General features: G+C 46.0%; 190 protein-coding genes and 2 pseudogenes (2 of these 192 only partly in view). 78 read left to right on the top strand and 114 right to left on the bottom strand.

Annotation, left to right across the window (positions count from 1 at the left end; translation table 11 throughout):
• The 14 genes from ACFO4O_RS12910 to ACFO4O_RS12975 form a co-directional block, all read right to left on the bottom strand.
• On the bottom strand, positions 1-402 hold the 5' portion of the coding sequence (locus tag ACFO4O_RS12910) for a type IV pilus modification PilV family protein (protein ID WP_382409170.1). 234 nt of this gene lie to the left of the window's left edge; only the first 402 of its 636 coding nucleotides appear in the window; it begins with the start codon at positions 400-402; its stop codon lies beyond the left edge, outside the window.
• Positions 392-949 carry a prepilin-type N-terminal cleavage/methylation domain-containing protein gene (locus ACFO4O_RS12915; protein WP_382409172.1) on the bottom strand — a complete coding sequence of 186 codons (558 nt, stop codon included), beginning with the start codon at positions 947-949 and terminating at the stop codon, positions 392-394. Before ACFO4O_RS12915 ends, ACFO4O_RS12910 begins: the two co-directional genes overlap by 11 nt.
• 33 nt (positions 950-982) lie before the next feature.
• Positions 983-1,507, bottom strand: a complete 525-nt coding sequence (locus ACFO4O_RS12920) for a prepilin-type N-terminal cleavage/methylation domain-containing protein (protein WP_382409174.1) — start codon at positions 1,505-1,507, stop codon at positions 983-985.
• 63 nt (positions 1,508-1,570) lie between these two features.
• Positions 1,571-2,176, bottom strand: coding sequence for a type IV pilin protein (locus tag ACFO4O_RS12925; protein WP_382409176.1), 606 nt, complete (start codon positions 2,174-2,176; stop codon positions 1,571-1,573).
• Between the two features lie 57 nt (positions 2,177-2,233).
• Complete coding sequence (locus tag ACFO4O_RS12930; RefSeq protein ID WP_382409178.1) at positions 2,234-2,746, bottom strand: hypothetical protein; 513 nt, start codon at positions 2,744-2,746, stop codon at positions 2,234-2,236.
• Positions 2,747-3,976: a type II secretion system F family protein gene (locus tag ACFO4O_RS12935; RefSeq protein WP_382409180.1), complete on the bottom strand. Its 1,230-nt coding sequence runs from the start codon at positions 3,974-3,976 to the stop codon at positions 2,747-2,749. It lies immediately after the preceding gene.
• Positions 3,976-5,802, bottom strand: coding sequence for a GspE/PulE family protein (locus ACFO4O_RS12940; protein WP_382409182.1), 1,827 nt, complete (start codon positions 5,800-5,802; stop codon positions 3,976-3,978). The genes ACFO4O_RS12935 and ACFO4O_RS12940 overlap by 1 nt, the downstream gene beginning before the upstream one ends.
• Entirely contained in the window at positions 5,802-6,956 is a 1,155-nt protein-coding gene (locus ACFO4O_RS12945) for a tetratricopeptide repeat protein (RefSeq protein ID WP_382409184.1), read from the bottom strand. The genes ACFO4O_RS12940 and ACFO4O_RS12945 overlap by 1 nt, the downstream gene beginning before the upstream one ends.
• Entirely contained in the window at positions 6,953-7,903 is a 951-nt protein-coding gene (locus ACFO4O_RS12950) for an ExeA family protein (protein ID WP_382409186.1), read from the bottom strand. The genes ACFO4O_RS12945 and ACFO4O_RS12950 overlap by 4 nt, the downstream gene beginning before the upstream one ends.
• Positions 7,904-7,907: 4 nt before the next feature.
• A complete protein-coding gene (gene mshL, locus ACFO4O_RS12955) occupies positions 7,908-9,584 on the bottom strand; it encodes a pilus (MSHA type) biogenesis protein MshL (RefSeq protein WP_382409188.1) in 1,677 nt (558 codons plus the stop codon).
• A complete protein-coding gene (locus ACFO4O_RS12960) occupies positions 9,581-9,922 on the bottom strand; it encodes a hypothetical protein (protein ID WP_382409189.1) in 342 nt (113 codons plus the stop codon). The genes mshL and ACFO4O_RS12960 overlap by 4 nt, the downstream gene beginning before the upstream one ends.
• The gene (gene gspM / locus ACFO4O_RS12965) at positions 9,912-10,589 is read right to left on the bottom strand and encodes a type II secretion system protein GspM (protein WP_382409191.1); all 678 of its coding nucleotides are present in this window, start codon (positions 10,587-10,589) and stop codon (positions 9,912-9,914) included. Before gspM ends, ACFO4O_RS12960 begins: the two co-directional genes overlap by 11 nt.
• Positions 10,576-11,202, bottom strand: coding sequence for a hypothetical protein (locus ACFO4O_RS12970; protein ID WP_382409193.1), 627 nt, complete (start codon positions 11,200-11,202; stop codon positions 10,576-10,578). Before ACFO4O_RS12970 ends, gspM begins: the two co-directional genes overlap by 14 nt.
• Entirely contained in the window at positions 11,192-12,145 is a 954-nt protein-coding gene (locus ACFO4O_RS12975) for a biogenesis protein MshI (protein WP_382409195.1), read from the bottom strand. Before ACFO4O_RS12975 ends, ACFO4O_RS12970 begins: the two co-directional genes overlap by 11 nt.
• A gap of 372 nt (positions 12,146-12,517) precedes the next feature.
• Between ACFO4O_RS12975 and ACFO4O_RS12980 the strand changes: the two genes are divergently transcribed.
• Complete coding sequence (locus ACFO4O_RS12980) at positions 12,518-12,868, top strand: hypothetical protein (protein ID WP_382409197.1); 351 nt, start codon at positions 12,518-12,520, stop codon at positions 12,866-12,868.
• Positions 12,858-13,412 (top strand): roadblock/LC7 domain-containing protein, encoded by a 555-nt coding sequence (locus ACFO4O_RS12985; RefSeq protein WP_382409198.1) that lies wholly within the window; start codon positions 12,858-12,860, stop codon positions 13,410-13,412. Before ACFO4O_RS12980 ends, ACFO4O_RS12985 begins: the two co-directional genes overlap by 11 nt.
• A gap of 72 nt (positions 13,413-13,484) precedes the next feature.
• On the opposite strand, the gene ACFO4O_RS12990 is transcribed toward ACFO4O_RS12985, so the two are convergent.
• The 3 genes from ACFO4O_RS12990 to ACFO4O_RS13000 are packed head-to-tail and all read right to left on the bottom strand — an operon-like array spanning position 13,485 to position 16,592.
• Complete coding sequence (locus ACFO4O_RS12990) at positions 13,485-14,603, bottom strand: PLP-dependent cysteine synthase family protein (RefSeq protein ID WP_382409200.1); 1,119 nt, start codon at positions 14,601-14,603, stop codon at positions 13,485-13,487.
• A gap of 17 nt (positions 14,604-14,620) precedes the next feature.
• Positions 14,621-15,166, bottom strand: a complete 546-nt coding sequence (locus ACFO4O_RS12995; protein WP_382409202.1) for a single-stranded DNA-binding protein — start codon at positions 15,164-15,166, stop codon at positions 14,621-14,623.
• 13 nt (positions 15,167-15,179) lie between these two features.
• On the bottom strand, positions 15,180-16,592 hold the full coding sequence (locus tag ACFO4O_RS13000; RefSeq protein WP_382409204.1) for an MFS transporter: 1,413 nt from the start codon (positions 16,590-16,592) through the stop codon (positions 15,180-15,182).
• 250 nt (positions 16,593-16,842) lie between these two features.
• Here ACFO4O_RS13000 and uvrA point away from each other — a divergent pair, with 250 nt between their 5' ends.
• The 3 genes from uvrA to ACFO4O_RS13015 all read left to right on the top strand — a co-directional run bounded on the left by uvrA (position 16,843) and on the right by ACFO4O_RS13015 (position 22,991).
• A complete protein-coding gene (gene uvrA, locus ACFO4O_RS13005) occupies positions 16,843-19,692 on the top strand; it encodes an excinuclease ABC subunit UvrA (RefSeq protein WP_382409206.1) in 2,850 nt (949 codons plus the stop codon).
• 9 nt (positions 19,693-19,701) lie between these two features.
• The gene (locus ACFO4O_RS13010) at positions 19,702-20,097 is read left to right on the top strand and encodes an acyl-CoA thioesterase (protein WP_382409600.1); all 396 of its coding nucleotides are present in this window, start codon (positions 19,702-19,704) and stop codon (positions 20,095-20,097) included.
• Positions 20,098-20,234: 137 nt separating this feature from the next.
• Positions 20,235-22,991, top strand: a complete 2,757-nt coding sequence (locus tag ACFO4O_RS13015) for a Kelch repeat-containing protein (RefSeq protein ID WP_382409208.1) — start codon at positions 20,235-20,237, stop codon at positions 22,989-22,991.
• A gap of 54 nt (positions 22,992-23,045) precedes the next feature.
• Here the strand turns inward: ACFO4O_RS13015 and ACFO4O_RS13020 are convergent, their stop codons facing one another.
• The 4 genes from ACFO4O_RS13020 to ACFO4O_RS13035 form a co-directional block, all read right to left on the bottom strand.
• The gene (locus tag ACFO4O_RS13020; protein ID WP_382409210.1) at positions 23,046-24,719 is read right to left on the bottom strand and encodes a methyl-accepting chemotaxis protein; all 1,674 of its coding nucleotides are present in this window, start codon (positions 24,717-24,719) and stop codon (positions 23,046-23,048) included.
• Positions 24,720-24,735: 16 nt separating this feature from the next.
• The gene (locus ACFO4O_RS13025; RefSeq protein ID WP_382409212.1) at positions 24,736-25,224 is read right to left on the bottom strand and encodes a DUF3299 domain-containing protein; all 489 of its coding nucleotides are present in this window, start codon (positions 25,222-25,224) and stop codon (positions 24,736-24,738) included.
• Between the two features lie 148 nt (positions 25,225-25,372).
• Entirely contained in the window at positions 25,373-25,909 is a 537-nt protein-coding gene (ppa, locus tag ACFO4O_RS13030; protein ID WP_382409214.1) for an inorganic diphosphatase, read from the bottom strand.
• Between the two features lie 141 nt (positions 25,910-26,050).
• Entirely contained in the window at positions 26,051-27,022 is a 972-nt protein-coding gene (locus ACFO4O_RS13035; protein ID WP_382409216.1) for a class 1 fructose-bisphosphatase, read from the bottom strand.
• Positions 27,023-27,432: 410 nt separating this feature from the next.
• Between ACFO4O_RS13035 and mpl the strand changes: the two genes are divergently transcribed.
• The 3 genes from mpl (at position 27,433) to ACFO4O_RS13050 (ending at position 30,483) form a co-directional block, all read left to right on the top strand.
• Entirely contained in the window at positions 27,433-28,800 is a 1,368-nt protein-coding gene (gene mpl / locus ACFO4O_RS13040; protein ID WP_382409218.1) for a UDP-N-acetylmuramate:L-alanyl-gamma-D-glutamyl-meso-diaminopimelate ligase, read from the top strand.
• Complete coding sequence (locus tag ACFO4O_RS13045) at positions 28,793-29,422, top strand: flavin prenyltransferase UbiX (protein ID WP_382409220.1); 630 nt, start codon at positions 28,793-28,795, stop codon at positions 29,420-29,422. The genes mpl and ACFO4O_RS13045 overlap by 8 nt, the downstream gene beginning before the upstream one ends.
• Positions 29,423-29,700: 278 nt before the next feature.
• Positions 29,701-30,483: a S1/P1 nuclease gene (locus ACFO4O_RS13050; protein WP_382409222.1), complete on the top strand. Its 783-nt coding sequence runs from the start codon at positions 29,701-29,703 to the stop codon at positions 30,481-30,483.
• An 11-nt stretch (positions 30,484-30,494) separates the two neighbouring features.
• On the opposite strand, the gene rraA is transcribed toward ACFO4O_RS13050, so the two are convergent.
• Entirely contained in the window at positions 30,495-30,983 is a 489-nt protein-coding gene (gene rraA, locus ACFO4O_RS13055; protein ID WP_382409224.1) for a ribonuclease E activity regulator RraA, read from the bottom strand.
• A 153-nt stretch (positions 30,984-31,136) separates the two neighbouring features.
• Here rraA and lptM point away from each other — a divergent pair, with 153 nt between their 5' ends.
• The 7 genes from lptM (at position 31,137) to yghU (ending at position 36,684) form a co-directional block, all read left to right on the top strand.
• Positions 31,137-31,295 carry an LPS translocon maturation chaperone LptM gene (lptM, locus tag ACFO4O_RS13060; RefSeq protein ID WP_382409226.1) on the top strand — a complete coding sequence of 53 codons (159 nt, stop codon included), beginning with the start codon at positions 31,137-31,139 and terminating at the stop codon, positions 31,293-31,295.
• 2 nt (positions 31,296-31,297) lie between these two features.
• Positions 31,298-32,542 carry a diaminopimelate decarboxylase gene (gene lysA, locus ACFO4O_RS13065; RefSeq protein WP_382409228.1) on the top strand — a complete coding sequence of 415 codons (1,245 nt, stop codon included), beginning with the start codon at positions 31,298-31,300 and terminating at the stop codon, positions 32,540-32,542.
• Positions 32,543-32,613: 71 nt separating this feature from the next.
• On the top strand, positions 32,614-33,441 hold the full coding sequence (gene dapF, locus ACFO4O_RS13070; protein WP_382409602.1) for a diaminopimelate epimerase: 828 nt from the start codon (positions 32,614-32,616) through the stop codon (positions 33,439-33,441).
• On the top strand, positions 33,438-34,154 hold the full coding sequence (locus tag ACFO4O_RS13075) for a DUF484 family protein (RefSeq protein WP_382409230.1): 717 nt from the start codon (positions 33,438-33,440) through the stop codon (positions 34,152-34,154). The genes dapF and ACFO4O_RS13075 overlap by 4 nt, the downstream gene beginning before the upstream one ends.
• A gap of 9 nt (positions 34,155-34,163) precedes the next feature.
• On the top strand, positions 34,164-35,105 hold the full coding sequence (locus tag ACFO4O_RS13080; protein WP_382409604.1) for a tyrosine recombinase XerC: 942 nt from the start codon (positions 34,164-34,166) through the stop codon (positions 35,103-35,105).
• A complete protein-coding gene (locus tag ACFO4O_RS13085) occupies positions 35,102-35,839 on the top strand; it encodes an HAD-IA family hydrolase (RefSeq protein ID WP_382409232.1) in 738 nt (245 codons plus the stop codon). The genes ACFO4O_RS13080 and ACFO4O_RS13085 overlap by 4 nt, the downstream gene beginning before the upstream one ends.
• 2 nt (positions 35,840-35,841) lie before the next feature.
• Positions 35,842-36,684, top strand: coding sequence for a glutathione-dependent disulfide-bond oxidoreductase (gene yghU, locus ACFO4O_RS13090; RefSeq protein ID WP_382409234.1), 843 nt, complete (start codon positions 35,842-35,844; stop codon positions 36,682-36,684).
• Positions 36,685-36,733: 49 nt separating this feature from the next.
• Here the strand turns inward: yghU and ACFO4O_RS13095 are convergent, their stop codons facing one another.
• The 5 genes from ACFO4O_RS13095 to ACFO4O_RS13115 form a co-directional block, all read right to left on the bottom strand.
• Positions 36,734-37,093 (bottom strand): DUF2750 domain-containing protein, encoded by a 360-nt coding sequence (locus ACFO4O_RS13095; RefSeq protein ID WP_382409236.1) that lies wholly within the window; start codon positions 37,091-37,093, stop codon positions 36,734-36,736.
• A 2-nt stretch (positions 37,094-37,095) separates the two neighbouring features.
• Entirely contained in the window at positions 37,096-37,905 is an 810-nt protein-coding gene (gene cysE, locus ACFO4O_RS13100) for a serine O-acetyltransferase (RefSeq protein WP_382409238.1), read from the bottom strand.
• Between the two features lie 94 nt (positions 37,906-37,999).
• Positions 38,000-39,025 (bottom strand): GGDEF domain-containing protein, encoded by a 1,026-nt coding sequence (locus tag ACFO4O_RS13105; RefSeq protein ID WP_382409240.1) that lies wholly within the window; start codon positions 39,023-39,025, stop codon positions 38,000-38,002.
• Positions 39,026-39,038: 13 nt separating this feature from the next.
• Positions 39,039-40,067: a GGDEF domain-containing protein gene (locus ACFO4O_RS13110; RefSeq protein ID WP_382409242.1), complete on the bottom strand. Its 1,029-nt coding sequence runs from the start codon at positions 40,065-40,067 to the stop codon at positions 39,039-39,041.
• Positions 40,068-40,231: 164 nt separating this feature from the next.
• A complete protein-coding gene (locus tag ACFO4O_RS13115; protein WP_382409244.1) occupies positions 40,232-40,543 on the bottom strand; it encodes a hypothetical protein in 312 nt (103 codons plus the stop codon).
• 167 nt (positions 40,544-40,710) lie between these two features.
• On the opposite strand from ACFO4O_RS13115, the gene uvrD reads away from it, so the two are divergent.
• The 3 genes from uvrD (at position 40,711) to ACFO4O_RS13130 (ending at position 47,290) form a co-directional block, all read left to right on the top strand.
• Positions 40,711-42,882 (top strand): DNA helicase II, encoded by a 2,172-nt coding sequence (gene uvrD / locus ACFO4O_RS13120; protein WP_382409246.1) that lies wholly within the window; start codon positions 40,711-40,713, stop codon positions 42,880-42,882.
• 111 nt (positions 42,883-42,993) lie between these two features.
• Entirely contained in the window at positions 42,994-44,115 is a 1,122-nt protein-coding gene (locus tag ACFO4O_RS13125) for an efflux RND transporter periplasmic adaptor subunit (RefSeq protein WP_382409248.1), read from the top strand.
• Between the two features lie 100 nt (positions 44,116-44,215).
• The gene (locus tag ACFO4O_RS13130; protein ID WP_382409606.1) at positions 44,216-47,290 is read left to right on the top strand and encodes an efflux RND transporter permease subunit; all 3,075 of its coding nucleotides are present in this window, start codon (positions 44,216-44,218) and stop codon (positions 47,288-47,290) included.
• Between the two features lie 138 nt (positions 47,291-47,428).
• On the opposite strand, the gene rarD is transcribed toward ACFO4O_RS13130, so the two are convergent.
• The gene (gene rarD, locus ACFO4O_RS13135) at positions 47,429-48,304 is read right to left on the bottom strand and encodes an EamA family transporter RarD (RefSeq protein WP_382409608.1); all 876 of its coding nucleotides are present in this window, start codon (positions 48,302-48,304) and stop codon (positions 47,429-47,431) included.
• A gap of 325 nt (positions 48,305-48,629) precedes the next feature.
• Here rarD and recQ point away from each other — a divergent pair, with 325 nt between their 5' ends.
• On the top strand, positions 48,630-50,438 hold the full coding sequence (recQ, locus tag ACFO4O_RS13140) for a DNA helicase RecQ (protein ID WP_382409610.1): 1,809 nt from the start codon (positions 48,630-48,632) through the stop codon (positions 50,436-50,438).
• A gap of 18 nt (positions 50,439-50,456) precedes the next feature.
• Here the strand turns inward: recQ and ACFO4O_RS13145 are convergent, their stop codons facing one another.
• Both ACFO4O_RS13145 and ACFO4O_RS13150 read right to left on the bottom strand, forming a co-directional pair.
• The gene (locus ACFO4O_RS13145; protein ID WP_382409612.1) at positions 50,457-51,131 is read right to left on the bottom strand and encodes a glutathione S-transferase family protein; all 675 of its coding nucleotides are present in this window, start codon (positions 51,129-51,131) and stop codon (positions 50,457-50,459) included.
• A gap of 57 nt (positions 51,132-51,188) precedes the next feature.
• Positions 51,189-51,476: a c-type cytochrome gene (locus ACFO4O_RS13150; RefSeq protein WP_382409613.1), complete on the bottom strand. Its 288-nt coding sequence runs from the start codon at positions 51,474-51,476 to the stop codon at positions 51,189-51,191.
• A gap of 340 nt (positions 51,477-51,816) precedes the next feature.
• Between ACFO4O_RS13150 and ACFO4O_RS13155 the strand changes: the two genes are divergently transcribed.
• Positions 51,817-54,765, top strand: coding sequence for an EAL domain-containing protein (locus ACFO4O_RS13155; RefSeq protein ID WP_382409250.1), 2,949 nt, complete (start codon positions 51,817-51,819; stop codon positions 54,763-54,765).
• Between the two features lie 79 nt (positions 54,766-54,844).
• Positions 54,845-55,462 (top strand): GTP cyclohydrolase II, encoded by a 618-nt coding sequence (ribA, locus tag ACFO4O_RS13160; protein WP_382409252.1) that lies wholly within the window; start codon positions 54,845-54,847, stop codon positions 55,460-55,462.
• A gap of 15 nt (positions 55,463-55,477) precedes the next feature.
• Here ribA and ACFO4O_RS13165 read toward each other — a convergent pair whose 3' ends face one another.
• Positions 55,478-56,341, bottom strand: coding sequence for an ATP-grasp domain-containing protein (locus tag ACFO4O_RS13165; protein ID WP_382409254.1), 864 nt, complete (start codon positions 56,339-56,341; stop codon positions 55,478-55,480).
• Between the two features lie 303 nt (positions 56,342-56,644).
• Here ACFO4O_RS13165 and ACFO4O_RS13170 point away from each other — a divergent pair, with 303 nt between their 5' ends.
• Both ACFO4O_RS13170 and ACFO4O_RS13175 read left to right on the top strand, forming a co-directional pair.
• Complete coding sequence (locus tag ACFO4O_RS13170) at positions 56,645-57,892, top strand: carbohydrate porin (protein WP_382409256.1); 1,248 nt, start codon at positions 56,645-56,647, stop codon at positions 57,890-57,892.
• Positions 57,893-58,091: 199 nt separating this feature from the next.
• Complete coding sequence (locus tag ACFO4O_RS13175) at positions 58,092-59,891, top strand: glycoside hydrolase family 9 protein (protein ID WP_382409258.1); 1,800 nt, start codon at positions 58,092-58,094, stop codon at positions 59,889-59,891.
• Between the two features lie 27 nt (positions 59,892-59,918).
• On the opposite strand, the gene ACFO4O_RS13180 is transcribed toward ACFO4O_RS13175, so the two are convergent.
• The 12 genes from ACFO4O_RS13180 to ACFO4O_RS13235 form a co-directional block, all read right to left on the bottom strand.
• Positions 59,919-62,330, bottom strand: coding sequence for a S9 family peptidase (locus ACFO4O_RS13180; RefSeq protein WP_382409260.1), 2,412 nt, complete (start codon positions 62,328-62,330; stop codon positions 59,919-59,921).
• A gap of 165 nt (positions 62,331-62,495) precedes the next feature.
• Positions 62,496-65,399, bottom strand: a complete 2,904-nt coding sequence (locus tag ACFO4O_RS13185) for an FG-GAP repeat domain-containing protein (protein ID WP_382409262.1) — start codon at positions 65,397-65,399, stop codon at positions 62,496-62,498.
• Between the two features lie 335 nt (positions 65,400-65,734).
• Positions 65,735-66,688 carry a hypothetical protein gene (locus tag ACFO4O_RS13190; protein ID WP_382409264.1) on the bottom strand — a complete coding sequence of 318 codons (954 nt, stop codon included), beginning with the start codon at positions 66,686-66,688 and terminating at the stop codon, positions 65,735-65,737.
• Positions 66,685-67,758 (bottom strand): VWA domain-containing protein, encoded by a 1,074-nt coding sequence (locus tag ACFO4O_RS13195; protein ID WP_382409266.1) that lies wholly within the window; start codon positions 67,756-67,758, stop codon positions 66,685-66,687. The genes ACFO4O_RS13190 and ACFO4O_RS13195 overlap by 4 nt, the downstream gene beginning before the upstream one ends.
• A 19-nt stretch (positions 67,759-67,777) precedes the next feature.
• Positions 67,778-68,770 carry a MotA/TolQ/ExbB proton channel family protein gene (locus ACFO4O_RS13200; protein WP_382409268.1) on the bottom strand — a complete coding sequence of 331 codons (993 nt, stop codon included), beginning with the start codon at positions 68,768-68,770 and terminating at the stop codon, positions 67,778-67,780.
• 1 nt (position 68,771) lies between these two features.
• Positions 68,772-68,951, bottom strand: coding sequence for a hypothetical protein (locus tag ACFO4O_RS13205; protein WP_382409270.1), 180 nt, complete (start codon positions 68,949-68,951; stop codon positions 68,772-68,774).
• A gap of 32 nt (positions 68,952-68,983) precedes the next feature.
• On the bottom strand, positions 68,984-70,987 hold the full coding sequence (locus ACFO4O_RS13210; protein ID WP_382409272.1) for an SUMF1/EgtB/PvdO family nonheme iron enzyme: 2,004 nt from the start codon (positions 70,985-70,987) through the stop codon (positions 68,984-68,986).
• 68 nt (positions 70,988-71,055) lie between these two features.
• Entirely contained in the window at positions 71,056-72,507 is a 1,452-nt protein-coding gene (locus tag ACFO4O_RS13215; RefSeq protein ID WP_382409274.1) for a hypothetical protein, read from the bottom strand.
• A 28-nt stretch (positions 72,508-72,535) separates the two neighbouring features.
• Positions 72,536-73,825 (bottom strand): hypothetical protein, encoded by a 1,290-nt coding sequence (locus ACFO4O_RS13220; protein ID WP_382409276.1) that lies wholly within the window; start codon positions 73,823-73,825, stop codon positions 72,536-72,538.
• A gap of 38 nt (positions 73,826-73,863) precedes the next feature.
• Positions 73,864-74,520 carry a hypothetical protein gene (locus ACFO4O_RS13225; RefSeq protein WP_382409278.1) on the bottom strand — a complete coding sequence of 219 codons (657 nt, stop codon included), beginning with the start codon at positions 74,518-74,520 and terminating at the stop codon, positions 73,864-73,866.
• 377 nt (positions 74,521-74,897) lie between these two features.
• Positions 74,898-75,356, bottom strand: a complete 459-nt coding sequence (locus ACFO4O_RS13230) for a pyridoxamine 5'-phosphate oxidase family protein (protein WP_382409280.1) — start codon at positions 75,354-75,356, stop codon at positions 74,898-74,900.
• Positions 75,357-75,610: 254 nt separating this feature from the next.
• Positions 75,611-76,372, bottom strand: coding sequence for a PRC-barrel domain-containing protein (locus ACFO4O_RS13235; RefSeq protein WP_382409282.1), 762 nt, complete (start codon positions 76,370-76,372; stop codon positions 75,611-75,613).
• Between the two features lie 246 nt (positions 76,373-76,618).
• Here ACFO4O_RS13235 and ACFO4O_RS13240 point away from each other — a divergent pair, with 246 nt between their 5' ends.
• The gene (locus ACFO4O_RS13240; RefSeq protein WP_382409284.1) at positions 76,619-77,014 is read left to right on the top strand and encodes a hypothetical protein; all 396 of its coding nucleotides are present in this window, start codon (positions 76,619-76,621) and stop codon (positions 77,012-77,014) included.
• An 8-nt stretch (positions 77,015-77,022) separates the two neighbouring features.
• Here ACFO4O_RS13240 and ACFO4O_RS13245 read toward each other — a convergent pair whose 3' ends face one another.
• The 3 genes from ACFO4O_RS13245 to ACFO4O_RS13255 form a co-directional block, all read right to left on the bottom strand.
• Positions 77,023-77,517 carry a DUF4920 domain-containing protein gene (locus ACFO4O_RS13245; protein ID WP_382409286.1) on the bottom strand — a complete coding sequence of 165 codons (495 nt, stop codon included), beginning with the start codon at positions 77,515-77,517 and terminating at the stop codon, positions 77,023-77,025.
• A gap of 168 nt (positions 77,518-77,685) precedes the next feature.
• Positions 77,686-78,231, bottom strand: coding sequence for a PH domain-containing protein (locus ACFO4O_RS13250; RefSeq protein WP_382409288.1), 546 nt, complete (start codon positions 78,229-78,231; stop codon positions 77,686-77,688).
• Positions 78,232-78,305: 74 nt separating this feature from the next.
• The gene (locus ACFO4O_RS13255; protein ID WP_382409290.1) at positions 78,306-78,755 is read right to left on the bottom strand and encodes a tellurite resistance TerB family protein; all 450 of its coding nucleotides are present in this window, start codon (positions 78,753-78,755) and stop codon (positions 78,306-78,308) included.
• A gap of 125 nt (positions 78,756-78,880) precedes the next feature.
• Here ACFO4O_RS13255 and ACFO4O_RS13260 point away from each other — a divergent pair, with 125 nt between their 5' ends.
• The 3 genes from ACFO4O_RS13260 to ACFO4O_RS13270 all read left to right on the top strand — a co-directional run bounded on the left by ACFO4O_RS13260 (position 78,881) and on the right by ACFO4O_RS13270 (position 81,306).
• Positions 78,881-79,315: a hypothetical protein gene (locus ACFO4O_RS13260; protein WP_382409292.1), complete on the top strand. Its 435-nt coding sequence runs from the start codon at positions 78,881-78,883 to the stop codon at positions 79,313-79,315.
• A 125-nt stretch (positions 79,316-79,440) separates the two neighbouring features.
• Complete coding sequence (locus ACFO4O_RS13265; protein ID WP_382409294.1) at positions 79,441-79,893, top strand: YkgJ family cysteine cluster protein; 453 nt, start codon at positions 79,441-79,443, stop codon at positions 79,891-79,893.
• Between the two features lie 165 nt (positions 79,894-80,058).
• On the top strand, positions 80,059-81,306 hold the full coding sequence (locus ACFO4O_RS13270; RefSeq protein WP_382409296.1) for a DEAD/DEAH box helicase: 1,248 nt from the start codon (positions 80,059-80,061) through the stop codon (positions 81,304-81,306).
• Positions 81,307-81,332: 26 nt separating this feature from the next.
• Here the strand turns inward: ACFO4O_RS13270 and ACFO4O_RS13275 are convergent, their stop codons facing one another.
• Positions 81,333-82,058, bottom strand: a complete 726-nt coding sequence (locus tag ACFO4O_RS13275) for an outer membrane beta-barrel protein (RefSeq protein ID WP_382409615.1) — start codon at positions 82,056-82,058, stop codon at positions 81,333-81,335.
• A 45-nt stretch (positions 82,059-82,103) separates the two neighbouring features.
• Positions 82,104-95,483, bottom strand: a complete 13,380-nt coding sequence (locus ACFO4O_RS13280) for an Ig-like domain-containing protein (protein ID WP_382409298.1) — start codon at positions 95,481-95,483, stop codon at positions 82,104-82,106.
• 571 nt (positions 95,484-96,054) lie between these two features.
• Between ACFO4O_RS13280 and ACFO4O_RS13285 the strand changes: the two genes are divergently transcribed.
• The 4 genes from ACFO4O_RS13285 (at position 96,055) to ACFO4O_RS13300 (ending at position 100,176) form a co-directional block, all read left to right on the top strand.
• Positions 96,055-96,576: a prepilin-type N-terminal cleavage/methylation domain-containing protein gene (locus ACFO4O_RS13285; protein ID WP_382409300.1), complete on the top strand. Its 522-nt coding sequence runs from the start codon at positions 96,055-96,057 to the stop codon at positions 96,574-96,576.
• An 85-nt stretch (positions 96,577-96,661) separates the two neighbouring features.
• Positions 96,662-98,116 carry a circularly permuted type 2 ATP-grasp protein gene (locus ACFO4O_RS13290; RefSeq protein ID WP_382409302.1) on the top strand — a complete coding sequence of 485 codons (1,455 nt, stop codon included), beginning with the start codon at positions 96,662-96,664 and terminating at the stop codon, positions 98,114-98,116.
• On the top strand, positions 98,116-99,042 hold the full coding sequence (locus ACFO4O_RS13295) for an alpha-E domain-containing protein (RefSeq protein ID WP_382409304.1): 927 nt from the start codon (positions 98,116-98,118) through the stop codon (positions 99,040-99,042). The genes ACFO4O_RS13290 and ACFO4O_RS13295 overlap by 1 nt, the downstream gene beginning before the upstream one ends.
• 39 nt (positions 99,043-99,081) lie before the next feature.
• Positions 99,082-100,176, top strand: coding sequence for a zinc-binding metallopeptidase family protein (locus ACFO4O_RS13300; RefSeq protein ID WP_382409306.1), 1,095 nt, complete (start codon positions 99,082-99,084; stop codon positions 100,174-100,176).
• 25 nt (positions 100,177-100,201) lie between these two features.
• Here the strand turns inward: ACFO4O_RS13300 and ACFO4O_RS13305 are convergent, their stop codons facing one another.
• From ACFO4O_RS13305 to ACFO4O_RS13335, 7 genes are all read right to left on the bottom strand, one after another.
• Positions 100,202-100,945, bottom strand: coding sequence for a proteasome-type protease (locus ACFO4O_RS13305; RefSeq protein WP_382409308.1), 744 nt, complete (start codon positions 100,943-100,945; stop codon positions 100,202-100,204).
• Positions 100,946-101,025: 80 nt separating this feature from the next.
• Positions 101,026-102,237: a polysaccharide pyruvyl transferase family protein gene (locus ACFO4O_RS13310; protein ID WP_382409310.1), complete on the bottom strand. Its 1,212-nt coding sequence runs from the start codon at positions 102,235-102,237 to the stop codon at positions 101,026-101,028.
• Positions 102,238-102,332: 95 nt separating this feature from the next.
• Positions 102,333-104,546: an NAD-dependent epimerase/dehydratase family protein gene (locus tag ACFO4O_RS13315; protein WP_382409312.1), complete on the bottom strand. Its 2,214-nt coding sequence runs from the start codon at positions 104,544-104,546 to the stop codon at positions 102,333-102,335.
• A gap of 212 nt (positions 104,547-104,758) precedes the next feature.
• The gene (locus tag ACFO4O_RS13320) at positions 104,759-105,331 is read right to left on the bottom strand and encodes a gamma-glutamylcyclotransferase (protein ID WP_382409314.1); all 573 of its coding nucleotides are present in this window, start codon (positions 105,329-105,331) and stop codon (positions 104,759-104,761) included.
• A gap of 139 nt (positions 105,332-105,470) precedes the next feature.
• A complete protein-coding gene (locus tag ACFO4O_RS13325) occupies positions 105,471-106,511 on the bottom strand; it encodes a hypothetical protein (protein WP_382409316.1) in 1,041 nt (346 codons plus the stop codon).
• A gap of 45 nt (positions 106,512-106,556) precedes the next feature.
• Entirely contained in the window at positions 106,557-107,699 is a 1,143-nt protein-coding gene (locus tag ACFO4O_RS13330) for a DUF4785 family immunoglobulin-like domain-containing protein (protein WP_382409318.1), read from the bottom strand.
• 290 nt (positions 107,700-107,989) lie between these two features.
• Positions 107,990-111,637, bottom strand: a complete 3,648-nt coding sequence (locus tag ACFO4O_RS13335) for a glycosyl hydrolase family 28-related protein (protein WP_382409320.1) — start codon at positions 111,635-111,637, stop codon at positions 107,990-107,992.
• A 284-nt stretch (positions 111,638-111,921) separates the two neighbouring features.
• Between ACFO4O_RS13335 and ACFO4O_RS13340 the strand changes: the two genes are divergently transcribed.
• On the top strand, positions 111,922-113,484 hold the full coding sequence (locus ACFO4O_RS13340; RefSeq protein WP_382409322.1) for a PAS domain-containing hybrid sensor histidine kinase/response regulator: 1,563 nt from the start codon (positions 111,922-111,924) through the stop codon (positions 113,482-113,484).
• A gap of 77 nt (positions 113,485-113,561) precedes the next feature.
• On the opposite strand, the gene ACFO4O_RS13345 is transcribed toward ACFO4O_RS13340, so the two are convergent.
• On the bottom strand, positions 113,562-116,210 hold the full coding sequence (locus ACFO4O_RS13345; protein ID WP_382409324.1) for a carbohydrate-binding domain-containing protein: 2,649 nt from the start codon (positions 116,208-116,210) through the stop codon (positions 113,562-113,564).
• A 295-nt stretch (positions 116,211-116,505) separates the two neighbouring features.
• Here ACFO4O_RS13345 and ACFO4O_RS13350 point away from each other — a divergent pair, with 295 nt between their 5' ends.
• On the top strand, positions 116,506-117,030 hold the full coding sequence (locus tag ACFO4O_RS13350; protein WP_382409326.1) for a type II secretion system protein: 525 nt from the start codon (positions 116,506-116,508) through the stop codon (positions 117,028-117,030).
• Between the two features lie 26 nt (positions 117,031-117,056).
• On the opposite strand, the gene ACFO4O_RS13355 is transcribed toward ACFO4O_RS13350, so the two are convergent.
• The 3 genes from ACFO4O_RS13355 to ACFO4O_RS13365 form a co-directional block, all read right to left on the bottom strand.
• Positions 117,057-119,066, bottom strand: coding sequence for an alpha/beta hydrolase family protein (locus tag ACFO4O_RS13355; protein ID WP_382409328.1), 2,010 nt, complete (start codon positions 119,064-119,066; stop codon positions 117,057-117,059).
• Complete coding sequence (locus ACFO4O_RS13360) at positions 119,063-119,668, bottom strand: hypothetical protein (RefSeq protein WP_382409330.1); 606 nt, start codon at positions 119,666-119,668, stop codon at positions 119,063-119,065. The genes ACFO4O_RS13355 and ACFO4O_RS13360 overlap by 4 nt, the downstream gene beginning before the upstream one ends.
• Before the next feature lie 249 nt (positions 119,669-119,917).
• The gene (locus ACFO4O_RS13365) at positions 119,918-121,174 is read right to left on the bottom strand and encodes a sialate O-acetylesterase (protein ID WP_382409332.1); all 1,257 of its coding nucleotides are present in this window, start codon (positions 121,172-121,174) and stop codon (positions 119,918-119,920) included.
• Positions 121,175-121,643: 469 nt separating this feature from the next.
• Here ACFO4O_RS13365 and ACFO4O_RS13370 point away from each other — a divergent pair, with 469 nt between their 5' ends.
• Positions 121,644-122,888, top strand: coding sequence for an ATP-binding protein (locus tag ACFO4O_RS13370; protein WP_382409334.1), 1,245 nt, complete (start codon positions 121,644-121,646; stop codon positions 122,886-122,888).
• 29 nt (positions 122,889-122,917) lie between these two features.
• On the opposite strand, the gene ACFO4O_RS13375 is transcribed toward ACFO4O_RS13370, so the two are convergent.
• Together ACFO4O_RS13375 and ACFO4O_RS13380 are read right to left on the bottom strand one after the other, a co-directional pair.
• The gene (locus ACFO4O_RS13375) at positions 122,918-123,106 is read right to left on the bottom strand and encodes a hypothetical protein (protein ID WP_382409336.1); all 189 of its coding nucleotides are present in this window, start codon (positions 123,104-123,106) and stop codon (positions 122,918-122,920) included.
• A 33-nt stretch (positions 123,107-123,139) separates the two neighbouring features.
• Complete coding sequence (locus ACFO4O_RS13380; protein WP_382409338.1) at positions 123,140-123,313, bottom strand: type 2 periplasmic-binding domain-containing protein; 174 nt, start codon at positions 123,311-123,313, stop codon at positions 123,140-123,142.
• A gap of 50 nt (positions 123,314-123,363) precedes the next feature.
• Here ACFO4O_RS13380 and ACFO4O_RS13385 point away from each other — a divergent pair, with 50 nt between their 5' ends.
• The gene (locus ACFO4O_RS13385; RefSeq protein ID WP_382409340.1) at positions 123,364-124,011 is read left to right on the top strand and encodes a hypothetical protein; all 648 of its coding nucleotides are present in this window, start codon (positions 123,364-123,366) and stop codon (positions 124,009-124,011) included.
• Between the two features lie 582 nt (positions 124,012-124,593).
• Here the strand turns inward: ACFO4O_RS13385 and ACFO4O_RS13390 are convergent.
• The 3 genes and pseudogenes from ACFO4O_RS13390 to ACFO4O_RS13400 form a co-directional block, all read right to left on the bottom strand.
• Positions 124,594-124,865: pseudogene (locus tag ACFO4O_RS13390) on the bottom strand (IS91 family transposase); the annotation flags it as partial.
• 241 nt (positions 124,866-125,106) lie between these two features.
• The gene (locus ACFO4O_RS13395) at positions 125,107-126,018 is read right to left on the bottom strand and encodes an SDR family NAD(P)-dependent oxidoreductase (RefSeq protein WP_382409342.1); all 912 of its coding nucleotides are present in this window, start codon (positions 126,016-126,018) and stop codon (positions 125,107-125,109) included.
• Positions 126,019-126,130: 112 nt separating this feature from the next.
• Positions 126,131-127,285, bottom strand: a complete 1,155-nt coding sequence (locus ACFO4O_RS13400; RefSeq protein ID WP_382409344.1) for an aldo/keto reductase — start codon at positions 127,283-127,285, stop codon at positions 126,131-126,133.
• 237 nt (positions 127,286-127,522) lie between these two features.
• On the opposite strand from ACFO4O_RS13400, the gene ACFO4O_RS13405 reads away from it, so the two are divergent.
• The gene (locus ACFO4O_RS13405) at positions 127,523-127,846 is read left to right on the top strand and encodes a TonB-dependent receptor plug domain-containing protein (RefSeq protein WP_382409346.1); all 324 of its coding nucleotides are present in this window, start codon (positions 127,523-127,525) and stop codon (positions 127,844-127,846) included.
• A 311-nt stretch (positions 127,847-128,157) separates the two neighbouring features.
• Here ACFO4O_RS13405 and ACFO4O_RS13410 read toward each other — a convergent pair.
• From ACFO4O_RS13410 to ACFO4O_RS13420, 3 genes and pseudogenes are all read right to left on the bottom strand, one after another.
• A pseudogene (locus ACFO4O_RS13410) lies at positions 128,158-128,899 on the bottom strand (transposase); the annotation flags it as partial.
• Positions 128,900-129,302: 403 nt separating this feature from the next.
• The gene (locus ACFO4O_RS13415; RefSeq protein ID WP_382409348.1) at positions 129,303-130,469 is read right to left on the bottom strand and encodes an alpha/beta hydrolase-fold protein; all 1,167 of its coding nucleotides are present in this window, start codon (positions 130,467-130,469) and stop codon (positions 129,303-129,305) included.
• Between the two features lie 286 nt (positions 130,470-130,755).
• Positions 130,756-131,736, bottom strand: coding sequence for a LysR family transcriptional regulator (locus ACFO4O_RS13420; RefSeq protein ID WP_382409350.1), 981 nt, complete (start codon positions 131,734-131,736; stop codon positions 130,756-130,758).
• 131 nt (positions 131,737-131,867) lie between these two features.
• Between ACFO4O_RS13420 and ACFO4O_RS13425 the strand changes: the two genes are divergently transcribed.
• The 3 genes from ACFO4O_RS13425 to ACFO4O_RS13435 all read left to right on the top strand — a co-directional run bounded on the left by ACFO4O_RS13425 (position 131,868) and on the right by ACFO4O_RS13435 (position 137,224).
• Entirely contained in the window at positions 131,868-133,067 is a 1,200-nt protein-coding gene (locus ACFO4O_RS13425) for an efflux RND transporter periplasmic adaptor subunit (protein ID WP_382409352.1), read from the top strand.
• 11 nt (positions 133,068-133,078) lie between these two features.
• The gene (locus ACFO4O_RS13430) at positions 133,079-136,231 is read left to right on the top strand and encodes an efflux RND transporter permease subunit (protein WP_382409354.1); all 3,153 of its coding nucleotides are present in this window, start codon (positions 133,079-133,081) and stop codon (positions 136,229-136,231) included.
• A 414-nt stretch (positions 136,232-136,645) separates the two neighbouring features.
• Positions 136,646-137,224, top strand: a complete 579-nt coding sequence (locus ACFO4O_RS13435) for a hypothetical protein (protein ID WP_382409356.1) — start codon at positions 136,646-136,648, stop codon at positions 137,222-137,224.
• A 12-nt stretch (positions 137,225-137,236) separates the two neighbouring features.
• Here ACFO4O_RS13435 and ACFO4O_RS13440 read toward each other — a convergent pair whose 3' ends face one another.
• From ACFO4O_RS13440 to ACFO4O_RS13450, 3 genes are read right to left on the bottom strand one after another with little or no spacing between them, the layout of a single operon-like run.
• Positions 137,237-137,680 (bottom strand): VOC family protein, encoded by a 444-nt coding sequence (locus tag ACFO4O_RS13440; RefSeq protein ID WP_382409358.1) that lies wholly within the window; start codon positions 137,678-137,680, stop codon positions 137,237-137,239.
• Positions 137,681-137,727: 47 nt separating this feature from the next.
• Positions 137,728-138,480 (bottom strand): acetolactate decarboxylase, encoded by a 753-nt coding sequence (locus ACFO4O_RS13445; protein WP_382409360.1) that lies wholly within the window; start codon positions 138,478-138,480, stop codon positions 137,728-137,730.
• Complete coding sequence (locus ACFO4O_RS13450) at positions 138,480-139,208, bottom strand: type 1 glutamine amidotransferase domain-containing protein (RefSeq protein WP_382409362.1); 729 nt, start codon at positions 139,206-139,208, stop codon at positions 138,480-138,482. Before ACFO4O_RS13450 ends, ACFO4O_RS13445 begins: the two co-directional genes overlap by 1 nt.
• Positions 139,209-139,308: 100 nt before the next feature.
• Here ACFO4O_RS13450 and ACFO4O_RS13455 point away from each other — a divergent pair, with 100 nt between their 5' ends.
• Positions 139,309-140,205 (top strand): LysR family transcriptional regulator, encoded by an 897-nt coding sequence (locus tag ACFO4O_RS13455; RefSeq protein ID WP_382409364.1) that lies wholly within the window; start codon positions 139,309-139,311, stop codon positions 140,203-140,205.
• Positions 140,206-140,239: 34 nt separating this feature from the next.
• On the opposite strand, the gene ACFO4O_RS13460 is transcribed toward ACFO4O_RS13455, so the two are convergent.
• Positions 140,240-141,649 carry an alpha-amylase family protein gene (locus ACFO4O_RS13460; RefSeq protein ID WP_382409366.1) on the bottom strand — a complete coding sequence of 470 codons (1,410 nt, stop codon included), beginning with the start codon at positions 141,647-141,649 and terminating at the stop codon, positions 140,240-140,242.
• Positions 141,650-142,307: 658 nt separating this feature from the next.
• Between ACFO4O_RS13460 and ACFO4O_RS13465 the strand changes: the two genes are divergently transcribed.
• The 4 genes from ACFO4O_RS13465 (at position 142,308) to ACFO4O_RS13480 (ending at position 145,565) form a co-directional block, all read left to right on the top strand.
• Positions 142,308-143,090 (top strand): class I SAM-dependent methyltransferase, encoded by a 783-nt coding sequence (locus ACFO4O_RS13465; protein ID WP_382409368.1) that lies wholly within the window; start codon positions 142,308-142,310, stop codon positions 143,088-143,090.
• A 150-nt stretch (positions 143,091-143,240) separates the two neighbouring features.
• Positions 143,241-144,077: an SDR family NAD(P)-dependent oxidoreductase gene (locus ACFO4O_RS13470; RefSeq protein ID WP_382409370.1), complete on the top strand. Its 837-nt coding sequence runs from the start codon at positions 143,241-143,243 to the stop codon at positions 144,075-144,077.
• A gap of 112 nt (positions 144,078-144,189) precedes the next feature.
• Positions 144,190-144,555 (top strand): nuclear transport factor 2 family protein, encoded by a 366-nt coding sequence (locus ACFO4O_RS13475; RefSeq protein ID WP_382409372.1) that lies wholly within the window; start codon positions 144,190-144,192, stop codon positions 144,553-144,555.
• A 59-nt stretch (positions 144,556-144,614) separates the two neighbouring features.
• Positions 144,615-145,565: an AraC family transcriptional regulator gene (locus tag ACFO4O_RS13480; RefSeq protein WP_382409374.1), complete on the top strand. Its 951-nt coding sequence runs from the start codon at positions 144,615-144,617 to the stop codon at positions 145,563-145,565.
• 261 nt (positions 145,566-145,826) lie between these two features.
• Here ACFO4O_RS13480 and ACFO4O_RS13485 read toward each other — a convergent pair whose 3' ends face one another.
• Both ACFO4O_RS13485 and ACFO4O_RS13490 read right to left on the bottom strand, forming a co-directional pair.
• Positions 145,827-147,011, bottom strand: a complete 1,185-nt coding sequence (locus ACFO4O_RS13485) for a BaiN/RdsA family NAD(P)/FAD-dependent oxidoreductase (RefSeq protein ID WP_382409376.1) — start codon at positions 147,009-147,011, stop codon at positions 145,827-145,829.
• Entirely contained in the window at positions 147,008-149,878 is a 2,871-nt protein-coding gene (locus ACFO4O_RS13490) for a DUF2339 domain-containing protein (protein WP_382409378.1), read from the bottom strand. The genes ACFO4O_RS13485 and ACFO4O_RS13490 overlap by 4 nt, the downstream gene beginning before the upstream one ends.
• 91 nt (positions 149,879-149,969) lie before the next feature.
• Here ACFO4O_RS13490 and ACFO4O_RS13495 point away from each other — a divergent pair, with 91 nt between their 5' ends.
• A complete protein-coding gene (locus tag ACFO4O_RS13495; RefSeq protein WP_382409380.1) occupies positions 149,970-151,100 on the top strand; it encodes a M14 family metallopeptidase in 1,131 nt (376 codons plus the stop codon).
• 37 nt (positions 151,101-151,137) lie between these two features.
• Here ACFO4O_RS13495 and nei read toward each other — a convergent pair whose 3' ends face one another.
• The 5 genes from nei to recG form a co-directional block, all read right to left on the bottom strand.
• Complete coding sequence (gene nei / locus ACFO4O_RS13500; RefSeq protein WP_382409382.1) at positions 151,138-151,959, bottom strand: endonuclease VIII; 822 nt, start codon at positions 151,957-151,959, stop codon at positions 151,138-151,140.
• A 139-nt stretch (positions 151,960-152,098) separates the two neighbouring features.
• Complete coding sequence (locus ACFO4O_RS13505; RefSeq protein ID WP_382409383.1) at positions 152,099-152,572, bottom strand: peroxiredoxin; 474 nt, start codon at positions 152,570-152,572, stop codon at positions 152,099-152,101.
• 115 nt (positions 152,573-152,687) lie between these two features.
• Positions 152,688-153,494 (bottom strand): class I SAM-dependent methyltransferase, encoded by an 807-nt coding sequence (locus ACFO4O_RS13510; RefSeq protein WP_382409384.1) that lies wholly within the window; start codon positions 153,492-153,494, stop codon positions 152,688-152,690.
• Between the two features lie 66 nt (positions 153,495-153,560).
• Positions 153,561-154,547, bottom strand: coding sequence for a 2-hydroxyacid dehydrogenase (locus tag ACFO4O_RS13515; protein ID WP_382409385.1), 987 nt, complete (start codon positions 154,545-154,547; stop codon positions 153,561-153,563).
• A gap of 63 nt (positions 154,548-154,610) precedes the next feature.
• Positions 154,611-156,686 carry an ATP-dependent DNA helicase RecG gene (recG, locus tag ACFO4O_RS13520; RefSeq protein ID WP_382409386.1) on the bottom strand — a complete coding sequence of 692 codons (2,076 nt, stop codon included), beginning with the start codon at positions 156,684-156,686 and terminating at the stop codon, positions 154,611-154,613.
• Positions 156,687-156,883: 197 nt separating this feature from the next.
• Between recG and ACFO4O_RS13525 the strand changes: the two genes are divergently transcribed.
• Both ACFO4O_RS13525 and ACFO4O_RS13530 read left to right on the top strand, forming a co-directional pair.
• Entirely contained in the window at positions 156,884-157,804 is a 921-nt protein-coding gene (locus tag ACFO4O_RS13525; RefSeq protein ID WP_382409387.1) for a cation diffusion facilitator family transporter, read from the top strand.
• A 90-nt stretch (positions 157,805-157,894) separates the two neighbouring features.
• On the top strand, positions 157,895-158,194 hold the full coding sequence (locus ACFO4O_RS13530; protein ID WP_382409388.1) for a hypothetical protein: 300 nt from the start codon (positions 157,895-157,897) through the stop codon (positions 158,192-158,194).
• A gap of 29 nt (positions 158,195-158,223) precedes the next feature.
• Here the strand turns inward: ACFO4O_RS13530 and ACFO4O_RS13535 are convergent, their stop codons facing one another.
• Positions 158,224-159,153: a LysR family transcriptional regulator gene (locus ACFO4O_RS13535; RefSeq protein ID WP_382409390.1), complete on the bottom strand. Its 930-nt coding sequence runs from the start codon at positions 159,151-159,153 to the stop codon at positions 158,224-158,226.
• A gap of 119 nt (positions 159,154-159,272) precedes the next feature.
• On the opposite strand from ACFO4O_RS13535, the gene ACFO4O_RS13540 reads away from it, so the two are divergent.
• The 5 genes from ACFO4O_RS13540 (at position 159,273) to ACFO4O_RS13560 (ending at position 163,458) form a co-directional block, all read left to right on the top strand.
• Positions 159,273-160,715 carry an NADP-dependent isocitrate dehydrogenase gene (locus ACFO4O_RS13540; RefSeq protein WP_382409392.1) on the top strand — a complete coding sequence of 481 codons (1,443 nt, stop codon included), beginning with the start codon at positions 159,273-159,275 and terminating at the stop codon, positions 160,713-160,715.
• Positions 160,716-160,798: 83 nt separating this feature from the next.
• Entirely contained in the window at positions 160,799-161,119 is a 321-nt protein-coding gene (locus tag ACFO4O_RS13545) for a hypothetical protein (RefSeq protein ID WP_382409394.1), read from the top strand.
• Between the two features lie 15 nt (positions 161,120-161,134).
• Positions 161,135-161,995, top strand: coding sequence for a tetratricopeptide repeat protein (locus tag ACFO4O_RS13550; protein ID WP_382409396.1), 861 nt, complete (start codon positions 161,135-161,137; stop codon positions 161,993-161,995).
• 50 nt (positions 161,996-162,045) lie between these two features.
• Positions 162,046-162,855: a hypothetical protein gene (locus tag ACFO4O_RS13555; protein WP_382409398.1), complete on the top strand. Its 810-nt coding sequence runs from the start codon at positions 162,046-162,048 to the stop codon at positions 162,853-162,855.
• A 24-nt stretch (positions 162,856-162,879) separates the two neighbouring features.
• Positions 162,880-163,458, top strand: coding sequence for a paraquat-inducible protein A (locus ACFO4O_RS13560; RefSeq protein ID WP_382409400.1), 579 nt, complete (start codon positions 162,880-162,882; stop codon positions 163,456-163,458).
• 55 nt (positions 163,459-163,513) lie between these two features.
• On the opposite strand, the gene ACFO4O_RS13565 is transcribed toward ACFO4O_RS13560, so the two are convergent.
• The 8 genes from ACFO4O_RS13565 to gmk all read right to left on the bottom strand — a co-directional run bounded on the left by ACFO4O_RS13565 (position 163,514) and on the right by gmk (position 172,090).
• Positions 163,514-164,173, bottom strand: coding sequence for a peroxiredoxin-like family protein (locus ACFO4O_RS13565; RefSeq protein ID WP_382409402.1), 660 nt, complete (start codon positions 164,171-164,173; stop codon positions 163,514-163,516).
• A 121-nt stretch (positions 164,174-164,294) separates the two neighbouring features.
• Positions 164,295-164,972 (bottom strand): tRNA (guanosine(18)-2'-O)-methyltransferase TrmH, encoded by a 678-nt coding sequence (gene trmH, locus ACFO4O_RS13570; RefSeq protein WP_382409617.1) that lies wholly within the window; start codon positions 164,970-164,972, stop codon positions 164,295-164,297.
• Between the two features lie 27 nt (positions 164,973-164,999).
• Positions 165,000-165,386 (bottom strand): RidA family protein, encoded by a 387-nt coding sequence (locus ACFO4O_RS13575; protein WP_382409404.1) that lies wholly within the window; start codon positions 165,384-165,386, stop codon positions 165,000-165,002.
• Positions 165,387-165,453: 67 nt separating this feature from the next.
• Complete coding sequence (spoT, locus tag ACFO4O_RS13580) at positions 165,454-167,565, bottom strand: bifunctional GTP diphosphokinase/guanosine-3',5'-bis pyrophosphate 3'-pyrophosphohydrolase (protein WP_382409406.1); 2,112 nt, start codon at positions 167,563-167,565, stop codon at positions 165,454-165,456.
• 197 nt (positions 167,566-167,762) lie between these two features.
• Positions 167,763-168,035: a DNA-directed RNA polymerase subunit omega gene (rpoZ, locus tag ACFO4O_RS13585; RefSeq protein WP_382409408.1), complete on the bottom strand. Its 273-nt coding sequence runs from the start codon at positions 168,033-168,035 to the stop codon at positions 167,763-167,765.
• 137 nt (positions 168,036-168,172) lie between these two features.
• Positions 168,173-169,549, bottom strand: coding sequence for a DUF1501 domain-containing protein (locus ACFO4O_RS13590; protein WP_382409410.1), 1,377 nt, complete (start codon positions 169,547-169,549; stop codon positions 168,173-168,175).
• Between the two features lie 11 nt (positions 169,550-169,560).
• Positions 169,561-171,327, bottom strand: coding sequence for a DUF1800 domain-containing protein (locus ACFO4O_RS13595; protein ID WP_382409412.1), 1,767 nt, complete (start codon positions 171,325-171,327; stop codon positions 169,561-169,563).
• Positions 171,328-171,448: 121 nt separating this feature from the next.
• A complete protein-coding gene (gene gmk / locus ACFO4O_RS13600; protein WP_417398459.1) occupies positions 171,449-172,090 on the bottom strand; it encodes a guanylate kinase in 642 nt (213 codons plus the stop codon).
• Positions 172,091-172,174: 84 nt separating this feature from the next.
• Between gmk and ACFO4O_RS13605 the strand changes: the two genes are divergently transcribed.
• From ACFO4O_RS13605 to ACFO4O_RS13625, 5 genes are all read left to right on the top strand, one after another.
• Positions 172,175-172,846 (top strand): alpha/beta hydrolase, encoded by a 672-nt coding sequence (locus ACFO4O_RS13605; protein WP_382409416.1) that lies wholly within the window; start codon positions 172,175-172,177, stop codon positions 172,844-172,846.
• Positions 172,847-172,938: 92 nt separating this feature from the next.
• Positions 172,939-173,874 carry a hydroxymethylbilane synthase gene (gene hemC / locus ACFO4O_RS13610; protein WP_382409418.1) on the top strand — a complete coding sequence of 312 codons (936 nt, stop codon included), beginning with the start codon at positions 172,939-172,941 and terminating at the stop codon, positions 173,872-173,874.
• 13 nt (positions 173,875-173,887) lie between these two features.
• Entirely contained in the window at positions 173,888-174,757 is an 870-nt protein-coding gene (locus ACFO4O_RS13615; protein WP_382409420.1) for a uroporphyrinogen-III synthase, read from the top strand.
• Positions 174,741-175,964 (top strand): uroporphyrinogen-III C-methyltransferase, encoded by a 1,224-nt coding sequence (locus ACFO4O_RS13620; protein WP_382409422.1) that lies wholly within the window; start codon positions 174,741-174,743, stop codon positions 175,962-175,964. The genes ACFO4O_RS13615 and ACFO4O_RS13620 overlap by 17 nt, the downstream gene beginning before the upstream one ends.
• The gene (locus ACFO4O_RS13625) at positions 175,961-177,121 is read left to right on the top strand and encodes a heme biosynthesis HemY N-terminal domain-containing protein (RefSeq protein WP_382409424.1); all 1,161 of its coding nucleotides are present in this window, start codon (positions 175,961-175,963) and stop codon (positions 177,119-177,121) included. The genes ACFO4O_RS13620 and ACFO4O_RS13625 overlap by 4 nt, the downstream gene beginning before the upstream one ends.
• 49 nt (positions 177,122-177,170) lie before the next feature.
• On the opposite strand, the gene nosR is transcribed toward ACFO4O_RS13625, so the two are convergent.
• From nosR to ACFO4O_RS13685, 12 genes are all read right to left on the bottom strand, one after another.
• Positions 177,171-178,433, bottom strand: a complete 1,263-nt coding sequence (gene nosR / locus ACFO4O_RS13630; RefSeq protein ID WP_382409426.1) for a response regulator c-di-GMP phosphodiesterase, NosR family — start codon at positions 178,431-178,433, stop codon at positions 177,171-177,173.
• Positions 178,433-180,088: a sensor histidine kinase gene (locus ACFO4O_RS13635; protein ID WP_382409428.1), complete on the bottom strand. Its 1,656-nt coding sequence runs from the start codon at positions 180,086-180,088 to the stop codon at positions 178,433-178,435. The genes nosR and ACFO4O_RS13635 overlap by 1 nt, the downstream gene beginning before the upstream one ends.
• Positions 180,063-180,965 (bottom strand): phosphate/phosphite/phosphonate ABC transporter substrate-binding protein, encoded by a 903-nt coding sequence (locus ACFO4O_RS13640; RefSeq protein WP_382409430.1) that lies wholly within the window; start codon positions 180,963-180,965, stop codon positions 180,063-180,065. The genes ACFO4O_RS13635 and ACFO4O_RS13640 overlap by 26 nt, the downstream gene beginning before the upstream one ends.
• A 71-nt stretch (positions 180,966-181,036) precedes the next feature.
• Complete coding sequence (locus tag ACFO4O_RS13645; protein WP_382409432.1) at positions 181,037-181,633, bottom strand: helix-turn-helix domain-containing protein; 597 nt, start codon at positions 181,631-181,633, stop codon at positions 181,037-181,039.
• A gap of 147 nt (positions 181,634-181,780) precedes the next feature.
• Positions 181,781-182,956, bottom strand: coding sequence for a 2-methylaconitate cis-trans isomerase PrpF (gene prpF, locus ACFO4O_RS13650; protein ID WP_382409434.1), 1,176 nt, complete (start codon positions 182,954-182,956; stop codon positions 181,781-181,783).
• A gap of 69 nt (positions 182,957-183,025) precedes the next feature.
• Complete coding sequence (acnD, locus tag ACFO4O_RS13655; protein ID WP_382409436.1) at positions 183,026-185,611, bottom strand: Fe/S-dependent 2-methylisocitrate dehydratase AcnD; 2,586 nt, start codon at positions 185,609-185,611, stop codon at positions 183,026-183,028.
• A gap of 78 nt (positions 185,612-185,689) precedes the next feature.
• Complete coding sequence (gene prpC / locus ACFO4O_RS13660) at positions 185,690-186,814, bottom strand: bifunctional 2-methylcitrate synthase/citrate synthase (RefSeq protein ID WP_382409438.1); 1,125 nt, start codon at positions 186,812-186,814, stop codon at positions 185,690-185,692.
• A gap of 39 nt (positions 186,815-186,853) precedes the next feature.
• Entirely contained in the window at positions 186,854-187,741 is an 888-nt protein-coding gene (gene prpB, locus ACFO4O_RS13665; protein ID WP_382409440.1) for a methylisocitrate lyase, read from the bottom strand.
• On the bottom strand, positions 187,734-188,402 hold the full coding sequence (locus tag ACFO4O_RS13670) for a GntR family transcriptional regulator (protein ID WP_382409442.1): 669 nt from the start codon (positions 188,400-188,402) through the stop codon (positions 187,734-187,736). Before ACFO4O_RS13670 ends, prpB begins: the two co-directional genes overlap by 8 nt.
• Positions 188,403-188,623: 221 nt before the next feature.
• Entirely contained in the window at positions 188,624-188,959 is a 336-nt protein-coding gene (locus ACFO4O_RS13675) for a Fis family transcriptional regulator (protein ID WP_382409444.1), read from the bottom strand.
• 20 nt (positions 188,960-188,979) lie between these two features.
• Positions 188,980-189,396, bottom strand: a complete 417-nt coding sequence (gene arfB / locus ACFO4O_RS13680) for an alternative ribosome rescue aminoacyl-tRNA hydrolase ArfB (protein ID WP_382409446.1) — start codon at positions 189,394-189,396, stop codon at positions 188,980-188,982.
• Between the two features lie 5 nt (positions 189,397-189,401).
• On the bottom strand, positions 189,402-189,839 hold the full coding sequence (locus ACFO4O_RS13685; RefSeq protein WP_382409448.1) for a DUF2721 domain-containing protein: 438 nt from the start codon (positions 189,837-189,839) through the stop codon (positions 189,402-189,404).
• 412 nt (positions 189,840-190,251) lie between these two features.
• Here ACFO4O_RS13685 and ACFO4O_RS13690 point away from each other — a divergent pair, with 412 nt between their 5' ends.
• The 4 genes from ACFO4O_RS13690 to fghA all read left to right on the top strand — a co-directional run bounded on the left by ACFO4O_RS13690 (position 190,252) and on the right by fghA (position 194,042).
• A complete protein-coding gene (locus ACFO4O_RS13690) occupies positions 190,252-190,938 on the top strand; it encodes a DUF4097 family beta strand repeat-containing protein (protein WP_382409450.1) in 687 nt (228 codons plus the stop codon).
• Between the two features lie 189 nt (positions 190,939-191,127).
• Positions 191,128-191,967, top strand: coding sequence for a hypothetical protein (locus tag ACFO4O_RS13695; protein ID WP_382409452.1), 840 nt, complete (start codon positions 191,128-191,130; stop codon positions 191,965-191,967).
• A gap of 80 nt (positions 191,968-192,047) precedes the next feature.
• Positions 192,048-193,184 carry an S-(hydroxymethyl)glutathione dehydrogenase/class III alcohol dehydrogenase gene (locus tag ACFO4O_RS13700; protein ID WP_382409454.1) on the top strand — a complete coding sequence of 379 codons (1,137 nt, stop codon included), beginning with the start codon at positions 192,048-192,050 and terminating at the stop codon, positions 193,182-193,184.
• Positions 193,185-193,187: 3 nt separating this feature from the next.
• Entirely contained in the window at positions 193,188-194,042 is an 855-nt protein-coding gene (fghA, locus tag ACFO4O_RS13705; protein ID WP_382409456.1) for an S-formylglutathione hydrolase, read from the top strand.
• Here fghA and ACFO4O_RS13710 read toward each other — a convergent pair.
• From ACFO4O_RS13710 to ACFO4O_RS13735, 6 genes are all read right to left on the bottom strand, one after another.
• Positions 194,029-195,165, bottom strand: coding sequence for an ATP-binding cassette domain-containing protein (locus ACFO4O_RS13710; protein ID WP_382409458.1), 1,137 nt, complete (start codon positions 195,163-195,165; stop codon positions 194,029-194,031). The two genes, fghA and ACFO4O_RS13710, sit on opposite strands and share 14 nt — an antisense overlap.
• Before the next feature lie 2 nt (positions 195,166-195,167).
• Positions 195,168-195,863, bottom strand: a complete 696-nt coding sequence (gene modB / locus ACFO4O_RS13715; RefSeq protein ID WP_382409460.1) for a molybdate ABC transporter permease subunit — start codon at positions 195,861-195,863, stop codon at positions 195,168-195,170.
• The gene (gene modA / locus ACFO4O_RS13720; protein ID WP_382409462.1) at positions 195,856-196,662 is read right to left on the bottom strand and encodes a molybdate ABC transporter substrate-binding protein; all 807 of its coding nucleotides are present in this window, start codon (positions 196,660-196,662) and stop codon (positions 195,856-195,858) included. Before modA ends, modB begins: the two co-directional genes overlap by 8 nt.
• Before the next feature lie 152 nt (positions 196,663-196,814).
• Entirely contained in the window at positions 196,815-197,240 is a 426-nt protein-coding gene (gene sufU, locus ACFO4O_RS13725; RefSeq protein ID WP_382409464.1) for a Fe-S cluster assembly sulfur transfer protein SufU, read from the bottom strand.
• Complete coding sequence (locus tag ACFO4O_RS13730) at positions 197,240-198,517, bottom strand: aminotransferase class V-fold PLP-dependent enzyme (RefSeq protein ID WP_382409619.1); 1,278 nt, start codon at positions 198,515-198,517, stop codon at positions 197,240-197,242. The genes sufU and ACFO4O_RS13730 overlap by 1 nt, the downstream gene beginning before the upstream one ends.
• 2 nt (positions 198,518-198,519) lie before the next feature.
• Positions 198,520-199,371 (bottom strand): XdhC family protein, encoded by an 852-nt coding sequence (locus ACFO4O_RS13735; protein WP_382409466.1) that lies wholly within the window; start codon positions 199,369-199,371, stop codon positions 198,520-198,522.
• 309 nt (positions 199,372-199,680) lie between these two features.
• On the opposite strand from ACFO4O_RS13735, the gene moaA reads away from it, so the two are divergent.
• Positions 199,681-200,652 carry a GTP 3',8-cyclase MoaA gene (moaA, locus tag ACFO4O_RS13740; RefSeq protein ID WP_382409468.1) on the top strand — a complete coding sequence of 324 codons (972 nt, stop codon included), beginning with the start codon at positions 199,681-199,683 and terminating at the stop codon, positions 200,650-200,652.
• A gap of 64 nt (positions 200,653-200,716) precedes the next feature.
• A complete protein-coding gene (moaB, locus tag ACFO4O_RS13745) occupies positions 200,717-201,235 on the top strand; it encodes a molybdenum cofactor biosynthesis protein B (protein WP_382409470.1) in 519 nt (172 codons plus the stop codon).
• 87 nt (positions 201,236-201,322) lie between these two features.
• On the opposite strand, the gene moeA is transcribed toward moaB, so the two are convergent.
• From moeA to ACFO4O_RS13760, 3 genes are all read right to left on the bottom strand, one after another.
• Complete coding sequence (moeA, locus tag ACFO4O_RS13750; RefSeq protein WP_382409472.1) at positions 201,323-202,558, bottom strand: molybdopterin molybdotransferase MoeA; 1,236 nt, start codon at positions 202,556-202,558, stop codon at positions 201,323-201,325.
• Between the two features lie 110 nt (positions 202,559-202,668).
• The gene (locus ACFO4O_RS13755) at positions 202,669-202,878 is read right to left on the bottom strand and encodes a cold-shock protein (protein WP_382409474.1); all 210 of its coding nucleotides are present in this window, start codon (positions 202,876-202,878) and stop codon (positions 202,669-202,671) included.
• 237 nt (positions 202,879-203,115) lie between these two features.
• Complete coding sequence (locus ACFO4O_RS13760) at positions 203,116-205,542, bottom strand: fatty acid cis/trans isomerase (protein WP_382409476.1); 2,427 nt, start codon at positions 205,540-205,542, stop codon at positions 203,116-203,118.
• Positions 205,543-205,761: 219 nt separating this feature from the next.
• On the opposite strand from ACFO4O_RS13760, the gene ACFO4O_RS13765 reads away from it, so the two are divergent.
• From ACFO4O_RS13765 to htpX, 4 genes are all read left to right on the top strand, one after another.
• Positions 205,762-206,946 (top strand): iron-containing alcohol dehydrogenase, encoded by a 1,185-nt coding sequence (locus ACFO4O_RS13765; protein ID WP_382409478.1) that lies wholly within the window; start codon positions 205,762-205,764, stop codon positions 206,944-206,946.
• Positions 206,947-207,063: 117 nt separating this feature from the next.
• Positions 207,064-207,507, top strand: coding sequence for an acyl-CoA thioesterase (locus tag ACFO4O_RS13770; protein WP_382409480.1), 444 nt, complete (start codon positions 207,064-207,066; stop codon positions 207,505-207,507).
• Between the two features lie 44 nt (positions 207,508-207,551).
• Complete coding sequence (locus ACFO4O_RS13775) at positions 207,552-208,034, top strand: META domain-containing protein (protein ID WP_382409482.1); 483 nt, start codon at positions 207,552-207,554, stop codon at positions 208,032-208,034.
• 62 nt (positions 208,035-208,096) lie between these two features.
• A complete protein-coding gene (gene htpX / locus ACFO4O_RS13780; protein ID WP_382409484.1) occupies positions 208,097-208,966 on the top strand; it encodes a protease HtpX in 870 nt (289 codons plus the stop codon).
• Here htpX and ACFO4O_RS13785 read toward each other — a convergent pair.
• Positions 208,963-209,793, bottom strand: coding sequence for an AraC family transcriptional regulator (locus ACFO4O_RS13785; RefSeq protein ID WP_382409486.1), 831 nt, complete (start codon positions 209,791-209,793; stop codon positions 208,963-208,965). The genes htpX and ACFO4O_RS13785 overlap by 4 nt on opposite strands.
• Before the next feature lie 198 nt (positions 209,794-209,991).
• Between ACFO4O_RS13785 and ACFO4O_RS13790 the strand changes: the two genes are divergently transcribed.
• Together ACFO4O_RS13790 and ACFO4O_RS13795 are read left to right on the top strand one after the other, a co-directional pair.
• A complete protein-coding gene (locus ACFO4O_RS13790; protein WP_382409488.1) occupies positions 209,992-210,471 on the top strand; it encodes a YHS domain-containing (seleno)protein in 480 nt (159 codons plus the stop codon).
• A 271-nt stretch (positions 210,472-210,742) separates the two neighbouring features.
• Positions 210,743-213,223, top strand: a complete 2,481-nt coding sequence (locus tag ACFO4O_RS13795; RefSeq protein ID WP_382409490.1) for a DUF305 domain-containing protein — start codon at positions 210,743-210,745, stop codon at positions 213,221-213,223.
• A 73-nt stretch (positions 213,224-213,296) separates the two neighbouring features.
• On the opposite strand, the gene ACFO4O_RS13800 is transcribed toward ACFO4O_RS13795, so the two are convergent.
• The 3 genes from ACFO4O_RS13800 to ACFO4O_RS13810 all read right to left on the bottom strand — a co-directional run bounded on the left by ACFO4O_RS13800 (position 213,297) and on the right by ACFO4O_RS13810 (position 215,584).
• Positions 213,297-214,388, bottom strand: a complete 1,092-nt coding sequence (locus ACFO4O_RS13800) for a Gfo/Idh/MocA family protein (protein WP_382409492.1) — start codon at positions 214,386-214,388, stop codon at positions 213,297-213,299.
• A gap of 67 nt (positions 214,389-214,455) precedes the next feature.
• A complete protein-coding gene (locus ACFO4O_RS13805; protein WP_382409621.1) occupies positions 214,456-214,932 on the bottom strand; it encodes a CreA family protein in 477 nt (158 codons plus the stop codon).
• A gap of 190 nt (positions 214,933-215,122) precedes the next feature.
• Complete coding sequence (locus ACFO4O_RS13810; RefSeq protein WP_382409494.1) at positions 215,123-215,584, bottom strand: DUF3592 domain-containing protein; 462 nt, start codon at positions 215,582-215,584, stop codon at positions 215,123-215,125.
• A gap of 141 nt (positions 215,585-215,725) precedes the next feature.
• Between ACFO4O_RS13810 and ACFO4O_RS13815 the strand changes: the two genes are divergently transcribed.
• Genes ACFO4O_RS13815 through ACFO4O_RS13825 form a run of 3 tightly spaced genes read left to right on the top strand, consistent with a single transcriptional unit; the run spans position 215,726 to position 218,897 of the window.
• Positions 215,726-215,986 carry a DUF5062 family protein gene (locus tag ACFO4O_RS13815; protein ID WP_382409496.1) on the top strand — a complete coding sequence of 87 codons (261 nt, stop codon included), beginning with the start codon at positions 215,726-215,728 and terminating at the stop codon, positions 215,984-215,986.
• Positions 215,987-216,018: 32 nt separating this feature from the next.
• On the top strand, positions 216,019-216,960 hold the full coding sequence (locus ACFO4O_RS13820) for a TIM barrel protein (protein ID WP_382409498.1): 942 nt from the start codon (positions 216,019-216,021) through the stop codon (positions 216,958-216,960).
• Positions 216,961-216,998: 38 nt separating this feature from the next.
• The gene (locus ACFO4O_RS13825; RefSeq protein WP_382409500.1) at positions 216,999-218,897 is read left to right on the top strand and encodes a M1 family metallopeptidase; all 1,899 of its coding nucleotides are present in this window, start codon (positions 216,999-217,001) and stop codon (positions 218,895-218,897) included.
• Between the two features lie 26 nt (positions 218,898-218,923).
• Here ACFO4O_RS13825 and ACFO4O_RS13830 read toward each other — a convergent pair whose 3' ends face one another.
• Positions 218,924-221,182, bottom strand: coding sequence for an ammonia-forming cytochrome c nitrite reductase subunit c552 (locus tag ACFO4O_RS13830; protein ID WP_382409502.1), 2,259 nt, complete (start codon positions 221,180-221,182; stop codon positions 218,924-218,926).
• A gap of 345 nt (positions 221,183-221,527) precedes the next feature.
• On the opposite strand from ACFO4O_RS13830, the gene ACFO4O_RS13835 reads away from it, so the two are divergent.
• From ACFO4O_RS13835 to ACFO4O_RS13860, 6 genes are all read left to right on the top strand, one after another.
• Positions 221,528-224,272 (top strand): family 20 glycosylhydrolase, encoded by a 2,745-nt coding sequence (locus ACFO4O_RS13835; RefSeq protein WP_382409504.1) that lies wholly within the window; start codon positions 221,528-221,530, stop codon positions 224,270-224,272.
• Entirely contained in the window at positions 224,259-225,158 is a 900-nt protein-coding gene (locus ACFO4O_RS13840; protein ID WP_382409506.1) for a glucosamine kinase nucleotide-binding domain-containing protein, read from the top strand. Before ACFO4O_RS13835 ends, ACFO4O_RS13840 begins: the two co-directional genes overlap by 14 nt.
• A complete protein-coding gene (nagB-II, locus tag ACFO4O_RS13845) occupies positions 225,145-226,176 on the top strand; it encodes a glucosamine-6-phosphate deaminase NagB-II (protein WP_382409508.1) in 1,032 nt (343 codons plus the stop codon). The genes ACFO4O_RS13840 and nagB-II overlap by 14 nt, the downstream gene beginning before the upstream one ends.
• Positions 226,173-227,312 carry an N-acetylglucosamine-6-phosphate deacetylase gene (nagA, locus tag ACFO4O_RS13850; RefSeq protein ID WP_382409510.1) on the top strand — a complete coding sequence of 380 codons (1,140 nt, stop codon included), beginning with the start codon at positions 226,173-226,175 and terminating at the stop codon, positions 227,310-227,312. Before nagB-II ends, nagA begins: the two co-directional genes overlap by 4 nt.
• A gap of 20 nt (positions 227,313-227,332) precedes the next feature.
• Positions 227,333-228,661, top strand: a complete 1,329-nt coding sequence (locus ACFO4O_RS13855; RefSeq protein ID WP_382409512.1) for a sugar MFS transporter — start codon at positions 227,333-227,335, stop codon at positions 228,659-228,661.
• A 122-nt stretch (positions 228,662-228,783) separates the two neighbouring features.
• Positions 228,784-230,004, top strand: coding sequence for a hypothetical protein (locus ACFO4O_RS13860; protein ID WP_382409513.1), 1,221 nt, complete (start codon positions 228,784-228,786; stop codon positions 230,002-230,004).
• Between the two features lie 61 nt (positions 230,005-230,065).
• On the opposite strand, the gene ACFO4O_RS13865 is transcribed toward ACFO4O_RS13860, so the two are convergent.
• Positions 230,066-230,686, bottom strand: the 3' portion of a protein-coding gene (locus tag ACFO4O_RS13865) for a cupin domain-containing protein (RefSeq protein ID WP_382409515.1). Its footprint extends 564 nt past the window's final position; the window shows 621 of its 1,185 coding nt (coding positions 565-1,185); its start codon lies beyond the right edge, outside the window; the stop codon is at positions 230,066-230,068.

Below are 230,686 nucleotides of genomic sequence, written 5' to 3' on the forward strand. Positions count from 1 at the left end.
TGCAATGTCAGACCCTTGCAGCAGCATGCCGTGGTAATCGTCAACATCGTCGTAAGCATCGCGGCTCTCAGGTACGCCTAAAACCGTGTCTGGACCAAGCGCAGCACTTTGCGTGCAGCTAAGCGTATCGCCGCAAGGACCATTAACACCGCCAAATCCGCTATTTTCATCAAAGGCTTTTGCACGAATTTCTGTGCTTAAAGACTGCGCAAGCGTAACGGCTCTCACTTGCCAAATGGGATCAATGCCCTTGCGCACCTGAGGCATAAAGATATTGGTGAGCGCCGCCATGGCCACAGCAAAAACTAGCATGCCTACAATTAGCTCAATAAGCGTGAAGCCGGAGTGTTTGTGCCGATGCGGCGCCAGAAGCATATGCTTTGTGTTTACCCTAACATGCATACACATACCCTTGCGAGGCAACACACACCTTTGCCTGCATGGTGCCGACAAAACGTATTTCACAGCCGCCTGCACAGTTGCCAACATTGGTAATGGGCTGACCTAAGGAATTAAAGCTCAATCCACTCATCGATACACCCGAATCAAGAGCACTGAGAGTAATATTGTTTGCACTGAGTTCGTCAGCGTCGCTTCTTAAATATTTAGGAGCGGTAAAGTCAATGGAGTTGGCGCACGAGGACACCTGCTGCCCGTTTTGATATTGATGAACAGATGGCCCAAATGCACTAGACGAGCCTGTAGCAAAGTTCATTTTGTAGCAAAAATTGGGTCGTGTATCGTGCATCGACTGTATTTGCAATGTGCGCATGGCGGTTTGCAAGCGCTGCACCATGGCATATTCTGAAAACGAGTCGGTAGAAATAAAACGAGGGGCAGCGGCCACCGCAATAATCCCAATCACAATGACCACTGTGATCAGTTCAACGAGGGTAAACCCTCGTTGATTGGCAGATGATAATCGAGTCTGAACACAGGCAAACGGCATATCTCACTCGTTATCTACGTTAGTTTTTATTGACTAACAGCCCGTTACAACAGCCGCAATGGCAGGGACCTGACCTACGTCACCGGCGTTGGTGTAGCTCACGTAGCAATCCACCGACGCTGGGTCGTCACCGTCAAACGAAATTCTAAATTCGTTTGCCGAGGTTTGGGTGTAATCAAGCTGAGTATCGTCAAGGTCAACAAAGGTGTTGATGCCAGGCGTTGTGGAGCTAGTGCCGCCAGACGTCGTCGTTGTAGCACCAATACCACCAAATGAGCCCGCATCAGGGTAGCCATAGTTAGTTTGTACTTCTTGTGAAGCAATGGTCACTACCGCACTGCTGTCGCTTGTGGCTAGCTTTTGCACGCCGGCAATGGCCGCTTTTGCAAACACCAACTGTGCCCCGCCCTGTAGCGCTCCTTTCACGCCTTGCAGCGTTTCTTGGCGCGCTTCGGTTTGTATATCGATAAAGCGTGGCGCAGCAGTAACGGCCAAAATGCCAAGAATAACGATAACGATGATCAATTCAATCAAAGTAAAACCACGTTGTTGTTTCATATTGTTTGCCTCTTTAAATGTATAGCTAAGTTGTGGTAATTAGGATGCAGCACCCTGCATGAGTCAGTTGTTGCTAAATACTTGCACCTGACCGATACGAGGGTCGTAAACAAAACCGTTACCAATATTTGTTGTTAACGGCTGTGCCGAGCGATTCTTTACTGTTTGTAAGAGATAATAGTGACATACGTCGTTGTTAGCCGCGCCCGCGCCTTTGTTCACGTTGGTAAAATAGGTAAATTCCTCGGCGATAGCCGGGTCCCATAAAGACGTAATCGTTGGCGCGCTTTGCATGATTAAAGTAAAAATGCTTTCACAGTCTAAACGGCTCACATCGGTATCTTCGGTGCTGCTATCGTTGCTCATTTGCCCGGTGGGGTAGCCGGTGTCCGAATCAATGCCAATGTTGAGCCCTTCAACGGTCACAAAGGTTTGGTTAGCGCTTTGATTAAACGCAGGGCGGCCTTCAATTTCCCACTGCGCTCTTACCAAACCCACACCCGTAGCAAAGCCTCCAGACACGCCCTCAACGGTGGCATCTTCTGCGTCTTCGGTTACGTCTAAAAAACGTGGTATAGCAGTGGCGGCGAGTAAGCCAAGAATAACAACCACAATCACCAACTCGATTAAAGTAAATCCGCGCTGAGGCGCGTTATAAGGGTTTAACATGGTAGTGCTACCTTTATTTATAGTTTTAACAAAACACCCAAGGCTTGCAGATGAGGCTTAATGTCTCGACGCATCGCTTAGGTTGTAGCTCAGCATTTCGGCCGACGCTAAATCGTATACAAAGCTATGATTAGCTAAAATGTAGTTACATACAGACGCATTTGAATCTGAAGCAACATCACTTGTAAGTGAGCCTTGTGTTTCGCTTACCGGTGCATGAGACCTCACTTCTACAAAATGCTCCAGTGACACATCGTGCACAAACCAGCTTAAAAAATCGGTACAGCTAGTTTGGTTCGCTTCAAAGTCAGGTTTACCTTCGTCGCTCATCGTAATGTTCACAATGCGTTTGCCATGAGCGGGCGCGTAAGTAATTTGCGAAGGTCGGCCTTCGTTTTGCCACTGCCAGTGAATTTGCTCTAAACCCAAACTCACCTTATTTTGCACTACGCGCACGCTTAGCTTTTGCCACTGCGTGTCGGCTTTAAATAAATGATTGACTGTCAGCGTCATCACACTGGCAATCACGCCAGCGGTTAATAAAAAGTGCCATAATTTCAAAGAACGCATCTAACTTACTACTCCCATCATGTCCCACATCGGGGTAAATATGCCTAGCGCTAGCACGAGCACCATCACCGCGACGATGGAGATTAATATTGGCTCAATTTTTGAGGTTAAGCTTTTAATGTCGTATTCAACTTCGCGCTCGTAAAACTCGGCAACTTCAGCCAACAAATCATCTACTCGGCCGGTTTCTTCACCCACATGAATCATTTGCAGCACTAAGGGTGTAAACAAGCCGCTCGCTGAGCTTACCCGACCTAAACTCTCGCCTTTTTCAATTCGCCGACGCATGTTAACAATGGCGTCGTTCATATGAGCGTTACTTACCGCGTCGGCAACTAGCGACAATGCTGATGTAAGCGGCACGCCTGCCTTAAGCATCATTGAAAAACTGCGAGAAAACCTAGCCAATAAGGACCGCTCAACGATATCGCCTACAATTGGCATTTTTAGCTTCCAATAATCCCATCTCAAACGGCCCCGTTGGGTATTTTTATAATGCTTAGTTATGAAAAAACATACGAGTATAAAACCAATCAATACATACCATTGATTTATAAAGAAATCTGACATCCCCAGCAGTATCCGCGTCATCAACGGAAGCTCGGTATCAAATTTTTCGAACATGCCTGCAAACACGGGGATCACAAAAATATTCATCACAATCAGTGCCGCTACTAAAGCAAACACAACAAACGATGGGTAACGGGTAGCGGCTTTAACTTGCTTGCGAGTTTCTTGTTCTCGCTCTAAATAATGCGCCAGCTGCAAAAACGCGCTGTCGAGCTGTCCGGTGTTTTCACCTACATGCACGATACTGACAAACAGTTGAGAAAATATTTTGGGGTGCTGCGACATGGCAGAGGACAAATTACGCCCCTTTTCTAGCTGCTCAATAACATCGTACAAAGCCAGCTTTAAACGCAGTGAGCGTGTGCCGGCCAGGCCAGTAACAGCTCGAATAATCGGAATTCCCGCTTTTGTGAGGGAATACATTTGACGGCAAAAAATCACTAAGTCGTCTATGGCCACTTGTGGCGTGAGTATGCCAACACGCTCAGGTTTTGCCGCGACCTTCTGCTCTGGAGCGCTTGCTTGTTTAGGCTTAATTTCTATTGGCGTGATGCTGCGGGCGCGCAATGTTTGCGCCGCGCTTTGTTCATCTGCCGAGTCAACGCTACCGGTGGTAACCTCCCCCTGTAGAGTGCGCCCGGTATAGATAAAGCTTGCCACTAATCAATATCCTCTAGGCTTAATGACCCTGATGCGGGGGCAAAAGTGTTGGCCCCGAGTGAGCTTTGCACAAGTGACTCTGCGCCTATTTGATGCGTTTCTGTTGATTTTTGTGCAGCAACAAGGCCATTATCGCTGACTAGCTCTACCAGCTTGAGCACCTCATCGAGACTGGTAATACCCTCAACAGCGTAGTCAAGGGCCGCAAGCGCAAGAGGTTTGTAGCCTTCAGACAAATGTGCCTGTTTACTAAATTCGGTGGTGTCTGCAACTTTAAGTGCATTCATCATGGGCTCGTTCATTTCAAGCAATTCGAACACACCTATGCGGCCTTTGTAGCCGGTGTAATTGCATGATTGACAGCCCCCTGCGTGCTTAAAGTCAGCGTGCGCTAGCTCCTCGTTTATTTGTGAGAGCCAAACGCGATGTTCCGATATTGCCGGCGCAGTTTGCGCGCATCTATCGCATAATTTGCGCACCAAACGCTGCGCGACAATGCCTTTTAAAGAGCTTGCGACTAGGTAACCCGGAGCGCCCATGTCAATAAGCCGGATGGCGCTACTAATGGCGTCGTTTGTATGCAAGGTAGACAGCACTAAATGGCCGGTTAATGCCCCGCGCAGGCCAATCTCTACGGTTTCTTGGTCGCGCATTTCACCCACCATCAAAATATCTGGGTCTTGACGTAAAGTCGTGCGCAATACACTGGCAAAAGTTAAGTTAATTTTGCTGTTAACCTGCACTTGGTTAATCCGTGGAAGTCTGTATTCTACTGGGTCTTCAACGGTGATGATTTTAGTCTCAGGTTGATTGAGCTCATTAAGAGAGCCGTATAAGGTGGTGGTTTTACCTGAACCTGTGGGCCCTGTTACAAGCAACATGCCGTGTGGACGACTGAGTAAATGCCGAAATCTTTTCATTAAACCAGCCGGCATCCCGGTTTGTTCTAACGACAAGATACCCTCTGACTGGTCTAACAAACGCAATACCACCGACTCCCCATACTGGATAGGCATGGTTGATACCCGCACGTCGATATCACGCTGTTTTACTTTTATATGTGTGCGCCCGTCTTGCGGTAAGCGTTTTTCAGAAATATCTAAGCCCGACATGAGCTTAAGGCGCAAAACGAGTGCCGCAGCAATATTGTTTTGCGGGATGATGTTTTCTTGTAGTACGCCGTCTACGCGCTGCCTAATGCGAAGCTGATTTTCGCCAGGTTCAATGTGAATATCAGAGGCCTTGGCCATAACGGCATCTTCAAAAATAGACTGCAACAGCTTAGCTACCAAGTTGTCTTCGTCATCGTCCATCGTGCCGCCGAGTTGAAACTCAACGTCGTCGGTATACTCGTCAGCTAGCTCGGTAGCAAAAGAGGCGATTTCTTCTGTTTTGCGGTAAAACGTTTCGTAAGCTGCAAACAGCTGTGTTTCGCTTACCACCGCTAAATCAATTGGCTTGGGCAATTTAGCACTTAACTCATCCACCGCATTGATGTCGGCAGGGTCGGTCATTGCCACAAGTAGGCGTTCGCCTAAATCATCTATAACCAAAGCACGGTAACGACGTGCCTGAATTTCTGGCAGCAAACGCACTGCGTTTTGATTCACCCGATAATCGTTAATATCTATCGCAGGTACGTTTAAGTGTTTCGACAGCAGTTGCAAGAGCTGCTGCTCGGTAACGAGGTTCATTGCTATGAGCGTCGCACCGAGTTTACGCCCACTTTTGCGCTGTTCAGCGAGGGCGCTTTGTAGCTGCGAATCATCAATTAGCTCGTTTTGAACTAAGAGGTCACCTAAGCGAACTTTGATTCTTTGTACCATTAACTTTGCCTCGCTAAAATTGCAATTCGCTGCTCAACAAACTCTCCAACCTGCGCGGGAAGTTGATTCAAGCCCTTTACTCGTTGATAAGACGCAAGCGCTTGCTCACCGCGATTAAGTTTGTCTTGGCTAACGCCTAAACCGAGCCACCATTTGGCGTTATTTGGCTCTCGAGACACCAATAGTTTGTAGTCTTGATAGGCAAACTCATACTGACTTAGCCTTTCTGCCAAAGCCGCTCTAAAGCTGATTAACTCAATATTGGCGAGCGCTGGATAGGGATGACCGGCAAGAGCGGCATGTGCATCCTCAAAATCGCCGGTTTTAAAGGCCACGCGGGCCAGCATAATGCGCATCGCGTTGTCGGCAGGTGTTACGCGTAAACCGGCTTGTAAAAGCTGGCGAGCCTGCTCGTAACGAGCGCTTGAAAATAACAATGATGCAAGCTGCTTGCGCGCGCGCACATCCTCTGGATACGACTCAATCAAATTGGTAAGAGATTGAATTGCGCTCGGTGCATCGTTGTTGTTAAGCGCAATGCGGGCCTGTTCTCGTAAAGACGATATGCGTCCTTGCGACCCATTACTTGGCGCAACACTAAAGCTTGATTTTGCAGATGCTTCATCTTGTTTAGCCAATGAATTGGCTTTGCTGTTTTCTGAGGCGGCGTTTTGCGGCGATTTATTACTTGGTGCAATAGTATTCGATGCAATGATATTCGGTGTACTGGTACTGGATTGACTGGTATTGGCTAGACTGGTCTTGCTTTGTTCTGTGCGGGTTGTTTCAGCTTTAACTGCATCAACTGCATCGGCAGGTGGCAGCTCTTGTGCATGGCTAGCCATTGATGCGCCAGCTACAGAAGATGCAGGCGCAGAAGATGCTGGTGCAGATGCTGGTGTAGATGCAAGCGGCAAAGATGAATCCGGCGCAGAAGGGCTTGATGCAGATACGCGCGCTTCGGTAGCATCGCCATTGCTTGGTGTCTTCCAATCGTATTGGCTAAGTAAAATCGCCGTTGAAATCACGCATACTGAGGCCAAGAGCATCCAAGGTTTGAGGCCTTGTTTTTCTTGGGGGATATAGTCTGCGCCTTGCCCTGCACGGGTTTTACGGGTCTCTAGGTCCTGCAGCATCTTATTTACCACACTCATTGACGAGTCTCCTGTACCTGACTCGCCAGCGGCGCTTCGGCTTTCGGCGCGAGATCAAATTGGCTTAAACCCAAAGATAGCACCAGCACAGCGGCTGCGGGTAACAGCCACGACAACCATCGAGCTCGCGGCACAGCAAAGGCCGCTTCGGTATCTTTGGCGGCGTATTGAATGTGTTTTTCGGTGATCATATTTGTGCCCTCACCAAAAGCAAGCATGAGCGCCTTATGACACAAAATATTGACGACCCTCGGGGTACCCTGGCTCGCCACTTGAAGAGACCGAAATACGCCTTTTTCAAATACTTCACCAGTACTATGACCAGCAACACGCATTCGGTGGCGTACATACTGCTCCATCTGATGGGTGTCCATTTGCTGCAAATTATACGAAAACGTAATGCGCTGACGCAGTTGCCGTAATTCGGGGCGCGCAATCTTTTCATTTAGCTCTGGCTGACCAAATAACACAACCTGCATCAGCTTTTGCGATTCGGTCTCTAGGTTGGTCATGAGCCTGAGCGCTTCAATGCTCTCGTCTGGCAAGGCTTGCGCTTCGTCAATAATGAGCACCGCGCTGCGATTACTTTTACGAATTTCAATCAGCCGTTTTTGAATACGCTGGGTAAATTCTTGTTGGTCGCCGCCTTCACTTAGCTCAACGTTAAGCTCAGAGGCTACCGCCTTTCTAAGCTCAATGGGCGACAAATATGGATTTGGAATATAAGCACTTACAAAGCTTTTATCGAGCTCGTTTAGAAGCTTTCGGCAAATCAGTGTTTTACCTGTACCCACCTCACCGGTGACTTTAATAAACCCTTCTCCGGCTTTTAAAGCAGTGGTTAACACTTCAATGGCCTCTTTATGACTAGGCAAGCCAAAAAAGTATTGCGTGTTAGGCGTTAAAGTAAACGGTAATTCGCGAATGCCAAAATGGTACAAATACATTGCATTACTCCACGTATAACCAATCGGCCATCGTCGCTCTGCTCTGCTCGAGCTGCTGTTTCCAAGTGTTTTTATCTACCACTGTTGGCTTTAATAAAATAATCAGCTCTTTTTTCACCTCACGTTCACGCTTGTTTTTAAAGAGATTACCTAAACCTGGTATGTCGCCTAAAATCGGGGTTTTACTTTCAACCGTGCTTTTTACCGTTTGCATCAAACCGCCAATCACCACGACTTCTCCTGAATGAGCACGAATGATGGTATCCGACTCACGGATAGTGCTTTGTGCCAGCGGCAGAATGATTTGCTCTTCGTTGAGCGTAACGATTTTTTCTTGCTCTTCGGTCTCAATCACTGACGGGTGGATGTGCAGTAAAATCGTGCCTTTTTCATCAATTTGAGGTGTTACATCAAGGGCAATCCCCGAGAAGAAGGGTGTTAATTCAATGTCGGGCACAACCGACGTCGCCGCTGCAGTAATGGTATTTTGGCTCGATATGTCGGTCACAAAATACTCATCATCACCGACTTTGATCACCGCTTTTTGATTATTAATCGCCGTTACCCGCGGGCTCGACAAGACCTGCACATTCCCCTGCGTTGACAGCAAATCTACAACGCCACCGAAGTCTTCATTCAAAAAGGCAAGGCTTGTAATTCCGCCAATGCCTGCGGTAATTGAATTGCCAAGGGCCGCTGCCGTGTTTGAGAAGGTAATATCGGTGCTGCCAATATTCGATACGATTTGATTCCAGTTAATACCCTGTTGATACTCGTCAGAAAGCTCCACTTCTAAAATGCGCGCTTCAATCACGACTTGGCGAGTGAGACTGTCTTCGGTATCTGACAAAAACGAACGGATTGTTTTCAGCTCATCGGGATAAGCACGCACGCTGACCAAACCAGCCTGCGGCGATACAATAATAGTGCGCCCTTCAGCGGCATCACCGCCTAACATTGCGCGCAATCCTTCTTCCAAGCTTTCCCAAAAATTCGTTTCGCTGCTCGTGCTTATGCTAGTGCCGTTGCCAGAGCCTGCCAGGCCTGTACCTGAGCCATTGTTTCCGTTTAAACCAAGTGCTCCGTTAAAGCCATTTTGCTGTTGACCGCCCTGCTGATTGTTACCGCCACCTTGAGACACCCCTCCTGAGATAATACTGGTTTGTGTATTGCCATCTCGTTGCATTAAGAGGTAGTTAACAGCAAAGGTTTCGGTGCGCATACCGTTTGGCATAACGCGATAAATCGTGCCCTTTTTCTCGATATGATACCCGTACAGATCAGACACTAAACTAAAGATGTTATCTAAGGAAACCTGCTTTAAGTCCAAAGAAATACTGCCGGTAATATCCGGATGAACAGCAACCGAATATGGCGTATCTTTCACGAGGCCTGAAAAAAAGCTTGCCGCGTCAACCGCGCGAGCATTGATGTCGTACTTTTCTTCGGCAATGAGGTCGGTACCCGCAGTGCTTTGTAGTGGGTCCATTAATGTTTGCGACACCGATTCGGGCAAGGTAGTTAAGGCTTTAAGAGCATCCGGCTCTGCGGCAAAGTCTTTTAATGCCACTTCGTTGGCTAAATATTGCTCAACATGACTGGGCTCGCTGCTTGCACAGCCAAATAATAAAGAGCTGCTAATCGCGCCCGCGACTGCTAGTTGTATGGTTCGCTTTTTCATTTTACCACCTGCTTGCTCATACCCGCGTTGTTTTGCACCTGCAGTACAATGTCGTTTGCGCTGCTCGTTAGGTCGCTTAAGGTCACGTTTGAAGCTTCAATGCCCGAGACCTTCATGCCTAAAATTTCGTCACCTTGTTTTAGCACTTGGCCGTTGACTACTGCATAGCGCCTGTCGTTACGCGTAAAAATCGCGCTCACGTTAAACGGTGCGTTTACTTTTTGCAGCGGCGTAAGCTGCTGCGCGATAACACTAGGCGGTCTTGTAGGGTCTTGTTGTGCAAATGCGAGCATCGTCAAACTACTCAAAGCGCCCAAAATAAAAAGTTTAATTAACACCAATAAATGCCTCGCTAGTACTAAGAGTAAACACCTCAAGCTGGGTCGTCGCCAGCGGATGAGAGTGCACGTCGTAATGTAAATATTTCCAATAAAGCTGCCATTTCAAGGTTTCTGCATCGGCAAAAAAGTCGCGCGTCGCAAAGTAATCACCTTGAAACGTAATGTGTATGCCCTGACGATATAGCTGAACCGCACCTTGCTCACTTTGATCAGTGAACACTCTCGTTGGGGGAATCGACTCCATTTTTATTAACTTGAGACCTTCAGCCCGCTCAAACAAGTGCTCAAGTAAAAGCGGCATGGCTTTGGGCGACACCAAATGCACCAACTCTGAATCAAACGAGGCTTGGATATTTTCAAGCTGCGATTCGAGCGCGCTAATTTGACGCTTTACTGCCGCATCGGGGTCTTTTTGCACCTCCGACATGAGCTCAGCACTGGTTTGTTGGAGTGTGCTTAACTGCGAACTTTGAGTAATAAAACGCGCCTTTGCGTTTTTAATGTCTTTGTACATGGGCTCAAGCACAAGAAGAGTAAGCACAAAAATCACCAAAGCAGGAATAGCAATAAAAATTAACCGCTTTTCGCGCGGCGCGAGGGCTTCAAATTTTTCGCCTACCACAGCCATGCTCGATACATTCTTTGTGGTATTAGTTTGAGGCATTGCTACCTCCGTCTGCGACTAAGACATCGTCGGTTTTTTGTGTGCTGGTGAGATGAAAGCTCAATTCGCCGTCTTCTCTGATCAGCAGGGCGTCATCAAACTCTTGGCCGTTAAAAAACTGCGTCTTACTTAAGTCGCCAATCCACTGCGTAAGCGCCGAAGGCCTAGCTAAGCTGCCGCGGATCACTAGATCGTTTTCATTCACTGTAAACTGGTTTAACCAAACATGGTCAGAATCGGCAGTGGCCAAGGCATTAAATAGCTGAGCGAATGATTTTTGTTTAAGCTCGCCCATGTCTTGTACGCGCATCAGTAAGGTTTCTTGTGCCGATATTTGCTGCTGAAGCTTGTTTAACTTTGCACCTAAAATAGGGTTATTCACACGGGTTTGCAGCGCCGAGGTAAATTCATCAATATTGCGCTGCTCTTGCGAAACACGCTGTGCGATATTTTCTACATCGGTTTCTACAGCAGTACGCCAAGAATACAAACCAGCAAATACACCGCCGCAAACAAGCACGCTCATAAACACCAGTGCCACTAAATGCTGAGCGGTAACCCATTCAAATCTGGGCCTAAAATCTTGGTGGTATAAATTAATTTTATGCTTCATGGCTTAGCTCCTTGCCAACAGCGTTTTCAGATGCTTTGGTAAACGCGGCGCCTAAGCAACTAAAGCTGGCCATTTTAAAGTTAAGCTGTTGGCTACACGTGAGCTCTGGCTGCATAAGATCGCAAGGAATGCCCATGGTTTCGGCAATCACATTGCACACAAAGGGCATGTGCGCTGTGTCTAGTTTTACGAGAATTTGTTTTACCGGCGCTTGTCGTAGCTGACTTTCAAAGAAGTCCATAGAGCGCTGAAGCTGCACGGTGAGTGAGTCGATAATGCCCATGTCGAGCTCGGCTTCCGTAAAGCTGCCAATATTTTCAAGACCCTTTAGGCGGCGACTAAAGTAAAGCTGTTTGTTTTTAACGATGTTCAGCACAACGTCTTCACCGTGCTCTTGCACTAAAGTAATAACGGCATCGTTCGAATCTTGCATCAGCTCAATGGTCGCCAATTCTTCGACGGTAATGCTTTGCAGCACCAAATCAGCGTCAAAAATCTTTTGCGTAAGCTTTTCAATCTCTTTGCGCGCAATAGCAACGACCATCACTTTGTTTTGACCGGCCACTTGCACCGGCATGTCGGCAAAGTCGTAAACCATCTCGGTGCTACTGCCAATTGCCTCCTGTAGCGGCCATTTAAGGGCTGCGTGGAGTTCATCTTCTGCCACATCGGGCTTTTCGATTTGATGCACTTTGTACCAATGAGAGGTAAGTGTGAAGTAGCACGAGGTGCCTTGTAGCTTGTGCGCTTTGACATAATCAGCGAGCCCTTGGGCCCACGTTTGATGCGTAAAGCTCGCGTCAAGAACCCACTCAATACGGCTGTCTGTTTTTTTCAAAGCACACAGCAATACCTGTTCACCGGTAAAGGCAATACCCACCGAATAAAATTCAGAGGGCTTTCTAAGCTTTTGTTTTAAATACTGTTTCCAACTAATGCGCATAGTTCTCAGTTCTGTTGTATTCGCTTTGCAGGCGATTGAGGTGATCAAGTCTCACGTCAACAAAGCGTCAATTTAGCGGTTGCTGTAGGCGTTCATGCAAAAAAAACGCCAATATAGAATCCGCAGCACGAGTTACGTCTCAGTCAGGTTATCGGCAAAAAACGCGATAATTAAAGAAAATCATTGAAGAGATAGGGTATTCGCGACGAAAAATCAGGACGCATTAATTTGAATAGCCTGTTGTTTTAAATGAAAAAAGCGAAAAATGAAAAAAATTTAAGACTTATCTTTTAGTATTTACTCCACATCGCACCTTGCATGCTCTATACTTTGCGGTCAAAATTTCAGCATGTATGTTTAAGGATGGACCTAATGGAACCGAATAACAGTGGCGACGGGAAGTTACGCCTAGCAGCTTCGGAGCAAGCCGAAATTGCAAAAATTAAAGCTGACCCAACTACGGTTGGATATGCGGTTGTTACCAAGCGTGGCGACGAACTCGAATCTCAAGATTTGTGGGAAGACACCGCCCCAATTATGTCAAACTTAAGCGACATAGCTGACCAAATAGGTGAAAACCTTGGCGAAGAAAGCCCGTGCCGCCTTATTGTGTCGGAAAGCGTAGATTTTGAACTAACGTCGGTGTTTATGGAAAGCGCGCATGTTATCGCTTTAAAGCGCAAAACACGCTCTGCCATTGGAGGGACGCGCAATGCAGGTTAAACAGATTCTTGATAAAATTTGTGAACAAAACGAGTCTATCTACGGAGCACTTGTTCGCTCTCATGACCGCACTTTCCACAACTTCTCAGGCATATACGAGATGGTGGATGTTGACAGTATTACCGATATGGCAGAGCAGGCCTTGATGCTTACAAAAAGCCTTGAAGCTGGCGATAGTGAGTTTAATTCGGTATTTTTTGAATATGAACAGCACAGTCTTTTTGTGCGACAAATAGACGCTGGCCTGTTTATTTTGCTCACCGCACCCATGGAGCGAGCGGTATATCGCAAAACCAAAATTGGCGTGAATCTGTTCATTAAAAAACTTTGCAAAGCGCTGAACGAGTCTCCTCTCAATGAAGATACAGCTAGCAAGGCAGTAAACGGCAGCGAGCCTATAAATGGCAGTGTTGCGACAAACGGCAGTGCCGCTGAGCCCATCATTGCTGTGCGTGACCAAGCAGGCGCTAAACCTTCGGCAGAACCCACTAGTGAAGAAGAGCCAGCTAAGAAGAAACGATTTTATCGCGGGCAGTTTTACTAAATACATGCATAAGTGCATGCATAAGTACATGCAATACACACGCGCTCTGGCTGCGATGCAGCTACATTTTCGCTAGCGCAGCGTGTTTAACATCTCAATAATAGGCTCAACATTTAGCCCTAAGTCGCTACGCCAAGCACTGTTGTGAACGGTATCACGATAGCGTGCTCCGTCGTCGCAAATAAGCGTAACAATACTGCCCTGCTCACCTTTGCTGTGCATATCCTGGGCAAGCTGAATTGCCGCGTACACATTTAATCCGGTTGACCCACCAAATTTACGATTGAGTAGGCTTTCAAGCCACAAAGCAGTGGCAATGCTTGCCTCGTCTTTAACCTTAAACATCAAATCTACAACGTGGGGATTAAACGAGGGTTCGTGCCGCGGCCTGCCTACCCCTTCAATATTTGATTTAGTTGCGCTGGCAGGTTCTGCGCCGGTTTGTTTAGCATTAAATACGTCATAGAACACACTGCCTTCTGGGTCGGCGACACACAGGCGAGAACTGCCATAATGCTGCGCCTTATATCGAATAAACCGCCCGATGGTGGCCGACGTGCCGCCAGTACCCGCACCCACCACAACCCATGCAGGAATTGGGTGTGTTTCTAGCGCCATTTGCTCAAACAAACTCTCTGCAATGTTGTTATTGCCTCGCCAGTCGGTTACCCGCTCAGCAAAGGTAAATTGGTCCATGTAGTGTCCATTGTGCACGTTTGCAAGGCGTTCGGCCTCTTCGTAGAGTAACGAGGATTCTGCAAACGCAATCGTACCGCCATAATGGCGGATGCTATTGAGCTTTTCAGATGATGTGCCCTCTGGCACGACGGCAATAAAGGGCAGGCCTAGTAAGCGCGCAAAATACGCCTCTGATATCGCGGTAGACCCTGAAGACGCCTCAACAATGGTGGTGCCCTCATGAATATTGCCGTTGCAAATACCATAAAGAAACAAAGAACGCGCGAGGCGATGTTTTAAACTGCCAGTAACGTGGGTAGATTCGTCTTTTAGATAAAAATCGATGCCAGGGAAGGCTGATAAGTTTAATTTAATGAGATGGGTATCGGCGCTGCGGTGGCTGTCTGCCTGAATGAGCGACACCGCTTGGTTGACCCACGTTCGATCCGCTGTAAGCGCATCGAACGAGGTGCTTTGAGAAATTAAGCCTATATCAATAGCGGGCTTATTCATTGGGTTTTTAGAACGGGCTAGAACGGAATATCATCATCAAAATCAAAGTCTGGCTCAGACATCTTTGGTGGCTGCGACTGCGGCTGCTGACCGCCAGGCTTGCCTTGCTGAGGTGCTTGCCCGCCGTTGTTTTGCGGCATTTGCTGATAGCCTTGGTTGTTTTGCCCACCTTGATTGCCTTGCTGGCCACGCTGGTAACCGCCGCCACCGCCTTGACCACCTTCTGAACGTCCGCCTAACATTTGCAGTTGGTCAGCGATTACTTCGGTGGTGTACTTGTCATTACCTTGCTGGTCTTGCCACTTGCGGGTTTGTAGCTTGCCTTCAATATAAATTTGCGAGCCCTTTTTTAAATATTCGCCGGCAATTTCTGCTAAACGACGGTACATCGTAATCCGATGCCATTCAGTGCGCTCTTGCTGCTGACCCTGCTGATCTTTCCAGCTTTCGCTCGTTGCAAGGCTCAAATTAGCCACGGCGTTACCGTTTGGCATATAACGTACCTCAGGATCGTTACCTAAGTTACCTACTAAAATGACTTTATTTACACCTCTTGAGGCCATGTTTATTCCTTTTTTAAATTGACTGCAACAAGGCTTGCGCTTGCGACAAATTAAACTGCTTGGCATCTACCTTTAGATAAAACGCGCCCTCTGTAGGGTCAGCGCTAACGTCTTTAACGCCGTCTAATTTTTGTAGCTGTTTGGTCAGTTCTGTCATGCGCGATAGCAACCTATTTGAGTCGCTATTGTGCTCATTGCTTGTATCTTCGTTATGTAAATTTGTGAGGCTAAGTGTAACGCGTTTTACCCTTTCGGTGCTAGCCAAACCTCGTGTTATTAAGCTACACACAAATATCAGTATCAAGCACATGATAAAGCTGGTTTGCGCGTCAAAATAGCTGTTCATTAGGCCAGAAAATAGCCCGCCTAAAAAGGCGCCAAAAAACTGATGGCTTGCATAAATGCCCATCGCGCTGCCTTTTTGCCCGGCTGGCGCAAGCGATGACACCATGGCCGGCATTTTTGCTTCCATGAAGTTAAAGCCACCAAAAAACAAAATGCCTGCTGCACAAATCATCCAATACGAGGGTACTTGCGTGATTAACAAAAAGAACCCAGTGCCCATGAACAAGAGCGCGATTTTAAAGGTGGTGCTCACCGGTAGCTTTTTGCTTAACTTCATAATAGCCACCAGTACCGCCACCGAGGCCAAGAGCACCACCGAATATACTTTGTAGTGTTCACCCAAAGGCATATTAAGGTTAATTAAAAATACAGGCACCTGCACAAAAAAACAGGTAATGAGTAAATGCACTAGAAGCACCGAAATATTTAGCTTCCATAGGGCAGAATGAGTCAGTAGTCCGCGTAGTTGATGGAGTTTTGGCAAGGCATCGCCGCTTGGACTGACTTGTGCGTGAGATGTATCCACTCCCCATTTAACCAGCGGAAAACACCCAATACACAGCATGGCAGTGACTAAAAATATACCCTGCAGGCCAATATTTGATGCTAGTATAGGGCCAAGCAACAAGGCTAGGTAGAATGAAAACCCAATTGAGACACCAATAATCGCCATGACTTTAGTGCGCTGTGACTCACGCGTAACATCGCTCGCAAGCGCCATCACCGCGCCGGCAATAGCGCCTGCCCCCTGCAAAATACGGCCAAGGGTGAGCATCAACATAGAATCTGCCGTGCCAGCAATTAAGCTGCCTATACAAAACAGCGCCAAGCCCAAATAAATAATGGGCTTGCGGCCAAAGAGGTCTGAAGCCATGCCAAACGGAATTTGTAAAACAGCCTGCGTTAGCCCATAACCGCCCACCGCCAATCCCACTAGGAGCGCAGAATAGTCATCAAAGCTTTTTGCCGCGACCGCTATCACCGGAATAACCATGAACAGGCCAAGCATTCTTAGCACGTAAACCGATGCAAGACTAAATGCTGACCTTAGCTCATTTTTACTGAGTGAATCTTGTGACATCACACCTAAAATTCTGATTATTAAATTGGGGCGAAGTGTACTTGTTTTGCGCTGACTTGACTATGACCTAAGACCCTTAGCACAAAATTACATAAAGCCATGGCGTAACAAATTATTGCTGATCTGCCTAAGGTTTGATGCGTAACTAATTGCTCATTTAATCGCAATGTGTGGCATAATTTACGTTTCGACGTTTCTGCAAGGGCGCGTCATTTTCTTGAAAATCATAAGCTGCATAACATAAGGTCCTATGGATAAAATAGAAGTTCGTGGTGCGCGCACGCACAACCTCAAGAACATCGACATTGATTTGCCACGCGACAAACTCGTGGTCATAACGGGCCTGTCTGGCTCAGGCAAATCATCATTGGCTTTTGACACGCTCTACGCAGAAGGACAGCGCCGCTACGTTGAGAGCCTATCGGCCTACGCTCGACAGTTTCTGTCGATGATGGAAAAGCCCGACGTTGACCATATTGAAGGTCTTTCGCCTGCCATTTCAATTGAGCAAAAATCTACCTCACACAATCCGCGCTCTACCGTAGGCACCATTACAGAAATATACGATTATTTGCGTTTGTTGTTTGCCCGTGTTGGTACGCCAAAGTGCCCTGACCACGATGTTCCGCTTGATGCGCAAACCATTACGCAAATGGTTGATAAAGTGCTCGAAATGCCTGAGGGCACCAAATTGATGCTGCTTGCTCCTGTAGTACAAGAGCGTAAGGGTGAGCATATAAAAACCTTGGAAGGTTTGGCTGCCCAAGGCTTTATTCGCGCTCGCATAGACGGCGAGGTATGCGACTTATCTGACCCACCAGAGCTCGATTTACGCAAAAAACACAGCATTGAAGTGGTAGTAGACCGATTTAAAGTGCGCGACGACCTCCAGCTTAGACTATCTGAATCTTTTGAAACCGCGCTTAACCTCTCAGGAGGCAACGCGAAAGTTGCCTTTATGGACGAGCCATCAAAAGAAGAGATTGTGTTTTCAGCCAATTTTGCCTGTCCGCACTGCGGATACAGCATAAGCGAACTTGAACCACGTATTTTCTCGTTTAATAACCCGGCAGGAGCGTGCCAAACCTGCGACGGCCTTGGGACACGACAATTCTTTGACCCACATCGGGTGGTAAGCAACGAAGAGCTTAGCCTAACCGGCGGCGCAATACGGGGTTGGGATAAACGCAGCTACTATTATTACCAAATGCTGATGTCGGTGGCAGAACACTACAGCTTTGATTTAAAAACGCCGTTTAACGAGTTAGACGATAGCGCGAAAGACATTGTGCTAAATGGCTCAAAAGGCACCTCAATCAAATTTAGATATATCAACGAGCGCGGCGATATTATGGAGCGTAAGCATCCATTTGAAGGCATTATTCCGAATATGGAGCGCCGCTACCGCGAAACCGAATCAAACACGGTGCGCGAAGAGCTGGGCAAATACATGTCGCACCAACACTGCAGCGCCTGCTCCGGAACAAGATTGCGTTTAGAGGCGCGCAATGTATTTATAAACGGCACCAATTTACCTAGCATTACGCGTCGCTCAATATCAGAGGCGCTAGACTTTTTTGCCAATCTCGATTTAAGCGGACAAAAAGCCGCCATTGCCGACAAGATCCTAAAAGAAATAAACGACCGCCTGCAGTTTTTAGTTAACGTAGGCCTTAATTATTTGTCGATGGAACGCAGCGCCGACACCCTGTCGGGCGGTGAAGCTCAGCGCATTCGCTTAGCGAGTCAGATTGGTGCCGGCTTGGTGGGTGTCATGTATGTGTTGGATGAACCCAGCATTGGCCTGCATCAGCGTGATAATGAGCGCTTACTTAAAACGCTGCGTCACCTGAGAGATTTGGGTAATACTGTGATTGTGGTTGAGCACGACGAAGACGCTATCCGCGAGGCCGATTATATTGTTGATATCGGGCCGGGTGCGGGCGTACACGGCGGTGAAATTATTGCCCAAGGTTCATTAGACGACATTAAAAACTGCGAAGCGTCTTTAACGGGCCGCTACTTAGCCGGCACAGAAGGCATTGACGTACCCGAAAAACGCACTCCCACTAAAGGGCGCAAATGGGTCAAAATGCTCGGCGCGACCGGAAATAACTTACAGTCGGTCGATTTAGCCATTCCTACCGGATTGATGACCTGCGTAACAGGGGTATCGGGTTCGGGTAAATCAACCTTAATCAACGACACGTTTTATCGCATTGCCCAGCGCGAGCTTAATCGTGCGACGGTAAATGAGCCATCGCCGTACAAGAGCTGCACGGGTTTGGAAAACCTCGATAAGGTGGTTGATATTGACCAAAGCCCCATTGGCCGAACGCCGCGTTCAAATCCTGCCACTTATGCCGGTATATTTACGCCAATACGCGAGATATTTTCAGGCACTCAAGAGGCTCGCTCTCGCGGCTACAAGCCCGGACGCTTTAGTTTTAACGTAAAAGGCGGGCGCTGTGAGGCTTGTCAGGGCGATGGCGTGATAAAAGTAGAAATGCACTTTTTACCCGACGTATACGTGCCATGCGACCTGTGCGCCGGCAAGCGCTACAACCGCGAAACACTGGAAATAAGGTTTAAAAACAAAAACATACACGAAGTGCTAGAAATGACGGTAGAAGACGCTCGCGACTTCTTTGATGCGATCCCAGCGATTAGTCGAAAACTGCAAACCTTGATGGATGTAGGCTTGTCGTATATTCGCTTAGGCCAGTCTGCGACCACGCTATCGGGCGGTGAGGCACAGCGGGTAAAGCTGGCCAAGGAGTTGTCTAAACGCGATACGGGCCAAACTTTGTATATTCTTGATGAGCCCACAACAGGTCTTCATTTTCACGATATTAAACAGCTCTTAGCCGTATTGCATCGCTTGAGAGACCATGGCAACACCGTGGTGGTAATTGAGCATAACCTCGACGTTATCAAAACAGCCGATTGGGTCATTGACTTAGGTCCGGAGGGCGGCTCTGGTGGCGGACAAATTATTGCACAAGGCACGCCCGAAGATGTGGCTCAAGTTACGGCATCGCATACTGGGCATTTTTTAAAGCCTATGTTGCCAAAAACAAAAAATCTAAAGAGTAAATAGGACATGAGCATGCTAACCGAAACCTTTGCCGTGCGCTTTTACGAAACCGATGCCTTAAAACACGTGAGTAATACGGTATTGGTAGGCTGGTTTGAAGCCGCTCGTTTTCCTATTTTTAAAATATTTACGCCCACCTTAGATTTAGACAATTGGCCGCTCATACTGGCCAATTACAACGTTGATTTTTTGCAGCAAATTTTTATGGACGCCGAGGTTACGGTTAAAACCGGAATATCGCGCATTGGCAATAGCTCCTTTGTGGTTTATCAAGAACTCTGGCAAAGCGAAGAGCTCAAAGCAAAGGGCACCACCACTTTGGTGCATTTTGACTATCAAACCCAGCGCTCGGCCGCCATTGGCGATGACGCTCGCGCTAAACTTAATGAGTTATTTGTTGAGGCCTAACGAGCACTAAATTACGCGCCGCTTTTTACCTCCGAGGCGCGTAAATCTTCCTATCCGAAACGCATAAGATGCAGTAATCTGTTAACCAAATGTTAACACCCCTAGGGTGTGTTTTTAGGCTATTTGGGAGATAGATAATGCCTCGGCTAAAGCAAGCACGTTTTATATTGATGTTGGTCAGCGCAGTGTGTTTAAGCGCTTGTTCTGATAAATCTGCAAATGAATGGCAGCTCAGCGAAAGTAACCACAGCGTGCGTCATGAAGCAGGTTTAGTTGCACACAACAACACCATGGTCTTACTTGGCGGTCGCGGCGAGCGTCCTATTGAGGTATACGACAGCGAAGCGCACAGCTGGAAACAACAACTTACCCCAGCGCAAGAGCTGCATCACTTTCAAGCGGTCAGCCATGATGGACTGATTTATATCATTGGCGCACTTACCGGTCCTTGGCCAGAAGAAACTGCCGTTAGCGAGGTACTCACGTACAACCCAGACACGCAAACGCTCATTGCGTCTCATAAAATACCAGAATCACGTCAACGCGGTGCGGCCGGTCTGGTCGTGTATCAAGACGAATTATATTTGCTCGGCGGCCTAACCAACGGGCACATGGGCGGCAGCGTGCCTTGGTTTGATAAATACAACCCACAAACCGGACATTGGCAAACTCTGCCTGATGCACCGACTGCTCGCGATCATTTTCAAGCAGTTGTGGTTGGCCATAAGCTCTATGCAATTGCTGGTAGACAGACTTCTCATGCCACTGGCGAGGGCATGTCGCTGACGCAAGCACAGCTTGATGTTTACGATTTTAACACGCACACGTGGAGCACTCTGCCCGCCTCAAGTAACTTAGCCGTGCCCAGAGCGGGAAACATGGCCAGTGCAATTGGCAAACATATTATGGTGCTGGGCGGAGAATCTAGCGCACAGACCCTTGCGCACAACGAGGTCAGCATTTTTGATACTAGCACCTTAAGCTGGCAAAACGCAGAGCCTATGCAAGAGGGTCGTCATGGCTCGGGTGTTGCCATTATAGATAATAAAATTTATACCGTGTCGGGAAGCGGCAAAGCCGGCGGAGAGCCTGAACTTACTACTATGGAGTATTTAAACCTAAACGATTTTGACTTAGCGAACACGGCAAATTCGGCAATTAGTTTTGGCCAAGCGTTTACCCTCGATATAGTCGGGCCAGAGGTGTCTGAAACCGACAGCGTTAATCCTTTCACGCAGTATTTAATGCGCGTTACATTTTCACATCCCAGTGGCCAAACCAAGGTTATTGAAGGCTATTTTGCAGGTGACGGTAACGCCGCGAACACTAGCGCAAAAGCAGGCAACATATGGCGCAGTAAATTTACGCCCCAGCGCACCGGCGAGTGGGAATATAGTGCAGCGCTGTATGAGGGTGAGGATGTTGTATTTGCAAGCGAGGAAAGCCTTACGGCGATGAGTCCTATAGCGCAGGCAAACGGTACATTTACCGTAGGCAAAGTACGTCCCAACGATGGCTTTTTTGCACAAAATGGCCAGCTCAGTGTGAAAAACGGTTATTTCTTCTTTCCTCACACCCAACGTTACTGGATAAAAGCAGGCGCCAACAGTCCAGAAAACTTTTTGGCTTATAATGAGGTTGATGGCACATACCGTGCGGCTCAACAAGCGCGCGATGGCGAAGCAAAAGCTCCAGACTTTATTCACGAATTTACAGCCCACGTACAAGACTGGAAAGCGGGCGACCCAACATGGCAGCAAAACAAAGGTAAAGGCATTATTGGTGCTATTAATTACATGGCCGACATGGGTATGCAATCTCAGTATTTTTTAACCATGAACATTAACGGCGATGGCGCAGATGTGTGGCCCTACACTTCACATGAAGAGTTTGAACGCTTTGACGTAAGCAAATTAGCGCAGTGGGACGTGATATTCAGTCATTTGCAGGCTCGCGGCATCATGCTGCATGTGGTAACCCAAGAGACTGAAAACGAACTCTTGCTTGATGGGGGCAATACTGAGCGCCTGCGCCAGCTTTATTATCGCGAACTGATCGCGCGCTTTGGCTACCATAACGGCTTGGTTTGGAACTTGGGAGAAGAGAACGGGCCTGCTGAATGGTCACCTAAAGGCCAAAACGACGAGCAGCGTATTGCAATGGCAGCATACTTTGCCCAAAACGACCCTCATAATAATCCTATCTTTTTACACACCCTGCCTAGCGCGAGCGATAAAGACACCATTTTACCGCCGCTTTATGCAAGTGCCTTCGACGGGATGTCGTTTCAAGTCGACAATCGAGAAACGGTATTCAGTGAGATTATGAAATGGCGACGCGCGTCAGTTAACAATGGTGTAAGCAATAATGACGGCTGGGCAATCACCATGGATGAAATTGGCATGTGGCACACTGGGGCTAAAGTAGATGCAGACGACCCCACTCACGACAGTTTGCGCCGGCACGCGTTATGGGGTGCATTAATGGCCGGAGCAACGGGCGTAGAATGGTATTTTGGTGCTCACCAGCCGCACAACGACTTATCATCAGAAGACTTTCGTCAGCGCGAAAATTTATGGAAACAAACAAAAATTGCTGCCGACTTTTTTAACGAGCAAGCCCTTAGCAGCCTCAAACCACTTACCGACGGTCAGGGGCTGTATCACATGCAAAGTGACACAGTGGATATCATTTACTTTTTACCCATGAGCAGCGCTGAACTGCCGCTAGCGGCAGGCCTTTACGATGTAACCTGGCTAGACCCTATCAGCGGAGCACGTATGCATAGTGCTGAGGTAGAACACAGCGGTGAAGGAATGTTGAAAATAAATGTGCCCAGTGATTTTGCACAAAAAGATACGGTACTGGTACTAGAACGAAAAACGCCTGCATAGCAGGCGTTTATTCAACATAGTAGGCGCTAAATACGCTCTTGTTTTAACCGCTCGCTAGTATTTAAACTGGCGCATGATGCGGCTAAAGTCTTCCGACAGCTGCTCTAACTCGTGGCTAACGTGAGTCAGTTTTTCGGAGCTTGAGGCAGTATCCTCGGTTCGGTTATTAATTTCATCTACGTTATGACTAATCGACTGAGCCACGGTTTGTTGTTCACCGGTAGACTTCGCAATTTGGTCGTTCATCAAGGTAATGCGGCTAATTGTCTGGGTAATTGCACCTAAACTGCTACCGGCTTTGTTTGCTTCATCTACACTCAATGAAGCTTGCTCTGTACCTTTGGCCATTACCGTTACCGCAGAGCGCGCAGCGGTTTGCAACTGCTCTATGGTGGTCTGAATTTCTTCGGTTGATTTTTGCGTACGAGAGGCAAGGGTTCTTACTTCATCTGCCACCACCGCAAAACCGCGGCCTTGCTCGCCTGCACGCGCAGCTTCAATTGCCGCATTAAGTGCAAGTAGATTGGTTTGTTCCGCGATGCCTTTGATCACATCTAACACCACGCCAACCTGATTCGAGTCTTCTTCAAGCTTTTTAATCACTACGGCGGTTTCGTCAACACGTGATGCAAGCACCTGAATGCTAGATACGGTCTGATTTACTACTCGCTGACCATCATCTGCCGCACCCGAGGCCTCTGTTGCAGCTTGAGCTGCTTCATTTGCACTTGCCGCCACCGCATTTACACTGGTGGTCATGTCATCTACCGCAGCTTTTGCATCAGCCGCCGACATTTGCTGTGCCGAAATAGTCGTGCGAGCGTTAGTGGATACCTGATTTAGGTTGTCGGCTAGGGCAGCAAGCGGCTGGCTAGCGTTGCCTATATCGCGCACTACGTTTTGTAGCTTTTCAACAAACTGGTTAAACCAATGCACCAAATCACCAATTTCGTCTTTGTTAGCGGTGCGAATGCGTACCGTTAAGTCGCCGTCTTCTTGGGCGATGTCTTTTAACGAGTTAACAACATTGAGTATGCTAGAGCGAAGGTTACGCACAATTGGAATGGCTACGGCAAGCAGCACAATTGCAGTAATCAGGCCCATAAATATGCCTACTTGGCTCAGGCGCTTTGCCGCGACGTTAGAGGTTTCAATGGCGGCTTCAAATTCTTCTAATTGGCTCTGGCTAAATTTGGTTAACGCGCCGGTTGCCGCGTCAAAATAGTCGTTCATTTCTTGGGTTAGGTCAGCGAGCTTAGAGAAGTCGGCGGTGTTGTTTACCATCGACTCACTTACCCCGTAGGCTACGTCAAAATAACGAGCAAAATCACTGAGGATGGGCGCTACGTCGTTAGCTAAATTTTGATCGAGCGTTCTAATCGCCTCAAGGTTCTCAATCGTGGTATTAGCTTCGGCCTTTGCTTTTGTGAGCGATTCTTCATCGCCGGTGGTAACTGCCGCGCTCAAGCTCGATTTTACATTTTCCATGTTCACCAAAGCATTGCGAGATGCTAGTAAAGCTGGGAATTGAAGCTCGCGTGCGTCTTCTAGTAGCTTTACATTAGTGCTGGCCGTACTTGCCGTAAAACCAACAAATACAACAAAGCTAAGTATAGCCATGCCCGGAATAGCAAAAAGCTTTTGCGCTATGGACAAACGGGCTAAAAAGCTTGTGAAAACATTCATAACATACCCACTTAAAGAATCTAAGGTGTTTAATTTAAGCATGTCATGAACGCTATCCTTACTCGAAGGCCTCCACTGACATACCTGATAGTCGATATCCTACTGACGCGATATCTCCCTGCCACCCCTCGGTTGACAAGGTTCCTGTCACCCAGATGGCATCGTATAGATTATCTATCGGCACGCCTTCAGAAAATATTACATAAACTATTTGATTTGATGGTGGAGGCGGTACATGCACGCAAGCACCAAAGTACGGCACAAGCAGAAATTCAGTAATCGCATCGGCGTCACCTTCGAGGGGTACAACGAAGCCCGGAATTTTCACCAGCTTTTGGTTCAATTCTTCAACTAAAGGCGCATTAGGCTGGGCTTGCGTCATGTTGCCATTGTGATCCATCGGCACTGGCGGCACCACAAAACCTTTGGGCACTAGGTCTTCCCAATACACTTCTTTAGGCTCGTTAGCCAAAGCGAAATTGGCACCTAATGAGGGTATAAAAAACACGAAAAATAAAACTGTCCCAATAACTTTTGGGTTTAACATGTTCATCTCCTGCTTTGCTTTGCATAAATCGGGTATGTTTGTATAAAAGAAAAGCCCGCAATGCGAGCTTTCATCTAATCTTGAGTAGTGTTTAGCTTTGGTGACATTACATACGTGACAGTCGTGCCGCAAAAAACGCTAATTAAGATTAATCGGCGTCTTTTTGGTAGCGCTGAGCACTCGACACAATTTCTGCTTTAGCACCTTCAATACCATCCCAGCCGTCGATTTTTACCCATTTTCCTTTCTCAAGGTCTTTGTAATGAGAAAAGAAATGCTCAACTTGGTCTTTAATGAGCTGCGGTACGTCACCGATATCTTGAATATCGTTATACGATTGAGAAAGCTTAGCTACGGGTACAGCGATTACTTTTGCGTCTTGACCAGATTCGTCGGTCATATTAAGCACACCAACAGGGCGACATTTAATGACTGAGCCTGCCAATAAAGGATGTGGCGTCATAACCAATACGTCTACTGGGTCACCATCGTCAGACAAGGTGTTATTTACATAGCCGTAGTTGAGTGGGTACTGCATGCAGGTGCCCATAAAGCGGTCTACAAACAAGGCGCCGGTGTCTTTATCAACTTCGTACTTAATAGGTGATGAAAAGGCCGGTATTTCGATGATCACGTAAACTTCATCAGGCAAGTTGCTGCCCGCAGGCACGTCATTTAAACTCATGTTGGTTCCTTCACTAAGTGGTATTAATAAGATAAAGCAATGTTGCAAGTATAGTGAATATTGCCAGCGCTATAAAGGCTTATTAAGCATGGAGGGCCGAATTTTACTCACTATTATCGCAACTGGCGGCTTAACTAAGTATCACTTAACGTAATACTCCAAGCAGCTTTCTACCTCTTCTTTTGAACCGAGCAAGGTCGGCACGCGTTGATGAATTTCACTGGGCATCACTTCCATAATACGGCCTTCGCCAGTAGAGGCTAGGCCGCCTGCTTGCTCAATCAAAAACGCCATTGGATTTGCCTCATATAACAAGCGCAGCTTTCCCGGAATTTTAGGATTACGCTTGTCAAAGGGATACATGAAAATACCGCCTCGACACAGCACTCGATGAATATCACCCACCATCGCCGCCACCCAGCGCATGTTGTAATCTTTCTTTCGTGGTCCGTCTGCACCAGCAATAAGGTCTGCAACGTATTGCTGAATGGGCGCTTCCCAATGACGCTGATTAGACGTGTTAATGGCAAATTCACTGGTTTGCTCTGGAATTTTTACGTTAGCTTGAGTCAGCAGAAAGCCGCCGTGCGTTTTGTCTAAAGTATATAAGTGCGTGCCGCGACCGGTAGTCATGGCCAGCATGGTTGAAGGACCATAAAGCACATAACCCGCAGCCACCATTTGCGTACCGGGTTGTAAAAATGCAGACGGGTCGTCAGGCTTCATCCATTGAGGAGCGTGCGCAATCGAAAAGATAGTACCAATCAAACTGTTGATTTCGGTATTTGACGAGCCGTCCAAAGGGTCAAAACTTACTAGATAGTTGCCGTCTGCGCTACATGGCACAACGTCTTCTTCTTCTTCAGAAGAAATCGCTTTTACGTAACCTGAGTCTCTTAGGGTGTCTTTTAAAATTTGATTCGAAATCACGTCCAATTTTTTTTGCGTTTCGCCCTGTACGTTTTCACTCAAGGTTGAACCTAACACGCCTGCCAATGCGCCTTGACTTACGCGGAACGAAATTTCTTTACAGCCCGCTAAAAGGGTACGAATAAGTAGAATTAATTCTAACGGCGCACCGTCTTGTTGCAGTTGGGAGTTGAGGCGTTTCATTAAAAACAAGCTTCCTTTGTTGAGTTGTTTGCGCAGACCTGAGTCGCAAAATAAGAATGAGATGGTACATAAACGAGCAGTAATTACATACGTATGCAAGCCTCTTTATTGTAACCATCTTAATAAATAGCTCAACTGCTGAATCTTAATTTTCATAATTCAAATTGAAAATATCCTAAATAAGCTCAGCTCTGAATAAGAAACACTGCAAACAATTGATTTTTATTACTATTTCCAATTTTAACATCCGGTGGTGTTAAAAAGGTGATTCACTGCGTTATAAGCGCTGGGCGATGTTTCTTAGCCAGAGCTGAGCTTGACTAAAAATCATAGATACGGCTTGTCTATGAGTTCTGATACACTTGCACTATTGCTTATTTGCTAAAGCTGACAACAAGAAGAATACGCCTATGCACGTACATATTTTAGGAATTTGTGGCACCTTTATGGGCGGCATTGCTGCCATTGCAAAAAGTTTGGGCTACACCGTCACAGGCTCCGACCGTAACGTTTACCCTCCCATGAGCACGCAGCTAGAAGAGTTGGGAATTGCCCTGTCTGAGGGTTACGACGTTAGCCAGTTTGACCCAGAGCCCGACATTGTAATTATTGGTAACGCCATGGCCCGCGGTAATCCGGCCGTTGAATATGTGCTCGACCGCAACCTCGCCTATACCAGTGGCCCGCAATGGCTGCTTGACCATTTGCTAAAAGACCGTTGGGTACTCGCAGTGGCGGGGACTCACGGCAAAACCAGCACTACCAGTATGCTAGCTTGGATATTGGAAGCTACAGGGCTTGAACCAGGCTTTTTGATTGGTGGCGTGCCTGAAAATTTTGGCATCTCTGCCCGCATTGGTAAAACACCATACTTTGTGATTGAAGCAGATGAATACGATAGTGCATTTTTTGACAAGCGTTCTAAATTTGTGCACTACCGCCCACGCACCCTTGTACTGAATAATTTAGAGTTTGACCATGCCGATATATTTGATGATTTAGACGCCATCAAAAAACAGTTTCATCATTTAGTGCGCACCGTGCCCTCAAACGGATTAGTGCTCGCCACAGCAGCCGAGGCTAATATGGAATCGGTACTTGAAATGGGCTGTTGGAGTCAAAAGCAATTTATCGGTAATGCACAAAAAGCAACATGGCAAGCCAAGCCCCTCAAATCTGACTGTTCTAACTTCACCGTTATTCATGAGGGCAAAACGGCTGGCGAGGTGCAGTGGGATCTCATTGGCGAGCATAATATGCACAACGCCCTCATGGCAATTGGCGCGGCGCATCACGCTGGCGTAAGCTTACCCGATGCCATAAGCGCACTAGGCACATTTAAAAATGTAAAACGGCGCATGGAAATTAAAGGCGTAGTTAACGGCGTAACGGTTTACGACGATTTTGCCCATCACCCCACCGCGATTAAAACCACCATTGACGGCTTGCGTAACAAGGTAGGGAATCAAAAAATTATCGCAGTATTAGAACCAAGGTCAAACACCATGCGTATGGGTGTTCACAAGAATCAACTTTCTCAGTCTTGGCAAGTGGCCGATGAGGTGCATCTTTTAGAGCCAAGCCAACTGACTTGGTCATTACAAGAACTGGTACAAAACAGTAAAGTGCCGGTGTATCTATATAAAAACGCGGAGCAAATTGTGGCGCAACTTATGACCAAACTAAAACCCGGAGACCACGTGCTTATTATGAGCAACGGCGGCTTTGACTCTATCCATAAGAAGCTGCTTAATGCCTTGGCAGAAAAACATGCGTAAGTCTATCACACTAGCCATTACGGGTGCTTCAGGCGCGCCATACGCTTTAAAGCTTTTAAGCATGCTTATAAAAGCCGACTACCATGTATTTTTGCTAATGTCGTCAGCAGCCAAAGTAGTATTTGCCACTGAAGAAAATATGCAAATACCCGGGCAAAGCGAGCAAATGGCAAAGTTTTTTGCCGAATATGCAGGCGGAAGCGAAGAACAAATCACCGTGTGCTCAAAGCAAGAATGGTTTTCACCAGTAGCATCTGGCTCTGCGGCGCCCAAACAAATGATTATTTGCCCTTGCTCAACCGGTACATTGTCTTCTTTAGCGGTAGGTGCGTGCGACAATTTAATAGAGCGAGCTGCTGACGTTGTCATTAAAGAGAAGGGCCAGCTCATATTAGTGCCCAGAGAAATGCCGCTATCGAGCTTACATCTACAGAACATGCTGACCTTATCTAACCTTGGGGTCACCATCATGCCAGCGGCACCGGGTTTTTATCATAATCCAAAGACAATTGACGACTTGGTCGACTTTGTCGTTGCGCGCATCCTCGACCATATCGGCCTTGAACAAGGCCTAGTGGCCCGTTGGGGTTATGATCAAAACAGGGGCGCGAAAAATAAATAACTAAGCCAATGTTTATTTTATTGGTGGAGTTTGTGTAAAGGATGCTTTGGCTGCTGTTGTGCATCTGCATTTAATTGACTTACAGAGGGGCCGCGTTTGAAAAACGCTGTGAACCCATCCATGGGCGCTCGGCGAAATCATCCATGATTTCGACGTTTTCAAACGCGGCCCCTCTGCAAATCAATCCATTTCGAGATTGCACGGCACAACAACAGCCAAAGCATCCTTTCCACAAATATACAGTCACTCTACTTTTTAGCTTTGATTAGGATAAAACCATGAAAAAACGCATTTTATTCGCAGCACTCTGCGCTATCGGCACCGCAAATTACGCCTACGCATGGGGCCAAACAGGTCATCGCGTTACCGGTGCAATTGCCGAGCAGTATCTAACTGATGACGCGAAAGCCGCAATTGCACGTATATTACCCAATGAAAGCGTCGCAGAGGCCTCTACTTATGCCGATGAAATGCGCTCAAATCCTGATCATTTCTGGCAAAAAGTAGCAGGTCCCTTCCATTATGTAACCGTACCTGAGGGTAAAAACTATGTAGAAGTTGGCGCGCCTGAGCAAGGCGACTCGTATAGCGCACTGACCGACTTTACCAAAACCTTAAAAGACCCCAAAGCAAGCATGGCCGATAAGCAGCTGGCTTTGCGCTTTGCCATACACATTATTGGTGACTTGCATCAACCTCTGCACGCAGGAAACGGCACGGACCGCGGCGGAAATGATGTGAAGGTACAGTTTTTTGGCGATGACTCTAACCTGCATCGCGTGTGGGATTCAGGGCTAATTGATCGCCGAGGCTTATCGTTTACCGAGTGGAGTCAGTGGCTAGGAAGCAAAATAAGCGAGCAGCAAGCAGAAGAATGGATGACCACCGACCCATTAATTTACATAGAAGAGAGCACCCGCATTCGAGATGAAATTTACCCAGAGGGTGAGCGCTTGTCGTGGGACTACCTTTACAACCACATACCAATGGTTAAGCTGAGACTTCAGCAGGGCGGCGTCCGCATCGCGGCATATCTCAATGAGGTCTTCGCAAGCGAATAAGCGTTTAGGAATTATGCCTCTACGTCGAGCGGTTCAGGCGATAAAATGATGCCTGTGCCGTCGGCGTAAACAAAATCTTCGGGCAACAGCGTAACGCCAGCAAAATTAACCGCAATATCTAAGTCGCCTATTTCTCGGCTTTCTGCACTTACAGGAATGGCATTGAGTGCATGAATGCCAATGTCGAATTCGTCGAGTAAGTCGACATCACGAACCGCCCCATAGCAAACTATACCTTCCCAGCCATTATCCACGGCGAGCTGCATATTGTCAGTGTCAATTAAGGCACGTCGAAGGGAGCCACCACCGTCGATAACAAGCACTTTTCCAATGCCGTTGGTGGCCAACACTTTATCTACTAAGCCACGGTCTTCAAAGCATTTAATAGTTGTGACCTCGCCAGCGTATGAAAAAGCGCCACCGTAGTTGGTAAAAATAGGGTCGACTACGTCTATGCTGTCGGCGTATACATCGCACAATTCTGAGGTGTTAATATCCATGCTGACTTAACTCTAGTTAGGACTGTCTTGGTTACCCTAGTGTAAAATACCACTTTAGTAAACCTTGAGCCCTGAATTAACGGCAATTTCAGTTGCATTTTAGCGCGTTGCAGTGCAAGGTTAGCTCATTACGATTTAGCTTTGATTTACACCATGACAACGCGACAAAAATTAGCCTTAACAGCAATGGCAACCTTGCTGCTTTGTGCTTGTGGTCAACGAGGACCACTCTACTTACCCGAACAAGCTGCGCCACAAAACCAAGCAACACCCACAACCGAGAGCGATGTTTCTAACGAGCAAGGGGTGTAAACATGGACTTTTTTGAATATAAAAACGGCGCCATGCACGCTGAAGATGTATCGCTTAGCGACGTTGCCCACTCTCATGGCACGCCCTGCTATGTCTATTCACGTGCAACACTAGAGCGCCATTGGCATGCATTTAACGACGCGGTAAGTGCTCACAAACATTTAATTTGTTATGCCGTAAAAGCAAATTCTAATTTAGGCGTGCTATCGGTACTCGCAAAACTTGGCTCTGGCTTCGATATTGTGTCTGGCGGTGAGCTTATGCGAGTAATTGCTGCGGGCGGCGACCCTGCCAAAGTGGTGTTTTCCGGCGTAGGCAAAACACATACAGAGATTCGCTTGGCCCTAGAAAAGGGCATTAAGTGTTTTAATGTTGAGTCAATTCCAGAACTCGAGCGCATCAACGAAGTTGCGCAATCGATGAATGTAAAGGCGCCTATTTCGCTGCGCATAAACCCAGATGTAGATGCAAAAACCCATCCTTATATTTCAACCGGCCTGAAAGCGAATAAATTTGGTATTGCCCACGAAGATGCGATTAAAACCTATACTGCGGCCAATGCCCTCTCTCACCTTGAAATTAAAGGTATGGACTGCCACATAGGCTCGCAATTAACCGACATCGCGCCATTTGTAGATGCCTTGCAGCGCTTATTAGGCTTAATCGACGAGCTAGCGGCATTGGGTATTCATATAGAGCATCTAGATGTTGGCGGTGGTTTGGGCGTGAAGTACAACGATGAAACGCCTCCGCATCCGAAAGAATACGCGGCGGCGATGGCAGAAAAAATGAAGGGCAGAGAGCACCTCACCCTTATTTTAGAGCCCGGACGAGCGATTGCTGCAAATGCCGGGGTACTGATCACTAAAGTAGAATTTTTAAAGCAAGGCGAAGAAAAAAACTTTGCCATTGTGGATGCTGCCATGAACGACCTCATTCGCCCTGCACTTTACAGCGCTTGGCAGAAAATTGAGCCGGTGACGCCGCGCGAGGGCAACAGCGCAATATATGACGTCGTTGGCCCGGTGTGCGAAACCGGAGACTTCATTGGCAAAGACCGAGCGCTTTGTATTATGCCCGACGATTTGCTAGTGGTAAGAAGCGCCGGCGCTTACGGATTTGTGATGGCGAGTAACTACAACAGTCGCTGCCGTCCAGCTGAAATCATGGTTGACGGTAGCAATGTGCATGTGGTGCGCGAACGTGAAGTGCTTAGCGACCTGTGGAAGCACGAGCACACATTATAATTGCATACATATAAAGGCAGTGAAGTTGTAATATGAGCCAGCCACCTAACAGTACGCCAACCAAACGTCCTATGCTTAGCTTTGCTAAAATGCATGGCTTAGGCAACGACTTTATGGTGGTAGATAATGTCACCCAAAATGCGTTTTTTTCAAAAGAGCGTATTATGCAGCTTGCCAATCGCAATTTTGGCGTAGGCTTTGACCAACTTCTGTTAGTCGAACCTCCATACGACCCCGACCAAGATTTTCACTATCGGATTTTTAATGCCGACGGTAGCGAAGTATCGCAGTGCGGAAACGGCGCTCGCTGTTTTGCGCGTTTTGTAAAACAGCGCGGATTAATTAACCGCAATAAAATTGTGGTTAGCACCAAAGCGGGCCGCATCGTGCTTTACCTAGAAAAAGAAAATCAGGTCACGGTGAACATGGGACGTCCAATATTCGAACCAGCAAAAGTGCCGTTTACCGCCAATAAACAAGAGAACATTTACATTATTCGCGATGCCGGAAAAACGCATTTTTGCGGCGTTGTTTCTATGGGCAACCCGCATTGCGTGTTACAAGTAGACGACATAGATACCGCAGATGTGCAGGGCATTGGCAGCTTTTTAGGTCAACACGAACGCTTCCCTGAAGGGGTCAATGTTGGCTTTATGCAAATTATTGACGACAGTAAAATTCGTCTACGCGTATTTGAACGCGGCGCAGGCGAGACCCTTGCATGCGGCAGTGGTGCTTGTGCGGCAGTTGCAGTTGGCCAAATCCAAGGTAAACTAAAGCAAGAAGTAGAAGTGGAGTTGCCAGGAGGTAAGCTCACAATTAAATGGCAGGGCGGCGACTCAGTACTCAAAATGACCGGCCCCGCAGAACATATTTACGATGGACAAATTCCTTTATGAGCAACAATCAGGTGAGCACCCAAGAGCAATTAACCAGCGACGCCGACACCCAAGATAAGAGCACGCACACAGAGCTTAGTACACAGGCAGTAGCAGAGTATTTGCGCGCCCATCCTGACTTTTTCTTAGACTGTCCCGATGTATTGGCCGACCTACATGTGCACCATCAAAGCAAAGGAGTTGTGTCTCTTACGCAGCTTCAGTCTGAACAATATCGCGACAAAATTAAGAGCCTTAAAAAGCAACTTGAAAAACTCATCAGCAATGCCAAACGCAACGAAACTATTTACACCACTTACGCAAAGCTTAACTATGAGATTGTGCAGTGTGAGAGTTTTGAGAGCCTTGAGGCTTTAATGAGCAAAGAGTTATGTGAATCCTTGGGCTTAAGTCATGCCCACATTTATCCGTTTATGGTAGATAAGTTGCCCGCTAGTAAGCTCATGCCTGAGATTCAGCAGAGAGGCTTAGTCGAGAAAAAACTTAATCGCAGCGACTACTATTTTGGACGTTTAGGGCTGAATGAAAAGCAGCTCTTGTTCCCCGGTGAAGTGGCAGAATCTGTGGCACTGACCACGATAGGAAAAAACAAGCCCATTGCTTTACTGGCAATTGCCAGCGCCAACCCGCTGCATTTTACCCCCGACATGGACACGACTCTGCTGAACTACCTGCGGGACTTCCTTTCTTTCCATCTTCCTAAGCTTCTTTAGGGCTTTATGATGCCGGTGCCTCCCTCCATAAGCGGCACTTCTGTAGATGACGCTCAGCATGATGACCCATGGGTTGCAGATTATATTCATGAATGCGCTGTTGTTCGTCAACTATCCAAACATACGGTGAACAATTATCGGCGCCAATTGCTCGGCATTCGCAGCATGCTTGAACTGAGTGACTGGCGCGAATTAGGCATCGAACAGTGTAAACGGGTATTGCATTTAGGGCATCAGCGTGGATTGTCTGCACGCAGTATTAACCTGCAGCTCACCGTATTAAGAAATTTTTGTCAGTTCTTAGTTAAGCAAAAGCATTTAGCCAGCAACCCAGCAAAGAATGTTCATTCAGTTAAGCAAAACAAGCCCTTGCCCAAACAGCTCAACGTAGACGAAATGGGCATGCTGCTTGAGTTTAAGCGCGATGACTTTATTGGCCTACGCGATAAAGCAATGCTCGAGCTGATGTACGGATGCGGGCTGCGTTTATCGGAACTTACAAGCCTCAACCTACACGATATAGAAGAGCATTCACAACAGGGGCAAACGCTGCGCGTAAGCGGAAAAGGCAATAAGCAGCGCATGATCCCCGTCGGCCGCAAGGCGGCGCAGGCTTTAGGTGCGTATTTGAAACTACGCACACAATACAGCGGTCTAGATGATGACAATGCACTGTTTTTATCTAAGCAAAAGCGGCGTTTGTCTAATCGCCAAGTTGCCAACAGACTCGAGCACTGGGCAAAACAGCAAACCCTCTATCAGCAAATAAGCCCACATACACTGCGCCATTCTTTTGCCACGCACGTATTAGAGTCAAGCAATGATTTAAGGGGCGTTCAAGAATTGTTAGGACATGCGAACTTATCGACTACTCAGGTTTACACACATTTAAACTTTCAACACCTCTCTGATGTGTATGACAAGGCACATCCAAGGGCCAAGAAGAAGTGATTGTTTACAAACCCCTTGGCATTATTAAAGCCATTACCTTTGATTTAGACGACACGTTTTATGCAAACTGGCCCTATATTGTTGAAGCTGAGCAACATCTGCGCGAATTTATTGCCGAGCATTATCCGCAAGCCGCTCACTATGATTCGGCAGATTGGCTTGCTTTTAAAAAACAGGCCCTAGAAGAAGACCCGGCGCTTCGCCACGACATGGGGGAACTGCGGACCCTTACGCTGACAAAAGCCTTTGTAAACTGCGGTGTATCTAGCGATAAAATTCCCGAAGCGGTTAGCCAGTGTTTTGATACCTTTTACCACAAACGTTCCGACTTTAGCGTCGACAAGTCTATTCATAAAGCCCTTCGCAAGCTGGCCAAGCGAGTACCGCTTGTGGCGATCACCAATGGCAACGTGAACGTGAAACAAATTGGTATTGCCAAATACTTTACGCATGTCCTACATTCAAGCAAATCTCGGCGCATGAAACCGCATTCTGATATGTTTATTGAAGCGGCCAGACTATTAGATTTGCGTCCCAATCAAATATTGCATGTGGGCGACAACCTAGAAAAAGACGTTTGGGGCGCTACACAAGCAGGATATTACTCAGCATGGTTTGCCTATGACCGCGACATGGTTTTGAGTCGTGAGACTGTGCGCACCCTGCCGCATCTGCAGCTGCAATCAATTGCGCAACTTAAGAAAGTACTTAAGGGACAAAAACAGGAGGACTAAGAATGTCAGACAATGCCTATACACCCCCGAGTGTTTGGACATGGGATAGAGAGAGCGGTGGCAAGTTTGCCAATATCAATCGGCCTATTTCTGGCAGCACCCACGAAAAAGAGCTGCCGGTAGGTGAGCACCCGTTTCAGCTGTACTCGCTTGCGACCCCAAACGGCGTAAAGGTGACCATTATGCTTGAAGAGCTCCTAGAAGCGGGTTTTGCCGAAGCCGAATACGACGCATGGCTAATTAACATTCAAGAAGGCGAGCAGTTTTCCTCAGGCTTTGTTGGGGTAAACCCAAACTCGAAAATTCCTGCACTCATGGACTACTCAAACGAGACTCCGCAGCGCGTATTCGAATCAGGGTCTATTCTTGTTCATTTAGCGGAGCGCTTCGACGCGTTTTTACCAAAGACAGGTCATGATCGCACCGAAACCTTTAATTGGCTGATGTGGCAAATGGGCAGCACCCCATTTTTAGGCGGCGGTTTTGGTCATTTTTATGCCTACGCTCCCGAAAAATACGAATACCCTATCAATCGCTATGCAATGGAAGTAAAACGCCAGTTAGACGTCTTAGACAAACAGCTCGCCAAGCATGAGTTTATTGCCGGAGAGCAATATACTATCGCCGATATGGCAATTTGGCCGTGGTATGGACTGCTGGCTCACGGCAGCTTGTATGAAGCGGGAGAATTTTTGCAGGTACAAGACTATAAGCATCTTCAGCGCTGGACCAAGCAATTACTAGAGCGCCCCGCCGTGCAGCGTGGCCGAATTGTTAACAAAGTATGGGGTGAAGATACCCAACAGTTGAAAGAACGCCACAGCGCCAGCGACTTTGACAAATAGCATGCTTAGCAACAAGCAAGACTGACACTTAAGCTAGCACATCAATGTGCTAGCGCCTTAGGTCTTCGTCAAACATATCTGGTTCTAGCACTAAACCTGGCTCGTCAGGATTTGGACAAGCTACAACCAAAAGCTCATCACCCTCGAGGCCCGTTGTCCATCGCTCAAGCCACTCATTAACGCCAATGCTTTGTGCTTTGCAGTCGGCCCAATCTCCGGTTGCCCAGTATTGTGCGTAATCCTGTGATGGCCATACCGGCACACAATCCTCGTCTTCTGTATTGAGCATCACACAACCGTGTTCGTCGGTGAGTATCCAGAGCAGTTGTGTCGTTTTGGCTTGGGCCAGCAAATGAGTATAGCGTTTGTCGGCTGGCATTTGCATGATTGAAAGCAGAGTAGATGTCATATTTAATCCGAACCTGCTTCGTCAGCCAGCACGTTTTGTTGCATCGAGTCGCACGGCATGTCACAGTTGGGTTTGCCAACCACTTTCGCTGGCACACCCACCACAGTCATACAAGCAGGCACAGAATTAAGCACTACGCTTCCTGCACCCACTTTTGAGCCTCGACCTATCTCGATGTTGCCTAGAATTTTTGCGCCTGAGCCTATCATTACCCCTTCACGCACTTTAGGGTGACGGTCGCCCTGCTCGCTTCCTGTGCCGCCAAGCGTCACTTCTTGCAGAATCGATACATTGTCTTCTACAACAGCGGTTTCTCCAATCACAATACCTGTGGCGTGGTCAAACATGACCCCTTTACCAATTTTCGCTGCAGGATGAATATCAACTGAAAACACCTCTGAATTGCGGCTTTGCATAAACAGAGCGAGTTCTTTTCGCCCTTTTTGCCACATATAATGCGCTAAACGATGCACTTGCAAGGCCTGAAAACCTTTAAAATGAATGAGCACCGGCAAGAAGCTAGATACCGCAGGATCACGCTGAACAATAGCCTGAGCATCGGCCACCGCAGCATCTACCATGGCAGGATTAAGTAAGTATGCCTCATCAAACATTTCACTTACCGATATAGCCGGCATAACGTCGTCGCTTACCTTGTTGGAGAGAATAAAGCTTAAAGACGTTTCGAAGTTATGATGATTTTGTACGCAGGCATGTAAGTAGCTTGCTAGCATGGGTTCTCGGCTTGCTACTTCTCGTGCTTCTTGCTTTATTGATAGCCAAAAAGCTTCGCTGCTAATAGTGTTTGGCATGGCTGGCCTATTTTTGTAAATCGAAATGACTGTGAGTTTATAGACGCAATTGTAGAACACATGGAGCCATCGTCCAAATAAAAGCAGATAATGGCTATTTTACGACTTGGTTTCGGCCATTTTGTTTTGCAGCGTAGAGCTTCTGATCGCTCGCTTTCATCCATTCGCGCCATGTATATTCATCAGACACCTCACACACACCTGCACTCACCGTTAAATCGATGTCTTTATGCAACTGCGTACTTTCGACCACCGCCCGCATGGCTTCGGCAACCGCAAACCCTTCGGCTTCCGACGCATTTGTCATCAGCAGTAAAAACTCTTCTCCTCCCACCCGAAACAGCTTGTCATTCGCGCTCATATATTGGGTAATCAACTGCGCAAAAGAGATAAGCACTTGGTCGCCAACGTCGTGACCATGGGTATCGTTTATTGGTTTGAAATGGTCGAGGTCGAAAGCACAAATGGTGGCGGTTTGCTTGTTTTTGGCGCACTTAGCAATAGTGTCGCTCAGGGTTGTGATGAGCGTTGCTCGATTTAAGCATTGCGTGAGTGGGTCGGTTTCAGAGCGAGCTTTTAACAAGCGTCTTTGTTTGTCTATTTCGCCAAAACAAAAATACATAAACAGGCTGCAGCCAAATAGGGTCACACTAAAACGCAAGTAAACCGCTTGTTCCAATGAAAGATAGGCGGCGGCTGTAACAGATAAAAACAAAAGGATATTAGCGTAGCGAGCATGTCTTAGGGGCAAAACTAAATAATAAGCACACACCGCCATGTAGGCCCAATACACACCCATCACGCCAATACTTTTAATCGCAAAAATCACTGACAGGCCTAGCGCAGGAGCAAGACCCAACAAGTTAAACGCCAGCACATATTTACCTTGAGTACACTTGTAAATATTGGCCAAACACACCACTAAAACACTTAAGGAGGCAAAACCCACAAACATTCTAGCGTTAACTAAGTTCAAAATAGCAAAAGGCGTGATAAGTAACAGGCCAATGGCAGAAATGGCAAATACTGAGCGCACTAAGAACTTTTCATGATGCGGCGTATCGGGCAGCCACGCACCAAAGCGTTTAGCCGAAGATGAATTAGGTCCGATGCGACTCATAGACGGTTCACCATTACATGCTCACCTGATTGCGGCCATTTTGTTTTGAAAAATAAAGCTTATCATCGCTGTTTTTCATCCATTCGCGCCAGCTTAAGTGCTTGTCAGATTCAGCTACACCAACGCTTACGGTAACCGGATGACCACTGATAATCTCAGAGCTACTTAGCGTTTCTCGAATGCATTCGGCAATGCTAGCGGCGTGTGTTTTAGTAGTATTGGGCATTAATAGTAAAAACTCTTCACCCCCTACCCTGAATAATTTGTCGTCTGAGCGCATATGCTGGGTAATGATGGCACTGAATGCTTTTAATACCTTATCGCCCACATCATGCCCAAAATCGTCGTTGATATGTTTAAAGTGGTCTATATCGAACATGCAAAGCGTTGATGTTGTGTCGTTGACGTGCTGTTGATGCGCAAACTGCGCAAGGGTATCTTGTAAAGACTGACGATTGAAGGCTCCGGTCAAAGGGTCGGTCAGCGACTGTGTGCTAAGCAAATTACGTTGGTTTTCAATTTCTCGAAAACAAAAATACATAAACGAGCCGCAGCCTAAACTGGTCACCATAAAACGCACGAGCACTTTTACGTCAACATAAAAAAAGGCAGTAACAGACGCCACAACAAATAGCACAATCGCGGCTTTTACTGCATATTTTAGCGGCAAAATTAAGTAGTAAGTACACAAAGCCATGTAGGTCCAAAAGGTGCCTATCACGCCAAGTTTTTCAATGGCAAACACGATGGAGAATGCGAGCGCTGGCGCTGCGCCCCATAAATTTAGCCATAGCACGTATTTACCTCTAAACGACGCGACTGTATTAAGTACGCATACAACAAGCACCGCAACCGAGGCAATGCCAATTAGGCTGCGACCTTGATAAAAATTGAGCCAAGAAAACGGCGCGATAATGAGCGCGCCTAAAATACACATTACCAAGACTGAACGCACTAAAAAGCCGTTCTCAACAGGCCCTTCTGGCAGCACGCTTTTTGCAAGCGCGCTTTTAATCCTGATAAGCGTCGGGCTATTACTCATGAAGCTGTATCTATCGCGGTGAATTTTTGCATATCTTTGTATCGACCGCCTAAGCATAAACTAAAACGGTTCATGCTCGGGGTAGCTTGGCCGTGTTATTCCTATATATCGCTTGTTTGAAATCCCTTTGTAGGACTCGCTTTTGGGTAATCACTTTTGGGGAATCACTTTTTAGCGATAACAAAGGTAAGAGGCTTACTGGCGCTTAGTTTGCCGCCGCTTATGGTGACCTTGTCGTCGCGCATCGCCTGTCGCACTTCGCTATTTACCTTATGCATAAATACAATGCGAACAATCACCACTAGCGCAGCAATGGGCATTAATACATTAGCAATGTAAGCATAAGCCTCTAGGCTCGGTACAAAGGTAACAGCCATGAGCAACAACAAAACAAACAACAGTACGTACATAGAATAGGGCCTAAATACGACAACAATTTCATTGTCGGTTTCTGTGCGTTGGTATAGTAGGTTCATGAATAATCCATCGCGCTGTACGCGCTGTTTTAAAAAGCTAATGCTCTAACAATAAAAAACTGTATAAATAAACAGCTATGTGATAAAAACATCACATTGTTTGCTACACTATTGGCAGCTTATTTTACTTAACGTTATTACGCAAAAACGACTTAAAGGTTTACTGAATGGATGTATCACGACTGCTCGACCAACTCAATGATAAACAGCGAGAGGCGGTGGCAGCGCCCAATGCCAATATGTTGGTGCTCGCGGGGGCGGGTAGCGGCAAAACGCGTGTGTTGGTGCATCGTATTGCGTGGATGATGGAAGTTGAAGCCATCGCACCCTTTAGCATTTTGGCGGTTACCTTTACCAATAAAGCCGCAAGAGAAATGCGCGGGCGTGTTGAGCATCTCATGAAAGCGCCTATGAACAGCATGTGGATTGGCACTTTTCACGGGCTCGCGCATCGACTTCTGCGCCTGCACTACGAAGATGCCGGCCTGCCGCAAAATTTTAGTATTCTTGATTCGGACGATCAGTATCGTTTAATAAAACGCTTACTTAAAGCAATGAACTTGGACGAGAAACACTGGCCGGCGAAACAAATCCAGTGGTTTATAAACGGCAATAAAGACGAAGGTCTGCGTGCGGCTCATGTTGAAACCCACAACGACCCAACGCAGCAAAAAATGAAAGAAATTTACGCGGCTTATGAGCAGACTTGCAAACGCTCTGGGCTGGTCGATTTTGCTGAACTCTTGCTGTTAGCCTTTGAGATTTTGCGCGACAATGAGTCGCTTCGTCATCATTATCAAAAACGCTTTAGAGCGGTCTTAGTAGACGAATTTCAAGATACAAACAACATTCAATATGCATGGCTGAAATTGCTCAAAAGCCCTGAAAACAGCATGATGATAGTGGGCGATGACGACCAATCTATTTATGGATGGCGAGGCGCTAACGTTGAAAATATTTCTCACTTTCTAAAAGATTTCCCCTCAAGCATTACCATTCGCCTTGAACAAAACTATCGCTCCACCAGCAATATTTTGCAGGCAGCTAACGCAGTGATTGCCAACAATCAGGGCCGCTTAGGAAAAGACCTGTGGACAGAGGGAGCAGAAGGAAAAAAAATAGCCCTATATGCCGGTTTTAACGAGATGGACGAAGCGCGGTTTATTGTGTCGCGCATCAAGCAGTTTTTTGATGATGGCGCCGCGCTGAAAGACTGCGCTATTTTATATCGTAACAATGCGCAGTCTCGTGTATTAGAAGAGGCTTTACTGCATGAAGGATTGGCTTATCGCATCTATGGCGGCCTGCGCTTTTTTGAGCGTCAAGAAATCAAAGACGCCTTAGCATACATGCGCCTTATAAATAACGTAATAGATGACGCAGCCTTTGAGCGGGTAGTAAACACACCTACTCGCGGGATGGGCGAAAAAACCTTGGCTAACATTCGTAGCCATGCCCGCGAGCACGAGCTGTCGATGTGGGATGCCAGTCAAACTATGCTCAGCGCCAAGCTATTGTCTGGCAGGGCGGCGAATGCGCTTCAAAGCTTTATTGACCTTATCAAAAAGCTGACTGAAAAAGTCGCTCCCCTACCGCTTGAGAAAAAAGCAGACGATATCATTAAGGGGTCGGGCTTATATGCGATGTATCAGGCTGAAAAGGGCGAAAAGGCGCAGGCACGAGTTGAAAACTTACAAGAATTAGTGACCGCCTGTAAGCAATTTGAGGCCCCAGAAGATGCCGAAGAAATGACCCCAATGGCAGCATTTTTAGCCCATGCATCCTTAGAGGCAGGAGATGCACAAGCCGACGCCGACCAAGATGCGGTGCAAATGATGACAATACACACCGCAAAGGGCTTGGAATTTCCCTTAGTCGTGCTTGCCGGTGTTGAAGAGGGTATGTTTCCAAGCAATATGAGTAATGACGAGCCCGGTCGACTTGAAGAAGAACGCAGACTGGCCTATGTGGGCATGACGCGTGCAATGCAACAGTTAGTGATTACCTATGCTGAAACTCGTCGACTTTACGGACAAGACAAATACCACACCGCATCGCGCTTCATTCGCGAAATCCCTACCGAATATATTGAAGAAATTAGACTACGCTCACAGGTGAGCCAACCCGTACACAACCGTTTTAGTGCCGCCAGTTCGCACGAGGCATTTGTAGATAGCGGTTTTACGCTAGGGCAGCGCGTGGCTCACAAGAAATTTGGAGAGGGGACCGTGCTCAATTATGAAGGCGCAGGCGACCACGGACGCGTGCAGGTCAACTTTGATGATTTTGGCAGTAAGTGGTTAGTGCTGGCTTACGCAAAACTGCAAAAAGTAGGCTAGCATTAAAATCAAGTAATAATAAATAAATGGCTAATCGCTTTTTAAACAATCGCTGTAGTATTGGTATACAAACGCGTCTTCTCATGGACGACACTGAAAAAAGGAATGATCATGGCCCAATCAAAAATGGTCCAATTAAAACGTTGGTTACTTACGCTTTTAATGCTTGTGTGCATTATTGCAGCCCTTGGCTTTGTTAAATTTACACAAATAAAAGCAGCCATCGCCTTTGGTGAATCGTTTCCCGAGCCCAGTGAAACGGTGCAAACCATGCAGGTAAGTGCTGCTCAATGGCAGCCGAAACTTGAGGTAATTGGCGAAATCAAAGCGATTCGATCAGTTGAGCTACGCAACGAATTTGAGGGCATTATCACCAAGGTTGCCTTTCCTTCAGGCGGCAGGGTAAATAAAGGCGACTTACTTGTACAACTCGACATTGCGCCCGAGCTTGCACAACTTGAAGCAATAAATGCGGAAATAGAGCTCGCCAAGCTCGACGTAAAACGTTTTTCAGACTTGCTCGAAGTACGCGCATCATCCAAAGACCAGTTTGACCGCGCAAACTCTCAGCTTATGGTTAATCGCGCCAGAGCGCGGGCTTTACAAGCCACTATAGACCGCAAGACCATTCTTGCACCCTTTAGCGGCACTACTAGCATTCACGATTGGGAAGTGGGTACTTACATCGCTGCGAATAGTGTAATAACCAGATTGGTAGGTGATTTAGACAGCGTGTGGGTCGATTTTTCTGTTCCGCAGTGGCAGTCGAACATTGAAATTGGAAGCAAGGTAAATGTTGCCGCGCCCAGTCTTATCAACGCCCCGCTTGAGGCGACTATCAGCGCGGTCAACCAACAAATAGCCAGCGGATCTCGAAGCGTTTTAGTGAGAGCTAAACTAAACAATACCATTGCCAAGTTTAAACCCGGCACGATTGTCAAAGTGCTTTTTCCAATTGATGAATATCAGCAGGTATTTCCCATTCCAAACGAGGCGCTGCGTTTTGATACCTTTGGCAGCTACGTTTATGTGTTAAACAAAGACGATAAGGGCGATTATCGGGCAAAACGCCGCCCTGTGTCGGTGGTAACCCGAGAACTCGATAAAGCGATGGTGACGCAAGGAATAGAAACCGGAGAGACGATAGCGACCGTAGGCTCTGCAAAATTGAGCGAGGGCTTATTGGTGTTCTCAGCAGACCAGCAAGCAAGTCGCTCTGCAGAGGCTAAGTAGTATGGCTAATTCTGATAAGGCTGCGCTTGAAGGCGCACAGAGCAAATCGGCACTTTCTGATAAAGAATCTAATTCCAAACTTATCAACACGCCGTCGGTCATGGATATATTTTCTAAGCGTCCGATTATTGCGGTAGTGCTCTCACTTGCCATTGTTTTGATTGGTATTCGTGCCTTTATCAACATCCCTGTTTTACAGTTTCCGCAAATTAGCAGTGCGTCTATTCAAATTACCACTCCCTATGTGGGCGCTTCAGCAGAAACAATACAGGGCTTTATTACCGAACCTATTGAGCGCGCGGCGTCGTCAGTGCCCGGTGTGGATTACGTCGACTCTAATACCACCCCGGGACTTAGTACGGTTACAGTGTGGTTGCGCTTGAATGAAGACAGTTCGTCTGCTTTAGCTGAACTGTCTTCACGTATTGACCAAATTCGCTTTGAACTGCCCGAGGGCGCAGAAGACCCGGCAATTCAAGTAGTGCGTGCCGACAGACCATTTGCCATATTCTATTTAACGGTTAACTACGACGAAGACCTTGCAGATATGTCGCGTTTGGAGGTTACCGATTACCTCAGCCGCAACGTATCGCCCACGCTAGCGTCTATTCCGGGTGTACAGCGGATTGGCTTAGAGGGCAGTCGTAATCCTGCCATGCGGATTTGGCTAGACCCTCAAAAAATGGCGGCTTTTGACGTGGCCGCGAACGACGTGTCGAATGCTTTGAGGGCAAACAACCTCATTGCGACTTTTGGCAACAGTGAAAACGATAAGCAGCGTATTGCTCTTTTAGCCGATACTAATTTAACGAGCATAGACGAATTTAAAAACCTCGTAGTACGTGAAGTAGACGGCGTACAAATTCGAATTCAAGATATTGCCGATGTTATGCTTGGCGAAGAAGAAGGCGTTGTGACCGCACGACTCGACAAAGACATTGTGCTGTATATTTCAGTGTGGCCCCTACCCGGCGCTAACGAAATAGAAATTGGCGACCGTCTCTATGTAATGATAGACGAAATAAACCGAACCCTGCCCCAAGGTCTTAGCATTACTGATGGCTATGACGGCACTTTGTACATGCGAGACGCACTCAAAGAAATCTTTATTACCCTAATTGAAACGGTCATTTTAGTTGGCATTGTTGTGCTTGCCATGATGGGCTCGTTTAGAACAGCGCTTGTGCCGCTTGTTACCATTCCCATATCGATTTTAGGCGCCATAGCCGCGATTTCTTTGGCCGGATTCTCGTTAAACCTGCTGACAATTTTGGCCATTGTACTGTCGGTAGGTTTGGTGGTCGACGATGCTATTGTGGTAGTTGAAAATGTGGCGCGCTACATGCGCTCCGGAATGGGCAGAATACAGGCAGCTCTCGCAAGCTCGAGACAGCTTTTAGCACCAATCATCAGTATGACAGTGACTTTAGCCGCGGTATATGCGCCTATTGGTCTATTATCAGGACTAACCGGCGCATTGTTTAAAGAGTTTGCTTTTACACTGGCAATTGCAGTGCTTATTTCTGGCGTAGTTGCTCTGACCTTGTCGCCAATCATGAGCGCTTATGCCTGCCCTGAGGGCGGTAAAGAAGGAAAAGTCACGCGTAAGGTCAACGGCGTATTTGAAATGCTGCAAGAAAAGTATGGGCGCTTGCTGGTACGCACTATCGAATATCGCTGGCAAATATTGGTATCGGCACTGGTACTATCGCTGCTAAGCGTGCCGTTTTATTTGCTGTCTCTCAAAGAACTTGCGCCCACCGAAGACCAGTCGAGCATCTCGGTGATCATCGAATCTGCGCCAGACGCCTCCATTGACTACACCATCAAGCATATGGATGACGTAGTAGATACCATGAAATCGCTCGAGGGCGCGAAATTCATGTGGCAAATCATGACGCCGTCCGGCGGTTTTTCGGGTGTAGACTTTACTCCGCTAAGTGAGCGCGAGCAAAACGTGCAAGATATGTACTGGCAAGCCTTCGGGCAGTTGAGCAGCGTGCCGGGCGTAAAGGCTTTTCCGGTGCTAGATTCCGCTCTGCCAACCGCAGGTAACTTTTCGGTTGAGCTTGTAGTACAAAGTACCGATGACTATATGCAAATGAAAGAATATGCAGATAAGTTCATTTCAGCGGCCTTGGCAAGCGGCAAGTTTTTATTTGCGAATACCGACTTAAAAATCGACCTTCCTCAGGCACGCTTTGTACTCAATCGTGAACATATTGCCGATTTAGGCATGGACTTATCGTCGGTAAGTCAGCAGCTTTCTACCCTTCTGTCGGGTAATTTTGTGAACCGCTACAACCAAGACGGGCGAGCGTATCGCGTAATCCCCATGCTAAAAGAAAGCGACCGTTTAAATCCTGATGCAGTGCTGGATTTGCAAATACGCACCCCAAGCGGCGATTTGATACCGGTGCGCTCAATCGCCAGTTTAGAAACTGAAACTGCGCCGCGCGTGCTCGCCAAGTTCCAGCAAAAAAATGCCTTCCGCATTTTTGCAGAAGTGGTGCCCGGCACAACAAAAGAGCAAGGTCTATCCACACTTGAAGAGATTGCGTCAGAGCTCTTACCCGCTACCTATTCAATCGACTATGCAGGCGAGTCGAGGCAAATACGCCTTGAGGGCAATACCCTTGAAGGCGTTTTGCTTATTGCCTTGGTGTTTGTTTATTTGGTACTGGCTGTGCAGTTTAATAGCCTGCGCGATCCGCTTGTGGTCTTACTTGGGTCGGTACCTTTGGCCTTATCAGGCGCGATGATGTTTTCATTTTTAGATTTCACGACCATCAACATCTACTCACAGGTGGGTTTTATTACCTTGGTGGGTTTAATCGCAAAAAACGGAATACTGATTGTGGAGTTTGCTAATCATATGCAGCGTCAAGGCTTGAACAAGCTTGAGGCGGTTCAAGAAGCTGCAAAGACGCGGCTACGACCGGTGCTCATGACCACCGCCGCCACGGTGTTAGGTCACTTTCCCTTGGTATTAGTAACTGGACCGGGCGCTGAGGCGCGTAACAGCATAGGTATCATTCTCGTTGCCGGTATGTTGGTAGGCACGTTCTTTACCTTGATTGTATTGCCGAGCGTATATTTAACCCTTGCGTCGGATCACAGCAAAGATGACGAGCATGAAGCCATGGCTAATGCGCCATTAACAGGCAATACTTAGTTAAGGCCGCATCCTAGTCTTAGTTAGGTTTTTAGTTAAGGTAACAACTGAGGTTTGAGCGAAGGTGTGAATTAGGCCTCAGACGAGGCCTATGGCATGTTGTTTTAAGCAATTCGCGCCGTTGCTTTGCTTGTCGGGCTACACAGGCTTAGGCACCCGTTTACTCTTGCGGTAATGATTGAGTGAGTCGTAGGTAAAAATTGCTAGCGCCGTCCACACCATTGCGAAGGTCGTAAGGCGCGCGTCGCTTAAGGGCTCATGATATACCAAGGTGGCAAGGCCAAACATGATAGAGGGACCTATGTATTGAAACATGCCCAAGGTAGAGTACTTAATGCGTCGGGCCGCAGCAGTAAAACACAATAGAGGCGCGGTAGTGAGCACGCCTGCAAACAGCAGCAAGTAATTTAAGCTTGCCTCGTTGGCGCTGAAGTCTGCGGTCACGGTCGCAAAAAAGGCCCAATAAATGAGTGCAGCCGGCAGCATCATGCTAGTTTCAATGAATAAACCAGGCATTGAGTCAACACTTACTTGTTTACGCAACAGTCCGTAAATACTAAAACTAAATGCCAAGGTCAGCGCGACATAGGGCGGCTGTCCGTATGAAACAACTAAAATACCCACTCCTACCACCGCCAAACCCACAGCAATTTTTTGCACAGTTCGCAGTCGCTCACCTAAAAACACCCTGCCCAAAAACACGTTGATTAGCGGATTAATGAAATAACCGAGGCTCGCCTCAAGTAAAAAATCATTATTGACGGCCCAAATAAACAAAAGCCAGTTACCGGCGAGTAAAATGCCGGCAGCAAATAAGGTCAGCACCACCCGCTTAGACTTTAAGGCAGTACTTACTTTAGAAAAATGCTTTAGCCCTGCGATTAAAATCAACAGCACCAATACTGACCAAACTACTCTATGCATAAGAATTTCAGGCGCTGGAATATGCGTCAGCGCTTTAAAATAGAGCGGCGCGATGCCCCACATACTGTATGCAGCAACGGCGAACAGCATGCCTGCTTTAGTTTGGTCTGATGAGCTCAAAGCGTCTCCCTTATGCGGACAATTAACAGGTGAAGTGTGAGCAAAAAAGCCTTACTTCACAAAGAGCGCGGATTGTCGGTTAAAGCCTAACATTACGCAAGGTCAAATATGCATACAATATAGCTCATTATTCGAACACATTAAGGCGCGTATGCAGCAAAAAACACCTTAACTCAAACTCTTAGCAGTCTGTCCTAAAGTGCATCATGATTTTAAAGTGTAAAGTCGGTACACTTGCGCCCATCAATTATCCTTAATAAGTGGCCGTTTTATACCTGTGAATGCTGTTGACGCTATGCCCGCAAACGACAAGATGCAAACCTGTCACAAGGTACTCAAAGAGACCTTTGGCTACGATGTGTTTCGCGACGGGCAAAAAGAAGTAATTGAGCAAGTGCTCGCCGGAAACGACAGCTTGATTTTACTGCCCACGGGAGGCGGGAAATCGCTTTGCTACCAAGTACCCGCGCTGGTATTTGACGGTGTTACCTTAGTTATCTCTCCGCTTATTTCATTGATGCAAGACCAAGTTCAGCAACTGCGCGAACAAGGGGTAGAAGCGGCCTATTTAAACTCCAGCTTGGCACAAGAGCAGGCCGCTGAGGTTATCGAAGCCCTTAAAAATAATACTATCGACCTACTATACGTTGCGCCTGAACGCATGTTGCAAAGCTACTTTCTCAATCTTGTTCGTCAATGCAATATAAGTTTAATTGCAGTAGACGAAGCGCACTGCGTGAGTCATTGGGGACACGATTTTCGCCAAGACTATCGCAATTTAGGTCAGCTTAAAGACGTGCTTGGACATGTGCCCATGATGGCACTTACCGCCACAGCAGATATCGCTACCCAGCAAGACATTTTGCATCAGCTTAATATGCACAATGCTTTTGTGCATAAAGGAGGATTTGACCGGCCCAATATTCGCTATAATCTTTTGCGCAAGTATAAGGGCTTTGACCAAGTGGTAAATTTTGTATGCCAGCAGTCAGGCAACAGCGGCATTGTATACTGCAACAGTCGTGCAAAGGTTGACGACCTGACTGCGAAGCTTAAACAGGCTGGTATTCGCTGCGATGCATACCATGCCGGACGCGACAACGAGATGCGCGAGTTGGTACAAACGCAGTTTTTAAAAGACCAACTACAAGTAGTGGTCGCTACTGTAGCCTTTGGCATGGGCATCAATAAGTCGAACGTGCGCTTTGTTGTGCATCACGACGTACCCCGAAGCGTAGAAGCTTTTTATCAAGAAACGGGCCGTGCTGGCCGCGACGGTATGCCAGCAGAGGCCTTGCTTTTATACGACGAGCGCGACGGAGCGCGCATTAAAAAATGGATCGCCGACGGCAGCACAGCCGACCGCTTTGCCATTGAAATGCATAAATTTGAAGCGATGCAGTCGTTTGCCGAAGCGCAAACCTGTAGGCGCCAAGTCTTATTAAACTATTTTGCTGACTATCGCGATAGCCCTTGCGGTAACTGTGATATTTGCCTTGATCCACCAAAAATGTTCGACGGCACGGTAGATGCGCAAAAAGTTTTATCATGTGTTTATCGCTTAAAGCTAGAGACGCGCGTACAGCATGTGATTGATGTACTGCGCGGATTACAACATAAAGGCATACTAGACGCAGGCCACGACAAACTCTCAACCTATGGTATTGGAAAAGCGCAATCTGATAGCTATTGGCATAATATTATTCAGCAATTAATTCATGTGGGTTTGCTGTTTATTGATATGACTCGCTCAGGCGTTTTATGTTTAACGCCAACAGCTAGAGCGGTGCTCAAAGGCGAGAAAAATGTTGAGTTAGCAGTACCGAAATTTGCAGTCACACAAGGCAAAAAGGATAAGTATGTACCCACTAACCTAGATACAAAACTGTTTGACAAGCTCAAAGCTTTACGTCGCCTCATTGCAGACGATCTCGACAAGCCAGCTTTTGTGATATTTTCTGATGCAACGCTTGCTGATATGACGCGTCAGCAACCCACCACCCCCAGCGCGTTTTTAGATGTCACTGGGGTGGGTGTAAGTAAATTAGAAAAGTATGGCGACGCCTTCATAGGCTTGATTAAAGACTACCTAGACGCACAGTAACAATTAAGCTACTCAGCACTACTGATTAATAGACGCTTCTGCCTCTGCCATTTTCTTCATTGCCGCTTGATAAGACGGTATCGCCTGAACTCTTGCCACATAAGCGCTCATATTTGGAAAGGCCTTTAAACGATCGGTTTTTTGCAGTGCCTCCATACCAAAACTCATTTGCACATCGGCAATGGTTGGCGAATCGCCCACAAAGAAGGTTTTATCGGCTAAATGAGCCTCTACAAATGCTAAATTACGCGATATCACCTTATTGAAATAAGCATCCAAAATGGCGTCTATCAGTTTGTTTGCAATAAACTTTACAAAAAACGGCTTCGCCTTCGCCCGCGCTTTGTTCATTACCATAGCGGCAACCAGAGGCGGCAAAAAGCTCCCCTCACTGTAATGCGACCAAAATTGCACTTGGATGTGCGCGCTCGGGTCGTCAGCCTTTAAAAGCTCTTTGGCATCCGCTTGCTGCACAATGTACTCGCAGATTGCACCCGACTCAGCCAACATTTCATCATTGTGCTCAAGCAATGGCGCTGAGCCTAAAGGGTGAAGACGCTTAAACTCCTCAGGCGCAAGGCTTGTTTGAGGGTCTCTGGCGTAAGCTTTGATTTGGTAATCAGCACCAATCATTTCAAGCAGCCAAACAATGCGCTGGGAGCGCGAGTCTTTCAAATGATGAAGGGTAAACATGAACACTATTCTTCCTTAAAACGTTAGGTATCTAATCCTTACTCTAAGAAAGGTCATTTAGTTTGTTTTACTCGTATGTTTAATCCCCCCGCCGCTTGGGTCCATGCTTGCATAAAAAGCTGCCAGATCGGCAATATCTTCATCGGTGAGTTTTCGTGCATGGGGCGTCATGGCCATATTCACTCTCTCACCCGAACGATAAGCTTGAAGCGCAAGCACCAAATATTGTTCCTTTTGACCGGCTAAATTAGGATAAATAGGCACAATTGAAATACCATTTTTACCGTGGCACTGTCCGCAAATAGCCGACTTCCCCTCACCTTTTGCAGGATCGCCAGATGCCATTGGCTGTCCACAGGCCGTTAAAAACAAAGCGCATAACAGCAGAATAAAGGTATAAGCATGTTTACCCATTCTCAATGAGTGGGCTAAACCAAATAACAAATAAAGACGTGACTGTGCGTTCTGCTGCATGGCGATTTTCCATCTGAATGTTGCTTTAAAATAAGCTTGTTTATAGGCAAAACCTAAACAAATCTAAATTTAGGGTATACAAATCTATACTTAGCCTACTAAACTGTCTTAAACTACAAAGGCTATTGGCGTAAAACAATGCCACATTACTTAAGCTATGCAAAGCTTAGCTGACGAGACAGCGCACAAGGAGAGGTAAGTCTATGTTTTTATGCTACTATCAAGTTTATCTCGCTCTTTTTATATTGTGCACACAATGATATTCAATCGCGTTATCGCGCTCGTTTGCGGCGTGATGCTGTTTAGTTCATTTATACTTATCTCGCTTGCTGAGGCGCAAACGCGCACATCTGAACATGCCGCTGAGTATACAGTTAGCGCAGATTTTGATACCTCTATTAGCCTTTCAAGCAAAGCCGAATTCTTGTTAACCGAAGAGAATCTGCTGTTATCAGATGTAATGCAGCAACAGCAATGGCAAACGCACAAAGAAATTGTCAATATTCCCGAAGGAGCTTCGCTGTGGCTTCGTTTTGAAGTTTTTAATCCTAGTGATAGTAATCGCTTACTCACACTCGTAGCCGGAAATGCATTTATTGACCGAGCGGAAGCTTTTTTACTCGACGAGCAGTTGCGCATTATTCAGTCATCCCGTCTGCAAGGTGATGTGCTCAATACCGCTACTTTGAGCCGAAACGGCTTTAAAATGTCATTTACCGCGCGCAGCGCCTCCACATTCGCTATATATCTGCAAATACAAGACGATGGTCTTTCGGTGATCCCAATTGAGCTATGGCAGTCACAGGCTTACACCGCGCAGGCAAGCGTTAGGCTTATATTATTGGGGGCGATGAGTGGCGGCCTGTCGTTGCTAGCGACCTACTTCTTGCTCACTTATGTGCTACGCAACGCACCCTCTCGTTTTTGGTTTTGTGTATTTTCTACAGCCGCCATGACAACCATGCTTTCTACGGAAGGCATATTACCGATGATGTTTATGATCCCCTCGTATGCCGCAGAGCTAACCGCAATTAGCCTCACGGTAATGCTGTTCGCAGCAATCAAGATTACGCGCATCATTTTTGAACCCGTCTCTAAAATATGGCTGCGAGCGCACTATGTACTGCTGTTGTTTCCTCTCATAGGCATTTTCATTTTCAATGACTTTTATCAACTTATTTCATTGATAGTTTTTTCTTGTGTATTTTTTGTGAGCAAGCTTCTCGCCACTTTAATTTATCGCAAGGGATTAGATTTACGCAGTGCCATTATCTATTTTTCAGGGTGGGTAGCACTTGGCATTGTGGGCATTATTGAATTGTTAACACTGCTGAATAACACAAGTCATCTGTCATTTGCTGCTCCCTATCCTTTTATCTTTAGCTGCCTAGGAGTAATGATGATTGGCGTTGCGATCATTAGTCGTGAACAGTCCATTCAAGCTTTAAACAGCCATAATCAAATGCAGCAAATTAATCATCTGCAGCAATATAACGACTTGTTTCAACATGCTGCTGAGGGATTGTATACGGCCAAACCTAACGGTGAGCTTATACACGTAAATCCAGCGATTTGCTCGCTGTTTGGCTATACCGACAGTAAAAGCTTTTTAAGCACACATCCTCATTTATCCAGCTTTTTTGCGAGTTCAAAAGACGCTGACCTACTTCTGGGCGAACTCAGCATTCAGCAAACTGTGTTAGGCAAAGAGGTTAAGGGTAAACGAAGCGATGGAAGCGAGTTTTGGTTTAGTATTTCTGCGCAGCTCAAAAAGGTCCAAGACAACGCTCTGCAATTTGGCTCTTTGTTTGACATCACCGAACGTAGGCTTCATCAAATAAACTTACAATACCTAAATACCCATGACCAATTAACGGGTTTGTATAATCGGCGCTATTTTTTACAAATTATGAATGAGCGCATTGAGCAAACGCGCGACTCAGATGCAGATAGCCAGTTTGCGCTTGTGTTTTTAGACGTTGATCAATTTAAAGTCATAAACGACACCTGTGGTCATTCTGCCGGCGACGTATTCGTTAAAGAGTTATCTCACGAATTGTTTGATGTAGTGGGCGATAAATATGTTTTTGCGCGGCTAAGCGCTGATCAATTTGGGCTACTGGTTGATTTTGACGACATTAACGAGATATCGGCGCTTGCGAGTCAGATGCTCGAGAAGGTGCGCGCTTTTGAATTTAAATGGGACAGGCATATCTTTACCCAGTCTATTAGTATCGGTATCGCGGCGTATGAGAGTAGCATCCCAAGCGGAGAAGAACTGCTATCTTATGCCGATACCGCTTGCCTGATTGCTAAGGAGAGCGGACAAGATAAAATCCATATTTACTCGTCTGAGATGAGCATGCATTCGAGCTACCAGCGAGACCTGTACTGGGTAAGCGAAGTTAAAAATGCGGTAAAAGAAGATAAACTCGAATTATTTTATCAACATTATCGCCCATTAGGGCATGCCGACGAACACGACTACTATGAAATCCTTGTGCGCCTGCGTACCAAAGAGAACGATTTAGTCGCGCCAGAGTTTTTCATGCCTAGCGCCGAAAAGGCCAACATTAGCCATCACATCGACAAATGCGTGATTGAGCATTACTTTCAATGGCTGCACGCGCATCCTGAACATATGGACACGCTCTGTAAGGCAAATATCAATTTGTCAGGCTTTTCACTGTCCGACGACGATTTCCGCTTTTTCTTGCTTAATGCCTTTGAAAAATATCACATCCCGCACGAGAAGATTTGTTTTGAGATCACCGAGACTATGGCCATCATTCGGATGAAAGATGCGATTGAGTTCATGAACGAGTTTAAAAAACTCGGCTGCACCTTTGCCCTGGATGATTTCGGCACGGGCTTTTCGAGTTACAGCTATTTAAAAAATCTGCCGGTAGACTATTTGAAAATAGACGGTAACTTTATACGCGACATCCTTAACGACAAAATTGACTTAGCCATGGTGACTTCCATTCGAGATGTGGCAGAGGCTATGAAAATAAAAACCGTCGCGGAATTCGTTGAAACAACAGACATTATGGTGCAAATCGGTAAGCTCGGCCTCGATTTTGCACAAGGCTTTTGTATCGCAAAACCCAAAGCTCTGGCACAATATCGCCCCTTTAAAGAAGAGCCGCCTGAACTATAAGCGACTAACGCCTCTATAAAGGCTTGCATTTATCGTTTTAAGTCCCATTAATGGCCTATTGTGGAAAATCGACGTACTCATGAAATCAACAACGCCCCCCTACCAGTTTGTTAGCGAAGCAAAATTGCCGACTCGATTTGGTGATTTTAAAATACACGGCTTTGTTGAGACACTTAGCGGGCAAGAGCATATTGCCTTGTCTTACGGAACTTGGGAAAACAGCGACATAGTGCCAATCCGCATCCACAGTGAATGCCTGACTGGCGATGCGCTTTTTAGCACGCGCTGTGATTGCGGCTTCCAGTTAGAAAAAGCCCTCCAAAATATTGTTGATAACGGCTGCGGCGTTTTGCTTTATCTTCGCCAAGAGGGCCGCGGCATTGGGCTACTGAATAAAATAAAAGCTTATAACCTTCAAGATGAGGGCTTTGATACTGTTGAGGCCAACCAGCATCTTGGCTTTGACGCCGACTTAAGAGATTACAGCATATGTAAACTCATGCTCGACAAACTCGGTGTCAATAAGGTTGAGCTAATGACCAACAACCCTAAAAAACTGGCGGCGCTAGAGGGGATGGGCGTTAATGTTGTGGCTAGAAAACCGATTGATCACGGCGTGACCAAAGATAACAAACATTATCTGATGACCAAAACCTCAAAAATGGGCCATACCTTTGACCCGGATAAACTCAAATAAAACGCTGTAAAGCGCTTATGCATATTTCTGATGAATCACCTGAGCAAAGCGACTTGCAGAATCTTCGTCCATATTGAAGTATAACGAGGGCTCTATGAGCTCAACTTCAATGATTTCTAGTCCGCGCTCAGTATTTAGCATGTCAATTCGCGCGTAGAGTGCCGGAGCAGGAAGGGCCTGAATGGTTTGTTCAGCCAATGCCAACATGGGCTCAGTTGGCACAAGCGACGTCAGTTGCCCCCCATGTTCTTCTTGTACCCGAAAATCATCTTGCGCAGGCATCTTGCAAATACCGTGGCTAAATGCATTACCAAAGTAAAAAAGTGAGTACTCACCTTGCGTTTTTACGCTTTTCTCGAAGGCTTGAATCATAAATGCTCTATCGGAAAATGTCTGCTCGAGACGTGTGGCAATCTTGCCCAGCTCTGTCTTAGTAAACAAATAGGTATGGTCGGCGTTCGCGCTTACCAGTGGTTTAATAATAAGCTTTTCGGTATTAAAGTGGTTAAACGCATCTTCTACCTCAGTGAGGCTAAAACGTTCAGGCCACAGAGTAGGCAAGGTTTGCACGCCTTTGTTTGAGAGGTCTTGAAGGTAAGATTTAGAAATATTCCAGTGCATAAGATCATATGCATTTTCTAATACAGCATTAGATTGTTCAATGCGCCGAAGACACGCTAAAAACGCGTCAGCATCATCTTGGTAGTCCCACGTACTTCTAACTACTACCAACTCAAACTGATTATAGTCGATGTATTTATTGCGCCAAGAAACATCTTCAACAGCCCAGCCGAGGCGACGCAAAAAGGGCTTTACTAAATCATCGTAAACAAAGAAATCTTCAAGATTATCAGTGCTTAGAAAGGCACAACGGGGCATGTACATACTCACACTACAGATACAGTGCTTAGGTTAGTGAATTTTAAACACGAGGTAAATGCCAAACGTATAATTTTGCAACGTGTCTTGGCAACATTCACTCACGCCGCTTACAGTTCAAACTCTAAACTACGCTAGAGTTTAGCTGCGTTTAAATTGCACATAATTGAGCTTGAACAAGACACGTAACGTACACAGAGCCTGTGCGTAGCATAAAGCCATCCAAACGAAAATGCGAACCGTTGTCACGTGGCAGCAGACTCGGCCTCGGGCACCCCACTTAACTAAGTTTTAGGAGAACATTTGAGCGTAAGCAGATACAAATTAACCATGATAAGCCTTAATAATATGACCCACAAAACACCTTGCAAAAGCCCTAATGTTACATTTTTTGCTGCGCCTTCAGTTTTTGCAGTGCTTGCTGCGTTTGCTGTGCTTGCTTTGAGTGCAATGCATTATGCAAAAAGTGCCGAATTGACCGCGCAGTACGATCTAGATCTGTTGAAAAACACGCAAGGCGGCATTAGCACCAAATTTGATTATATTGATTTACTGAGCCTGTCGGTAAGCGATACACACAGCTTTAACCGCGAGAGTCAACTGTCATACTTTGTGAGCGCTTTTTATAGCAACGGACACGCATTTTCCGAAGATATTGTAGGCGATGATCATGTTGTATCTAATTTAGAAGGCGGTGCTCAATTTGCCAAACTCGGTGAAGCATGGGTCGACTATCAATACCAAAACCTTTCAATTTTGTTTGGGCTTTACGATATAAATAGTGAATTTGACGTATTACAAAGCGCTAACTTATTTATTAATAGCGGCCATGGGATTGGGAATGACATTGGTCTTAGTGGACGCAATGGGCCCTCAATCTATCCCTATTATGGACTCAGTGCGCGTATTAAGTTAGCGCTCAACAGTCATCATACACTGCTAATTGCTGCCATTGACGGCTCTCCGGGCGATGCAAGCACGCCCTCAGCCCCTGCCATTAGCCTCTCAAGCGACGACGGTGTGTTTAGCATTGCTCAGTGGCAATACGAGAACGCCGACCACATATGGTTGCTTGGCGCTTGGCACTATACAAAATCGCAAGCTTTAACGTCAGACACAAGATTTGAGCGAGCACGCTCTGGCAACTGGGGGGCTTATGTTCGTCATGAACAAAGCCTGTTTACAGAGGTGTTTCAGCCGCAAATTAAGGGGTTTTTCCGCCTTGGCATCAGCGACAGTGAATTTAATAAATATGATGGCTTTGTTAGTGCAGGGATAAACGTATCACAAGTCTCCGGTATGCGCCGTGATGACAGCTTTGGGGCTGCCGTCGCTTATACCGACCTAGGTGACGACTTTGCAAGGGTAAATGCTAACACCGTGGATGGCTTTGCCAACGGTGAGCTAAATATCGAATTAACCTATCGCACTCGATTGCACAAATATGTATTTGTGCAACCTACCGTGCAATATATTAAGCATCCAGCTGGCATTGAGCAAGACTCGGCATTGGTCGCAGGGCTTCGCTTAAGCCTGCAGTTTGCGCATTGAGGCAAGCGGCCCTTTGAGGCGTTATCGCATTACTAAACGGCGTTTAAAAATACCTTGATTGAGTGCGTTCACAGAGTTAATTCAGCAATCGTGTTCATAAATAAAACAATGCTGTTGTGAAATTTCTCGTAGTGTCTAATTTTGTGACGTTAAGTGATAGCCTAGCTTTTGGACAGTTCATTACCCCAAGGAAGTTAGTATGTCATTTACCGTCAATGCCCGTAAAATCACGCTTAGCCTATTAATCGGCTCGTCCAGTTTGATGCTGTTTGCATGCGGCAGCTCCGGCTCAGATAGCAGCGCGCCAGCGCCGGTTGCTCCCCCCGCGCCGCCGCCGGCAACACCGCCGAGTTCGGGTGCTAGCGATACCAATGAGCTTATTAAAGTCAATCAACTAGGCTTTTATCCGGCAAGTCAAAAAATTGCAATTGTGCCTGACAATGGCGCCACTGAATTTTCGGTACTTAACAGCGATGGAGTCAGTGTCTTAGACGGTGAGCTTTCACAGGCAAATACATGGGACATGGACGGCCGCTCAGTTCGTATGGCTGATTTTTCAGCGCTTAGCACCAGCGGCACTTACACTATCGAAGTTGACGGCGTTAGCGCTTCTAACCCGTTCAGCATTTCATCGGATGTTTACTCAGATGCTCACGATACGGTTTTAAAAGCTTACTATTTTAACCGTGCAAGCACAGCACTAGACGCGCAATACGCGGGCGATTGGCAGCGCCCTACTGCTCACCCTGATACACAAGTGCTCGTGCATGCGTCAGCAGCTTCAGAGCAGCGACCTGAAGGCTTCGTATTGAGCTCTCCTAAGGGATGGTACGATGCGGGTGACTATAACAAGTACATTGTAAACAGCGGTATTTCAACCTATACGCTTTTAGCCGCCTATGAAAACTATTCCGATTTTTACCAAACGCGTTCGCTAAATATTCCAGAGTCTGACAACGCACTACCCGATATTATCGATGAAATTTTATGGAATCTTACGTGGATGCAAACCATGCAAGACCCTAATGACGGCGGTGTATATCACAAGCTCACCACACTTAATTTTGAAGGGGCGGTCATGCCCCACGAAGCTACGGCCCAGCGCTACGTCGTGCAAAAAAGTACCTCAGCGGCGCTTAACTTTGCCGCAGTGAGCGCTCAGGCAAGCCGCATTTTTTCATCGATTGACTCTTTAAGCGCGCTGTCAAGCGAACTGCAAAGCGCCGCACTTAGCGCTTGGCAATGGGCTCAGCAAAACCCAGATGTACCGTATATTCAGCCGAGCGATGTATTTACAGGACGTTACGACGACACAAATTTTAACGATGAGTTTTCATGGGCAGCGGTTGAGCTCTTCTTATTGACCGAAGACACGCAGTTTCTTGACCAATATTTAAGTCTAAACGTGCCTGCTACTACGCCCTCTTGGCCGCAAGTGGGTACTTTGGGCATGCTGTCTTTACTCAATAACGGCAAAGAACTGCTGTCTGAAGCGCAATACGCTAACGTGCAAGATAAAGTACTTGGCTTTGCTAATCAGATTTTAGCTGAACAAGGCAACGCCTATCAGGTAGGGATGACGCGAAGCGACCTTATTTGGGGCAGTAATTCAAACGGCTTAAACAAGGCGATTGTGCTGCTTCATGCTGCGCAGCATACAAGCGGCGATGCCAAACCTTACGTAGACGCTGCCGTAAATTTTGTTGATTATGTGCTCGGTCGTAACCCTACTGATTACTCGTATGTTACCGGCTTAGGTAGCAAACCACCTCTTGATATTCACCACCGACAGTCGTATGCAGACAATGTTGCCGCGCCTGTACCCGGTTTTGTAGCAGGGGGCGCGCAGCCCGGTCAACAAGATAACTGCAGCTATCCATCGAGCCAGCCTGCCAGATCCTATCTTGACGATTGGTGCTCGTATTCAACGAACGAAATCACCATTAACTGGAACGCACCAATGGTATATATGTTGGCTGCTATGGAAAGCGCCAACTAAGCTGGCGCAATTCAGCTTGCAGGGTGCTTATTTCTCACCCTGCAAGTGTCTTTTAAAAAAGTCGAGCATGAGTGTTTGACGATGCTCTACAGTATTTTTACCCTCCCGTATGCCGTGCGACCGATTCGGATACGACATAAACTCAAACTGCTTATTATGTGCCACGAGCTCATTGATTAATCGCTCAGCGCCTTGGTAGTGAACATTGTCATCACCCGTGCCGTGTATAAGTAAGAGCTTGCCGCTAAAGCCTTCAACAAAATTGATAGATGAAGTATTAAAGTAACTTTCAGGGTCGGTTTTAGGATGCCCTGAATAACGCTCCTGATAAATAGTGTCATATAAAGAAATGTCGGGCACAGGTGCAATAGCAGTACCTGCATGGTACTTGTCACCGTGCTTAAACAACATAGTTAAAGTTGAGCTACCGCCGCCCGAGTGACCAAACACGCCTACACGTTCAGTATCAATAAAAGCATAGCGCTGAGCCATTTCATTAAAGGCATCGACTTGATCTTGTGCGGTAATGCTTCCAATCTTTTTATAAATCGATTTGCGCCATTCCCGTCCTTTAGGCGCGCGGGTGCCGCGATTATCGACCGACGCTACAATAAAACCTTCTTGTACTAGTAGCGCTCTGTATAAATAACCCTCAGCACCCCACCTGTCCTGAACCGTTGAGCCAGCGGGCTCTCCATAGACATAAAAGATAATGGGATAGCGCTTAGATGGGTCTAAGTCTTGCGGTGTCATGATGTATGCATCTAGCTGAGTGCCATCTTGAGCACTTAGCGTAATAAACTCATGATTTGGTAAAGCCACCTCTTGCAAACGCGCTTTTAGTTTTTCATTATCAATTAATGCTTTAACACTCTTGTGACCTGCAACTTTTATGGTTTGGCTTATTGTAGGCGTGTTAAAGCTACTGTAATGATGCAGCGCGTTTGAAGCATCTTTTGACATCACATACGCATTGCTGCCTTCATATGCGTCGGGCGTAATTCTTCTAGGTTTCATTGAGCCGTCTAACGAGGCCTCAAATAAATAGCGCTGGCCAGGGTCATCCGGTGATGCGATAAAGTAAATACGGTTTCGAGCTTCGTTATAAGCCAGTAAGCTGATCATATCAAACTCACCTGGGGTTAAATCAACGATGTCGCTGCCGTCTTTAGATATCCGATAAAGATGACGCCAGCCGTCGCGCTCGCTGTGCCAAATGAAGTGTTGTCCGTCATTAATAAAGTCAGCGTCGTAGTAGTATTCAATAAAGGCATCATCGGTGTCGGTAAATACTACTTGTTGAGTGTTCTGCTCAATATTAAACAGCCAAAGCTGATTGCGCTGCTGAGGGCGATTGACCTCTTGCACCAAAAGTTCGCTGCCATTCGCCCAATTGATGCGCGGAATATAACGGTCTCGATTATCTCCTTCTAGCCCTAACCACTGAGTTTCTTGCGTAGATAGATTAACCACACCAACGCGCACTGCAGAGTTGGTCTCACCTGCCTTCGGATACGGGAAGGTGGTCAAGGTAGGGTAGAGCTCATCGGTATTGTTTATCATGGTAAATACCTCAACGCCGGAGGTATCTAACTGCCAATAAGCAATTTTTTCGCTGTCGGGCGACCATCTAAAGCCATCTGCAATGGCTAGCTCTTCTTCATACACCCAGTCGAAGTTGCCGTTGATGATAATATCGTTACCATCGGTGGTCAGCGTATGCACTTGGTCATCGTTTAGCGTTTGATAGTAGATATTGTTTTTGTAAACGTAAGCCACTTTGCTGGAGTCGGGCGAGAATTTAGCGAACATTAAACGGCTTGACTCAGGGTCTTCGGCACGCTTTTGCTTCTCAGCATCGGCTTGCTGGTCGTTAGAGGGTTCAGGCAAATTAACAAACGCAGTTTTCACCGCTTCTGGGCCAAGTTGCGTTAGGCTTTTAGTCTCCAAATTCAGCAAGAAATAATCACCTCGGCTGCGCGAGCGCCATACCTTTTTGGAGTTTGTGTAAATAAGTACCCACTTACCGTCATCAGACCAAATATAATCATCAACAGCGATGGGCTGAGTTTTACCGCGTGGCGTTAGACTTTCAAATGCAACCAACACTTTGCGCCCGCTTCCGTCCACGTTGTAAAAGACAATGTCGTTACCTTTAACCCCTGCTTTTTCTGGGTTGTAGGTAGCGTTTTCAGTTTCATCGGAGTTCTCATCACCACCATCTTGAACATCCTCTGTCTTTCTTGGCTCAAGTACGGTATAGCCAGAACCATCGTCTAACCATCTAAAATACGTGCCTCGCTGAACAGCAAAATACCGCTCAGCGTAAATTTTGTTCAAACTCAATGGTGTTTTTTGCTCAGTCATAGTGGAATGTGTCGCGCATGATTGAATGCTAAGTGCACTGAGCACTAGCAATAAAAAGGATAGTATTTTCATAAATAACCTAACCGTACACTATTGCAGCGTTTTACAGAAGGGGAGTGTGTTCGAGTCTAGCCGCTTCTGCTCATTTCTTTTATAGCGAAACAAGCTCATTACTAACAAAGATTACTGCCACATCAGCCCCAACTGAGTGCACATAACGCGCTTTTTGCGATTGCTTTAAAAGTTGCCTATATCAGCATGAATAGTTTCAATGCGACTTTTCGTAATGCTAGGGTCAAACTCCTCGCTATCTTCGCTGTGCTGCTCGTTTTGTGCTTTAACTGCGGTCGCTTCGGCTTTACCAATATTCATCATCTGCATTTTTAAATATATAGGCATCAATAGCGGAATAGCATCTGCAGAAGACCCAAATGTTTCGATGCGCGTTCTACCTTCATCAGATGAGCTGCGAATAAACCATTGATGCGTTGACGGGCGTCTAAACGCAATATCAGCCTTTCCATCATCGTCATAATCACTGGCAACAGGAATATCGCCATCGCGGGTGCCGTAGGCAATGCGCTCTAGCGTATTGTTTTCAGACGATAATATAAACCAGTTTCCAATACGTGGACGGTATACAGCTATATCCGCTTTGCCGTCGCCGTCGTAATCAGCAGGAACCGGCACATCACCTCTTTCTATCCCAAAGCGGATTTTTTTTACCTGCCCTGTGCTCGATTCTAATATATACCACGTCTGATTAGACACTCTGCGAATGGCAATGTCTGCCATACCATCGCCGTCGTAGTCTGCAACCGTCGGGATATCTGAAGATTGCAGTCCAAAGCGCTTCTTCCAAATGCTTCCGTCACTACTGCGCTGAATAGTCCACACCCCCGAACTTGGATTTCTTACGGCAAAATCGGTAATGCCGTCACCATCATAATCAGCCGGTACCGGCACATCATCAGCATGGTCACCGGTTAAATCTACCAGTACCGTATTGGTACTTGAAAGCCTTACATACCATGTTGCATTTGACGGACGACGCAGCGCAATATCGTTAAAGCCATCGCCATCAAAATCGCCTAAAAGTGGAATATCGTCACTGCGCCCAAAAGGCTCTGACCTAACGCCCTCGCTCTGAGAGTTGAGCACATAGGTTTTGCCATTACGCGCCAGTCTGAAGCTCAAATCAGCACGACCATCTCCGTTAAAGTCGCCTTTAACCGCCGGTTGCTGCGGTGTTTCAATAGCTTTAACGATGCGATTATTACTTAAATCAACCTCGTAGTTGTCAAGTGTATTTGCACTTTGAGCATTCAGAAAAATAGTATGATTACCGACGATTTCAATACGTGTCCTAATTGTAATTTTTGCTGTTTCCCAGTTTTCAGATAAAAATACAGTACAATTAAAACTTAAGTCTGGGTCAAAGGAACAACTGCGTTCAACTCCGGCGTCACTGGTGATTTGAAATTCGCTCAACGACAAACCTTCGCTTAAACGACCAAACAAATTGATGCTTGGATTGTTGGTAAAATCATCGTTTTTCGCACTTAAATAAACGTCATTGGTCACAATTGTCCCAACTGGTGCAACTGATAATTTGTCGCTGGTGAGTGAATAATCGAGTAAGTCCTCACTTTCAACCTTATGCAGTATATAGGCGGCAAAGCCTCGTATATTTAATTGATGGGGTATCATATACGTAACGCTCTTAGCGTCGCCAATATTGACATCTGCTGCCCAGATGCCACTCGGGTCGGTGTCTAAAAAGGTAATCGTTGCTGCAGCTTCGTAAGTGTCATCAGCACCGGTGCGTTCCCAATCGTCGCGATTAATATTGACATACTTGTAGGCCGCACCCGGACCGTTAAAAGAAAAAGACGCGTAAAGACTTGATGAACTTTCCTTAACACGAATTCTTATTTTGTATTGATCGCCTTGCGCTGGGTCGTTTGGTTTGGGCACGATGGTTAAACTTATAAGCTCAGGGGGCGTGCTGTCCAACTCGTTTAAATTCGTTACCATGAAGCTGATTGGATGCGTTGCTTCATCTTCATAATTGGGCAAATCGTATCGAGATACAAAGTTATTATTGGTATCTTCGGCTGAGCTAAATCGAATGCCCCACTCACCGGCAGGATCGTTACTATCAAAGTCTACAGGTATGGTCATTTTATACGTGTTTGCTTGACCTGTGGCCTCCCACCGTCCTTGATAAGAACCAAACCAAATATACTTGTCGAAGTTAGTGTCAAACCCTTCTGGCGATACAAGTTCAAAGCCTACGCTGCTAATAGTCGCTGCTTCATCATAAGCGGTTACGGTAGCAAAAATAGTGCTCGTCCCGCTGGTCACATCTACATCATAGCTCGACAAAGAAAAATCGATGATTGTTGGCGGCTCGAGGTCTATTTCGTTGGTGTTTTTTATCTCAATGTAAGGCGTAAAGCCATCGCGCGCGATGGTATCTGCATCAATATAGTCACCGTAGTTATCGGCTTTGTCGCTTATATAGTAAATATCAGCGCTCCACTGACCGGGCATAGCATTGCTAGACACTTTTACTGTTGAGGTAGCCTCATACACATGCTCTTCACTTGTTGGCGACCAAGCTTCTCGATATACGTCAAAATTCAATACTTGTGACGCTGAATTAAAGCCGCCGGTAAACGGTGAGTTTAACTGTCCAAACAAAAACGCCGGCCCTGTGCCGTCGTCAAACGCTCTCACCGTAATGCGTATTTCTTGCTCTGCATCTGTTACGTCTATCTCTGGTTTATTTATTGAAAAGCCCACAAGCGTAGGAGCCGTTCGGTCTATGTCTTGCTGAAGCTTGCCCGGCAGCTCGTTTTTCTGATTATTTTTATGAGAGCCTAGAACGTCTTGCGCTTGAGCGAGGCGTGTCTCCTGGCGTTTAGCGTTTGTCTTCTTCTCGCAGTTTACAAATGTTTGCACCCAAAAACGCTTCTCACGCTCGCCGGCTGCACTTTGCACTTTGTCTAGCAAGTATGGCGTATCGCAGCGGGCAAGAGAGGTATCTATGAGACTTGAATTTGGTGGTAGGTAGTCTGCTTTTGCGGAACCGACAACTGATAGAAAAAGGCAACAAACGGCCATTGAATATTTCATAAATTTACTCTTGCATGTGCGAATGTAGTACGTCTCTTAGCATGCCTAGTGTCGCCTGTCATATCGAGCAAACTATTAGGAAATTCGGGCTCAACAATAGGAGCATGCTAATAAATATCATTTAAAGGCGTTGTGGAGTGAGTCTGCGGTATTATTTACTGAAAAATAAGTCACTGAAAACAAGTTGCTGGAAAAAGCGGGTGGAAATACGCTTTTGTACCAAGGAATTCATCGAGGAATATCCATATTTGCCATGCAGCAGGTCACTTCCACTGTGCCAGAATCCTATATTAGGGAATTTCTGTGTATTTGCCAATGGCTATCTTTACCAATTGCTAATTGGCAATAAAAGTTCCGTCGTTCTGACGCGTGACTTCGCGCATTAAGGTAGAGAACTTAAGTACGTCTGTCGTGACCTGACCGTTTGAGCGAGAGAAACCTATGGCGTGAATGCGCGCAATTTTTTGACCGCTGCGGGCATTTGTATTCAACTGGTTGATGCTTTGTAAAGTTGCATCATAGGAGCCACCACTATAATCATCACCTAGCACATACAAGGCTAAAGACTGTGTTTTAGGGCCATAAATACGCAAGGCCGATTCTATTCCTTCTACCGGCGAGCTATTTGATGAGCCGTTCCATGTGCGCAGGGCCGTAAGCATAGCTCTGCGCTGTGCCGGCGTGTCATTGCGCCAACGGCCGCTTGTGCTGCTTACAAGAAATTCGCCGTTGTCTGACATTATTTGAAATCCTTTTACGGTAGGATGGTTGTTTAGCACTTCGTCCATCGTGCGCAAGACTCTCTCCCACATCGCTTTCATGCTACCTGAGGTGTCTACAATAAAAATAACATAGTCAGTATCAACCGGAATGCCGCCCACCTCTTCGTCCCTTTCGGGCGCTGAACTATTGCTAATGGCGGCGCGTTCACGGCGAGCTTTTACTTGCTCTAAGCCACTGGCTTTATCGCGAAGCTTCGCTAAATCCTCTTTTGCTCTTGCCACACTCGACTCAAGTTGCTCTAGCAAGGCTTGACTGCTGAGCGCTTGCGCCTGAGCTTGCCGCATCGCCTCAGTGTCAGCAATAAGTGCCTGCTGCAGAGCATCTACTTGCGCTTCGGCTTGTGCCGCCGACTGCAACAAACTCGACACCTGACTTAGGTCGCTAAACTGGCCATCATCACCGTTACGCGCCAATAGTATGAGCATCACAACCGCGCCAAAGGCACATGAAATCACGTCTAAAAAAGACAAACTGAACACTTCGATAGGAGTGCGTTTTGTTTTCATGGCCACGTACCTGCTGGCGCAATAAAAGTGCCTTGAGTGCTATCGGCCCAGCTCCAATACAGCGCTGGCGCGGCTGAGTCACCCTCCAATGGCAACAAAATAATGTTGGTACGCACTCCTTGAATTGGGTTTGCCCGCATAGTGTGCCCGAAGGCTGCAATTCTGCATTCGCCGGTAATAGTGGCCTGCTTGCCCTTAATCGGTTTACACCCACGGCTTTCGTTAAAGCCAGAATTAGGATTGATATAAGTGGGTAAACCATCGGTAATGATATACAAGTCGCTTACGTTGCCCATTGTGCGTGTCATCTGCTGCAAGGCCTGCTGCAAGTTGGTTCCCTCGGTTGGAACAAGTCTTGACGCTTGCGTGGCAATTGCATTGAGCTCTTCTGGATTTTGCTGCCGGCTTATTGGCTTTCCTAAGACCTGACTGGTGTCATTAAAGGCAAGCACTGATACCTCGGCATTTTTTGGCAAGCGCGCCAGTAGCCAGTTCAAAATAGCTAAACTCCTTTGCCATTTAGGGCTCGACCGTTTTTTATTGTCTGACGCAAGTTTGGTTTTTATGACTTCAATTAACGACTCATGCGTCATTGATGCGCTCATATCTAGCAATATGCCAATACGCTGCCCCTGAACTTTGAGCCCCACGATGTAGCTTTCTTCACCGGCCCCGGTAATTTCAATCACGTCGTTGGCCGTTTGCGGACCGGCCGCGGCAATTGCGCTTTCAAGCTCAGCAATAACCGCAATTTTGTCGCGCAGCGCTGCAGTTAAGGTATTTTGCTCCGATGTGAGTTGAGCAATGCGGGTGTCTAATTCAGAGGCTTGCATACTTGATTTGGCCAGTGCCTGTTTAGCCTCACTGGCAAAGCTCTCGAGCTCACTGCTTTGCTCTGCGCTCTGCGCAATTTCTTGTTCTAAACGCGCTAATTCCTCAACAGGAATGTCGGTGTTGTCGCTGAATTTGACTAAAATTAAAATCAAAATTACCGCGCCTAAACCGCACGCCATCACGTCTAAAAAAGCCAGATTAAAGCCATCTTCCCTGCGCTTTTTAAATATACTCATCGCTTAGTGGGCACTTGGCTTAGTTATGTAGACGGGTAAGAAGGTGTTTTTCGCAGTTTTTCCGCGTGTTGATCACCATCTCATCTTGACGATTATTGAGCATATGTAGCAAGTACATCAGTACAATTGATATAAGCAACGACACCAATGTTGAATTAAAAGCCACACCGAGCTTATCAACCATTCCAGAAATATCGCCGGCTACAGCTTCTTCTGCTTTGGCAAGCGCGGAGCCTATTCCGCGCACAGTGCCGATAAAACCAATGCTAGGTATTGCCCAAATAAAATACCTAATAAGACTGTTACCAGACTCTAACTGTGCGGCCAAGGTTTCAATACTCTCAGATATTGCCTGACTCGCATGCTGCACGTTTTGTGTATTTTTGAACCTACGAAGGCAGTTAATCCACGTAGCCATAGACGAATTTTCAGCATACTTGCTTGCTTCTAACTCCTTCAGCGCTAAGCTGACATTGAGCACATCATCACCATCAGCACGCCCGCTCGCTTTAATATTTGCTGACTTTTGCGCACTGTGCGCTTTTGTCTCTTGATCTGTTGATGATGGTAAGTGCTCACTTTTTTCTGAATCAGAAGCAGCTAAGGAGTCTTTTTCGTCGTTCTGATGTGTTTCTGTGGTTATTTCTGCGTGTGTTTCTGCGGTATTCGCTGACGCATTTGACGCTTGAATAAATCTTTGATTTGCGCCAAAACCGGCTAAATAGTCCATGGTGAACAGCGGCTCTTCTCGCAGCACAATGCGTTGATATTTATAAATGATTAAAAACGCGCAAAACAAGCCAATGCTCACGCTCGCCTGCTGTTCAAAGTCTTTAAAAATGACCCACAGGTTGCTCGTAGCGCCACTACCTTGAGCGGCAATGGCGGCATCCGCAAGCGGGCGCACAACGCCCTGATACAGCACATGCACCAGTGCGACAATGCCCAAAAATACTGCTGCTGTGATCGCACCAGACGGATTCATGTTTGAATTAGAAGATTGTTCACGCATCTTAGATATCACTCGGTAAAGTAGCAGGAGAGTCCAAACTTATTTGCACCGCCACGGCACCCGCAGTGCCAACAATAATGAGTGCCAGCGCAATATAAACCCCACGCAGTATGCGCAAGGAGCGCTTAGAGCGCACGCTCTTATGTGTGTCTCTGTTTGTTTTATTGTTAAAGCTAGGCATGATGTGCCTCCCTTTGTGCTAAATAAGTGAATTTAGTTATCGTAGCGCGCAATTCTAAACCCAATGGTGGGCTTTGCAGACTCACCTACCTCTCGAAATGCAGCCCTAAGTTCGCGCAAACGCCCCGACGTGTAGTTGCCCCCTTTTACCACATGCTGAGTGCCGCGAGGCGCGCCCATATAATCGGTTTGAACATTCTGCGTATCGGGCAAGGCCGTTGTATAAAAGTCGTGCACCCATTCACTTGCATTGCCGGCCAAGTCGAATAAACCGATGCGGTCAGCTTTAAAGCTGGCAACAGGCGCAAGGCCTGCCTGACCATCGTTATATTGCTCAAGTAGTATTAATTGATTGCCCTTTGCGCTTTCGTCCGCAAAATTGCCGATATTAGTAGGAATGCGCGTTTGGTCGCCCCACACATACACGGTACTGCGGCTTCGTTTAGCTTTTTTAGCTAACCATTCCCATTCTGCCTCGGTGGGCAGTCGGTAGCCCGTTGACGCTGTATCAAAACCTGTGACTTTTGCGCCGCTTACTTTATAAAAAGGAGGCAAGCCTTCTTGCACACTTAGCCAATTGCAAAACAATGCAGCCTGATCCCATGTTACTTCTACTTGCGGCAGCTTACTATTGCTAGCTTGACCTGTAAAAGCCGCAAACTGTGCTTGCGTGATTTCAGTCTCAGACACCCAAAAACTGCGCGTAAAATCCACTTTCACCTGATGCTCATTTCGCCTGCGGCCTGTTTCGTTTGGCGGTGAGCCCATAACAAAGGGATCTGGGTTAAACTTTAACAGCTTAATACCCAACTGATTTGCCGCCAGAGGTCGCCCTTCTTTGCGACGAGCGTCAAATTCTGTGAGCAGCTTCACTTCCACCTTTAACTCTCTGGCACTGCTGGCTGTGACGCTTTGTGTCACGCTTCTGTAGCCCTTTTTAGACAAAACAATCGTTAAAGGCTTGGCCATCAATTCAAATGCTCGTCCGTCAGGGCCAACTTTACCTTGTGCCTTTGAGTCAATACTTAAATCGGCCTCCACGTTGCTCGCTATCCATACCCTACCTATTTCGGGTTCGAGGGCTATCGACATCGACTGTTGCTCTTGCGGAGCAAGCTTTATGCTGCGTTTAAATGGAAAATACCCGGGTTTCCGATATTCAATAGAATGACTTGTATTTGCATCTAATGAGTGAAGACCCAAAGGTTGTTCTAGCTTGTTTATCAACAATACACCGTCGTTAGGCGATGCACTTATGTTTAATTGAGATTGAACGGGCAGTAAACGGTAATTTCGCTCAGGACGTATGGCCGTAGAGCTCACTTCAATTTCATCTTCAATGCTTTGATATCCTTGCAATAAACTAGTAAGTGAATACTTGCCACCGCTTAACTCCACTACAAGAGGGCTGGTTCCCTTCATTTCATTATTTATGAATATTTCAGCACCGCTAGGCTGCGTGTTAATTGAGATAGCGCCCTGCACTGGCTCTAACTTAACAGCGACCTCAAGTCGCTCGCCGCGCTGTGCATTAATGGTGGTGGTATAGGGCTTGTAATACGGATTATTAACACTCAGCTCATATTCGCCTGCCGCGACTGAGTAATTAAGATTATTGCCCACCTGTACAAGCGAATTTTCAATATACCAGCTGGTTTCGCCGCTAAGTGCTGCGCCCTCAACTTCGATTGAGCCGATAATTTGCGCAGGGCTCGGCTGTAAAATCACCTCTATATTGCTTGGACTGTCATTTGATATGGCAAGCGAAGTCGTTTCAAAAGTCTGTGCACTCACGCTAATGTTCACGGTTCCGCCTAAGGTATATACCTTATGGTTGGCTACGTATGCACTGCCGCTATCGACTTTTATTGTTGCGCTGGGCAATGCCTCAGTCGGGCCAATATTTAGCACATAGGCTTTAACCAAAAACAACCACGACAGCACCGCTGCAAATACAAAAAATGTAAACACAGCGCCGAGCAGATATATACCTGCGCCTCGTCTTTGCGCTTGTTTAATGCGGTCATCTATTTGCATGCTTACTTCCTGTTCGCCGTTTAATACTTGCTGGTTGTTGTTTCGTTTTGCGCTTGAACGTACGCAGGCTAAATTTGTTCGTCGCACTTAATTACAAGTTCAAGCGCATCACTAAAGCCTACTTCAACACTAAGGCGTTTGGTTCTGTAACCTGTGCGCTTGCCTTCAAATATATAATTACCTGGGGTGAGCTCAATGGTTTTTTCTTCTACTTTTCCTACAATGCCTACGCCAATCACCGTTATGTGCGTTTGACCATCGGAGCGCACCGTGACGGGCATTTTTGCAGAATATCGGTCTATTAAACCTGCGAGACTTTGCGCACTTTGCGCAAGTGCCTTTGATTCAGGCAATAACGAAATAGATTGTTTAATCGCCTCTTGAGCCGCCGCACGAATATTTGGCTCTGCCAGTCGCTCGGGCCGTAAAATAAAGCGATTCATGCTCTGCTGTGCGCTGAGCACTTTATTTGCTTTCACGCCGGCCTCTAATAGCTCCGCATCCTTTGGAAACCTTACTCGGCTCTGTTCCACAAGCTTTGCCACTTGTTGCCATGCATCGTCACTTTGCAGTTGCTTAACGCGCTGTTTTATATCCACAAGTCCTTGCATAGCCAGTTTTTTATCTAAAGCGGCGCGCAGTGCAGCAATTCCCTTGGCGGATGCTTGTATTATCTCAGCTTGTTTAAGATAAGTAGTGGCCTCGTTTATGTCATCACGCTGCAGAGCTTGTTCGGCTTTTTGAAGAGCAAAGCCCAAACGCTGTTGATTCAAACGATTTACAGCGTCTTCAAGGGGCGCTTTTATATCCTCGCGAGATGGGTCTGCGGTGATGATTTTTTGCATCAACGCAACCTGATTCTCTAGGTTGTTTTCAACCCGCGCCACTTTGAGTTGCGCAAAATATCCTTGCACCTGCTCATATACTGCCAGCCGCGAGCGCAGGTGCTGACTACTTTCATGTTGTGGTTTTATTTTGTCGGCTTGAGATAGCGCTAAGCGAGCCTGCTGAATCTGCTCCTGCTGGTATAAACTCTCAGCTTGCGCAAGCTTGTCTTTGTGCGCCTGATGCCATCCCAATATAAATGCGTCAACATCTGCGTCGAGCTTGTTGAGTTCACCTAAGGCCTGCACAAAACCGGCATTGGCAAAGAGCGCCAAGGCACGCTCTTTAGCCGCATTCATGTTGCTGAGCTGCGTTGATTGCCAACCAATCTGCGCAATGTTAACTAAGGTTGCAGTATGCTGAGCTTCAAAAGCAGCTAAGGCTTGTTTAAATGCCTCGCGAGCGGCTTCTTGCTCAGCGCTAGAGTAAGCCTCACTGAGCTCAGCCTGCACAGCGTCAGCACTGCCGTTATCACTATGGCTATCAGACTTTAGTGCCACGCCAATGGCCACCGCGCACGCAACTGCCAGCAATATTGCCAAGATAAAAAACAGACGTTTTATCTTATTGACTCGTTGGCGCTGCTGCTCTTGAATAAAAGCATCTGGCGAGGTGCTTTGCGTTTGCTCTGCCAAAAGTTACTTCCTGTATGTTTAGCCCATTTTACAACTGCGTATCAGGGGTGCTCTCAAGCGAATAAATGTTTCTCAAGTGCGTTTTCCACTGCATGTATTGCTCGGTCGCTGTACCTTGAAGCTCAATGGTGTTGTCTTCAAATTCCATTTCAGTTGGACCAACGCTTAAATCTACTGCCTGCCCCTGCTCCTCTATCACAGCGTTGTGCACCTTCATTGCTGAGTTTGATTTAAACGCCTCGTTTATTGCCACCACTGACCCAATACCGCCTAAAACTGCGCCTACTTGCCCGGCGCTGGAGCCGCTATTTTTTGCTAGTATAGCCGCCAATATTCCCAAACCTATACCCGCGGCAGCGCTGGCGTTTCGCTTAAACGCGGCTTCGCGGGCCGCCTCTAGCTCGGGAAGCGTTTGCTCCTGCCATGTTTGATAAGACGGGCCGACTTGGGCATCAAATACTTCATATTGATCTTGCAAGCGGTCTATAAATAACAACTCTTGCGCTCTCAACTCTTCAATTCTAGCAAGCATCGGGTCGCTCTTATCAGGCAAACCATTTAATTCAAACTTATAGTAGCGCTGGCCGTTTTTTCGCTTTACGTCAGTCTCAATATATTGCCCGAAGGCTTCAGGGCTGTAGTATCGGGCATATCGCATTAACGACATGTCTTTGATTTGTTGTTTGTCTTGTTCGCTGAGCTTACTTAGCAGCGAAACTACATATCCACTGATTTGTTTAAAGATAGGTTCGTAGGGGTTTTTACCGCTGTTTCGCTGATCTCTAAAGAAGTTTTGCGATACCTCATGTTTAAATTCTTGTATGCCCCAAATCTCCCCTGAGCTATCAACCACCGTTACCGACGCTCCCACAACTTCGCTATCTGAATGCGTAATGGTACCTAATACAAATAGGTCAGAGGGTGTGCTGGCGTCAGGCACAACTACCACTGAGCCAAATACCTTTTCGCTTTGCATCGCTTTTTTGGTTTCTACGGCAAATAGTTTTGCTTCGGTGCGCCTCAACTGCGGCCAGATACCCTCATCATCGAGCTCTTCATAATCAATCTCACCAGTATTTCTATCCATCGGGAAGCCGGGATCAAAAGTCGGGATTGCCACGTCTAAGAATACCGATGCATTTTGCAGATTTGCGTTAGCGTCTGCATTTTGCGCTCGTACCTCTGGCGCGCTTGGCCCGACTAGTAACGGTCCTTGACTTCGATTAGCGTTAGATTGACAGGCTGCCAAAACAAAGCTCAATAAAAATAATGATATTAGTTTAACCCGCGCAAACCTCTTACCATGCTTGTCTGTCATCTACCGATTTCTCCTTCATTGCTCAATCTATCCAATGCTTAACTTGTGCATCCGTAGTCTGCGTATTGCTTTTCCAGACCATCTAACGAACTGGCCTCGGCTTTTAGTATCTCTTCATATAACAGCGTGCAAATAATACTATCGTTATCTTTTGGTGCAACCACCTGCCGCTTTATCCTGCTTGATGCTGAGCTAGGCTGATTTGCCGGCGAACTGCCTGCTTGTGACTGAGCCCTTTGTCCTTCATTTACCGCATTAGTAGTGCCTGTAGCAGCCTGTTCTTGTCCATTGGCATCAGCACCAGTGCCAACTCCAGATGAGTCGCCGCTAGCCGTGCTTTGCGCAGACCCTGCGCCACTACCACCACCCGACATCTGTTGCACAACGGTATCTACGCAGGTTGCGTATGAATCAATACTCTCGCTCAAAGAAGCGTCCATGCGGGCTATCTTTTCTTCGCGCGTTAGCAACAGCTCATCAATTTCGCCAATACTCACCTGAGTACATTCATGGGATGCCACCGGAAACTCGCTATTACTGGGCGCTAACTGCGCTTTTGCTCGTGGAACACTTGCTAATAAAGCGCACAGCAATAAGCCGGACAAACTTAATATAGCAGTGATGTTAATACGCCTATTAGAAGGTGTCGGTTTAAATACAAAGATAGTGCGTATTTGCGAAGCTAATGAACTCAAATGATTCTTCCTCATTCAAAATAGTGCACGCGGAGCGCTTTTACGCTCACATTTCTTACATGTTTTAAACTAAGAGTATAGATATAGCGGTAGGTTCAGGCTATTTTAATTTTGAGTATGGCACAAGTTCCGCCTGAACCATGTTTGCATCTATAAAAGTTGCATCTATAAAAGTTTCGTGCATAAGAGCTACGTATACAAAAGTCGCGCATACAAAAACGGCGCCTCATTCGGCGCCGTTTTATGTTGTTAATGCGAAGTGTCGTGTAATTCGAACCTGAGCGAGCATTTAAAACTGCGGTGAGACGCTAGCCTAGCTCAGGTATTCATATTTTCGTTATTTCTAGTGCCTGTTTTACGCCTTTTTTTACGCCTTCTTACACTAGAGCATGGCGACCCAGTTCATCTTCACTTACTTTTGCACCTATCGCCATTTTGAGTTTTGCTGCCATACTGGGGTCTTTCTCCCAAATTTCGACACTTTCAACATCAAAACGCAGCACCTGCATGTTGTCATCTAGCATGCCGTCTTTGTACCATGCGCTGATTGAGGTAGAAAAGTGGTCTTGGATTGTCGTTTTATCTGTTTCAACCACCAAGTAGCCTGAAAAGCTGCCAAATAGCTTATGATCGCCGCTTACAAACTGCGCCATTGCTTTACCGCCGCCAGCGATGCGATTGTCTTTAGTCGTGAAAATCCAAAAAGCGTCATAATTATCATCTTCTAAACAAACATGCATTGGCTCGTTGTGATCGGCGTTTTTGTTAAGGCCAACCATCATGTTGGGCGTGTCTTGAATTTGTTCAAACAAAGCTGAATGTAATGTGTTAGACATAATGCATCTCCTAATAAAGTTGTTTGGGCGTTGCTAGCAAGACTTAACCGCTAACTTGACCTCAATTGGTCGTTTTTTTACCAATGTCTTCATAGTAGATGCTTCAACTTTTATGCCAGATAACAAATACAGGCTACTGATTGATAAATAAGCGCTTTATGGCCTTAGGCGTGCAAAAAAGCAAACCATGTAAGAATATAATGCCCAAGACTCGGTAAAAGTTTCACAGCGCGCTTGTTTATAAAAGCGCCTATCTAAAAGGCCTTAAATACATCGTGCACCGAAGCAAGATAATCTTCATTGTTTATTTTATCTTGGTCAAACTCAGGGATTTGCTTAATTTGCTGCTTATTTAACTCACAAAAAACCGCTTGGTCTTTCCAACTTACCGATTCGAGATATTCGGGCGGTAGCAAGGTTTTACGACCACCTGGGAGCCAGTTTCTAGTGTCAATTACCAAGTACTTGATGCGCCATGAATCGGTATCGAGAATAAAATCATGAACGTGCCCTTGCATGCCATCGGTTTCAACAAGATTGTAGTGTTTTAACTCGTCAATAGAGCGCAGATGAGGGTCTTGTTCGTCGCTAGGTGTAGCTTTGTCCCTTTTTGCATCATGCTGAGTTTGCAAGCGCTCTTGCTGTGCTAGGTCTAAGGGGTTTTGAAAATCTCCCCACAGGCCTAAGCCATTCCAATAATAGCCATAGCCGAAAAAATCAAACATCACTTCTTCAAATTGACGAGAAACAGGCTTGTGGGTCTCAATACTCGGACTATTTTGTACGTCTTCTTTGCTTAACGATACGTGAACCTTTTCATCGGCTACGTTAAGCAACTGCAGTGAAATTGGGGTAATCAACACTTTTTTAGACAGCGGCATCCAACGCTTAGTATCAACTGTTAAATAACGCACCGCCCACTGCTGGTCGTCAAATAACACATCTTTTATAAATCCGATGTCGCCATCGAGGGCTTCAATGTCGTAGTTGAGCAGTGAATTTAAACTAATATTCATAGTATCTCTCCCGTTTGATTTAGCACTCACAGAGATTAAGCAAGGCACAATGCCTGTGTATGATTTGCATGCTCCTAGCGTATCTTCATGTTGTCGCGTTTTATTTTTAAATACAAGTCGTAGCAACTTTTGTACCGCTAAAACAGTTAGCGAATGAGGAGCAATAAATTTGTTATTAAACAAAGAAGCATTTGTGTGATGCTTCAGGTAAGCTAAAATAGAAACTCAACTAAGGTGAGCAAAAACATGAAAGCATCCATTACAAGATTCAGCGCTACTGCCTTTTTAGGCCTTAGCTTTACGCTTGGCGGCTGCATGAGCAAGGGCGTTGAAATGACCGACCAACAACAGCGCATGGCGCGTTGTGATCAGTATGTCGACATGTCTCGCGACCAATGCCTGCGCGGTGAAAATGTAACGATTGACGACTACAAAGAAGAGTATAAAGACTTCGAAAAAGACGTTCGAAATAAAATGAAGGCAGAAACGGAGCAAGCACAAAAAGCCGCGGCTGCCGAAGAAAAATTAAAAGCAGAAAAGCTAAAAGAAGCGCTCGAAAAAGCCAAAGCTCAAGCAGATAAAGCCAGACAAGCGCAAATTGAGGCACAAATACAAGCGATTGAAGATAGCAGCAAAGACTAAAAAACCTGCTAACCTTGCTCTAGCGGAATTTTCACACTATATGCGACCAACTCGTAGGCTAAGCCGGCACGAATACTGTCGGCACTGCTTTTTAAATCACTGTTGAAATGCGCGGCCTGTTTGGCACTAATCGACTTTTTAACAAGCTGCGCATTAAGCAAAACGGTTTTGCCACCACTGTCTGTTGGGATAAAAAATCCATAGTCTTTAAACGATACTCTGTACACCTGCTGACCGGCCTGCGCGATAAAAAAACAGCCCTTTTGTTGACACACTTTTGTAATTGGCAATTCGATTTGAAATTTTTTGCCAACTAAATCTGCAGGAGCATCTGCCAACTGCTTAATGCTAATTACGGGAAGTTTTGCGTCAGTGGGCAAGCCAAAGGTTTCACTCACCTCATCTTTGACTACAGGCTCAGATAATCTAATGGTCTTGGCATGTAGATTATAGGCGGAGCTGATACCAATAAGCGCGAGTAAAGTCAGTAATAGTGTTTTCATAAATGCTCATTAAGGCCTTAATGGTTTTTGTTGTATATTTACACGCATAGCTCGCAGCAAAAAATGCCCACCCTATGCATGCGGCCAGCCAAGGCCAAGTTATGAATATATCCAATTGCTGTAGCACCGCCTAAGCTTCACATTTTGAGTGTAGGCGTTTTTTAATTTTTATCCAGCTTTGTTTTGCAACGCTTGTTCAAGAAGCGATTCAATGCGTTTTACGCTGGCGAGCAACTGCGTCATTGTCTCTGGCCCGTCAGTCTTTGCGCTGCCCAATTTGTTTACGGGGGCATTGTTTTGAAGGCTATCTTTTTGCTCAAGGATGCGCTCGCGAAAATGTTCTGCGTCTATCACGCCTATCATCGACACCAATGCGCCGTGTCCCGACTGACCAGCAGTTTCGAAATTCAGTCTGTACAAGCCAAAAGCACGCATGAGCGGCCCCTGCACCATACCCACGTCTGTAATTTTTTCGAGCGGTATAGACTTTTCAACCTTGAACAAAATGCCACGCTTTACCACCAGTTTGCGCTCTAATAAATCTGCCGACATCGCATCTAGCATGCGCTGCCCAATAACAAAAACGAGAATCGCAATAATGGGAATAAGCGGAATAAACACAATACTCAAACACGACACCAGTACAAACTGTACTAACCAATATGCTTTAACCTTTTTATCGAAACTTGCGCTGGCAATCACATGGTCTTTCATTTTTCTTCCTTGTTACACTTAACTAGCTTAGGTTTGTCGTCTTTGTTTAAGATTTTGAGCTACATGTTGCGCGTTTAGTGCAATTCAGCCTCAGCGAGCTTGGCTTTAATAAAATCACTGTGGCGAATGTATAGTAAGTCTGCGACTTTACGGATGATATCATCCTCATACTTATCTAGGTTGCCATCTGCATACGCCACCTTCCACATAAGCTGCACAAGATTTACCCGCTGATCGTAATCGTAATGTTCATTTATCAGAGAGGTAAATGGGTAAACCGATGTGCTTTCTTTGTCGCTTTGTTCACTGCGCTCAACAAGTTCGGCCAATTCGCTTTCAGACAGTGTAAAGGTATCTTTTAAAAGCCCTTGAATCTTCACTTTTTCATCTTCTGTTTGCTCAAAATCGGCGCGCATTACTTCCATTAGCAGCGTCGCGCAGGCTTCTTGCAGCTTTTTTTGCTTCGATTCTTCGGTCTCAATTTCGCTGCTAGGTTTAAAAAACGATGTTAGCTTCGCGAGCATCTCGATGTCCTTTTTTAATAAAATTTATTTTATATCAACTTTGGTACGCATTTATCCTCTTATCTAGCTCATATTTTTGCAAGTTTTGCCGACATATAGAGCAGTCGTTCATTAATTTGCAGTCTATGTCTAAAATAACTACCCGTCAGGTTTCTCAATTAAAAGATGTCTTAAGTGATGCGCAGATTAAGTGCGTGGCGCTCGTTAAGCAGGTGTCTAAACCTAAAACGGTGGACTGCACTGCAGACGAATCGGATACCCATGAGTACTCCCAAGAGCATTATATTATTGCGCAGGTAGACGCATTAAATATTGGGGCAGCAAAGGGCCAGTTTGCCAGTGTAGAAGTTGTAATAGACACCGACTCTGCCCTAGAATGCAGCGGCATTTATACGAGCCTACAGAAAGCAAAAAACGATGGTGTGTATGTTGTATTTGACGCCGCATTCTTAGCGGTCAGCAACAATAGAGCGCTATTGCAGGGTGCACGCGCAGAAATTACCAACGTCAAGCACAATGCGTATTTTAATTTAATGTCTTTAGGTTCGCTTACCAAATAAAACCTTGCTGCGATGTCAATTTGCGGTGGCGTTTTTTTACCCACTCTCTGTTATTATCCTCGCTCCATTTGACTTTTCACGTCGTAACTTATTTACGCTCTAAGCCAAGCACTAGGCAGATTTCTATGAAAGCATGTAATCAATGCGGTAAATGTTGCATCAAATATGGTGGCGCAGACTTGAGTGCTAATCCAGAAGAAATAGCACTATGGGAACTGTTTAATCCTGACATTTATAAGTACGTAAACGGCACAGAGATTTGGTATGACCCAGACACAGGTGAACGTTTAAGCACGTGCCCCTTCTTGGCTGTTGAGCAAAAGGGTATTGACAATAGCAAGAATGCACGCGGTGTTAACGCAAATGCGGGTTCTGCGGCTACGGTAGAGTCACAGCTTAAATACACGTGTACGATTTATGAGGACCGTCCACAAGATTGCCGTCATTATCCAACCGACGTGGCAGAAATGATACGCGATGACTGCGAAATGATAGAGGCCGTTGATATAAGCAATCAGCCGCGCGCTCAAAAACATCTTGATGCACTGATGGCGGATAGCCGTCCTGCAAAGCAATAATACCCATTCAAGTTGCAGTTTTAATCAGCAAAAGCAAACATAATTGAGTTAATTGCACTAAAATGCTGTATATTCCGCACTCATTTTTTTTGACTGTAGAGCGCAAGTTTTGGCTTTCACGCCATGAAATTAAGATAAATGCGACTTAGCTACACAGGATTACCTATGAAATTTTCAACGCTCAATCTCGCTGCTCCTCTTGCTCAAGCTATTGCCCGTTGCGGCTATGATGAGATGACACCGGTGCAAGAAAAAACCATTCCCAATGCAAGACGCGGGATTGATTTGTTGGTTCATGCGCAAACAGGCACGGGTAAAACTGCAGCTTTTGCCTTACCGATTTTGCAGCAGATGCTCGACAAACCAAAAGATCGAGCATCGGCAAGCCCTCGAGCCCTTGTGCTTACGCCTACTCGAGAACTTGCCGAACAACTCGCAGAGGCCTTTGTGCGTTATGCGCAATTTACTCAGCTAAGCATTTGTGCGGTTTATGGCGGTGTGAAAATGGGCGGGCAAAGTAATAAACTCAAAGCGGGTGTAGATATTCTCATTGCAACACCTGGGCGCTTGTTAGAGCACATGGCGCTAAACAATCTTACGCTCGCGAATGCAGAGTTTGTGGTACTCGACGAAGCCGACCGCATGCTCGATATGGGCTTTATAGGCGATGTCACTCAAATCATGGAACATACCGCAAAGAAACGCCAAACTCTGCTGTATTCAGCCACGAGTTCGCCGGCGGTCAACGAGCTTTGCCACAAAATATTGAACAATCACAAAGAAGTGCGCTTAAGCAAAATTAATGCGACTGCTGACACAGTAAATCACGTGATGTATCCGGTAGAGGAAGCGCGTAAAATAGACCTGTTCAAGGCGCTACTAAAAGAGCACAACTGGTTTCAAATACTAGTATTTACAAGCACTAAAGAGCAAGCCGATAGGCTTATGGCGGCGCTTAAGCAAAGCAAGATTGAAGCGGCTGTGTGTCATGGCGACAAAAGCCAAGGTTCGAGAAGACGCGCGCTGGCAGATTTTAAGTCTGCCAAGCTTCAGGTGTTGATTGCAACTGAGGTAGCCGCTCGTGGCCTTGATATTCAAGGGCTCGATTTTGTACTTAACTACAATTTACCGTACTTGCCCGAGGATTACGTGCACCGTATTGGTCGCACGGGGCGCGCCGGCAATACCGGCAATGCCATTTCATTTGTAAGCAGGGAAGAAGAGCGAACAGTTGAACGCATTGAAACGCTCATTGGCACAAAAATTAAACGCGTGGTGAAAAAAGGCTTTGAAGTGAGTGACCGCAAAAGCCTGCTCAAAAGTATTTCAAGCAAGCGCCGCGTGAGCAAAACTAACAAAGTGAGCACCACACGGATCACTGGCAACAAAGTCAGAGCCCGCAAGAAAACGTAAGCAGGATGACAGACAAAGAGCTGAGGTTATTTATCTTCGTTCTTGAAATGATAGGTTAAGCCAAGCCATATTAGGTTGTCGTCAAAATCGCCGTAGCTATATCGCTCCCATTCAAGGTTAGCCTCAGTGCGATCGGCAAATTTATACGTTACACCTAGCCCCAACAATAAATCGGTGCCGTCTGTTGCGGGCAAGCTCGGTAGTGACTGATTCGCAGTTACGTTAAATGAGTCATACTCGCCCTCCCACTGAAACACACCCGCTCTGCCATACACAAAATAGTCTTCGGCAGTGTAGAAGCTATATACTAACGCCAAAGAGAAACCGTCTACCGCGCCTGGCCTAACCGCTCGGGCAACATCAAAAAACCGAGCTGGGTCGTTAGTGACGGTAGAAAATGCCACCTCAGCATCAGCTAGTCTGGTGTAGCCAAGTTCTAGCGCAAGCTTTGTGGTTAGAGATGCACCGATGCTTGCTTTAAACGCGAGGCGGCTATCATCCTCATCAATGTCAAATACATCAAAACCAAGCTCGTTAGCGGCACCCTGCACATCTAAATCAGAACCCCCAATAGCGGTGCCCACTGAGCCGCTAATGTAAAAAAACTTAAACGCACAATCATCGTTCTTGATTCGCTCAGCGCATCGTGACTTGTTAGTCAATGGCGCGTTACCAGCGCTCGCGCCTGCCTTATTGTTTTGCGCAGCGGCATTCATACTCACAAAAACACAGCTAAGCAAAATCATGAACACAGTTGTCAAAGTCGTTGTTCGTCTCAATTTGCACATTGCTCTCATCTAATTTCTCCACGCATTGTTTTTGTTGTAATTTTTGTCGTAATTTTCATAGCAATTATCCGCGGGAAACGCTCTGAACGAGCGGCTCAGACTTGGCGCTGACGCTAATCGACGCCAAGCCGCAATGATCAACAGCATAGTGATAAAATAAGCACCTAAACTTCCGCCGTCTGATTTATTTTCAATGCGCACCGTTTGAGCCGCGATATTGATAGTAATCACTGCACTGTCGGTTAAGCCTCGTTCGTCGGCAATCGTATAATTAATGATTGCTCGCACTACAGAGCCAGAATTTGGCGTAAACTCTATTCTTCCGTCTGCTCTTATTACCACTGTACCGTCGTTTGAGGTCGCCTCAATGATCTGAAGCGGTCCGTTTTCAGGGTCGCTATCATTGGTCAGTGCGTCAATCGTTATACCCGTGCGAGTTTGAGCATTAAATACGTCATCCACTGCAATGGGAGGGAAGTTGTTTTTCACGGTAACGCGAATAACGGCTATGTCGGTGCCGCCGTTTGCGTCAGAGATACCATAAGTTATCTCGTCAATACCTACAAAGCCTGGGGCTGGTATATATACTACCTCCCCGTCTTCAACGGTAACCGAACCGAAGAACGCACTGACCGAGGTGATGGTCAACGGGTCATTTTCCGGGTCGGTATCATTTGCCAAAGCGTCTATCGTAACCGGCACATCAACAAACGTCTCTATCGCATCGTCTACAGCATCAGGTAAAGAGTTCGGCTGTACAAATACAACGCCGACAAAACCGGGGTCTATCACATTTGTATTTGCCACGGCATCTGCATCGTTCGGACCGCCGTCTACAATTTGCAATTGCACACACCAATAGCCTTCTATCAAGCCATTCTCCCATAGCGCATCACCAGGAGGAGGACAGAAACCAGGTTCCCCAGGCGCCGAAGACAAGGTGTTCTCGCCGCTTTCATCAAAGAAATCCCACCCGTCTGTTATTGTATATTTTCGATACACCGCACCTGTAGGAATAGGTCTGCGCTGCGGCAAGACAACACGATATGCCTGACCGGCTTCAGGCAGGCCATATGCGATAAAGTCAAATATGCCGCCAACGTTTGTTGCTATAGGGTCAGGGCTAATATTGTTTAATTCACTTAGCAGTGACTCATACAGCAAGGCCCCGCCACTTTGCGTACCGAAGGCAAAGTTGCCAATCCGTAAACATACGCCAGGGTCACCCTCGACGAGATAGCGGTCGATTGAGCGAGCCTCTTCTGGCAATACATTACACTCCGATGTGGCATCGAGATAATCCGCGATACCATCTCCGTCGGTATCATTGAATCCCTCTATTACATCCGATATTCCGTCCAAATCTGTGTCGTCGTCTCCAAGTACAGGGAAACTGTTCACAATTTGTATGAATATCACCGTTGTGTCGCTAAAGCTTGGATCATCAATATCGGTAATACTCACATTGATTTGATACACGCCCGGGGCGATACCTGACGGATCGAAGGTAAAGGTGCTATCGTCCACATCAATGTCGCTTAGGGTGAGCTCAGTATTCGACCAGTCAAACTGATATTGATTGTTCGGATCAGGATGCCTTATCGCGCTACTGATCACGACAGGACCACCGTCAGCGAGCACAACGTTACGCGTTTCACCGTTTTGTGTGGGAATTAAATCAATCTCTGGGTCGATGTTGCTCTCACCAATGTTTACCACATGCACAAAGCGGCTACCGATGTTCACTTCATTAGACAAGGTGATAACGACCGTTTCAGTGCCCTCTTCTATACCATCACTGAAACTATCGAATTCAATAAATGTTTCGGTAACGTTATCAAAAGTAACACTTCCTGATATCAGTTCATGATCAGATGAATCTGCCGTGCCGCTGACAGTATAAGGCACCTGCAATGGATAGCTTGGCGCTTCGCCATTTAGGTGAACAGATACTCGTATACGACTGCCCTCCAAAACGGTTTGGTCATTTTGAATCGTGATCAATGGGTTAACAAAGACGTTTTGGCTGGCGATAGTTCGACGGCCTTCGCTATCTTCGGCCACATAAAACACGGTATTGACACCCGGCTCGTACAGCACTAAACCGTCTATGATAGATACTGGTAGCGGATTACCATTGCTATCTACGGCGCTCGCCACGCCTAAATCCACTTTAGTAAATAAGCCGGTTGCATCAATAGTGATATCCGCAGGCACATCAATCACTGGGTTCAGACTTTGTCCATCGCGGCCAACGCTGACTAACACTCGCGCTGTAGACCTCAATCCATCTGCATCGGTAATGGTATATTCGATAATGTCATTTCCAACAAATCCAGTGAGCGGCACATACACCAACTGACCGTCAACAATACTGACACTGCCAACCGAAGCGGTAGCGCCTATAATTGAAAGTGCGTCACCGTCGGGGTCTTCATCGTTCGCCAACACGTCAATGATGAGCGAAGTTTGTGAGCTATCCATGTCAACAAAATCGTCGTTCGCGATGGGCGCATCATTGACCGGTGCAACTTCAATCGTTACGGTGGCAATCTGAGACGTCGCCTGGCCATCACTCACCTCATACGTAAAGGTAGTAGTGCCCACAAATCCCTCTGGTGGAATGTATGTAAAGTTTGGCCCGCTTCCAGACAGCACACCGTTTGGCTGTGTCAAAATGGTATACGTTAATTCATCGTTTTGCTCATCAGATGCGGTAATGTCAAGTAATAGACTCGTATCCTCATCCGTAACAAAATCTAAATCAAACGCTACGGGTGGCGTATTATCAATCACCACATTTATGGTCACCTCAGCGCACACTTGAGCACCTTGGTCATCCTGTACGCACACCTGTGCAATCACCGTTCCTTCAAAGCCCGGTGGTGGCGTGAAAGTAACGGTTCCGTCTTGATTAATCACAATAGTGCCCACAGGCACAGTGGCACTGCTTAAGCTCACATTGGTAGAGTCTACGTCCTCTACAAGGCTCAGAATATCGATAATAGAAGCGTCATTGCCCGGCACCGTTACGTCAAACGGCTCTAATTCAGGCTCGTCATTTTCTTCAGCGACTGTTACATCAATGGTTGCGGTCACCGTGCCGCCATTGCCATCGTCTAGGGTGTAAGTAATTAAAGCCGAACCAACGAAGTTCTCAGGCGGGGTATAAAATACGGTGCCGTCTGGACCTACTGTGACACTACCTTCATCAACACTGATACTCGATATAGTAAGCGTATCATTATCGGCATCTGAGGCAGCGTCAATCACATCGATATTTAATACCGTATCTTCTGCTATTGTTTCGCTGATATCTTGTGCGGTAGGCGCATCATTTATCGGTGTTACTGTTACCGATACGGTGGAGCTAGCCATTTCACCGCTAGTATCTTCAATCACATAGTTAATAATCGCCGTACCGTTAAAGTCTGCATTCGGTGTGAAGAGTAAGTCACCGTTTGCGTCAATACTCACAATACCGTTTGAAGAACTCGCCTGCACCACGGTTAAGGCTTCGTTGTCAGCGTCGGTATCATTTGCCAATACGTCTATGGTAACGGCTTGATCTTCACTTGTTGTCGCGGTATCAGGGTTGGCAACAGGCGCATCAACAGTCGCCTGAACGTTGATATTGACTGTAACAGGCACTGACCCACCATTTCCATCATCAACAAAATAGGTGATAGTGACCGGGCCATTGAAATTAGCATCAGGCGTGTAGGTAAGCGTACCGTCCGCATTCATGCTAACCGAACCATTCGAGACCACTATGTTGGTGATGCTCAATGGGTCACCGTCAATATCACTTGCATTTAGTAATGGGTCAATAATAAGCGCAGTGTCTTCTAGTGTGACTAAGGTCTGGTCGCTCGCAATCGGCGCATCATTAACCGGAGTTACCGTTACGGTAATTGTTCCAGTTGCTACCTCTCCGGTGCCGTCACTGAGCGTATAGTTAATGCTCGCTTCACCTGTAAAATCGTCATTCGGTGTAAATACTACATCGCCATTACTATCTATACTGGTAACACCATGCGGCGATACGGCTGCTGTAATTGACAGAGGGTCACCATCAGGGTCGCTATCATTCGCTACGGCATTTATCGTTACCGGCGTATCCTCGGGTGTGGTGGCGGTATCTGGGTTAGCCACAGGTGGGTCAATGGTCGCCTCAACGTTGATATCGACCGTCACATTGATCACTCCGCCATTTCCATCATCAACGGTATAGGTAATGCTAACGGGACCATTAAAGTCTGGGTCGGGCGTAAATGTGATAGTGCCGTCGGGATTTGTCACCACACTGCCGCTACTTGGCGTGATTGCCGATACGGTAAGTGTATCGTTGTCTAAGTCTATACCGTTGGCGAGCGGGTCGAAAGTGACCGGCGTATCCTCTAGCGCTTTTATAATCTGGTTAGGTACAAGCGGAATATCGTTAACCGGTGCAACAGTAATGCTGGCGGTACCAGTATCGACTGCGCCTGTGCTATCAACCACGGTGTAGTTAATTATCGCTGTACCGTTGAAGTTAGGATTAGGTGTAAAGACAACATCGCCTGATGGCAACACTGACACGGTGCCGTCGTTCGAGCTTGCATTGGCTACTTGTATTGTGTCGCCGTCTGGGTCACTGTCGTTTGCGAGCAAATTAACCGTTACCGCAGTATCTTCTGTGGTTGTCGCGCTATCGGCATTAGCAACAGGAGGGTCGTTCACTGGGCTTACATTTACCGTTACCGTAACGGGCACCGAACCGCCGTTTCCATCATCTACGTTATACGTAATGGTCACCGGACCGGTATAATCGGGCGCTGGCACAAAGTTGAGCGTTCCGTCAGGATTGATGCTTACAGTGCCATTTGAGGTGCTTAAGTTACTGATGCTCAAAGTATCGCCGTCAATATCATTGGCGTTTAACAATGGGTCTATTGTAAGAAGCGTATCCTCTGGAGTGGTAAGGCTCTGTCCTGCCGCCGTTGGGGGGTCGTTAACCGGCGCAACGTTCACCGTCACCGTCGCAGTATCTGTACCGCCGTTGCCATCATCAACTGTATAAGTAATAGTCGCAACACCTGTGAAATCTTGATTGGGTGTGAAAACTACATCACCATCTGGCGATATGCTGACTGTGCCTTCGCTTGAACTGGCGCTGCTAACACTGAGTGTATCGTTATCAGCATCTGTGTCGTTAGCGAGAACATCAATGGTCACAGGCACATCTTCATTAGTATTGGCAGTATCTGGATTTGCCACCGGCGCATCCGGACTTGGCGTAACATTTACCGTCACGGTTCCTGTTGAAAAGCCACCAGCACCGTCTGATATGATGTAAGTAAACACTTCACTTCCAAAGAAGTCTGGTAAGGGCTGATAGTCAATAGTACCGTTTAAGGCATCTAACGAAATGGTTCCACCCGCACTGCCCGCACCAACCGACACAATGCCAAGAGACTGTCCAGAATCTGCATCAGTGTCGTTTGACAGTGGCATAATGGTGATGGCGCTGCCATCTTCGTTCATTGTAAGCGTATCGTTGCTCGCGATTGGCATACGATTGTTCAAAACAAGCACTACATCGTTACTTGCTATAGTTTGAGCTAACAATATTTCGTTGTTGTATACGAGGTCGCTACCCACGGTAAACGATTCAGTGGCAGCGGTAGGCACAACACCCGAGCTATCAAGCTGAACTGACAACACATAACGCGCAAAATCAGCATCATTGTCGGCGCTGTTTATGTTGCCTAAGTTCAAAGAAACAACACTGCCATTGACGCTTACCGGCGCAGACACAAAACTGCCGCTGGTGGTGCTATTAACGTTTCCAGGATTGTTACTTGCACCTAGGGCACTATCAAACTCTCGTTTAAGCATGGCGCTAGAACTTACAAGCGTAAAGCCAGCAGGGAGCTCAAACTGTAGTTGTGCGTCTCGTGTCAAACCAGCAGGTACAGTCGCGCTTAGCTCTAGTGTGGCGACTTCTCCCTGAACAAGATTGTTGGCGACCGTGGCACTGTCTGACGTATTGGTCAAGGTAGTGCTTAAGGCATAACTAGGCGCGCCAGTGACCGAAACATTGATAAGGGTAGGCGTTGCCCCATCGCTGAGTTCGCCATTTGAATCGGAGTCAACGCTAGTAAAGTTATTTCCAGACACATTTTGCTGTGATGAAATCACGGTATTTACCGACAAGGCATCAATCACAACATCAAAGCTAGTGTTGACGGTTTCTCCCGGCTGAATACTGCCAACATTCGCCTCGAAACTATTCGGCCCAGCACTGCTTATTACGCCTCGACTGGTTTGTTCAGAACCGGCTACTAAACTAGTATCGGCCGGCACAGTTTGCCCCGAAATCACATCATTGGCTGCGGTAGCACCGGTATTGGTAACGCTCGTAAGCAAACGCACGGTATCGCCCGGGTCAACTAAGCCGTCACCATCTATATCATTTGTTAATACATAGGTTTGCGACACCACAATTTGTGGCGTCGGCGTAACATTTGCCGCTACCGCAGTAATGGTTGTTGCTTGTGCGCCGTCGGCAGCGTTACCGTTGCTGTCCGACAAAATGCGCTCAGTCTGGTCGCTTTCTAAACTAGCCTGAACACTAAACAACTCAGAATTAGGATTTGCATCAAAATCGACAAGGGGCGCATCAATAGATACTTGCAATGTCACTGTCACACGCTCGTTTGGCTCAACTTGTGCCAAGGTAACATCCACGTTTGCAGCATTTACACCCGCACTGTCGGCAGGGTCTGGCGGTCCGCTTACGGTTAAACTATTGGGCACATAAGATAAACCGGCTGGTAGTAAATCTGCGAGTTCTACCTGTGTTAAGGCCATGCTACCGATGTTGCTGATGGTGTAGCTAATCTCTAGCACATCGCCCTCGCTCACCGCCATATTCGCATCTACGTCATTTAACAAGCTAATACTTTGACTTAACGAGACAGACGGCGTCAGCGTGCTCACTGAGCCTACGCGTATTTCATTGGCTTGATCGCCATTGGCGTCATTTCCATCAGCATCGGTGAGCTCTGGAATGGTGCCATCCGAGTCAACAACGCCCTGTGCCTGAATCAGAGTGCCGGGAGGCGTGCCGGCGGCCACTTCAAAACTGAAGTTGATGTTTGTTGTTGCGCCCGGCTGCATTTCTCCAATATCAACACTCATACCTGAGGTGTCGTCTACTGTGCCACTTGAGCTACTGAGTGAACCCGCAACATAAGCTGTGTTAGCCGGAACAGCTTCATTGAACGTCACGCCCGACACGCGCGGACCATTGTTAGTCACCACAACGGCCTTATCTAATCGGTCACCAGGGTCTGCTAAGCCATTGTTATTTACATCAAGCGCTAACGTTAGGCTTTGTGTAGCGTCAATAAAGCTAGAGTCATCCGACATTACAAGCAATGTGCTCTCAAAGTCATAACTTCTATTTTGCGTTTGCGTGCCAGCGACGGACGAATGCACGCCATTATCAATTTCAAATTCAAAGTTTGCACCAATAGCAGCACCGTTATTTAACTGCGCCTCAAATACAAAGCTGCGCAAACCGTCTGCTGTTGAGAGTGTTCCCACATCCACGATGAGTCGCGTAGGGTCAGTATCGTCAATGATGCCAGGGCCGGCTAGGGTGCCCGCTTGATAGGTAAATCCGCTTGGTACAACAATTTCAAATTCTGTATCAAATGCATCTGCAGCCAAATTAGCCGCGCTAATGTCTACCGTGAATGTTGCAATGTCTCCAAGAGTAATGACGTTAGAGCTTGCGCTGATAGTGGCTGTTACGCTGGGCTCAACAATGTCAATATCGAGCGTACTTGGCCCAACATTGGTACTGCCGCCGGACGCGCTGGCACTGTTGCTCAACACAAGTCCGTCTACGTTGGCTGGAATATCTTGCACACGCGCTTCTAAGGTCACTACAATGAAGTCATTGGTATCATCAGCATCGGCAACATTCGTTAGCGTGCCAAAATCAATATCCACGTTATTACCGGCGCCAGCAAGACCCGACGCACCTCCGGTGTAGCTTATATTTGTGCCAGACTGAATATTAAGGTCTACAAACGACAGGCCAGTTGGCAATGCATTGGTGATCAGGGTATTTGAAAGTTGCCCCTCGCTCACATCTAAGCGAATATCGATAAACACCGACTCTCCAGGCGCAAAGTCGTTGTCAGCATGGATTGGATTGAGCGTAGTCTGGATCGCAATGTCATTAGCCAAGGTAATCGCGCTAGATGCGGTTTCATTGTAATTATCCAGCGTGCTGTCGTTATCATCATCACTGTTGGCATCTGCGCCAGAACGACTGTCTGCCGCTTGATTACTGTTGTACGATACATTCAATGCATTGCCTAACTCAGCGCCTGCACTGGCGGTATTGCTGACTATTACCGAGTACTCAAGCGTGATAGAAGACGATGGCGGCATGAGCATATTGCCAGACAGCGACAGCGTATCATTACTCACCACGCTCGTGCTTTGAGCAAAGTCAGCATCACCTACCGGTTGATTAGTGCTAGAAAGGAGCACTTCATTGTTTGGATTCACTACGCTGACATTAATAAAAGATGAGCCTGAGGTAGCGCCACCAAAAAGGTCTGCTTCAAACACGTCCGCAAAGCTTACGTTATAGGCGGTAGCCTGCGCAGATGTATTGCTGACTTGCGTTCTGTAGGTAATGGTATCGCCCGCATCAGAGTCGATGGCGCCAACAATAACGGTTTGAGCTAGCTCTATATTTGCCTCAACAACGAGTGTTGACGCTTCAGCGCGTGGAACGTTCTGGCCACGACTGGCGTAATCTAAGCTAGCTTGGGCACTTAATCTTGTTCCATTTTGATTGCCCAAAATATTATCAACAATCACATCAATTTCGATGCTTAAGGTTTCTGCATTAACACTTGCGTTCGCTATCTCACCAAAATTTAGCACTATTTGGCTAGTGCCGGCACCCGGCGTTAGCACCGGACTTAACGAACTCGAAAACCCAGTGGCTGGCGGCGTTAATCGAATAGGAGCGTTGTTATAGCGCAGGCCGTTTGGCAACTGCAAGGTCACGATAAAATCTTCAGTCGAACCGGTGGGTAGGCCGATTTCACTGGTTAATGTAAGCAACTCACCAACTTGACGTGTATCCTCACTCGCTGACAAATTAATTGATGGCGATTCTGCGGTCACCGTTGCTGTATTAATCATGAAGTAATCGTTGACCGATTGCCCTGAGGTATTCACAACGCGCTCACCTGTTCGCTCACCGTTATCAGCATTCGGTAGCCCGGGCGTTGCGTTAGCCGTGCCCTGCGTGCCCGGCAAAGAACTAGCTATTGCAGTCGCTCTTGACGTAGCTTGTTCTTCGAACCGAATTGCCGGGTCAACAGTCGCTTCAAGTTGTATCGTGATGTTTTCATTCGGGCCGAGATATTGCTCGCTCGCAGGCAAGCAACTCGTGTCTACCGTAAGCACTTGCCCTGACAAGGCAGCACATGCGGCAATGTTTGTGTTACCTCGCGACAGGACGGCCGACTGCAGCGGCAGGGTTACAGGCGTCAACTGGGACGGAATTTGTTGTTCAATTTCAAAATCCCACGCTCGAAGATTGAAGGTGCCTCGCAAGTTACGTAAAACCACTTCATATATTACGCTGTTACCGCCTGTTACTGTTGACGGGCGAACAGTATGACTAAAGCGCAGATTGGGCTCACCGATGTTTGCGCGAGCAGATGTGCTATTGTTTTGCGCCACCGACGCTTGATTAATATAAGCAATTTCAGCAAGCACCGATTTTCTGTTAGCCCGATTGTTTACCCGTGTATTTTCCACAAGAATGTCGAAGGTGATAGTAATGGTTTCATCATTACTGTCGTCATCGTTGTTGCTTATGTCGCCTAAGTCAAAATTGAGCACTCGACCGTTAATGACCGGGACAATCGCTGCGTCGCTTGAACTAAGCGCACCTTCATTTGCGCTAGTTAACGAGGTGTCAAAGTCAGCCTTAATGAGTGCTGTCCCGTCAAGATAAGCGAAGCCGTTTGGCAAGCTAACAGATAGCAAACTGTTAGCGGGGTTGGCAACGGTGAGCCCCTCTGGCAACTGCGCATCAAACTGATAAGTAACCACCTCGCCTATTGCAAAAATGTCTCTAGATGTTGTACCCGTCCAACTTTCACTGGTGTTAATCACGCGCAGATTACCGACAGTTGGGGCAAGTGTGTTTAAGATTTCGTCGTCTGAACTGGTGCCGACTCTCTCTACCGCTGGCGCGCCGTCTAGACTGGAACCCGTTGCATTGCTGGTCACGGTAAAGTTAGAACCGCTTCTCACCCCATCTTTCACAATCGCACTGTAGCTAAAGGTAATGCTGTCATTCACATTCAGCGTTTGGTTACTTGCCGTATACGATACCGTGGGCGAGCTGTAGGCAAAGGTATAGGGGCTAGGAGTGGTCACGGCGCTAACAGTTGTTAAATCAAATAAGTCGCCGTTTACTATGCTGTCAAACTCAACATCATAGGCTGGTGCTGTGCCTTCGTTTGTAATGGTAACAACAACCGTCACCTCATCTCCCGCTTGAAACCCACCGGTAGCGCCGTCAGCATTAGTAGCGACAGTATCTACACTTAGCGAATGTTCAGCAAAATCGCTACTTACATTCGATGCTGCGATGGCGCCTATTCGGTCAGTAAAATCGGCGTTTGAGGTAAGTTGCTTAGTTTGAGTTGAGGTGATTGCCTCGTTAGAAGTTGAATCCTGAACTAACGCATCGAAGGTAAAGCTAAAGGTATTATTAGTACTATCGTTGTCAGGATCAGTTACCAGCGTGCCGGCAAAACTAATCTCTACTTGCGGACCGTTATCTACCGTACCAGTAGCATTCGCCGACGGCGATGTGTCAACGGTGCCGCCAAAAGATGAATCGTCTAACGCTATGCTGCCGGCAACAAACGAAAATCCGGCGGGCAGACCTAAGTCGACCGTGAAACCATCAATCTCACTTTCAGGGAGCGTGACCTCGGTAGAATATGTAACTGTATCACCCACAACCACGTTGCCAATAGACCCCTGCGGGCTCACTGAGTCAACACTTGTGCTGATGCTTAAGTTGTCTACGGTCAAGCTCTGTTCGGTTTCGAGATCAGGAAATGGAGCAGCAGCAATGGCAGCAGCCCAACTTGCTAGGGCTTTTGAAGTTATGGCCTGCACGGGAATAACATTATCGGATATTACGCGTTCAAAAATCACTTCAATAATGGCATTAGGCGCAACAGGCCCGGTAATGGTGAAGTCTTCTGTTGCAAATGAGCCGGTAGTGCTTGCCGTCACGCCTCCAATTTCAGCAGACACCAACACCGCGCCTTCCAAACCGATAGCTGAAGGTACTTTTACCGCCACATCAAAAGCATCTGCACCACCTACATTAGTAAGCTCAAGTGTATATTCAACAGTGCCACCAGCGTCTTTTTGAGTCGGTAGAGTTTGCGTTAACGTCCCTTCTAAAACTGGTGCTCGAGCCTCAAACGAAGCAGGGCTCACTAAGGTATTTTGCGCGCCGTCGGTGTTCGTATTAGATACCTGCATGATGTTGGTCAAGGTTAATCCGTCGGCGTAAGGCGACGTGCCTATAACTGCATCGATATCGTATTCAATGATGCGACCAGCTATATTGTCTACATTGCTAAATGCCAGTTGAATAGAGTTAGTACCTGCATCGATAAGCACTGATGTTGGCGATAGACCTAAAGTGTCGTTTGGACTAAACCGTATATCTTGAGAAAAAGTCGACGAAATATCACTTACATCAAACACTGCCAAAGGCAAAAAGTCGGTGACGGTAAAGCTTGAAATATCCCCAGAAGGTACGTTTATTCTCAGGCGAAACGTTATTCCATTACCGGGGTCAAAATCTGTCGCACCGCCCACAATAGTTTTGCTAATCGAGATGGGGCTGATGCTAACGCTCGCACTCGAACCTTCTGAACAAGAAGAGGCGCCTGCGGTTAAGCCATATGATAGGCTGCTGCTAACGGGCAGAGTATCGCCGGCAAGAACAGCTTGTGCGCTTTGCCTGAAGACTTGTTCGACTACTGCCGTATAAATGATTTGAATAGACTGACCCGCCGACGCGCTGATGCCTGCCGCGCTTAGGTCGTATACCACCGATACTGTGCCGTCGGCATTAGTTGTGGTGCTTGGCGTAATCGTTTGTGTTGTGCCACCAACAGACAGGCTGGTGTGACTATTAAATGCAAGTCCATCGGCTAGAGTATCGCGTACGATAAGTTGATTTGGCGTGCTGTATGCACTTATTTGGATATTATTGGTGATAGTAAACACGTCACCAGGATTCACCGCATTGCCCGTAACCTCTTGTTGCAAAGTAATGTGCTTGGCAACAAAGCTAGCATTGTTACTCGCAGACGCCAGAGGACTGCCCGGAGGGAACTCTGCATTTGCATCGCCTTGATGCAAAATAGGCAAAGCAGCACAACTTGCGCCATTTAAAACATCGTCTACCACCGCGGTATAGCTGATATGCAAGTCGTCATCAGCAGCCGTTCCTGTCACATTGCTGCAGTCTACTGATAGCGTTCCGCCGTTAGTGCCTACGGGAGGTGAAGAGTTAAGCGTGCAGCCTGTTCCACCCGTAATGGTGGGAACAGAGCTTGCGAGCATTTCGTTTTGCAGTAATTGCTCAATATTGACTTGCGATATAACACTGCCATCAGCAACGTCTATTTTGTGGATAAAGGGCACATTTACAGCTGGATTAGGTGCGATTTCTTGTTCTGGAGAGGCGGCGGTAAACGTGTAATCGTAAAGGGTCGGCGTGATAGATGCAGTATCTACCGCGCCAACAACAGGGCCATTTGCGCCTGTTGGCGTATCACCGAAACGATATACGGGCGTAATCGAAACATCCAGCGCTTCGCCAATGACCGCGGCAGAGGCAATTGTGACGCATAAGTTTGTACTTAAATCTGGTCCATTTTCTACGACAGAACCCACGCTTTTGCGTACAAGAAAAAACGACTGACCGGGCGAGCCAGTTACCATTGTTTTAGTGAAGGGGTCTTCTAATTCAAAAGGGGACGTGCTGGGAAACACCCCCACATTTGTAACGCTCAGAGCGCTGCCAAATAAACTTGCCGAGTTAAGGGTGAGATTGTCGTCTGCAACAACTCTAAAATAGGGGCCAAACCCGGCAGCACCGGTGTGAGAGAGGCCGGCGTCAAAACATACCTGTTCTCCGGCTAAACCTTCAGCAGGCAGGCCATTAGAGGCAACCGGAGTAGTGGCGAGAGCGCCAGAAGAAACAAAGGAGGAAATCAACAATGCCGAAATGGCCGCTATTTTACCGCGCGTTTTCATAAACGTACTCGCCTAAATGTGTCCAAAACTGCGCCATAAATGGCGCTTCCTAATTGCGAGTACTAATTTGCCAAACTGGCAACAGATAAATCTTTGATTATCAACAGAGACACTATAATGTCATTCGCTTCCCTGCCAATACGATATTATCAATCTCACATATGTCGTTGTTTTTATTGAGAGAACTTATAGTATTGTTATACAAACGTCAGACGAACACTTCGCCCCCGTTTTTTATTATGCGTTTCTCAACCACTATTCAATAACAGAGTGCATATCGCTTTTGTAGGCCCTAGAACCAGAGAGCAGGCGCCTAATAGCGGTATTACAATAGCAAATATACGGCGCTAAGCAATATAAGGAGCATGAGAAAATACGAACTCTATACTTTAGTTGCAAAAAGCACATAATTCTCTATCTTCGCTATTCGCTAGGTGCTTCGTTATTCAAAAGCAGTTATCCAAGAGCAAGCTAGCGCTTCAAGACGCTAACATACTGAGGTATGGCCCTTTATACCCTACGAAGTAGAATTTTTTACTATCCTATATGATCTGAGATTGTGGCTTTTAAAATGAATAGAGATTCTGAACTAGGTTTTACGCTGATAGAGTTGATAATAGTAATTGTCATCCTAGGTATTCTGGGAGCGGTTGCTGCGCCAAAATTTGTGGACATCGCAGGCGATGCTCATAGGGCTCGGTTAGAAAAACTCGCCAGTGACCTAAAAACAACAGCCAACTTAGTGCACGCAAAGGCGCTTACACAAAAGAAAGCTAAAGGATTGCAAGAAGTTGAAGTGGATAACGTTACTATCGAGACTCATTCAGGTTATCCGTCAGGCTGGTTCGACCGTTCAGTGAGATTCCTTATTTCATTAGACGACCAATTCAATACCCAACGCTCGAATATGTGCAACAATGATTGGTGCGGATATGGAAATGCGACACAACTTCCTGACGGCACTCCAGTGCAAGGAAGGGCTGCGATTATTTTCCCAAATGGCTATGATGCAACCAAAAAATGCTATGTAACTTACAACAATGCTGAGGATGGCGAGGCGCCCACCGTTCGCATTTTCTCGAGCGAGTGTTAGGTAATATATTCAAGGAGCATCGTTTGCTCGTTCAACATCCCCCTGTTATGGTGTAAAGCGGATTTACGGCAAAACAGGGGATATTATGGCAATTCGATGGGGTAACTACCGGGTTAAAGGTTTGTATGATGAATTGGTACGCACTGCTGGAAAACCACGGGAGTACTCACAGGCACTTTGCGATTATCTTGCCAACTTAAGCGACAAAGAAGTCAACGAACTTAAAGCAGCAGCAGATTCTGCCATTCATGTAATGGGCATTACATTTAGAGTATATAACGATGAAGAAGGCTCCATTGACCGAGCATGGCCCTTTGACATCGTTCCTCGCCTGATTGATAAAAAAGAGTGGGACGGCATCGAACAAGGGCTTAAACAAAGAGTAAAAGCCCTGAATATGTTTATTGATGATTTGTACAATGACCAAAACATCATCAAAGACGGCGTATTCCCTGCCGAAATGCTAAAAAAATCTAAGAATTTCCTCGAACAATGTAAAGGATTTAGCCCGCCTCACGGTATTTGGGCTCATATTTGCGGCTCTGATTTGGTGCGCGACAATCAGGGCGTAGTATACGTACTGGAAGACAACCTGCGAGTGCCTTCTGGCGTATCGTACATGCTTGAAAATCGCCACGTCATGAAGCGCGTGTTTCCTGAAATGTTTGAAAAATACAGTATCTTGCCAGTCGACGACTATGCATCGCAGCTATACGACATGCTCGTTGAAATGTCGCCTCGACAAATTGAAGAGCCAGAAATTGTAGTGCTTAGCCCCGGCATTTATAACTCCGCCTATTTTGAACATGCCTACTTAGCGCAGCAAATGGGAGCTGAACTAGTCATTGGAACTGATCTTGTTGTAGGAGACGATGATTGTGTTTATATGCGAACCATAAGCGGTTTATCACGGGTAGATGTTATTTATCGGCGCATTGACGACTGGTTTATTGACCCAGAAGTGTTTGATCCTGAATCTTTGTTGGGGGTTCCGGGCATTATCCGCGCTTGGAAGGCGGGTAATGTGGCCCTTGCAAATGCGCCAGGCTCGGGCGTTGCCGATGATAAAGTCGTGTATGCTTACGTGCCTAAAATTATCGAATACTACCTTAAAGAAAAAGCCATATTGCCGAATGTGCCAACATACAAATGCAACAATAAAGAAGAACGAGAATATGTGTTAGACAATATCGCCGAAATGGTAGTTAAACCCGCTAACGAATCGGGCGGATACGGCATGTTGATGGGCCCGCATGCCAGTGCGGAAGAGCACGAAAAATTTAAGACTCTTATTGAAAAAGACCCTCGCAATTATGTCGCTCAGCCAATGCTTACCTTATCAACCGCGCCCACCATGGTTGGTACCAAAGTTGAGCCACGACACCTAGACTTGCGACCATTTATACTGAGCGGTAAGAACGTGACGGTTACCACTGGCGGGCTGACGCGAGTTGCCATGGTAAAAGGTTCGATGGTAGTCAATTCCTCTCAGGGTGGCGGCAGTAAAGACACGTGGATAGTCGATATGGAGGGAGATTAATGAATATGCTTTCAAGGGTAGCGAGTAACATATATTGGATGGCACGCTATTTAGAGCGAGCTGAAAATACTGCGAGATTAATCAATGTAAACTCCCATTTATTATTAGATTTACCGGCGCGCGTTAAGCTTGGTTGGGAGCCTATTGTTGATATTTTGTCATTCAGAAGCACGTTTTACGACAAACATGAAGTGGCAGATGAACACAACGTAGTTAGCTTCATATTGACCGACTTCGACAACCCCGGCTCAATCGTGAGTTCCTTAAGCGCAGCGCGAGAAAATGCACGAACCGTAAAGGAAATATTGCCTGCCGAAGCGTGGGAACAAATAAATGAGCTTTACCTATATATCACAGAGAATGATAACTTAGCCTTTGGTCGACGTACTCGATATGACTTTCTGAAACGTATCATTCAAGCAAATCAATCAATTACCGGTCTTCTTACCGGCACAATGACCCATGACGACGGCTATGCGTTTTTGCGCATTGGTCGTAACCTCGAGAGAGCTGATATGTCGACTCGGATTATTGACGTGCGCTCTGCGTCTTTGCTGCCCGACATTGATGATGAGTCCAGCGCTTTCAGTAATATTCAATGGATGAGCGTACTTAAATCGATGAGTGCCTATCAAATGTATCGTCGGGAAGTAAGAGTTCGAATCAACAGACAGGACGTACTGGCATTTTTGCTTTGTGAGTCTCGCTTTCCTCGCTCGCTTCTGCACAGCCTCGAGCAAATAGAATACTCGTTATCGGAGCTGCCGCACAATAAAGCACCGGTTGATAAAACTCGTCAACTTAGGAGCTATCTATTGAATGCTAATCCAGCTAAATTAAAGCAAGACAAGCTACATGAATTTATTGACGACATTCAAGTTGGCCTCATTGAAATAGATTCAAGTCTCAATGACACTTATCTGTGATACTGTCGCACGCTTAATCTTCCAACTTGGAGTGACTGTTTGAAAACTTTTGTTTGCCGGTGTGACAACACCTTACACTTCCCAAACACCTCGTGCGTGAGATGTCATTCGGTGCTGGGATTTTTACCTGACGTGCTCGAACTTGCACCGGTAAACCAACTAAGTAACTCTGAGTATGAATCTCATATTAGCGGCAATCGCTATCACAAATGCATAAACTACAGCGAACATGACGTGTGCAATTGGATGGTCGACACGCAAGATAATAATCCCTTGTGCCGCTCATGCAGACTCACTCAAACCATACCCAACCTTGGTGAAGAGAAGAACCTCAAACTGTGGTTTAATTTAGAGTCGTCAAAACGACGATTACTCTACACGCTTATGAAGCTCAATCTGCCGGTGGTTAGTAAACAAGAAGACGCCACCAAAGGCATTGGATTTGCGTTTTTAGAGGACCAAACAGAAGATGCCTTTGGCAACGAGCTTTTTATCAAGCAGTACGTAACCACCGGACATAGCGGCGGCTTGATTACAATTAACATTAATGAAGCTGACCCATCGGCACGGATTGAAATGCGTGAGAAAATGCAAGAACGCTACAGAACCTTGCTCGGTCACTTTAGACATGAATCGGGCCATTATTACTGGAACTGCCTGATTGAAAATAGTCCGTTTATTGAAGAGTATCGAGAGCTTTTTGGCGATGAACGCATAGACTATCAACAAGCCATGCAAAGCTACTACAATAATGGACCAGCTAACAACTGGCAAAATGTATGGATCAGCGCTTACGCTAGTATGCACCCATGGGAAGATTGGGCGGAGACTTGGGCGCACTATATGCATATGGTGGACACCTTAGAAACCGCTAACCAGTTTAAATTCAGCATTGCTGGCAGCCAGCTAGCTAATCCGCTTCATGCGCATTTTTATAATAACGCGCTTACAACTGAGAAGAACTTTACCAAGTTATTTGACGACTGGTGCAAACTTACCGCCGCCCTAAATGCGCTGAATCGTAGTATGGGTTTGGATGATGCCTATCCGTTTGTCATATCCATTTCCGCCTTGAAAAAGCTACGTTTTGTGCATCGAGTCATTGAAGAAACGTCGTTCACGCGAGACGACTAAGAGCTGATGCCAACATTATTGAGCTTCAGTCTGATGGCTTTTCCCAATCAAAACGTGGCAAACGCTTGAATGCTCTTTTTAAACCCTCGTTCCATTGCTTTTGTAGCGATTTATACATAGGCGAGTTGTGAGTGAATGTACTCTGATAAGGCCCGCTTAAATCGTTGCTGGTATGAATGGCTAGCTCAATGGGCGGCCCCACGGAAATATTGCTGCGAATTGTTGAGTCTAGAGAAACTAGTGCGCAACGCGCTGCGTCTTCAAGACTTGTACTGGGTGAAATGACTCTATCAAGAATCGGTTTACCATATTTGTTTTCACCTATCTGTAAGTAGGGCGTTTCTGGCGAAGCTTTAATATAGTTCCCTTGAGGATATACGTGAAAGATTGCACAAGCCTGCCCCTTCAACTGCCCACCAACAATAAAGCTGCACTCTGCACTCATATTGCTTTTTTTCATGGCGGCTTCATGCTTGCTCTGCTGCGCCTGACTTAACTCCCCAATATAGTCGGCTATTTCATGCAGATAGTTAGCTTTGAGTAAATTAAACCCTGTATTGTCAGTTTCTAAGTCGCTGGAAATACGATTTATAACCGCTTGAGAAGTCGCTAAACTACCCGCGGTGAGTATATAAATGCAGCGGTTTTCTTTAAACAAAAAAGTGTGCATCTTGCTATGCGTTGCTACATAGTCCACGCCCGCATTTGTCCGTGAGTCAGATGCGAACACAATCCCTTTGTTTACATGCAACGCTAAACAGTAAGTCAAGGTTAATCCCCCAGTTTATCTAACAGCGATTATATTAGCCATGCTTTAGCTCAGAGCAAGCTATACGATATATACCCTCGCTAAAAATCTTGCAGATTAATTTTTGCTAGTGTTTTTACCTTTGGCAAATTAGCCTCAATGTTTTTCTTTCGGAAATCTGCCGCTGATAAATGCTCATACATCATCCGCGCAAAGTCTGTCGGGGAACTAGGAATATCATCTGGCTTTATCTGACACTCAATGCTGTCTAGTAGTTGCAATGGCCCATCAAATTTCCCTGCATAAGGAAAACAAGTTGTTGGTACGCCAACGCCAATCGGGAAAAGGCCCATATGCAAGGTCGTTGAAAAATAATAGTAACACTTCGACATTAGTGCTTTTAATTCACTTGGATCGCCCAAATACTCAGAAAAATATGACAGCGATGGCGCTTTCTCAACTATGCGTTGGTGGATTGCTTCTCCATACTTTTTCGCATCTCTATCGTTATTGGGAATAAACAGTACTTTTTTCTCAGCTTTAATTGCCAACTCGTAAATGGCTTGGGCATAAAAGTCAAAACGAGCGTCATTATTTTCGTTGGCAGAAAACAACAGATTGTTGAAGCTAAAGCCTAGAATGTTGCCTGCGTTCGCATTCAAAAACTCATGTAAGTTTGCATCGTCTCTTATCGCGCTCGGTTCAAACAAATAAGAAAGGTCAGCGCTACAGTGAATACGCTCAATATTCGCTTTTTGTAGACGCTCGAAAGACACAGGGTCTCTGGCAACCAAGTGAACGTTCGGTGTAAGCTCACTTACCCTTTGCTTCAGAGCGTCGCTTACCTCGTTGATACTAAAACTCATGACATTGGTTTTAATGCCAAGACGGCCTGCTAATTCTGCAGCATACATTTTTGCTGCGGCATCTGAACGACTATAATAATCATCAATGCTGTCTGCCCCAATAAGGTGAACACGCTTTGCCGTTTTTAAATCAAAGAGCCACGTTAAACTCGACGCTAAGTCTCTATTTACCTTAAACAATTTTGTGTGTTTGTCAGTGATGATTAAATTCGGAAATTCAGGAAACTCTTGCACATAAGAGTCTGTCATTTGCACCAGCACAACATCATCTTCGTATTTGTAAAGCTCGCAAAGTGCGCCGAGTACTAAACCTCTGTCGCCAATATTGATGTTGTTAGGAAAAGGCGGACAAATTAGAAATACTTGTGATGGCTTTGTGAAGATGCGCATCAACTTGACGAGCACCGTATACAACAACACAATTAACGACTTAAGGAAATACTTCACATTCACGATACTACTCCATGTATATCTATTAAAAATTGGGACTAAATCACGTCTTATGGCTGACTCTGTTTTCAGCTTTCATTTATGGTCTACGTTTATGGTTTCGGGTTATAAAATGCTAGCCACTTGGACGTGCGAGCTAAGGCGTCATCTCTTGATACAGGTTTATACGCTTTAACATCCTCTTTAAATTGCTCGCACGAGACTAATGCTGAGGTTGACGCACTGATGGGCGAGACAGCGTCGCTTTTGTTTTTTGATTTATACACCACGCCACTGTTGTCTCTGAGCTTATTCTCAACCGAGGGCAGCTTAGCTACTAGCCATCGAAACGGCTTTCCAATCAATGGGCTCTTAAAGACTTTAATAAACAGTTTGCGAAGCTCTTTGGATTTAACAAGGTCTTTGGCATCTTTAAAGATTAGCTGCAAAGTATTTTCTGACGAAGCAGTCTCTTGATGCACTTTAAGCTTGCCTATTTCAAGTTTGGTCTCAAAGGCATGAGTGAAATATGCATAAAAATCTTGATAGGTATTTTTGTCATCATCATTTATAAAATAAACCTGACGAGCTAATTTTTCGCTTGAAAGGCAATGCAGTATTGCCATAACCACATTATCTACGTAAACCGTGTTACTCGGACACTGCGCGGTACTCTGCGTAAACGCCATACCTTGCTCAACAGCTTGGCGTCCGGCGCCTATATTGAAAAGCGGAGAATAGGGACCGTAAATATTGGTGGGCCTAAGTACTGCGCCTGTTAAGGTTTTACGTTGCAGCGCGTCTAATACAATTTTCTCAGCGTCACGTTTGGCGCGGCTATAAATATCATTGCTGGTACTAAGGCGAGCGTTGTCTTCGGTCATTTTTTGCTCCGAAGATGCTAAATCTACGCTCGCTAGACTGCTTATGTGCACGAACTTGCTTATGCCGGCCTCCTCGGCCAGTGTAATGAGGGTTTCGGTGCCTTTTACCGTGGTGTTGTAAATTAATTCGTCATCACCATACGCCGTGCCAACCGCGCAGTGTATGACCGAGTCACAACCCTCTAAGGCTTGTTTAACACTACTAGGGTCGTTTAAGTCGCACATGCGCATGGCAACATCATAGCGTGAAATACGTGTGGCATTGTTAGGGTTATTTACCGCTGCAATTACCTTGCAATCGGTACGCTCTAAAAGCGTTTCAACGATGCGGCCGCCTAAAAATCCGGTTGCTCCGGTTATCAGAACTTGTTTAACCCCGCTTAGATCTGCAATAGAAAGCGCAGATGTATCGCCCCAATCATAGTTAGTTTGTGATTTTTCTGCGTAACATTGGTCAATAATTTGTGCGGCTGCGATAACGCTGGCACATGATAACTTTGGCTCTGTGCTCTGCTCAATTGCGTGCAGAAAATCATCGTGCTCTTTTGCAAAGGTCTCAAACCATTCTTCGTCTTTTGTATCGCTTGACTCGCATTCATATACCACCGAAGGTGTTGCGACATCTTTTGCTGTGCTTTTAGGGAGATTAGGCAAAACCTCAACCTTGAATCGCTCACCAACTGATAAACGCAGCGCTGCTTTTTCACAAAATACGGTTAGCTCTCCCCCTAGCTTACGAATCCTTGAGAGCTTTACATCACCTTTAATTTTTTGCCGTCCAAATTGAAAACTCAATTGCATTTCGCAATCTGTTTCGATGCCGCTTACCGCATCATCGCTATATTCTAAAAGAGATACTTTATGGCCAAATAATTCACACAGCCAATCAAGCGCGTGTGGTCCAAGGTCCATAAGTACGCCGCCTCCGGCGAGTTCTTTTTTCATATTGCCAAGAGAGCTTGCGCTCCAACTGTAGGCATCGCCCCACAAAAACTCAAAGCTCTCAGCTTTTCCCCAAACCCTATCGGCAATCAGCGATTTTAAAGTTTGTAGGCTCGGATATAGGCGACGATAAAGCGACACACTTAACACGCAGTTGTTTTGTTTGGCAAGATCAGCAAGAGCAATAGTCTCTTCTACGCTAAAGGCAACCGGCTTTTCTACTAGCACATGCTTTTGTTTTTGTAATAAACCTTCGGTGATTGCAAAGTGAAACGCCGCCGGAGTGGCAACAATTGCAGCATCATACTGAGCGACAGGGATTTGCGACAAATCTGTAAACGTATGCAAACTAGGATATGCATCTTTCAAAATCGATAAGGTTTTTTCAGACTTATCGACAATCCCAGAAACCTCGACATCATCTCTTCCTAGCAGTATTGGTAGGTGCCATTGCTGCGTTATGGCGCCTGCACCAATAATTATGACTCTTTGCTTTTTCATACGAGTTTTCCGGTCCCTGTGTTTTCCTTCGAATTAGCATAGACTTGAGTACGAAACGCTCTCGCCCACCCCAATCATTTATCACGCTACGATATCTTGATACGACTACGCTTTCAACGATTCTAGTTTTACAAAATCGTCCTAAAAATTTCCGTACTTGCTGTTTTTGCTGTTAGTGCTTTGGTGCGCAAGATGAATATGCGCCAAGTAATTCACTTCAACGCTTCTATCTCTAACAGCGCTTGCTCGATAGCAAATATATGTTCATCGTGCTCGCCGTGCTTTCGAAGCGCTTCGGCTAGGTCGTAGACATAGTCTTTGTTTTCGCCGCTTGGCCCCTCACTTTCATATATATGGCGAGCAAGCTCTTCGGTACTGGCGTCACCTAGAAAGGCTTCGTTATCAGGCGTTGCCATGTAAACAAGGCCGCGCACAGTAGAGCCTGTTGCGAGCGTAATATCAATTTCTTCTCTTAAGTAGCCGTTTTTTTCACGATGATCTAAATGCTCAAAGACGTCTGGCGTCACTCGGTACGCCATGCCAAAACAAAGGGTGTTGCCTGAGGGGGTGAGTGTGGCTACGCGGCCGGGGCTGCTTGGCGTGCCGCGATGGTCACTGCTACCTTGCCACATTCTGCGCTCATAACCTTTAATGTGCGCGGGCGATTTATCGAGATACGGAAAATCGACTTTATAAATAAGTGAGCCATATCCAAAAACCCAAAGCTCTTCAAACTCGTCTAGTTTATGGCGCCCACTGTTAAGTGTTTGCGTGTCGTAAGTCATAAAACTCGCTTAATTTAACAATGCGTCAGTTAACAATACTTAATTAAGCGATGAAGATAACAAAAAATGCCAAGCAAGGCAGATTATTCTTAGCTTGCTTGGCAATTTATTTAACAAAAACGATTGTTTTGCGTTGGCGTCAGTTGTTTAAGGTATCGTAAACGTTAGCCGACATACTCTTACGATTACTGTTGTCGACAGAGCGTACTCTCGCTCCCCAGCTCCACCAGCGCCGGCCTGTAGACTCAGCAAAATCTATGACTAAACCATTTGCCGACACGTTATTGATAATGGGTGCATACACGCCACCAACACGGTCGTTATTAATGTGCTGACTGTGGTTGACTCGCTCACCTATCAAAACAGGAAAATGATTGGCGAGTAGCGCAGAAGGTGCGCGCGCTGAGCGCAGCACGCCGTTGTTTCTAATGCCCGATGAGCATGAATTATAATCGCCTTTTCGATTTGAACCGCATGCGCTATGCAAAGGCACCACGCTGTCGTCTTCACCTTGAATGAATGGCTTGGTAATGCCTGCAAATTCAGAGCCGGTGCCAACAAATCTCAAACGCGGTACACCTTGGTTTCCTTGAGCGATTCGTCGAGCATTAGTAGGGCGTAAATCATTTACAACCCCTAAACCAGAGCTGCTTGGGTCAACCCCTAAAAAGGCACGCACTACTTGGCGGATTGTAAAATCGACGAACCCACCGCCTGAGGCCACATTCGCCGCTAAGTCGGCCAACTCAGTGCCGCCGCCTGCTCCGGCAAAATCAATTACTGCCAATACTTTAACGCGGTTTCGGTCAATGCCCCATTGTCCCAAGCGATTCAGTGCATCGCGCAATACTAAATCACCCGTTGAGTGCGTTACCCACACGCAGCCTTGTATGCACAATCCACTTGCCTCTAAACGCTCGAAGTGGCGCTTAAATTGGTCTTTTACACCACCGCTCACTCTGTCTGCGCTTGAGTAATAGTGATGTTCATCGGCACGTGAGGTCCAATAATCTGAAAAGTAGTTTCTGGATTGTTGCAATAAAAAGGCTTCATTAGGTGGGGTATTTTGTAAGTCTGTAAACTGAAAACCATGCACTAAAATCACTGGTTTCCCAGCAATAGCAGCGTAACAGCCGGTCGATACAAACAGCAGGGTGAACAACATGGTAAGTGTTTTCATAAGTTTTTCCTGTAAGTTGTGTGAGATGCTTTATCAGCATTCTTTTTAATTTGCACCACTTATACTGCCTAGTTGACGCAAAAATGATTCTCGCTCCGCAGCCAGCGGGTCGAAAAATGTTTTATCTTCGTAACGGTCAAATCCAAATCCTTCTACCTCGTAGCTTTTTGCTTCGCTATTCCCTGCTTGGTCAAATTGCTCACCCTCTTCAGCACCGCGTTTAAGACGAATATTAGAGAGTCGATAAGGTCCTTCATTGCCCTTAAATTTCAATGCCTGAATATGCGCTTTCAGCACAATTTCCTGACTGCCTGACGACAGCCTAGCCTCTTGTTGAAGTTGAATTAACGGAGTGTCGTTGTTTTGGTCATACAACACCGCAGACACGTAAAAATAGCCGCTCTTATGCACGTCTACATTCAGCGGAATATCAAGATATTCATTGTTTGGGTTGGGATTGTCTAAACCGGTTACCGTGGCTGAGGGCTGCGTATATTTGAACACTGAACTTGAAAAGAAGACTTCATTATCCACGGTTACATAAGCGTTAAGTTGAAGCTCTTCCGGCAATGAACCATATTCGAAAGTGCTCGCTGGTATGGTTTCGTTTGCCTCCCATTGACCGCTAAAATTGCTCTCTACGTCGATTGTCTCAATAGCGGCAGCGTTAGCACTATCCGACTCGACCATTTCTACACTCACGTCGACATCGGCATCACTCGGTACGCCCGCTATTTGCACAAGCACCTCAACATCTTGTCCAGTGAAGTACTGATACTCGTCGGTTGCAAGCGCTAATTTGATTTCGCCATAGGCTTGCGATGGCAATGAGAATTCGGTCCAGGTTTCAGCAAACGGTTCGTACACAACAACTTGCTCAGGGTGCAACACCGGTTGAGATTCAAGAGGAAACTGAGACTGCTGAGAAAAAGCATCGGCAATATCACTAATTTGCGTTGCTAAAGTCGCCAGCGCTGGCTCATCGACTTGCGCGATCAGCTGCGTAGTAAGCTCGGGTGAAGGCTTATTTGGAGCGGGCGTTGGAAGTGGCGCATTGAGGGGTGTCGTTTGTTCGTTGTTTGTATTTTTATGCGCATCAGACGCGCCGCCGGCATCAGGCCAAGCGAACCAAATTACCCATGCGCAAATCACTATTGCAGATAATATCAATATTAACGGTTTAGACATTCAACTCATCTGGTCATCCGATCACATGAACAAAATATAACCGTATATTAATAAAATGTTAAATATTTTATTTTTTATTTACATATACTTTTGGAAACAGATGCTTACTCTTAAGCTGATGTACTGACGATAAGCATTTGCTTGGGCGGTATCGATTTGCGCTTAATTAATCCCTAAGCCAAAGCACGGGGTGGCGGATAGGCCAATTACGATTTATTCCATATACCGCGCTTTAGGCAGCCTCAGTTTTGGCAGAAGATAGCAGAAAATTCAAACAACATTAGCCTAAGTTATTGCTCAATACGCTCAAGCCTGATGGCATCAACAATCACATTGCCGTTTGCGCCCTCTGTATCAAAAAGGGCTCTGAATTTGCCGTGCGACAAGTCGAAGCTACCCAATGATGTCCAATCTCCAAAGTCCTTTTTCTGGTTTAAGAAGATAATTTGCTCACCACTGGCTGTATCAATCATAAGTTTTGCGTTTGTAGCGTGACCAGAATCGGGTTGACCACCAAAGTCCGCGTGCCATCGTCCAAATATTTCATATTCTCCTGCAACTGCTAAGTCTTTCTCAAACCTTGCTGTTGCACCACTATTTGGCCTCATAAAGACATAATTTTTACCAACAAAGCCACCCGGGAAACCAGCGATAGTGTTTACATCCCCAGAAAATACTGCGTCTTGAGTATCTAAAACAATCACATCGCCTGCTACGGTGTTTGGACGGATAGCCGAATAACCGTCAGCGATACCCATATTGCCCGTACGGCTAAGGCCATCTCTTGTTTCCATCACAGTACCCACTAATCCGCCGGCCGCTACGCTGCGTGAAACAACAACTGAGAAGTCTGCATCTGTGGTCATGTACTGAGGGACGGTAAGACTTGAGCTTTGATGAAAGTGCCCGAGAATTTCGGTTTTACCGCCATTTCGGGTCAGTACATGGGTGCCATCACCCTCGGTTTTATAGCCGAGTACTTTGAGAGTGCCTCCGTCGTTTACAATATGCGCCTCGTAGTCAGTATTACGCGCGGCAGTATCTTCAATATTAAGTTGGCTTGCCCAAACATGCTGATTTTCGGTGATGCGCAAAGCGCCTGCTACCACATCGGTGATGTAAACGTCGCCCGATACGCCTTCTATCGGTTCATAATAAAATCCAGCTAAGTTGTTTACAAAAAGAGGGCGTGCGCTTTGATGAATTATCTTAAATTTGGTCTCAGCCGCAGGTGAAAATGAGTTTTGTAAGCGTTCAATTGTGACGCTTGCGCTTGAGCCCTCAGCAACAATAATGTTGCCGCCGCCCAAGATTTGCGCTTCGGTCCCTAACAGCCTCTCTACCGAACCGTGTATTGTGACATCACCAAGTAGTACCCATGTACCATTTGCCAAATAGACGGTGCTTGCATTTTTAGCGGCAGCAGCATCAATAGCGGCCTGAATCGCTGCGGTGTCGTCATCTTCAGCAACAGGCGCATTAAATGTTCCTTCTCTAATGCCCACCTCACCGCCAAAATCTAGCGCAGAAACCCACTGCGAAAGATTGCGCTCAAGTACTGGTGGCGTTAATGCCGCTTGAGGCAATTGCAGCATTGTTTGCGCTGCATCGTCGAAAAGCGTGAATGGTCCACCTCGTAACAGGTTACCTGAGCCCAACTGCCAAAACTCATTGATCACGCCGTCTGAGCTTACATCTACCAAACGGTTTCTATCAAAGAAGTTGTTTGTGGCACTGAAAGCACGGTCGAAGCCTTGCACTACAACGTTGTGTAAATAGGCAGAGCGGTCGTTTTCAATGGCATTGGCACCAGCATTTTGCGCAGCCTCTATGCGACTGTTTGTAAGCACCAAACCGACGTCGGAGGAGCGGGGTCCATTGAAGGCTAATGGCGTGTTTTCAAAATGCACATTATTAGCAAACGTGTTTTGCGCTTGATTGGATAACCACGATACTTCGTTTTGCTCGCTCAGAGTGATACCGTCGAAGGTCATGGACGCGGCCAAAAATGAACTTCTTATTCCAATATCGAAGCCTTCGATTTCAACATTTTTAACTAGCAAAGGTCCGTTGTCGATAATTGAGCCTAAGTCTAGCCCGATTCTCGCATTGCCATCTTCACTGATAATGGCCACATCAGAGACAGTACCTTGGTTGTTGGCAGCATAAATAAGCCCTGTTGCATCGTCGTTTTGTGCGCCAACGATTAGGGTCAGGTCGCGCACGGAGTTACGAAAATATACGCCAAAGTTGATTGCGCCATTGGCGACTTGGCTTGCTTCATCGAAGCTTCTAAAATCGAGCAAAGCCCCGTTTAATCCGCTGTTTTCAATTAACTTGATTTTGGTAAGCGCTTTGCCCGCCCCCTGAACAATAGTAAACCGAACCAGTCCTTGGTCTTCATTTGGTCGAAGCGTGCTGGAGATATGATAAGTACCTTGACCAAAATAGAGGATTTTTTGTCCGCCGGAGAACGAGTCAAAAGCCGCTTGAATGGCTGCGGTATCATCTATGCCATCATCAGGTATGGCACCGAAGTCGTCTACTCTCACTACACCTGCGTCGGTTGGGAAATCTATGGCCAGATTTTCAGGGCTGTTTTGCTCAGTGTTAAAAATAAAGCTGCTTTCTTTTAGGGTCTGTGCATCAACGCGCCACAGCTGCACGACCGTACCTTGGTAGGATATGCGCGTGTCATTTCGATATTGACGTATTTCAAGCTCGGAAATATCTCTCGCATTAAATTTAAGTTGGTCAAGGTCAAGCTCAAAATCTTCTATCTGGTTAAGGTCATCATTTGAGCCAAATGAAAATATATCCCTACCTTGCCCGCCCTGTATTTTGTCATTTCCAGCGCGGGGCGAGATGGTGTCGTCACCCTCTGAGCCATATAGTTTATCGTCTGAATCACTGCCGATGATGATGTCGTCACCGTGTTTTGCAAGTATTCGCACAGAGACGCCGCTTGAGCTAGCATCTAGTACATCAGCTCGATCACTTGCATCAACCGACTCAATATTTGAATCACCTAAACTAAGACTCAGTGAACCATCTTTAGTGAAGATAACTTTGTCGTAACCTTCTCCGCCGTCGATGCTGATGTCATCGGCATCTACGTACAGGCGGTCGTTACCAGCGCCCCCATCAAATTTATCTACGCCTTCATCGCCCCATAAAGAATCGTCTCCAGCTCCGCCAAAGAGAATGTCATCCCCTTCGTCTCCCCCCACATGATCGTTGCCATCTGAGCCATAAACAGTGTCGGCACCGGCGCGTCCACGCAGAATATCGTTGCCTGCATTGCCAACTAAGGTATCGTTGCCATCTCCACCGTCTATCCGGTCTTTAAGTTTACCCCCATACAAGAGATCATTTCCTGCTCCGCCGTGGAGAATCGTCTCAATATTCAGCAGACTTGCATCAAAAGTATCATCGCCTACATCGCCATAAGCGAGCTCAAGCTGCGAGACCGACATATCAACACTCACGCCCCGCGCGTCTCTTACAAACAGAGTATCGCGCCCAGCACCGCCGTTAATAAACAGGTCGTCAGCATCTACATACAGTTTATCATCTCCTTCTCCTGCCGAGAGGCGGTCGCTGCCACCGTCTCCCCACAATGCGTCATTTCCAGGTCCGCCAAACAAATGGTCGTCACCTTCATCTCCGCCAACGTGGTCGTTACCGTCGCCGCCGTATACTTCGTCGTTCCCTGCACGGCCCCGCAGATAATCATTCCCCGCTAAACCGTTTAGCGAGTCATCTGCGCTCGTACCATTGAGACGGTCGTCAGATGCGGTACCTGTTACAACATTGTTGCCATTAGCACCGGCAATAGTTGTGGTATCTGCCGCGAAAACAGGAGAAGTTAAACAAAAGGTAAGAGCTGACGCTGTGGCGAAAACTGAAGCGACTTTGGAGAGGCTAAAGGTGTGCATAACAAGTCCATAAATGATAGATGTATCATTTACCATATTGATATGTTTGTCGTTAGTTTGTCAACAAGATTTTTGCTCGAATGGGTGCAAAGCAATAAACGCATCGATAAACGAAAAAGCTACCGAGCTTGATAGAGGATTGGAAAAATGGCCTAGGGTTAGTTAAAAATCCTAAAAACGCACTCATTCACTCTTAAAATAATGATAAAGCGTTTGATTAGTAAATTCTGTCCAGCTATCTTGGTTTTGTAAAGCATCTTATTTGTAGAATTGGGAATGATGGAATGTCAACAAGTCCTCATCGTTTAGAAAAAGAACTGTATGAATTAGTTGAAAAAGATGAGCAAATTTTCAAATTCATTGAACAATCTAGTCTTGACGGCATGTGGTATTGGGATTTAGAGAATCCAGAACACGAGTGGATGAGCGAACGCTTTTGGACCACTCTTGGCTACGACCCAAAAGAGATGAAACACTTAGCATCTGAATGGCAAGATATTATCAACCAAGAGGATTTAAACCTCGCATTCGATAACTTCACGAAGCACTGCGAAAATCCTGAACATCCCTACGACCAAATTGTGCGATATACCCACAAACAAGGGCACACTGTTTGGATAAGATGCCGCGGACTTGCAATACGCGACCACGAGGGCAAAGCTGTTCGTATGCTCGGCGCACATACCGACCTCACTGAATTAAAACATACCGAAGAAAAGCTACTCGAAACGCTCAAATCACGAGACTTGTTTTTTGCAAAAATGTCTCATGAGATACGAACGCCACTGCATGGAATAATTGCACTGACAGACCTACTAAAAACCTCCAATCAAGACCAGTCACTCACAAAGACCATTGAGACCATATCGACCTGCGGCGAACAGCTCCTTGTGCTCCTAGACGACTTACTGACTATATCAAAGCTAAAAGAACAAGCGCTGTACTCTAGCCAAGAGCCAGTTAGGCTCTCAGAAGTGACGGCGCACATTGCCGATTTATTTACGGCAAAAGCGAAAGAGAAACAACTGAGCTTAACTATTGATATGCCTGAAAGCACAGGTGGTTGTGTCATCATGACTGACAAAGTGCGACTAATACAGATTCTGTCTAACTTGGTGAACAACGCAATAAAGTTCACGACTAGTGGCAAGGTCACGCTTGATGCTGAGTGCGTGGCTGACTCAGTAAAAATAATAATAAAAGATACTGGCCGCGGTATTGAAGACGTTGACACAGTTTTGCAAGCCTTTAAACAAGAGAAAGCGAATCCCTATGATGATTCTGGCACAGGCCTTGGGTTAGAAATTGTCAGCAGATTGTGCACAGAACTCGGCCATGATATGCATATCGAATCTACGATTGATAAGGGCACGACCGTCACCATTACTTGTGCGCTTGCAAAAAAAGCTGCGTCTGTCGACACAATTAAGCAAACAAAATCTCAATCTCAACACAGTAAATTTTCTTTAAACAGCATTCTAATTGTTGATGACAATGACATTAATCTTGAGATTGCTTGTACTATGTTAGAGGGAGTGGCCCATAAAATAGACCGTGCTCACAATGGAGATGAAGCCGTTAAAAAAGTCATTCAAGAAAATGGATACGACTGCATTCTCATGGACCTTAACATGCCAATCAAAGATGGCTTTCAAGCGACTAAAGAAATACTTCAATTAGGAGAGCTAGAGCTTATACCTGTAATTGTTGCAGTCTCGGCAGATGCCTTTGACGAAACGCTCGACACTTGTAAAAAGGTTGGAATGAAAGGACATTTGAGAAAACCATTTACTCGCGATAGTCTAATAAGTGGTTTACATGAAATCATCTTACGGCCATCAACTTAAGCAGGTTTGACAGGGAGCTCGAGCGTTAAACCGAACTCCCTTTTTTACGTTTGTGCTTATGACACAAATCGATATTATTAGAACACAATATTAGACAAATCAAAGATGATTTCACCGGCACAGTGCATATACTCTGATGCAGCCCCACCCCCACATGTCCACGTCGAAATATTAAACGCAGCGTCGTTATACGCTTGACTTTCAGTTTGCATGAGCGTGTTGTTTACCTTGAGATAATCAAGCTGCACGTTGTAGTCGATACCCTTTGCAAAATCATAAACGTCGTTGATAAACACAACTTTAACAATAGACGACGCTTGTAACTCAGTATCCACCGTGTAAGTTTGCATTTGCTTACTAAGCTGCCATTGTTTTACAACAGTATCGTCAACGACTAAAGATACGATCTCATTGCCAGTGTCGCCTCTTGCTCTTATTCCTAAAGTGTGAACATCGCTGTCGTTAGGGTTACGTCCTAAGTCATTACTCACCAAAAACTGATCGATGGCATATCCATCTTCGCGCTTCCTTACGCTCAAGATTTGTTCTCCTTCGACCATCTTAACTTGTCCAATTCTAACCCAGTGCCATTCATTGTAATTTTCTGGTCTGTTGTCGGCAGATTTTAAGCGCACACCGTTTAACGCAAAGTGCGCGGAGTTACCGGCTCCATCGGGTGCAAATCGTCTTACCCAAATTGCATAGGTACCTGACTCATTCAGGTCAAAGCTGTAGCTTATCTGGGGAGACGTTTCATAATTTGCTTTTATTGAGTTCTCAGGGAAAAACACATAGCCAGTCGATGAATATCCATCTAATTCATCGCCTATAAACCAAGAGTTTGTGCCGGCATAATAACGTGTTTCAATCTTGTCATAGTCGGTCGCCTCTATGGTCACGGTGCCGTTGTCGTCACTTACACCGCCACCAAACAGCGACCACTGAGATAAATCGTAATGTCTTGTCTTATCCTCAAAACGAACGGTCATTTCTCTGGAGCCAGCGCCTTGATAAACGAAAGGGTTCTCAACTTGCGGCCAGCTATTGAAGTCCACATCCACGCCGTTCAAACGTTGATATGTATTAAATTTGGCCTCCATTTTATTGCCATGTAAATTCACATAACCCAAGTAAGTTTGGCCGCTCGTACTAAATTCAGTTGCATCAAACCGCGGCAATACTGCTTGCTTAAAGGCTGCTAATTTTTGTGCAGGCGTGCCTTGATAGTCGTCTGGCGATGCAGTCTCTACAACAAAGCCTATTTTTCCCGCCCGCCTTTCAAAGCTGGTCATGCCATTATTCCAAGAGAATCCCTTTGTGAGCATGATGCCAATCAGTACTCCATCGTAATGCAGATAGACTTTGCCACTGTTAGAGTTATCAATAAAGGCTAAATAATTATCGGGAATATAACCCTTTAAAAAACGCGCCTCGTACCCTGTTGGGATATTATAAACGCCAATGACCGTGCCCGCGTCTTGCATGACTTGCCCAAATTGCGAAACACCCCAGTCTGGATTGCTTGTGGCTACATTTTCGTACAAGAAGGGGTTTTTAATCGTTAATATGCTGCGCTTTGAGCCACCACGCCACGCAATGCCCCACTGCTCATTTTGATTTTTCCATTTTTTTGCGCTTGCTGGGACTGGCGGTCTAAATTCAACTGCCTCGCTATAAACAGCATACTCGGGTGTCTTATATAGTTGCGCGTATTTTTCGTGGCGACCACCCTCATCAATAGATGATTTTCTCTCGCGTGAAACGTAAGACTGATTACGTTGACTTGCAATTGATACAAGCTCTGCGGGCGGGCGATAAGGTGAAATAGCGTGCATAACGGCTCCAACAATAAGGTCAGGATGGTTAATCGCTTTTGGTTTCACGCCGCCATAAAACATATAATGTACATAGTCCATGTGCACATAAGTATTCTGGGAATGCGACGGTAACAGAGTACTTCTATCTTGGCTCGCTACCCAATGGCCGTCCATCCATTCGGCTGCCGACGACGCTAAAATCCACTCAGCCGCAACAAAGGACTTCTGTTTGATGCTATTTGGGTCTTCCACAGGTGCAAAATCAGCTAGGGTGCGCAAGGCCCCGTAGTGAAACAAGGTATATGTGGACGAGTTGTATTCATAGTCCCCATATTCAGCCATTGTTTCTAGGGTATTTAAAATTTGTGCGCTACCGTCAATATCATCAAACTTGTATGCTGAGGCAAACTCTTCATTTGGCCACTCTAATGCGGCTAAATAGCGAGCACTCGATGCCATCGCGTTTTTGTTGCTAGTATTGTGTATACCCCAAGAAGGCGTTGTAGTGAGCGTAATGCGAAAGTCGTCTTTTATTTCTGTGGGTAAATAAGTGTTCCACCTCAGGTAGACATCCATCGCGCTCCATAAAGCAAAGGCAATATCCTTATGATCAGTATCGTTACGAATATCACTTAAGCCGTCGCTTACATCCAAAAGAGCCTCACTTAAATAAGCGTCTTCTTTTGTAATGGCATACATTTTAAATTTGGCTGAAGCCACGTGAAAAGCATGCTTTTTATTATTAGTATTAAACTGTGACGCGCGCTCTATAAGCTCTAGCGCTCTTTCCTCAAAGTTCTCTCCTGCAATAGAGTGAACACTAATGGCACAAGCAATGATGACAAAGCTTACCTGGAAACGAGTAATGCTAATATTAAGTAAACGAGTGAGCCGTGATGTGCGTTCCATAAATTTCCTTATTTATTATGCTAGAGGTTTTGCTAAGGGTTTTGTTAAGAGTTTTGTTATAGGTGCGTTGATATCTTTAATCTTAATATGATAATCCTATCATTTAATGATGCAAGCACATATGTGACGATTTTGTTAATTATCTGATTTCTTTGGCGCATTAAATGCCAGTAAAAATTACACAGACATTTTTGATGGTATAACACGTGATAAGTATTTCTTCATAGATATACGCACGCATGCGTTAAGGACATATAAGCTCTCGCAACTATTGTTCACTGGATTTCGATAACAAATGCATGCATCTAATAAGGGCTTTACGCTCATAGAGTTGGTTATTGTTATTGTAATTTTAAGCGTACTTGCGGTGGTCGCTGCGCCACGATTTGTGGATATCAGCACAGATGCGAAAGTCGCTAAATTGCAAAGCATTTCTGCCTCTTTAAAAGACGGTTCAAAGTTAATGTATGCTGAAGCATTATTAAATAATATGGCCAAAGGTAGAGAGCGAATTACGCTTGACGACGGCAACTACGCGATTTTAGAGAATGGCTATCCCGTTGGCGATTGGACGCAAGGGGTTCGGCACTTAGTCAATATTGAATGGGGAGCATTTAATAGTGACCGAGTATGTGAGGAAGCGATTTGTGCATACGGCTATCAACGCTCTATTCCAGGGAAAGCAGATTTGACCATCACAGGATACGCGGCTGTCGTTTATTTAAAAGGATACAAAGACCGCACTGCCTGTTTAGCCTACTACATTAATAACGAAGATGGCTCACCGCCGATTGCAGGCACAAGCACCGATGAATGCTGAGTAGAACAATTATTGTGTGATTTAAATTAAGCGTCTGGCGTTGGGTCATCAAGCGCAAAACTTCTTTGGAAGAATTTATCGAGTTCAATATAGAATTCGGTAACGTTATCTAAATATCGGAAGCCATGCGTTTCATTATCAAAAGTCATTTCGGTATAGGGCTTTTGATATGCATCCAAAACCATTTTTAGGCGGTTGAAGTGTTCAATATCAACAACATTGTCTTTTTTACCATGACTTATAAAAATAGGAATTTGCAGTTTTTCAGCTTGATATACGGGTGAAAAATACATGAGCTCTTCCAAGTCAGTCTCTGGGTCTCCAACAATTTTTTTCATCATTGAGTTTTTTGCCCGAGACCTTAACAACTCTATTTCGGTAAAAAGAAGTGGCAAATCACTTACACCCGCATAAGACGCTGCACATTTGAACAAACTAGGTCTATGTATTGATGAAATGAGGGCAGAATATCCTCCATAACTGATTCCGTATATGCATACTTTATCTTTATCCACTGAACCTAGCTCTATGACTTCTTGGATGCTAGCTTCAATATCGTCCTCAATAAGTCTACCCCACTGTCCCATGCCCATATTGAGGAAGTTTTTCCCGTAGCCAGACGAGCCTCTGTAGTTAGTTTGCAACACGGCATACCCTAAAGCTGTAAGAAACTGAACGTGACGGTCGAAGTGTCTTGTATCGCGAACAGAAATTGGACCGCCATGCGGCATCACAATTAGCGGGGGTTTATGGGCAGAATCGTCCGTGATAACAGGCAATGTTAGGTATGACTCAATTTCTTGACCATCTGATGAAATGGCCCTGACTACTCTACTCTCGCTATGATTATATTTTTCTAACCATGGTGCTTTTGACGCAAATTTTGTTAAGAGCATATTTCCGACATCAAAAATAAAGTAATCGCCGGGGTTTGAATTTGCAGTTGTTTCAACAATCAACACTGACTTATCCGCATTGTAGTCAACAATGTATGGAATGCTTGTTTCAAATTCCTGCTTGAGTGCGAGATCTAAACCTTGGTCAAGAGAATTAAAGTACAGCGTTTGTAAGAAACCATCTTCGAGTATAGATATCCCCAGAACTTCGGATTTATCGGAACTTGTGATCACCGAATTAATGTCGTATGAGTCATGACAAAACACTTCGTCCATATACGTTTTCGAGTCAACGTTGTATGTATATAAACAGATTAAATCGCTATTTTCATTAGATAACACATACACGGTTTTCCTGTCTCTTGAAACAACGACAGGCTTGAAAACTGTATCCAAATCACCCTCCCAGAACACTTCCCACTTGCGCTTTTTTAGTGGCTTTAGGTAAGCTCGATTCACTCTGTCTTCGTCGTCATGGCCATATCCTATTACTATATTGCCGTCTGCATCTGTTAACCAGTGAGGGTTTTTAGGCGCTCGTAAATTCAATCGCTTGTTGCGTTTAAATTCAGCAGCGGTGCTTTTTGACGATACATCTAGCTTAAACAAATAGGCTCTTTCATTAATCCATTTTTTTGCTAAAAATATATTTTCTTGGTCTCGCAGGGGATCAAGAATAGTCACGCCCTCAACAAACATTTTGGTGTTTACGCTACTCAATTCATTATCAGAAAACACTAGTTGCGAATGAATAACCGCACTGCCTTTGCCTGATATAAACGCTTGAATTATGATGGATTCATTATCAATCCAGTAGTAATCGTCAAGCTGCAATGCGTCATTAAACTTGTCGACTATTAATGCCTTAGACAAACCGGTTCTCGTATTAGTGACAATAAACTGTTCGTGGGTACCGGTTCTTTGCCTGTAAGTCACAAATGCCCCGTTAGGCGATATTTTTACTGACTTCGTTTGCTGAATTCGAAAAAAGTCATTGGCGATATTCGCAACATCGCGTTTTGCAGTTGCCGCAACATGCACATTTTCGTTTTCTGTTGCGCTTACTGCATCCGTCAGAACAGATATGAAGCTTGAGAGTAGGATGACCAGTAAATAGGCGAATGATTGATTAAGCTTCATTGTCCATCCTCTTGCCGCATGAGCTTGTTATAAAAAGCAATAAAAGGATCGGGGGATATGCCAGAAAATATCAATGGATACTGTTCAAAAATTTCTGGGTAATGCTCGTTTAATTTTTCAATGACTGAGCTACTGCGGTTAACGTAATTGTAACGCGCAGTGGCAAACCGGTAATTGATGTCTATTGCAAAATGGCCACCGTAATTAATCACGTCAGGTTTTACATGGAGCTCAAAATCATGCTCTTCAAGATTAAAGTAATGGTTACTGCGGAAGTTAATCCTACTCCATTGATATTCCCCTGCGGGTAATTTTATCAAAGAAAAATTCAAACCAGATTCTAAGTCACGAACCTTATGGCTTTCCCCAAATGCTTTTGTCTCTTCAAGTTTCACATCGAAGGGAACATAGCCCTCAATTATAATTGGAATAACGACATAGCCTTCGTTTTTGGCTAAAGGTTGCAAGGAGCTTGTGCTCTGAGCGCCCAAACCGAAACTAACTGCAAATAGAAACAGGGAAAAACTTAGGATGGAGAAATGTGATACTAGTTGCTTTGGCGAGAACCGCTGGCAACTATGTATAGAGTTGGGATACCTCATACCGACTTCCTTTTCTAGCTTGTTACTTCCTTAGCATGGCTCAATAGTATTACAGGCTATAAAAAATAGAAAGGGAGGTGCTTATTTGCGAAGAGATGCTCCCACCAATGACTTGAGTAGCGCGTTCACCTGTGGCCGATATCACCGCAATATGCGTTTTTGGGGGCATTGGCATACTTTTCATCGGGGCATCGCTATACCCCGATGTTTTCTCTACAAATCTTTGGTAAACAAATTAACGCTCAATGCTTAATTTGCATTCTCCAAGCTGTACTTTTGCGAACTCCAACTAGTTTCTAGCGGCGCTTGCACAATCGGCGACCAGTCGTTTGCATTGGTGTGCAAATAACGCTTTGACCACAAATTTTGCAAACGATATTGACCGTTAACCTTGGTAACGTTCCATTTTTGAGAGTTCCAGCTTGTGTTGAGCGGTGCGGTATAAATATCATCCCAGTTGTTGACTGATGCTGCCGTTAAGTATTGCTGAGTCCATACATTTTTAATGCGATACTTGGTTCCACTCACTTGTTCAAACCGCCACTTTTGCGAGGACCAATTCGCGTTTAGAGGCGCGCTTTGCACAACCGACCAGCCCGATTTACTGCTTGCATGAATGTAACGCCCTTTCCAACCATCTTTTATACGCTTAATGCCGCTAATGGCGTCGTTTGGAGGTTCTACCGGGTCGGTGCCGCCCACGTTATTTAAATATGCGTCGGCAAATCTTTTACCGAGGTCTTGTAGACCTTGTGCGTTAAAATGAATTCGATCATCAGGATAAACCGCAAGGTCGTCTGTATTCACCAAATAGCCATTGGGGTCTGACTCAGTCCAGTTTACTTGGGCATTACGCACACGATTCCAATCACTGCTGGATGTGAAATCAGAAATACGCCCTACAATCACCGGTATGTTTGCACCAAAGTCACTGCGCACCTTGTCGAACAAGGTGGTTAGGTTGTTGCGATATTTAGTTGAAAGGTCGGGCGTAGCGTCTGACTCGCCCTGCATCCATACAAAGGCTTTATAATTTGCAGAAAGACCGTACTGGCGCTGCAGGCTGTCTTCGAGCTTGGTTTTTTCTCTCACTAAATACGGGTAGAGGGCGTTGTCTCCCTTACCACCGTTACCTAAAAAGTCATTGTCGAGGTTTTGGCCGCCAAGCGCCCATTTGAGGATAAACGTCGGTCTGCCGGTACTGTCAGATATTCGTCTAGCGAAGGTTACTTCTGGACCAAAGCCACTGAATTCTAATTGGTTTCCATATTTGTTGCTGTTTGGGGCGTCAATATTGACCCAAGAACTGCCGCTGTCGAGCACAAGTCCTGCAACGTACAAATCGTTTTGTTTACCGCGAAGCGCGCTAGGCAAACCGTTTTCGTTAGTACCATGACCCATCATATTTGATTGGCCTGCCAAAATATAAACGTCCGCCTGTTGGGCATAGGCACTTACAGACCACAGCAGCCCTAACACAGCGAGCAGCAAAGTTATTCGTTTCATAAAAATTCGTCCACAAAATAAAAAATGTTGATTGATAGTTAGCCGCGCTGGGCTAACAATGGCATCGAAGACTACAGAACGAGGAAAAAAGACAATATCTCAACGACTTAATCAAGATAAAGTAAGCGATAAAGTTGCGAAATTATTTTATTTAATTTGCGACGTTGTTTTTTAACAAAGTTTTTACATTCAATCCGCTATTGTTGCAGAACATCAATTGTATGTTCCTGCAAAAATTAGTCTTGCTAGCGTGTAAGCCCAACTCCCCGTTATCGAGAGCTTGTTACATGTCTTTTCATTGTAAACACAAAGCTTTAGCATTCATCAAGATGCTTGAACTTTCAATTAGTCGAATTAAAATCTTCAATTAGACGGTGTATTATTTTCAATTGGACGGATAAAAACTTTCAATTAGCCGAAATAAAACCTATTATTGGCAACAGTAATAATTACCTCGATTGATTTCTTAATGATTGAACGCTTCGTTGAAAACAACCTATTAGAGGCACTTAATGACACTCCCGTTGTGCTAATTCATGGATCTCGCCAATGCGGTAAAACAACGCTAGCACAGCTTGTAGGTAACAAACTTGGTTATTATTACCTTACTTTTGACGATGCCAACCAACTAAATGCTGCTAAAATCGATCCTGTAGGGTTTATCGATAATTTGCCTGAAAAAGTCATCATAGATGAAGTGCAGCGCGCTCCAGAAATATTTACAAGTATTAAAGCAAGCGTTGATAAAAATAGAAAACCGGGACGTTTTATATTAACCGGATCGTCAAACGTGTTGCTTCTTCCTCGGCTATCTGACTCGCTCGCGGGTAGGATAGAAGTTATTCACTTAAGGGCTTTGTCACAAGCAGAGATTATAGGTGAGCAGTCAAGCGTGATGCTAAACATATTTTCACGCACCTTAAATCAAAATATAAAAACAACGGGATATACAAAGCTCGGAAAAAAACTCAATACATTAATTACTTCTGGCGGTTACCCTTCTGCACTTAATCGAACGAGTGAAAACAGAAAAATGGCGTGGTATAGAGATTTTATAAACACGCTAATTCAACGAGATATCAAGGATATTGCAAATATTCAGAATGTGAGCATACTCCCGAAATTACTGCAACTGTGCGCCAGCCAGACTGCTCGATTGTTCAACGTATCTGACTTAGCCGCCCCATTTTCATTAAGTCGCCCCACTATAAAAGAATACATCACGCTACTTGAGCAAATATTCTTAGTTGAACAAATTCAACCATGGCACACTAATCGCCTAAGTCGTTTAATAAAAACACCCAAACTACATCTATCCGACACAGGATTAGCGTGTTCTTTACTTAACGTAAAAAATGATGACTTGGAAAAAGATAGAAATTTGATAGGACAGCTTCTTGAAACTTACGTTTATCAAGAGTTGCGAAAATACGCTAGTTGGCAAGATGGTAACGTAGATATTTACCATTTCAGGAATAAAGATAAAGTAGAGGTCGATTTCGTTATTCAAGATGGCAGATATATTACTGGCGTAGAAGTAAAAGCGTCTGCGACCATCCAATTAAGCGATTTTAAAGGGCTAATTAAGCTGCGTGATGCCCTCGACGATAATTTTGCAAATGGTGTCGTATTTTACGACGGGGAGGCAATACTTTCTTTTGGGGATCGCTTGTTTGCAATACCTTATGCAGCATTTTTGGCAAATAATGCTTAGCCAAATAAACGAGGTAATACTGTGTAAGCTCAACCCACCGTCATCGAGAGCTTGTTACATAACTCTTTATTGTTACCACAAAGCTTTGGCATGCACTGAGCGACGTAGTCGGCCTCAGTTTGTTTGACTATTTGCTTCACTTTTTCGCGAAGCCATAGCAGGCCTTGGTCTTTATCTTGGCGCGGATGCCAGTATAGCGTAGCGCCGGGTGGCGACATTTCGATAGGGGTCAGTGTACCGGTAATATCACCTTATATAATACCATCAGCAACGCCCCCTAAAGGTGCTACAGCAATCAGGTCGCTGTTCTTTAACAACGGCACGATCATTCTAAATTGATTAACCGTCATCGCGATGCGTCTCGACAAGCCGCGCTGTGCGAGTACTTCGTCAGTAAAACCGGTTACATCACCCGATAACGACACAAGGCGTATTTTTGTTTGTGAGTAACACAAATACAAATAATACGCAGACTATGTCAAAAAAAATCTCTCAAAATAAAGGACTTGCGCAAAACGAGGCTGACTTAAACGCTGCAGATAAACATGATTTTCCGCAACAAAATAGTATTAACTTAACAAAAAGTACTGACTTACAAGCTATTGAGTTAAGTGAAATTGATTTAAACGAATCTGACCAAATCAACTCAGAATCGAGTGATGCTTATACAGAAATTAAAGAGCCGTCGACTATATTTGAGAATGATATAGTTTTTAGTAGCATTGAAGAGGCTCATGATTATTTTGTACTAGCCAATGGGGCGATCATGAAAAACAGTCTGCAAGTGGTATTCGCAGATACTGACTTTACAAACGTTTTAAACGGTTTTGATCAATTAGCTTCTGATGAAAAATCGTCGAAACGAGTAGCAAATCTCAAGCATTATTTTTATGACAAATTTTCGGATAACACGCACTCCGAGCGATTTAGTTGCGCAGGCTCTATTTGCGCAGCAACGTTTGTAAGCTCAGATGGCAATTTGGAGCATTATCAAACACTTTCTGAATTTGACAAAAACTATATTTTTACAAACGTGACGAAGAACGAATACGATGAATCGGTATATAAAATGATAATCGTAGAGACTGACGATCCTTCTACACTTAGCATATCTAGTAATTAAAATATTGGCTCGCGATAGATTTATATACACTGAAATTCAGGCTAGCCCAAAAAGTGCTTCAACGTTTCGGTGATTATATCGAAATCATTGAAGTTATTTACGGCACTAAAAGATAGTATCCAAGAGACTGTAACTAATTCTGTGAAACGGCCTTTGGCGGATATTTTGACTCAACAATTCGTTTACCAAACTCTTTTGTGAGCGTCCAGTAAACCACGCCTTTAAAATAAGATTCATGCCGTCAAAATGAAGCCTCCATTATCAAACGGAGGCCATTATGCCTAAAAAATATAGAGCCCAAGAAGAGTGGCGGCGCATTTTTGCAGAACAACACGCCAGCGGTTTATCTATCAGAGCGTATTGCGAAAGTATAAGAAATATTAACGTAATACGCTAAACATAGTGACAGCTGTATTTGAGTCCAGTTTTACGTTTTCCTGATAGGTGTTTTGAAGAAAATATGAAATGAGTTGTTGGCAAGATAAGTAAATGAACTGACCTTTGATACTGAAATTCGAAATGAGATATATGGAAGTTCTTGCCTCAACATATTGCATGTTCAAGCTCTCGTTTTTTTGTAACTTATGCGCCAAAGTCAAAATCTCGTTGGATGGTGTAGTCGTCAATTATTGAGGTTTGCACGGTTTTAAAAACCGGCGGGGCTCTACAAGTATTGGCGGTAATCAGTGAGTCTAGATTATCTAAATGCATTAGTATTTTGTAGATGACCGCAGGGCTGAGCGGTCACCGGCGGTAATACAAGCAATAATTTTGACGTTGGTCTTTTCACAAGCCTCACATACGGTTATGTCGATATTAAATACACTCTTTAGCCTTTGCGCCCACGACATAGATTACAAACTTCTCCTGTTGGCGGGAGAGATGGAATTGCGCACAAACATATACGAACTATGATTTGCCTTAGGAGTATGACTATAGTGTTTATGGCACACGTCTTCCTATCAGATTATGGATGTGTTGTTTTATCATTTACTTAGGCCCTCTTCCATTTGATTATTTGTGTCATATATAGTCATGGCACATAATGACCAATATTGGAGAGGACCCTTGAATAATGCTAAGTTCTTCTTTGTGCTAAGACTGCAAAAACATGCCATCTATTGGCACTACCGTACCGTGAACAAAGCTTCCTTGAGTACCTGCAAGTGCAACCACCATCTTGGCGATATCATTTGGCCGTCCAGTGCGTCCCATTGCGGCTAATGTGCCAAAGTAGCTTATTTCGTCCTCCGAGAAAGAACGGCCTATAAATCTGAAAAGATCGGTATCAAGAATCGCCCCAGGAGCGACTGCCAACACTCGGATCCCGTTCCCCCCAATTTCTTTGGCTACACCCTCAGTCATTGTATCTACAGCACCTTTTGTTGCCCCATATGGTACTTGCGTGTTTGGAGCATGACTCCCAAATGCTGATGAGGTGTTGATGATTACACCTGAACCTTGGCTTTTCATATGTGGTATTTGCGCTTGCATTGCAAAGAATACCCCGTGCAGATTTGTATCAATGATATCCTTGTACTGAGCAGGGTCGACATTTTCAATCGGACCAGGAGGTATGGCAATGCCCGCGTTATTAAAAGCTATGTCTAAGCTCCCAGAGCTATTTGCTGTTTTGTCAATCCATGTTCGAAGTGCCTTGGGATCTCGCACATCAACTTTACTGAACGTTGCAGTCCCACCGCTTGCTGTTATCTCGCTTTCGACTTGTTTTCCGAGTGACTCCCGTCGCCCACAAAACGCAACATTTGCACCATGTCGTGCAAATTCTCGAGCTGTCTCTGCGCCAATACCCGACGTGCCTCCTGTAATTAATACCGTCTTTCCAGAAAACTCTCTTGATAATGGCTGTGCGTTTTCTTGAGCATTAGCGGCTCCAGAGATTCCGGCTGTGGCAGCCAGTGCTGCGCCGGCTGCAACGGCACCAACTATTTTACGCCTAGACAGGTCGGGTTGATTATTTTCATGATTATCAATTTTGTTTGTCATATCTTATTTCCTTACCTTTACAATTGATTTAAAACCATATTTAGAGAGTATGACAACGTGATAATTCACCAATTCCCTCACGATTGCGTGTTGCTATTACAATTGGAATGAGTCAGTCGTTTCTTCCGAGTGAGTGTGCGGTTGCATCAATAAACTCTTGCGGTGCATAAGAATTAGGTTTACTACCCACCGTCGCTCCGCCAGTTATCATGGCTTGATTTTCTTTTGACATTAAATCGTAGGGAAACCCCAAATTGGGTTTGCTCGCCGCGTTAAGCTTAGATAACTGTTGATTTGAAAGTGAAAAATCCAATGCGCATAGGTTGTCCTCCAACTGTTGAGGCTTCGTAGCTCCTACTATGACTGAGCCCACGCCGGGGCGGTTAGCTACCCAGTTTATTGCAACCTGCGCCATGGATCGCCCAACATCTTTTGCTACCTTCTCAAGTTCATCGACTATTCCCCAGTTGCGTTCGTTGAAGAGGTCGAATCCTGGGTTTCCCTTGGCGGCCTTATTGGTGAGACGACCTACCGCAGTAGGATCATCGTTATCGATACCTCTTTTATACTTACCTGATAACAAGCCAGATGCGAGCGGAGACCATGCGACTAATCCCATTCCGTAACGGATCGCCAAGTCTTGATATTCCCCTTCAATGTTGCGTTCAATTAAACTGTATTGAAGTTGCAAGGCATTGATTGGCTTTAATCCTTTGGTTTCTGCAAGTGTTTGCATACGAGAAGCGTACCATGCTGGAATATCTGATAATCCGTAATGAAGAATCTTGCCCATTCGAACTAAGTCGTCAAGCGTGCCGATAACCTCGTCTGGCGGAGTGATCCGATCCCAAAGGTGAAGGAAATAAAGGTCGAGGTACTCAGTACCGAGATTTTTAAGAGAAGCATCCACAGCACGCATAATGTTCTTACGCCCATTGCCTCCTGAATTTGGGTTTCCGGGATGTTGATTAATAGAAAATTTAGTTGCAATTACAGCTTGATCTCGAATGTTCGCATCTTTTATGAACGCTCCAAGCAATTGTTCTGATTGACCATTTGTGTATATATCTGCCGTATCAAAAAAATTACCGCCTGCGTCAATGAAGGTATCAAATACAGAGCGTGCGATTTTTTTTTCTGAGCCCCAACCCCAATTATCGCCAAATGTCATTGTTCCAAGGCAAAATCGACTTACTTTAAGTCCTGAATTTCCAAGTGTGTAATATTCCATTTTTTGCACTCTAGTCGTCATCGTGACTTTTGTCATACGTGCCTTAAAAGTAATTGGTTTAATGGATTTGCAAAAAGTTTGTTGGTCAATTTCAAGATATGTTGCTGCCTAAATCATATAGCAAGTGAAGGAATACTTGCTCAAAAAGTCATAATTACTTGTTTTCCACTTTAAAAAAGTCATTTATGTAAAACGTCTCTTTAATTCAAAACAATTTCTCTACCCTCATTCACTTAATCTAATAGTGGAATTTAGATGAAGAGAGGATTGATTTTGAAACTGACAATTACCTTTGCCTTGAGTGCACTCTCGCTGAGTGCAATGTCACCCGAAGTTCTTGGACAGCAAGAGCCAGTTACAAATGAAAATATTGATGAAGTCATCGAAGTCATTGAAGTGACTGCATTGAGAAGAACAACAAACGGCCGAAACCCTGACCTTGATCTAATTGACGTTCGCAGAGTTGAGGTATTAAGAGGACCTCAGGGCACACTTTATGGCGGTAGCTCTATGGGAGGAACGGTTCGCTATATTACAAACAAACCTGAATTAGGTGTTACTGAAGCATGGATTGACGCAGATGTCGAACACACTTAAGAAGGAGGATTGGGCTATCAATCTTCGTTTATGTTCAACACCGAGCTATTCGACGACGTAGCCATAAGGCTTGTTGGTTATAACCGCGAATTAGAAAGTATAAGAAATATTAACGTAATACGCTAGACATAGTGACAGCTGTATTTGAGTCCAGTTTTACGTTTTCCTGATAGGTGTTTTGAAGAAAATATGAAATGAGTTGTTGGCAAGATAAGTAAATGAACTGACCTTTGATACTGAAATTCGAAATGAGATATATGGAAGTTCTTGCCTCAACATATTGCATGTTCAAGCTCTCGTTTTTTTGTAACTTATGCGCCAAAGTCAAAATCTCGTTGGATGGTGTAGTCGTCAATTATTGAGGTTTGCACGGTTTTGAAAACCGGCGGGACTCTACAAGTATTGGCGGTAATCAGTGAGTCTAGTTTATCTAAATGCATTAGTATTTTGTAGATGACCGCAGGGCTGAGCGGTCACCGGCGGTAATACAAGCAATAATTTTGACATTGGTCTTTTCATAAGCCTCACATACGGTTATGTCGATATTAAATACACGCTTTAGCCTTTGCGCCGGTAACCGGATGACCACGACATACTTCGCGCATGGTATGACTTACCTAGTTCTTTCATATGCTCTGCTAAGCGAGGGCTGTTCTTACCGCGTCGTGAAGCCGTTACCTCGGCACGCACCTTAGCATTGGGAGCAAATACGCCATAAAACCTTGTTAAATTCAGCCTCGGCGGTGGCACCAGCGCCGCGAGTTTGCCAATAAAATCAAGCGGGGAAAAGAAGACGTGCGTAGTGCCGTTACTATAAAGTGTCTTAAGTTCATATCGGACACTTCCTGAATTAGTGAGACTCAATCGTTGTTCACTGATAGCAGGTCGTGCGATGTACCGGCATAGAGTTTCCAGCTTTTCAGGTTCGTGACTGTCGGCAAACACCCCAGCGTGTAAGCTAAAACCCTCTATTTGGGCTAAATGACCATAGTTATCTTCGTCTTTGGCAGGCAAGGTTTGCAAGGTAAATACTTTTTTGCCCATATCTGGCCCTTTCTGCATGGTGTGGTAACGACTTTTCTTGATGCGAAAGCTGCTTTAGAAATTCAGGATAGTGTCGCTCGACGAATTGGTATAGTAATGTCCGTTCTGGTCGGTGTCGTTGATAAGTATGAGTGTGAGCGGTTAGCAATGGTTTCCTTACCAAAGATTGGCATCTCAGTGTGCAGTTGTTTCGTCAAGTGCTACTTGATATTGTCATTGTTACAAAGTCGACCGGTAATTAGAACTACACCATGCCTTGGTAATCACACTAATTCAAATCACAGTTGACCCCGGGATATCCCTTTTCGGAGCAAGGGATGACGCCTTTCTACGGTCAAACAAATTTATATCTTCAAATGACCGCTACTTTTCTATCAAACATAATGGACCGACAGACCTATGTTTGAGGTTATTATAGTTTTTCTTTCAGTTCCTCTATTATCTTTTCCACACGCTCACTTTCGCCCTCTATCAAAATAACTTTTTGATAGTTTTCTATAGCGAGCGTGATTTCACCTTTTTCGACATAGCTCTCAGCCAAGCTACTGTAAGTATTAGATGATTCTGGATACATTTCTACGTTTTGTTTGAAGGACGTTATAGCTTGATCGACTTTGCCTTCTTGTAAAAAAGCGTAACCTATATGATTAACAAGGCCTTCAGGTGGTCGGTATTCATAACCCAGTTTTTTACTCCAGGTATCATAATGCTCATTTAGAAGAGCCGGGTCATCAAGAATTTTTCCTATATCAACATTATGACCTGAAAATAGGTACCTTAGCCCATTGTGTAAAGCAATGAGTGGAACAGAACGATGATCCTCTGTAGGAAAGTACTCTATTGATGAATAAAAGGTGTCGTTGTTCCAAGTCGACAATTTTGCGAAAAAATCCCGTTGAGATCCTATCATTGTAGACGGTCCGTCATCTTGGCCATTATTGGCAGAGGCTATGTAAACTCCCGTCTCTCTCTTCGGCTTTTGATTCAACATATTTGCTAATTGTTGGTTCAACCACTGATTATGCCACCAAAGCGCTGGATCTATTGAAATATAAGATTGAAATAAACCTGGTTCTTCAAGTAAAGAATAAAGTGCGAACAGCCCGCCAAAAGAGTGACCTACAATGACATTATAGGGTGCCGCTGGATAATCCTCTTTTATTTTAGGCATCAATTCTGTTTTTAAGAATTTGAGAAAAGTTTTACCGCCTCCACTCGTTTTAAAAAACTCTGGTGTTTCACCGTTTTCGTCTATCGCTTTACTCGGGGTTAAATCTCTGATCCTGTCGGTATTTAATATTGCGACTAGGATCATTCCAGGTATTCTCCCATTCACGATTAAATGGTCTAACACGCCTACTGTTGATTCAAAATGAGTGTCTCCGTCTAATAAATAAACAACGGGATAGAGGTTGCTTTTATCGTAACCTTTGGGTGTTGATACCCAATACTCCCTTTCTTCATCTAGAACTTTTGAATCAATCGACAATATTTCACCGATAACAATATCTTTATCGTCAGCCTCTGCATGAATACTCATCAGCATTGCCAGCAATACAACTATCAGCGCTCTTGTCATAATTTCCCCTATCAAACAAGGCATTGGATTAAAATCTATCTTAATCATAGAAAGAGTAAGATTTAAAGTATTTAATAAAGCGATAAAAGAGCTTTACTCTCTAATGCTACTGCAGCTCAATGCTTGCACAGCCGCGCCAATTGTCTTTTAGCGCCGGTGAACGCGCTCTATCAGGCAACAAAGTACGTTTTCCAACCAACTGATGATTTTGGCCACTAACTTATACTAATCAGTATCCAACCCTAGAATGCAAATAGCCGAAAAAACGAGGTAATGCCGTGTAAGCTCAACCTATCTTCATAGAGAGCTTATTACATAACTCTTTATTGTTTCCGCAAAGCTTGGGCATGCACTGAGCGACGTAGTCGGCCTCAGTTTGTTTGACTATTTGCTTCACTTTTTCGCGAAGCCATAGCAGGCCTTGGTCTTTATCTTGGCGCGGATGCCAATACAACGTAGCGCCGGGTGGCGACATTTCGATAGGGGTCAGTGTACCGGTAATATCGCCTGATATAATACCGTCAGCAACTCCGCCTAAAGGTGCTACAGCAATCAGGTCGCTATTCTTTAACAAAGGCACGATCATACTAAATTGATTAACCGTCATCGCGATGCGTCTAGACAAGCCGCGCTGGGCGAGCACTTCGTCAGTAAAACCGGTTACATCGCCCGATAACGACACAAGTAAGTGCTGTGCACCTGCAAATTCATCTATGCTTATCTTGCTTTTCGCCAGTGGGTGTCCGGGGCGCATTACGCATAAATAATTCACGTTAAATAGCAGCTCACTGCGTATGGTATTTTCAGTATTTATACCCGCCCCTATTACCATATCAACGGTTGCATCATCGAGTACTTGTTTAGTGTTGATGATGGTGTAGGGGATCATGTGAATATTAATATTGGGCGCTTCTTGTTCGATGATTTTACGCAGCGGCACCATCATCATGTTAGCCACAATGTCGGCAGCCGAAATTCTAAATGTGCGAGTAGAGCTTGCGGGATCAAACTCGTTAGGTTTAATCACTGACGACAAATCATCAATAGGTTGCTTAATTTGCTCCCACATGTTACTGGCTTTAAGTGTGGGTTTGATATTGCGTCCGTTTTTTACAAATAAATCATCCTTCCATGCGACGCGCATTCGGCTTACAGCATTGGAAACCGCAGGTTGTGTCATAGCCAAGCGGTCTGCGGCGCGACTAATGCTGCCCTCGGTCATGATGGCATCGAAAATGATTAAAAGATTAAGTTCTTGTGGGCGCATAGCAATAGCCTTTTTTGGAAAGAAAAGCAAAAACATCACATTAAAAAATGTATTTCATATGTTTATATAATTATATTTATGTTTTGTCTAGCCCTATTATTGCCTCAACAAAACAGGTTGAGGAACCCAAAATGAATAATTTCAAGCATCTCTTTTTTACCTTTTTAGCGCTAAGCGCGCTAGCAGCATGCGGTACCGACAATCAAACCGATACCAGCAATTACGCGCCGCAAGTTGATGTAGCTAATGTGGCGGTTGCTTCTATCGCTAATTGGCATGAATTTACAGGCACCATGCAAGCGCCAGAAACAATTGCTCTGCGCCCACGTGTGTCGGGTTATATTGACCGCGTTCACTTCGAAGAAGGCTCATTTGTTGCCCAAGGCGAATTATTATTTAGCATCGATAGCGCGCCATTTACCGCTGAGGTAAATCGTCTAAAAGCTGACTTATCAATTGCTACAAGCCAACAAAATTTAGCGAAAAAAGAATTTGAGCGAGCTAATAGCCTCATTAAGAAAAATGCAATATCAAGAGAACTGCTTGATACACGAAGCGCTGCAGTTGCCCAAACTAAAGCGCGCGCAGATGCAGTTAGCGCCGCACTGGAAGCTGCACAGCTACAATTAAGCTATACACAAATTACGGCACCTATATCTGGCCGCGTATCTAATGCTTACATTACCCAAGGCAACTTTGTGAATGCGGGTGAGTCGGTACTAACGAGTTTAGTGTCGTCGAGCCAATTGCACACTTATTTTAATGCTAATCAAAGCACTTATTTGGCCTTTAAAGAAGCGCAAACCTCAGCGAAAGCCATGCCAGTACTGATGAGTGTTGACGGTGGTCAAGCTTATACTATAGGCGGTGTGATTGATTTTGTTGATAACCGCATTGACCCGCAAACAGGCACCATCCGTGCTAGAGCCGTATTTGACAACCAAGATAGCCAATTTGTACCCGGTTTATTTACTCGCCTCCGTGTGTATGGCAGTGCATCAGAAGATGTTGTTCTTATTCAAGACCGCGCAGTAGGGACCGACTTAAACAATAAATATGTGCTGGTATTAAACAGCCAAAACCAAGTTGAGTACAGAGCCGTTACATTAGGTGAAAAAGTATCTTCTCTGCGCATTGTGACTTCTGGCTTAGCGCCAAACGATAAAATCGTGGTTAACGGTTTACAGCGCGTGCGCCCTGGCGCTGAAGTATCGCCTCAAATGGTAAGTATTGCGTCTGAGCAAACCTTAAGCCAGATTAATCAGCGCCAATCACAAATTGCTGCCATGCAGGCCAATATTAACAACAGCGTTATCGCGTCAGTGAATTAAGGGGTAATCGAATGAATTTTTCTCAATTTTTTATTCGCCGTCCTATATTTGCGGGCGTGCTTTCAATCCTTGTTTTTATTGCAGGTGCGTTAGCAGTATTCCAACTGCCTATCACCGAGTACCCAGAAGTAGTGCCGCCTACGGTTGTGGTATCAACATCTTACCCAGGCGCAAACCCTAAAACCATTGCCGAAACCGTGGCCTCGCCTATTGAGCAAGAGTTACAAGGCACCGAAAACATGTTGTATATGTCGTCGCAAGCCACTACCGACGGCCGCATGACCTTAACCGTGACCTTTGCCATTGGAACTGACATCGATTTGGCAGAGTCGCATGTTAAATCAAGAGTCGACAGAGCACTCGCTCGTTTACCGCAAGAAGTTCAGCGTATGGGCGTGAGCACTAAAAAGTCGTCTCCCGACTTAACCATGGTGGTGCATCTAACGTCGCCAGACGACCGTTACGACATGCTCTATCTATCAAATTTTGCGCATATTAACGTGAAAGACGAGCTAGCCGGTATAAACGGTGTGGGCGATGTACAACTTTTTGGTGCAGGCGAATACAGCATGCGCGTTTGGCTTGATCCAAACAAAGTGGCTAGCCTCGATTTAACGGCCATGGATATTGCCAATGCAATTACTGAGCAAAACCAACAGGCTGCAGCTGGTAGTTTGGGCGCGCAACCGAGTGGCGAAAACGCATTTCAATTATTGGTTAATGTAAAAGGCCGCTTAGAAACCCCAGAAGAATTTGAAAACATTGTTATTAAAATTGGCGAAAACGGCGAAATTGTGCGCCTTGGTGATGTGGCCAGAATTGAGCTGGGTGCCGACTTTTATGCACTACGTTCGCTGCTCGATAATAAATCGGCAGTGGCTTTACCTATCTTTCAAGCGGCTGGCTCTAACGCGATTGAAATCTCTGACAACGTAAGAGCCAAAATGGCAGAGCTTAAAGAAACCTTTCCACAAGGAGTGGACTACCAAATTGTGTACGACCCAACGGTATTTGTGCGTGGCTCGATTGAAGCCGTAGTACAGACATTATTTGAAGCGGTATTATTGGTTGTATTGGTTGTTATCTTGTTTTTGCAAACATGGAGAGCGTCGATTATTCCGCTGGTAGCAGTGCCAGTTTCGTTAGTGGGTACCTTTGCAGTAATGCACTTACTTGGCTTTTCCTTAAATGCGCTTTCGCTATTTGGTTTAGTGCTGGCAATAGGCATTGTCGTTGACGATGCTATTGTTGTGGTTGAAAACGTAGAACGGAATATCGAAGAAGGCCTAGCGCCTGTAGAGGCCACCCAAAAAGCAATGAAAGAGGTCACCGGCCCTATTGTTGCCACAACATTAGTATTGGCTGCGGTGTTTATTCCTACTGCTTTTATGTCGGGTTTAACCGGGCAATTTTATAAGCAGTTTGCGCTTACTATCACTATATCGACTTTTATCTCAATGTTTAACTCCTTAACACTTAGCCCTGCTTTGTCGGCATTGTTGCTTAAAAGCAAAGATGCGCCAAAAGACCGCTTAACTTGCATCATGGACAAAGTGTTTGCCAAAAGTGTGTTTGCTCCTTTTAACCGTTTCTTTAATTTTACCCAACAAAAATACATGCTGGGTATTAAAAAGATACTGCGTTCGGGCGCCATTGTAGGTGTGCTTTATGTGGGTTTAGTGGCATTAACCGGTGTTCAACTTAATAATACGCCAACCGGCTATGTGCCAAGTCAAGACAAGCAGTATTTGGTGAGCTTTGCGCAACTGCCCGACGCCGCCTCGCTCGACCGCGCTGAAGACGTTATTCGTGAAATGTCAGAAATTGCCTTAAATCACCCGGGTGTTGAGTCCACCGTAGCCTTTCCTGGCTTAAGCATCAACGGATTTACCAATAGTACTAACTCGGGCATTGTTTTTGTGACCTTAAAAGATTTTGACCAGCGCGACTCAGATGCGCTCAGTGCAAACGCCATTGCTGGCGACTTAGGTGCGCAGTTTGGTGCTATTCAAGAAGCCTTTATTGCGATATTTCCACCACCTCCGGTGCAGGGTTTAGGCACAATTGGCGGCTTTAAACTGCAATTGCTCGACAAAGGCAACTTAGGTTACAACGCTTTGTATGATGTTACTCAGCAAGTTTTGCAACAAGCATGGCAAACACCAGAGTTAGCCGGTGTGTTTTCTTCTTACCAAGTGGATGTACCGCAACTGCAAGTGGATATTGATCGCGACAAAGCCAAAAGCCAAGGCGTATCAATTAGTGACATATTCCGTACTATGCAAGTGTATCTTGGTTCGCTATACGTAAACGACTTCAATCAGTTTGGGCGCACCTATCAGGTGAATCTGCAGGCCGACCAAAGTTTTCGTCAAGAGCCTTCGCAAATAGAGCAGCTCGAATTGCGTAACGCAAGCGGCGACATGGTGCCACTCGGTTCGTTTGTAAGTATATCTAACGTAGCAGGCCCTGACCGCGTAATGCGTTACAACGGCTATACCACGGCCGACATTAACGCAGGCCCAGCACCGGGTATCAGCTCTGGTGAAGCACAAGCGGCCATGATAAAAATTCTTGAAAGTACATTACCGCTTGGTGTTGATTATGAGTGGACTGACTTAGCTTATCAGCAAGAGTTGGCGGGTAACACGGCGCTGTTTGTATTTCCGCTTATTGTATTGTTAGTGTTTTTGGTGCTAGCAGCACAGTATGAGAGTTTAACCCTGCCCATCGCGATTATCTTAATTGTGCCTATGACCTTACTAAGCGCCATGACAGGTGTGATGATTTACGGTGGTGACAATAATATCTTCACTCAAATAGGTTTAATAGTGCTGGTGGGCTTGGCAACAAAAAATGCGATTTTAATTGTCGAATTTGCAAAAGAGCTACAGCAGTCGGGTAAGTCTGCGTTTGATGCGGTAATAGAAGCCGCCAAGTTACGTTTGCGCCCTATTTTGATGACATCGATAGCTTTTATCATGGGCGTTTTACCCTTAGTACTTGCCAGTGGTGCCGGCGCAGAAATGCGACAAGCAATGGGTGTTGCTGTATTTGCAGGCATGATTGGTGTCACTGTATTTGGCTTATTGCTTACGCCGCTGTTTTATCGCTGGCTAGCAGGCAAACAAACGGGCATGCAAACGACCATGCCGGTTGAGTAAGTTATACACGCCTAAATAGTTTCACGCGCGTCAAAGCATTGCCTTGCTTGTAAAGTCAACACTCGCCTTCCTCAGCCTTGTTGATAATACAAGTAGGGCATTTTTGTTGCTTCTTCTGATTTGTCACCGTTGCTCTGGTTTCGATTGGAAACAAAACTATTTAATTGGCCTAAATGTGCTCACGACGCTCGAAAGCAGAGTTTTAAAATGATTCAAAAAACAAAGGTTGGCCCGAAGGACGCAGTGCAGGATGTTTGAGGTAAAAACTTCGTTTTTTGCATTGTTTTAGACAGAACCTTGCGATTTTTTATGCTTTGGTCTCAGATAAGCTAGTAATTCCTTGCCATGAGAGCAGAATCTCCTATCCTAAGATCACGTTTAATGCGACACGCTCTCAATAGGAACATCGCGACTATGGCTCAACGTTCTGTAAACAAAAAACTATATCAATCTCTTTTGGCAGTAGCTGCCAGTTTTCTTATCGCAAATGCAAGCTATGCACATGAAAGCTCTGAGGGGAATGCAATTGAAGGAAAATTGCACACTCACCATCATGGCAATGATGGCCACACAACGGAACACGAACACCACCACGGTGCTGATGGTCACATGAACGAACACGAGCACCATCATGGCGACGATGGACACGCAAATGAACATCAACACCACCATGGTGACGACGGGCATGCCGATGAATACGAACATCACCATAGCACGTCAAGCCATGTTGAGGACGAAGCGCACCATCATCAAGACCATGCTCACAACAATGAGCATACGCATCATCATGGCGTAGATGATGGTCATGCCTCAGAGCACGAACATCATCACGGCGACGATGGGCATAATAACGAACACGAACATCACCACGGTGATGACGGACACGCTGACGAGCATGAGCACCATCATGGTAACGATGGTCACCAAAATGAACATGAGCATCATCATGAAGATGCTTTAGTAGAAGATGATCACCATCACCACGAAAAATAGATGGAAATTAACCTACCATGTGCCTGTATTTTCCATCGATGCCCAAGGCTCTACTGGGGACAACGCATCCCCCGCCTGCAGGATTTCGATTGAGATGCCATCAGGGGATTTTACAAAGGCCATGTGACCGTCGCGGGGCGGGCGCAAAATAGTCACGCCATTGTCTTGCAGCTTTTGGCAAGTGTCGTAAATGTTTTCTACCCGGTAAGCTAAGTGACCAAAGGCGCGCCCGTTGCCATATTCCTCTTCGTTGTCCCAGTTATAGGTCAGCTCAATTAAAGGCGCTTTACGTGCCTTGGCATGTTCGATGTCGTCTGGTGCGCATAAAAACACCAGCGTAAAACGGCCCTTTTCATTCTCATAGCGATTAAATTCTTTCAAACCGAGTAAGTCACAAAAAAAGTGACAAGCTTTATCGAGGTCCTTTACGCGTAGCATGGTATGAAGGTAGTGCATGGGTTTTCCTTTTTAATATAGAGTTGTCGTTTGATAGCTTTTATTATTTACTGAGAAGGTATCAATGGGAGCTTTAACACAGCTCCACGTCGCAAACGCATTTGGTTATCTATATGTCCTACGAAGCGAGGAAGTTCATCGGTAGTAACAAAATGCATATGCACATGATTTTGCCCTGCGGTGGCGCGCCCTGCATATGCTTGAGTGAAAGCACCCACAGCATGAATGGCTCTGCGGTTCAGGCCACCTTTCACCTTTTGTCTTAGAAAACTGCTAAGCGGATCAGGGCTTAAGTTGCCCATCCCCCCCACAACAAACCAGTGAAGCTCTTCAACTTCAGTAAGCAATTGAAACATTGAGCCTGTTTCAGTGTCGATATTGTGCATTTGTAACTGCTTTTCTAAAAACACTTGAAACTGTTCAAAACTTACAACCGATTCTGGCACCGCAATGTCTCGCCACCTCGGAATATGCGCATAGACCAAAAAGTCAAACTGCTGCTCACCGGCATCGACATGCTGTTTTTGCGTCGCATATTGGAATTCTTCAAAACCAGAGCTATAAACTTGACTATCAATTACTACGATTTCTTTGTTTAAACCTTTAGGCATGCCTAGACCGTACAAGTGTTTTTTCGTTGTCAGCGCAGACGAAGCAATTTCCTTATTCAAGTTATTCGTAGCGATATATCGGAGATCGTTGTGCACATTAATCACCTTATGCTCATCAGCTATGGCGATGCGGTGCAATAGGCTTAAGGCCAGAAGCAAAAAGCTTGTGGAGATAAGTTGTTTACTCATTATTTGGTACCTGAGTTTTTGCTGCCTAAGCTGAGGCTCGCAATCACATGCTGCGCTATCAAATGTGACGATGCAGGGTTTTGCCCAGTGATCAAGCTTCCGTCTTGCACAACAAAAGGAGTAAAGTCGTCACCGTACTCATACTTAGCTCCCATTCGAATCAGTGCATCTTGCAGCAAAAAGGGAACCTGCTCAGTAAGGCCAGCGGCATCTTCCTCAGTATTGGTAAAACCGGCAACACGCTTGCCTTTCACCACATATGCACCCGTAGAGTCTTTTACCCCAACTAGAGCAGCTGGTCCATGACAAACGGCAGCAACAATGCGCTGTTCGTCTAGGGCAACTGAAATCGCGTCTGCTAAAATAGGGTGGTTTGGAAAATCCCACATGGCGCCATGGCCGCCAGGAAAAAACAGCGCCTCGTATTCGGCAAAGTTCACTCCCTCAATTGACACACTTGTTTTAATTTTCGTCATGGCGTGTTCGTCTTCAATGAAACGCTCAACGGCATCAACGTTTTCATCCTTGTTATTGCGACTTCTAGGATCAATTGGGATTGCGCCACCAGCGATCGATACAATATCCACCTGATAGCCGGCATCTACAAACTCATAATAGGGTACCGCCAACTCTTCAAACCAAATTCCAGTCGCTTCGGTCTCTGGCGATGAAAGCGAACCCATGCTGGCATGTGATGTGGCAATAATAATAATTTTTCCGATACTCATATTTGTCCCCTCATTAAAAAGTGGATAGTTTGCTTGCATATCATCGATAAATAAATTAAACATATTTCATTGTTGTGATAATTATTTTTATGGCCGTCATATGCATATTGAACATCTACGCACCTTTATCAGCGTATATAGGTTGGGAACAATGAGACAAGCGGCACAAACACTTGGCATGACTCAACCAACCGTTACCCAGCACATTCAAAGTTTAGAGAGCCACTTAGGATATCCTCTCTTTAGTCGAACGAAAAAAGGCGTTAACTCACTGCCGGCTGCTGATGATTTGGCAGCGTCGGTTTCGACTCATCTTGACGCTTTGAGCAATGCGGTTGAACAGCGACGCGGCTTAAGTAAAACCTTAAGTGGCGTTGTACGCATTGCCATGCCTGGAGAATTTGCAGATTATTGCAGCTCAGTTACCTGTGCTTTGTCGCTTAGGGGGATAAGGCCCCATTTGCAACTGGGAGGAAGGGCAAGGTTGTATCAAATGTTGCTCGATAATGAGATTGACTTGGCCATTACTGCCTCCAGCCCAGACGATCCTAAACTTGACTTTGTAAAGCTTGGGAAAGAACAACTCATGTTAATCGCACACCCAAGCATTAAGCATCCAAATGAAAAGGAGTTTGATACACAAAGAGTGCTGAAGTATCCCTTAATTGCCTACGATGCAGACTTAGCGCTTGTGGCTAATTTTATGGCACAATTTGCTTCCCAAATTGTTCTACCGGAAGCACAGATTTTTTGCCCCGATCTACGAACCATAATCAAAATGTGTGCACAAACGCCATCTTGGAGCGTAGTCCCTTTCCACATAGCAGAGCATCACTTAAATAAACGCAGTGTTGTGAGCCTAAGTGGAGACCGTTTAAACAATGACTTTTTCTTAGTGTGGCAGCGCAAATCCCTGCGTTCTCAACGCATCGCTTTTGCAAAGCGATATTTAGAGGAGCATGTGAGTCACTTACTTAGTCCGAAAATGATAAAATAGCGCAGCATATTAATGCTGCGCTTTTCATTAAGCCTTACTGAATTAGCCACATTCTGGCTTTTCTACCGGGCAAGTAAAACTTATGCCACTTACTTCTGATATTTTGTACGTTGCTGCTTAAGGTGTCTTTATAGTTGCGATACCACCATAAGTTTTCAGCATTTGTATTCACCCAAACGTCTTGACCTGAGCTGCATTTGTTAATGCCAACAATGCCAACATGCTCTCTATTGAACAGGATTATGCAGTTGTTGTGCTTGATCACGTTCTGTGAGCGACCTTGCGTTGCATTATGAAAACGCAGCATGCCCTTAATATCATTGTTGTTATACAAATCATTCCAGCGATTATCACCACTCTCGTTATGATCAGAATACACCAAGGGCGTGCCACCATCGCGACCAAAGATATAAGCGTTAGCGAGGCGCTCATCTGTGGCGTTAAGAATTTGATAGCGGAATCCAGCATTTAAAGGAATATCATGCGTTACGCTAAAGGTAATAGCCTTGCTGCCAGACAGCGCTTGACCGTAGGCACCCGGGTTGACCAACTGACTCATAGAGCCACCATAGCCCAAAGCACTGCGAATTTGCGAAAACAGCGGAAAATCATAGGCTGAGTGCCCGGTGGAATTTAAATACGGCGCAAGAAAATTATCATACTCAGCAGTACCTGCACCGCCGGTGGTAATAATCTCTCCAAATATGTGCATACCGCTTTTAATAGAGTTGGTGAACACCCGATTGATATGATAATTCGTCATATGCTTTGCGGCGTCTATCCTAAAGCCTTTTACACCCCAATCTTTAAGTTTTTGCAGGTATGCCCGCTGCTGACCTAACACGTAGTTATTTGGGTCGAGGTCGGGAAGACCCGCATCACCATTGCCGCCGCATAAGCGCCAATACTGAACATCACCTGGGTTGCTGTAGTTAGAGATACAGCCTGGCGGGTGAAAATCATTTGCCGACAAAAAGTTATAGTTAAGATTGCCAAAGAGCTTATTGCGGTTTGCCTCTGTCCAATTTGCGCGATATTCGTTTAAAACATCTGTGCCAGGATAATTGAGGTCTGAGCGCTTCCAAGACTCATTAGCCATGTGATTAAAAACAATATCGGCATAAACGTCTACGCCGCGAGAACGAAGCGCCTGAATCATAGCTCTAAAGTCTTGTGTGTCGCCAAGTGGATTATCAATAACTCGATAATCTTGGGGCTGATAGCGAGCCCACCATTCATTGCCAGACGACTTATAGGCAGGTGAGACAAGCACTTTTTTATAACCTAAATTGGCGATTTCTTGCGCTTTATTGGCGACCTCGCTGTAACGCCAATTAAAGGCATGTAGGATGGCTTCTGCACTAGCTGTGTGCGCCACAATGTATAAGATAACCGCGACAATCCATTTGCCATATCCTTTAAGCATTGTTGTGTTAGTTTTCATGATAATGCTCCAAAGTTGTATGTGTAGTAGTAGGCGAATCTGGAAAAATACCGCTCTCAGTTGCTTTAATTTATTGCTCTGAGATTAGCGACAGCGATTTAGGCCAGCACCTCTTTTTATTCATACACGCATTAACATATAATTAACAACTTGTGCATACGTATTCATCTAAATAAATGTCTCAACACAACAATTTAAACAGGATAGTAGCTATCAATTAGCACTTGCTCGTGGAACTTGAGTTCAGTATCTGGAGCATCACGAAACCCGCTTTACAGCGCTGCTGTCGTGTTTTAAAAAGTAATTAACTTTAGTTTTATGTATATTGTTCAATATACATAAAATATGTGCTGACCTTATTCGGGTTTAGCGTAGCAGGATTCCTGGCTTGGTGGCTGTCGCTGGCTTAGAGAATGCGCGCAACATGCTGTTTGTAATAACGGTTTTAGCATCGTATATTTCCGTTAAATTTACTATCAACGAGGTAGAGCAAAGAACCAGACAGCAAGTCCTTAGTGAAAAAGAAACTTAATACTCATGGAATTTTCAGTCATTCTATGATCTGAAAATAAAAAATTAAAGCATCCAAACATTTCAAATATTCCGACTTAGTGTCGGATAATAGGCTTTTGCTTATAAAAAAACAGAGGATTAATGAGTGAAGAGAGATAATTCAACAACAGAAAGACTGTTTAAAACTGCGGGAATTTGTGAAGGTATGAATGTTCTTGAACTTGGGTGCGGTCCTGGTGAGGTCTCGGAACTTTTATGTGATATTGTTGGCTCTTCTGGTAGTGTCCTAGCCATTGATCGCAGTAAAGAAATGTTATCGTTAGCTCAACAATATATTGAAAAAGCAGGGAAACAAAATATTCAATTTTCCCAAGCTGATTTGACTGACGCTCCCGAGTTCCTTAAAGACGTTGAGCTTTCCTCATTTGATGCAGTGGTAGGTCGCCGAGTGTTAATGTATCTCCCCAGTCCTGATAAAGTACTTGCAGAACTATTGCCTTGGTTGCGGGAAGACGGTTTAGTTGTTTTTGAAGAAAGTGATTCTACTATTTGCCCAGGAGTGGTTACAGCCATGCCCGCTCACCAACGAGGCGCTTCTATGCTCGATACAATGCTTCACAAAGAAGGAGTTGATCAGTCTATGGGATTTCATCTGCCATCTACTTTTTCTAGGGCTGGGCTAAAATTCGATGCAATATGGGCAGAGGCAGTCATTGATGGTCAGGGTGACCAATACACTCTCGGCGAATTACTGCAATTGCTTAAACCAAGGCTAGAGTCATCGAACGTTGCAACCGCTTCTGAAATTACCAAGTTGATAACTCAAATTGAAGTTGAAAAGCATCCCGAAAATGTATTCGTGAGTGCACTACGTTTCTGCGCTAAAGGTAGAAAAGAAAAAATTGAGAATGGAATTAACGACAAGTAGCAGTTTTTTGTATTTTTGCGTTTTTTCAAAAGTAGTGCCTGGCTTACAAATCGTGAGATTGGGAGTATTGTGCAATACTATGAGAGGATCGTGATAGGGTCTAAGGAGCAACTTTGCTAAGCTTTCATAAAATAATTGTGGAGGCTAGTTATGGTTCAGAAAGTTTGGTTTATTACAGGTGCATCGCGAGGGCTAGGGCTAGATATGGCTCGTGCTGCCTTACGTCATGGAGATAAGGTAGTGGCGACCGCAAGAAATGCGAAGGGCTTGGTCGAACGCTTTGGTGAACATAAAGACTTAGTTGCCCTTGATATGGATGTTACTAATCAACAAGGTATTACTAATGCAGTGACCGAAGCGGTGAAGCATTTTGAACGGATTGATGTGCTAGTAAACAACGCTGGTTACGGTCAAATGGGGCGATTCGAGACAGTCAGTTCTCGAGCTATTGAGCGTCAATTTGCGGTTAATGTGTTTGGTGTGATGGATGTTACGCGCGAGGTTTTACCGCTAATGCGTAAACAAAAGTCAGGACATATTTTTAATGTCTCTTCTATCGGCGGAGCACGCGGTTACGCCGGTTCATCGGTATATTGTGCAAGTAAGTTTACGTTGGAAGGATGGTCTGAGGGCCTGGCAGACGAGCTGGAATCATTCGGAATCAAGGTTACTATCGTTGAGCCTGGATTCTTTCGGACTGATTTTCTTGACGCTAGTTCAGTAAGCTACGGCGATATTGACATTCCAGTCTATGCAGACAGCAATGCCGAACACAAATCGATGTTTGACGAGATTAGTCACGCTCAAGCGGGAGATCCCGCCAAGCTTGGTGATGCTCTTGTCACTCTCACCCGAGAAGAAAATCCCCCAATGCGATTCGCTGCCGGTTCGGATGCGCTGGAATTTATTGGAAGTGATTTCGCGCGACGCCTATTGGAACTCGCTCAGTGGTCTAAATTAACTTGCTCAACAGACATCAGTCAATGAAAAATTTTATAAACTTTATTACAAGCACATTTTTATTTACTCCGATTACGGCTTTTGCGCTAAATGTTAGCGCGGAAGATGCTTCAGTGAAATTAAACAGCAGCTTGTGGAGATGGCGTTCCAAGAATGGGCTGATGGCACTGGCGACCCATTTTCGCTTCTATCAAACGATATGGCGTGGACGATAATTGGTTCGACACGAACGGCTGGTACCTACAACCTCGATGAGTTTAAAGCACTAGTAGAGCCTTTTAATCAGATTATCGCTCAACCCTTGCGCCCGACAAAATGGAAAACATTTGCTGATGCTGATACCGTGGTAATACACTTCACTGCACAAACACCATTGAAGACGGGCGAGCTTTATACTAACGAATACGCTTGGTTTTTTAAGTTCCGGCAAAGTAAGGTAGTGAACGTTCGGGCTTTCCTAGATTTACCTAAGTTTGAGCGAGCCTTAGATGGAGAAAAACTTTAAGGCGCTGTATTACACACAGTTATAGTTATTTGCTTACTATTTAAATTGAATATAGATAGATGAATAAAGAAAAGGCATCGGCTCTCAAGCAAACCAAAGTTGAAATCGATACAAGTCACATTGTTTCGACAACACTTCAGCACATGGTTAGCCCAGATCAGTACGAAACGATCATTCCAAGGTTAAATCTGTTCTATTCACTAAACCCGACAGATCCGGTTCCAGCATTTTATAGGCCATCGTTTTGTGTGATTGTCCAAGGTGCAAAAAGTGTTCATGTTGGCGCGAATCAAATTCGCTATGGGGCAGGTCAATATTTGATTGCTGGCTTCGACGTGCCGGTGATTGGGGCAGTAACACGGGCGAGTAAAGAAATACCTTATATCTGTGTGCAACTTATGTTTGATCGTGATGTGTTACTAAAAATGCGTCATGAAATGCCACCGGCTAAGCCGCTTGTATCAGTGGGTATAGCAAATACGTCGCCGGGCTTATTGTCCGCAGTGGCACGGCTGGTTTGTTTACTCAATGAGCCAAAGCATATTCAGCACCTCGCACCACTTTACGAGCAAGAAATTTTGTATTGGGTATTGCACGGACCGTATGGAGCGCAGCTTAGAAAATTTGTGGTAAACGATAACCGTACTGAGCCGGTTGAGCGAGCCATAGATTTTCTAAGCGACAGCTATGCTGAACCTTTTGATCTTGCTGCGTTACTCAATATCACCGCTCGTAGTCGATCTTCTCTTTACCGAGATTTTAAAGATGCCACTGGCGTCAGTCCTTTACAATTTAGAACCAGGCTGCGCTTACAAGAAGCACGACGACTGATGATTTCGGATAACCTTAACGCAGCGGATGCGGGGTATGCAGTTGGTTACGATAGTCCTTCTCAACTGAGTCGAGAATACAGAAAACTCTACGGTTGTCCGCCGATCGAGGATATATCAAAGCTGAAGGATGGAAGGTCGGCTCTCCAAGCAGAACTTAGTCGTAAGGACGCGGAGTAACTTGATAATAAATGATGAGTTTTATTGGTTTTTAAACCGATTACTTTTCGCTATCTCTATTGCTTGGAGCATCTTGAGCACGCAACCATGGAACATACTCTTTTTCAAAGCCTCAACCGAACCCTTTTTTAAGCTGTTGATAAAGTCTTTGTGACTTGCTAACCGCCTTCCTCTGGCCATGTTGCTAAACTCTTTTTAACGCAGATAATATTAGCTAAGTTTAATTTTTCTTAAGTTAGAACTTTGTTCTGACTTCCCAACTCACACCGCCTGCCCTGCCACATATCCGCTCGACCATGCCCACTGGAAGTTATACCCGCCTAACCATCCGGTTACGTCTAGCACTTCGCCTATAAAATAAAGACCGGGCTGCGATTTGCATTCCATTGTTTTTGACGACACGTAGTCGGTATCAACCCCGCCGAGCGTCACTTCTGCGGTGCGATAACCCTCTGTGCCGTTTGGTTTGAGCTGCCACTGCATAAAGGCTTGAGCCGCTTGTGCGAGTTGCTTACCTTGATATTGCTTAAGGGGTTTGTTTTCTACATTCAAATAGGGCAGTGCGCTTTGTACAAACCGCTTTGGGTAGACTTTTGCCAGCGCGGTCGACAGCTGTGCGTCGGGCGATTGCTGTTGCTCTTTGCTCAGTACCTCATATAAATCGCCATTGGGATATAAATTAAAGTCAACCGCTTGACCCGGCTCCCAATAGCTAGAAATTTGCAAGACCGCTGGCCCGCTTAATCCTCTGTGGGTAAACAATATGTTTTCGTTAAACTGGGTATTGTTGCATCCGGCTGATGCATCTACCGAAATCCCGCTGAGCTCGCCAAGCACGCTTTTATCGTGTTCATGCAGGGTAAAGGGCACCAGTGCGGCGCGCGTAGGTATAATAGGAATGTTAAATTGTTCAGCCACTTTGTAACCAAAGGGCGTTGCACCAAGTTTTGGCATGCTCAGTCCGCCGGTAGCGATGACTAGTGAGGGAGCGATATATTCACCCTTGGCGCTTTGTACGTAATACAAACCATCTTCAAAACGAATGTCGCCCACTTCACAGCGATTGCTCACCACTACATTGGCCTGTTTGCATTCTTGCATCAGCATATCAACAATGTCTTTTGCGGTGTCGTTACAAAAAAGCTGCCCCAAGGTTTTTTCATGGTAGGCAATTGAGTATTGCTCTACTAAGGCAATAAAATCCCACTGGGTATAACGACTTAATGCCGACTTGCAAAAATGCGGGTTTTGCGAAATAAAGTTCTCTGGCGACGCATACATATTTGTGAAATTACAGCGCCCGCCTCCCGACATGAGTATTTTTCCGCCAAGGCGCTTGGCATGATCTAGCACCTCGACTTTACGTCCGCGTTTGCCGGCTTCAGCGGCACAAAAAAGACCCGCAGCGCCTGCACCAATAACTACCACATCACGATGCTGACTCATATTGTTTCCTGCTTGTGCTGCGAGTCACCCTGCGGCGCATCTTCATGTGGTAACGCTTCATCATGACTTCGTTTAAATCGCTGAAACAACCAACCGATGCCCACTAAAGACAACCCTAAGCCAATAAATGATAAGGCTCTGAATAAACCTTCTAAGTTAGACATATCAATTAAGAATGCCTTTAGCACCACCAGCGCAAGGATAGAAAATCCCAAGCGATTAAGGCTGTTGCGCATCAAATACTGCGCCAGCACAATGACCGCAATTGCGATAACCAGCCATAAAATAGAATAAGTATATAGCTCTGCCTGTTGCACACTTGCTGCAAACAATGAAAGTTCCGCGTTATACACTAATCGCACCACGCCATTGATATACATAAAGAGCATGGCGCTAGCAATGATAGATGCTGGCTTGACAAAGTCTTTATGAAAAAGCTGCCATTTAAGTCCTGCACCTAGCGTTAAGGCAGGTATCAGCCAAAGAGGAATTAAGTAGTTAAGCCATGGGCTCGTGCCGGTTGGCTGCGCGCTTATAAATGGCGAATTGAAAACAGACACATCGATATGTATCAAACCGGCGCCAAACATCAGCAAAACAGCGAAAATGCTGTAGAGCAATTTGCTTGATACGCCTTTTGCGTGCTCCGGTGCATCGAGTGCTTTAGCACGCCACAAGTAAACAGAGGCCAAAATTAACCAGTTCATTGACAACAACACCGATTGTTCAAAGCTAAGGGCGCCAAAATCTGGGTACCCGCCGGTTAGTAAATAGCTTGTTTCAGTGGTAACAAAAAGCGCAGCTAAGTGCAGTAAGGCTCCGCCCAACCAGATACGCGTGCTAGGCTCTGTAATATGTCGACGCGCAAACCACAAAACCGCAAAAACTAATGGATAAATGACCATTGACCAATGTATGCCTAACAAACGCTCGTCTGCATATTCAGGTAGCCAAGGCGCGAAACTTAAGCGCGCCAACACCACTAACATCGCTGCTTTATACAACCAGTGCGGCAAGGTGAGCAGATACTTTCTGCTCAGTACCGCCATTAAGCAAATTTGTATGGCAATTGCGAGTGTGAGCACACTAGCCGACAGCAACATGGTAAAGGTTAGCGTGAGCGCACCATTTGCTAGCAGCAAATATGCAAGCTTGTTAAAGTCGCGTGAGGCTTTGAGCGCGAAATAGGCGAACACCAGACCAATAATACCAAGTTCAAGCGCAAACAGTGGATAAAGCAAGCTAGCAGCGTCGGCATTACTTAAGGCATAACTAAGACTCATAATGCCAAGAGGTCCCACTACGAGCAAAAGAGCAAACGCCGGACGCTCTGGGCGAAGTCTCATCATCAAAAAAGCGTAAACAAGCCCAATGAGCGCGGCAATCTGAGCAAGCAAATAGCCGCCGGTGAATACAAATACATTGTCGCTGTAATCGTAGTTTTGCGGCATCAACAAATACATAAAAACCGTAAAACCTAGCGCTAAAAACGGCCATGTATCAAAAGCACTGTGCCTAATTGGGGCTGCGAGCATGAGCGCAGAAAACACAATGAGCGTCCACAAATAGGAGGGATAAAAAGCACTGTCGTAATAATAGGCTAAGGCGTATAGAATAAGGCCTGCAATGGGGAGCAAAATGCCCAAATGCTCTTTGCGCGGCATGAGCATCTGTTTTACCGACAGCGCGGCGTCAAAGCGTTCGCTTAAATTCCAGCCTAAAATAGGTAGCAGCACAAACAAATACACCGACAGCAAAGCAAACGCGGTAAGCACGCCAAGATTTTGATAGCCTTGGGTATCGAGTTCATACATCAGCGCAGATTCACTCGACACATAAATCGCTATCACAAACCAAGCCATATGCCCCAACAGGCCGAGATACCAAAGCCACGCGCGTTGTACAATCTGATGAATCCATATCGCTGAAAATGACACCGCACTTACGTAAATAAGCAGTATCAAAACATTGTTCGAGCCGGTGGATATTAACGCGGGCACCGCATAAGCACCTATTACCCCAATGGCAGCCAAAATTGGCCCCAAACGCAGTGACAGCCATGCCGCAGATAACGAGATGATAGCCAGCAAAGCAAAGGCAACAATAGGTGAGAGATATGCATAAAAATCAAAGGCCACCAGCACCATGGAAAAACACGTAATGACCCCTCCACTTGCAAGTGCTGCGCTTATTACCGGTGTATTAATGTTAAAACGCTTGGGAAAACGGTAAAGATATTCTGCTGCACCCACCAAGAGTAATCCAAAGCTTGCACCTAATATAATGCGCAGCTGCGGCGGAAACAGCCCTGCTTCAATACTGTATTTAGCTAGGAACACACCGCCCAGCGCAAGAACGATTGCACCCAACCAAAGTAAACCATTTCCCATCAAAAATTTTTCTAGCTGAAAACCTTTTGACACAGATTTATCGCTTACTGGTGCAGATGTTGATGTCTTGGATGTAGATGTCCTGGATGTAGACGTCTTGGATGTAACTGCCGCTGATGCTGAATTAACAGGCTCATTCGAACTAGCTGGAGTAGCGCTTGGTAATACAGGAGTAGGTTCGGTTTGAGGTAACACTGCATCACTATTTGCAAGGGCTTGGGCTTGCTCACCTACTGATGTCTCGTCGTCATTTTGGTCTGCAGTTTTGCTCACACTTGGGGGAATTGTTTCTGGTGTTGTGCCCGCTACTTTCTTTTCAAGCTCAACTATTTGCGCCTGGTGTTTGAGCAATAATGCCTTGAAAGCCTCTAGCTGGCGTCTTAGCTCACTAATTTTGCCAATATGCACAAAGCTTAATATTGAGCCACCAAACAGCGCCAACACAATCAATATGCCAAATAATACCCATGCTTCCATGTAATTTACGCCCTGACCTGCATCTTATGTCGAGATTATCGCACAAGTGCGGTAAATTCTTTATTAGTTTGAACCGTAGAACAGGTAGAGCATGTCAAATAGTTTGCAAAAGTCGGTGATTAAAAGTCACGTAGCGGTGGCACAAAATGCATCCGGTCGAAGTTTAAACGTGCCGATTTACCGCATAAGCGATGAATTACCTGGCCCAACAGTTTACATTCAAAGCTCCATTCACGGCGCTGAGGTGCAGGGTAATGTGGTGATTTACCATCTCATTCAGGCGCTTAAAACGCATCAAATCCATGGTGACATTATCTTAGTACCTAATTGCAATCCGGTTGGTACCAATATAAAAGCTGGCGAGTATACTTTGGGACGATTTGATCCTGTTAATGGAACAAATTGGAATCGGGGTTATTTTTATGACGAAACGCTCGTTAACAGCTTTGTCAGCAGTGTAGATGCTCAAGACACAACAAGCATCATTAAGCAGAAGTTTCGCCAACAACTTAAACAGAGCATTGCCAACAAACTTAACCAGCCTTGGGGCCTTGGCTTGGCTCAGCAGCTCAATCTAACCCTTCAGCACATCGCGATTGACGCCGACATTGTGCTTGATTTGCACAATGGGCCGGTGTCTACTCGTCACGCCTATATTCCTGAATATGCGTATGCCGCGGCAAAACAGTTTTCCATTCCTCATTGTATTTTTATACCTAATAAATTTGCGGGCGCACTCGACGAAGCGACTTTCTGCCCATGGTGGAGCTTACAAGATGCGCTTAAAGAAACAACAGGAAGATCCCACGACTTCGGTGTTGAGGCTTTTACTCTAGAGATGGGCAGTCAAGAAGTAATAGATTTTGATGAAGGGCAAAAAGATGCTGAGAGCATTTTGGGATATTTGGCGTGCAAAGGCGTTTTGCGCTATGAAGACTTTAGGCCTTCTGATATGGAGCGAGTGGGCGTAAAGCTTGAAGATTATAAAACGCTGTATACCGATTTCGGTGGTATGGTCGAGTATTGCGTAGCACCGGGTGAACGCGTTAACAAAGGCAGCGTAATGGCACGCGTTCTCAATATTGACGAACTCGACAATCCAGACGCCGTTCATGAAGTGCTAGCACCCTGTAATTTGATTGTAATGCTTCACTTTCCATCTGCGTCAGTGCTCAGTGGCACACAACTGTATAAGTGCTTTACGCAATATTGGACTTTATGACTTTTTTAAAACACGGCTATACGCTTAGTGAGGTTTTTTATACTGGCTGACACTGCGGACACCAATATATCCTGCGTCCGTTTCTTTGCCCTTTTTCTATCGGGCAAGTGCATATTCGGCACGCCTCGCCCTCTCGATTAAACGCCATAAAACGCACGCTCTCATAGCTTCCCTTTGTTTTTGCTAGCTTTTTACTCAAACTATCAGGCACAGTATGTCCTCGCGTATCATAAGCGCGCCTACCTACAACTAGCGTTTGTTTTGCCAGTGCGGCGAGTTTCTCGCGACTTAACTGTTTAGGTTTAAAGTCGGGATGAACGCCAGCTGCAAATAAGATTTCGGTGCGTAAATAATTGCCAATGCCGGCAATGAAATGTTGGTCTAAATAGAGCGCGCTCAAACCCCTATTACAAAACCGCTTTGCCTCTAATTGCTTGCGCACCTCTTGCCAACGTAAATCGGCCTGCAAAATGTCCGGCCCAATTTTACTCAAAAACGGATGAGCACTTAACTCACCGCGCTGATACACTCCAATATCAGACGCACTGTATAAAATAGCGCTCTTGTCTTGAGTGTGTAAGGCTAAGCGCAAGGAGCGTTTGGTATTCGGCAACTGGCCGCGTTTGGCAGTTTTCCACACGCCATAAAGCTGATTGTGCGAATAGATGGTTTGCTGATTATCAAAATGAATCAGCATCGCTTTGCCACGCGTTTCAACTTGTTCGACTACGCGGCCTGTCAGCTGTTTAGCTGGCGCTTCAAGATGAGGCATACCCACATCAATGGCTTCAATCTGCTTCCCTTCTATTACTTTTGCGATCTTATCGGCGGCTAATCGAATCTCTGGGCCCTCTGGCATACCGTGTCCTCTTACGTAGATAGATGTTTAGTGATGGCTGCGCGAATAAAAAACCCCGCGGCCGACACAAGTCAAACAGCAGGGTTTTGCATTATTTAATTCAAGCGTTTAGCTTATCGCTAGCGCTTAAAACCTTCTATTAAAGCGCTTTTAGCAAGGTCTCTGCATCGCTTACCTCAAAACCGCCGCCCTCTTCAGCGTTAAGTACTTTCACTACGCCATCATCAACTAACATGCTGTAGCGCCTGGAACGTACACCGCCAAAAGTATCTGTATCCATGCTGAGACCAAGAGCTTTGGTGAAGCTCGCATTGCCGTCCGCTACCATGGTGATATGCTCTGCGTTTGAAGCCTTACCCCACGCGTTCATTACAAATGCGTCGTTTACCGACAAACAAATGATTTCGTCTACGCCTTTGGCTTTGATTTTATCAGCTAAGGCAACAAATCCAGGCAAGTGAGCCTCTGAACAGGTGGGCGTGAATGCGCCTGGCACAGCAAATAATGCGACTTTTTTGCCCGCAAATAAGTCTTTCGTGCTGGGGTTTTTCATATCAGAGCCATCGATGTGGCTAAGTGTTGCTTCTGGTAGTGTTGCACCTACTTCAATCATAATTATTCCTTAAGGTTGATATAAACCAAATAGTGAATGCAAAAGAGCATATATTTGCATATTCGTTTGCCGTTCATATACATGGAGGGCGAGCCGCGTAATTCAAGAGCGCAGCTTAGTTTAGTATGTATACGTCAAATCGATGCTTTTTCGATCTTATTGCCATGGTAGCCGTCCGATTTTGCTGATTTGCCAGCTCTGGAGCACTATTGGGACGCTTTACAACTATACGTTTAGCATCTGTTTTGAGTGCATTAGTAAGTAATTGCTCACTGTCGCTGTCAGGACCGAGCAACATCTGAAATGCCTGCATTTCTTTTTTCACGAGCGCCGACTTTTTCTTGTGCGGAAACATCGGGTCAAGATATACCACATCGATGTTTTGCGGCGCGCTGCTGTTGATGGCTTCACACAAAAAATCAGTAGCATCTTGCTTGTGCAGTTGCAGCGATTGGGCAAAGGCGTCATCTGCATCTTCTAGGCGCAGTAAGGCATCTTCAAGCAATGCCGCAATCACGGGGCTACGCTCAAGCATGGTTACCTTAGCGCCCACGCTAGCCATTACAAAACTATCGGTGCCCATTCCTGCTGTGCAATCAACGACATTCAGGCTTTGTTTGCCCTTAATGCCAATCGCTTTAGCAATAGCCTCGTTTTTCCCCCCGCCATGTTGCTTGCGATATTGCAGTGCTGCCGACGCGAAATCTACGCGAATATCCGACCATGAGGGTTCACTACTGAGCCGAAGCGCTAGCCCATTTTGGGTATACACTAACTGCCATTGAGCCTGATTAAACTGTTTAGGCGGCTTATTGGGCTTAATTTCATGCACGCTGAAACCGGTCTTAGCGCTTAATGCATGCGCTCGCTCATGGGCAAGTAATGAGCCCGTATCTTCAATTAAAATAACAGTATGAGTCATGTGTGGTGAATACTTAGCATCTAGGGCGCGCGGTTTTATACATTATGACTTTAACGGGCGCAAAACTTACAAAAAGGTCTCGGCGTCTTGTTCATCCTTTGCCGCGAGTTCGATATTGCTCAGCGTCACTCGCGCAATTTGGGTAAGCGCATCTTCTGTAAAAAAGCCCTGATGCCCTGTAATCATCACGTTCGGAAAGCTCTGTAAACGTTGAAACACATCGTCATCAATTATCTCGTTAGAGCGGTTTTTGAAAAACAAATCTTCTTCCATCTCATAAACATCTAGGCCCAAATATCCAATTTTTTTGCTCTTTATGCCGCTAATAACCGCTTTGGTGTCAATCAATTTTCCGCGAGAGGTATTAATAATCATCACGCCGTCTTTCATGCTGCTAATGCTTTGTTCATTAATCATGTGCTCTGTACTTTCATTCAGCGGGCAGTGCAGAGTGATGATGTCAGATTGCGCCATTAGCGTGGGTAAATCGGTATAGGTCACCGCTTTGTCTTTAAGCTCGCTGGCCTCAAATATATCGTAACAAAGCACCTCGCAGCCAAAGCCGAGCAGAATATCAATCACCGCTCTTCCTATCTTACCCGTACCTAACACGCCGACGGTACGCTGATACATGTTAAAACCAAGCAGTCCATTTAGGTCAAAGTTATCGTCGCGCACTCGGTTATATGCTTTATGAAGCTTGCGATTTAGCGACAACATTAACGCCACAGCGTGTTCAGCAACAGCCTCTGGCGAGTAGGCAGGCACTCTAGATAAGCTCATACCCTGCGATTTGGCGTAATCAATATCAACATTGTTGTACCCTGCGCAGCGAAGCGCAATATGCCTAATATTCATGTCGATAAGTAAATCGATGACGGCTTTATCGACTGTGTCATTGACGAATACGCATACCGCATGTGCACCTTTTGCTAATACTGCGGTGTGTTCATTGAGCTTCGCATCATGAAAATCGAGCGCTATGCCATCAGGGCAATGGCTTGTAAAAAAAGTCTTGTCATAATCTTGGGTACTAAACATGGTGACTTTCATGTGCTTCTCTCCTCACGCTCTCTAAAATGACTTGTTTATCGCTTGTGCGCACACTTTAACCGCTTATGCATTGCTATAATCGTCCCGGTAAGGAAGCCAGCGCTGTATTAATTGCAGAGCATTACTTTGATGGTTGCGCCATACATACTCTGCCATCGTTTTAATTTCATCCACTAAATATGCGTCTCTTACCAAATCTGCAATTTTAAGGTCGGCTACGCCCGTTTGCTTTGTACCTAGTAGCTCACCTGGGCCACGTATTTCTAGGTCTTTTTCAGCTATGTAAAAACCGTCGTTAGATTCACGCAATACGCCCAGTCGCTTAGTTGCAGTTTTAGATAGCGGGCTGGAATACATTAGCACGCAGTGACTTTCAACTGAACCTCTTCCCACCCGACCACGCAGCTGATGCAGTTGCGCAAGGCCAAGTCGCTCTGGATTTTCAATGATCATCAAACTGGCATTGGGTACGTCTACGCCAACTTCTATAACGGTGGTGGCAACCAAAAGATCTAAGTCTCCAGCTTTAAACTCATCCATGATCGATTGCTTCTCTTGCGCCTTCAATCGACCGTGAACAAGGCCTACTTTTAACTGCGGCAGAGCCGTGCGAAGCCCCACTGCGGTGTCTTCTGCCGCCTGACACTGCAGCACTTCCGACTCCTCAATTAGCGTACACACCCAATATATTTGGCGTTTATCTTCTAATGCCGACTGGCGCACGCGCTCAATAATATCGCTTCTGCGAGAATCAGGCAGCACGGCAGTTTTCACCGGCGTGCGACCCGGCGGCAGTTCGTCGATTATGCTGGTATCTAAATCTGCGTATGCCGTCATCGCAAGGGTGCGCGGAATGGGGGTGGCAGTCATAATAAGTTGATGGGGATATTTACCCTGCATTTCGCCTTTTTTGCGAAGGGCTAATCGTTGATGCACACCAAAACGATGCTGCTCATCTACAATGACCAAGGCTAGGTTATGATAATGCACCGCATCTTGAAAAATCGCATGGGTTCCCACCAATACCTGAATCTCTCCTGAGGCTAAAGCTTCTAGCGTCTCACTCCTTGCCTTGCCCTTGAGCTTACCGGCTAGCCAGCCAACTTTTATGCCGAGCGGCGTAAACCAGTCGCTGAAGTTTTTCGCATGTTGCTCCGCTAATAATTCGGTGGGCGCCATTAATGCAACTTGATAGCCGGCGCCTACCACCGATAGTGCGCCAAGCGCCGCGACGAGAGTTTTGCCCGAGCCAACATCCCCTTGCACAAGACGCATCATCGGCTGACCCGAGCGCAAGTTAGTTTCAATTTCTGTCACCACGCGGCTTTGAGCACCGGTTGGCGCAAACGGAAGGCTGCGCAAAAATGTTTCTTTTAAGGGGTCGTCAGGCATTACCGCAAAGCCAGGGTCTGCCTTTGCTTGACTGCGTACCTTTAGCATACTCAAATGATGCGCTAGAAGCTCTTCTACCACCAAACGCTTTTGTGCCGGATGCTTGCCTTCGCTAAGCTCATCTATCGCCACATCAGCCGGCGGTCGGTGCACTAAAAATAATGCGTCTTTTAAACTAAGCTGTTCAGGATAAAGCTGACTCGGAAGGTAGTCAGCTAACGCACCTTTAGCAAGCTGCGCGAGCGCTTGCTCGGTCAGTTTACGTAAAGTCAGCTGGTTGACGCCTTCGGTGGTAGGATAAACGGGCGTAAGGGTCTCTTCCATACCGGCTTTGCTGTCACCCTCAATGATCTTATATTCCGGATGCGCCATTTCCATGCCAGCAGCACCAGGGCGCACTTCACCAAATGCGCGAATGGTATTGCCCGTGGCAAATCCCTTCAATTGCGCTGCAGAAAAGTGAAAGAATCGCAAACTAATGCTACCGGTACCGTCATTGAGTTTTACAATGAGCATGCGTTTGCGACCATATTTAATGTCGGCGCTAATGACCTCTCCTTGTACTGAAACGTGCAGGTAGCCATGCAGCTCGGCGACGCTGTATAAGCGAGTGCGGTCCTCGTATCGAAGAGGCAAATGAAAAATGACATCTTGCAGCGTTCGCAGCCCAAGTTTCTCAAGCTTTTCGGCAACTTTGGCGCCCACCCCTTTGAGGGTAGTCACCGGCGTATCGGTAAGTGACTGCATGCAATAAAAAGCTTGTTAAACAAAGGTATGCACAAGATTATCAAACTATCTTGCGGTATACACCTGTTCTCTCGATAAGAACTGAATAAGCGCACTGGGTTTTGAGCAAAAATACATCAATATTTTTGCTCAACCCTCTATGAAAATTTTAAAAGCGGAGTACACTCCCGCCGTTATCACTTCTTGCAGAACAGACCATGACAATTGGTTTTCACGAACAAAAAGAAAAGAGCCTTTTGCGCTTAAGTTTTTATACCGCAGGGTTCTTTGTGTTGCTAGCATTTGGCTTCGCTTTTGTGACGCATTCAGACGCTATTTTATTTGATGGTGTGTACTCACTTATTGCTTTTTTTATGGCGCTTATTACCCTAAAAGTAGCTAACTTGGTACAAATGCCAGACGACGACCGATTTCACTTCGGCTATACCGCAATTGAACCTACCCTTAACTTATTTAAATCGCTGATTATTATTGCCACATGCTTATACGCCGTTGTGGGCTCTGTAAGCGCGCTGTTTAGCGGTGGAAACGCTGCACAATACAATTTGGCAATGATTTACGGCGTATTTGCCACGGTGGGTTGTTTTGCCATTTCGTTTTACATGACCCACCGCAGTAAATCGCTGCGCTCAGACCTTGTTAGCGTTGACGCACACACATGGTTTGTAGATGGTGTGCTCAGCGCATCGATTTTACTCGGGTTCGTGATTGCCTTTAGCCTTGAGTCATTAGGCTTTGCACAATTTGCTCCCTACGTAGACCCTGTATTACTGATTGTTTTGGGCCTTTCGATGCTGCCAATTCCGCTTAAAATTATGCTCGAGAGCCTCAACGAGGTGATTCACAAGGCACCACCGGAATCGGTTACCAAAGTGATTGAGAAACGTCTCAAACAATCGCTCGACGCTGTGCCTTATGAACATGTAGAGGTACGTATCAGTAAGTCGGGAAGAGATATTTATTTGCTGGTGCACATTATTGTTGATAAGTCTTTTGGCAAAGTTACGGTGGCTGAGCTAGACGCTATTCGCAAGCATTCTGAAACCACCATGCGCGAATGGAATCCGTCCATTCTGATGGATATTCTGTTTATATGTGACCCTAAGCTCGCCGACTAAAAAGCGCGTTTGATAAAGCAAAAGGTTCTTGGAATTTGTCCGATACCCTTACTAAGCCCAAATCGGAATTCAACATGTTAGGAACCAACCGTGAGCAGACTTATTTTAACCGGCGACAAACTTCCGCAAGGAATGGCAATTGCCGAAGCCTACAATATGATTCAGTTTACCGGCACAATTGAAATATCAGACCGCGGAATTGTGGTGGGTTTGTTTGAGCGCAAGCGCACCGATTATCAAGATATTATCGACAACTTCTCGGCGCAAGCACCTACCGATGCAAATGCAATTGTTGGCGTGCAGGTATCAACATCTACACAATCCTTTGGTGATGTAACCTATCTATACATCACGTACATCGGCACGCCAGTGATGCTTGAGCATGAATAGATAATGAGAATAAATAGACAAATGGCGCACTAACCAAGCCTTGCCCCGAGCGCAAGTTTTGTTGCCACATGCGATTTAAACGCCGTTGCCGCCGCTGACTTGTGTTTGCCTTTTGGAAACACCCAATACCAACTATTTGGAATAGGAAAGCCTTTTACCGGCAAGGAAATTAAATTTCCCGGTGCCATATGATTGAGCGCATGGCGACTTAATATGGCAATACCTAAACCCGCCATCACACTTTCTTTTATCGCTTCATTGCTAGCAATAGTCGCTGGCTGCTGCATCTGCAAGCCCTGCTGATTAAAAAAACGCTCTATCGCATAACGCGTTCCAGAGCCGTTTTCACGCATAAGTAAGCGCTCACCTTTTAGCATATCCCAAGTAATTTCTTTTTCGTTTCTTAAGGGGTGATCTTGTTTTGCAATAACGACGAGTGGGTTCTCAGTTAAAAATTCAGATTCGATATCAAGTTCTTTGGGGGGATTGCTAAACACATACAAGTCATCAAGATTCTGCTTCAGGCGCTGAATAATTTCAGCGCGGTTACCAATTTGAAACTCAGGCTCTATGTCAGGATAGCGCTGACAAAACTCGCCCAGCCAGCTCGGAATTAAATATTTTGCAGTAGTGACCACGCTAATACGCAGTTGCCCCACCGACAAGCCCTGACGCTGCGCCAATTGGGTCTCTAAATTATCCATCACCTCAAACATATCACGGGCCGCTTTGAGTACGTCTCTTCCGGTATCGGTCAAATACATTTGCTTGCCGACCTGCTCAAAAAGACTCACGTCTAACGCTTGAGCAAGCTTGGCAATTTGAGTAGACACGGTGGGTTGCGCTAAATGAAGTGCTTTGGCGGCGAGTGTTACGCTTAGGTACTCTGCCACGGTCATAAAAATTTCGAGTTGGCGGAAGGTGGTTTGCCGCGTATGAAAGCGCCTTGCCCAAGTCATATATCTAATATCATCTATGAATACTAACGATTAAATCTATTATTGCAGATTGAATTTTTCATTACAATGCGGTCATCGTTTCGCACATAAATACAAGATATAAAAATATTGGAGCACTTATGACAACGAATAAAACCCCTATCACCATCGCATACGGCGACGGAATTGGACCATCCATCATGCAGGCCACCCTTGATATTTTGGAAGCGGCTGGTGCGCAAATTGCCCCTGAGCCCATTGAGATTGGCGAAAAAGTGTATTTAAGTGGACAATCCAACGGAATTGAAGCCTCGGCATGGGAGTCTTTGCGCCGCACCAAAGTGTTTTTAAAAGCCCCGATCACTACGCCGCAGGGCGGTGGCTATAAAAGCTTAAATGTGAGTATGCGCAAGGCCTTAGGTTTGTATGCTAACGTGCGTCCGTGTATTGCTTATGCGCCTTTTGTACGTACTAAGCATCCAAATATGGATTTGGTCATTGTGCGTGAGAACGAAGAAGACTTATACGCAGGAATTGAGCATCGGCAAACTGAAGAAGTGTATCAGTGCTTAAAACTCATTACGCGTCCTGGCTGTGAGCGCATAGTGCGCTACGCCTTTGAATACGCTCAGCAACAAAATCGTCAGCGCGTAACCTGTTTTATCAAAGATAACATCATGAAGCTTACCGATGGCTTGTTTCACCAAGTGTTTAGAGACATTGCAAAAGAATATCCAGACATTCAACACGACAGCATGATTGTTGATATTGGCGCTGCGCGGGTCGCCGATACGCCAGAAGCGTTCGACGTAATTGTTATGCCTAATTTATATGGCGATATAATTTCAGATGTCGCCGCTCAAATCGCTGGCTCTGTTGGTATGGCGGGCTCCGCAAATATTGGAGACCATTGCGCCATGTTTGAGGCTATTCATGGCTCAGCACCAGACTTAGCGGGTCAAAATATTGCTAACCCGTCGGGCTTGCTGCACGGGGCAATTCAAATGTTGGTGCATATTGGTCAAAGCGAGGTGGCCGAGAAAATCCATCATGCGTGGCTTGCAACCTTAGAGCAGGGATTGCACACCGCCGATATTTATAAAGAAGGACAAAGCAAGGCTCTTTTAGGAACCACTGAGTTTGCCAAAGCGGTAATTTCGCGATTAGGGCAATCACCTAGCCAACTAAATGCACCCTCTTATGCCGGTAGCAAACCACTTGTATTGCCGGCGGTTGCTCATAAAACACCCTGCGACAAAGAGCTGGTAGGCATTGATATATTCTTGCAGTGGCAAAAAGGCGAGGCACAGACTTTAGGTGAGGAACTGAAAACCTACGGCAGCGACGCGCTGGATCTCAAACTTATTACTAACCGCGGTGTTAAGGTATGGCCAGAGGGATTTCCCGAAACTTATTGCGTTGATCACTGGCGCTGCCGGTTTATGTCGCCCAATATGCATCTTGATTTTGCTGAAGTCCTTGCCCTGCAAACGAGGCTTCATGACGCAGGTTTTGATGTGGTTAAAACTGAAAACTTATATAACTTTAACGGTGAGCCAGGATACGCCGCCGTGCACGGATAGCAATTAACGAAGCAAACTACTGCGCAGTTTCAATTTTGTGTGCTGCGTAGTACTATTTTGCTTTACTGACTAAGGACGGTGTTATGAATCTTAGAGAAAGCCCTCACCTACTATCACGCAGCGCATTAGCTGCTATCGGCCTAACAATACTGTTGGCGCTAAGCAGCGTACTTTCGGTATCTGCAAGCACGGCAAAAGACGCCCTAATCGACGCTAGAATTGCAAAAACACAGGAATTTGTGGCTACCATCAAAGGTCGAGATTTAGAAGCTGCAAATGCTTTGTTTGACCTTTTCGCCTTTACCGAGCGCGTTGCACAGCACTTGAGGCTTGAGGGCAACGAAAAACGTGCATTTACAAAGGGCTTTTATCAAGGCTTGCAGGAGCAAAACTTGGTAAGCTAAATATTTAGAATGGCCTTGTACGATAACGCTCAAATTGGCTACAAACATACTACGAGTAATGCTTACCTTAAAGATACCCCTGTCATTCGTATGGATTATCAAGCGGGCGCCATTGAGTTTGTTATGCCTGTATTTGATGATGACCTCAACATTGTTGATTTTTTTATTGGTAGTCGCGGTAACTTCTCTTCTATCGGCGTTGCCCGCATGGCAAGTTTAATGAGTAAGCCATCGGGCCCTCAGCTCGAAAGTCTGTTTGACATAAATTTTGTCGATGCCAGTTTAGTAGGTGCAATAGGCGAGATAGTAGGTGCATACAGCCAAAATGAATTTGCGCTTGCTTATGAGAAGCTAGAAGCTTTGCCGCCTGAAGTAAAGAACACTCGCGCCCTTCTAGATTTCGCTGTTGGTTTGGCGCAAACGGTGAGCGAAGAGCAGTACATTGAAAAACTCAGCGCCTTGTATGAGCATCATGGCGATGACCCCTCAGCAGCGTTCGTATTAATCGATTACCATTTTTACAACCAAGACTTTGAGAAAGTGCTAGCGTCTATCGACAGCGCTATGATTTTGGTTGGTAAAGACGGTGCACTACTGCATTTAAAAGGCGCCTACTTGGTGATGATGGGCTTAGACAAGCAGGGCCGCGCTTTTGTAGAGGAGTCTATTGAAGTTGACCCTGAGTTGATGTCAGCATATTGGACCTTGGCGAGCATTCAAAACCAAGCAAAAGAGTTTGAGCAACTCACGCAGACGCTGGCAACAATTGAAAGTCAATTTGACTTGTCGATTAAGCCAGAAGAATTGCGTGCCAACCCAGGCATGGCAGACTATGTTAAATCAGAAGCATTTAAAAATGCCTTTCCGGGTGGATAGAAGCGAAACCACGGCAGCGCCTTTGTACTAATGATCTTCAGGGACGAAACATGAAAAAACTCAACATAGTTGTACTACTGATATTACTCTCACTCATCGCTTTTTTTGCGGGGCGTCAAAGCGTTGCTCCAAACATATACGATGACGCTGGCAGCGACATGCGTAAAACTACCTGCGACCTTAACCAACGACCCAGCCTCTCTGAGACTATGCAAACAACGCGCGCAAACAAGCCTGCTGCGCTCAACTGTGACGCGCAGATTGCTGAAGCACTGTCATCAGTCGGTAAAACCAGCTTAGCTGTTAACAATACAGAGGGTACTCAAAAAGCAGAACTCAAACAGTTGGAGCTAGTCGTCCAAGATTTAGCCCAGCGTTATCGTAGCGTGAGCATAAAGCTAGAAGACGCGTACCGCTCATTAGAAGAGGCCGGCATAGAAGTAGAGCAAGCCGTCACGGCCGAGCAAATTAATGAAAATCTAACGGCCCCTTTTAACACCATCGTCAATAGTGCTGGCATGGCATTTAAAGAACAATATGGCGAATTTCTTAACGAAGAGCAGGATTTTGACTGGGCTATTCAACTAGAAACCCGTATTTCAGATTTTATAAAGCTACATACTTTATCTCAAGAGATACAGCTGAGCTCAGTGCAATGCCGCGCGAGTAAATGTGAAATGTATGGCTTTGAGACATCGAACAAGCCATTCGATACCATCATGCGCGACATGAAAACGCAAGATTGGTATCAAGACAGTGGAAGCTACAGCATGTCGGGCGACTCAATTCCCACTGGCCAGCCTGCTGATAGCCAGTTTAGTGGATATTTTTATTCTATTGTTTCCTTTCCAAGACAATAATTTATCAGACCAGAGGAGCAGGCCTTGCTAAATAAACACCTTGGATTTGCTTTAAGTGTAGTGGCCATTGGCCTGTTTGTGCCCGGTATTATTTTGCCTATGTTCACGCTCAGCATGGACATGGCTGTAGCGATTTCAGGCACCGGTATTGATGCACAATTAGTTGACCGTGAGCTGTCGATTCTTACCACCGTGCAAAAGCTATGGGAGGATGAACGCCTGTTAGTCGCAGCGCTTATTTTTATCTTTTCAGTGGTCATCCCGATTACCAAGAGCCTATTGCTCACGGTGGTTTATTTTGCAAAGACTCAGCGTTTACAACAGCAAATCACAGATTTTGTGAGCGCCATTGGCAAATGGTCTATGGCAGATGTGTTTGTGGTAGCGGTATTTCTAGCGGTCTTATCAACTAACTATACTGAAAATGCACAACAGCAAGAAATGTCATTTTTAGGCATGCGCATCGGCTTTGAAATTAGCACCCAAACACTCTCAAATGTTGGCGAAGGGTTTTACTATTTTACTGCTTATTGCCTAGTGTCCCTTGCGGGCTCCCAGCTCATGTTGCGTGGAATTAGAGCTCAAACAACAAAAGGCGCTTAGAACATTCTACAGCGCCTTTTGTGTTTTACTTAAATCTTATTGCTTAACTTAAATCTTACTGCTTAACTAATTTTGCTGCACTCAACACCAAAGCCGCAGATGGGCGTGTTTTAAAGTCAGGGTTTACATAATTGAACAAAACCGTGCCCTTAGTATCTGTAATAAAAATCGCAGGTGCAGGTAACACAGCGCGTTCAGTCGTATCGGCGCTTAGTTCAATTTGCATACGGTCTTTATATAACTTTCGGGTTTCGTCCGGCACGTAAAACCCGATGCCAAAACTACGAATTGCGTTTAGTTCAGCGTCAGAGATTAGCTGGGCGGCAAATTCAGTTTGTAATTTTTGTGCCTGCAGCTTCTCTGGCGTTTCGGGGGAAATAGCCAATATCTGATAGCCCTCTGCCACTAATTCTTGCTCAATATCTTTAAGCTCAGCTAATTGACGAGAGCAATACGGACACCAGCCACCTCTATAAAACACAATCACACTTGGCTTTTGCATAAGTAAGGCCGGTAAGCTTACCGGTGAACCGTCTGCGGTTTTCACCATTACATTTGCTACCGTAGACCCGTTTAATATGGGCGTCACGTTTTCTGCTGTATCTGCGATTTGAGTTCGGTCTAGCGCATTCGCGTGGAGCGAAGTAAACGCAAGCGCAACGGCCACGAGCGCCAATAATCTAAAGTAAAGTGTTTGCTTGAAAATGTTTTTCATGAAATATCCCTAAGGTGAACAGTATCGTCTTGCCAAACAAGACCTTTGAACCTTACAAATAATTTCATTGTTTTTGATTTAAACTCACGCTGGGCGAGTCGCGCGCTGCTGACTGAGCAAGTTAAGAGAACTGCAGAGCTTGCCACCACTGCTCGTCCGCCTCAATACAGCCTTGTTCATTGATGCGGGGGAAGGGTAAATTTCTGCGTTTACATTCTTTGTAAATAATTGGAAAACCGCCCTGAAACAGCGTCTCTTGGATATGCTGCTCACTCACTTTTTGAATGTGATACATTCCAGCCGCCTCTCGCTGACGCTGAGCCTCGTATAATATTACTGCCGCTGCAACAGATACATTCAGCGATTGCACCATGCCAACCATCGGTACCACGACCGATTTATCTGCCAAGGCCACCGCTTCATCGGTCGCGCCAGTTTTCTCTTGTCCAAGCAAAATAGCTGTAGGTTGGGTATAGTCAATATCTCTAAAGTCAACGGCGGTATCGTCTAAGTGAGTTACCAAGACCTGCATATTTTGCTGATGCAATACATTAATCGCTTCGCTTAGGCTGCTATGGGCGTGAGTTTTAACCCATACCTGTGAGCCCATTGCCGTGCCCTTGCGCAGCGCTTTATTTTGCTCCCAAACAGCGTGTACATCGCAAACACCCACCGCATCTGCGCTGCGAATAACCGCGCTTACATTATGTGGTTTATGCACTTCTTCAAGTAAGAGGGTCAAATCGGGCTGGCGCTTAGCAAGCACCTGATTAATTTTTTGGTAGCGCTCTGGGCTCATGCACTGTTGCATTGCCTAATCCTTAGTTTATTCAGGAAGAACCATTACACCGTCAATCTCAATCTGTACAGCTTTTGGCAAGGCGCTGACCTGCACCGCTGCGCGCGCTGGATAGGGCTGTTTGAAATAACGCGCCATGACTTCATTAACTTTGGCAAACTGGCCCAAGTCGGTCAAAAAGATGTTCACTTTTACCAAGTTAGACATATTACCGCCAGCGGCCTTCACCACTGCTTGAATATTTTCGAAGACCTGAACCGCTTGTGCTTCAAAGTCTTCTGAGACGATTTCCATGGTGCTTGGCACTAATGGGATTTGACCTGACAAATACACCGTACTTCCGGCTTTTACGGCCTGACTGTATGTACCAATCGCTTCTGGAGCATCATTGGTTTGAATGATAGATTTTGACATAAGATTTCCTTAGTGTGTTTCATTGCCAACGCCACGGTGCGCCTGATTACACGCAATACCTTTACGGCTATTTTGGCTTGTATTGGCTGTGTCTCGATATGTTTTGCAGCTCAGGTAAGGCGCGAATTTTGCGCATAATGTTCGCGAGGTGCAAGCGGTTTTGGGTGGTAAGTTCAATATCAATTACGTAGTGGTTATCGTCGCGGTCTTCGGTCTGTAGGTTGATAATACTAGAGTCACAGCTCGCAATTGCTGCGGTGAGCGCTGCCAGCGTGCCTTGTCGATTAATAAGTTCAATTCTAAGTGCCGCTTTAAAGTCGCCTTGTGCGTCTTCATCCCATAGCATGGGTAAAACGCGATTTGGCTCTTCTTTACTTAGCTTACGAATGTTAGTACAGCCTGTTTGATGAATCACCACGCCGCGCCCTGGGCTTAGAATAGCTACAATTTCATCATCGGGGATAGGGTGGCAGCAGCGCGAAAAGTGCACCATGAGACCTTCTGTACCCTTAATGGCGACTTTGCTTTTCTTCTCGGGTATTTCGGTATTCTCGCCCACTAGTCGACGCGCAATCATGGCGCTTATTTCGTTGCCCATACCAATATTGGCAAGCAGTTCATCAAAGTTTTGATATTTTGTTTCTTCGACGACCCGTGCGATGTCATCTTCGGCAATTTCGTCCAGCTTTATTGCGCCAAGCGCATGCCGTAATAGCCTGTTGCCCATATTCGTAGCATCATGGGCATGCTGACGTTTTAAATAATGCCGGATATTCGAGCGAGCGCGAGCGCTCACCACAAAATTTAGCCAGTTGGCATTCGGTTTAGCCCTAGGCGAGGTGATCACCTCAACACTTTGGCCATTATCAAGCGGCTTGTTCAGAGGGAAGTTACGATGGTCGACCCGCGCACCCACGCAGGTATTTCCCACATCAGAGTGCACTGCGTACGCAAAGTCCACGGCAGTTGCGCCCATTGGGAGCTCAATAATGCGGCCTTTTGGTGTAAACACATAAATTTCGTCTGGAAACAGGTCTGACTTAACACTTTCAATAAATTCAGCCGAGCTCGACGAGCGTTGCTGCAACTCAACCACCGACTGCATCCACTGATTGGCGCGCATTTGAGCGGTTGTGCCGCGATCGTCTGCCTCTTTATAAAGCCAGTGGGCTGCAACGCCTTTGTCTGCCATGTGGTCCATTTCTTCGGTGCGAATTTGCACCTCAACGGGAATGCCGTGAGGTCCTTTCAACGAAGTATGTAACGACTGATACCCATTAGAACGCGGAATCGCAATGTAGTCTTTAAAGCGGTTTTCAATAGGCTTGTATAATCCATGAATAGCGCCCAGCACCCGATAGCAATTGTCGACTTTATCTACCACGACTCTGAAGCCGTAAATGTCCATCACCTCTGTAAACGACAGCTCTTTATTTTTCATCTTACGGTAAATCGAATATAAGTGCTTTTCTCTACCGGCTACGCGTCCGTCAATGCCGAACTCTTTAAGCTTGTTTTGAAGCTCCAAGCGCGTTTTCTCAATCACTTCTTTGCGATTGCCACGCGCTTGCGTCACGGCCGATTTCAAGGCCCGATGGCGCATAGGATACATCGCCTGAAAACCTAGATTTTCCAGCTCGTTCTTAATATCGTGGATACCCAGCCGATGGGCTAGAGGCGCGTATATTTCGAGCGTTTCAAGCGCTATACGTCGGCGCTTGTCGGGCCTTAGAGACCCTAAGGTGCGCATGTTGTGGGTGCGGTCAGCTAGCTTGATCAGAATCACGCGAATGTCTTGCACCATGGCCATCAGCATCTTACGAAAGTTTTCGGCCTGCGCCTCCTGCTTACTGCCAAACTTCAGTTTATCGAGCTTACTTACGCCCTCCACCAGCTCGGCCACTGTCTCGCCAAACGCTAAACTTAAATCTTCTTTGGAATACTCGGTATCTTCAATAACGTCGTGTAATAGCGCGGCCATAAGCGTTTCGTAGTCTAAACGCATATCGGCAAGAATACCGCTTACCGCCACTGGATGTGTAATATACGGGTCGCCGCTCGACCGCGTTTGCCCATCGTGCGCATCGCGGGCAAGCACGTACGCTGCCTGAACATATTCCACTTGTTCTACAGACAAATACTCACTTATTTTTGCTTTCAGCCCTTCAAATAGGTACACGTAAACACTTCATAATCATGTATGGCTTAAGAATACGGTTATTTTACCAACATGCAAACGCAAAAACGCCGATTTTCATCGGCGTTTGGATTTATTTTTGTACTTACCCGAGCAAATGAGAAACTGGTGCTCGTTCAGCCGCAATATAAGGCGCTTGTTTCGGTGTTATCCGGCGCTATATGCGTTGGAATTTGCGTTTAGCTATTCGCTAAAATGCTCGCAACTGATGCAAACTCTGCCGCTTCTTGCTCACGCTGGTCTTGCAAATCAGTCGCTTGAACGGTTTCAGCATTCACTAAACCTAATTCGATTTCTCGAAGGGCTACTACCGTTGGCTTATCATTGCCCATTTCAACTAAAGGGTCTTTACCTTCAGTGGCAATCTGACGGGCGCGACGAGCGGCCACTAACACTAAGTCAAATCGGTTACCGATTTTGTCTACTGCGTCTTCTACTGTTACACGTGCCATGAATGCTCCGAAAATTGAATGTCGATTTAAAAATTGGGTCGCGAAGTATACTGCATAAAACTGATATAGCATAGTACAAATATATGTCTAAACAAGTTTATCTCCGGCAAGAGGCGCGCTTCTGTCTCTACGTTGCTTTAAACGTATGTTTTAAACATAGACAAGGCGTTGGCGTCGAAACGGTTTAAATTCATAAAAATGGTGTTGATCTCCGGCTCACTTAAGCCAAACCATCGCGCTAGGTCGGCTCCCATCTGCTCAACACTAAGCTCAGGCACCATTCGCCCGTCTCCCATGTCGTCGTTGGAGTTAAGGGCTAATGAAGGTAGTCGACCAAATATCTCGCCACCTTTTACCGCATCGCCCATTACCATTTGATGACCGCCCCAGCCGTGATCAGTTCCATCTCCGTTGCTCGTTAAAGTGCGACCAAACTCAGACATCGTAAAGGTGGTAACACCTTGAGCTAGGCCTCGTGCGTCAATATCTTGTTGAAATGACTGCAAAGCATGGCCTAAATACTGCAATAACTGCGGATGCACAGATGACTGATTATCGTGGGTATCCCATCCGCCCATACCAACAAAGTAAATTTGCCGTGGCTGTCCCAAAGCTTGCTGACTTGCAATGAGTCGAGCCACCATTTTTAACTGCTGCGCCAGATTATTATCTTCGTTATAGCTAACCTCGGTAGGCGCCACAGAAGAAAGTGCCTGTATCAGCCGCTCATTATTTTGCGCCGCACTCTGCAGTTTACTGGCGTATGCTCGCTCAAAAGGATGCTGTACATCCTCAAGCAAGCGGCTAAACACATCAATGCGACGAGCGTTCCAGTCTTTAGTCGGGTCAAGCGCTGCCATTTGTTCCGGACCGGAGGCGTCAACAGAAAAGGGCTGAATGATGGTGCCCGCCTGCATTAAGTTGTTTCCGTTAATCGACAGATTCATCGATAGCGGGTCGCTGGTGTCGGCAATCAAATCGGCCATACGCCCACCCCACCCGGTACTAGAGCCGGTATACCCAAGACCGCTCTGCCATAAACCCTGCTGATCATTGTGGGAAAACAACTGGGGGGGCAATAAAGACGGCTGGTTTTTTATCATGGCTTTTGTAACAGGCTGCGTCATCGGACCAATATTGGCCACAAGCGATAGCTTTTTCTCGTCAAACAATTGCGCTAAAGCGCTCGCTGCCGTTGGCATACCCACACTATATGGTGACGTGCTGTTTGGTGAGATGCCCCTCACTTGATCTGGCGAATACGCAAGATTTTGGCGCACACCTTTATATGTTTGATAGTCGCCCGCTTGTGTTGGCACCAAAAGATTATATGAGTCACAGCCGCCGAACAAAAACACACAAACAAGGGCTTTGTTATCGCTAAAACGGCTCGAACTTTGCGCTAGTACACGCTTGCCCAAACCTAAATGCAAACCTAAAGATGCGGCAGTAGTGATGCCTGCTGCTCGCGCGAGGCTCGTTTTCAAAAATTGACGACGTGATTGCTTAGCCATAAAAACTGCTCCTAATGCTGCAGCGCAAACTGCGGGGATGCAGTGATTAAAAACACCAAGTTGGCAATGCGCTCACTGTCGTTGCGCCCTCCACCCTCTATCAGCGCTTCTTTTAGAATTGCTTGATAGTTTTCACTCATGCGCCCAGACATGAGCAAGAGATTAAGCTCGTCGATAAGCGCATCAGGGTCGTCAACTAATGCCGCCTGCGGGCTAAAATCAAGCACGATTGCATCAGCATCCACGCCATCGGGCTTATTTATATATGACCATAAACCGAAGTAGGCCATAAAGTTTGTTTGCCTAACAGCAAACGTTTCGGTCACGATTTGCAGTTCAGGTGAACGCATGTTTGCATCGGCAAGCTCGCCAGCAGCAGTATAATCAGGTAGGTAAAAGTTAAACACTGACGGCGCGGCGAGTGGCGCTTGGTTAAAATAATATTCTGGCCAGGCTTGTTTTATTCGACCGTCTACATGGCTTGCCAAAAAGGCGCGCCATAAATGGGTGCCTTTTAAAATAGGCTCTTTGATTTTGCCAAAACGCTCGGGCATGGTCATATGCCCTTCCCGCGCCTCTGCATCCATAATCAAGGCTTTCACAACCGCAGATAAATCGCCCCGTACGCCGGCACCGTTGTCGTTAAAGACAGACGCAACACGTGCAATATATTCGGGAGTGGGATTACTTGTGACCAAACGCATAATGAGGTGTTTAGCCACAAATGGTGCAAGATTTGGGTGGTTAAATAAGCTATCTAGCGCCATTTTTAAATCTTGTTCTGCACTCTGATTTGCCGGCACGATAACGCCGTTTAGCAGCGTTTTCTCAGATTTATCATGCCGAGTTTCTACGGCAGTCATAGGGGCTAGAGTATTGTAGTTTTCCCAGTATTTATACCAGCTTTGCTCGCTCGTGCCGTTAAAATGCCAGCCAGTAAATACCTTGGCGTAGTTTTCAATGCTGGTTTGATCATAGGTGGCAATAGGCTGATTGTTTTCATCTAACTTGGCGCTTGCGTCAAGATTAAGCTCGACTAAACCAATTGAAAATAGCTGCATGACTTCTCGTGCGAAATTTTCGTCTGGTCGAATATTTTTGTCCTCATCGGCCTTCTCGTTACCAAGCATACTCAAGTACATGCCCATCAAAGGCGAGAGCGTCACTTCTTCAAGCAAGACGCGATAATTGCCGAAGGCATTTTTTGCCAGTAGGTCGTAGTAGTTAACAATCGCTTCGTGTTCGTCAAAAAAATTACTTCGCTCTGAGATGACCATTAGCTGGCTGAGCGCAAATGCAACGCGTTGGCGCAGTTGGTCCTCACCATATAACGCAGATTGCCACCATGCTTCCATGCGATGTAAACGCCAAATCTCCTCGTCGTCGACCAAGGTAGATTCAAGCTGTTTAAGCGTCTCTAGATGCGACGTTGCGGGCATGGCAAGTTGAGCGTTAAGCCATTGCTCTTGGCCTAATTCCACCACCGACTCGATGTCTTTTAATGTAGGGCCGAAGGTGGTTTGGCTAAGCAAGCGCGCGGCCTCAACGCGCTGTTCCCAAAGCTGCTCTGGTGTTGGTGGCGGCGCAGGAGCCGGTGCGGGTGTTGGTGCAGGCGCCACGGGAGTTGCCGGCACTTGCTCACTGGCATTGTCAGAACCACCTGAACAGGCGCTTATGGTGACACTCACTGAAATTAGTAGGAAAACGTGAACAAATGCTTTTAGCAAGTTACTGCCGCCTGAGTGGGTAAATAAACGATTAGCAGTATGAATTGTCATGCAAACCCCAAAAAGTGACTATCTTTAAATAACGATCTTTTCGGAGTAAAGACAGACTTGATAGTACTGCCTAAAATTTAACCGACTTGTGGGGCAATAGCAAACTCTTAGACTCAGTTGCCTACTTGCCCGTAAGCGACGCCAGTAGCTCAGCGTGCCTTGCCTGCTGCTTATTGGCCTTTAAAGACTGACCATTGACGATACTCACAAAGTCACTGAGGGCTTGCTCAAAATCGTCATTTACCACTAAATAATCAAACTCTTTGTAGTGCGACATTTCCGATACCGCCTCTTGCATGCGCTTATCAATCACATCGCTTGAGTCTTTACCGCGTCCTATTAGTCTCTCGCGCAGACTTTCAATAGACGGAGGTAAAATAAAGATGCTCACCACATCGGGGTTAACTGCCTTGATTTGTCTTGCACCCTGCCAGTCTATGTCCAAAAACACATCAATACCCTGACTGAGTTTATCGCTAATGGCCTCTTTTGATGTCCCGTAATAATTGCCGAACACCTTTGCATACTCATAAAATGCATCTTGCTCTATTAACGCCTCAAAATCTTCTATGCTTGTAAAGTGGTAGTGTTTTGCGTTTACTTCGCCCTCTCGCGGAGCACGTGTGGTGTGCGACACCGACAGTTGCGCCGGGTTGCTGAGTTTATTTTGCGCGGAGTATTCGAGCAGAGCGGCAATCAGACTCGATTTGCCTGCACCCGACGGAGCAGCAACAATAAAAAGATTGCCTAAAGCTTGGTTTATCATGACGTATGCACGCTATCAGTTAGTCTTGAATTCTTTGGGTATGATAGCATATAGCGAGTGTCTTAAAACATAAGGAAAAATATGAGTCAGGAACAATTGCAAGGCGTTATTCAAGAGCCAAAAGGTGAACACAAAGCGAGCATAATCTGGCTACACGGCTTAGGAGATTCGGGCAATGGTTTTGCACCAATCGCACCAGAGCTCAAGTTACCCGACAGTCTGGGCGTTAAGTTTATTTTTCCGCACGCGCCCATTCGGCCGGTCACCATTAATAACGGCATGGAAATGCGAGCGTGGTACGACATCAAATCAATGGATATGGAAAGCCGAGCGGATGTTGCCGGTGTAATCGAGTCATCTAACTTGGTAAAAGCGCTAGTTGAAGCGGAGATTGAAGCGGGCATCGCGCCCAATAAAATATGTTTAGTTGGCTTTTCTCAAGGCGGCGTTATCGCCCTTCATTTAGGCACTCGTTTTGATAAGCCGCTTGCAGGTATTGTCGCCCTATCAACATACATGAGTGCAGCACACACGCTAAGTGCAGAAAAACACGAAGCCAATCAGCACACGCCTATTTTGTTTTGCCATGGTCAACAAGACGAAGTCGTACCGCTGTTTTTGGGTCGAAGCGCGTATCAAACCTTGAAAGAAAACAGTTACACGGTAGATTGGAAAGAATACATCATGCAGCACAATGTTTGCCTACCCGAAATTAACGATATATCAAAATTTTTGCAGAAGCAGCTTGCGTAGCGCTTAATTAATAAATTCGTAAATATTGGTTAACCTAGTTGGCGCTTTTCGTTATGATTTGCGCCACTTATCTGTTTGACCTCGGAATGCCAATGTCTCAATGCGCTCGCATCATCAAAATCGCTACACGCAAAAGTGCTCTTGCAATGTGGCAAGCGAACTACGTTAAAGCCAAACTTGAACAATATCATCCAAACGTAAGCGTGATGTTGGTGCCAATGTCAACACAGGGCGACCGCATCCTCGACACCCCCCTAGCAAAAATCGGCGGAAAGGGTTTATTCATAAAAGAATTGGAAATTGCTATGCAGCAAGGTATTGCTGACTTAGCGGTACATTCTATGAAAGACGTACCCGTGCAGTTTCCAGAGGAATTTGGCCTGCACGCTATTTGTCCGCGCGAGAACCCATACGATGCCTTTGTATCTAATCACTATAAAAATATTGAAGACTTACCCGAGGGCGCAGTATTGGGCACCTCTAGCCTTCGTCGTCAGTCTCAAATTCGCGCCCTGCGCCCTGATTTGGTGATAAAAGACCTCCGCGGTAATGTGAATACCCGCCTTGGCAAACTCGATGCTGGCGAATATGACGCCATTATCCTGGCCGCCGCGGGCTTAATTCGCCTTGATATGGCTGAGCGTATCGCACAAGAAATATCACCCGACATATCATTACCGGCGGTTGGTCAGGGCGCGGTAGGCATCGAATGCAGAAATGACGACGACGAACTCATTGCACTGCTAGCCCCGCTAAATGATGCTGAAACCTCCTGGCGAGTTAAAGCCGAGCGAGCCATGAATGCGCGCTTAGAAGGTGGTTGTCAGGTGCCTATAGGCAGCTTTGCGCAACTAAAAGGTGAAACAATCCATCTGCGCGGTTTAGTTGCCAAACCAGACGGCAGTACTATCTTATATGCCAGTGCCGAGGGCGATATTGACGACGTTGAACAAATTGGTATTGAGGTCGCCGAGGCGCTGCTTGCACAAGGCGCACAAGATATTTTGTCTGCCCTGCACCACGAATAAACGAAGCGCTTAGATGTTTTTAGTATTACGGCCTCAAGCAAAAGCAGATGCAAGCTGTGAGGCGCTCAAAAACGCCGGCTTTGAGAGCTTTGCGTTGCCGGCGGTGCATATCAACATCTTGAGCACGCAATTTAATCGTCCTAGGCGCATCAGCGCACAGCGCAATTCTCAGCAACGCAATTCTCAGCAACAAACTTCGCTCAAGGCCAGCATTGATGAGTTGGCCAATACACATGCCAATACGCCAATAAATACACAGCTAAATACACATAAGTACGACGTAATTATCGTTACTAGTACATACACAGAGGCATTTCTACAGCAGCGTCTTGCAAATATCGCTAATGAAAAAACACATTTTTTATGTGTGGGTAAAACAAGCGCCGCAATGATAAGTAAGTGCTTACAGAAGATTAATCTGACCGCCAAAACAAGTGTCGCTCAGCCTGAAAATTCAGAGGGTATCTTGGCCATATTGACAGCGATAAATGTTACGCATAAGTCTTGCGCATTAGTGAAAGGCAAGGGAGGGCGCAAGCTTATTGAGGATTATTTAGCGCAAAAAAGCGACTACACAGATATCTTTGAAGTTTACGAGCGCGTCACCTCACTTCGCCCTCAAGACATTAATGACGTTGAGCGCTTGCCAATTAAGTGTATTATTGTGACAAGCGTAGATATTGCTGAGCAGTTATTAACGCATTTTTCTGCGCTTTGGCTAAAAGCGCGCATTTTTATGGTAGCCAGCCAGCGTATTTATGACTATCTTTTAGCTGAGGGCATGACACATATTGTGCTTGCCGACGGGGCATCTTCTTCTGCTATCGTCGCATGTGCAAAACACTTACATCAATCGGGAGTCTTGGATGACAAAGGCGAATGAATCAAAATCGGTAGCGACAGCTTCAACCACCAAAAATATTGAAGACGGCGTGGTGATCGATTCGCAAAAGTCTGATTCGAATGAAGGCACATCTAACAATTCTTCGAGCTATCAGGCAAAAAAGCATAGCTCATCTAGTAAGGATTCCGACACACAGAAAAAGCATGGCCGTAAGGCACTTTGGTTCTTTATTCTACTGAACTTTTTATTCATATTACTAATGGCTGCAGCGGGCTATTGGTATTACTTAAATGAGCAGAACACACAAAGCGCCCTCGACGACAAGTTTGTACCTCTAAATAACGCTATCGCTAGCAGTCAAAGAGCGTTAGACGAGCTGCGAGCACGCATTGAACAAAACACCCAAGAGCTTGAAAGCAGCGCTCAGTCAAACGACAACCTGCTTGCCCAAATGCTGGCAAATAATGAAGCGCTTAAGGCAGTTGAAAGGCAAGTATCTGAAGTATCAGGACGACGTCCCTCAGACTGGTTACTAGCTGAGGCGAATTATTTAGTCAATATGGCTGGTCGTAAGTTATATCTTGAACAAGACCTTCGTACGTCAATGACCTTACTGCGCGAGGCTGACGCGCGTTTACAAGACTTAAATGACCCGTCTTTACTGCCTATCCGCGCGTTGATTGCGTCAGATATACAGGCCCTAAGTCAGGTTAATCCTGTGTCGACAACGTCAATAGCGCTTGCTATTTCTGGACTGCTACCGCAGGTTTCTCAGCTACCTCTAGAGAATTTAAAGCTGCCAGAAGCCGCTGTTGAAGAGGATGCCGAGCTATCTAATGACATAGCCGACTGGCAAGACAATTTAAAACGCACTTGGCGTGCGATTGTAGGTGACTTCATTAGCATCAAGCGCGTTGAACAACCTTTGTCGCCGTATTTATCTGAACGCCAGCAGTGGCTCATTGAACAGCAACTCAAACATGCCCTTACTCAGGCAAAAAGTGCTGCACTAGATGAACAATACACCCTTTATCAAACTGCGCTTCAGCAGGCTATGGCGCTCATAATTGAGCACTATAAGATTGACGAAAATGAAGTTAACCAGTTTATGAATGCCCTGCAGCAGCTACAGAGCACTAATTTTGAGCGCGACTTTCCAAAACAGCTGAGTAGCGTAGAAGCCTTAAAAGACGCTATTGAAAGGCGAATGGAGCGTCAATTCAACAACCGGGATGACGTTTTATGATTAAACTGATTATTCTGCTGGTTGTTCTCTTTTTCGCCTTAATGTTCGGTCATACGCTGGTCGGTCAAGAGGGGATGGTGATAATTGCACTGCCCGACACCGTAATAGAGCTGTCTATCATCAGCGCAATGATTGTGGCATTTTTCACCATAGTGGGATTTTGGATCCTGACTTATTTTGTAAAACGTGTCATTCGTTTGCTCATTGGTTCGCGTACTTGGTTAGGTAGCTTTTCAAATCGCCAGCAAAACAAGGCCTTTCATGAAGCACTTCAAGCGTATTTAACTGGCGATTTTACGCAGGCAACCGCGCAGCTTAAAAAAAGCTTTGGCGGTGATTTTTCTGGCAGTAACTATATGTTGGCGGCTGATATTGATGCGCGAGTAAACGAAGGAAAAAATGTAGAGGCTTTATTGGCAAAGGCGCAGGTTGACTCATCCACAAGCGCCGCTGCTTTGTTGAAACAGGCCCAGCTAGCGCTAATAGACCAACAGCCACAAAAAGCCATTGAAGCACTCGATCAGCTCTCTGAAAAGCAGCGCAAACAGCCTACTGCTGTGCAGTTGAGGCTCCAAACCCTGGCTAAACTAGAGCGTTGGGCTGAATTAAAAGACGTCGCCTATGCCAATAAAAAAGCCATGCTTGACGATCATTTGGTGTGGACGCAAAGGGCAACTCACGGCGAATTTGCTGAAATTGCCAGCAAACAAGGCGCCAATGCCTTAAAAGAAAAATGGCAGAATTTGTCTCGTTCAGCCCGCAAAGATGTAGGCAACCAAGCTTGTTACATTCAGCTTTTACTCGACCAAGGCCTATCAAATGATGCTGAAACTGCCCTTGTGGAGTTTGCTAAAAAACAGGAGCATGAGGCCTATTGGGGCTTGTTTAAACAACTCGAACACGGCTCTCCAGCAAAAGCCATACGGTTCATTGAACATAAAATAAAACAACAGCCAGAGCGAGCGGTTTTATATTCGGTGTTAGCCCACTTAGCTTATAACAGTGCCGATTATAGCTTGGCCAAACGCGCCATTAACAAGGCCATTGAGCTTGAGCGCAGCGCGGCTGACCTATTGCTGCTTGCAGATATCTTGGAAAAAGAGCAGTCTTTTGAGCAGGCTAACCAGCTTTATAAATCTTTGGTTAATGCCCGTTAAGCTTTGCAAAATTTGAGCATTTATCAATGAGTATAGCGGCGCAAGGCCGCTATACTTTTATTTGCACATGTAATATAAAGTCGAAGCGCTTCTCAAGCGTTTGCAGCTTGCTTATTGAGGCTTCATCTAGCACGTGGTCTTGTGGCAAGATAAGGATGTCTTTGTCGTTAAACAAGGACTCTTTCAGCACCATACCTGGTTTTAAGTCGCTTGTTCTTAAGCCATCTGAGGGCCCGGTATCAACCTGCTTGCTGGTGACTTTTATGAGAGCATCTACCACTTCTCTGCTGTAGCGCAAACCAACAAAATTATTAATTTTCTGCGCGGCGGTCTTAGCATCTGATTTTTCTTGCTCTATTAAGCCCGCTTGGTAACGGAAATAGTCTCGCGCCACCGACAATATTTTTGCACCAATGGGAATTTCGTCTTCTTGGATATGACGCGGATAGCCCTTTCCGTTTACAAATTCAAACTGGTTAGAGACGATGTCGGCCACCGATTGCAATGCTTGGGAGGGCGACAATATCAATAGCGCCTGACTACCCTGATTCATATACTTGTCTTGTTGATTCGGGTTAAGTTCGCTAAAAGGCGTGTTGTGCACCTTAGCGTCGGCGTCTAACATACCAATCTGATGGATAAGCCCAGCATACGCGATGTCGCTAATGAGCTTTTTCTCTAGGCCCAACTGCACAGCTATCTTTTCTGCCAGTTGCCCCACCCTTTTGCCAAGGCCGCCGTTAATGCTAGGCAGCGTGCTAATCATGTTGTAGACCACTTTTCGGGTTGACTGAGCGCTCTGCTCGGCGCGATTTAAAGCCGCTTTTATCTGTAAGGTGCGCTGCTCTACTCTGGCCTCCAGCGACTGATTCACTTCTTTTAATTTTTGATTTTGCAAAGTAAGTTTATGCTGCAATTCGTCACGCTGAGCATGCAGTTTAAAACGCTCAATGCCCTGATCTACGGCGGCAATCATGTCTTCATTATCCCACGGCTTTTGCATAAAGCGATGCACTTTGCCTTGATTGACCGCCGATAAGGTTGTTTTAACGTCTGCATAGCCCGACAGTACAATACGATATGTTTCCGGGTAAAGCGTCGCCACTTGCTGTAAAAAATCGGCCCCGCTCATTTTCGGCATTTTCATATCCGATACCACAACGTGCACTTCTTGTTGTTTCATAAAGGCAAGCGCTTTATGGCCATCATCTGCGAGCACTAGCTTGTATCGTTCGCCGTGAAACACGCGTTTCATTGCGCGCAAAATGCTGCTCTCATCGTCGATAAACAATATCGTATGTTTTTCAGCCATTACAAGGTTTCCTCTAAACAAGGTTGAAATTCAAGCGGAAGAGAAATGGTAAAAATAGTGCCTTTACCCAATTTACTGCTCACGGCCAAATCACCGCCATGCTCTTTAATGATGTCAAACGATATAGACAAACCAAGCCCTGTACCCTCGCCCTCTGGCTTGGTCGTAAAAAAGGGGTCAAAGATGCGTTTGATGTTTTCTTCTGGGATACCGCTTCCGGTATCTGCTATCGTGATTTTAATTGTGTCTTTATGCTGGGCGGACTTAACTATTACTTTACCTTGCTCACTTATGGCCTGTGCCGCGTTTACAATCAAATTGGTCAATACCTGATTAATTTTACCCACATTGATACAAACCTCTGGCAGGTCGCCTAAAATTACCTGTATTGCACCTCGGCTTTCAATCTGCTTTTTAGCCATCTTCACTGTAGTTTCAATGCATCGGTTTACATTAAACAACTGCTTTCGGTCGGAGTCCACGCGAGAAAATACCGTCATGTTTTGCACAATCTCGATGACGCGGGCTAAGCCTTCTTTAATGTCTTTGAGCAGTTCACCGGCATCTTCTGATATAAAGGCAAAGTCTTCTTGTTCACACAATCGACTTAAGTCTTCTAGCCTTTCAGCTTTGTCTTGGCTTGGGCCGTCTTGCAAAACCTGACTCACTACCTCATATAGCTCAATAAAATGCGATGTGTATCGGTCGAGCGACCCAATATTACTTTTGATAAAGCCAATCGGGTTATTAATTTCATGGGCAAGGCCAGCTGCTAACTGCCCCATTGAGGCCATTTTTTCAGTTTGCACTAGCTGCTGCTGCGCTAGTTTTAGCTCGTCAAAGGTTGTTTGTAGTTCGCTGTTTTTATGTGCCAACTGCTCGGTGCGGCGCTCAACAAGCTCCTCGAGTTTTGCATTGAAGCTTTTCAACTCATCTTGATACAGAAGCGTTTGCTGATTTTGCGCTTCGAGTTTTTCGGTCAGTGTATTAAACGCCTTTGCCACATCGGCAATTTCGTCATTGCTGTCTATATCGATTTGCGCACTCGAAAAGTCACCGGTTTTTAACGAACTCTGAATGTCTTGAGACGCTCTTTTTAACTTGTACAAGCGATTGGTTAAGTAGCTACCTAAAAACCAAGAGAACATGCCTACCAGCAGCATTTCAGTAACTGCGATACTCAAAGTCCAGTTGGTAATGCTCGCTAAGCTTTTTTGTAGCTCGTTGATGCTAATGCCTACCTCAACCGCGCCATAAATTTCGTCCCCCTCAGCAATTAAGGCTGAGCTGTCATATACCCCATCGCTAACTTGAGACAATTCATAATCTTCAATAAAAGGCTCTTCGAGCAGGGCCTGATTGCCCTTTTGAGCAAATACGTTCCCGTCTCTGTCGAGCACTCTTGCGTATGCAATGTCAGGATTTTTCAGTACTTCGTTTAAAAATGCGTCAAGCGAGGCCAAATCAAAAGACAACACCGCGTCTTTACTCATGGTGGCAAACAAGGTAGAGGTGGTGGCCGCGCGCTTTTGCAAGTTGTCGTTTAGGGTCGCGGTAAAAAAGCGCGTTGCCACAACAATAAGAAGCAACAATAATGCGCCCTCAATGAATGCGGTACCCAGAATTGTTTTACTGCGAAGACTGAGTGCTGGCATCGATGTTTAGGTCTCTAATCATGTCCCAGTCAGCATCTAGGGCAGGGCCAAAGGGCTTGGCAAATCCAATGGCACCGAGCAATTGGGCGTCTTGAATTAACATCAACTCGCGCATAATTATTTGCACAATGTCTGCAGGCATGGCCGAACTTACCGCAACCGCGTGGGGTGTATAACCTTCACTTTTCCAAAGCACGCGAATGTGGTCTTTTACCTGTACTGGACTGGCGTCTAGCGTTCTCACAATACCACCGCCGGCCTCGAAAAAGCCTTTCGACACGTTCAGATACACTGAATCGTGAGACTTAACGTAAACCGGAGTAAAATCTATGCCCTGTTTTCGCAAACTCGCCTGAGGAATGAGGGCTGCAGCAAATGCAAGCGGCGCTGGGAAGGCCATTTTCGTTCCGTTTAATTGCTCAAGACTGGTAATAGACGAATCGGCATTAACAACGATAATCCCTTGAATTTGCTTATCGATTTGTTTCGCAATGGCTTTGTAACCGGCTGATGCAGAGAATTGTACGTAATGATAAGGGTTCATGTAGGCAATATCGTAAGCTTTATTTGCAAGGCGTGCTTCAAAGGCTGGTATATTCGGTGCAGTTTCAAACCGAATGTCGATGCCTGTTCTTTCACTCAACTGCGCAATGATGGGACCCCACGTTGCCGCGAGTTTTTTAGCTGACTGCTGAGGCACCACCCCAAAGCTTAAAGTTTGAGGCATACTTTTCGTTTCTGAACGTGTTTCTTGGGCTGATAGAAGCGTACTTGAGAAACTCACGGCGATTAAAACAAGTACGCTGAATCTAAGGCTACGAAAAAGCACGGCTGCTGAGCCTTTTACCGCATCGGTGCATGTAGTGCATGTGTTCATATTTAGTTTCGCTTCAACATGTATATACAACTGATTTAGCTTAATCCGCTATCGCTTTGTGGCAGGATGAGCTATTGGGCGTTTACTTGGCTTCTCTCCAAAGCCTTCGCAAAGTCATTTAACGCAAAGGGCTTTGACAACATCGTCGTATTGCTGCCAACTGCCTTGGCCTTATTTTTAGCATTGCTGTGCTTTTGCTCGCCCTTTTGATCGCCCTTTTCGTCGCCATTGAAAACAATAAAATGAGGCGTGTAATCCATCAACTTTTCAATGTGCTGAGAGATATTTGCAGGTGCCGCCGAGGCCACATCCGCATCTAAAACAATCAGCGATGGCTTGCTCAGTGCAATTTCAAACCCTGCTTCAATACCGCTGGTAAACCATGAGGTATTGAAGTTCGCGTCACGCACCATTCGCTTAACGTGTTTTAACAAGTACTGGTCTTCGGTCACAATTACGCAAAGATGCTCTTGCGCAGGCGCTATTTCAGCGGGAACAGGAATTTTGTTTTGATTTAAAAACAGCAGTAAATCTGATTCGCTTATCCGGTTATTGCCTCGACCCGGTAATTTAAATGCGTTTAGCTTTCCCGCACCAATCCAACGGATGACCGTACGCGAAGTAACGTCACAAATTTTGGCTACTTCACCGCTTGAAAATGTTCTCATAACTTACCGACTACTTGACTGGTATATTTGAAAACACAATAGCAAATTTAGAGAAAATTGACGACATTTGCGACACATACGAAATAATACTTAGGTATGTGATTATAGTCCTAAGCACTTACAAGGGGACACTATCTGATGCGACAACTACCCCAAGGGTACTCTTACATGCCCCTCCATAAGCACCCTTGCACTTCTGCTCATAGAAACCTTTTTTACCTGCCAAGTACCTTGATGATGTTCAGCGCTTGCGCCCACAGTAAGGGTGCCTGAGGGGTGACCAAAAGTCACTTCCTCTCGCGCAGCCCCCCCTGCTGTCAAGTTAACCAGTGTATTTTCGATAGCGGCGGCAGTCCCTATCGCAACCGCGGCTGTACCCATCATGGCGTGGTGGAGTTTGCCCATCGATAGCGCCCTAACGAGAAGGTCTATGTCGCTCGCTGCAATCGATTTTCCGCTTGAGCTTACGTAAGTGGAGGGAGGGGCAACAAAAGCAATCTTTGGTGTATGCTGACGCGCAAGCGCCTCTTCTAGATTAGCAATCAGTCCCATTTTTAGCGCGCCATGAGCGCGAATAGTCTCAAATCTTTGCAGTGCATCAGCGTCATTGTTAATCGCGTCCTGCAATTCAGTGCCGGTGTATCCGATATCTGCCGCATTCAAAAAAATAGTGGGAATACCGGCGTTAATAAAGGTGGCTTTAAACGTGCCTATACCGGGCACCTCTAAGTCATCAACGACGTTGCCGGTGGGCAATACATCACCTTCATCTCCTGAAGGTTCAATAAAATCGATTTTGATTTCAGCGGCTGGAAACGTCACGCCATCTAATTCAAAATCGCCCGTCTCTTGCACAGCGCCCCCACTCATTGGCACATGTGCAATGAGGGTTTTTTGAATATTTTCTTGCCAAATTCTGACTTCACAAATGCCGTCTTGCACCAATCGGTTCGCATCAACAAGGCCATTTTCAATCGCAAATGACCCCACCGCGGCACTCAAATTACCGCAGTTACCACTCCAGTCTATGTGCGGCTTATCAATCGCCACTTGACCGAACAGGTATGTAACATCATGGTCTGCCTTGTCGCTTTTGCTTAAAATAACGGTTTTGCTGGTACTTGAGGTTGCCCCGCCCATGCCGTCAGTGTGCTTGGCATATGGGTCTGGGCTACCTATTACGCGCAGCAGCAATGCATCGCGAGCAGCGCCAGGCTGACGTGCAGACTTAGGCAAATCATCTAGTACAAAAAATACGCCCTTGCTGGTTCCACCTCGAATATAGCTTGCTTTAATTTTTTGTTGGGGAGCGAATGTACTCATAAGTATCCTTATAATCCTTTAGCCACTAATCGTTTTGGTGATTGTGTTGATAATTATTTTAGTGACCACTTAGCTAGCGGAGGCTAAAAAATCTTGAGCAAAGCGCTGCAATACGCCACCAGCGGCATAAATAGATAGCTCTTCGGCAGTGTCTAAGCGACAGGTTACTCCCACCGTAAGTTGCTCACCGCTCGCTTTTGTGATCACTAAGCTCAAAGTAGTGCCGGGCTTACACTCTCCAAGCACGTCAAAGGTTTCAGTGCCGTCCAAACCTAGACTTGTTCTGTTAACGCCCGCTTTGAACTCTAGCGGCAGCACACCCATTCCGATTAAATTTTGGCGATGGATGCGCTCAAAACCTTCGGCCACAATAATCTCAACGCCCGCTAGCCTAACGCCTTTTGCTGCCCAATCGCGTGAGCTTCCTTGGCCGTAGTCTGCACCAGCAATAATTATCAACGGCTGTTTGCGCTGCATGTACGTTTCAATCGCTTCCCACATGCGCATGATCTTACCTTCTGGCTCAACCCGCGCATATGAGCCTTGCTTCACCTTACCGTTCTCAATCACCATTTCGTTAAGCAATTTGGGGTTGGCAAAGGTGGCTCGCTGCGCCGTCAAATGATCGCCTCGGTGCGTTGCATAGGAATTAAAATCTTCCTCAGGTAAGCCCATTTTGTGCAAGTATTCACCGGCGGCACTGTTCATTTGAATAGCATTAGACGGTGATAAATGGTCGGTAGTGATATTATCGCCTAATATAGCCAGTGGACGCATGCCTCGCATACTGCGCTCGCCTGCAAGCGCTCCCTCCCAATAGGGTGGACGACGAATATAGGTCGACTTTTCACGCCAATCATAAAGTGGGTTGAGGTTAGCCTCTTCCACTTTTAGGTCAAACATAGGTTCATAGACTTTACGAAACTGTTCTGGCTTAACCGACGATTTTACCACCGCATTTATTTCTTCATCGCTAGGCCAGATATCTTTTAATAAAATCGGTTTACCCTCGGCATCAAAGCCAAGCGGGTCTTTTTCAATATCAAAGCGAATGCTACCGGCAATCGCGTAGGCCACCACCAGCGGAGGTGACGCTAAAAATGCTTGGTCGGCATGGGGATGAATACGGCCGTCAAAATTACGATTACCAGAAAGCACCGCAGTGGAGTAAAGCTTACGCTCCTTAATTTCTTGTTCAATTTTAGGGTCTAAGCGTCCACTCATGCCGTTACATGATGTACACGCAAATGCGACCACATCAAATCCAAGGGTTTGTAACTCCGGTAATAAAGAGGCTTCTTCCAAATAGAGTTTCACGGCTTTAGAGCCTGGCGCTAAAGAGGTTTTCACCCATGGTTTGCGCGTTAAACCAAGTCGGTTTGCATTGCGGGCAATCAAACCGGCTGCAATCATATTGCGCGGGTTGCTGGTGTTGGTGCAGCTTGTGATAGCGGCTATGATCACAGCGCCATCGGGCATGCGGTTAGGCTCAAGCACATATTTGCCAGCAATCCCTTTGCTTAATAAATCGCTAGTGGCCACCCGTGCGTGTGGGTTAGAGGGGCCGGCCATGTTTCGCACCACACTCGACAAATCAAAATGGAGCACTCTCTCATATTCGGCATCTACCATATCATCTGCCCACAAACCGGTGTGTTTAGCGTAGTTTTCTACCAATTTAACCTGTTCGTCTTCTCGACCGGTTAAGGTGAGATATTCGGTGGTTTGCTCGTCAATATAAAACATGGCTGCGGTGGCACCATATTCAGGTGTCATATTTGAAATAGTCGCTCTATCGCCTAGGGTTAAGTGTTTGGTACCTGCACCAAAAAACTCTAGATAGGCCGATACCACCCGCTCTTTGCGCAAAAATTCGGTCAACGCCAGCACAATGTCGGTGGCGGTAATGCCCGGCTGGGGCTGACCGCTAAGCTCAACGCCTACTATGTCGGGCAGGCGAAGATAGGAGGCTCGCCCCAGCATCACGCTTTCGGCTTCTAATCCTCCCACGCCAAGCGCAATCACGCCTAAGGCATCTACCATGGGCGTGTGACTGTCGGTACCCACTAAGGTATCTGGAAAGGCAACGCCATCGCGCTTTTGTACAACCGGCGACATGCGCTCAAGGTTGATTTGGTGCAAAATACCGTTACCTTGCGGTATCACATCTACATTTTTAAACGCAGTTTTAGTCCAATTAATAAAATGGAAACGGTCTTCATTGCGCCGGTCTTCGATATCACGATTCTTTTGAAAAGCGTCTTGCTCATAGCCGGCATGTTCAACCGCTAGAGAATGGTCTACCACTAACTGCGTTGGCACCACGGGATTCACCTTGGCCGGGTCTCCGCCTTTCGCAGCAATCGCATCACGTAAGCCAGCGAGGTCAACTAAGGCGGTTTGCCCAAGAATGTCATGGCACACAACACGGGCCGGAAACCACGGAAAATCTGAATCTCTACGACGATAAATTATCTGCTCTAGCGCACCTTTTAGCTCGTTGGGCGGACATCGACGAACCAAATTCTCGGCAAGTACTTTGGATGTGTAGGGTAAGCCCTTGTAAGCATCTGGCTTGATCGCGTTTACCGCCGCTTCGGTGTCAAAATAGTCTAACTGGCTGTTTGGCAAAGGTTTACGATACTCGTAGTTCATACTTTCCTCGATTTGGTTGCAGGCATTGCGCGTGTTATCTGACTTTCATAGATGCTGGCATGGTGAATAAAACGAGCGCTAAGCGCGCTCATCCATTGCAGGTACTTCACGGATATCTTCGCCGGTGTATTCGGCAGACGGTCGAATAATACGGTTATCTGCGCGCTGCTCCATTACGTGGGCTGCCCAGCCTGTAAGGCGAGACATCACAAATATCGGCGTAAAGAGTTTGGTCGGAATCTGCATAAAGTTGTAAGCAGATGCATGGAAAAAATCAGCGTTACAAAACAGTTTTTTCTCTCGCCACATGACTTCTTCACAGCGCACCGAGACCGGATATAACACAGTGTCGCCCACTTCGTGAGAGAGCTTTTCAGACCAGTGCTTGATAATCGCGTTGCGCGGATCTGAATCAGAATAAATCGCGTGCCCGAAGCCCATGATTTTTTCTTTTCGCGCGAGCTTGCCCATCATTTCTTCTTCAGCGTGTTCAGGGGATGTAAAACTTTCAATTAGCTCCATCGCCGCTTCGTTCGCGCCTCCATGCAGAGGGCCTCGCAAAGAGCCGATTGCGCCTGTGATGCACGAATGCATGTCGGATAATGTTGATGCACAAACGCGCGCTGTGAAGGTCGAGGCATTGAACTCGTGCTCTGCATATAAAATTAGCGACACGTGCATTACCTTCTCAAACAATGCACTTGGCTTTTTACCGTGCAGAAGATGCAGAAAATGTGCGCCAATTGAGTCGTCGTCGGTTTCTACGTCTATACGGACGCCGTCGTGGCTGAAGCGATACCAATAGCAAATTATCGAAGGGAAACACGCCAACATGCGGTCGGTAACTTGGCTTTGCTGTTCAAAACTATGCTCCATTTCAAGATTACCCAACATAGAACAGCCTGTACGTAATACATCCATTGGGTGGGCATCGCTTGGAATGCGCTCCAGCACGTCTTTAAGAGCCTGCGGAAGACCACGCATAGACTTGAGGCTTGCTTTGTAATCGCGCAACTGCGTTTCGTTCGGCAAGTCACCTTCTAAAATAAGATGGGCCACCTCTTCAAACTCGCATTTGTCAGCTAAGTCTTTCACGTCGTATCCACGATAGGTTAGGCCAGAGCCCGACACACCTACGGTTGAGAGCGCTGTTTTACCTGCTACCTGACCACGTAAACCTGCTCCGCTTAATACCTTTGCCATTCTCTACTCCTGCTTAATAAGGGTTGTATGCTGTGTAAACTATTTTTTGTCTGCGAATAAACTGTCGAGCTTTTGCTCGTATTCGTGATATCCCAAATAATCATAAAGCTCCATGCGAGTCTGCATGGTGTCGAGCACCGCCTTTTGGTCACCTGTTTCCAAGATAGACTGGTACACGTTCTCGGCAGCCTTATTCATCGCGCGGAAAGCACTCAAGGGGTATAGCACCATTGCAGCACCCCACTGACCAAGCTGCGCCTTATTCCAAAGCTCGGTTTTTCCGAATTCGGTGATATTGGCCAAAATGGGGACGTCCAGTGCCTGTGCAAACGCCTCATAATGCGCTTGCGTCTGTATCGCCTCTGCAAAAATTCCGTCAGCGCCGGCTTCAACATACGCTCGAGCTCGCTCAATGGCTTTTTCCAGACCTTCTTGAGCAAAAGCGTCGGTGCGCGCCATGATAAAAAAGTCAGGGTCTGTGCGAGCGTCAACTGCCGATTTAATGCGGTCGACCATCTCTTGTGTGCTTACAATCTCTTTGTTTGGGCGATGCCCACAGCGCTTTTGCGCAACTTGGTCTTCCATGTGCACTGCCGCGGCTCCGGACTTTTCCATATCACGAATGGTTTTGGCAATATTAAATGCGCCGCCCCAACCCGTATCGATATCGACCAATAGGGGCAAACTGCTGGCAGCGGTAATACGCTGCACGTCAGCGAGCACATCATTGAGCGATGTCATGCCCAAATCAGGTAATCCATAAGAGGCATTGGCAACCCCACCACCAGATAGATAAATCGCTTGATGCCCAATTTTTTCGGCCATAATGGCTGTATATGCGTTAATGGTTCCCACAATTTGTAATGGATGATTGTTTGCTAGCGCCTCTCTAAAGCGCTTGCCTGGGCTGTGGCTCTGCTTAGTCATTAAGGGTCCTTAATTTTGTTTCAATATTGTTTTTTGAATACAGGATATGCCGGCGCATCAATAGTTCTGCCAGTTCCCCATCTCGATTCGAAATAGCCTGCACTATGTTTTTATGTTCGGTAAATGCGGTAGTAACACGAGGCCCTGCCATGCCTAACTGCACGCGATACATGCGCACCAGATGATAAATATTATTACTTAACATGCTGATTAAGGGCTGGTTGTGACTACCTAGTAAAATGCGATAATGAAAATCTACGTCACCCGCTTCTTGGTAATACGATTCGCCGTCTTTTACCTCTTTAAAATGCTCTGACAACAAGGAATTGAGTTCACTTATTTCGTCGTCTGTCATATTTTGCGCCGCCAATCTTGCCGCCATGCCCTCAAGAGCCTCTCGTACCTGATATAGCTGCACGAGCCCTTGATGCGTCAATGTCACCACTTTCGCGCCCACATTTGGCGTGCGCTCTACCAAACTAGCAGAGCTCAATCGATTAATTGCCTCACGCACAATGGCACGGCTGACGCCGTACATTGTCGACAATTCAGTTTCGCTTAGCTTAGCACCGGCTACCAACACACCTTCAACAATATCAGCCCTCATGGCAATAAAAGTCTTATCTGATGCAGTTATAGGCAATTCTGAAAAAGGCGACATTACGGCACTCATTAAGCAAGATTGTCGACAATATAGTGAAATGTATCATCACATGCAAGTCAGCAAGCAGAATTTATGGCGGCAATTGCGTAAATACTTCTCTTCCTTAGGTGCCAAGTATTCTTGCAAACTGTACAGGCAAGTATTTGTAGATTTTAAGCGTTAATCGGTGTGTTGGGTTTTTAGATATGAAGACGCGAAGCTGCTAACCAAATGCGCGGCTAATGCGAAGACGCCAGACGCTTTTTCCAATTTCCTTCATGATCGCGCAGGCAGGCTTGTTCTGAATCAAATACGATATGGTGCTTAGGGGCTTTTAATAATACACCCGCTTTGAGTAAATCGGCGTGAATACGCTTGGCAAAAACACTTAAATAGCCCTCAGACGCCGCATCGGTAGTAAAAACACAGCGGATTTGTAAGCTCGCTGGAAAATTAGAATAATCGGCGGTGTGGGTCAGCCATAAAAACTCCGGAGTCAGCCCTTTAAGATACTCACACGACAGTGTGAGCGCCTTAATAACATTGGCATCTAGTTTCTTAACTGTCTTTTTCACCCTTGCGCTCCCTTAAACACTTAAAAGTCTATCTTTCCTCGTAGTACCTTTTTTGTGCCGGTACGTTTTTTAGCATCTACACGCTTTTTCTTAGCGTTAAGGCTAGGTCGCGTTGCCTTTCGCGGTTTCGCTTCTGCCATTACCGACAGTATCAGTGCCTTTAAACGTTTTACTGCATCTTCTTTGTTAAGTTCTTGGGTGCGATGCGATTGCGCCTTTATGATGACAACGCCGTCTTTACTGATTCGGCTATCGTTGAGGTTTAACAGCCTAAATTTATATTTGTCAGCTAACGACGAGGCCTGAATGTCAAAACGCAAATGAATGGCAGTAGCAACTTTATTGACGTTCTGACCGCCGTTGCCCGCTGAACGTATCGCACTTAATTCATACTCAGCTTCAGGAATTTCTAGGTGTTTTGCGCTCGCATTATTCACAGTGGCTAGGCTCTATTTGATGGGTTTTGCGTGACCTTGAGCGACGCTGTAGCGATACTTACCTCAACAAAAAAGCAAATCATGCCACAAGATAATAAACCCACTGAGGTCACAAAACTCAAAACAATATAAGGGTTGAGCGCAACATTGTAATAACCCTCTAGCACCAGCAAGAAGATATTCAGGCAAACCACAACCGCCGCACCCGTCAGAAAATTAATAGCCGCATTTGCCCACTTCATTCTGCGCGCCAATGCTTTAAGCTCAGCGTCGCGATTGCGCTGACAGCTCGAGGCCTCAGGCATATCGTACCAGCGAACGCGGTCGACGATGCGAGCTAAACGCGCAGTTAACGAATTAAGTAAAGTCCCAATACCAACAATCAAAAAAACCGGTGTAAGGGCATGCTGAATTAAAATTAGTGCGGTGTCTTGTGCTTGCAAATTGCGCTCAACTTTGTGCGTGTACGTTCACGGCTTATCAGTATTTCACGCACTACAAAAATAGTACAGGGCTGCATTCTTATAATGTTATGTAATGTGTTGTGCATAGCCTTTTGATGCCATCAGAAATATATAAAAACCGCCCAGTAAACCTTTTACCTATTTTTAGCGACTCAGTGAATATTACCGGCTTACTAGAATTTAGTGAATTTCACCAAGCTTGCGTTTATTACACCATCTTTCACGATTACAAAGAATGGTACGCTATTGATTTTACTAGATTTCATAGTTTGGCACAGGTGATGCTATCTACAATGCAACACCGTTTAAAATTTAAAATAAACGCTAACAAAATAACTGACGCACTGCGTAATTAATTTATCCAGCGCTGAGGTTAACTAAAGGACACATTATGACTAAGCAAATCAAACTTCCTGTTTTCGCCTTTATGGCGCTCGTAAGCTCAAGCCTTCTTCTGGCAGGGTGCGTTATTCACGTTGGCGCCAGCGACGATAAAGGCGGGTATTCATACGCAAAAGAACGCAATTACTCCAGCACCAATAAAAGCGTAAAGGTGGCCCAAGGCGTGAGCGCAGGCAATGTTTCTTCGGTCAATGGTTCAGTCAAGGTTGAAGATAATGCTAGCGTTGAAGAGGTCAGCAATGTAAATGGCCGCATTTCCATAGGCGAAAATGTCACCGCAGCCGACGTAAGTGTCGTAAACGGAAAAGTCAGTATTGGAAAAGGGTTTACCGGTCAGGGCAATATTGAAACGGTTAACGGCCAAATTAAAATCGATAGTGACTCATCGGTAACAGGCAACATTGAAACGGTTAACGGCGATATTGAGCTTGAGGGTGTTTCAATAGGTGGCAGTGTGTCGAGTACGAACGGCGACATCTCTCTCTTAGACGGTAGTGTAGTAAATGGTGACGTCATCTTTGAAGGACGCCCAAATAAGAATAAGTCTTGGAGAAACAAAGCGCCTACGCTTAAAGTCGACGCAGGCTCAACAATCAAAGGGAAAATAATAATATATAAAGACGTAGACTTTGATTTTGCAGACAGCGCGTTAATGTCTAAGGTTGAAAGACGTTAACAGAAGTTTATGCAAGTAGGGTTGAGTTAAACTGCATTTAATTTCTTAGTTCTTTATTAATTTATTCGAATTGCAAAAAGGTTAAACAGGCGTTCAAGGTTTTTTCGTTTCATACGATAAGCTATAGTAGTGACGATTTACACGTAAAAGAAATACGTGATGAACCATCTAAGCAAAGGACGCCTTCTCTTGAGCGACAGTAAAGCCCAATTAGCCAGACTCGAACAACAACTCATCCGCGAGCGCACAGCGCGCAAAAAAGCGGAAGATATGTTGCGCGTGAAAACGCGAGAGCTTCATGCGGCGAGTGAATTTGGTGACTTTATGACCGAGCGCTTGGATTTGGCCATCGCATCGGCCGGCGAAGTCGTTTGGGAATACGCCATTGCTGAAAACAACTTTTATCAGTACGACGGTTTCAAAGACGGGCGGGGACGCATAGATTTAGCAGCAAGCTACACGGACGTTGTTAACTCCTATCATTTTGACGACCAAAAGCTCGCCGATAAATTGTGGCAGCAGCTCATGAACGATGAGGTCTCAACCATAGAATTTATTGCTCGACGATATATCCCTGCTCATAAAATGTTTCGCTGGAATCTCGTGCGCGGAAAAAAACTGCACGATAAGAAAACCGGTAAAGCGGTTAGCGTGATTGGTATGTTTCGAGATGTGCACGAACAGCAACTTGAACATATTGCGTATCGCACCATCAAAGGGACCTTTGATGCCAGCCAAGTGCCCGGCTTTATTTGTGATTTCGCTAATCAATTTATCATGGTTTCTGATTCGTTGTGCTTGCTCTTGGGCATCGAAAAAGAAAGTCTCACGCAAAAGCAGCTGCATACGCTTCTGCCAGTTGAAAAAATCAAGCAATATCAAAGCGCCGATGAACTAAGTTTTGTTGCCACTTTGAATACGCCGAAAGGCGAGCAATCATTCTTATTCAAATACTCACCACTGGTTCAAGCGCCTTTGAACGACGGTTCACTGCAATATGCGGTAGGGTTTATCCTTCCACAAAAATAACAGCCTTACTTTACGCGATTCATTGAAATTTAGCGCGATTTCATCAACACTACGCTTACCATATCGCAACAAAGATCATCATGAAATTAGAGACTATCCGCTGTAAAGCCGCTGTAGCTTGGGGCCCTGGCCAAGATTTAAAAATCGAAACCGTAGATGTCGCACCGCCTAAAGCTGGCGAAGTGCGCATAAAGTTAATTGCGACTGGCGTATGCCACACCGACGCCTATACCCTCTCAGGCGACGATCCGGAGGGAGTATTCCCGAGCATTCTCGGTCATGAGGGAGGCGGTATCGTCGAATCCATTGGTGAGGGTGTCACTAGCGTAAAAGTGGGCGATCATGTTATTCCACTGTACACCCCAGAGTGCGGAGAATGTAAGTTTTGTCAGTCGGGTAAAACCAATTTATGTCAAAAAATCCGTGCCACCCAAGGGAAAGGGCTGATGCCGGATGGCACTTCCCGTTTTTCGATTAATGGCGAGATAATTTATCATTACATGGGCACATCTACGTTTTCTGAATACACCGTGCTGCCTGAAATTTCTTTGGCAAAAGTCAATCCAAAAGCACCACTTGAGGAAGTCTGCTTACTAGGCTGCGGGGTTACCACCGGAATGGGTGCCGTTATGAACACTGCAAAGGTAGAAGCAGGTGCAAGTGTCGCGATTTTTGGCTTGGGCGGAATTGGCCTGTCGGCAATTATTGGCGCTGCAATGGCAAAAGCATCTCGCATAATAGCCATTGATATAAACGAACGTAAATTTGATTTGGCAAAGCGCCTAGGCGCCACCGACTGTATCAATCCAAAAGACTTCGACAAGCCCATCCAAGACGTCATTGTAGAGCTTACCGACGGCGGCGTGGACTATTCATTTGAATGCATAGGCAACGTTGACATCATGCGCAGTGCGCTGGAGTGCTGCCATAAGGGATGGGGTGAATCGGTGATCATCGGCGTTGCCGGTGCAGGCCAAGAAATATCAACACGTCCGTTTCAGCTCGTCACCGGAAGAGTATGGCGCGGCACGGCGTTTGGCGGCGTAAAAGGACGTTCAGAGCTACCTGATTACGTAGAACGCTATTTAGCAGGTGAGTTCGCTCTCGATGATTTTATTACTCACACCATGAGCCTTGAGCAGGTAAACGAGGCGTTTGAACTCATGCATAAAGGCGAGTCCATTCGTTCGGTAATACATTTTGAGCAGCAAGGTTAATCCATGTCGATAACACTCCTTAGCAGCAACGCCAGCTTTGGTGGCTGGCACAAACAGTATTCCCATGCATCGAGCAGCAATCAGTGCACCATGCGCTTTGCCATTTATTTGCCACCACAAGTTGAGCAAGGGCATAAAGTACCGGTGCTATATTGGCTGTCAGGCCTTACCTGTACCGATGAAAACTTCATGCAAAAAGCCGGCGCACAGGCCGCTGCAGCAAAACTAGGTATTGCTATCGTGGCCCCCGACACCAGTCCTCGCGGCGATGACGTTGCCGATGCCGACAGCTATGACCTCGGCAAAGGCGCAGGTTTTTACGTCAACGCAACACGCATGCCGTGGGCAAAGCACTATCAAATGTACGACTATATTGTGCATGAGCTTCCGGCATTAATTGAAAGTCAATTTCCGGTAAGCGATAAACGCGCAATTTCTGGCCATTCAATGGGTGGGCATGGCGCGCTCAGCATCGCACTTAAAAACCCAGAGCGCTATACGTCTGTTTCGGCATTTTCACCCATTTGCAATCCAGTAAACTGTCCTTGGGGGAAAAAGGCCTTTGCCACTTATTTAGGTGATGACACAAGTACTTGGCAAGAATATGATTCATCGATACTGATATCTAAAGCAAGTAAGCACTTACCTATGCTTGTTGACCAAGGCAGTGCAGACGACTTTTTGCATGAGCAGTTAACACCAGACGTTCTTACCAGCGAAGCTCAAAAAGCGGGATATCCGCTTACCTTGCGCATGCAGGACGGCTACGACCATAGCTATTACTTTATAGCTAGTTTCATTGAAGAGCATATTAATTTTCATGGCAAGTGCCTGGGCTTGGCGTCTAAAGCGCCTTAAAATAGGCATAAAGCGCCTGTTGAGGGGCAAGTTGCATATCGCTCAGAGATTTTAAGGATATTTGAGCGATAATGCTTTGGCCTTGTGCATCAACAGTGAGCACTGCACGATTATCGACTTGTTCAATGTTACGCAGCGTTACCGGCAAGCAATTCAGCATGCTTGAGCGCAAATCACCCTGCCGTGCAATTACAATAGACTGGGCTTCTAGCAGCAATCGGTGGGTGATGTGAGCATCTTCGGTAAACCTTGCATATACGGGTGTATTAGTGCCTTTTAGGCAAAATTTGCTCAAATGATTGCGTGTATCTTGGGCAATAAAACTTAGCTCTAACGCTGAAAAGCCATTCACCGAGCCATTTTGCATCTGCGCAAGGGCCGCGCTTGTTGAGCCATGTTCAACAATCTCGCCATCTTGAATCTGCACAAGCGTATCGCTCATTAAGGCAAGTTCCCGATGCGAGTGGCTTACCATCACAATTGCGCGCTGTCCTGTCTGGCAAATCTGCCGCAACTGTTTATATATCCTATGGCGCAATGCCCAATCCATCGCGGAAAAGGCCTCATCAAGCAGCAAAATCGGCTTAGCCGACAGCAAGGCTCGTGCAAGCAAGCCCCTTTGTTTTTCACCGCCTGATAAAATATGGCAAGGGCTGCGTAACAAGTGCTCAACTTCACATAGCTTGACAACTTCGTCCATCGTGATGGGCTCACAATCATCAAAGCCATATTTTTGCCTAAGCTTAGCCGATGTCTTCGCGCGCCAAATCGATTGAGCAAATACCAAATCAAGGTTTGCTTGCAAACTAAGATGCTCAAATAAAGGTGCATCGCTGCCAAGATACACACAGGGGTTCTGCTGAGTGCTCAGCCCGTCAAGCGAAATTCCGCTAAGGCGAAGCTGTGTTTCGGCTTTACTCAAGCCCGCCATACGTTTTAACAAGCTTGTTTTACCCGCGCCAGAATCACCCAATATGCCTACCACAGCGTGCAGATCTAGATTTAACGACAAATCTCGATGCTTTGATGAAATCTTGGGCGCCGCTCTCAAGTTCAGGCTTGGCGTACTGATATTGAATATCAACGCGGAGCTAGCATCATAAGCGGTATTGTTATCGTTCATGACTACCAGCCCATCCTAGGTCGATGCCTAACATTAAACTTATATAGCAACACTAGGCTGATAAAACTTAAGGAGAGTAAAAATGCAGCAAGTGTATGGGCCTGCGCATAATTGAGCATCTCAACCTGATTAAACAGCGCGATAGACACCACTTGTGTCTCACCTGGAATATTTCCACCGATCATTAAAATCAGACCAAACTCCCCTAGAGTATGGGCAAAACCAAGGGTGGCCGCGCTTATCATACTTGGGCGTATTGCTGGCAAAAGCACGTAAAACCATGCCTTGGTTTTTGATAATCCTAAGGTTTGCGAGGTGTCCATTATTTGATGACCGCTAGTACGAAAGGCCTGCAATAGAGGCTGCACAACAAATGGCAAAGAATACACCACTGAGCCGAATAAGATGCCGGCAAAACTAAATACAAACTGCGTACCAGTCGCGCCAAGCCAGGCCTGCCCAAGGAAAGTATCGGGTGAAAATGCCACCAGTAAATAAAAGCCAAGGACCGTTGGCGGCAACACTAAGGGCAAGGTGATGAGCGCCTCAAACACGCTTTGCAGAGGACCTTGATAGCGCGCGAGCCACCAAGCCAGCGGCAGGCCAAACGCAAATAAGATGGCAACTGTAAACAGTGCTAACTTAAGCGTCAGAAAGAGCGCTTCCCATTCTACCGCTGAAAATACGAACTCAGCCATCCGTTGCGCCTATTTCGAGATAACCTAGCGCGAGCAGTTTCTTTTGCACAGCGTCAGAACGCAGATAATTCAGCAGCGCTGTAGCGCTAGCAAAGCCCTCAGCATCGGGCTCAAGCAACACTACGCCTTTTTGTAAAATAGCGGGATAGCTGCCGCGGGGCAGCGCAGTAAAGCGAGTATACAAATCGTGCTTGTCTGGAAATTTAGCCTGCGCCTGAACCAGCATCGATTGCGCCACAAAGGCTATCTGGGCGTTGCCGGTATCTACAAATTGGAAGGTTTGAGCGATATTGTTTCCATATACTAGTTGAGTCGCTATTTGTGAGTAGTTAGGAAGAGATTTAAGATAATGCTCAGCGGCTTTGCCAAAAGGAGCAGTTTGAGGGTTAGCGATGGCAATCCGCTTCGGCGGTTCGGGTGTAAAGTGTGCACGAGCTGGCAAATCATTCTCGGATGGCCAGATCACTAAAGACCCTCTAGTGTAAGTAAGCGCTTGCTCGCCTAATCCTTTTTCAATTAAAGCTAGGGGACGCTTGGCGTCAGCAGACAAAAACAAGTCATAGGGCGCCCCATTTACAATTTGTGCAAACAACACCCCCGAAGAGCCAGACACTAGTCGAATATTGCCGGTACGCCATTCATCTGACTCAGCAATGATTTGACTTAGCGGATAATAAAAGTTACTCGCCACAGCCACGGTTAATGTGGCGCGGTTGCCCTGTGGTTTGGCGCTGATGCCCTGCGCCTGAGCATAGGCGATCGTCGAACAATACGCCATTATTAAGGTGAGCAAAATCACGGCCGAAGCCGCTTTACAATGAGGTGGGCGTGTCAGTCGAATAAACATCGTTGTGATCTGCAAAGGCCTCATAGGTCGCTTATGTTCCAAGCTGTTTTGCTCATAAGAGCAAGATAGCATCTTCAAGAAATTCGATAAAGTACGCGCATGTTTTAGCTCGCAGATACCTCTAAACCCTCAAGCAGAGCATTCCACGCCAGCATCAGGCATTTCTTTCGAGCGGGGTGATGGCGCACGGCATCAACTGGTTTTAACAAGGCTGGAACCTCAGCGTGCTCGCCCTCTATCCACTGCGCCACACTTAATGCTATGCGCTTCGCATCATCGATGCTTTGACCATGCACCGCTTCGGTCATCATTGAGGCCGACGCAATGCACACCGCACAGCCGCGCCCCCTGAATAAAATCGCTTCAATGCTGTTCGCTGAAATATTAAAGCCAATTTCAATATCGTCTCCACAGCGAGGGTTACTCCCGCGCTTTACAACCTGCATCCCTAGCAAATCGTGAGAGGCCTTATTACGAGGCTTTTTAAAATGATCGAGTAAGTGCGCTTTATAAATCTGCGTTTGAGACATTAGGCAAATACCGTTTGGGCATGACGAAGTGCCGTGATTAGAGCAACTATATCTTCAGGCGTGTTGTACACCGATATGCTGGCTCGCACGGTCGAATTAACATTAAAGTGGGCCAGCAAGGGCTGCGCACAATGATGACCTGCGCGCACAGCGACTCCGGCATCCCCCATTATGTGAGCCAAATCATGAGCATGAATATCGTCATGATAAAAACTAATGATCCCTGATGATACATGCTTCAGCGGGGTGAGCAGCTTTACTCTATCAAAGTCTAAAAGTGCTTGATAGAGCTGCAATGCTAGGCTTGAGATATATTGCTTCGCCTGATGCTGACCTATCGCATTTACAAACTCGCATGCGGCGGCAAAACCAATCGCCCCTGCTAAATTTGGTGAGCCTGCTTCAAAACAATAAGGAGGCTCGCTCCAAATAGTTTGTGCAAAGGTGTCGGCGGTAAAATCGACCATTCCTCCGCCTAGTCGCAATGGCTGCACGTCACCTAGCCTATGTGGCGCGATATACAGCAAACCAATGCCGGTAGGGCCAAACATCTTATGGGCTGAAAACACTAAAAAGTCACAGCTTAGCGATTCAACATCGAGCGAATGCGTCACCATGGCCTGAGCCGCATCAATCAAAATAGGGATGTCATGCTCTCGCGCCTTTTTGCATAGGGCGTAAACATCGTTGTTTGTGCCTAGCACGTTTGAAGTATGGCTAAGGGCTATCATCGCGGTATTGTCGGCAAATAGGCCATGAGCACCGTCAATATCCAATTCGCCGTTATCGCTAAGCTCAATAATACGCAAATTCGCCCCTGCCTTATCGCAGACAAAGAGCCACGGCAGATAGTTAGCATGATGCTCCATCCGGGTCACCCAAACATTTTGCCCCGCGGACAAACGCGGCAGTAAAAAACCTTTCGCAATCTGATTGATGCCGTCGGTTGCCGAGGCATTAAATATAATGGAAGCGGACGTTTTAGCGCTGATAAAATCGGTCAGGGTTTGGCGGGCTTGTTCATAACGCTGCGTGCTTTGTTCAGCAATTGGATAAAATCCCCGATGCACAGGACTACAATAGCTGCGCACGGCGTTGTCCATAGCCTGCAATACACTTAGCGGCTTTTGAGAGGTCGCAGCGTTGTCTAAGTAGCTCAACTTGCGAGTGAGCGCGTTATCAAAAAATATAGGGAAACACGCTTTAACCTTTGCCGCATCGAAGGGCACTGCAGCCTCTTCGGCTGCGATGGGTTCGGCGCGCGTGATTGGTGTCACCGTCAATCGCTCGCCATCAAAGAACTAAGTTGGTGGATAGTTGCTGTGTTGCCGCCAGCATCGTCATTAAGCAGCTTATCTCGATTGCGTATGCCCGTGCCGCCTCGCCTCAATAGCGTGATTTCACTTAAAATGCACAAAGCGATTTCTTCGGGCGTTTGCGGGCCTAAATCGATGCCTGAGGGCGCGACCACTCGGCTAATTTGATCTTCCGTCATGCCCTCTTCGCGCAAATAGTTTAACACCAAGCGCGCTCGTTTTCGTGAAGCTATCAGGGCGATGTAGCCGGCATCGCAACTGAGTGCCTGTTTAATCGACTCATGATCACCCTTGTGCTGAGTCGCAATAATCACATAATCACTTGGTTTAGGTTTAAGCTGACTATAGTCAATGTCATCAGTTATGATTTGACCCGCCGCAGGAAACTTATCCGCTGTCGCCCCCATATCATTAACCACAATGCGATAATGTAGGATATCGCCCATTGCACATATCACCTCCGCAACTTTACCATGGCCCATAATCCAGATGGTTGGCTCTGGCAGCACCGGCTCAACATACACCTTCATACCGCCGCCGCAAGGCATACCCGCGCCCAACATTTCATCGTTCAAATCAATTTCCATCATGGCAGTTTCGTTACTCGTAATGCACTGCACCGCTTGCTCACAGGTACTCGATTCTGCACAGCCACCACCAATCCATCCACTTATGACGCGCCCATGCTCATCAATAACGGCTTTAGACGAGGTCTTAGCCGAGACTGAACCATAGGTATCAACGACCGTCGCAACAGCAAATGGCGTTTGCTTTTGCTGCAGGTCATTCATGATGTCATATATACTGCGCGGCATAACTATCTCAGCTTGTGATTACTTACGTCAGAAAATAGGGTAAATTACTAAAAGCTTGAGTTTTGACGCAGTCTCACTCAAGCTATCAGATTGTATATACCTAAACAGAAAATGTACAAGTTGGCGTCAGAACATAGTTGTGAACCAACATGTAAATAATGACACAAACAAGACTCGAAGCTCATTTATCTATGGCGTCATCACCAAGCTATAAGCGGCGCTATTCGGCGCAAGTCGACGCAAAGCAGTTTAACGCGCTATGATTTATGGGCCCCAAACTTTGATTTGTTATTGGAAAGGGTCAAATTAATGCTTCAAGACAATTTTGGCCGACAGTTCCATTACTTGCGATTGTCGGTCACAGAGATGTGCAATTTCAGATGTAATTATTGTCTGCCTAATGGCAATGAGTGTGACACTTCAAAAGGCAATATGACACTAAATGAAATTCACACATTAGTGCAGGCTTTTGCGCGCTTGGGCACAAGCAAAATTCGCATTACCGGCGGAGAGCCCAGTTTACGCAGAGATTTAATTGATATTATATCAATGTGCAAAAACACCCCAGGCATTGAAAAAGTCGCCATGACGACCAACGCATTTAGACTTAAAAAAGATGTACAGCGCTATGCTGACGCAGGCTTAGATGCGCTGAATGTGAGTGCTGATAGCCTCGACCCGCGTATGTTTGCTGCCATCACCGGTAAAGATAAATTAGAAGACATTCTGGCAGGGGTAGAACACGCGATTGCCGTGGGCATTAAACACATCAAGTTTAATTCGGTTATTTTAAAGCAGTTCAATCTTGGCGGCTTGACGCAATTTTTAAACTATTTAAAGACTCACGCAGTTACCTGGCGCTTTATTGAATTAATGCAGACTGGCGACAATGCATCATTTTTTGCTGCGAATCATGTTCGTGGCGAAGATGTAAAGAAAGCACTATTAGCGCAAGGCTGGCAGCGAATGGTGCGTGAGAAGCATGCTGGCCCTGCACAGGAGTTTACCCACTCAGACTATTTAGGTAAGTTGGGTTTGATCATGCCTTACAGTAAAGATTTTTGCACTACCTGTAACCGTTTGCGAGTATCGAGTTCGGGCAAACTCCATCTATGTTTGTTTTCGCAACACGGTCTGAGTATTCGAGATACGCTTTCAAGCGGCGATATAGAAGGCACTTGTGAGGCCTTGCGTGCGCATTTAAGTTTAAAAACCGCCAGTCATGAATTGCAAAAAGGCTTTACAGGCGCTACCAAACAATTGGCTATGCTTGGCGGGTAAGCCTTATAAGCTTAGCTTGATGAATCTACGCTACCTTGTCTAATAAGGTGTTTTAGGAGAATAAATGAGTAAAGCAGACCGACGTTTTGAGGCGCTAAACATTGCGGTAATTACAGTGTCAGACACCCGTACAGAAGAAAACGACAGTTCAGGTGACTACCTTGCCACCCAAGCTGCGCTTGCAGGTCACAATGTGGTGTTCAAAAACATAGTAATAGACGATATTTATCAAATTAGAGCGCTTGTTAGTGCGCACATTGCCAATGAAAACGTGCATGCAATTTTAATGACGGGCGGAACCGGTTTTACCCACAGAGACTCGACTCCAGAGGCCGTAACGCCGCTATTCGATAAACACATTGAAGGATTTGGTGAGCTTTTCAGGCATATCTCATATCAAGAAATTGGCACATCTACCGTCCAGTCTCGCGCTGTTGCCGGTTTCGCCAATAAAAAAGTGATTTTTTGTATGCCTGGCTCAACCGGCGCATGTAAAACAGCTTGGCAAGGCATTTTAAAAGAGCAACTTGATTCAACCCATCGCCCCTGTAATTTTGCGCCCCACGTTTTACCAAAAAACTAGCTCTGCTTGGAGCGTGCATGAAGTTTGACAGCTCGTGTTTAGCTGATGGCTTTTAACTTTTTAGCCTTAAGTTTCAAGGTTCAAGATTCAAGTTAGCGAATCGTCGAACAGCTTAATTTGCACGCTTTCGCCCGCCTTAACGCTGCCTCTGTCGCGCTCCAGCACAATGTAACAATTGCTATTGATAAAACTTGAAAATATGCCTGAGCCCTGTGCACCGGTTGAGCTAACTTGCAGCTCTCCAGCATCGCTGACTGACCACTGGCCGCGTTGAAAATCTACTCTTCCCGGCTGTTTTCTTAAAGGCTCTGTGCATATTGCCGACACGGTAGGTACGCTAATAACATGCTCGCCCGACATTTGTTTGAGCGCATCAGCCGCAATCTGATTAAAGGTCACAAATGCCGACACCGGGTTACCCGGTAAGCCAAAGAAAACGCTATTCGGCAAGCGACCAAATGCCAAAGGCTTTCCTGGCTTTATGGCTAGTTTCCAAAAATCTATTTGCCCGCGCTCAGCCAGAATATCTTTAACAAAGTCGGCTTCACCTACAGATACGCCGCCAGTGCTTATTACGCAATCGGCGAGTGCATCGGCCTGCATAAACACCTCGCGTAGGGCTTGTGGCTTGTCTGGCACAATACCCAAATCGATTACCTCAAACTGCATTTTATGCAGCAAAGCAATAATGGCCGGTCGATTGCCATCGTAAATTTTGTGAGGCTCATAGGGCTCGCCCGTGCGCAATAGCTCGTCTCCCGTTGAGAAGACCGCGACTTTAAGTTTTCGATAAACGCTGACCTCATCACACCCTAACGAAGACAACAAACCGATGTCGGCTGCGCAGAGTTTTTTACCTTTTGCGATCACCAAGCTAGCTTGCCTAATGCTCTCGCCGGCGAGCCTTATGTTATTGCCCTTAGGCGGCACCTTAGAGAATGAAAGCTCGTCACCATTGAGCGCTGCATTTTCCTGCATCACGACGGTATCGGCGCCTTTTGGTAGGGCTGCGCCGGTCATAATGCGCACACACTCTCCTTTATTAAGCGCCTTGAGATATGGATTTCCTGCAAAACTTTTTCCCACCAAGGTGAGAAAAGGCATGTCAACGGCGTCTTGCCAATTAAAGGCATACCCGTCCATGGCAGAGTTATCAAATCCGGGGACATTAATTGGCGAGTGAAGGTCTTGCGCCAACACCCTCCCTAGCGCATCAACCAATTGCAGAGATTCAGTGTGTTCAAGGCCTTTGACTAGCGCTGATATACGCAATTTAGCTTCATCAATTGGCATTAGGCCGGGTTGTTCACATGACGCCATCATTAACCATCCCTCACAATAAAATAACAGGCATAAAAAAAGCGACTATAAAGTCGCTTTTTGGTGTTTAGTTTCAAGTTTACTGCCTAAACAGTATCTTGATACGCTGCTAATTAAAGAGCAACGATGTTTTCTGCTTGAGGGCCTTTTTGACCGTCTGTAACAGTAAACTCAACTTTTTGACCTTCTGCTAAGGTTTTGAAACCGTCGCCAGAAATTGCGCTGAAGTGTGCAAACACGTCAGGACCTGATTCTTGAGCGATAAAGCCGAAGCCTTTTGATTCGTTAAACCACTTTACTGTACCGTTAGTTCTGTTAGACATAATAATATCCTGTTGTAAAAAAATTTGATTATTAAAAGTGCCGCAATGCAATTGCAATTAGGCGTTGTAGCTGAAATTAGAGACTGATACTTAGTTACTGCAGGACGTGTATTACGAATAAAACCGCGTAATGTAGGTTAAAGAATAGACTTCTCTCTAGCTGGCGCATAATATACCGAAACAATTAGTGCTTGTAAAACATTTATTTTCTGTAATCGTTAAAATAATCTTTTTATATCAACGATTTTCTAGCCGATTGTAATCTAAATATCCGGCCTCTACTTTTACACCATTTTCAATAAACGCATGCATACGGTCGCTAAATTCCCAAAACGCAGGGTTGGTTCTGCGCATGCCATATTTATTCATAAGCGCCGTGTAATCTTCCGACGTTTTCATTGCTAGCACCTCAGTAACAAAGGTATCTAGGTCATTCACCGACACCCGCATAAGGGCGTTTGGGTAAGAGCCTACTAAGCCGCTCAGCACCGTCACGTTATGTTCTGTTGGCAACAATTCTAACTGTTCACCAAACATCGACGTCACGCTTTTGTGTGCATTGTTTTTTATGAGCGAGACATAATTGTAGCTGTCTTTGCCTGTTTGAATTTCAATCATTGTTAGCTCAGCAAGATGCTGCACCCCTTTTCCTTTAAACGCTTGCAAACGCGTAAGTGCCGCGGCTACCTTATCATTGTGTATATTGCGAAGGTCGTGGCGGTGAGTTAAGGCAGGGCCAAGATGTGCTTTCAATTTTGCGTAAAGCTCACGCTTAGGATCAGCTGTCGCATATTCTATTGAAGTACCGACTTTGGCGTAATACGAAGCATCTGCAAAGTATTCGCGTACTTCCTTTTGATCGCCTTGATACCATGTATTAATCGCTGTGTTGCGCGTATCTTCTGGCAGAAAGTCTAAAAATAGATTTTCACCGTCCATGCGCAAAAAATCCATATATAAACGGCTCAACAGCTGATGCCCAGCGTTGCCATAAACGTCATATCCAGCTACCAACAAATAATAAATCCGCTCTAACAGCGGGTAATCAATCACCCAAGCTGTCTTTGGGTTTTGCCCTAGCAGTCCTTTGTGTACCGATGCATTGTCAAAATGCCTAAATACTGTGAGGGCTGCATTGTTATTGAACGGCGTCTGCTGATTGTTCTCGGCTTGGATGTTATATTTTGAAGGTTTACCGTTCCATATGATTTGTTCGTTAATTTTTAAACCGTCTTGGTCTTTACTAACAAAATTATCGACGATGAACTGCTGCTTTTCTTTTGCTGCAAGCTTGGCTTTCTCGGCATATCTCATCCAATTCGTTAGCGGCATAAAAATATCTTCTTGCGCACTGGGCAGTTCAAGCTGGTCGGCTTGAATATCGACATGCTGCGCCAACTTTTGATTAATGGGCAAGTCGGGGTTCACAAAAAACACCCAAAAATGATCGCGGATAACATTTACCGCTACCTGCCCTCTGCAAACCGGCCCTTTAATAAAATTCATAATAATGAATTGCGCTTCGTCTAGCATAAATTTATAGCGCGCCTCTAGGGGCAGTTGCTCAAATGCTTTGAAGGGATTGGCTGCAACTTTCTCAGAATAGTCTGGTAAATAGCGTACTTCGTAGGTGGCTTGGTAAAACAGCTCGTTCCATCTATCTTTGCGCGCCTGATTTAAGGCATAAGGTAGGTGCGTTTTGCGAACAATCGTTTCTAAATACGGTACCAGTCGATAATATACCCGTTCATTGCTGCTCTTGTTGCCATATGGCGGGTCATATGGTCGGCGGGTTGCAATCAGCTCTACCGGTTGACCTGGCGCTGATGACGAGCGAACCAAACGAAAATACTGCGGCTGCTGAGTATCATCCTCCAACTCACTAAAATAAATATTTGCCAAAAATAGGTGTTCGTAAATATATCGATTTACAAGCTGCTGCTTACGCGCTGGGCCATTCAAAAATGCTTCCCACTGCTTGATTTTTTCAAGATATGGCGCTGGCAAACTCTGACGGGCAGTGTATCTCGCTCCCTGCTCTAACCACGTCTTTAATATAGTCTGCTCGGCACTCGCTAAGCCTGGCAAGGCATAGGGCATGCCCCATAATGGATTGTCTTGCGTGTATAGATGCATTTGTTCTGGACTTGCGCAGACCTCAGTGCGGTCATAACCAAGCGTAAAATCGTCAGGCAATATATCGGTACTGGGCTGAGGATGTTTCTCTTTTAAGCTCAATAGCTGGTACATCAAACTCGCATCTTTGTTTGCTTGGACACTACTGCCGTGCTCGTTTAACACCGGAAAAAATGCTTTCTCGCGCCATTTTTCTGTACTTTGAGCGTCTTCAAACAGGCGCGTCAGAGGCGCATGGTTAATGCGCGCTGCATTATAAACTTTACTTTTTGAGGCGCCGCGATCAATGCCCTCAACAGCCGTCATTTTTAACTGACACGGTGCATCAAAACAGCTGTGGCAAACTACACATCGCTGTTCCACTACCGGCTTAACGTCCTGCCAATAGTCAATATTGTCCTCGGGTAAATCGCTCACAATACGCTGCTGGGGCTGCGCTGCACCGAAGCGATCCTGTAAATCAGATGCAGCTAGCGTTGCACAAGCGGCAATCAAACATATCCCTAAAGTAAGGTAAAATGGCTTCATGTTTTGGTGAACTCTTTTAGTGAATCAATTGTGGGACGACATGCTTGCACCGGGCTTTAGCCGCGTTATGCCGCGTTGTGTCGCGCTTAAATTACAGTTAAGTATAGTCTGGAAGAAAAATCGTGTTGAATTATAGACAATTTAAGAGGTTTTGAAAGCGCAAGGCATTCAAAATATTGCACATGCTGTGATATGGTGCTCACAGACATAGGTGATGGCATGCACGCATTTGAATTTAATACAACTAAACGCATTGTTTGTGAACAAGGTGCGCTTGCTCATATCCAAGCGCATTGCGCACAGCTTGGCATTAAACGCCCTCTTGTGCTCACCGACCCAGGCATAGAGAAGTGTGGGTTGCTGGGGCGCTTACGTTCGTATTTATCGAGCAGCAATGCATCTCACGGGCATTCGGCGTCTTTCGATTCATGTATTGTATACTCAAAAGTAGAGGCTGACCCTGACGAGCGCATCATGCGCGAAGCCACTGCGCTTGCGCTCAAAGAAAACGCCGACGGTATTATCGGTTTTGGCGGCGGCAGCGCCATGGATACCGCCAAAGTAGTATCTGTTTTAGCCACTGAAAAGCAAAACTTGAGCGCTTTATACGGTGTGGAGCAAATAACAGCGCCCCGCCTGCCCCTTATCCTTATTCCTACCACGGCAGGCACCGGTTCGGAAGTTACGCCCATTGCGATCGTTACCACCTCAAAAAGCACTAAATCAGGCATTGTTTCTCATGTTTTGCTGCCCGACATTGCCGTTCTTGATGCCGAACTCACCGTAGATTTACCCGAACACATAAGCGCAGCGACGGGAATCGATGCCATGGTGCACGCTATAGAGGCCTATACGGGTAAACATAAAAAAAATCTGTACAGCGATATGCTTGCCAAGCAAGCCTTGCGATTATTGTCACAAAATATCGAAACCGCTACCTTTAATGGAGGCGATCTTGGTGCACGGCAAAATATGCTGCTAGGGGCCTGTTTAGCTGGACAAGCCTTTGCAAATTCACCTGTCGCCGCCGTGCACGCGCTAGCGTATCCGCTGGGTGGGCATTTTCATATTCCACATGGACTTAGCAATGCCCTAGTATTGCCTCATGTCCTTAGGTTTAATGAGCAAGTGGCCTACCCACTTTATAGTGAACTGAGTCCCTGCATCATAAAAGGCGTGTGCACAGAGCAAGACTCGATGGTATTGAGCCGCTTGTTTATCGCCCATATTGAAAGTTTAATCAGTCATTTAAAGCTTCCAAATAAACTGCACATGCTTGGAATTGAAAAGAAAGATTTGCCGATGCTCGCAAAAGACGCCATGCAGCAAACTCGCTTGCTCGTGAATAATCCAAGAGCATTAAACTATGAAGATGCTTTAGGCATATACCAACAGGCCTATTGAGCGTCGTTTTGATTGCACTTTGCCTATACGCTATTCCATTGCTGCGAAAACATAAGCACGTATTAAGCTGATAAGCACATCATTAGATACAACACTATCACACGAGAATGAAATAAGATGTCAAAACCTAGTGCACATACGCCCGACCAATATTATACCCACATTCCCATTACCACTCGCTGGATGGACAATGACATTTATGGGCATGTTAATAATGTGGTGTATTACAGCTATTTTGACACGATTGTTAATCAGTTTCTGATAGAACGAGGCGGCTTAGATATAGCGAATGGACACAACATCGGTCTGATTGTGCACTCTAAATGTGATTATCATGCAAGCATAGCATTTCCCATTCAGATTAAAGGTGGCTTTCGGGTGAACCGTTTGGGCAATAGCTCGGTCGAATATGGGGTAGCAATTTTTGCAGACGACTCGAAAACGGCCTGCGCACAGGGCGTGTTGACCCATGTATTTGTTGAGCGAAGTTCACAAAAGCCTGTACGAATTACGGGAAAACTGCGAGCAGCGCTTGAATCGGCGGTAATGCCTGAAATCTAGTATTCAAGGGCTGGCATTTTATGTATTAATTTGAGGAAACGCTCATGACGTATTGTTTTAAAAAATCTATTCAAGTGCTTTTCGCGCTTTCGGTAATCATAGGCATAGGTGCATGCGGTCAAGCTAAGCCACCAGCGACAACACAGGGTCATGGTAACGCCGAAACTTTGATTGACACCTATTGGGAATTAACTGCACTCAATGGCAGCACCGTAACAGAGGATGTGATGGCCACAAAAAACGCCCACATCATTTTTAATGAACAAGAGAAAAGAGTCACCGGTTCTGGCGGCTGCAACCGCTTTTTTGGCAGCTATGAACATACCGAAGATGGCTCGCTTAACATAGGCGAGATTGGCGCAACTAAAATGATGTGCCCGCCAGGAACGGTAGACGAGCAAGCGTACTTTTCTGTTCTCTCAAAGGTGAATCGCTACACCATACAAGGAAATATGTTGCAGTTAGCAGGCGACGATGCACAAATAATAGCAAGCTTTGAAGCAATTAAATCTGCGCCTAACGATTGAAAAAACCCAAACCTAGCATCATATTATTAGGCAAGATTAAATCGGGTATGGACCCTTAATATATGAGAATTTTACTTTTTATAGGTACTAACATCGCCATCATGGCCTTGTTAAGTATTACGTTTAGTTTATTTGGTATTCAGGGTTTGCTGGCCGAAAATGGCGTTGACTTGAATTTGCAGGCATTGCTTGTTTATTCAGCCGTCATTGGCTTTGCCGGCTCGTTTATCTCGCTGTTTATTTCAAAATGGATGGCTAAGCGCAGCATGGGTGTTCATGTTATTAAGAACGCCTCAGACCCTACCGAGCGCTGGTTGGTACAAACCGTTAAATTACAGGCCGAGCGTGCAAATATTGGCATGCCAGAAGTTGGCATATTCGACCACCCCTCACCTAACGCATTTGCCACCGGATGGAATAAAAACAATGCGCTCGTGGCGGTAAGCACCGGCTTATTACAAAGCATGAAAAAAAATGAGGTAGAAGCTGTTTTAGCCCACGAAGTTAGCCATGTTGCCAATGGTGACATGGTCACTATGACCTTGATTCAAGGCGTGGTAAATACCTTTGTTGTATTCTTGTCGAGAGTCATAGGACACATAGTAGACCGAGTTGTGTTTAAGGTAGAACGGGGTCATGGACCTGCATTTTGGATAGTGTCTATTATCGCTGAAGTGATTCTTGGTATTCTCGCGATGACGATAGTGATGTGGTTTTCGCGTCGTCGAGAGTTTCGGGCGGATGAAGGTGGTGCCAAACTCGCTGGTCGTCAGAATATGATTGCTGCGCTAGAAAGCCTCAAAAAAGGTAGCGACGCGCCCAAAATGCCTGATGAAATGGCGGCTTTTGCCATTAACGCCGGCAAAATTCACAAGTTATTTGCCAGTCACCCACCCTTAGAAGACCGTATTCAGGCACTGAAAAATAGTTAGGCCGTAAGGTGGGTCTGTTGCCATACCTTTGGCGAAACACCCACCTTTTTACGAAAGGCTCGAGCGAGTGCCGAGCCATTTTCATACCCTACCTTTTCGGCGACCACGCTCACGGTATCGCCTTTTAACAGAGCGTTTTGTGCCACACTCATTCGCCAGTCGGTTAAATACTCCCCTGGGGTCTCACCAACAATATCTCTAAATAAATCAGCAAATTTAGAACGTGACATAAACGCAAGCTCGGCCATGGTCTCTAAGCTCCACGGATACTCTGGCTGGGCATGAATTTGAGTAATTACGGAAGCGAGCTGCGGATGTGAAAGACCGGCAAGCATGCCTTGAGATACTTCATTGCTGTTTAGCACCTCGCGCAATACTTGAATAATAAAGATATCGCAGAGGCGATCAATCATTGGCATGCGCCCGCACTTACTATCAAAGGCTTCTGCAAATAACCACTTAGCGGTTTTTTTTAGGTCAGGGTAACGACTTAACTGGAATTTTAAAAACTCAGGCAGGGCTTGAGCAATTGGGTTTGCGGTGACATCTTCATATTCAATAGTCGCGCAAACAAGGTCGGCCCCTTTGACGGGGTCGGGCACAATGCGATGCTTTATACCTGTAGGAAAAAACAGCACGCTAGGCTGACCTACCGCACGCTTTTTGCCCTTATGGTCAATTAAGGTAAGCGCCCCGGATTTTAAGATATGTATGTGGCCGCGTTTTCCTTGAGGCTCGTCGAAGTCGCTCAAGCTGCATAAGTTTCCAGAAAAAAACACATCTGCATGCAGATTAAAACGCTTAAGTATTTGCGATAAACGGTCCACAGGCTCTCTTTTGGACGATTGGTATTATTTTAAAGACTACTTCATCCATTTTGTATAAGCAAACCTCTATCCTATGTATTGTCATCTAGCATCACTAACAAGACAAAAGCACAGCGCTACAAATCACCGCTCTGTTTTTATTTAAATACTTAATTTACAACGCTCAGTACGAGCCTCATTTTAAAAAAGGAAACGAACATGACTTTATCTTCAATTTTACGAGCCGCTACTATTGCAGCCACCTTAGCCCTCAGCACTGTTACCTTCGCAGCCGACATTGACGTTAACGCCAATCAAAATGACTTAGCGATCAAAGGCTTCGACACCGTTGCCTACTTTACCGACGGCAAAGCCGTGAAAGGAAACGTTAACTACACAGCTACATATAAAAATGCAATTTATCAGTTTGCGAGCGAGCAAAACCGAGACTTGTTCAAACAAAACCCAGAAAAGTATGCGCCGCAGTACGGCGGATATTGTGCATTTGGTGTCACCATGGAAAGAAAATTTGATACTGACCCAACTGCTTTTAAAATTGTAGACAACAAACTGTATTTAAACCTAAATGCCGATGTACAGAAGCGCTGGGTCACTGATATCCCTGGGTTTGTTTCAGCGGCCGACGACAATTGGAATGGCATCAAAAGCAAAACTGATGAAGAGTTAGAATCAGAATAAGCTAAAAGAGACTGCATTATTCTCAACAAAGGTAATAATGTACTTATACATAAGGCCTTTGCCTCGAAGTTGCGCCAGTAAGTTCCTCTAATTTACTGGCGTATTTTTGTGAGTGCGCCGATTGCAGCGCAAGCCTTATGATTTCACTTCTTAACCTTCGTCCATGCACTTTACAGACCTCAGATTTCAACATACTCTTGATACTTAACTAATTTTTGACCACGTCGTTTGCATGAGGCAATGCCTCGCGGGTCAATTTGGAGAGGTCATCATGCCGCGCGTCTTTTTGAAAAAACGAAACATCTTATCGCTTGCTGTACTCAGCTGTTTGGGCTTCAGTCATTTAAGCAGCGCACAAGAAGTACAAATTGTGCAGCCGGGCGCACCCGGGCAGGCATCTCGCACTCTTAGCGCCGAAGATGCCGTGAAGATTGCAAACACCAGCTTTACCCATGACGACGTGATGTTTATGCAAAACATGATACCCCATCACGCGCAAGCTGTGGATATGGCTGTGCTTGTAGACGCGCGCACCAACAATGAAGAAATCATTGATATAGCAGGGCGCATTCAAAAATCTCAGGCCGACGAGATTGCGTTTATGAAGGACTGGCTTGAACAGCGCTCACAGGCAACCGACATCGACCATTCCATGCATATGGACCATAGCATGATGGGCATGGCAAGCCCTGAGCAAATGCAGGCCCTTGAAGATGCAAAAGGCACTGAGTTTGACCGCTTATTTTTGCAGTTGATGATCCCTCATCATGAGGGCGCAGTGCGCATGGTTGAGGACTTGTTGGCACAAACCGGCTCTGCCTACGACCCAGTGCTATACGATTTTGTGAATGATGTCGTTAATGATCAAACCACCGAAATTAGTAGAATGGACAAGCTTCTATCTGGCCTTTCAACCGACCCTCGTGTTGGTTTGAATGCAGGTTTAAGAGACGCACAAGAGGCATCATTAAACCTATCGTTGTTAGCATCCCTGCCCCGACCCAATGGGTTTTTTGACCCTGAAAATCCATCTAACCTGCCGCCTATTAAACCCGCTGAAGAAGATGATGAGCCCAGTTCCGATATTCAAGCGGATAGCCAATCAGATGCCCAGCAGGATACTCAAGCCACGCGCGGCGATGACGACGAAGGAGATGCAAAAACACAATGGGGAGAGCGCTGGCCACTGCTGAGTTTCTGGAATACCGATATGGCCTTTTCGCGCGATATACTTGTGGCGGGCAACTATCACGGCTTTAATATCTATAAACTCAACGACGATGGCATCCCCTTGCTCACTAGCTCGATTGTATGTCCCGGTGGCCAAGGAGATGTATCGATTGTCGGCAACTTGCTCATTATGTCGGTGGAGCAAACCCGAGGCCGCATTGACTGTGGCCTGCAAGGGGTCAATGAAGATGTCAGTGATGAACGATTTAGAGGGCTGCGAATTTTTGATATTTCTGACGTCCGCGCGCCAAAACAGGTAGGGCTTGTGCAAACGTGCCGGGGCTCGCATACCCACTCAGTTGTATCTGCCGACGACAAACGCATTGTAGTGTACAACTCAGGTACGGCAAGCGTGCGTGATGAAGAAGAACTGCCGGGCTGCATTGGAGAAGTCCCTGGAGACGAGCGCACCGCGCTATTTCGTATAGATGTGATTGAAATTCCAGTAAAAGACCCGTCTAAGGCTCGTATTACCTCAAGTCCAGCGGTATTTGCCGATGATGACGGTCGCGTAGCTGGATTATGGCAAGGCGGCGATCACGGTGATGGAACCCAAGAAACTCGCCGAACCGATCAATGCCACGATATCACCGTGTTCCCTGAGCTAAAACTAGCAGCCGGTGCCTGTTCGGGCAACGGGATAATATTGGATATTGCTAACCCGCTTAAACCCAAACGCATCGATGAGGTGTCAGACCCTGGCTTTGCCTATTGGCACTCGGCTACGTTTAATAACGACGGCACAAAAGTATTATTTACTGATGAATGGGGTGGCGGTACACAACCTCGCTGCCGCGCGTCAGACCCTATGAACTGGGGAGCTAACGCCTTTTACTCCATCAACGACGATAAACTTACATTTGAAAGCTACTACAAAATTGGTGCCCCGCAGTCAGAGCAAGAAAACTGCGTAGCGCACAACGGGTCTGTTGTACCGGTGCCCGGTCGCGATATTTTTGTGCAGGCGTGGTATCAAGGAGGTATGTCTATTATTGATTTTACCGACACTGCCAACCCCATAGAGATTGCGTATTTTGATAGAGGGCCTATTCACGAAGAAAAAATGGTGATTGCAGGTTATTGGTCTACCTATTGGTACAATGGCTACATATACGGCACCGAAATTATTCGAGGACTCGACGTATTTGCTTTAAACCCCAGCGAATATTTAAGTGAAAACGAAATCGCCGCCGCCAAGCTTGCCAATATGGGTGATACCTTCAATCCTCAGCAGCAATTCAGCGTGACGTGGCCTGTTGAACCTGTGGTAGGTTTAGCATATTTAGACCAACTCACAAGAGATGGCGGCCTAGGGCAAGAAACGATAGAAGAAACGAGCAACATGCTGAAAAAAGCGCAAGCCATGTTAGGCGCACAACAGCGTGATGCTAAGTTTTCTCGTGCCCTTAGCAAACTGGCGAAATCACTTCCGGTTAACGATGCCAAAGGCACACAGGCGAATAAGCGTGTGCGGGGCCTGCAGCAAACACTTAAAGACCTTGCTAAGCGCCTAAAGCGTTAAGCCAATGTTAGGGATAATGTAAGAGTAATATCAGCGCAAAAACATAAGGAATGTAGGCCATGGAAGGCGCACGCTACAGCAAGATGCGCTTGCCATTGTCTGCGGCAGATTTAAACGCGGCTTCCACAACATGAATATCGCGCAGACCATCAATACCCGGCACTAATACCGGCGAGTCATTAATAATCGCTAAGGCGTCATTGTCCATTTGCAGTGTTTGTTGCATGCCCGAAATAGCCGCAAAAGTGTCGCCGTTGCTTGTTAGCCCCTTAACGCCCGAGTATTGCGACATGGGATTAAGTTCATACCATCCCTTTTCACACTCTACTCGGGCTTTATTGAAGGATTTTACGATACTCGTTCCGCAGTCAGCCTGCATCCCGTTGGCAAATTCGAGTGTAAAGTAGGTCGTTTCATCCACCTCTTTGAAAATATGCGGATGAGATTTATCGTGAGTGGCACTTATGGCAATGGGCTCCATTTTACTTAAGTAGCGAACGCCATTGAGAGGATACACGCCCATGTCATACATTGCGCCGCCGCCCATATCCTTTTTCATGCGCCAGTAATCTTCAGGAAAGCCATTTCCTGCATAACCTGCCCGAGCGTAAAGCGATTGCATTTGCCCAAATGGTTTTGACGCGGCATATTGACCAAAGCGAATGGTATTTGGCTCATGCTGCATTCTATAGCCAATCGATAGCTTCACCTTATTTTTATTACACGCATCAATGATTCGTTGGCACTGGTCAACGTTCATCGCCATAGGCTTTTCGCACCAAACATGTTTGCCCGCGTTTGCTGCAATTAAGGAGTATTTCATATGCACGCCAGTGGGCGTTACGATATACATTACATCGATATCAGGGTTGTTGGCGGCTTCATGCATGGTGTCATAAGAATATACGTTCTTGTCTGCGATGCCGTACTTTTCTTGCCACTTAGGCACCTTGCGAGGCGTGCCGGTTACGATGCCCTTTAACTCGCAGTGTTTTGCGGCCATAAGGGCCGGCGCCAATATGCTCTCACTATAGTTACCCAAGCCCACAAGGGCCACGCCTACTTTACGACCGCTTTGTGCATACAAAGATGAACTGCCCAATGCGCTCAAGGCAATCATTGACGATGTGTACTTTAAAAATTGACGGCGGTTAACTGACGGCATAGCCACTCCTAATTTATTTAAGTAATGTTCGCTTATTTAAAGGTGCTCAGTAATTCATCCACTCAAGTTAGTCACTCAAGGTCGTGTTCTTTGCAAGCGTATATGCATCTGTTCCATAGAGCGGAACAGTCGATAGGCTATGCTTAAAAGAGCCTGACGTTTCTTTAGTAGAGTACGACACATACATGAGCGTTTGAGACTTTGCGTCGTAAATTCTGCGCACCTTCATGTTCTTAAAAAAGATACTTTTTGATTTCTTAAACACGACCTCACCCGATGGCGATTTATCTATATCGGTAAACATATCTGCGGTAATTGGTCCGGTTTGACGGCAAGCGATTGAGCTATCTGAGGGGTCGGCTAGATCGAGGTTGGCCTCAATACTTGAAATATGGCAGGTTACTCCACTTATCAGCGGGTCTTGTAAAGCATCTATTTTAATATCTTTAGTGGTGAACAGTCCTAGCGACACATCCCCAACCTCTTGGTCAGAGCAAGCCATTAGGATGCTGCAAAAAACAATACAAATACCAAGCTTTTTCATCATTACTCCATTTAATGTTCAGGCTCGCTCGCATAGCGCGAACGTTGTTTAGTACGATACGCTAACGCTATTAGCTGTCAATTAATGCGGCGCGTTTCAAATCGATACCCGCGTTCATCTTTTATCCTTGAGCTTTACGCGTTCAGCGATAAGCGTTAAGCGTTAAGCGTTAAGCGTTAAAAATTACACCTCAAGAATGAAGCGATTCAAAGTAGGCAGCTAAACAGACAGCAATACCTACGGTCATTCCAATCGTGGCCAGAATCACTTCTGCATTTCTGCTTCGCCCGCCGTCGCCCAATTTAAGCACCGATTCACCGGGCTGATTAGGCTTATAATAAATTTTTACAAGCTCGCCAGTTGGGAATTCTTCTGCCAAGGCAAGGGCTTCTTCTTTTTGTGACACGGTATAAAACGTCACTAAGTTGTTGGTATATCGTTGACCATTTATTTTATATTCGTATTCAGCCCAAAAATGCCAACTCGGGCTTGTTGATACGGGCTGTTTGGCCTCACTGCTCAATATTCTTCCAAATACGCTTGGCCAGCTTTGACTGCTTTCAATCATGCGCCGATGCTTGAACTTCACTGCAAGCAAATATGCCGAAATAACAATAAAAAACATTCCCCCAAAAAACTGAACATTCATCATTAAGTAAGCTCCTTTTTACATTTTTTTGTTTATCAAAACACAAACGCTGGGCTCACGCCAAGAAATTTACTCACTCTTTAGTCGCTTGAATGCACTTCGCATCTGACATACTCTGTAGAGGAGTTAATTAGGCAATATGCAATGAAAAAAATAAAAAATGAAAATGCTCTTTTAAAAAAAGCGATTGAGGTGGCCGAACGCTATGCAAAAGGCAGAGGCTACAAAGGCTTTTCAGCTACCGACTCAGCAAAACAAAAAGTCGAAAGCCTGTACAGACTATTGGTTCACGACAAACTTATCACTCCACTTCCTGAGCATAAAGAAGACCTCGCCAGCCTTAAACATCGCCTGGTAGTTTGGATTATGAATCAATTGCCAGATGATCATGAATTACTCAAATAAGCTCAAAAAACAAGCGCACATAGGGAAGTAAGATGAATCGACGTTTATTTTTAAAACGGGGCGCATGCATGAGCGCTGCTGCTGTTCTCGCTGGATGCGGCAAAGCGCCGGTTATGCAATCAGATACACACACGCAAGCCGCATCAACGCAATCTGCCTTAAAAAAACCGCTAGTTGGCACGCATATATGGGTTTACGCCAAGCACCAACCTAATTACGACGTGTCTAATATACTGCCAAAGATATGGGCCGATGTTCAGTATGCTGGCATTGATGCAGTTGAGTTGATGGAGCAACCGCTGCGCCGTGAAGATAAAACAAATGAAATTGCTGCGTTAATTGACCAACACAATGTAGCGCTTATTGGCACCTCTTACGGCGCCAACTTTTGGAACAGCGCCGACACTAATAAAATATATGAAGACCTCGACAACATTAGCCAAAATTTACAGACGCTAAACGCACGCACACTTGGCATCTCCGTAGGCCGGGCGCCAGAGGGAAGACTCAAAACCGACAGTGAGTTTGACGTACAGGCCGACCTGATACGCAGATTAGTCAAGCTTACCGACGAGCGTGGCATTGTGCTTAATTTGCATAACCACACCTACGAGGTAGAAAACGACCTACATGACTTAAGCGGCACGCTCTCCCGTATACCCAGCGTAAAGCTCGGCCCAGATTTAAACTGGCTAAAGCGCGCAGGTATCGACCCCATATGGTTTTTAAAGAGCTTCAAAGACAATATTGTGTTTATGCACCTAAGAGATGAATACAAGAACGGTAGCTGGTCAGAGTCTTTAGGAGAAGGCGACGTTGATTTTGAGGCTATTGCAAATACCTTGTCTGACATAGCATACACGGGCGATATCATAATAGAACTTGCGCATGAGGACGGCTTTACGCCCACTCGCCCTATTAAAGAAAGTTTGCGAATGAGCCGCGCTATGGTCAGGCAAAAGTTTAAGGTGTAGCATAGCGCCTCACCTTAAATCAGAGGCATCTAAAACTAATGCGCTTTTCATTTTATTCATTATTTGCCGCAGTGCTAATTTTAGCAGGCTGCTCCGACGCACCTCACCGTGACAAAACAAATCAAAACGCTCAAACCTCAACGCAAAAAAGCGAGCTTAAAGTGGGTCAAGACTACCATTCCTTTGCTAATGCCGACGAAGTGCTTGTGCGCCATATCACACTTGATTTGCGAGCAGACTTTGCCGCTAAGCAGTTAATCGGTACAGCGATACTCGATATTGAGCGCATAAGCCCAAATGCCTCTAAGCTTGTGCTCGATACCCGCGACTTAACAATCGAAAATGTTAGCTCAAACGAGCAGGCTCTTGATTTTACCCTTGGGCTGGCTGACGCAGAATTAGGCGCGCCATTGACCATTTCGCTCCTCGAAGGCGTGTCGCAAGTTAAAATTGAATATGCTACTTCGCCTGAGGCTTCTGGCGTGCAGTGGTTAACGCCCTTACAAACGGCTGGGAAACGCCACCCCTTTTTATTTACTCAAGCGCAAGCGGTTCACGCACGTAGCTTTATTCCACTACAAGACTCGCCGCAGGTGAGAGTGACTTATGATGCAACAATCCGTACGCCAAAGCAGCTATTAGCCGTTATGAGCGCCGCAAACGACCCCAATACGAAAAGAGACGGTATTTATGAATTCAGTATGCCCCAAGCTATCCCCTCTTATCTGATTGCGCTGGCAATAGGAGACCTTGAATTTAAAGCCATGGGCGAGCGCACTGGCGTATATGCTGAGGCTGAACTGCTAGACGCCGCCGCGAAAGAGTTTGAAGACACCGAAAGTATGCTTATAGCCACTGAGCAAAAATACGGACCTTATGGTTGGGATAGATACGACCTTCTCATTTTACCGCCATCCTTCCCTTTTGGCGGTATGGAAAATCCGCGTTTGTCTTTTATTACGCCCACAGTTATTGCCGGCGACAAAAGTCTTGTGTCGTTAATTGCCCATGAATTAGCGCATAGCTGGTCGGGCAATACGGTAAGCAACGCAACGTGGCGCGATCTGTGGTTAAACGAAGGCTTTACCACGTACCTTACCTATAGGATCATGGAAATGATATACGGCACAGACCGATACAACATGGAAGCCGTTTTAGGGTATCAAGATTTACAGGCAGACATTGCATCGCTTCCCGCTAACGACCAAATCATGGCAATTGATCTACGGGGTCGCAATCCGGATGATGTGTTTTCAAATATTCCCTATGAAAAAGGCGCACTCTTTTTACGCGAACTAGAGCAAAAAGTAGGAAGAGACAACTTTGACGCGTTTTTGCTCGATTACTTTCAAGCCTTTTCGTTTAAAAGCATTACTACCGACGAATTTATCGCTTATTTAGACAAAACGCTTTTGCAAGACTATGCAAACAAACTGTCGAAAACACGTATTGAACAATGGATATTTGAACCGGGTATTCCTGAGGGCGCTCCGGTGCCAGAATCGAATGCTTTTCTGCAAATCGACCAAGCGCGAGCAGGCTTTTTAAGCGCGCAAATACCCGCTGCGAGTATTCAAACTGCCGATTGGACGGTGCATGAATGGCTGTACTTTTTGAACAATTTACCTGAGAAATTAAGCGAAGAACAACTTCAACAGCTAGATAGTGCATTTAAGCTCACCGAATCACCTAATAACGAAATTGCCCATAGTTGGCTAATGATTGCTGTCGCAAATGAATATAAACCTGCGTATGACAGACTATATGAATATTTGGTATCCATTGGGCGCAACAAACTTGTGAAGCCGCTATACAAAGCGCTGTCACAAACTAGTGAAGGCAAAGCATTCGCTAAACGTGCCTTTGAGCAAGCAAAACCTGGTTATCACCCGTTAACAATAAGAGCAAACGAAGGCTTTGTAGAGGGGCTCGAATAGAGAGTTGAGTAACTTGGGGCGGTATTTTAACCGCCCCATTTGTTTAATAGAGCCTGAAGCTGCTGATTATTATCGTAACTAGTTAGCTTAGCACGAAGCTCATTTATCGCTTGCTCGCGCTTACCGGCACTTTCTAAAATAAGGTAATACAAATAGGCAAACTGAGAATTACGCGGCGCTATTTCCAGAGCAGCATTCACTTGTGCAAGGGCCGAGTCTAACTGCCGTGTGCGGATAAAATGAAGCGCATAGGAATAACGCAGCAATGGCTCTTGCGGCACGTTTTTAATCCCTTTTTCGTACACCTGTACCGCTTTACTCATTTGCCCTAACTGACGATACAGCTCGGTAAGATTGATGTAGGCAGGTGCGAAGTAAGGGTCAATATAAATTGATAGCTCATACGCCTGCTCCGCTTTTTTCCACTGTGCGGTTTTTTGCGCGCTCATAGCTTGCTGCATACGCCCCTCACCGCGCCAGGCGGATATTGCTTGGCTCTCGTTCATTTCAATAAAGGCGCGCTCAAATGCCGTTTGCCATTTTGGCAACACCGGCGCACCAAGCATAGAGTAAGCGGCCGCAATGCGCACCGCTCGTAACTCATCGCTCAGCAAAGGCCATAAGTATTGTTGCCGCTGAACCGGGCTAAGGCGCTCAGCCACTTGTGCACTCGCTAGCCGTAGCAATGGCTCCGGCGCATCAAAGAACGCGACAATATCGTTAACCTTTAGCTCTGCTGCATATTGCAAAGCACTGATGGCGGTAGCGCGCTTAATTTCTGGGAGTTGGGTGTTATTGGCAAGACGTAGAATGCCGTCATAATTTAAGCCACTGAACAGGTTTAAGAACATTTGTTCTGTAATATCTGGACCTTTTCGCTCTGGATGCCAAGCCTCTATATTGTCTAATGCCCACTGCGCAGATTTATCTTCATGACACTGGTTGCAGGCATTGGGTACACCAGCGCTAATGGTAAACTCAGGACGCGGTATTTTAAAGCTGTGATCACCTCTGGCGTCCACATTCATATACGTCGTTTTTGGCATATGACAATCTACACACTGACTGCCAGCCATGTTAAGCGCATGGCCATGATGATTTGGTGTTTCAAAGACCTGCGGCGAGTGGCACTGCAAACATGTGCCATTACCTTTTGCCTTGAGCGTATACGAGTGAGGGTCGTGACAGTCTATACACGTCACGCCTTTTTGGGCCATTTTGCTTTGCTTAAACGACCCCATAACATACACCTCTTCACGAATTTGTCCGTCGGCGTAATACATGGGTGGGTTTAAGAAGTTTGGCGAAAATTGGTCTAAATATAAAGCCATTGAATCAAAGCCATCTGTTAGAGGCGCTCGTAACGAGTGGCAGGCATAACACGTTTGTTCATAGTCGTTACTTCGTGGTTTGCCGACATACTCAGCAACAGCCTGCTCCGGGCCTCTTATCCACATGCCCTCTTCATCCAGGCTCAATTGTGCTGCGTTTGAAGAAAGGCCGCTTTGCTGGTGTTTAGACTTAATCTTTGCCTTGCTCTGGGCATTCGGTTCAGCATCTGGCCCAGCATTTTGCTCAGCAAAGAGCGCAGCATGGGGCTTGGCCTTATCATCGTGACACGCCAAGCAACCTACATTGATTTCGTCGTAGCGCGTGGCAAAGGTATTTTTTGCGTCGTCGTAGTTACGAACCAATCCGTCAGAATGGCAGTCGGCGCACATCCCGTTCCAATTTTGCAAAGGCTGCTGCCAATGCAAGCGGTCATTCGCCGCAATCGCCTGATTTGGATATAGATGCATCCAGCGCTGCCCGCCCTCGCTTGCATCACGGGTATCCCATGCAAAGGGCAATACCTGATAGCGTCCGTTGTTAGTCGCGACTAAGTACTGCTGTAATGGATATACGCCAAAGGTGTATTCAACCGTGTAGGTGCGCTTGCCTTGTTCATCGCTTACGGTGGCTTTATATTCATCTTGCTCAATAAAAAATAGCGCTTTTTGCCCAAAATGCTCGGCACGGCTTTGATTAAAGTCGGCCAATACCGTTTGTGAATTGGCTGTTTGCATCGCCTTAGCATGGTGCGAATTTTGCCAAGATGTGAACTGAGATTCATGGCAACTTTGACAGTCCTTACTAGAGGCATAGCGTTCACCGTCACTTGAGCTATGAGTTAGTTTATGACCGATTGGGGTATTGCTATCACCATGGGCGATTGACACACCACGAGCCAATATCAGCAGCACAGCAAATCTCAACAGGCATTTAACAAGTCTATATGTACTCATGATTGACGGCTTGACCCTAAGTTAAAATACTGAATATATGTCATCCTCTATACTAAGTTTTTGTAATAAGTTCTCGTAATAGGTTCTGCACTTTTGCTTATCTCGCTGACGTTGTCAAACAAGCACGTCTAAATAAATGTTTGCATGATGATATTTGCTGGTGTACAGTATTTTCGCAAAATGACAACGTTGTCAAAAAGCGAATACAAAAACGCTGTTACAAACAATCAACAATAATAAAACGAGAACATTTAACAAGTTCGCAGGGCTGGTGCATCGCTAAACCTGAAATTCAAGCTTATCAGCATGCAAAAACGTTAATCGAATTAAAAAGGTAATTTCTGTATGACATACTCACACCGACTTGAAGTTTATGCTCAAACAGCTGTTATTAACGCTTTTTATCGTAAACCTATTGCGTTTGCCCTTCGCTCTTTTCGTTCACTAGTTGCGATTACGCTTTTCGCGTTTATCACGGCGGTTCATGGACAAAGTCTGGCAAGTAGTTTCACACAATCCGACCTTGACACACTCGCCGATTCACTTGAGGTTCACTATCAAGTGCATGCTAATCATGCACCCGAAATGTGCGCCAAATACCAGTTGCCCTCTTGTTCACATAGCGAGTTAACGCTTCGTTTTTCTAGCAATGTTGAGCCCGGGCAGTGGGCGCTTTTTTTCTCCCACCTTGCGCCCATTGAGCGTACCTTAAGCGAAGCGGTGAATATTGAGCGTATAAATGGTGATTTGCATAAGCTCACCTTGCGCGAACCGGTAAACGCCGGCAACACTCTATCAATTGCTCTGCTGCCTAAATATTGGCAGGTCAATCGTTCTGACATTGTGCCAAATATGTACATTAGCGCGCCTAATTTAGTGGCGAAGTTAGTCAAAAGCACCCAAAGCGTTAACGACCCAGCCACCGGTATTAATTATGCGCAACATGCCGGCACTTGGCACGAACCGGTGCAATATCAGCGCGGCCCTAACGATGCATTGCCTTTAGCAGACGCTACCTGGCGCTATGATCACTATCAAAACATGCTCAGTGGGGCAGGCAAGACCGACTCAGCAGCGCTTTTAAATGCCACTATTCCAACCATTAGCGAGGCCAAATGGCAGCAAGAAAGGCTGATTGTTACTAGAAGCATAAACCTAAGTGACCTGCCATTTGCATTAAGTAGCGCCGACCGCGCACTTTTATCGCAAAGCGGCTTGTTGAGCGTAAGCAGTCAGTCAACGCCAGACCAAGCCAGCAATATAAAGCTGCGCTGGGAACAAGTTCCCATGCCCGCAGAGCATTATCAGCTAAACATCGACGCAAGCGCGATCACGGTAAAAAGCGCAGACATGACTGGATTTTCATATGCTTTGGGTAGTTTGGCACAGCTATTTAACAAGCAAGACAATTCCCTACCAATTGGCCAGGCAAGCGACAGTCCAGAGTTTGCATACCGCGGCATGCACATGGATATCTCGCGTAATTTTAATGGTAAAAACGTAATATTTGGACTGCTCGATGAAATGTTCCGAGTGAAGCTTAATCGCCTGCATTTGCATTTTGCTGACGATGAGGGTTGGCGCATACAAATTCCCAGCATGCCCGAACTAACTGACATTGGCGCATTTCGGTGTCCAGATAAAACCAACGCTGCGCAAGATGCCCAAAAGCAGTGTATTTTACCGCAGCTTGGTTCAGGGCCTTCGCGTGATGCCTCGGTCAATGGCTTTTTAACCACAAACGATTACATTGCGCTATTGCGCTACGCAAAAGCGCGTCATATTGAAGTCATTCCGTCTTTCGATATGCCAGGTCACGCGCGAGCCGCTGTTATGGCGATGGAAGAGCGCACGCGCATCAATGGCTCACAGCAATATCGGCTCATTGACCCACTTGATAAAACCGAATACACCTCAATCCAATTTTATAACGACAACACAATGAACCCCTGCTTAGACAGCACCTATGCTTTTGTCGACGCTGTATTGAACGATTTAATTGACTTGCACGCTAAAGCCGGCGCGCCCTTAAAAACCTTCCATATGGGGGCTGACGAAACAGCCGGAGCATGGATTGAGTCGCCGGTTTGCGAGAAGTTATTGGGGAGAACATTAGAAAAAGACGATACGCATTTGCTGCTCGAAAAATTCGTTAAGCGCGTGTATGAGTTAGTGTCGGCTAAATCGCTTGTGCTGGCAGGATGGAGTGACGGCATGTCAACCGTTGCCATAAATGAACGTAAGCCCGACATGCTGGCAACCATCTGGCAAACCCTTTATGCCAATGCCGACCAAGTAGCAAGTGAGTGGCTAGCGTCTGACGGACGTGGCGTATATGCCTTTCCTGACGCACTATATTTTGATTTTCCTTATGCTAATCATCCTCTTGAGCCCGGTTATTATTGGGCAGGAAAGAACGTCGATACATTTAAAGTATTTCAACTAACGCCGAATACTTTATGGCTTCATCAATATCTTTGGACCGACCATATGGGCAAGCCATTTACGCAGTCACTACCTAATGAATTCTGGCAAGCCGAATTGAAGCCTTTTGGTATTCAAGGGCAAATATGGAGCGAGGTAGTGCGTACGCCGGAGCATCTTGAGTACATGATTTATCCACGCTTATATGCCCTCGCTGAACGCGCTTGGCATCGGCCTAGTTGGACAGATATTGCATTGGACGCTTTGCGCAAAGATTCAAACGGTGTAATGCAGTTTGACGCACAAGTCATGGATAAGATAAAAAAAGCGCAATCTGAAGCGTGGCAGGCATTCAGCTATCGCCTTAGCCATCATCACTTGGCCCAACTCGCTCAGAAAGGTCGTAACTTTCGACTACCGCCCCCGGGTGTGAGCAAAACGCACTCAACAGCACTCGACAAAAGTATCACCCCAAAAATTATCGCAAACATCGGGTTTGCTGGGCTACGCTTGCAGGGTCAGCGGGCAGACGGAAGCTGGGTAGATATTAGCCAACAAACGCCAATATCTAACGATATACAATATATTAGGGCAACATTGCCCAGCAGCAAAAAACATAGCGCAAGTGTGTGCATCAAGGACTGTAAGCAGTATGACGGAAAATAAACTATATATTGGCTTAGACGGCGGCGGAACGAAGTGCAGAGCGGTCGTTTTCGACAAGAATTTTAATGAGCTAAGCAGCGCAATAGCTGGCCCTGCCAATATCGCCAAATACGGCAATTTAGCCTACGAAGCGATACTTGAAGCAAGTGAGCAAGCACTTAACGCTATTGATATGGATATTGCATCGGCGCATGAGTATCTCTATGTGAGTGCTGGCTTAGCCGGTGCGAATGTGCCATCGGCAGCAAAAGCCTTAGCACAGTGGCAGCATCCCTTTGCAAGATTTGACTATACCAGCGACCTCCATGCGGCTGCTTTAGGTGCACATGGTGGCAGCGACGGTTCGGTTTTAATTGTTGGCACCGGATCATGCGCTGCGGCCATAAAAAATCATAAGCTTAGTCAATTTGGCGGCCACGGATTTATGCTGGGTGATAAAGGCAGCGGAGCTTGGATGGGTCGAAAGGGCTTAAGCCTCACCCTAGAAGCGCTAGAGGGCGTCATTCCTAGTTCGGACTACACACACGCACTTTGCGAGCACTTAGGTGCACGTCAGCCCAGCGACCTAATTGAACAATTCAATCAAGCTTCCCCAGCCAGTTTTGGTGCGCTAGCACCCATGTTGCTCGAATACGCTCACCGTGGTGATTGCATTGCACTTGCCATTGTTGAGGATGCCGCAAACTATCTATCTATTATTACGCACAAAGCCTTGGCAATTAGCAAAGGCAAACTGGTACTTAACGGAGGCGTATCGCGCGCTATCTTACCGTGGCTTGAACAAGATATTGCAGAACATGTAATAGATGCACAACACGGACCAGAGCGCGGAGCGATCATATATCAACAGCAATTGACTGAAGGGCTTACTCATGACATCAACTAGCATTATGGCGCAAGAGGCCGCGAGCAGCCCAAGCGTTATCGCTGAACAATTAAGCCACAACCAAGTGCTTTGCCGCTCATTGGCACAAGGTTTTGCAAATCATCCACCGCGTGCAATCATGATGATAGGCAGGGGCACGTCAGACCATGCCGGCGTATTTGCCAAGTATTTGTTTGAAATTGGTTGCCAAATTCCAGTGATATCGGCAGCTCCATCGGTCGCTGGCATATTCAATTCGTGTTTAAAGCTTGAGGGCTGCTTAGCCATCGCGATTTCGCAGTCTGGTCAAAGTCCAGATATTTTGCATCAAACGAAACTCGCCAAACAAGGCGGTGCGTTTACACTCGCCTTGGTGAACGATGAGGCATCTCCACTTGCAAAAATGTGTGATGCGGTGCTGCCGGTTTGCGCAGGTCAAGAAAAGGCCGTGGCCGCGACCAAAAGCTACTTGGCAACATTAAGCGCCTTGGTGCATTTGTTTAGTCAGTGGTGCTTAATAGATGGCGGCGATGCTACTGAGGGAGAAAAGCCGAACTTATTGGCGCAAGCGCTCACGCAGCTGCCTGAACAAATGCGTCAAACTCAAGCCTTAAGTCCGCTTTTACAAAACGCCGATTTAAAAGATGTGGCTCATTGTGTTGTGCTAGGGCGAGGGTTTGGCTACGCCATTGCCCTTGAGGCCGCTCTGAAACTCAAAGAGGTTTTAGGTATTCAGGCAGAAGCATTCAGCAGCGCCGAGTTTGTTCACGGCCCGGTGACCTTGGTGCATAAAAAACTCTGCGTGCTTAACATTTGTATTGACGACGAGAGTGCACAAGGGCATCGCAAGCAAATTGAGGACGTCAAACAAAGAGGCGGCCGGGTCATTGACATTACGGTTAAAAACACAAGTCACCCAAGACTGCATGCTCTTTTAATTATGCAGCGCTTCTATCTTGACCTAGAGCGAGTGGCGATAGAACGCGGACAGAATCCTGATGCCCCCATTGGCTTAAAAAAAGTGACTGAAACTGTATGAAACTGCACGCACAAAAGTTACTAACAAATGAAGGTTGGCGTCACAATCAAGTGCTCTGCATTGAGCAAGGCCTTATTGCCGCCATTGAGGAAGCAGACCAACATAATCTTAGCCATGTAGCATCGTCTCACGATGTTCTCGTACCGGGATTTATCGACATTCAGGTAAATGGTGGCGGTGATGTATTGTTTAACGAAACGCCAAATGCCTCTGCACTTAAACACATGTTTAGCGCCCATCAACAGTTTGGTACCGCGGCGATGCTGCCCACACTGATTACCGACAATATTGAAAAAATGCAAAGCGCAGCCGATGCAATTTCAGATGTGCGTACGACTATGGCCAGCGCAATCGTTGGCGTGCATTTTGAAGGCCCATGGCTCAATACAACCAAAAAAGGGGTGCATAAGGCAGACTTTATAAGAACGCCGGTTGACGCTGAATTAGCTATTTTACGGCGCAGCGACTTGGGCAAAGTCATGGTGACCTTGGCACCTGAAAATGTGCCCGTAGAGATCATTCGCCAAATGTGTGATGACGGCATTATCGTGTTTTTAGGACACTCAAATGCTACTGCGGCGCAAGTTGAGGCCGCGCTAGACGCTGGCGCAATTGGCTTTACTCATTTATACAATGCGATGTCGCCCATGCAGTCTCGGGCACCCGGCATGGTTGGCGCAGCGTTAAGTGCGCAGCATGCCTACGCGGGGCTTATTGTTGATGGTTATCATGTAGAGCCCACGTGCTGTCACGTCGCATATTTAGCAAAAGGCAAAGACAAGCTTATTTTGGTCACTGACGCCATGGCGCTAGCGGCTTCAAGCAATACAGATGTCGCCTTTTTTGATACTAGCATTCACAAGCACAAGGGCAAATTAAGCACCCCAGATGGCACCTTAGCGGGCTCATGTTTGACCATGATAGATGCCGTCAAAAATGCGTGTACAGCCTGTCAGATAGCCCTTGAGCAAAGCATTTATATGGCGTCTGAAACACCCGCAAAATTACTCGGACTTGAGGCAAGCCATGGTGCGATTAAAGTGGGTGCGTTCGCGCATTTGCTCGCGCTAGATGAAGCCAACAACATCACCCATATTTGGCATAACGGCAAGGCCGTGCCAAAAACTACACTGTAAACCTTAAAAGAGTACAACGTATGACGATGCAAGCCAATGTACCCAACCCTTTTCAGAATGTAACGAAACCGAGCACAATTATGCCGATGATGATTATCGGTGGACTGTTTTTTATTTTTGGTTTTATCACTTGGTTAAATGGCGCGTTAATTCCGTTTTTGCAAATAGTTTGCGACTTAACCGAGACACAAGCACTGCTTGTCGCCTTTTCATTTTACATCGCGTACACGGTAATGGCCCTTCCAATGTCGTGGATACTCGACAAAACCGGATACAAGCATGCCATGGTGCTAGGACTGGTAATCATTGCAGTTGGGTGCGTTTTGTTTATTCCTGCCGCATACGGTCAAACCTTTGCGCTGTTTTTGTTTGCTCAGTTTGTGGTAGGGACAGGCCTTACAATTTTGCAGACCGCCTCAAACCCTTACATTGTGAAAATTGGACCAGAAGAAACAGCCGCGGTGCGTATTTCTATAATGGGTCTTCTTAATAAAGGCGCTGGCGTGATTGCCCCCATTGTTTTTACCGCGCTGGTATTAGGGGAGTTTGCGGGCGTAAGCGCACAATCAATCGCACTTTTAAGTGAAGCTGAGCGCGCGGTTAAGGTAAGCGACCTAAGCGACGGTTTAGTGATGCCCTATCTTGGTATGGCAGTAGCGCTTTTACTTCTTGCAGGGCTGCTTAAAGTCTCGGCATTGCCAGAGCTTAATTTAGAAGATGAGGCACACAGTAGCTCGCATGGCAGCGTATTTAAACAACCGCAGCTCATGCTGGGGGTATTGGCACTCTTTTTATATGTAGGCGTAGAGGTAATCGCAGGCGATACCATCGGCCTGTTTGGCTCCCAGCTGGGCGTCGTAAATGCTACCACATTAACCTCTTATACAATGGCGTTCATGGTGTTGGGCTATTTGATGGGTCTTGCGCTCATCCCACGTTTGATTAACCAGTCGCAAGCTCTCGGGGCCTCGGCTATTTTGGGGGTGCTGCTCTCGGTGTATGTGGTGTTTGCTAACCCTGACTCAGCGTTGATATCTGAAATGTTATGGGCATGGTCTGGCATTGCGAGTGTACCTGACCCTATCGCCGTAATCGCAATACTCGGATTTGCCAATGCCCTAGTTTGGCCTGCGGTATGGCCTTTGGCATTAGCTGGTTTAGGTAATTTAACCGCGCGCGGCTCGGCTCTGCTTATTATGGGTATCGCAGGTGGCGCAATTTTGCCCTTGGTTTACGGCTTTATTTCAGAAAACGTAGGTGCCCAAAACGCTTATTGGATGCTCGTTCCGTGTTACCTCTTCATACTTTACTATGCCTTGAGCGGACATAAACTAAGAGCAAAACCTTAATATATTCTCCAGAATGTTGACACTTTTGCGGCCTGCATTGCTTAGCGTCAGCGACTGGCTATTGCACTGCTAGGTCCAAAACGCGATACTTAATCAAAATTAAGTGAAAACACTGGGTATCAATGAACGACGACTACTGGGCAGTGCGCCCTCAGCGCAACTGGTTAAAAACTTTTTTAATAGGCGGCTTTTGGCTTGTATTACTCGGCGCCTTGGTATTTGCTTTTGTGCGCTCCAAACAAGCCAGTGATTTACGAGAGCAAGGTCAAACAGAGATAGCGTGGGACACGCAATTGCTTGCATGCAATGAGATTGTTGATGCCGAGCCAACTGACCAATTTAATCGCTGTTTGGAAATGGCTGAAGATGGGTGGATAGACGCTGCCTCCCGCATAGCGTGGGCGTATTCAAGAGACGGCGAATATCAAAGCTGGCAGTCAGCCTACGAATGGTTAGCTTGGCTGAAAGACCACGACCGATACGCAGAGCTACTCAGCTACATTGTGCTGTTTGAAATTGGTGATTCAAAAGAAAGTAAGTTAAAGGGCGAACGCGGTATCCGCGCTCTGGCTATGAAAAACGAAGCAGCGGCAAGTGCATATTTAGCAAGTTTGTATTATTTAGAACTCAACGCCCTTGAGCGCAGGTCAAACATGGCGTGGCTGCTCGAGCGAGCTTACAACGGCAGCAATTACTGGGTCATGCCAGACGCCATGGCAACGGTATATGCGAACGGCTACTTAAGCAAAGCAGACCCAGATAAAGCACAAGCGCTGCTGATTGAAGCAAGCGAGCGCGATTTTCCGTTTAATGCCAACAACGTTGCTTGGCAATTTGCCACAACCACTAACCCTGCCCTTGCCAATTATCCAAAAGCCCTTGAGCTCGCGCAAAAGGTTACAAGCAACCCTGAGCACGCTAACAATTTCGTCTATGTCGACACGCTAGCAGCGGCTTATGCGGCTAACAATATGTTTGAAGACGCTGTAAGAGCACAGAAAGAAGCGCTTGAGCTGATTACACTCGCCAGTGAGAATGATGATTCTCTGAAACCTGAGGTAGAGAACTTTAAAAAGCGCTTGGCCTTGTTTGAGTCACAGCAACGCTACGAAGAAGTCATTCCGCTTGAAATCGCTAAGGCAAAAAGCAGCGCTTCTGCTACCGCAGATACGGCTGAAATTGCAGCGAGTGCAGAAAGCGCAGAGACTACAGCAAGTACTCAACTTACCGCTCTAGATGCAAAAGGCCGCGTCTTTTTTGAAAATCTGAAGAAACAAATTGAACAAGCATTGATTGCCAATCTTTATGTTGAATTGCAGGCGCCAGAAATCGCGCCCCAGTAAGTCGGGTTGCATGGCGCGTTGCTTTTTAAGCTCAGCTATGAAAAAGGAACAAACACTCGTTCTACGCATCAAAGTAAACGAAGCCAGCGTTAACAAGCTGGCTTACTAAGGCCGCAAAAGCTGTCTGCGTTTTGTTATCACGTCCATAATTAACATCTGCAGAAATTGATAACTCGCCAGTATGAATTAAGGCCAACATTAGCGCCTGATTCTCAGCCGTGGTTGAGAAAGGTTGCGCGTCTACGTAAAACACAAACGGCTCATTTGGCGACTCTGAAACATGTGAGTACACCGCTTTTACACCGGGCAATAGCTTAATTACCAAACCCTGCCTACACGCATCTAAGACCTCTTCAATGGTGTATTCTTCATCTGGTTTCATATCAGGCAGCGACTGAGCGGAAATGAATCGCATTAGGGCTTGGTCTGCTTCAGGCGTATTTAACAGCTCAGCAATAAGCGCCTTGAGGCGGGCTAGCTCGTGTTGACTTACCTGAGCCGGCGGCATGTGAGCATCGCGATATTGTGAATTATCAGGGTCTTCATATCGACGCTGTACAAGCTGCAGGTCTTCGCCCTCATCAAGCAGTCCATGTAAAAGCTCTAAATTTGTTGGAGCCCTAAAACCGATGGAGTAATTTAAACACTCTGTTAGCGCTACGCCATTATGAGGATGCTTAGG

The sequence above is a fragment of the Glaciecola siphonariae genome (genome assembly GCF_042652645.1).
In the GTDB taxonomy this organism is placed as follows: Bacteria; Pseudomonadota; Gammaproteobacteria; order Enterobacterales; family Alteromonadaceae; genus Glaciecola; species Glaciecola siphonariae.

What these genes read in the sequence shown, in the direction of transcription:
- ACFO4O_RS12915 (WP_382409172.1), bottom strand. Translation starts at nt 949, where the DNA reads ATGCCGTTTGCCTGTGTTCAGACTCGATTATCATCTGCCAATCAACGA.
- ACFO4O_RS12920 (WP_382409174.1), bottom strand. Translation starts at nt 1,507, where the DNA reads ATGAAACAACAACGTGGTTTTACTTTGATTGAATTGATCATCGTTATC.
- ACFO4O_RS12925 (WP_382409176.1), bottom strand. Translation starts at nt 2,176, where the DNA reads ATGTTAAACCCTTATAACGCGCCTCAGCGCGGATTTACTTTAATCGAG.
- ACFO4O_RS12930 (WP_382409178.1), bottom strand. Translation starts at nt 2,746, where the DNA reads ATGCGTTCTTTGAAATTATGGCACTTTTTATTAACCGCTGGCGTGATT.
- ACFO4O_RS12940 (WP_382409182.1), bottom strand. Translation starts at nt 5,802, where the DNA reads ATGGTACAAAGAATCAAAGTTCGCTTAGGTGACCTCTTAGTTCAAAAC.
- ACFO4O_RS12945 (WP_382409184.1), bottom strand. Translation starts at nt 6,956, where the DNA reads ATGAGTGTGGTAAATAAGATGCTGCAGGACCTAGAGACCCGTAAAACC.
- ACFO4O_RS12950 (WP_382409186.1), bottom strand. Translation starts at nt 7,903, where the DNA reads ATGTATTTGTACCATTTTGGCATTCGCGAATTACCGTTTACTTTAACG.
- mshL (WP_382409188.1), bottom strand. Translation starts at nt 9,584, where the DNA reads ATGAAAAAGCGAACCATACAACTAGCAGTCGCGGGCGCGATTAGCAGC.
- gspM (WP_382409191.1), bottom strand. Translation starts at nt 10,589, where the DNA reads ATGCCTCAAACTAATACCACAAAGAATGTATCGAGCATGGCTGTGGTA.
- ACFO4O_RS12970 (WP_382409193.1), bottom strand. Translation starts at nt 11,202, where the DNA reads ATGAAGCATAAAATTAATTTATACCACCAAGATTTTAGGCCCAGATTT.
- ACFO4O_RS12975 (WP_382409195.1), bottom strand. Translation starts at nt 12,145, where the DNA reads ATGCGCATTAGTTGGAAACAGTATTTAAAACAAAAGCTTAGAAAGCCC.
- ACFO4O_RS12980 (WP_382409197.1), top strand. Translation starts at nt 12,518, where the DNA reads ATGGAACCGAATAACAGTGGCGACGGGAAGTTACGCCTAGCAGCTTCG.
- ACFO4O_RS12985 (WP_382409198.1), top strand. Translation starts at nt 12,858, where the DNA reads ATGCAGGTTAAACAGATTCTTGATAAAATTTGTGAACAAAACGAGTCT.
- ACFO4O_RS12990 (WP_382409200.1), bottom strand. Translation starts at nt 14,603, where the DNA reads ATGAATAAGCCCGCTATTGATATAGGCTTAATTTCTCAAAGCACCTCG.
- ACFO4O_RS12995 (WP_382409202.1), bottom strand. Translation starts at nt 15,166, where the DNA reads ATGGCCTCAAGAGGTGTAAATAAAGTCATTTTAGTAGGTAACTTAGGT.
- ACFO4O_RS13000 (WP_382409204.1), bottom strand. Translation starts at nt 16,592, where the DNA reads ATGTCACAAGATTCACTCAGTAAAAATGAGCTAAGGTCAGCATTTAGT.
- uvrA (WP_382409206.1), top strand. Translation starts at nt 16,843, where the DNA reads ATGGATAAAATAGAAGTTCGTGGTGCGCGCACGCACAACCTCAAGAAC.
- ACFO4O_RS13010 (WP_382409600.1), top strand. Translation starts at nt 19,702, where the DNA reads ATGCTAACCGAAACCTTTGCCGTGCGCTTTTACGAAACCGATGCCTTA.
- ACFO4O_RS13015 (WP_382409208.1), top strand. Translation starts at nt 20,235, where the DNA reads ATGCCTCGGCTAAAGCAAGCACGTTTTATATTGATGTTGGTCAGCGCA.
- ACFO4O_RS13020 (WP_382409210.1), bottom strand. Translation starts at nt 24,719, where the DNA reads ATGCTTAAATTAAACACCTTAGATTCTTTAAGTGGGTATGTTATGAAT.
- ACFO4O_RS13025 (WP_382409212.1), bottom strand. Translation starts at nt 25,224, where the DNA reads ATGTTAAACCCAAAAGTTATTGGGACAGTTTTATTTTTCGTGTTTTTT.
- ppa (WP_382409214.1), bottom strand. Translation starts at nt 25,909, where the DNA reads ATGAGTTTAAATGACGTGCCTGCGGGCAGCAACTTGCCTGATGAAGTT.
- ACFO4O_RS13035 (WP_382409216.1), bottom strand. Translation starts at nt 27,022, where the DNA reads ATGAAACGCCTCAACTCCCAACTGCAACAAGACGGTGCGCCGTTAGAA.
- mpl (WP_382409218.1), top strand. Translation starts at nt 27,433, where the DNA reads ATGCACGTACATATTTTAGGAATTTGTGGCACCTTTATGGGCGGCATT.
- ACFO4O_RS13045 (WP_382409220.1), top strand. Translation starts at nt 28,793, where the DNA reads ATGCGTAAGTCTATCACACTAGCCATTACGGGTGCTTCAGGCGCGCCA.
- ACFO4O_RS13050 (WP_382409222.1), top strand. Translation starts at nt 29,701, where the DNA reads ATGAAAAAACGCATTTTATTCGCAGCACTCTGCGCTATCGGCACCGCA.
- rraA (WP_382409224.1), bottom strand. Translation starts at nt 30,983, where the DNA reads ATGGATATTAACACCTCAGAATTGTGCGATGTATACGCCGACAGCATA.
- lptM (WP_382409226.1), top strand. Translation starts at nt 31,137, where the DNA reads ATGACAACGCGACAAAAATTAGCCTTAACAGCAATGGCAACCTTGCTG.
- lysA (WP_382409228.1), top strand. Translation starts at nt 31,298, where the DNA reads ATGGACTTTTTTGAATATAAAAACGGCGCCATGCACGCTGAAGATGTA.
- dapF (WP_382409602.1), top strand. Translation starts at nt 32,614, where the DNA reads ATGCTTAGCTTTGCTAAAATGCATGGCTTAGGCAACGACTTTATGGTG.
- ACFO4O_RS13075 (WP_382409230.1), top strand. Translation starts at nt 33,438, where the DNA reads ATGAGCAACAATCAGGTGAGCACCCAAGAGCAATTAACCAGCGACGCC.
- ACFO4O_RS13080 (WP_382409604.1), top strand. Translation starts at nt 34,164, where the DNA reads ATGCCGGTGCCTCCCTCCATAAGCGGCACTTCTGTAGATGACGCTCAG.
- yghU (WP_382409234.1), top strand. Translation starts at nt 35,842, where the DNA reads ATGTCAGACAATGCCTATACACCCCCGAGTGTTTGGACATGGGATAGA.
- ACFO4O_RS13095 (WP_382409236.1), bottom strand. Translation starts at nt 37,093, where the DNA reads ATGACATCTACTCTGCTTTCAATCATGCAAATGCCAGCCGACAAACGC.
- cysE (WP_382409238.1), bottom strand. Translation starts at nt 37,905, where the DNA reads ATGCCAAACACTATTAGCAGCGAAGCTTTTTGGCTATCAATAAAGCAA.
- ACFO4O_RS13105 (WP_382409240.1), bottom strand. Translation starts at nt 39,025, where the DNA reads ATGAGTCGCATCGGACCTAATTCATCTTCGGCTAAACGCTTTGGTGCG.
- ACFO4O_RS13110 (WP_382409242.1), bottom strand. Translation starts at nt 40,067, where the DNA reads ATGAGTAATAGCCCGACGCTTATCAGGATTAAAAGCGCGCTTGCAAAA.
- ACFO4O_RS13115 (WP_382409244.1), bottom strand. Translation starts at nt 40,543, where the DNA reads ATGAACCTACTATACCAACGCACAGAAACCGACAATGAAATTGTTGTC.
- uvrD (WP_382409246.1), top strand. Translation starts at nt 40,711, where the DNA reads ATGGATGTATCACGACTGCTCGACCAACTCAATGATAAACAGCGAGAG.
- ACFO4O_RS13125 (WP_382409248.1), top strand. Translation starts at nt 42,994, where the DNA reads ATGGCCCAATCAAAAATGGTCCAATTAAAACGTTGGTTACTTACGCTT.
- ACFO4O_RS13130 (WP_382409606.1), top strand. Translation starts at nt 44,216, where the DNA reads ATGGATATATTTTCTAAGCGTCCGATTATTGCGGTAGTGCTCTCACTT.
- rarD (WP_382409608.1), bottom strand. Translation starts at nt 48,304, where the DNA reads ATGCTGTTCGCCGTTGCTGCATACAGTATGTGGGGCATCGCGCCGCTC.
- recQ (WP_382409610.1), top strand. Translation starts at nt 48,630, where the DNA reads ATGCCCGCAAACGACAAGATGCAAACCTGTCACAAGGTACTCAAAGAG.
- ACFO4O_RS13145 (WP_382409612.1), bottom strand. Translation starts at nt 51,131, where the DNA reads ATGTTTACCCTTCATCATTTGAAAGACTCGCGCTCCCAGCGCATTGTT.
- ACFO4O_RS13150 (WP_382409613.1), bottom strand. Translation starts at nt 51,476, where the DNA reads ATGGCATCTGGCGATCCTGCAAAAGGTGAGGGGAAGTCGGCTATTTGC.
- ACFO4O_RS13155 (WP_382409250.1), top strand. Translation starts at nt 51,817, where the DNA reads ATGCTACTATCAAGTTTATCTCGCTCTTTTTATATTGTGCACACAATG.
- ribA (WP_382409252.1), top strand. Translation starts at nt 54,845, where the DNA reads ATGAAATCAACAACGCCCCCCTACCAGTTTGTTAGCGAAGCAAAATTG.
- ACFO4O_RS13165 (WP_382409254.1), bottom strand. Translation starts at nt 56,341, where the DNA reads ATGCCCCGTTGTGCCTTTCTAAGCACTGATAATCTTGAAGATTTCTTT.
- ACFO4O_RS13175 (WP_382409258.1), top strand. Translation starts at nt 58,092, where the DNA reads ATGTCATTTACCGTCAATGCCCGTAAAATCACGCTTAGCCTATTAATC.
- ACFO4O_RS13180 (WP_382409260.1), bottom strand. Translation starts at nt 62,330, where the DNA reads ATGAAAATACTATCCTTTTTATTGCTAGTGCTCAGTGCACTTAGCATT.
- ACFO4O_RS13185 (WP_382409262.1), bottom strand. Translation starts at nt 65,399, where the DNA reads ATGAAATATTCAATGGCCGTTTGTTGCCTTTTTCTATCAGTTGTCGGT.
- ACFO4O_RS13190 (WP_382409264.1), bottom strand. Translation starts at nt 66,688, where the DNA reads ATGAAAACAAAACGCACTCCTATCGAAGTGTTCAGTTTGTCTTTTTTA.
- ACFO4O_RS13195 (WP_382409266.1), bottom strand. Translation starts at nt 67,758, where the DNA reads ATGAGTATATTTAAAAAGCGCAGGGAAGATGGCTTTAATCTGGCTTTT.
- ACFO4O_RS13200 (WP_382409268.1), bottom strand. Translation starts at nt 68,770, where the DNA reads ATGCGTGAACAATCTTCTAATTCAAACATGAATCCGTCTGGTGCGATC.
- ACFO4O_RS13205 (WP_382409270.1), bottom strand. Translation starts at nt 68,951, where the DNA reads ATGCCTAGCTTTAACAATAAAACAAACAGAGACACACATAAGAGCGTG.
- ACFO4O_RS13210 (WP_382409272.1), bottom strand. Translation starts at nt 70,987, where the DNA reads ATGCAAATAGATGACCGCATTAAACAAGCGCAAAGACGAGGCGCAGGT.
- ACFO4O_RS13220 (WP_382409276.1), bottom strand. Translation starts at nt 73,825, where the DNA reads ATGACAGACAAGCATGGTAAGAGGTTTGCGCGGGTTAAACTAATATCA.
- ACFO4O_RS13230 (WP_382409280.1), bottom strand. Translation starts at nt 75,356, where the DNA reads ATGTCTAACACATTACATTCAGCTTTGTTTGAACAAATTCAAGACACG.
- ACFO4O_RS13235 (WP_382409282.1), bottom strand. Translation starts at nt 76,372, where the DNA reads ATGAATATTAGTTTAAATTCACTGCTCAACTACGACATTGAAGCCCTC.
- ACFO4O_RS13240 (WP_382409284.1), top strand. Translation starts at nt 76,619, where the DNA reads ATGAAAGCATCCATTACAAGATTCAGCGCTACTGCCTTTTTAGGCCTT.
- ACFO4O_RS13245 (WP_382409286.1), bottom strand. Translation starts at nt 77,517, where the DNA reads ATGAAAACACTATTACTGACTTTACTCGCGCTTATTGGTATCAGCTCC.
- ACFO4O_RS13250 (WP_382409288.1), bottom strand. Translation starts at nt 78,231, where the DNA reads ATGAAAGACCATGTGATTGCCAGCGCAAGTTTCGATAAAAAGGTTAAA.
- ACFO4O_RS13255 (WP_382409290.1), bottom strand. Translation starts at nt 78,755, where the DNA reads ATGCTCGCGAAGCTAACATCGTTTTTTAAACCTAGCAGCGAAATTGAG.
- ACFO4O_RS13260 (WP_382409292.1), top strand. Translation starts at nt 78,881, where the DNA reads ATGTCTAAAATAACTACCCGTCAGGTTTCTCAATTAAAAGATGTCTTA.
- ACFO4O_RS13265 (WP_382409294.1), top strand. Translation starts at nt 79,441, where the DNA reads ATGAAAGCATGTAATCAATGCGGTAAATGTTGCATCAAATATGGTGGC.
- ACFO4O_RS13270 (WP_382409296.1), top strand. Translation starts at nt 80,059, where the DNA reads ATGAAATTTTCAACGCTCAATCTCGCTGCTCCTCTTGCTCAAGCTATT.
- ACFO4O_RS13280 (WP_382409298.1), bottom strand. Translation starts at nt 95,483, where the DNA reads ATGAAAACGCGCGGTAAAATAGCGGCCATTTCGGCATTGTTGATTTCC.
- ACFO4O_RS13285 (WP_382409300.1), top strand. Translation starts at nt 96,055, where the DNA reads ATGAATAGAGATTCTGAACTAGGTTTTACGCTGATAGAGTTGATAATA.
- ACFO4O_RS13290 (WP_382409302.1), top strand. Translation starts at nt 96,662, where the DNA reads ATGGCAATTCGATGGGGTAACTACCGGGTTAAAGGTTTGTATGATGAA.
- ACFO4O_RS13295 (WP_382409304.1), top strand. Translation starts at nt 98,116, where the DNA reads ATGAATATGCTTTCAAGGGTAGCGAGTAACATATATTGGATGGCACGC.
- ACFO4O_RS13315 (WP_382409312.1), bottom strand. Translation starts at nt 104,546, where the DNA reads ATGAAAAAGCAAAGAGTCATAATTATTGGTGCAGGCGCCATAACGCAG.
- ACFO4O_RS13320 (WP_382409314.1), bottom strand. Translation starts at nt 105,331, where the DNA reads ATGACTTACGACACGCAAACACTTAACAGTGGGCGCCATAAACTAGAC.
- ACFO4O_RS13325 (WP_382409316.1), bottom strand. Translation starts at nt 106,511, where the DNA reads ATGAAAACACTTACCATGTTGTTCACCCTGCTGTTTGTATCGACCGGC.
- ACFO4O_RS13330 (WP_382409318.1), bottom strand. Translation starts at nt 107,699, where the DNA reads ATGTCTAAACCGTTAATATTGATATTATCTGCAATAGTGATTTGCGCA.
- ACFO4O_RS13335 (WP_382409320.1), bottom strand. Translation starts at nt 111,637, where the DNA reads ATGCACACCTTTAGCCTCTCCAAAGTCGCTTCAGTTTTCGCCACAGCG.
- ACFO4O_RS13340 (WP_382409322.1), top strand. Translation starts at nt 111,922, where the DNA reads ATGTCAACAAGTCCTCATCGTTTAGAAAAAGAACTGTATGAATTAGTT.
- ACFO4O_RS13345 (WP_382409324.1), bottom strand. Translation starts at nt 116,210, where the DNA reads ATGGAACGCACATCACGGCTCACTCGTTTACTTAATATTAGCATTACT.
- ACFO4O_RS13350 (WP_382409326.1), top strand. Translation starts at nt 116,506, where the DNA reads ATGCATGCATCTAATAAGGGCTTTACGCTCATAGAGTTGGTTATTGTT.
- ACFO4O_RS13355 (WP_382409328.1), bottom strand. Translation starts at nt 119,066, where the DNA reads ATGAAGCTTAATCAATCATTCGCCTATTTACTGGTCATCCTACTCTCA.
- ACFO4O_RS13360 (WP_382409330.1), bottom strand. Translation starts at nt 119,668, where the DNA reads ATGAGGTATCCCAACTCTATACATAGTTGCCAGCGGTTCTCGCCAAAG.
- ACFO4O_RS13365 (WP_382409332.1), bottom strand. Translation starts at nt 121,174, where the DNA reads ATGAAACGAATAACTTTGCTGCTCGCTGTGTTAGGGCTGCTGTGGTCT.
- ACFO4O_RS13370 (WP_382409334.1), top strand. Translation starts at nt 121,644, where the DNA reads ATGATTGAACGCTTCGTTGAAAACAACCTATTAGAGGCACTTAATGAC.
- ACFO4O_RS13375 (WP_382409336.1), bottom strand. Translation starts at nt 123,106, where the DNA reads ATGTCGCCACCCGGCGCTACGCTATACTGGCATCCGCGCCAAGATAAA.
- ACFO4O_RS13385 (WP_382409340.1), top strand. Translation starts at nt 123,364, where the DNA reads ATGTCAAAAAAAATCTCTCAAAATAAAGGACTTGCGCAAAACGAGGCT.
- ACFO4O_RS13395 (WP_382409342.1), bottom strand. Translation starts at nt 126,018, where the DNA reads ATGACAAACAAAATTGATAATCATGAAAATAATCAACCCGACCTGTCT.
- ACFO4O_RS13400 (WP_382409344.1), bottom strand. Translation starts at nt 127,285, where the DNA reads ATGACAAAAGTCACGATGACGACTAGAGTGCAAAAAATGGAATATTAC.
- ACFO4O_RS13415 (WP_382409348.1), bottom strand. Translation starts at nt 130,469, where the DNA reads ATGACAAGAGCGCTGATAGTTGTATTGCTGGCAATGCTGATGAGTATT.
- ACFO4O_RS13420 (WP_382409350.1), bottom strand. Translation starts at nt 131,736, where the DNA reads ATGCGCCCACAAGAACTTAATCTTTTAATCATTTTCGATGCCATCATG.
- ACFO4O_RS13425 (WP_382409352.1), top strand. Translation starts at nt 131,868, where the DNA reads ATGAATAATTTCAAGCATCTCTTTTTTACCTTTTTAGCGCTAAGCGCG.
- ACFO4O_RS13430 (WP_382409354.1), top strand. Translation starts at nt 133,079, where the DNA reads ATGAATTTTTCTCAATTTTTTATTCGCCGTCCTATATTTGCGGGCGTG.
- ACFO4O_RS13435 (WP_382409356.1), top strand. Translation starts at nt 136,646, where the DNA reads ATGGCTCAACGTTCTGTAAACAAAAAACTATATCAATCTCTTTTGGCA.
- ACFO4O_RS13440 (WP_382409358.1), bottom strand. Translation starts at nt 137,680, where the DNA reads ATGCACTACCTTCATACCATGCTACGCGTAAAGGACCTCGATAAAGCT.
- ACFO4O_RS13445 (WP_382409360.1), bottom strand. Translation starts at nt 138,480, where the DNA reads ATGAGTAAACAACTTATCTCCACAAGCTTTTTGCTTCTGGCCTTAAGC.
- ACFO4O_RS13450 (WP_382409362.1), bottom strand. Translation starts at nt 139,208, where the DNA reads ATGAGTATCGGAAAAATTATTATTATTGCCACATCACATGCCAGCATG.
- ACFO4O_RS13455 (WP_382409364.1), top strand. Translation starts at nt 139,309, where the DNA reads ATGCATATTGAACATCTACGCACCTTTATCAGCGTATATAGGTTGGGA.
- ACFO4O_RS13460 (WP_382409366.1), bottom strand. Translation starts at nt 141,649, where the DNA reads ATGAAAACTAACACAACAATGCTTAAAGGATATGGCAAATGGATTGTC.
- ACFO4O_RS13470 (WP_382409370.1), top strand. Translation starts at nt 143,241, where the DNA reads ATGGTTCAGAAAGTTTGGTTTATTACAGGTGCATCGCGAGGGCTAGGG.
- ACFO4O_RS13475 (WP_382409372.1), top strand. Translation starts at nt 144,190, where the DNA reads ATGGCGTTCCAAGAATGGGCTGATGGCACTGGCGACCCATTTTCGCTT.
- ACFO4O_RS13480 (WP_382409374.1), top strand. Translation starts at nt 144,615, where the DNA reads ATGAATAAAGAAAAGGCATCGGCTCTCAAGCAAACCAAAGTTGAAATC.
- ACFO4O_RS13485 (WP_382409376.1), bottom strand. Translation starts at nt 147,011, where the DNA reads ATGAGTCAGCATCGTGATGTGGTAGTTATTGGTGCAGGCGCTGCGGGT.
- ACFO4O_RS13490 (WP_382409378.1), bottom strand. Translation starts at nt 149,878, where the DNA reads ATGGAAGCATGGGTATTATTTGGCATATTGATTGTGTTGGCGCTGTTT.
- ACFO4O_RS13495 (WP_382409380.1), top strand. Translation starts at nt 149,970, where the DNA reads ATGTCAAATAGTTTGCAAAAGTCGGTGATTAAAAGTCACGTAGCGGTG.
- nei (WP_382409382.1), bottom strand. Translation starts at nt 151,959, where the DNA reads ATGCCAGAGGGCCCAGAGATTCGATTAGCCGCCGATAAGATCGCAAAA.
- ACFO4O_RS13505 (WP_382409383.1), bottom strand. Translation starts at nt 152,572, where the DNA reads ATGATTGAAGTAGGTGCAACACTACCAGAAGCAACACTTAGCCACATC.
- ACFO4O_RS13510 (WP_382409384.1), bottom strand. Translation starts at nt 153,494, where the DNA reads ATGACTCATACTGTTATTTTAATTGAAGATACGGGCTCATTACTTGCC.
- ACFO4O_RS13515 (WP_382409385.1), bottom strand. Translation starts at nt 154,547, where the DNA reads ATGAAAGTCACCATGTTTAGTACCCAAGATTATGACAAGACTTTTTTT.
- recG (WP_382409386.1), bottom strand. Translation starts at nt 156,686, where the DNA reads ATGCAGTCACTTACCGATACGCCGGTGACTACCCTCAAAGGGGTGGGC.
- ACFO4O_RS13525 (WP_382409387.1), top strand. Translation starts at nt 156,884, where the DNA reads ATGACAATTGGTTTTCACGAACAAAAAGAAAAGAGCCTTTTGCGCTTA.
- ACFO4O_RS13535 (WP_382409390.1), bottom strand. Translation starts at nt 159,153, where the DNA reads ATGACTTGGGCAAGGCGCTTTCATACGCGGCAAACCACCTTCCGCCAA.
- ACFO4O_RS13540 (WP_382409392.1), top strand. Translation starts at nt 159,273, where the DNA reads ATGACAACGAATAAAACCCCTATCACCATCGCATACGGCGACGGAATT.
- ACFO4O_RS13545 (WP_382409394.1), top strand. Translation starts at nt 160,799, where the DNA reads ATGAATCTTAGAGAAAGCCCTCACCTACTATCACGCAGCGCATTAGCT.
- ACFO4O_RS13555 (WP_382409398.1), top strand. Translation starts at nt 162,046, where the DNA reads ATGAAAAAACTCAACATAGTTGTACTACTGATATTACTCTCACTCATC.
- ACFO4O_RS13565 (WP_382409402.1), bottom strand. Translation starts at nt 164,173, where the DNA reads ATGAAAAACATTTTCAAGCAAACACTTTACTTTAGATTATTGGCGCTC.
- trmH (WP_382409617.1), bottom strand. Translation starts at nt 164,972, where the DNA reads ATGAGCCCAGAGCGCTACCAAAAAATTAATCAGGTGCTTGCTAAGCGC.
- ACFO4O_RS13575 (WP_382409404.1), bottom strand. Translation starts at nt 165,386, where the DNA reads ATGTCAAAATCTATCATTCAAACCAATGATGCTCCAGAAGCGATTGGT.
- rpoZ (WP_382409408.1), bottom strand. Translation starts at nt 168,035, where the DNA reads ATGGCACGTGTAACAGTAGAAGACGCAGTAGACAAAATCGGTAACCGA.
- ACFO4O_RS13590 (WP_382409410.1), bottom strand. Translation starts at nt 169,549, where the DNA reads ATGGCTAAGCAATCACGTCGTCAATTTTTGAAAACGAGCCTCGCGCGA.
- ACFO4O_RS13595 (WP_382409412.1), bottom strand. Translation starts at nt 171,327, where the DNA reads ATGACAATTCATACTGCTAATCGTTTATTTACCCACTCAGGCGGCAGT.
- ACFO4O_RS13605 (WP_382409416.1), top strand. Translation starts at nt 172,175, where the DNA reads ATGAGTCAGGAACAATTGCAAGGCGTTATTCAAGAGCCAAAAGGTGAA.
- hemC (WP_382409418.1), top strand. Translation starts at nt 172,939, where the DNA reads ATGTCTCAATGCGCTCGCATCATCAAAATCGCTACACGCAAAAGTGCT.
- ACFO4O_RS13615 (WP_382409420.1), top strand. Translation starts at nt 173,888, where the DNA reads ATGTTTTTAGTATTACGGCCTCAAGCAAAAGCAGATGCAAGCTGTGAG.
- ACFO4O_RS13620 (WP_382409422.1), top strand. Translation starts at nt 174,741, where the DNA reads ATGACAAAGGCGAATGAATCAAAATCGGTAGCGACAGCTTCAACCACC.
- ACFO4O_RS13625 (WP_382409424.1), top strand. Translation starts at nt 175,961, where the DNA reads ATGATTAAACTGATTATTCTGCTGGTTGTTCTCTTTTTCGCCTTAATG.
- nosR (WP_382409426.1), bottom strand. Translation starts at nt 178,433, where the DNA reads ATGGCTGAAAAACATACGATATTGTTTATCGACGATGAGAGCAGCATT.
- ACFO4O_RS13635 (WP_382409428.1), bottom strand. Translation starts at nt 180,088, where the DNA reads ATGCCAGCACTCAGTCTTCGCAGTAAAACAATTCTGGGTACCGCATTC.
- ACFO4O_RS13640 (WP_382409430.1), bottom strand. Translation starts at nt 180,965, where the DNA reads ATGAACACATGCACTACATGCACCGATGCGGTAAAAGGCTCAGCAGCC.
- ACFO4O_RS13645 (WP_382409432.1), bottom strand. Translation starts at nt 181,633, where the DNA reads ATGAGAACATTTTCAAGCGGTGAAGTAGCCAAAATTTGTGACGTTACT.
- prpF (WP_382409434.1), bottom strand. Translation starts at nt 182,956, where the DNA reads ATGAGTACATTCGCTCCCCAACAAAAAATTAAAGCAAGCTATATTCGA.
- acnD (WP_382409436.1), bottom strand. Translation starts at nt 185,611, where the DNA reads ATGAACTACGAGTATCGTAAACCTTTGCCAAACAGCCAGTTAGACTAT.
- prpC (WP_382409438.1), bottom strand. Translation starts at nt 186,814, where the DNA reads ATGGCAAAGGTATTAAGCGGAGCAGGTTTACGTGGTCAGGTAGCAGGT.
- prpB (WP_382409440.1), bottom strand. Translation starts at nt 187,741, where the DNA reads ATGACTAAGCAGAGCCACAGCCCAGGCAAGCGCTTTAGAGAGGCGCTA.
- ACFO4O_RS13670 (WP_382409442.1), bottom strand. Translation starts at nt 188,402, where the DNA reads ATGTCGCCTTTTTCAGAATTGCCTATAACTGCATCAGATAAGACTTTT.
- ACFO4O_RS13690 (WP_382409450.1), top strand. Translation starts at nt 190,252, where the DNA reads ATGACTAAGCAAATCAAACTTCCTGTTTTCGCCTTTATGGCGCTCGTA.
- ACFO4O_RS13700 (WP_382409454.1), top strand. Translation starts at nt 192,048, where the DNA reads ATGAAATTAGAGACTATCCGCTGTAAAGCCGCTGTAGCTTGGGGCCCT.
- fghA (WP_382409456.1), top strand. Translation starts at nt 193,188, where the DNA reads ATGTCGATAACACTCCTTAGCAGCAACGCCAGCTTTGGTGGCTGGCAC.
- ACFO4O_RS13710 (WP_382409458.1), bottom strand. Translation starts at nt 195,165, where the DNA reads ATGAACGATAACAATACCGCTTATGATGCTAGCTCCGCGTTGATATTC.
- modB (WP_382409460.1), bottom strand. Translation starts at nt 195,863, where the DNA reads ATGGCTGAGTTCGTATTTTCAGCGGTAGAATGGGAAGCGCTCTTTCTG.
- sufU (WP_382409464.1), bottom strand. Translation starts at nt 197,240, where the DNA reads ATGTCTCAAACGCAGATTTATAAAGCGCACTTACTCGATCATTTTAAA.
- ACFO4O_RS13735 (WP_382409466.1), bottom strand. Translation starts at nt 199,371, where the DNA reads ATGCCGCGCAGTATATATGACATCATGAATGACCTGCAGCAAAAGCAA.
- moaA (WP_382409468.1), top strand. Translation starts at nt 199,681, where the DNA reads ATGCTTCAAGACAATTTTGGCCGACAGTTCCATTACTTGCGATTGTCG.
- moaB (WP_382409470.1), top strand. Translation starts at nt 200,717, where the DNA reads ATGAGTAAAGCAGACCGACGTTTTGAGGCGCTAAACATTGCGGTAATT.
- moeA (WP_382409472.1), bottom strand. Translation starts at nt 202,558, where the DNA reads ATGATGGCGTCATGTGAACAACCCGGCCTAATGCCAATTGATGAAGCT.
- ACFO4O_RS13755 (WP_382409474.1), bottom strand. Translation starts at nt 202,878, where the DNA reads ATGTCTAACAGAACTAACGGTACAGTAAAGTGGTTTAACGAATCAAAA.
- ACFO4O_RS13760 (WP_382409476.1), bottom strand. Translation starts at nt 205,542, where the DNA reads ATGAAGCCATTTTACCTTACTTTAGGGATATGTTTGATTGCCGCTTGT.
- ACFO4O_RS13765 (WP_382409478.1), top strand. Translation starts at nt 205,762, where the DNA reads ATGCACGCATTTGAATTTAATACAACTAAACGCATTGTTTGTGAACAA.
- ACFO4O_RS13770 (WP_382409480.1), top strand. Translation starts at nt 207,064, where the DNA reads ATGTCAAAACCTAGTGCACATACGCCCGACCAATATTATACCCACATT.
- ACFO4O_RS13775 (WP_382409482.1), top strand. Translation starts at nt 207,552, where the DNA reads ATGACGTATTGTTTTAAAAAATCTATTCAAGTGCTTTTCGCGCTTTCG.
- htpX (WP_382409484.1), top strand. Translation starts at nt 208,097, where the DNA reads ATGAGAATTTTACTTTTTATAGGTACTAACATCGCCATCATGGCCTTG.
- ACFO4O_RS13790 (WP_382409488.1), top strand. Translation starts at nt 209,992, where the DNA reads ATGACTTTATCTTCAATTTTACGAGCCGCTACTATTGCAGCCACCTTA.
- ACFO4O_RS13795 (WP_382409490.1), top strand. Translation starts at nt 210,743, where the DNA reads ATGCCGCGCGTCTTTTTGAAAAAACGAAACATCTTATCGCTTGCTGTA.
- ACFO4O_RS13800 (WP_382409492.1), bottom strand. Translation starts at nt 214,388, where the DNA reads ATGCCGTCAGTTAACCGCCGTCAATTTTTAAAGTACACATCGTCAATG.
- ACFO4O_RS13805 (WP_382409621.1), bottom strand. Translation starts at nt 214,932, where the DNA reads ATGAAAAAGCTTGGTATTTGTATTGTTTTTTGCAGCATCCTAATGGCT.
- ACFO4O_RS13810 (WP_382409494.1), bottom strand. Translation starts at nt 215,584, where the DNA reads ATGATGAATGTTCAGTTTTTTGGGGGAATGTTTTTTATTGTTATTTCG.
- ACFO4O_RS13815 (WP_382409496.1), top strand. Translation starts at nt 215,726, where the DNA reads ATGAAAAAAATAAAAAATGAAAATGCTCTTTTAAAAAAAGCGATTGAG.
- ACFO4O_RS13820 (WP_382409498.1), top strand. Translation starts at nt 216,019, where the DNA reads ATGAATCGACGTTTATTTTTAAAACGGGGCGCATGCATGAGCGCTGCT.
- ACFO4O_RS13825 (WP_382409500.1), top strand. Translation starts at nt 216,999, where the DNA reads ATGCGCTTTTCATTTTATTCATTATTTGCCGCAGTGCTAATTTTAGCA.
- ACFO4O_RS13830 (WP_382409502.1), bottom strand. Translation starts at nt 221,182, where the DNA reads ATGAGTACATATAGACTTGTTAAATGCCTGTTGAGATTTGCTGTGCTG.
- ACFO4O_RS13835 (WP_382409504.1), top strand. Translation starts at nt 221,528, where the DNA reads ATGACATACTCACACCGACTTGAAGTTTATGCTCAAACAGCTGTTATT.
- ACFO4O_RS13840 (WP_382409506.1), top strand. Translation starts at nt 224,259, where the DNA reads ATGACGGAAAATAAACTATATATTGGCTTAGACGGCGGCGGAACGAAG.
- nagB-II (WP_382409508.1), top strand. Translation starts at nt 225,145, where the DNA reads ATGACATCAACTAGCATTATGGCGCAAGAGGCCGCGAGCAGCCCAAGC.
- nagA (WP_382409510.1), top strand. Translation starts at nt 226,173, where the DNA reads ATGAAACTGCACGCACAAAAGTTACTAACAAATGAAGGTTGGCGTCAC.
- ACFO4O_RS13855 (WP_382409512.1), top strand. Translation starts at nt 227,333, where the DNA reads ATGACGATGCAAGCCAATGTACCCAACCCTTTTCAGAATGTAACGAAA.
- ACFO4O_RS13860 (WP_382409513.1), top strand. Translation starts at nt 228,784, where the DNA reads ATGAACGACGACTACTGGGCAGTGCGCCCTCAGCGCAACTGGTTAAAA.